This window comes from Pseudomonas sp. IT-P100 (assembly GCF_949767185.1).
GTDB lineage: Bacteria > Pseudomonadota > Gammaproteobacteria > Pseudomonadales > Pseudomonadaceae > Aquipseudomonas > Aquipseudomonas fluorescens_B.
In genome coordinates this window covers 56,183-286,868 of record NZ_CATKQK010000044.1, presented here as the reverse complement: position 1 = coordinate 286,868, position 230,686 = coordinate 56,183, and the positions used below count along the sequence as shown (strand labels likewise).

General features: G+C 59.7%; 203 protein-coding genes, 2 tRNA genes and 6 pseudogenes (2 of these 211 cut by a window edge). 102 read left to right on the top strand and 109 right to left on the bottom strand.

The window, feature by feature from the left end; genetic code table 11:
* Together ACM6IQ_RS23550 and msrA are read left to right on the top strand one after the other, a co-directional pair.
* Positions 1–2,168, top strand: the 3' portion of a protein-coding gene (locus ACM6IQ_RS23550) for a putative bifunctional diguanylate cyclase/phosphodiesterase (protein WP_017336193.1). It extends 526 nt beyond the left edge of the window; the window shows 2,168 of its 2,694 coding nt (coding positions 527–2,694); its start codon lies beyond the left edge, outside the window; the stop codon is at positions 2,166–2,168.
* Positions 2,169–2,232: 64 nt separating this feature from the next.
* Positions 2,233–2,880, top strand: a complete 648-nt coding sequence (msrA, locus tag ACM6IQ_RS23545; protein ID WP_017336192.1) for a peptide-methionine (S)-S-oxide reductase MsrA — start codon at positions 2,233–2,235, stop codon at positions 2,878–2,880.
* A 157-nt stretch (positions 2,881–3,037) separates the two neighbouring features.
* Here msrA and ACM6IQ_RS23540 read toward each other — a convergent pair whose 3' ends face one another.
* Positions 3,038–3,874 (bottom strand): 23S rRNA (adenine(2030)-N(6))-methyltransferase RlmJ, encoded by an 837-nt coding sequence (locus ACM6IQ_RS23540; RefSeq protein ID WP_017336191.1) that lies wholly within the window; start codon positions 3,872–3,874, stop codon positions 3,038–3,040.
* Positions 3,875–4,104: 230 nt separating this feature from the next.
* On the opposite strand from ACM6IQ_RS23540, the gene ACM6IQ_RS23535 reads away from it, so the two are divergent.
* Genes ACM6IQ_RS23535 through ACM6IQ_RS23525 form a run of 3 tightly spaced genes read left to right on the top strand, consistent with a single transcriptional unit; the run spans position 4,105 to position 5,480 of the window.
* Complete coding sequence (locus tag ACM6IQ_RS23535; protein ID WP_414879972.1) at positions 4,105–4,494, top strand: hypothetical protein; 390 nt, start codon at positions 4,105–4,107, stop codon at positions 4,492–4,494.
* Between the two features lie 30 nt (positions 4,495–4,524).
* Entirely contained in the window at positions 4,525–5,067 is a 543-nt protein-coding gene (locus ACM6IQ_RS23530; protein WP_414879971.1) for a type VI secretion system amidase effector protein Tae4, read from the top strand.
* Complete coding sequence (locus tag ACM6IQ_RS23525; protein WP_414879970.1) at positions 5,064–5,480, top strand: hypothetical protein; 417 nt, start codon at positions 5,064–5,066, stop codon at positions 5,478–5,480. Before ACM6IQ_RS23530 ends, ACM6IQ_RS23525 begins: the two co-directional genes overlap by 4 nt.
* A gap of 65 nt (positions 5,481–5,545) precedes the next feature.
* Here ACM6IQ_RS23525 and ACM6IQ_RS23520 read toward each other — a convergent pair whose 3' ends face one another.
* From ACM6IQ_RS23520 to putP, 6 genes are all read right to left on the bottom strand, one after another.
* Positions 5,546–5,863 (bottom strand): hypothetical protein, encoded by a 318-nt coding sequence (locus tag ACM6IQ_RS23520; RefSeq protein ID WP_017336188.1) that lies wholly within the window; start codon positions 5,861–5,863, stop codon positions 5,546–5,548.
* Positions 5,864–6,342: 479 nt separating this feature from the next.
* The gene (locus ACM6IQ_RS23515) at positions 6,343–6,762 is read right to left on the bottom strand and encodes a hypothetical protein (RefSeq protein ID WP_414879999.1); all 420 of its coding nucleotides are present in this window, start codon (positions 6,760–6,762) and stop codon (positions 6,343–6,345) included.
* On the bottom strand, positions 6,759–11,558 hold the full coding sequence (locus ACM6IQ_RS23510; protein WP_414879969.1) for an RHS repeat-associated core domain-containing protein: 4,800 nt from the start codon (positions 11,556–11,558) through the stop codon (positions 6,759–6,761). The genes ACM6IQ_RS23515 and ACM6IQ_RS23510 overlap by 4 nt, the downstream gene beginning before the upstream one ends.
* Positions 11,558–12,295, bottom strand: a complete 738-nt coding sequence (locus tag ACM6IQ_RS23505; RefSeq protein WP_414879968.1) for a DUF4123 domain-containing protein — start codon at positions 12,293–12,295, stop codon at positions 11,558–11,560. Before ACM6IQ_RS23505 ends, ACM6IQ_RS23510 begins: the two co-directional genes overlap by 1 nt.
* The gene (locus ACM6IQ_RS23500) at positions 12,285–14,174 is read right to left on the bottom strand and encodes a type VI secretion system tip protein VgrG (protein ID WP_414879967.1); all 1,890 of its coding nucleotides are present in this window, start codon (positions 14,172–14,174) and stop codon (positions 12,285–12,287) included. Before ACM6IQ_RS23500 ends, ACM6IQ_RS23505 begins: the two co-directional genes overlap by 11 nt.
* A 271-nt stretch (positions 14,175–14,445) precedes the next feature.
* On the bottom strand, positions 14,446–15,930 hold the full coding sequence (putP, locus tag ACM6IQ_RS23495) for a sodium/proline symporter PutP (RefSeq protein WP_017336183.1): 1,485 nt from the start codon (positions 15,928–15,930) through the stop codon (positions 14,446–14,448).
* A gap of 462 nt (positions 15,931–16,392) precedes the next feature.
* Here putP and putA point away from each other — a divergent pair, with 462 nt between their 5' ends.
* On the top strand, positions 16,393–20,346 hold the full coding sequence (putA, locus tag ACM6IQ_RS23490; RefSeq protein WP_414879966.1) for a trifunctional transcriptional regulator/proline dehydrogenase/L-glutamate gamma-semialdehyde dehydrogenase: 3,954 nt from the start codon (positions 16,393–16,395) through the stop codon (positions 20,344–20,346).
* A 246-nt stretch (positions 20,347–20,592) separates the two neighbouring features.
* Positions 20,593–22,395: an acyl-CoA dehydrogenase gene (locus ACM6IQ_RS23485; RefSeq protein WP_414879965.1), complete on the top strand. Its 1,803-nt coding sequence runs from the start codon at positions 20,593–20,595 to the stop codon at positions 22,393–22,395.
* A gap of 142 nt (positions 22,396–22,537) precedes the next feature.
* Here ACM6IQ_RS23485 and ACM6IQ_RS23480 read toward each other — a convergent pair whose 3' ends face one another.
* The 4 genes and pseudogenes from ACM6IQ_RS23480 to ACM6IQ_RS23465 all read right to left on the bottom strand — a co-directional run bounded on the left by ACM6IQ_RS23480 (position 22,538) and on the right by ACM6IQ_RS23465 (position 25,105).
* A complete protein-coding gene (locus ACM6IQ_RS23480; protein WP_414879998.1) occupies positions 22,538–23,269 on the bottom strand; it encodes a methyl-accepting chemotaxis protein in 732 nt (243 codons plus the stop codon).
* A gap of 132 nt (positions 23,270–23,401) precedes the next feature.
* Positions 23,402–24,430 (bottom strand): annotated as a pseudogene (locus ACM6IQ_RS23475) (cache domain-containing protein); the annotation flags it as partial.
* A gap of 145 nt (positions 24,431–24,575) precedes the next feature.
* Positions 24,576–24,878 (bottom strand): cell division protein ZapA, encoded by a 303-nt coding sequence (locus ACM6IQ_RS23470; protein ID WP_017336179.1) that lies wholly within the window; start codon positions 24,876–24,878, stop codon positions 24,576–24,578.
* Positions 24,875–25,105 (bottom strand): hypothetical protein, encoded by a 231-nt coding sequence (locus ACM6IQ_RS23465; RefSeq protein ID WP_017336178.1) that lies wholly within the window; start codon positions 25,103–25,105, stop codon positions 24,875–24,877. Before ACM6IQ_RS23465 ends, ACM6IQ_RS23470 begins: the two co-directional genes overlap by 4 nt.
* A 209-nt stretch (positions 25,106–25,314) precedes the next feature.
* Here ACM6IQ_RS23465 and ACM6IQ_RS23460 point away from each other — a divergent pair.
* The 5 genes and pseudogenes from ACM6IQ_RS23460 to selO form a co-directional block, all read left to right on the top strand.
* Positions 25,315–26,151 (top strand): annotated as a pseudogene (locus tag ACM6IQ_RS23460) (MCP four helix bundle domain-containing protein); the annotation flags it as partial.
* A complete protein-coding gene (locus tag ACM6IQ_RS23455) occupies positions 26,134–27,006 on the top strand; it encodes a methyl-accepting chemotaxis protein (RefSeq protein WP_404942955.1) in 873 nt (290 codons plus the stop codon). The pseudogene ACM6IQ_RS23460 and the gene ACM6IQ_RS23455, both read left to right, overlap by 18 nt.
* A gap of 307 nt (positions 27,007–27,313) precedes the next feature.
* Positions 27,314–29,056, top strand: a complete 1,743-nt coding sequence (locus ACM6IQ_RS23450; protein ID WP_017336176.1) for a potassium/proton antiporter — start codon at positions 27,314–27,316, stop codon at positions 29,054–29,056.
* 34 nt (positions 29,057–29,090) lie between these two features.
* Positions 29,091–32,441 carry a mechanosensitive channel MscK gene (gene mscK, locus ACM6IQ_RS23445; RefSeq protein ID WP_017336175.1) on the top strand — a complete coding sequence of 1,117 codons (3,351 nt, stop codon included), beginning with the start codon at positions 29,091–29,093 and terminating at the stop codon, positions 32,439–32,441.
* Between the two features lie 48 nt (positions 32,442–32,489).
* Positions 32,490–33,953, top strand: coding sequence for a protein adenylyltransferase SelO (gene selO, locus ACM6IQ_RS23440; protein WP_414879964.1), 1,464 nt, complete (start codon positions 32,490–32,492; stop codon positions 33,951–33,953).
* Between the two features lie 6 nt (positions 33,954–33,959).
* On the opposite strand, the gene ACM6IQ_RS23435 is transcribed toward selO, so the two are convergent.
* On the bottom strand, positions 33,960–34,361 hold the full coding sequence (locus tag ACM6IQ_RS23435) for a helix-turn-helix domain-containing protein (protein WP_017336173.1): 402 nt from the start codon (positions 34,359–34,361) through the stop codon (positions 33,960–33,962).
* Positions 34,358–34,654, bottom strand: a complete 297-nt coding sequence (locus ACM6IQ_RS23430) for a type II toxin-antitoxin system HigB family toxin (protein ID WP_017336172.1) — start codon at positions 34,652–34,654, stop codon at positions 34,358–34,360. Before ACM6IQ_RS23430 ends, ACM6IQ_RS23435 begins: the two co-directional genes overlap by 4 nt.
* A gap of 193 nt (positions 34,655–34,847) precedes the next feature.
* Here ACM6IQ_RS23430 and trxC point away from each other — a divergent pair, with 193 nt between their 5' ends.
* The gene (gene trxC, locus ACM6IQ_RS23425) at positions 34,848–35,282 is read left to right on the top strand and encodes a thioredoxin TrxC (RefSeq protein ID WP_414879963.1); all 435 of its coding nucleotides are present in this window, start codon (positions 34,848–34,850) and stop codon (positions 35,280–35,282) included.
* 33 nt (positions 35,283–35,315) lie between these two features.
* On the opposite strand, the gene ACM6IQ_RS23420 is transcribed toward trxC, so the two are convergent.
* Positions 35,316–36,086, bottom strand: coding sequence for a ParA family protein (locus tag ACM6IQ_RS23420; RefSeq protein WP_017336170.1), 771 nt, complete (start codon positions 36,084–36,086; stop codon positions 35,316–35,318).
* Between the two features lie 354 nt (positions 36,087–36,440).
* Here ACM6IQ_RS23420 and ACM6IQ_RS23415 point away from each other — a divergent pair, with 354 nt between their 5' ends.
* The 22 genes from ACM6IQ_RS23415 to ACM6IQ_RS23310 all read left to right on the top strand — a co-directional run bounded on the left by ACM6IQ_RS23415 (position 36,441) and on the right by ACM6IQ_RS23310 (position 56,823).
* Complete coding sequence (locus ACM6IQ_RS23415; RefSeq protein WP_017336169.1) at positions 36,441–37,166, top strand: beta-ketoacyl synthase chain length factor; 726 nt, start codon at positions 36,441–36,443, stop codon at positions 37,164–37,166.
* Positions 37,142–37,951 (top strand): lysophospholipid acyltransferase family protein, encoded by an 810-nt coding sequence (locus ACM6IQ_RS23410; protein ID WP_017336168.1) that lies wholly within the window; start codon positions 37,142–37,144, stop codon positions 37,949–37,951. The genes ACM6IQ_RS23415 and ACM6IQ_RS23410 overlap by 25 nt, the downstream gene beginning before the upstream one ends.
* The gene (locus tag ACM6IQ_RS23405) at positions 37,932–38,192 is read left to right on the top strand and encodes a phosphopantetheine-binding protein (RefSeq protein ID WP_017336167.1); all 261 of its coding nucleotides are present in this window, start codon (positions 37,932–37,934) and stop codon (positions 38,190–38,192) included. The genes ACM6IQ_RS23410 and ACM6IQ_RS23405 overlap by 20 nt, the downstream gene beginning before the upstream one ends.
* Before the next feature lie 9 nt (positions 38,193–38,201).
* Entirely contained in the window at positions 38,202–38,456 is a 255-nt protein-coding gene (locus ACM6IQ_RS23400) for an acyl carrier protein (RefSeq protein WP_017336166.1), read from the top strand.
* Positions 38,453–38,998, top strand: coding sequence for a membrane protein (locus tag ACM6IQ_RS23395; RefSeq protein ID WP_017336165.1), 546 nt, complete (start codon positions 38,453–38,455; stop codon positions 38,996–38,998). Before ACM6IQ_RS23400 ends, ACM6IQ_RS23395 begins: the two co-directional genes overlap by 4 nt.
* Positions 38,995–40,677 carry an AMP-binding protein gene (locus ACM6IQ_RS23390; RefSeq protein ID WP_414879962.1) on the top strand — a complete coding sequence of 561 codons (1,683 nt, stop codon included), beginning with the start codon at positions 38,995–38,997 and terminating at the stop codon, positions 40,675–40,677. Before ACM6IQ_RS23395 ends, ACM6IQ_RS23390 begins: the two co-directional genes overlap by 4 nt.
* Before the next feature lie 137 nt (positions 40,678–40,814).
* Complete coding sequence (locus tag ACM6IQ_RS23385) at positions 40,815–41,549, top strand: glycosyltransferase family 2 protein (protein ID WP_017336163.1); 735 nt, start codon at positions 40,815–40,817, stop codon at positions 41,547–41,549.
* Complete coding sequence (locus ACM6IQ_RS23380) at positions 41,546–42,493, top strand: glycosyl transferase (protein ID WP_017336162.1); 948 nt, start codon at positions 41,546–41,548, stop codon at positions 42,491–42,493. The genes ACM6IQ_RS23385 and ACM6IQ_RS23380 overlap by 4 nt, the downstream gene beginning before the upstream one ends.
* Positions 42,474–44,018, top strand: a complete 1,545-nt coding sequence (locus ACM6IQ_RS23375) for an HAL/PAL/TAL family ammonia-lyase (protein ID WP_414879961.1) — start codon at positions 42,474–42,476, stop codon at positions 44,016–44,018. Before ACM6IQ_RS23380 ends, ACM6IQ_RS23375 begins: the two co-directional genes overlap by 20 nt.
* Entirely contained in the window at positions 44,011–44,436 is a 426-nt protein-coding gene (locus tag ACM6IQ_RS23370; RefSeq protein ID WP_017336160.1) for an acyl-CoA thioesterase, read from the top strand. Before ACM6IQ_RS23375 ends, ACM6IQ_RS23370 begins: the two co-directional genes overlap by 8 nt.
* 200 nt (positions 44,437–44,636) lie before the next feature.
* Positions 44,637–45,185 carry an outer membrane lipoprotein carrier protein LolA gene (locus ACM6IQ_RS23365; RefSeq protein WP_414879997.1) on the top strand — a complete coding sequence of 183 codons (549 nt, stop codon included), beginning with the start codon at positions 44,637–44,639 and terminating at the stop codon, positions 45,183–45,185.
* Positions 45,169–47,508, top strand: a complete 2,340-nt coding sequence (locus ACM6IQ_RS23360; protein WP_414879960.1) for an MMPL family transporter — start codon at positions 45,169–45,171, stop codon at positions 47,506–47,508. Before ACM6IQ_RS23365 ends, ACM6IQ_RS23360 begins: the two co-directional genes overlap by 17 nt.
* Positions 47,505–48,665, top strand: a complete 1,161-nt coding sequence (locus ACM6IQ_RS23355; RefSeq protein WP_414879959.1) for a sodium:proton antiporter — start codon at positions 47,505–47,507, stop codon at positions 48,663–48,665. Before ACM6IQ_RS23360 ends, ACM6IQ_RS23355 begins: the two co-directional genes overlap by 4 nt.
* Entirely contained in the window at positions 48,652–49,899 is a 1,248-nt protein-coding gene (locus ACM6IQ_RS23350) for an NAD(P)/FAD-dependent oxidoreductase (protein WP_414879958.1), read from the top strand. Before ACM6IQ_RS23355 ends, ACM6IQ_RS23350 begins: the two co-directional genes overlap by 14 nt.
* A complete protein-coding gene (locus tag ACM6IQ_RS23345; RefSeq protein ID WP_414879957.1) occupies positions 49,896–50,621 on the top strand; it encodes a class I SAM-dependent methyltransferase in 726 nt (241 codons plus the stop codon). Before ACM6IQ_RS23350 ends, ACM6IQ_RS23345 begins: the two co-directional genes overlap by 4 nt.
* Before the next feature lie 26 nt (positions 50,622–50,647).
* Complete coding sequence (locus ACM6IQ_RS23340) at positions 50,648–51,130, top strand: hypothetical protein (protein WP_414879996.1); 483 nt, start codon at positions 50,648–50,650, stop codon at positions 51,128–51,130.
* Positions 51,127–52,323, top strand: coding sequence for a beta-ketoacyl-[acyl-carrier-protein] synthase family protein (locus tag ACM6IQ_RS23335; protein ID WP_414879956.1), 1,197 nt, complete (start codon positions 51,127–51,129; stop codon positions 52,321–52,323). Before ACM6IQ_RS23340 ends, ACM6IQ_RS23335 begins: the two co-directional genes overlap by 4 nt.
* Complete coding sequence (locus tag ACM6IQ_RS23330) at positions 52,320–52,781, top strand: hotdog family protein (protein ID WP_414879955.1); 462 nt, start codon at positions 52,320–52,322, stop codon at positions 52,779–52,781. The genes ACM6IQ_RS23335 and ACM6IQ_RS23330 overlap by 4 nt, the downstream gene beginning before the upstream one ends.
* Positions 52,778–53,506, top strand: coding sequence for a 3-oxoacyl-ACP reductase FabG (fabG, locus tag ACM6IQ_RS23325; RefSeq protein WP_017336151.1), 729 nt, complete (start codon positions 52,778–52,780; stop codon positions 53,504–53,506). Before ACM6IQ_RS23330 ends, fabG begins: the two co-directional genes overlap by 4 nt.
* Positions 53,506–54,732 carry a beta-ketoacyl-ACP synthase gene (locus ACM6IQ_RS23320; RefSeq protein WP_017336150.1) on the top strand — a complete coding sequence of 409 codons (1,227 nt, stop codon included), beginning with the start codon at positions 53,506–53,508 and terminating at the stop codon, positions 54,730–54,732. The genes fabG and ACM6IQ_RS23320 overlap by 1 nt, the downstream gene beginning before the upstream one ends.
* A 232-nt stretch (positions 54,733–54,964) precedes the next feature.
* A complete protein-coding gene (locus ACM6IQ_RS23315; protein WP_414879954.1) occupies positions 54,965–56,113 on the top strand; it encodes a DUF2515 family protein in 1,149 nt (382 codons plus the stop codon).
* Positions 56,110–56,823, top strand: a complete 714-nt coding sequence (locus ACM6IQ_RS23310; RefSeq protein WP_414879953.1) for a hypothetical protein — start codon at positions 56,110–56,112, stop codon at positions 56,821–56,823. The genes ACM6IQ_RS23315 and ACM6IQ_RS23310 overlap by 4 nt, the downstream gene beginning before the upstream one ends.
* Before the next feature lie 57 nt (positions 56,824–56,880).
* On the opposite strand, the gene ACM6IQ_RS23305 is transcribed toward ACM6IQ_RS23310, so the two are convergent.
* Positions 56,881–57,171, bottom strand: a complete 291-nt coding sequence (locus ACM6IQ_RS23305; RefSeq protein WP_414879952.1) for a DUF6124 family protein — start codon at positions 57,169–57,171, stop codon at positions 56,881–56,883.
* A gap of 404 nt (positions 57,172–57,575) precedes the next feature.
* Complete coding sequence (locus ACM6IQ_RS23300) at positions 57,576–58,478, bottom strand: LysR substrate-binding domain-containing protein (RefSeq protein WP_414879951.1); 903 nt, start codon at positions 58,476–58,478, stop codon at positions 57,576–57,578.
* A 166-nt stretch (positions 58,479–58,644) separates the two neighbouring features.
* Here ACM6IQ_RS23300 and ACM6IQ_RS23295 point away from each other — a divergent pair, with 166 nt between their 5' ends.
* Complete coding sequence (locus ACM6IQ_RS23295) at positions 58,645–59,874, top strand: MFS transporter (RefSeq protein WP_414879995.1); 1,230 nt, start codon at positions 58,645–58,647, stop codon at positions 59,872–59,874.
* Between the two features lie 79 nt (positions 59,875–59,953).
* Here the strand turns inward: ACM6IQ_RS23295 and gspM are convergent, their stop codons facing one another.
* From gspM to ACM6IQ_RS23180, 23 genes are all read right to left on the bottom strand, one after another.
* Positions 59,954–60,385, bottom strand: a complete 432-nt coding sequence (gene gspM / locus ACM6IQ_RS23290) for a type II secretion system protein GspM (protein ID WP_414879950.1) — start codon at positions 60,383–60,385, stop codon at positions 59,954–59,956.
* On the bottom strand, positions 60,382–61,488 hold the full coding sequence (gene gspL, locus ACM6IQ_RS23285; protein WP_414879949.1) for a type II secretion system protein GspL: 1,107 nt from the start codon (positions 61,486–61,488) through the stop codon (positions 60,382–60,384). The genes gspM and gspL overlap by 4 nt, the downstream gene beginning before the upstream one ends.
* Complete coding sequence (locus ACM6IQ_RS23280) at positions 61,485–62,336, bottom strand: type II secretion system protein GspK (RefSeq protein WP_414879948.1); 852 nt, start codon at positions 62,334–62,336, stop codon at positions 61,485–61,487. The genes gspL and ACM6IQ_RS23280 overlap by 4 nt, the downstream gene beginning before the upstream one ends.
* The gene (locus ACM6IQ_RS23275) at positions 62,333–62,875 is read right to left on the bottom strand and encodes a type II secretion system protein GspJ (RefSeq protein WP_017336141.1); all 543 of its coding nucleotides are present in this window, start codon (positions 62,873–62,875) and stop codon (positions 62,333–62,335) included. The genes ACM6IQ_RS23280 and ACM6IQ_RS23275 overlap by 4 nt, the downstream gene beginning before the upstream one ends.
* Positions 62,868–63,251: a type II secretion system minor pseudopilin GspI gene (gene gspI, locus ACM6IQ_RS23270; RefSeq protein ID WP_414879947.1), complete on the bottom strand. Its 384-nt coding sequence runs from the start codon at positions 63,249–63,251 to the stop codon at positions 62,868–62,870. The genes ACM6IQ_RS23275 and gspI overlap by 8 nt, the downstream gene beginning before the upstream one ends.
* Positions 63,244–63,711, bottom strand: coding sequence for a type II secretion system minor pseudopilin GspH (gspH, locus tag ACM6IQ_RS23265; RefSeq protein WP_017336139.1), 468 nt, complete (start codon positions 63,709–63,711; stop codon positions 63,244–63,246). The genes gspI and gspH overlap by 8 nt, the downstream gene beginning before the upstream one ends.
* A 3-nt stretch (positions 63,712–63,714) precedes the next feature.
* Positions 63,715–64,170 (bottom strand): type II secretion system major pseudopilin GspG, encoded by a 456-nt coding sequence (gspG, locus tag ACM6IQ_RS23260; protein ID WP_017336138.1) that lies wholly within the window; start codon positions 64,168–64,170, stop codon positions 63,715–63,717.
* A 3-nt stretch (positions 64,171–64,173) separates the two neighbouring features.
* Positions 64,174–65,382, bottom strand: coding sequence for a type II secretion system inner membrane protein GspF (gene gspF / locus ACM6IQ_RS23255; RefSeq protein WP_017336137.1), 1,209 nt, complete (start codon positions 65,380–65,382; stop codon positions 64,174–64,176).
* Between the two features lie 3 nt (positions 65,383–65,385).
* Positions 65,386–66,858 (bottom strand): type II secretion system ATPase GspE, encoded by a 1,473-nt coding sequence (gene gspE, locus ACM6IQ_RS23250; protein WP_414879946.1) that lies wholly within the window; start codon positions 66,856–66,858, stop codon positions 65,386–65,388.
* Positions 66,855–68,783, bottom strand: a complete 1,929-nt coding sequence (gspD, locus tag ACM6IQ_RS23245) for a type II secretion system secretin GspD (RefSeq protein ID WP_414879945.1) — start codon at positions 68,781–68,783, stop codon at positions 66,855–66,857. The genes gspE and gspD overlap by 4 nt, the downstream gene beginning before the upstream one ends.
* Before the next feature lie 8 nt (positions 68,784–68,791).
* Positions 68,792–69,265 (bottom strand): hypothetical protein, encoded by a 474-nt coding sequence (locus ACM6IQ_RS23240; protein WP_414879994.1) that lies wholly within the window; start codon positions 69,263–69,265, stop codon positions 68,792–68,794.
* A 232-nt stretch (positions 69,266–69,497) separates the two neighbouring features.
* Positions 69,498–70,964 carry an N-acetylglucosamine-binding protein GbpA gene (gene gbpA, locus ACM6IQ_RS23235; protein WP_414879944.1) on the bottom strand — a complete coding sequence of 489 codons (1,467 nt, stop codon included), beginning with the start codon at positions 70,962–70,964 and terminating at the stop codon, positions 69,498–69,500.
* A 292-nt stretch (positions 70,965–71,256) separates the two neighbouring features.
* Positions 71,257–72,324 carry a uroporphyrinogen decarboxylase gene (hemE, locus tag ACM6IQ_RS23230; protein WP_017336130.1) on the bottom strand — a complete coding sequence of 356 codons (1,068 nt, stop codon included), beginning with the start codon at positions 72,322–72,324 and terminating at the stop codon, positions 71,257–71,259.
* A 252-nt stretch (positions 72,325–72,576) separates the two neighbouring features.
* Positions 72,577–73,995, bottom strand: a complete 1,419-nt coding sequence (locus tag ACM6IQ_RS23225) for an FAD-dependent oxidoreductase (protein WP_414879943.1) — start codon at positions 73,993–73,995, stop codon at positions 72,577–72,579.
* 33 nt (positions 73,996–74,028) lie between these two features.
* Entirely contained in the window at positions 74,029–78,474 is a 4,446-nt protein-coding gene (gene gltB / locus ACM6IQ_RS23220; protein WP_017336128.1) for a glutamate synthase large subunit, read from the bottom strand.
* Between the two features lie 350 nt (positions 78,475–78,824).
* Positions 78,825–80,423, bottom strand: coding sequence for an AAA family ATPase (locus ACM6IQ_RS23215; protein WP_414879942.1), 1,599 nt, complete (start codon positions 80,421–80,423; stop codon positions 78,825–78,827).
* Between the two features lie 10 nt (positions 80,424–80,433).
* Entirely contained in the window at positions 80,434–81,534 is a 1,101-nt protein-coding gene (gene aroB / locus ACM6IQ_RS23210; protein WP_017336126.1) for a 3-dehydroquinate synthase, read from the bottom strand.
* A gap of 151 nt (positions 81,535–81,685) precedes the next feature.
* On the bottom strand, positions 81,686–82,204 hold the full coding sequence (aroK, locus tag ACM6IQ_RS23205) for a shikimate kinase AroK (protein WP_017336125.1): 519 nt from the start codon (positions 82,202–82,204) through the stop codon (positions 81,686–81,688).
* A 4-nt stretch (positions 82,205–82,208) separates the two neighbouring features.
* Entirely contained in the window at positions 82,209–84,302 is a 2,094-nt protein-coding gene (gene pilQ / locus ACM6IQ_RS23200; RefSeq protein WP_017336124.1) for a type IV pilus secretin PilQ, read from the bottom strand.
* Positions 84,303–84,315: 13 nt separating this feature from the next.
* Positions 84,316–84,843, bottom strand: coding sequence for a pilus assembly protein PilP (locus tag ACM6IQ_RS23195; protein ID WP_017336123.1), 528 nt, complete (start codon positions 84,841–84,843; stop codon positions 84,316–84,318).
* Positions 84,840–85,463 (bottom strand): type 4a pilus biogenesis protein PilO, encoded by a 624-nt coding sequence (gene pilO / locus ACM6IQ_RS23190; protein WP_017336122.1) that lies wholly within the window; start codon positions 85,461–85,463, stop codon positions 84,840–84,842. The genes ACM6IQ_RS23195 and pilO overlap by 4 nt, the downstream gene beginning before the upstream one ends.
* A complete protein-coding gene (locus tag ACM6IQ_RS23185) occupies positions 85,460–86,026 on the bottom strand; it encodes a PilN domain-containing protein (RefSeq protein ID WP_017336121.1) in 567 nt (188 codons plus the stop codon). Before ACM6IQ_RS23185 ends, pilO begins: the two co-directional genes overlap by 4 nt.
* On the bottom strand, positions 86,026–87,090 hold the full coding sequence (locus ACM6IQ_RS23180; protein WP_017336120.1) for a pilus assembly protein PilM: 1,065 nt from the start codon (positions 87,088–87,090) through the stop codon (positions 86,026–86,028). The genes ACM6IQ_RS23185 and ACM6IQ_RS23180 overlap by 1 nt, the downstream gene beginning before the upstream one ends.
* 220 nt (positions 87,091–87,310) lie before the next feature.
* On the opposite strand from ACM6IQ_RS23180, the gene ACM6IQ_RS23175 reads away from it, so the two are divergent.
* The gene (locus ACM6IQ_RS23175) at positions 87,311–89,746 is read left to right on the top strand and encodes a penicillin-binding protein 1A (RefSeq protein ID WP_414879993.1); all 2,436 of its coding nucleotides are present in this window, start codon (positions 87,311–87,313) and stop codon (positions 89,744–89,746) included.
* Between the two features lie 170 nt (positions 89,747–89,916).
* Here the strand turns inward: ACM6IQ_RS23175 and ACM6IQ_RS23170 are convergent, their stop codons facing one another.
* The 3 genes from ACM6IQ_RS23170 to rpmE form a co-directional block, all read right to left on the bottom strand.
* Entirely contained in the window at positions 89,917–91,185 is a 1,269-nt protein-coding gene (locus tag ACM6IQ_RS23170; protein ID WP_017336118.1) for a malic enzyme-like NAD(P)-binding protein, read from the bottom strand.
* Between the two features lie 182 nt (positions 91,186–91,367).
* Positions 91,368–92,168 carry a thermonuclease family protein gene (locus tag ACM6IQ_RS23165; protein ID WP_414879941.1) on the bottom strand — a complete coding sequence of 267 codons (801 nt, stop codon included), beginning with the start codon at positions 92,166–92,168 and terminating at the stop codon, positions 91,368–91,370.
* A 14-nt stretch (positions 92,169–92,182) separates the two neighbouring features.
* Complete coding sequence (rpmE, locus tag ACM6IQ_RS23160; RefSeq protein WP_414879940.1) at positions 92,183–92,413, bottom strand: 50S ribosomal protein L31; 231 nt, start codon at positions 92,411–92,413, stop codon at positions 92,183–92,185.
* Between the two features lie 170 nt (positions 92,414–92,583).
* Here rpmE and ACM6IQ_RS23155 point away from each other — a divergent pair, with 170 nt between their 5' ends.
* The 10 genes from ACM6IQ_RS23155 to ACM6IQ_RS23110 all read left to right on the top strand — a co-directional run bounded on the left by ACM6IQ_RS23155 (position 92,584) and on the right by ACM6IQ_RS23110 (position 105,648).
* Positions 92,584–94,803 (top strand): primosomal protein N', encoded by a 2,220-nt coding sequence (locus ACM6IQ_RS23155; RefSeq protein ID WP_017336115.1) that lies wholly within the window; start codon positions 92,584–92,586, stop codon positions 94,801–94,803.
* A gap of 266 nt (positions 94,804–95,069) precedes the next feature.
* The gene (argS, locus tag ACM6IQ_RS23150; protein WP_414879992.1) at positions 95,070–96,806 is read left to right on the top strand and encodes an arginine--tRNA ligase; all 1,737 of its coding nucleotides are present in this window, start codon (positions 95,070–95,072) and stop codon (positions 96,804–96,806) included.
* A 1-nt stretch (position 96,807) separates the two neighbouring features.
* A complete protein-coding gene (locus tag ACM6IQ_RS23145) occupies positions 96,808–97,506 on the top strand; it encodes an SPOR domain-containing protein (RefSeq protein ID WP_017336113.1) in 699 nt (232 codons plus the stop codon).
* 288 nt (positions 97,507–97,794) lie between these two features.
* Positions 97,795–98,325: an ATP-dependent protease subunit HslV gene (gene hslV, locus ACM6IQ_RS23140; protein WP_007899242.1), complete on the top strand. Its 531-nt coding sequence runs from the start codon at positions 97,795–97,797 to the stop codon at positions 98,323–98,325.
* Positions 98,326–98,380: 55 nt separating this feature from the next.
* On the top strand, positions 98,381–99,718 hold the full coding sequence (gene hslU / locus ACM6IQ_RS23135; RefSeq protein WP_017336112.1) for an ATP-dependent protease ATPase subunit HslU: 1,338 nt from the start codon (positions 98,381–98,383) through the stop codon (positions 99,716–99,718).
* A gap of 193 nt (positions 99,719–99,911) precedes the next feature.
* A complete protein-coding gene (locus tag ACM6IQ_RS23130) occupies positions 99,912–100,292 on the top strand; it encodes a gamma-butyrobetaine hydroxylase-like domain-containing protein (protein WP_017336111.1) in 381 nt (126 codons plus the stop codon).
* 260 nt (positions 100,293–100,552) lie between these two features.
* Entirely contained in the window at positions 100,553–102,232 is a 1,680-nt protein-coding gene (gene phaC / locus ACM6IQ_RS23125; protein ID WP_414879939.1) for a class II poly(R)-hydroxyalkanoic acid synthase, read from the top strand.
* Between the two features lie 84 nt (positions 102,233–102,316).
* The gene (gene phaZ, locus ACM6IQ_RS23120) at positions 102,317–103,171 is read left to right on the top strand and encodes a poly(3-hydroxyalkanoate) depolymerase (RefSeq protein ID WP_010464458.1); all 855 of its coding nucleotides are present in this window, start codon (positions 102,317–102,319) and stop codon (positions 103,169–103,171) included.
* Between the two features lie 114 nt (positions 103,172–103,285).
* Positions 103,286–104,968: a class II poly(R)-hydroxyalkanoic acid synthase gene (gene phaC / locus ACM6IQ_RS23115; protein ID WP_017336108.1), complete on the top strand. Its 1,683-nt coding sequence runs from the start codon at positions 103,286–103,288 to the stop codon at positions 104,966–104,968.
* A gap of 59 nt (positions 104,969–105,027) precedes the next feature.
* Complete coding sequence (locus ACM6IQ_RS23110) at positions 105,028–105,648, top strand: TetR/AcrR family transcriptional regulator (RefSeq protein ID WP_017336107.1); 621 nt, start codon at positions 105,028–105,030, stop codon at positions 105,646–105,648.
* Between the two features lie 128 nt (positions 105,649–105,776).
* Here ACM6IQ_RS23110 and ACM6IQ_RS23105 read toward each other — a convergent pair whose 3' ends face one another.
* The 3 genes from ACM6IQ_RS23105 to ACM6IQ_RS23095 form a co-directional block, all read right to left on the bottom strand.
* A complete protein-coding gene (locus ACM6IQ_RS23105) occupies positions 105,777–106,646 on the bottom strand; it encodes a phasin family protein (RefSeq protein ID WP_414879938.1) in 870 nt (289 codons plus the stop codon).
* A gap of 10 nt (positions 106,647–106,656) precedes the next feature.
* Positions 106,657–107,079, bottom strand: a complete 423-nt coding sequence (locus tag ACM6IQ_RS23100; RefSeq protein WP_017336105.1) for a phasin family protein — start codon at positions 107,077–107,079, stop codon at positions 106,657–106,659.
* A gap of 278 nt (positions 107,080–107,357) precedes the next feature.
* The gene (locus ACM6IQ_RS23095) at positions 107,358–107,633 is read right to left on the bottom strand and encodes a polyhydroxyalkanoic acid system family protein (protein ID WP_017336104.1); all 276 of its coding nucleotides are present in this window, start codon (positions 107,631–107,633) and stop codon (positions 107,358–107,360) included.
* 155 nt (positions 107,634–107,788) lie between these two features.
* On the opposite strand from ACM6IQ_RS23095, the gene ubiE reads away from it, so the two are divergent.
* The 11 genes and pseudogenes from ubiE to ACM6IQ_RS23040 all read left to right on the top strand — a co-directional run bounded on the left by ubiE (position 107,789) and on the right by ACM6IQ_RS23040 (position 116,024).
* A complete protein-coding gene (gene ubiE, locus ACM6IQ_RS23090; protein WP_007948968.1) occupies positions 107,789–108,559 on the top strand; it encodes a bifunctional demethylmenaquinone methyltransferase/2-methoxy-6-polyprenyl-1,4-benzoquinol methylase UbiE in 771 nt (256 codons plus the stop codon).
* Entirely contained in the window at positions 108,559–109,182 is a 624-nt protein-coding gene (locus tag ACM6IQ_RS23085; protein WP_414879937.1) for an SCP2 domain-containing protein, read from the top strand. The genes ubiE and ACM6IQ_RS23085 overlap by 1 nt, the downstream gene beginning before the upstream one ends.
* Positions 109,179–110,783, top strand: coding sequence for a ubiquinone biosynthesis regulatory protein kinase UbiB (gene ubiB / locus ACM6IQ_RS23080; protein ID WP_253435196.1), 1,605 nt, complete (start codon positions 109,179–109,181; stop codon positions 110,781–110,783). The genes ACM6IQ_RS23085 and ubiB overlap by 4 nt, the downstream gene beginning before the upstream one ends.
* Positions 110,784–110,863: 80 nt before the next feature.
* A complete protein-coding gene (gene hisI, locus ACM6IQ_RS23075) occupies positions 110,864–111,265 on the top strand; it encodes a phosphoribosyl-AMP cyclohydrolase (RefSeq protein WP_414879936.1) in 402 nt (133 codons plus the stop codon).
* Entirely contained in the window at positions 111,258–111,590 is a 333-nt protein-coding gene (locus ACM6IQ_RS23070) for a phosphoribosyl-ATP diphosphatase (RefSeq protein ID WP_008047820.1), read from the top strand. Before hisI ends, ACM6IQ_RS23070 begins: the two co-directional genes overlap by 8 nt.
* 25 nt (positions 111,591–111,615) lie before the next feature.
* Positions 111,616–111,894 carry a twin-arginine translocase TatA/TatE family subunit gene (locus ACM6IQ_RS23065; protein WP_017336100.1) on the top strand — a complete coding sequence of 93 codons (279 nt, stop codon included), beginning with the start codon at positions 111,616–111,618 and terminating at the stop codon, positions 111,892–111,894.
* 10 nt (positions 111,895–111,904) lie between these two features.
* Positions 111,905–112,366 (top strand): Sec-independent protein translocase protein TatB, encoded by a 462-nt coding sequence (gene tatB, locus ACM6IQ_RS23060; protein ID WP_017336099.1) that lies wholly within the window; start codon positions 111,905–111,907, stop codon positions 112,364–112,366.
* Positions 112,363–113,157, top strand: a complete 795-nt coding sequence (gene tatC, locus ACM6IQ_RS23055; RefSeq protein ID WP_008025235.1) for a twin-arginine translocase subunit TatC — start codon at positions 112,363–112,365, stop codon at positions 113,155–113,157. The genes tatB and tatC overlap by 4 nt, the downstream gene beginning before the upstream one ends.
* The gene (locus ACM6IQ_RS23050; protein ID WP_414879935.1) at positions 113,154–113,861 is read left to right on the top strand and encodes a 16S rRNA (uracil(1498)-N(3))-methyltransferase; all 708 of its coding nucleotides are present in this window, start codon (positions 113,154–113,156) and stop codon (positions 113,859–113,861) included. Before tatC ends, ACM6IQ_RS23050 begins: the two co-directional genes overlap by 4 nt.
* A gap of 246 nt (positions 113,862–114,107) precedes the next feature.
* Positions 114,108–115,166 (top strand): annotated as a pseudogene (locus ACM6IQ_RS23045) (methyl-accepting chemotaxis protein); the annotation flags it as partial.
* Complete coding sequence (locus ACM6IQ_RS23040) at positions 115,152–116,024, top strand: methyl-accepting chemotaxis protein (RefSeq protein WP_414879991.1); 873 nt, start codon at positions 115,152–115,154, stop codon at positions 116,022–116,024. The pseudogene ACM6IQ_RS23045 and the gene ACM6IQ_RS23040, both read left to right, overlap by 15 nt.
* A gap of 453 nt (positions 116,025–116,477) precedes the next feature.
* Here ACM6IQ_RS23040 and mdoH read toward each other — a convergent pair whose 3' ends face one another.
* The 4 genes from mdoH to pip all read right to left on the bottom strand — a co-directional run bounded on the left by mdoH (position 116,478) and on the right by pip (position 122,579).
* On the bottom strand, positions 116,478–119,048 hold the full coding sequence (gene mdoH, locus ACM6IQ_RS23035; protein ID WP_017336096.1) for a glucans biosynthesis glucosyltransferase MdoH: 2,571 nt from the start codon (positions 119,046–119,048) through the stop codon (positions 116,478–116,480).
* A complete protein-coding gene (locus tag ACM6IQ_RS23030) occupies positions 119,041–120,852 on the bottom strand; it encodes a glucan biosynthesis protein G (RefSeq protein ID WP_414879934.1) in 1,812 nt (603 codons plus the stop codon). Before ACM6IQ_RS23030 ends, mdoH begins: the two co-directional genes overlap by 8 nt.
* 321 nt (positions 120,853–121,173) lie before the next feature.
* Positions 121,174–121,611, bottom strand: coding sequence for a D-aminoacyl-tRNA deacylase (gene dtd / locus ACM6IQ_RS23025; RefSeq protein ID WP_414879933.1), 438 nt, complete (start codon positions 121,609–121,611; stop codon positions 121,174–121,176).
* Positions 121,608–122,579: a prolyl aminopeptidase gene (gene pip / locus ACM6IQ_RS23020; RefSeq protein ID WP_017336093.1), complete on the bottom strand. Its 972-nt coding sequence runs from the start codon at positions 122,577–122,579 to the stop codon at positions 121,608–121,610. Before pip ends, dtd begins: the two co-directional genes overlap by 4 nt.
* Before the next feature lie 516 nt (positions 122,580–123,095).
* On the opposite strand from pip, the gene ACM6IQ_RS23015 reads away from it, so the two are divergent.
* Complete coding sequence (locus ACM6IQ_RS23015; RefSeq protein WP_414879932.1) at positions 123,096–123,491, top strand: DUF6124 family protein; 396 nt, start codon at positions 123,096–123,098, stop codon at positions 123,489–123,491.
* Positions 123,492–123,669: 178 nt separating this feature from the next.
* Here the strand turns inward: ACM6IQ_RS23015 and ACM6IQ_RS23010 are convergent, their stop codons facing one another.
* The 17 genes and pseudogenes from ACM6IQ_RS23010 to hutC all read right to left on the bottom strand — a co-directional run bounded on the left by ACM6IQ_RS23010 (position 123,670) and on the right by hutC (position 146,005).
* On the bottom strand, positions 123,670–124,800 hold the full coding sequence (locus ACM6IQ_RS23010; RefSeq protein WP_414879931.1) for a hypothetical protein: 1,131 nt from the start codon (positions 124,798–124,800) through the stop codon (positions 123,670–123,672).
* Positions 124,784–128,422 carry a toxin VasX gene (locus ACM6IQ_RS23005; RefSeq protein WP_414879930.1) on the bottom strand — a complete coding sequence of 1,213 codons (3,639 nt, stop codon included), beginning with the start codon at positions 128,420–128,422 and terminating at the stop codon, positions 124,784–124,786. The genes ACM6IQ_RS23010 and ACM6IQ_RS23005 overlap by 17 nt, the downstream gene beginning before the upstream one ends.
* Positions 128,419–129,285: a DUF4123 domain-containing protein gene (locus tag ACM6IQ_RS23000; protein ID WP_414879929.1), complete on the bottom strand. Its 867-nt coding sequence runs from the start codon at positions 129,283–129,285 to the stop codon at positions 128,419–128,421. Before ACM6IQ_RS23000 ends, ACM6IQ_RS23005 begins: the two co-directional genes overlap by 4 nt.
* Positions 129,282–130,046 (bottom strand): annotated as a pseudogene (locus tag ACM6IQ_RS22995) (bacteriophage T4 gp5 trimerisation domain-containing protein); the annotation flags it as partial. The pseudogene ACM6IQ_RS22995 and the gene ACM6IQ_RS23000, both read right to left, overlap by 4 nt.
* 322 nt (positions 130,047–130,368) lie before the next feature.
* Positions 130,369–131,301 carry an alpha/beta hydrolase gene (locus ACM6IQ_RS22990; protein ID WP_414879928.1) on the bottom strand — a complete coding sequence of 311 codons (933 nt, stop codon included), beginning with the start codon at positions 131,299–131,301 and terminating at the stop codon, positions 130,369–130,371.
* 205 nt (positions 131,302–131,506) lie between these two features.
* Positions 131,507–132,463 (bottom strand): choline ABC transporter substrate-binding protein, encoded by a 957-nt coding sequence (locus ACM6IQ_RS22985; protein WP_414879927.1) that lies wholly within the window; start codon positions 132,461–132,463, stop codon positions 131,507–131,509.
* Positions 132,464–132,735: 272 nt separating this feature from the next.
* Complete coding sequence (gene hutG, locus ACM6IQ_RS22980) at positions 132,736–133,539, bottom strand: N-formylglutamate deformylase (protein WP_017336090.1); 804 nt, start codon at positions 133,537–133,539, stop codon at positions 132,736–132,738.
* A gap of 10 nt (positions 133,540–133,549) precedes the next feature.
* Positions 133,550–134,755, bottom strand: a complete 1,206-nt coding sequence (hutI, locus tag ACM6IQ_RS22975; RefSeq protein ID WP_414879926.1) for an imidazolonepropionase — start codon at positions 134,753–134,755, stop codon at positions 133,550–133,552.
* 101 nt (positions 134,756–134,856) lie between these two features.
* Positions 134,857–136,389 (bottom strand): histidine ammonia-lyase, encoded by a 1,533-nt coding sequence (gene hutH / locus ACM6IQ_RS22970; protein WP_414879925.1) that lies wholly within the window; start codon positions 136,387–136,389, stop codon positions 134,857–134,859.
* 118 nt (positions 136,390–136,507) lie between these two features.
* The gene (hutH, locus tag ACM6IQ_RS22965) at positions 136,508–138,031 is read right to left on the bottom strand and encodes a histidine ammonia-lyase (protein WP_414879924.1); all 1,524 of its coding nucleotides are present in this window, start codon (positions 138,029–138,031) and stop codon (positions 136,508–136,510) included.
* Positions 138,032–138,208: 177 nt separating this feature from the next.
* Complete coding sequence (locus tag ACM6IQ_RS22960) at positions 138,209–139,039, bottom strand: quaternary amine ABC transporter ATP-binding protein (protein ID WP_017336086.1); 831 nt, start codon at positions 139,037–139,039, stop codon at positions 138,209–138,211.
* Positions 139,036–139,887 (bottom strand): ABC transporter permease, encoded by an 852-nt coding sequence (locus ACM6IQ_RS22955; RefSeq protein WP_017336085.1) that lies wholly within the window; start codon positions 139,885–139,887, stop codon positions 139,036–139,038. The genes ACM6IQ_RS22960 and ACM6IQ_RS22955 overlap by 4 nt, the downstream gene beginning before the upstream one ends.
* 70 nt (positions 139,888–139,957) lie before the next feature.
* Positions 139,958–140,926 (bottom strand): ABC transporter substrate-binding protein, encoded by a 969-nt coding sequence (locus tag ACM6IQ_RS22950; protein ID WP_017336084.1) that lies wholly within the window; start codon positions 140,924–140,926, stop codon positions 139,958–139,960.
* 68 nt (positions 140,927–140,994) lie between these two features.
* Entirely contained in the window at positions 140,995–142,467 is a 1,473-nt protein-coding gene (locus tag ACM6IQ_RS22945) for a purine-cytosine permease family protein (protein WP_414879923.1), read from the bottom strand.
* 57 nt (positions 142,468–142,524) lie between these two features.
* Positions 142,525–144,207: a urocanate hydratase gene (gene hutU / locus ACM6IQ_RS22940; RefSeq protein WP_017336082.1), complete on the bottom strand. Its 1,683-nt coding sequence runs from the start codon at positions 144,205–144,207 to the stop codon at positions 142,525–142,527.
* A gap of 521 nt (positions 144,208–144,728) precedes the next feature.
* On the bottom strand, positions 144,729–145,298 hold the full coding sequence (locus ACM6IQ_RS22935) for a HutD family protein (protein ID WP_414879922.1): 570 nt from the start codon (positions 145,296–145,298) through the stop codon (positions 144,729–144,731).
* Complete coding sequence (gene hutC, locus ACM6IQ_RS22930) at positions 145,295–146,005, bottom strand: histidine utilization repressor (protein ID WP_174602685.1); 711 nt, start codon at positions 146,003–146,005, stop codon at positions 145,295–145,297. Before hutC ends, ACM6IQ_RS22935 begins: the two co-directional genes overlap by 4 nt.
* Before the next feature lie 146 nt (positions 146,006–146,151).
* On the opposite strand from hutC, the gene ACM6IQ_RS22925 reads away from it, so the two are divergent.
* Positions 146,152–147,516, top strand: a complete 1,365-nt coding sequence (locus ACM6IQ_RS22925; protein WP_414879921.1) for a formimidoylglutamate deiminase — start codon at positions 146,152–146,154, stop codon at positions 147,514–147,516.
* Between the two features lie 119 nt (positions 147,517–147,635).
* On the opposite strand, the gene ACM6IQ_RS22920 is transcribed toward ACM6IQ_RS22925, so the two are convergent.
* Positions 147,636–148,205 carry a lipocalin family protein gene (locus ACM6IQ_RS22920; protein ID WP_150631790.1) on the bottom strand — a complete coding sequence of 190 codons (570 nt, stop codon included), beginning with the start codon at positions 148,203–148,205 and terminating at the stop codon, positions 147,636–147,638.
* Positions 148,206–148,236: 31 nt separating this feature from the next.
* Positions 148,237–148,491 (bottom strand): hypothetical protein, encoded by a 255-nt coding sequence (locus tag ACM6IQ_RS22915; RefSeq protein WP_007907841.1) that lies wholly within the window; start codon positions 148,489–148,491, stop codon positions 148,237–148,239.
* A 282-nt stretch (positions 148,492–148,773) separates the two neighbouring features.
* Between ACM6IQ_RS22915 and ACM6IQ_RS22910 the strand changes: the two are divergent.
* A pseudogene (locus tag ACM6IQ_RS22910) lies at positions 148,774–149,808 on the top strand (cache domain-containing protein); the annotation flags it as partial.
* Between the two features lie 93 nt (positions 149,809–149,901).
* Positions 149,902–150,666, top strand: a complete 765-nt coding sequence (locus ACM6IQ_RS22905; protein WP_371927683.1) for a methyl-accepting chemotaxis protein — start codon at positions 149,902–149,904, stop codon at positions 150,664–150,666.
* Positions 150,667–150,782: 116 nt separating this feature from the next.
* Here the strand turns inward: ACM6IQ_RS22905 and ACM6IQ_RS22900 are convergent, their stop codons facing one another.
* The 5 genes from ACM6IQ_RS22900 to ACM6IQ_RS22880 form a co-directional block, all read right to left on the bottom strand.
* On the bottom strand, positions 150,783–151,385 hold the full coding sequence (locus ACM6IQ_RS22900; protein WP_414879920.1) for a DUF924 family protein: 603 nt from the start codon (positions 151,383–151,385) through the stop codon (positions 150,783–150,785).
* Positions 151,386–151,388: 3 nt separating this feature from the next.
* Positions 151,389–152,399, bottom strand: a complete 1,011-nt coding sequence (locus ACM6IQ_RS22895; RefSeq protein WP_017336075.1) for a class 1 fructose-bisphosphatase — start codon at positions 152,397–152,399, stop codon at positions 151,389–151,391.
* 238 nt (positions 152,400–152,637) lie between these two features.
* Positions 152,638–154,011: a DUF3999 domain-containing protein gene (locus tag ACM6IQ_RS22890; RefSeq protein ID WP_017336074.1), complete on the bottom strand. Its 1,374-nt coding sequence runs from the start codon at positions 154,009–154,011 to the stop codon at positions 152,638–152,640.
* Positions 154,008–157,610 carry a DUF2339 domain-containing protein gene (locus ACM6IQ_RS22885; RefSeq protein ID WP_414879919.1) on the bottom strand — a complete coding sequence of 1,201 codons (3,603 nt, stop codon included), beginning with the start codon at positions 157,608–157,610 and terminating at the stop codon, positions 154,008–154,010. The genes ACM6IQ_RS22890 and ACM6IQ_RS22885 overlap by 4 nt, the downstream gene beginning before the upstream one ends.
* A 185-nt stretch (positions 157,611–157,795) precedes the next feature.
* Entirely contained in the window at positions 157,796–160,246 is a 2,451-nt protein-coding gene (locus tag ACM6IQ_RS22880; protein ID WP_017336072.1) for a glycogen/starch/alpha-glucan phosphorylase, read from the bottom strand.
* A 259-nt stretch (positions 160,247–160,505) separates the two neighbouring features.
* Between ACM6IQ_RS22880 and ACM6IQ_RS22875 the strand changes: the two genes are divergently transcribed.
* Positions 160,506–160,946: a YkgJ family cysteine cluster protein gene (locus ACM6IQ_RS22875; RefSeq protein WP_027922155.1), complete on the top strand. Its 441-nt coding sequence runs from the start codon at positions 160,506–160,508 to the stop codon at positions 160,944–160,946.
* A 211-nt stretch (positions 160,947–161,157) separates the two neighbouring features.
* Here the strand turns inward: ACM6IQ_RS22875 and typA are convergent, their stop codons facing one another.
* The gene (typA, locus tag ACM6IQ_RS22870) at positions 161,158–162,978 is read right to left on the bottom strand and encodes a translational GTPase TypA (RefSeq protein WP_017336070.1); all 1,821 of its coding nucleotides are present in this window, start codon (positions 162,976–162,978) and stop codon (positions 161,158–161,160) included.
* Positions 162,979–163,117: 139 nt separating this feature from the next.
* Positions 163,118–164,572, bottom strand: coding sequence for a tRNA uracil 4-sulfurtransferase ThiI (gene thiI / locus ACM6IQ_RS22865; RefSeq protein WP_017336069.1), 1,455 nt, complete (start codon positions 164,570–164,572; stop codon positions 163,118–163,120).
* A gap of 330 nt (positions 164,573–164,902) precedes the next feature.
* On the opposite strand from thiI, the gene glnA reads away from it, so the two are divergent.
* The 5 genes from glnA (at position 164,903) to ntrC (ending at position 170,385) form a co-directional block, all read left to right on the top strand.
* Entirely contained in the window at positions 164,903–166,309 is a 1,407-nt protein-coding gene (glnA, locus tag ACM6IQ_RS22860) for a glutamate--ammonia ligase (RefSeq protein ID WP_017336068.1), read from the top strand.
* A gap of 200 nt (positions 166,310–166,509) precedes the next feature.
* Entirely contained in the window at positions 166,510–167,019 is a 510-nt protein-coding gene (locus tag ACM6IQ_RS22855; protein WP_017336067.1) for a DUF4124 domain-containing protein, read from the top strand.
* Positions 167,016–167,636 carry a DUF4124 domain-containing protein gene (locus tag ACM6IQ_RS22850; RefSeq protein WP_414879918.1) on the top strand — a complete coding sequence of 207 codons (621 nt, stop codon included), beginning with the start codon at positions 167,016–167,018 and terminating at the stop codon, positions 167,634–167,636. Before ACM6IQ_RS22855 ends, ACM6IQ_RS22850 begins: the two co-directional genes overlap by 4 nt.
* Before the next feature lie 230 nt (positions 167,637–167,866).
* On the top strand, positions 167,867–168,952 hold the full coding sequence (gene glnL / locus ACM6IQ_RS22845) for a nitrogen regulation protein NR(II) (protein ID WP_017336065.1): 1,086 nt from the start codon (positions 167,867–167,869) through the stop codon (positions 168,950–168,952).
* Complete coding sequence (gene ntrC / locus ACM6IQ_RS22840; RefSeq protein ID WP_017336064.1) at positions 168,949–170,385, top strand: nitrogen regulation protein NR(I); 1,437 nt, start codon at positions 168,949–168,951, stop codon at positions 170,383–170,385. Before glnL ends, ntrC begins: the two co-directional genes overlap by 4 nt.
* A gap of 480 nt (positions 170,386–170,865) precedes the next feature.
* Here ntrC and ACM6IQ_RS22835 read toward each other — a convergent pair whose 3' ends face one another.
* Entirely contained in the window at positions 170,866–171,306 is a 441-nt protein-coding gene (locus ACM6IQ_RS22835) for a hypothetical protein (RefSeq protein WP_414879917.1), read from the bottom strand.
* Between ACM6IQ_RS22835 and ACM6IQ_RS22830 the strand changes: the two genes are divergently transcribed.
* The gene (locus tag ACM6IQ_RS22830) at positions 171,305–171,760 is read left to right on the top strand and encodes a tRNA (cytidine(34)-2'-O)-methyltransferase (protein WP_007949025.1); all 456 of its coding nucleotides are present in this window, start codon (positions 171,305–171,307) and stop codon (positions 171,758–171,760) included. The two genes, ACM6IQ_RS22835 and ACM6IQ_RS22830, sit on opposite strands and share 2 nt — an antisense overlap.
* Positions 171,761–171,881: 121 nt before the next feature.
* Here the strand turns inward: ACM6IQ_RS22830 and secB are convergent, their stop codons facing one another.
* The 3 genes from secB to ACM6IQ_RS22815 are packed head-to-tail and all read right to left on the bottom strand — an operon-like array spanning position 171,882 to position 173,084.
* Positions 171,882–172,373: a protein-export chaperone SecB gene (gene secB / locus ACM6IQ_RS22825; protein ID WP_017336062.1), complete on the bottom strand. Its 492-nt coding sequence runs from the start codon at positions 172,371–172,373 to the stop codon at positions 171,882–171,884.
* Between the two features lie 41 nt (positions 172,374–172,414).
* Positions 172,415–172,669 carry a glutaredoxin 3 gene (gene grxC, locus ACM6IQ_RS22820; protein ID WP_008149430.1) on the bottom strand — a complete coding sequence of 85 codons (255 nt, stop codon included), beginning with the start codon at positions 172,667–172,669 and terminating at the stop codon, positions 172,415–172,417.
* A 1-nt stretch (position 172,670) separates the two neighbouring features.
* Positions 172,671–173,084 carry a rhodanese-like domain-containing protein gene (locus ACM6IQ_RS22815; protein ID WP_008024918.1) on the bottom strand — a complete coding sequence of 138 codons (414 nt, stop codon included), beginning with the start codon at positions 173,082–173,084 and terminating at the stop codon, positions 172,671–172,673.
* 153 nt (positions 173,085–173,237) lie between these two features.
* On the opposite strand from ACM6IQ_RS22815, the gene gpmI reads away from it, so the two are divergent.
* The 4 genes from gpmI to ACM6IQ_RS22795 all read left to right on the top strand — a co-directional run bounded on the left by gpmI (position 173,238) and on the right by ACM6IQ_RS22795 (position 178,424).
* Entirely contained in the window at positions 173,238–174,767 is a 1,530-nt protein-coding gene (gene gpmI, locus ACM6IQ_RS22810) for a 2,3-bisphosphoglycerate-independent phosphoglycerate mutase (RefSeq protein ID WP_414879916.1), read from the top strand.
* A gap of 241 nt (positions 174,768–175,008) precedes the next feature.
* Positions 175,009–176,301: a murein hydrolase activator EnvC family protein gene (locus ACM6IQ_RS22805; protein ID WP_017336060.1), complete on the top strand. Its 1,293-nt coding sequence runs from the start codon at positions 175,009–175,011 to the stop codon at positions 176,299–176,301.
* 34 nt (positions 176,302–176,335) lie between these two features.
* Complete coding sequence (locus ACM6IQ_RS22800) at positions 176,336–177,655, top strand: S41 family peptidase (RefSeq protein WP_017336059.1); 1,320 nt, start codon at positions 176,336–176,338, stop codon at positions 177,653–177,655.
* 1 nt (position 177,656) lies between these two features.
* Positions 177,657–178,424, top strand: a complete 768-nt coding sequence (locus ACM6IQ_RS22795; protein ID WP_414879915.1) for a divergent polysaccharide deacetylase family protein — start codon at positions 177,657–177,659, stop codon at positions 178,422–178,424.
* Positions 178,425–178,551: 127 nt separating this feature from the next.
* Here ACM6IQ_RS22795 and ACM6IQ_RS22790 read toward each other — a convergent pair whose 3' ends face one another.
* From ACM6IQ_RS22790 to ACM6IQ_RS22760, 7 genes are all read right to left on the bottom strand, one after another.
* A complete protein-coding gene (locus tag ACM6IQ_RS22790; protein WP_414879914.1) occupies positions 178,552–179,307 on the bottom strand; it encodes a substrate-binding periplasmic protein in 756 nt (251 codons plus the stop codon).
* Positions 179,308–179,385: 78 nt separating this feature from the next.
* Complete coding sequence (gene hisF / locus ACM6IQ_RS22785) at positions 179,386–180,156, bottom strand: imidazole glycerol phosphate synthase subunit HisF (RefSeq protein ID WP_007897430.1); 771 nt, start codon at positions 180,154–180,156, stop codon at positions 179,386–179,388.
* Positions 180,157–180,165: 9 nt separating this feature from the next.
* Positions 180,166–180,903: a 1-(5-phosphoribosyl)-5-[(5-phosphoribosylamino)methylideneamino]imidazole-4-carboxamide isomerase gene (hisA, locus tag ACM6IQ_RS22780; protein WP_017336056.1), complete on the bottom strand. Its 738-nt coding sequence runs from the start codon at positions 180,901–180,903 to the stop codon at positions 180,166–180,168.
* A 42-nt stretch (positions 180,904–180,945) separates the two neighbouring features.
* Complete coding sequence (locus ACM6IQ_RS22775) at positions 180,946–181,203, bottom strand: DUF2164 domain-containing protein (protein ID WP_008005317.1); 258 nt, start codon at positions 181,201–181,203, stop codon at positions 180,946–180,948.
* Positions 181,204–181,842, bottom strand: coding sequence for an imidazole glycerol phosphate synthase subunit HisH (gene hisH / locus ACM6IQ_RS22770; RefSeq protein WP_084318199.1), 639 nt, complete (start codon positions 181,840–181,842; stop codon positions 181,204–181,206).
* Positions 181,842–182,435: an imidazoleglycerol-phosphate dehydratase HisB gene (hisB, locus tag ACM6IQ_RS22765; RefSeq protein WP_003218037.1), complete on the bottom strand. Its 594-nt coding sequence runs from the start codon at positions 182,433–182,435 to the stop codon at positions 181,842–181,844. The genes hisH and hisB overlap by 1 nt, the downstream gene beginning before the upstream one ends.
* Positions 182,436–182,699: 264 nt before the next feature.
* Positions 182,700–184,364 carry an OFA family MFS transporter gene (locus tag ACM6IQ_RS22760; RefSeq protein WP_017336054.1) on the bottom strand — a complete coding sequence of 555 codons (1,665 nt, stop codon included), beginning with the start codon at positions 184,362–184,364 and terminating at the stop codon, positions 182,700–182,702.
* A gap of 221 nt (positions 184,365–184,585) precedes the next feature.
* Between ACM6IQ_RS22760 and ACM6IQ_RS22755 the strand changes: the two genes are divergently transcribed.
* The 7 genes from ACM6IQ_RS22755 (at position 184,586) to ACM6IQ_RS22725 (ending at position 190,640) form a co-directional block, all read left to right on the top strand.
* Positions 184,586–184,990 carry an acetyl-CoA sensor PanZ family protein gene (locus tag ACM6IQ_RS22755; protein ID WP_414879913.1) on the top strand — a complete coding sequence of 135 codons (405 nt, stop codon included), beginning with the start codon at positions 184,586–184,588 and terminating at the stop codon, positions 184,988–184,990.
* Positions 184,991–185,067: 77 nt separating this feature from the next.
* Positions 185,068–187,293: an AsmA family protein gene (locus ACM6IQ_RS22750; protein ID WP_414879912.1), complete on the top strand. Its 2,226-nt coding sequence runs from the start codon at positions 185,068–185,070 to the stop codon at positions 187,291–187,293.
* Positions 187,290–188,357, top strand: coding sequence for an A/G-specific adenine glycosylase (mutY, locus tag ACM6IQ_RS22745; RefSeq protein ID WP_017336051.1), 1,068 nt, complete (start codon positions 187,290–187,292; stop codon positions 188,355–188,357). The genes ACM6IQ_RS22750 and mutY overlap by 4 nt, the downstream gene beginning before the upstream one ends.
* Positions 188,354–188,626 (top strand): oxidative damage protection protein, encoded by a 273-nt coding sequence (locus tag ACM6IQ_RS22740; protein ID WP_010464608.1) that lies wholly within the window; start codon positions 188,354–188,356, stop codon positions 188,624–188,626. The genes mutY and ACM6IQ_RS22740 overlap by 4 nt, the downstream gene beginning before the upstream one ends.
* Positions 188,627–188,729: 103 nt before the next feature.
* A tRNA-Phe gene (locus tag ACM6IQ_RS22735) sits at positions 188,730–188,805 on the top strand.
* Positions 188,806–189,102: 297 nt separating this feature from the next.
* Positions 189,103–189,864 (top strand): hypothetical protein, encoded by a 762-nt coding sequence (locus ACM6IQ_RS22730; protein WP_414879911.1) that lies wholly within the window; start codon positions 189,103–189,105, stop codon positions 189,862–189,864.
* Complete coding sequence (locus ACM6IQ_RS22725) at positions 189,849–190,640, top strand: TSUP family transporter (RefSeq protein WP_414879910.1); 792 nt, start codon at positions 189,849–189,851, stop codon at positions 190,638–190,640. The genes ACM6IQ_RS22730 and ACM6IQ_RS22725 overlap by 16 nt, the downstream gene beginning before the upstream one ends.
* Positions 190,641–190,647: 7 nt before the next feature.
* Here ACM6IQ_RS22725 and ACM6IQ_RS22720 read toward each other — a convergent pair whose 3' ends face one another.
* Complete coding sequence (locus ACM6IQ_RS22720) at positions 190,648–191,097, bottom strand: carboxypeptidase regulatory-like domain-containing protein (protein WP_414879909.1); 450 nt, start codon at positions 191,095–191,097, stop codon at positions 190,648–190,650.
* Between the two features lie 260 nt (positions 191,098–191,357).
* Between ACM6IQ_RS22720 and ACM6IQ_RS22715 the strand changes: the two genes are divergently transcribed.
* The 6 genes from ACM6IQ_RS22715 (at position 191,358) to vapC (ending at position 195,195) form a co-directional block, all read left to right on the top strand.
* Positions 191,358–192,416 (top strand): PDDEXK nuclease domain-containing protein, encoded by a 1,059-nt coding sequence (locus ACM6IQ_RS22715; protein WP_031318256.1) that lies wholly within the window; start codon positions 191,358–191,360, stop codon positions 192,414–192,416.
* A 69-nt stretch (positions 192,417–192,485) separates the two neighbouring features.
* On the top strand, positions 192,486–193,469 hold the full coding sequence (locus ACM6IQ_RS22710) for an alpha/beta fold hydrolase (RefSeq protein ID WP_414879908.1): 984 nt from the start codon (positions 192,486–192,488) through the stop codon (positions 193,467–193,469).
* Positions 193,470–193,489: 20 nt separating this feature from the next.
* Positions 193,490–193,906, top strand: a complete 417-nt coding sequence (locus tag ACM6IQ_RS22705; protein WP_017336023.1) for a hypothetical protein — start codon at positions 193,490–193,492, stop codon at positions 193,904–193,906.
* Positions 193,907–193,912: 6 nt separating this feature from the next.
* A complete protein-coding gene (locus ACM6IQ_RS22700) occupies positions 193,913–194,365 on the top strand; it encodes a hypothetical protein (protein ID WP_017336022.1) in 453 nt (150 codons plus the stop codon).
* A gap of 180 nt (positions 194,366–194,545) precedes the next feature.
* Complete coding sequence (gene vapB, locus ACM6IQ_RS22695) at positions 194,546–194,776, top strand: type II toxin-antitoxin system VapB family antitoxin (RefSeq protein ID WP_414879907.1); 231 nt, start codon at positions 194,546–194,548, stop codon at positions 194,774–194,776.
* A complete protein-coding gene (vapC, locus tag ACM6IQ_RS22690) occupies positions 194,776–195,195 on the top strand; it encodes a type II toxin-antitoxin system tRNA(fMet)-specific endonuclease VapC (RefSeq protein ID WP_414879906.1) in 420 nt (139 codons plus the stop codon). Before vapB ends, vapC begins: the two co-directional genes overlap by 1 nt.
* A gap of 71 nt (positions 195,196–195,266) precedes the next feature.
* Here the strand turns inward: vapC and ACM6IQ_RS22685 are convergent, their stop codons facing one another.
* Both ACM6IQ_RS22685 and gabP read right to left on the bottom strand, forming a co-directional pair.
* On the bottom strand, positions 195,267–195,593 hold the full coding sequence (locus ACM6IQ_RS22685; protein ID WP_017336019.1) for a hypothetical protein: 327 nt from the start codon (positions 195,591–195,593) through the stop codon (positions 195,267–195,269).
* Positions 195,594–195,962: 369 nt separating this feature from the next.
* Positions 195,963–197,354: a GABA permease gene (gene gabP / locus ACM6IQ_RS22680; RefSeq protein WP_414879905.1), complete on the bottom strand. Its 1,392-nt coding sequence runs from the start codon at positions 197,352–197,354 to the stop codon at positions 195,963–195,965.
* A gap of 552 nt (positions 197,355–197,906) precedes the next feature.
* Between gabP and ACM6IQ_RS22675 the strand changes: the two genes are divergently transcribed.
* The 10 genes from ACM6IQ_RS22675 to ACM6IQ_RS22630 all read left to right on the top strand — a co-directional run bounded on the left by ACM6IQ_RS22675 (position 197,907) and on the right by ACM6IQ_RS22630 (position 206,319).
* Entirely contained in the window at positions 197,907–198,680 is a 774-nt protein-coding gene (locus ACM6IQ_RS22675) for an ABC transporter ATP-binding protein (RefSeq protein WP_017336016.1), read from the top strand.
* A gap of 13 nt (positions 198,681–198,693) precedes the next feature.
* Complete coding sequence (locus ACM6IQ_RS22670; protein WP_017336015.1) at positions 198,694–199,440, top strand: ABC transporter substrate-binding protein; 747 nt, start codon at positions 198,694–198,696, stop codon at positions 199,438–199,440.
* Between the two features lie 78 nt (positions 199,441–199,518).
* Positions 199,519–200,214, top strand: coding sequence for an ABC transporter permease (locus ACM6IQ_RS22665; protein WP_017336014.1), 696 nt, complete (start codon positions 199,519–199,521; stop codon positions 200,212–200,214).
* Positions 200,211–200,900, top strand: coding sequence for an ABC transporter permease (locus tag ACM6IQ_RS22660; RefSeq protein ID WP_008024975.1), 690 nt, complete (start codon positions 200,211–200,213; stop codon positions 200,898–200,900). Before ACM6IQ_RS22665 ends, ACM6IQ_RS22660 begins: the two co-directional genes overlap by 4 nt.
* On the top strand, positions 200,881–202,110 hold the full coding sequence (locus ACM6IQ_RS22655) for a methyltransferase (protein ID WP_414879904.1): 1,230 nt from the start codon (positions 200,881–200,883) through the stop codon (positions 202,108–202,110). The genes ACM6IQ_RS22660 and ACM6IQ_RS22655 overlap by 20 nt, the downstream gene beginning before the upstream one ends.
* 298 nt (positions 202,111–202,408) lie before the next feature.
* Positions 202,409–203,650, top strand: a complete 1,242-nt coding sequence (locus tag ACM6IQ_RS22650; protein ID WP_414879903.1) for a nucleoside deaminase — start codon at positions 202,409–202,411, stop codon at positions 203,648–203,650.
* Positions 203,651–203,780: 130 nt separating this feature from the next.
* A tRNA-Thr gene (locus ACM6IQ_RS22645) sits at positions 203,781–203,856 on the top strand.
* A 581-nt stretch (positions 203,857–204,437) separates the two neighbouring features.
* Complete coding sequence (locus ACM6IQ_RS22640; RefSeq protein WP_414879902.1) at positions 204,438–205,418, top strand: integrase domain-containing protein; 981 nt, start codon at positions 204,438–204,440, stop codon at positions 205,416–205,418.
* Positions 205,415–205,726: a hypothetical protein gene (locus tag ACM6IQ_RS22635; RefSeq protein WP_414879901.1), complete on the top strand. Its 312-nt coding sequence runs from the start codon at positions 205,415–205,417 to the stop codon at positions 205,724–205,726. The genes ACM6IQ_RS22640 and ACM6IQ_RS22635 overlap by 4 nt, the downstream gene beginning before the upstream one ends.
* A gap of 98 nt (positions 205,727–205,824) precedes the next feature.
* Positions 205,825–206,319: a hypothetical protein gene (locus ACM6IQ_RS22630; RefSeq protein WP_024778028.1), complete on the top strand. Its 495-nt coding sequence runs from the start codon at positions 205,825–205,827 to the stop codon at positions 206,317–206,319.
* A 740-nt stretch (positions 206,320–207,059) separates the two neighbouring features.
* Here ACM6IQ_RS22630 and ACM6IQ_RS22625 read toward each other — a convergent pair.
* The 8 genes and pseudogenes from ACM6IQ_RS22625 to ACM6IQ_RS22590 form a co-directional block, all read right to left on the bottom strand.
* Entirely contained in the window at positions 207,060–207,389 is a 330-nt protein-coding gene (locus tag ACM6IQ_RS22625; protein WP_024778026.1) for a hypothetical protein, read from the bottom strand.
* Entirely contained in the window at positions 207,389–208,231 is an 843-nt protein-coding gene (locus tag ACM6IQ_RS22620) for a hypothetical protein (protein WP_223543275.1), read from the bottom strand. Before ACM6IQ_RS22620 ends, ACM6IQ_RS22625 begins: the two co-directional genes overlap by 1 nt.
* A 381-nt stretch (positions 208,232–208,612) precedes the next feature.
* Positions 208,613–209,455 carry an oxidoreductase gene (locus ACM6IQ_RS22615; RefSeq protein WP_414879900.1) on the bottom strand — a complete coding sequence of 281 codons (843 nt, stop codon included), beginning with the start codon at positions 209,453–209,455 and terminating at the stop codon, positions 208,613–208,615.
* 67 nt (positions 209,456–209,522) lie between these two features.
* Complete coding sequence (locus ACM6IQ_RS22610; protein ID WP_017335962.1) at positions 209,523–210,233, bottom strand: SDR family NAD(P)-dependent oxidoreductase; 711 nt, start codon at positions 210,231–210,233, stop codon at positions 209,523–209,525.
* A 42-nt stretch (positions 210,234–210,275) separates the two neighbouring features.
* Positions 210,276–210,932 (bottom strand): DsbA family oxidoreductase, encoded by a 657-nt coding sequence (locus tag ACM6IQ_RS22605; RefSeq protein WP_017335961.1) that lies wholly within the window; start codon positions 210,930–210,932, stop codon positions 210,276–210,278.
* Positions 210,929–211,150 carry a tautomerase family protein gene (locus tag ACM6IQ_RS22600; RefSeq protein WP_017335960.1) on the bottom strand — a complete coding sequence of 74 codons (222 nt, stop codon included), beginning with the start codon at positions 211,148–211,150 and terminating at the stop codon, positions 210,929–210,931. Before ACM6IQ_RS22600 ends, ACM6IQ_RS22605 begins: the two co-directional genes overlap by 4 nt.
* A gap of 211 nt (positions 211,151–211,361) precedes the next feature.
* On the bottom strand, positions 211,362–211,646 hold the full coding sequence (locus ACM6IQ_RS22595; RefSeq protein WP_017335959.1) for a helix-turn-helix domain-containing protein: 285 nt from the start codon (positions 211,644–211,646) through the stop codon (positions 211,362–211,364).
* Positions 211,636–211,836, bottom strand: a pseudogene (locus ACM6IQ_RS22590) (transcriptional regulator); the annotation flags it as partial. The gene ACM6IQ_RS22595 and the pseudogene ACM6IQ_RS22590, both read right to left, overlap by 11 nt.
* Before the next feature lie 490 nt (positions 211,837–212,326).
* Between ACM6IQ_RS22590 and ACM6IQ_RS22585 the strand changes: the two are divergent.
* Positions 212,327–212,608, top strand: a complete 282-nt coding sequence (locus tag ACM6IQ_RS22585; RefSeq protein ID WP_017335958.1) for a DUF3077 domain-containing protein — start codon at positions 212,327–212,329, stop codon at positions 212,606–212,608.
* Between the two features lie 314 nt (positions 212,609–212,922).
* On the opposite strand, the gene ACM6IQ_RS22580 is transcribed toward ACM6IQ_RS22585, so the two are convergent.
* The 12 genes from ACM6IQ_RS22580 to ACM6IQ_RS22525 all read right to left on the bottom strand — a co-directional run bounded on the left by ACM6IQ_RS22580 (position 212,923) and on the right by ACM6IQ_RS22525 (position 226,396).
* Positions 212,923–213,696: a DeoR/GlpR family DNA-binding transcription regulator gene (locus ACM6IQ_RS22580; protein WP_017335954.1), complete on the bottom strand. Its 774-nt coding sequence runs from the start codon at positions 213,694–213,696 to the stop codon at positions 212,923–212,925.
* Between the two features lie 55 nt (positions 213,697–213,751).
* Positions 213,752–214,753 (bottom strand): 4-hydroxythreonine-4-phosphate dehydrogenase PdxA, encoded by a 1,002-nt coding sequence (pdxA, locus tag ACM6IQ_RS22575; RefSeq protein ID WP_414879990.1) that lies wholly within the window; start codon positions 214,751–214,753, stop codon positions 213,752–213,754.
* Positions 214,754–214,758: 5 nt separating this feature from the next.
* Entirely contained in the window at positions 214,759–216,039 is a 1,281-nt protein-coding gene (locus tag ACM6IQ_RS22570) for a four-carbon acid sugar kinase family protein (protein ID WP_414879899.1), read from the bottom strand.
* Complete coding sequence (locus tag ACM6IQ_RS22565) at positions 216,036–217,049, bottom strand: 2-keto-3-deoxygluconate permease (protein WP_017335951.1); 1,014 nt, start codon at positions 217,047–217,049, stop codon at positions 216,036–216,038. The genes ACM6IQ_RS22570 and ACM6IQ_RS22565 overlap by 4 nt, the downstream gene beginning before the upstream one ends.
* 263 nt (positions 217,050–217,312) lie before the next feature.
* The gene (locus ACM6IQ_RS22560) at positions 217,313–217,627 is read right to left on the bottom strand and encodes a type II toxin-antitoxin system YafQ family toxin (RefSeq protein WP_033037147.1); all 315 of its coding nucleotides are present in this window, start codon (positions 217,625–217,627) and stop codon (positions 217,313–217,315) included.
* Complete coding sequence (locus tag ACM6IQ_RS22555; protein WP_017335949.1) at positions 217,593–217,883, bottom strand: type II toxin-antitoxin system RelB/DinJ family antitoxin; 291 nt, start codon at positions 217,881–217,883, stop codon at positions 217,593–217,595. Before ACM6IQ_RS22555 ends, ACM6IQ_RS22560 begins: the two co-directional genes overlap by 35 nt.
* Before the next feature lie 330 nt (positions 217,884–218,213).
* Positions 218,214–219,500 (bottom strand): OprD family porin, encoded by a 1,287-nt coding sequence (locus ACM6IQ_RS22550; protein ID WP_017335948.1) that lies wholly within the window; start codon positions 219,498–219,500, stop codon positions 218,214–218,216.
* Between the two features lie 242 nt (positions 219,501–219,742).
* On the bottom strand, positions 219,743–220,411 hold the full coding sequence (locus ACM6IQ_RS22545; protein ID WP_414879898.1) for a DsbA family protein: 669 nt from the start codon (positions 220,409–220,411) through the stop codon (positions 219,743–219,745).
* Between the two features lie 314 nt (positions 220,412–220,725).
* Positions 220,726–220,938, bottom strand: a complete 213-nt coding sequence (locus tag ACM6IQ_RS22540; protein ID WP_017335946.1) for a hypothetical protein — start codon at positions 220,936–220,938, stop codon at positions 220,726–220,728.
* Positions 220,939–221,182: 244 nt separating this feature from the next.
* On the bottom strand, positions 221,183–222,289 hold the full coding sequence (aguA, locus tag ACM6IQ_RS22535) for an agmatine deiminase (protein WP_017335945.1): 1,107 nt from the start codon (positions 222,287–222,289) through the stop codon (positions 221,183–221,185).
* Between the two features lie 4 nt (positions 222,290–222,293).
* On the bottom strand, positions 222,294–223,172 hold the full coding sequence (gene aguB / locus ACM6IQ_RS22530) for an N-carbamoylputrescine amidase (protein ID WP_017335944.1): 879 nt from the start codon (positions 223,170–223,172) through the stop codon (positions 222,294–222,296).
* Between the two features lie 311 nt (positions 223,173–223,483).
* A complete protein-coding gene (locus ACM6IQ_RS22525; protein WP_414879897.1) occupies positions 223,484–226,396 on the bottom strand; it encodes an aminotransferase in 2,913 nt (970 codons plus the stop codon).
* A 176-nt stretch (positions 226,397–226,572) separates the two neighbouring features.
* Here ACM6IQ_RS22525 and rfbB point away from each other — a divergent pair, with 176 nt between their 5' ends.
* The 5 genes in view from rfbB to ACM6IQ_RS22500 are tightly spaced (at most 36 nt apart) and all read left to right on the top strand, a layout consistent with a single transcriptional unit that may run on beyond the window.
* Positions 226,573–227,655: a dTDP-glucose 4,6-dehydratase gene (rfbB, locus tag ACM6IQ_RS22520; protein ID WP_017335942.1), complete on the top strand. Its 1,083-nt coding sequence runs from the start codon at positions 226,573–226,575 to the stop codon at positions 227,653–227,655.
* Positions 227,652–228,527: a glucose-1-phosphate thymidylyltransferase RfbA gene (rfbA, locus tag ACM6IQ_RS22515; protein WP_017335941.1), complete on the top strand. Its 876-nt coding sequence runs from the start codon at positions 227,652–227,654 to the stop codon at positions 228,525–228,527. Before rfbB ends, rfbA begins: the two co-directional genes overlap by 4 nt.
* Entirely contained in the window at positions 228,524–229,069 is a 546-nt protein-coding gene (gene rfbC / locus ACM6IQ_RS22510) for a dTDP-4-dehydrorhamnose 3,5-epimerase (protein ID WP_017335940.1), read from the top strand. Before rfbA ends, rfbC begins: the two co-directional genes overlap by 4 nt.
* Entirely contained in the window at positions 229,066–229,935 is an 870-nt protein-coding gene (gene rfbD / locus ACM6IQ_RS22505) for a dTDP-4-dehydrorhamnose reductase (protein ID WP_414879896.1), read from the top strand. Before rfbC ends, rfbD begins: the two co-directional genes overlap by 4 nt.
* 36 nt (positions 229,936–229,971) lie before the next feature.
* On the top strand, positions 229,972–230,686 hold the beginning of the coding sequence (locus ACM6IQ_RS22500; protein WP_414879895.1) for a sensor histidine kinase. It continues 1,094 nt past the right edge of the window; 715 of the gene's 1,809 nt are visible here — the first part of the coding sequence; the start codon lies at positions 229,972–229,974; the stop codon falls past the right edge of the window.

Here is a 230,686-nt window from a genome sequence, read left to right as displayed (position 1 = left end):
AAGACCTGATCCTGCTGCTGACCCGCCAGCGCTACAGCTCCGGCAATTCCCTGCAAGAAGCCGCTGAACTGATCACCCGCAGTGCCTGTGACATCTACGAAATCGACTGCGCCAGCCTGTGGAACCTCGACGGTTCGATGTTGGTGCCGATCTCGGCGTATCACCGTGCCACTCGGGAATACGCGATGCCGGAACCAATCGACATCAGCGGTTTCCCCGATTACATGGATGCGCTGCACGGCAGCCGAGCGATCGATGCGCACAATGCGATTCGTGATCCGCGCACCCGGGAAATGGCCGAGAGCCTGCGCCCGCGCAACGTCAACGCGATGCTCGACGCCAGCATTCGCGTGGATGGCCAGGTGGTCGGCGTGCTCTGCCTGGAACAAACGGGTGCGACCCGCGCCTGGCAGTCCGACGAAATCGCCTTCGCTGGCGAGCTGGCCGATCAGTTCGCCCAGGTCATCAACAACCACAACCGCCGCACCGTCACCAGCGCCCTGCACCTGTTCCAGCGGGCGGTCGAGCAGAGTGCCAACGCCTTCTTGCTGGTCAATTGCGACGGTGTGGTGGAATACGTCAACCCGAGCTTCACCGCGATCACCCAGTACAGCACCGAAGAAGTCCACGGCCAGCGGCTGTCGGAACTGCCGGCCCTGGAAAACCTCAGCGAACTGCTGTTCGACGCGCCCTCGGCGCTGGCCAAGAGCAACAGCTGGCAGGGCGAATTCAAAAGCCGGCGCAAAAACCTCGAACCCTACTGGGGCCAGTTGTCGATCTCCAAGGTGTACGGCGACAACCGCGAGCTGACGCATTACATCGGCATCTACGAAGACATCACCCAGACCAAACTCGCCCAGCAGCGCATCGAGCGCCTGGCCTACACCGACAACCTGACCAACCTCGGCAACCGACCAGCGTTCATCCGCAACCTCGATGAACGCTTCGCCCGAGACAGCGACACCCCGATCAGCCTGTTGCTGGTGGACATCGACAACTTCAAGCGGATCAACGACAGCCTCGGCCACCAGACCGGCGACAAGCTGCTGATCAGCCTGGCGCGGCGCCTGCGCAACAGCCTGATCCCGAGCGGCAGCCTGGCGCGTTTCGCCAGTAACGAATTCGCCGTACTGCTGGACGACACCGACCTCGCGATGGGCCAGCAAGTCGCCAACCAACTGCTGGCGACCCTCGACAAACCGATGTTCGTCGACAACCAGCTGATCAGCGTCACCGGCTCTGTTGGCCTGGCCTGCGCGCCACTGCATGGCCGCGATCCACAAACCCTGATGCGTAACGCCGGACTCGCGCTGCACAAGGCCAAGGCCAACGGCAAGCACCAGGTCCAGGTGTTCACCGAAGCGCTGAACGCCGAAGCCAGTTACAAACTGTTCGTCGAGAACAACCTGCGCCGCGCCCTGACCCAAAACGAGCTGGACGTGTTCTACCAGCCCAAGCTCTGCCTGCGCAGCGGCCGCCTGCTCGGCATGGAAGCGCTGCTGCGCTGGAACCATCCGGAAAAGGGCATGATCCGCCCGGATCAGTTCATCAGCGTCGCTGAAGAAACCGGCCTGATCATTCCAATCGGCAAATGGATCGCGCGCCAGGCCTGCCGCATGAGCAAAGACCTGACGGCGGCGGGCCTGGGCAACCTGCAAGTGGCGATCAACCTGTCACCCAAGCAGTTTTCCGACCCGGACCTGGTGTCGTCGATCGCCAACATCCTCAAGGAAGAAGCGCTGCCGGCGAACCTGCTGGAGCTGGAACTGACCGAAGGCCTGCTGCTGGAAGCCACCGAAGACACCCACTTGCAGCTCGACCAGCTCAAACGCCTGGGCCTGACCCTGGCCATGGACGACTTCGGCACCGGTTACTCGTCGCTGAGTTACTTGAAAAAATTCCCGATCGACATCATTAAGATTGATCGAAGCTTCATTCACGAAATCCCGGACAACCAGGACGACATGGAAATCACCTCCGCGGTGATCGCCATGGCCCACAACCTGAAAATCAAGGTCGTGGCGGAAGGCATCGAGACGGCCGAGCAGTTGGCTTTCCTGCGCCGCCACCGCTGTGACGTCGGCCAGGGCTACCTGTTCGACCGACCGATCCCGGGCTCCGAGCTGATCGAAAAGCTCAAGCGCTACCCGCGTGGCCCGCTCGCCTGACAGCGGGGCTGCATTCGGGCAAACTGCGCGTCTGACAATTTCAACCTGACTGAGAGGACTGATAATGGTTCTGCGCTCGGAAATTCTGGTGAACAAAAACGTGCTCCCTACAAAAGAACAAGCGCTGCCTGGCCGCGAAACCCCGATGACCGTGCCGGAAAAACACTTCGTCCACGACGCCCCGCTGCTGGGCCCGTTTGCCATGGACGTGGATTTCGCGATCTTCGGTCTCGGGTGCTTCTGGGGTGCGGAACGCAAGTTCTGGCAGCGTGAAGGTGTGGTGAGTACGGCGGCGGGTTACGCCGGCGGCTTTACGCCGAACCCGACCTATGAAGAAGTCTGCTCGGGCCTGACCGGCCACAGCGAAGTGGTATTGGTGGTCTACGAGCCGGCGAAAGTCAGCTATGAAGAGCTGCTGAAGATGTTCTGGGAACTGCACAACCCGACTCAGGGCATGCGTCAGGGCAACGACATCGGCACCCAATATCGCTCGGTCATCTACGCGACCAACCCGACTCAATTGGCAGCCGCCAATCACAGCAAGGAAGTATTCCAGGCCGAGTTGACCAAGGCGGGTAAAGGCACGATCACGACTGAAATCGAAGAAGCGCCGACGTTCTACTTCGCCGAGGCCTATCACCAACAGTATCTGGCCAAGAATCCAGAAGGGTATTGCGGGATTGGCGGTACGGGCGTGACGTGCCCGATCTGACTTAGCGCAATACCTGTGGCGAGGGAGCTTGCTCCCGCTCGGCTGCGAAGCAGTCGTAAAATCGGTATGCGGGTTCTTGCTGAATGAACATCGCTACCGAAATCAGGGCCGCTCCGCGCCCCAGCGGGAGCAAGCTCCCTCGCCACAAATTCTCTGCTTACTCAGCAATCAACCAATCCATCTGCCACCCACCCTGGGTCTGCCCAAGCTTCTTGGACAACCACGGCAGCAACTCACGCAATTCCTCTTCCAGCCCCCACGGCGGATTCGCAATCGCCAACCCGGAACCGTTCAAACTGTTCGGCGTGTCCAGTGGATGCACCAGCAATTCCACCCGCAACAACTTCGGCGCGCCCGACCCTGCGAGATCCTGATAGAAACGCCGCAACATGCGCTGGTCCTTCACCGGGTACCAGATCGCCGCCACGGTCTGGCGCATCCGGCCAACCGCCTCTTTCAGCGCCGCCGCACAGCGTTGCATTTCATCCAGCTGCTCAAACGGCGGATCGATCAACATCACCGCCCGCTTCTCCTGCACCGGCAGCATCGCCCGGGGCACATGCCAGCCTTCGCCCAGGTGAACCTTCACCCGACGGTCGCCGGCCATATTGTCCTTGAGCAACACACCGTCTTGCGGATGCTTCTCGTTGAGCATCACCCGATCCTGCGGCCGCGTCAGACGCCGCGCCAGCTCCGGCGACCCTGGGTAATAGCGCAACTGGCCATCCGGGTTCATGTCATGCAGCACCTTCATGTAATCGGCGGTCAACGCCGGCAGGTCCGGCTGATCCCACAACCGCGCGATGCCTTCCAGGTACTCCCCGGTGCGGCTCGCCTGATCACCCTGCAGGTCATACAGACCAATGCCGGCGTGAGTGTCGAGATAGGCAAACGGCTGCTCCTTGCGCGACATCAGGGCGATGAGGCGGGTCAAAGTCAGGTGTTTGAACACATCGGCGTGATTGCCGGCATGGAAGGCGTGACGATAATTCATGATTGCTCCTGCGAAGGCCGGGAAGTTTACCTTGTACCGAGGCGAACGTCAGGGCTTCGCGGCTGAGCGGGCATTCGCTCATTCAATTGCGATCACGTCCCTGCGTCGGAGCTACCGACGGCTGCGATTTTCCCTCGTCCATTGGACACGTGGCAAGTTGCCCAGCCTGCAGCAAAGGAAAAGGCCCTATCGTCGCGGTCGGGCCCAGAACCATTACATTACCGGCCGGATTGGTTGCCCTGGAAGGTGATTACGTTGCCTGCGGCTGCCCTCCACAATCCAACAAGGTGATGTTTGCTCAGTCATCTGTATACGGAGGAGCCGAACACAACAAAGCAGATTTTTCAGGCATCACTGCCGCGCTCAATCGCCCCAAGACCATCACTGATATTTCCTTGTCCTATGGCGATGCGCAGGTGCCTGTTGAGTCAGTTTCCCGGTTTTACACCGACTTGAATATTCATGTAAAAACCTCGGGTTATTCTCCCGGCGAAACGGTTACCGTCAACATTAGCGGCCCCACCGAAAAAGCGTTGACCGGGATAGTCGGAGCCAAAGGCATAGCCATCATTCCAAACGCATTTGGAAGCGAAATTATTGACATGGAAGGGGAAGCATAATGGCTCAAGTTGTCATCAGTTCCGGGGGGGGTGTCTTCCAACATTTCGGTTAAACGGCCTCGTTTCAGCACTTTATGGAACGCATATGCAGAAGTGGGTCATAAAGGCTCAGTGGAGGTTTATGGACTTGTCGGCGGCGGAGTCGAAGCGGCAAGAGTTGAAAAGCCTGATGCTTATGCGAATGCCTGCGCCTTGAGGATAAGCAGAGCCTTTAACTATGGCGGATACAAAATCCCCAAAGGCACGATCATAAAAAACCAGCCCATCTATCGATTGAGTGGAGCGGACCAACTCCCCTACATCATGAAGGTGGTAGATTTCCTCGCATTTCTTAGACATAACTGGGGCGAACCCGACCATATTTTGACGCAAAGTAATTCAAATTTTATAAATGGCAAAAAAGGCGTCATTGTCATGGAGATCACCGGGTGGAGCGACGCATCAGGCCACGCGACCCTTTGGAACGGGAGCGTGACCGGTGACGAAAGTGACTACCATAGGCAAGACAGCCACACCTATGACAATCCGAGGGTAGAGCTGGAAAAAATAAACTTTTGGGAGTTGAAAGGATGACGCGCTCGCAGTTAATTGTGCTGACACTGCTATTGGTTTCAGGACGAGCCATATCTGCTGAAATCAGTATCGACAAGGCTCGAGAAACGCTTAAAAATTATGGGTTGGCCAACTGTATTTCCGGCCAATTCAAGGGCGAGTCAGAAATCAAATCTGATATAGGACTCGCGATTGGCGCCTACTCGTCGATGGGAAAAGGTCAGCATCTGATCGTTCAAAACGAGGACACCCTTGAAGTCACGCACGATCCCTACGCAGAAACCGAGAAATACATGCGTAATGCCTACGCAAGGACCTCATCCGTCAGCAAGCACTCCGATAAAAAAATGGTTTTTTATGGTTGCCTAGAGGTTTACAACTCCGCGGAATTCGAAGCATTCGTCAAATCTCAGGATCAGTACCTACCAAAGTAGGTCATCAAAAATCATCCGGACGATCCTTCCTGCAATTACACCGGAAGGATCCCCCTTTACCGATGTTACGACAGCGCTTTCAACCGCCGCCCCAACACATCCAGCACATCACACCCATCCCGCAACGGAATGGCACAGAGCAAGGCAAAGTCACTGAGGATGAAGGACTGACACTCGACCGAGCCACGCATCGACAGGTTTTCCATGACTTGGGTGACGGCGCGGATACGAAAGCTGGCCGCGTCGTATAAAACGTCGAGTGGTGCGAGGGTATCGACGAACAAGGTGGGCATGTCGTCGCAGTTGCTGGTCAGTGCCATGAAACGGCTTTTGGGTGGAGGGGCTGGTTTTTCGTAGGGTGGATCGGGGTGGAGATTTGTCATCAGTCTGATTCCTAACGTATGAATTGGACCGCCAACAATCACTTCCACGCAATGGGTGGCGGCTGTACGCAGGTGTGGAAGACCGAGACGTTAGGCACTCGGCGCACTCGAAAGCGCCCCGCGCACAGCCACCATAAAACACAGACGATAAAAAACGCCGAACTGGTGGCGCTTGACGCGCCTAACGATAGAAGGGCTTCCACACCCTGTCACTGAATTTGCAGTGACCACCCAAGACTATCGATACGGCTCGATGCGTACCAGTTCATGGAAACCGATAGAAATTGAAGGAAACTTCCGACGACCTTGCCCAGAAATTTCGCTGCCTGTAAGACCGCCTTCGCGGGCAAGCCACGCTCCCACAGGACCAAGTCAAGCCACAAAAAACGGGAACGACTTCAATCCTGTGGGAGCGTGGCTTGCCCGCGAATTGAGCGCGAAGCAGTCATAAAATCTATCTGAGTCAGAGATCGCAAGACTTACCAAGTTGATTGATCTTCGAGGCTGGCTTTATGAAGGTCGTCTTTCCATTCCTCTTGCGCTAGTGCGTATACATCCTGAAGAAATTCCCGAGGGTTCTCCAGTTCGTACCACTCCCCACGTGGCCAGCTCGCAGCCTCACCCTCATCAATATCAAATAACTGCTGAAAATTATAGCTCTCATCATTCAGCTTATTTGCCAGCGCCTCCACCAAAACAAACTTATGCCTATAGGATAAGTAGTTTAAGTTCAAACTATACTTTCTGATCAGCTCAGCTCTGTCGTATTTATTATTAGGATCATAGACTTCAAGCTCTACACCTAGCGTTTCTTCGCGATCATAAACACCAAAAACCCCGACAAACCACATTAAATTCGGATCAAATTTTTCATCTAAAAATGGATCACGCAACATTATTTTCTCTCCGCAGGAAACGCAGTATAGGGACGGTTCACATCATCCTTGTCAAACTTAACTTCAAACCAATCCAAATCCTCATTCAACTTAGGATTATCTATATCCCTTCTGTTTGGCCTATAACCACGACCAGCTCCAGGAAGCTCCATCCGCACAATCGGATCTTGGTTGTGGTCTTTCCCCGTATGTGGGCTGAGACCTAACATTTCCCTAGTCATTGCCTTGTTCAAGGCATTGAAATGCATTCTCCAATTGCTGAACTGGGAGCTTAGATTTCCTCTTGCTCCTCTCGGTATTCTTCCAGTGTGAGGATCCGCTCCATTAATGGCACGCTGCTTAAGCGCAATGTCTGAAATGTCTGAACTGTGCTTTTTAACAGTGTGCATGTCGTATTTGTGTTCCATCGCCTCGACTCTTCCTTTGGCATTAGCCTCGGCCAATTCATCAATCCTCGCCCGCCGCTGCTCAGCCGTCATCTTCGGAAGAGCCGGTTCACCCTCTTTAACCTTAGCGGCCGCCGTATCATCCGGTGCGCCGCACCCTGGCTCATTCGTTCGGGGGCAGTTGCCGTTCAACCCCAACGGATCAACCCACCCCGTCGGATTCAGCGCGTAGCGGTACTGATTCAGCCCACCCGCCAGCTTCACAGGATCCGGCGTCAGATATCGCCCTACCTCCGGATCATAGTACCGATGCCGGTTGTAATGCAGACCGCTCTCGACATCAAAGTACTGCCCCTGAAACCGCAGCGGTTGTTCGAGCCGCTCTCCCCCGCCAACTGCTAAATGCGTGACTTTTCCGTAGGCGTTGTACTTCGCCGACCAGACAATCTCGCCACCAAAATCCGTCAGTTCCTGCGGCGTACCAAGGTGATCGAGCTGGTAGTAAAACGGGCACGCCTTGCGCGGGCCTTTGCCGTCGAGCATGGCCAATGGGCGAAAAGTGCCGGGTTCGTAGACGTAGCTGCGGTAATGCTCGCGGCTGCTTTCGGCGACGAGGTTGTCGCCCTGCCAGAAGAATTCGGTGGTGTGACCGTCGACGGTTTTGGCGATGCGGCGGCCGAAGGCGTCGTAGCGGTAACTCGCGCAACGTCCGTCGGGTGTGGTGACGCCGATCAACCGGTGCTGGCAGTCGTAACGGTAGTCGGTGACGAGTTTTTGCCCAGTACCGCACCGCTCGCGGATGAGGTTGCCAAAGGCGTCGTAGTCGTAATGGCGGTCACCCTGCATCAGCAGGCGATTACCTTTAACGGTCGCCACGCCGGGGCGATCCTGCAACAGCAGGTTGCCAGCAGGGTCGTGAGCGAAGGTTTCCGGTAGGTCGTCGCGGGTATGGCGTACGCGGGTCAGGCGGTTGAGCGGGTCGTAGTAATAGCTGCGCTGGCCGTGGCGGCTGTCGGCGATGGTCGCCAGGTTGCCGTTGACCGCGTAGCTGTAGTGGCGCAGGTACAGCGATCGGGTTGGCTGGTTGATCGCGTGGGCTTGCAGCCGGCCCTGTTCGTCATAGTGATAGTGGCTGGTGAGTTGACCTTGTTGGCGTTGCTGCTCGCGGCCGAAGGCGAATTGGTGGGTGGTGAGCCGCGCGCCATTGAGGTCGATGGCGCTCAGCGCGCCGCCCTTTTCGTGGTGGTAGTCGAGTTTGCTGCCGTCCGGCAGGCGCATGCGGTTGAGCTGGCCGCAGGCATCGTAGCCATAGCGCAAGGTGCCCCAGCCCTGATGTTCGGTGATCAGGCGGTCCTGTTGGTCGTACTCGAATTCCAGCGGATGATCGTGGCCGTCATTGACGTTGATCAGGCGGCCAAGGCTGTCGTAGCCATACTCGACCTTGATGCCGTCGGGCAGCGTCTTGACCAGCAACCGCCCTGCCGAGTCTCGTTCATAAGCGGTAACCCACCGCGCCCCCTCATCGCCGAACTCGGTTTTCTCCAACAGATGGCCGTTGAGGTCGTAGGCATACGCGGTGCGACGACCATCGAATCCGGTTTCCTGTCGGATCAATCCGCCGGGCGTGTAATCCAGGCGGTATTTCTCACCCGACTCGTTTTCGATTTCCGTCAGTAATAGCTGTGCGTTGTCGTAGCGATACTTCAGCTGCGAACCGTCGGCATTGACGCGGCGGCTGACCAAGTGCAAATCGTCGAGGTATTCGTAGCGCGTGGCACGACCCAGTTCGTCACGTTCAGCGGTGATTTTTCCGTAGGCGTTGTAGCTGAATGCCCGAGTGGCACCTGTGGGAAGCGTCGTCTGAAGCAGTCGTCCGACGGCATCCCACTGGTAGCGGGTGACGGCGCCGTGTTCGTCCTGGCGGGTAATCTGCCGACCCAACGCATCGTAGGAAAACCGCCGCTGACCACCGTCCGGCAAGGTCTCTTCAACCCGTTGGCCCAAGGCATTCCAGACGAAGAGATGACGGCTGTTATCCGGATACCGGATCGACAGCAACTGCCCTTTTTCATCGTAGTGATAGTGGGTGACATGACCGTCAGGATCGGTCGCCTCGATGACATCGCCCTGGGCATTGCGCCGATACGTCCACACGGCTTTGCCGCGGGACTGCGCATGCAGGAAACCGTTGCGATACTCGTAGGAAGTTGGTTCCTCTTCCGGTGGAATCAGCGCGACCAGCCGCCCGACTTCGTCGTAGTGGTATTCGGTGACGGCGCCGAGCGGATCCTGCTCGGCAATCAACCGGCCTTTGTCGTCGTAGGCCTTGAGGTGTTCGCCGCCATCCAGCCCGATCCTGCGCACCAACCGCGCGCGATCATCGTGCTGGTAAACCTCTTCGCTGCCATCACTGTTGCGGACCGTGACGCTGCCCGCGTCGTCCCAGACATACCGCGCCTCCATCTGGGCAAACGACGCCCAATGTCGGATGCATCGCGCCGCCTTGCCGGACCGTTCCCACTCCCAGAAGAAACTCGCCCCACCGGCCAGTTGCCGCTGCAGGATGACGTGCTGATCGTCGTAGTCGTAACGTTCGCTTTCGCCGACAGCGTTGGTGGCTTCGATCAGTTGCCAGCGGTCGTTGTAGCGATAACTGATCAGCGTCTGTTCGGAGTGCCAAGCCTGGTCGAGATTTTGGGCCGGGACGAAAACCTGATAATCGACGGCGACCAGATGGCTGCGCTCATAACGCAACAGCAAGGCACGGCCGGCGCCGTTATCGAGGCGCTTGATGCGCTCCTGGCGGTCGCGTGTGACGCGCAGTCGGTTGTCGTAACCGTCGCTGATCGTTGTCAGTCGGCCGTTGATGAAGTGATAGAAACGCGTGTCATCGCCGGCCTGGGCGAGGATCAATTCTTCTGGTTCGTCGCCCAGGAAAATTGCCGCGCGCGAGAGGCTGTTGTGGATGGCCGGGCGTTCGATGCTCGGCAGTGGAAAAGAGGTGCGGCGATTTTCGTGATCGATCCAGATGACGTTGTCGCCCTCGATTTCCAGTCGATGCGCGAGGCTGTGACTCCAGCCGAAACCGAGCCCGCCATCGATCTCGACAGCGCTGGTGCGGTAGAGGCGGGTGAAGTCGAACGGCAGGATGCCGTCCAGCGAGCCGTCAGTGAGGGTCAGCAGCTCTTCGCCGGTGACCATCGACACCGGGCATTTGTTGGTGGCGGTTTTATCGGCGGAATCGGCAGGGTCGCCGTTGGGGTTTTTCGCCTGAACCGGGACGTCGTCCTGGTGTTCGGTTTGCTTGAGGGTCGTGTTGCGTTTGGCGTCCCAACGCAGCTGCACCCCGCCACTTCTGGGGCCCGCCGCCACGCCCCTTGCTGCGACCTTTTTGTAGCGGTCGACGTAGCTCATGAAGTTATCGATGAGGTTGAAGATCGCTTTGACGAATCCCTGCACGGCGCTGACGAGGCGGGCGCCGTAACTGGCAAAACGCATACTCAGATAAGCAATGCCAGCCCCCGCGCCAGCGAAGGTCAGGACAATCCCGATCAGAATGTCGATGAGCAACTGCACGACGACTGTTGATACAGCCTCGGCGGTTTTTCCGGCGACCTCGCTGGGCGGCAGCATCTCCAACCAGAGGCTGGCGGTGCGCAGCAACAAACACAGTGCCGCTTCATCGCTGGCCAACAGTTGGACTTTTGCCATCACGTCCGGAGCCGTTTTTGCGAGCCTGGCCAGCTCATCAGCACCGCTACCCAGTCGCTCAACGAACTCGCCGGGATCCTTGAGAATGTCCGAGAGCACGTTGAGGCTGTCCCACACACCAATAATTGCGGCCCAACTTCCAGCAAGCATGCCGTTACCCGCTGCGGCAAAAACCGACTGCGACCATTGCGGCTTGAAACCTTGCCACTCGTTGCGCAGCCAGGTTTCGAGTTGTTCGCTCAGGTCGTCGTAAGACTTGAAAAGCTCATCAACTTGATCCGAAGTCACCGCGCTGTGGACATGAACACGGTAGAACTTGCCGGGTGTACCTTCGAACCGTCCCTTGCCGTTTTCATCAAGCGTGACCGTTGTCTTTTCGCCGCCATCAACGGCAATCACATCAACCTGAATGTTCCCCAGTGGAATGTCGTAAACCGACTCGAACTTGCTTTCGATCTCCAGAATCCTGCTCTCAGGACACTGAGCAACACTGGAGATAAAATCGTCATCGCTACTGCTGACCGACTGGGTGGTACTGCCGAGCTTGATTTGCCGTTCCACGCCCATCAGCGAAGGCATGTCCGTCGCCCGGCTGACTTTGTCGGCAGTACGGTTGAACCAGTTGCCAAGTTGTTCGCGATAGAGCGTCAAGGTGTCTTTGAAGCCGTCGAGCTCCTGCTCGATCTGTACGATCTGATCCATCAGTCCAGCTCCGATATCAGGTAATCCACCAAGGCTGATTTCGGTGCTGGCGGCAGGTCTGGCGCCTCTAAAAAGACCACCACCTTGTGCCGCAAGACGTTTTCGGAGAACGCCTCGAAAAGATCAGGACGGTCCTCGCTCAGCCACTTGAGCAAGTTGTTCACCCGAGTGGTGCTTGACTGGTCAGCGAGATGTTCCAGCAGCGTTGCGGAGACTTCCCACCATGGAAAAACCCTGGAGGTTTTCAGCGCGTCACCGCCAATTTCAAGTGACTGGCCATTGATCAGGCAACGCCCGATCACCGGCATCAGTTGTGCCGCGTTTACCTCGGCAGACTGAAGAATCGGCAATAAATAACGCCCATCCCAGAAACGGAAAAATACTACGCTGCCATTAGGCAAAAGCACTTGCGTAAGGCTGCATAAATGCTCGACCAACACTTCCCGAGTCGAAGAAGACACCGCGAGCCAACCCCAGTCGCAAGACTCGGTCGTGGCCGCCCATTCCAGAAACTCACTGCCGGCAGCAACGATTCCGACATAAGGCATGACCGGTTCCCACTCGGCATAGTCGGTGTCGGCCCAGATCGGACTGGGTGCTTGAGCGGCGATCGATCGCTGCCAGGCCTTTAAGGGTTCTGCGGAGCTTGTATTGCTGAAGATCGCGAACAGTTGCTCCGAAGGTTTCAGCGGTTGGCGCTCCAGCCATTCGCGAGGTGACAAGCGATCAGGCTGCACAGACACCCTCCTTGCAACGCGCGCATTCTTCGCAGAACGGCGCGTCGCTTTTGAGGCTCAGAATCTGTGCGACGCTGAGAGCGGCGAGCTGTCTTTGGCTGCTCGGCGCACTCATTGCCGGCATCGGTGCACCACCGAGTTCTATCGGAACGCTACTGAAGATCCCGGCGGGGCCGATGTTGATCCAGTGCCCGCCCGCCTGAAGCGTGACATTGGTACCGCCTTCGATGACGACTTGTCCGCTCGCGTTAAGGCTCTGGTTGCCGACGCTGATATGTCGATCACCGCGCACGTGCAGGTTATCGCTTACACCAACGACCGCACTGCGCCGGTTGCCGACCTCGACGTGCAAGTCGCTCAATACCTCTTGAGTCCAGTTTCGCTGGGCCCGCAGGTAGATTTCCTCGGCGCCTTTGCGATCCTCAATGCGTAATTCGCTGTAACCGCCACCACCGGGACTGCTTTGGCTGCGGAAAATGCTGCGGGTTTTGTCGGCGGGCAGATTCAGTGGTGCCGAGTTGGCGCCATTGGGAACGCAGCCCATGACCACCGGTTTATCCACGTCGGCATCGACGAACCCCACCAGTACTTCCATGCCGACCCGAGGAATCAGTGCGATGCCGTAGCCGTCATGCGCCCAGCCCGTGGCGACGCGCAGCCAGCAACTGGAATGTTCGTTGCGCTTCCCGTCACGATCCCAAGCAAGCTGTACCTTGACCCGGCCGTACTCGTCGCAGTGGATCTCGCTGTCACTTGGGCCCGTGACTACAGCCGTTTGATAACCGGTGAAAGAGGGTTTCCCGATATGAACCGGGCGAAACGAAACATCCCACGGCGTTGCCAGAAAGGTATTTCGATAGCCTTGGAAATCTTCCGGGTTGCTGCCGGCCATCTCTTCCAGCACCTGCGGCTGACGGCCATGGTGTTCAATTTGGGTGATCAGCCACAGGTCATTCCATGTCTGACGCGGGTGCTCGGCCAAGCGTAGGAAATGCCCGCTGACCAAAGCAGTTTCATCGCCCCACCCTTCAGCCTGACGGTAGTCCGCGTTGTGGCGTTCAAGCGCTCGCTGAGCCAGCTCCTTACCGTATTCGCGATCCGTGAACTGGCCTGGAAAGTGGTAATCCTCAAGGGCCGGCAACTGCCCGTTGTCGATTCGGCTTTCAAGTTGCAGTCGCGGTTTGTGGAAGTCGTAGTCGCGACGAGCTACCGCCGTGGTGCGGGTTTCCAGTCGTACGTTGAAGCGATTGATCGCTGGCGCATCTGCCGCCATACCGGTGTCAGGCAAGTAAAGCGTCGGTTTGGCGATCAGAGGAAAAACCGTCTGATCATCACCAAACACCAGCAAATGCCCGTCGATGCTGTGCTGGAAGTGGTAGTGAATGCCAATTTCGGCACATAACCGCTGGATGAACGCCAGATCGCTTTCCGCGTATTGCACGCAGTACTCGCGCTCGGGGTAGTCACTGCCAAGACGAAACGCGAAGGCATCACGCTGGATGCCATGATCCTTGAGAACCTGCGCAATGATCGTCGGCACGCTTTTGTGCTGGAAGATCCGCTGATTGACGCGCTGCCCGAGGTAGCTCAGACGCGGCACCAGGCTGATCTGATAACGCGTCAGACGTTGACCGGAATCGCCTTGGCCCACCCGATAAATCTGACCGTGGATGCCGCAACCTTGCGCATCTAAACTCAGAAACGCCTGACAATGCAGAAGGCTTTCGAGATCGAGGTCCGGCCGTTCGCTGACCAGTTCCAGGTCAAAACGGTAGGGCTGGCTGATGGCTTCCTTTCCCGTGAACTCAAGCACCTTGAGCTCATTCTGGTTGCCGTCGACGGTCAGCGTGAAGCGCGGTTGATTGGCGAGAGCGAACATCCGATGTGTCTCTGCAGAATGTAGGCGGGCGATTCTGCATGAGCGACAAGGGGTGTTGATGAAGGGACAGGAAACTCAGATTCACCCTACTTTTTTATAGATTCTTCCTTCAAAAATCGGGACATCCGACTACAGACATCCCCCTCAAAACCACCACCGGCCAATGGGGGAGCGGGTCTTTGTCACCCGCAAGCAAAAAAAACGGCCCGCCTCCAAAGGAAGCGGGCCGTTTTCATGTTCGGCGAAAGGTCGGAGCCTCAGCTCGTCCCGATCACTTGTTCAGGCGGAAATCTGCCTCGGCAGCGGCAAAGCGCTGAAGCATGCCCGCCGTCGGGTTGCCCAGTTTGCTGACGATGTAGATCGCCAGGCTGGCGAAGATGAAACCAGGGATGATTTCGTACAGACCCAGCAGCTCGAAGTGTTTCCACACGATGACGGTGATCGCGCCAACCAGAATACCGGCCAGTGCGCCGTTGCGGGTCATGTCTTTCCAGATCACGGAGATCAGCACAACCGGACCGAACGCAGCACCGAAACCGGCCCAGGCGTAGCTGACCAGACCCAGTACACGGTTGTTCGGGTTAGCCGCCAGCGCGATAGCGATCAGGGCAACCAGCAGCACCATGGCGCGACCGACCCAAACCAGCTCAACCTGGGAAGCGGTTTTGCGCAGGAAGGTTTTGTAGAAGTCTTCGGTCAGGGCGCTCGAGCACACCAGCAACTGGCAGCTCAGGGTGCTCATTACCGCGGCCAAAATAGCCGACAGCAGGACACCGGCAACCCAAGGATTGAAGAGGATTTTGGCCAGCTCGATGAACACGCGCTCCGGGTTTTCGGTCACAGGACCAGCCACTTCAGGGTGCGCGGAGAAGTAAGCGATACCGAAAAAGCCTACAGCCACGGTGCCGCCCAGGCACAGGATCATCCAGGCCATGGAGATGCGGCGAGCCTTGGCGATCGACTTGACCGAATCCGCCGCCATGAAACGCGCGAGGATGTGCGGCTGGCCGAAGTAGCCCAGGCCCCAGCCCATCAGCGAGATGATGCCGACGAAGGTGGTGTTTTTCAGCATGTCGAAGTTGCTGGCGTCTTGCGCTTCGATGGCCAGGAACGTGGTGTCGACGCCGCCGGTGGCCAGCAGCACGATGATCGGCGTCAGCAACAGAGCGAAGATCATCAGCGTGGCTTGTACGGTGTCAGTCCAGCTTACTGCCAGGAAACCGCCGACGAAGGTGTAGGCAATCGTCGCCGCAGCACCGGCCCACAGCGCTGTCTCGTAGGACATGCCGAAGGTGCTTTCGAACAGGCGGGCGCCGGCCACGATGCCGGAAGCGCAGTAGATGGTGAAGAACACCAGGATCACGACCGCGGAGATGATCCGCAGCAGACCGCTTTTGTCTTCGAAGCGGCTGGAGAAGTAGTCCGGCAGGGTCAGCGCATCACCGTTGTGCTCGGTCTGCACGCGCAGACGGCCGGCGACGAACAGCCAGTTCAGGTAAGCACCGATGATCAGGCCGATGGCGATCCAGCTTTCGGACAGGCCGGACATGTAGATGGCGCCCGGCAGGCCCATCAACAACCAGCCGCTCATGTCGGAGGCGCCGGCGGACAATGCAGTCACGACGCTGCCCAGGCTGCGACCGCCCAGAATGTAGTCAGAAAGATTGTTGGTGGAACGATAGGCCATGAAGCCGATCAGCACCATTGCTGCGATGTAGATCACGAAGGTGATCAGGGTTGGATTGCTAACGCTCATTAAGTTACGCCCTGGCTTTGTTTTTATGTAGCGGCGGCTGGTGAACCGCGCGCAAACGACGACGTTTGACAGACGATTTCAGATCCCGCGCATTTATGACTGATGTTTCCCCAGGAAAGCCATCAGCCAGATACACCTGTCTTTTTGACTGGTTGCACCTTAGCCGCGAATGCTATTCAACAATGCAAATAAGGTGCAACCCATTTCGCGAGAATAAGTTGCACCTAGTCGGATTTATCCGAAAAAAGCCGGTTTTTGCTTCCTTTTAGCGCAGTCAACGACCGTTCCTAGAATTAAAAGCACCAAGCAAGTGCGGTACGTTCGTATCGGAATTTATTTCCTGACGAGCTGCTTATAATTCCGACAAAAAAAGGGTTGCACCCGGTTGCACCTCAAAGGTTGCCCAGCTAATCTTGCGGCCAGCTGATGCCACGCGGTCGTGGCAAACATGAGGATAAAAATATGGCTACCACCACCCTTGGGGTCAAACTTGATGACCCGACCCGCGAGCGCCTGAAGGCGGCCGCGACCTCGATTGATCGCACGCCGCACTGGCTGATCAAGCAGGCAATTTTCAATTACCTGGAAAAACTCGAGGGTGGTGCAACCCTGACCGAGCTGAACGGTTTGACCTCCAAAGAGGCTGACGACAGTGGCGAAGTCCATGTCGACCATGCACACCAGTGCTTCCTCGAGTTCGCCGAAAGCATCCTGCCGCAATCGGTGCTGCGTGCTTCGATCACCGCCGCTTACCGTCGCCCTGAGCCGGAAGTGGTGCCGATGTTGATCGAACAGGCTCGCTTGCCGGTCGCCATGGCCGAAGCCACCAACAAGCTGGCGGCCTCGATTGCCGAGAAACTGCGCAATCAGAAGAGCGCCGGCGGCCGTGCCGGGATTGTTCAGGGCCTGCTGCAGGAGTTTTCCCTGTCGTCCCAGGAAGGCGTGGCGCTGATGTGCCTGGCCGAAGCGCTGCTGCGCATCCCGGACAAAGGCACTCGCGACGCACTGATTCGCGACAAGATCAGCACCGGCAACTGGCACCCGCACTTGGGCAACAGTCCGTCGCTGTTCGTCAACGCCGCTACCTGGGGCTTGTTGCTGACCGGCAAACTGGTCGCCACCCACAATGAAGCCGGCCTGACTTCGTCCTTGAGCCGCATTATCGGCAAAAGCGGCGAGCCGATGATCCGCAAGGGCGTCGACATGGCCATGCGCCTGATGGGCGAGCAGTTCGTTACCGGCGAAACCATCGCCGAAGCCCTGGCCAACGCCAGCAAGTTCGAAGCCAAAGGCTTCCGCTATTCCTACGACATGCTGGGTGAAGCCGCACTCACCGAGCACGACGCGCAGAAATACCTCGCCTCGTACGAACAAGCCATCCACTCGATCGGCAAAGCGTCCCACGGTCGTGGGATTTATGAAGGCCCGGGCATTTCCATCAAGCTGTCGGCACTGCACCCGCGTTACAGCCGTGCGCAGTACGAGCGTGTGATGGACGAGTTGTACCCGCGCCTGTTGTCGCTGACCCTGTTGGCCAAGCAGTACGACATCGGCCTGAACATCGACGCCGAAGAAGCCGACCGCCTCGAGCTGTCGCTGGATCTGCTGGAGCGCCTGTGCTTCGAGCCGCAACTGACCGGCTGGAACGGCATCGGCTTCGTGATCCAGGCTTACCAGAAGCGTTGCCCGTACGTGATCGATTACGTGATCGACCTGGCGCGTCGCAGTCGTCATCGCCTGATGATCCGCCTGGTAAAAGGCGCGTACTGGGACAGCGAAATCAAGCGCGCCCAGGTCGAAGGCCTGGAAGGCTATCCGGTCTACACCCGCAAGGTGTACACCGACGTTTCCTACATCGCCTGCGCGCGCAAACTGCTGTCGGTGCCGGAAGTCATCTATCCGCAGTTCGCCACGCACAACGCCCACACCCTGTCGGCCATTTACCACATCGCGGGGCAGAACTATTACCCCGGCCAGTACGAGTTCCAGTGCTTGCACGGCATGGGTGAACCGCTGTACGAACAGGTTGTAGGCAAAGTTTCCGAAGGCAAGTTGAACCGTCCGTGCCGCGTGTACGCTCCGGTTGGTACTCACGAAACACTGCTGGCGTACCTGGTTCGTCGTCTGCTGGAAAACGGCGCGAACACCTCGTTCGTCAACCGTATCGCCGACCAGTCCATTTCGATCCAGGAGCTGGTGGCCGATCCAGTGGCCAGCATCGAGCAGATGGCGACGCTGGAAGGCGGCTTCGGCCTGCCGCACCCGCGTATCCCGCTGCCGCGTGACCTTTATGGTGCCGAGCGCGCCAACTCCAGCGGCATCGACATGGCCAACGAACATCGTCTGGCTTCGCTGTCCTGCGCTTTGCTGGCCACCGCTCACAACCACTGGAAGGCCGCACCGATGCTCGGTTGCGCCTCCAGCACTGAAACACCTGCGCCAGTGCTCAACCCGTCCGATCTGCGTGACGTGGTCGGCCATGTGCAGGAAGCAACCGTCGAAGACGTCGACAACGCGATCCAGTGCGCCCTGAACGCTGCGCCGATCTGGCAGGCCACTCCGCCCGCCGAACGTGCTGCGATCCTGGAACGTGCCGCCGATTTGATGGAAGGCGAGATTCAGCCGCTGATGGGCCTGCTGGCTCGCGAAGCCGGCAAGACCTTCGCCAACGCCATCGCCGAAGTGCGCGAAGCCGTGGACTTCCTGCGTTATTACGCCGTGCAGGCTCGCAACGATTTCACTAACGACGCCCACCGCCCATTGGGTCCGGTGGTCTGCATCAGCCCGTGGAACTTCCCGCTGGCGATCTTCAGTGGTCAGGTGGCTGCTGCCTTGGCCGCCGGTAACCCGGTTCTGGCCAAGCCAGCGGAACAAACCCCGCTGGTCGCCGCTCAAGCCGTGCGTCTGTTGCTCGAAGCCGGGATTCCGGAAGGCGTGCTGCAACTGTTGCCGGGTCGTGGCGAAACCGTTGGCGCCCGTCTGGTCGGTGACGATCGGGTCAAAGGCGTGATGTTCACCGGCTCCACCGAAGTCGCTCGCTTGCTGCAACGCAACGTCGCCGGTCGTCTGGATGCACAGGGTCGTCCGATTCCGCTGATCGCCGAAACCGGCGGCCAGAACGCGATGATCGTCGACTCCTCGGCACTGACCGAACAGGTTGTGATCGACGTCGTATCGTCGGCCTTCGACAGCGCCGGTCAACGTTGCTCGGCCCTGCGTGTACTGTGCTTGCAGGAAGATTCCGCTGATCGCGTCATCGAAATGCTCAAGGGCGCCATGGCTGAATGCCGTCTCGGCAACCCTGAGCGCCTGTCCGTGGACATCGGCCCGGTGATCGACGCCGAAGCCAAGGCGGGCATCGAGAAGCACATCCAGGCCATGCGCGACAAAGGTCGCAACGTGTATCAGGTGGCGATCGCCAACAGCGAAGAAGTCAAACGCGGCACCTTCGTGATGCCGACGCTGATCGAGCTGGAGAGCTTCGACGAACTGCAACGCGAGATCTTCGGCCCGGTGCTGCACGTGGTTCGCTACAAGCGCAAGGACATCGACCAGTTGATCGGCCAGATCAACGCTTCCGGCTACGGCCTGACGCTGGGCGTGCACACGCGTATCGACGAGACCATCGCCAAGGTGATCGACAACGTCAACGCCGGTAACGTCTACGTGAACCGCAACATCGTTGGCGCTGTGGTTGGCGTGCAACCGTTTGGTGGCGAAGGCCTGTCGGGCACTGGCCCGAAAGCCGGTGGTCCGTTGTACCTGTACCGACTGCTGTCGACCCGTCCTGCCGATGCGATCGAACAGTCCTTCGCTCGCGGCGATGCCGTCACTGCACCGGATGTTCGTCTGCGTGACGCCATGAGCAAACCGCTGACCGCGCTGCAAGCCTGGGCCGACAGCAACAAGCTCAGCGACCTGAGCACTCTGTGCGTGCAGTTCGCGGCGCAATCGCAAAGCGGGATCACCCGTGTGCTGGCGGGGCCGACTGGCGAGCGCAACAGCTACGCCATTCTGCCGCGTGAACACGTGCTGTGCCTGGCGGAAGTCGAAGGCGATCTGTTGACTCAACTGGCGGCGGTATTGGCTGTCGGTGGTTCAGCGGTTTGGCCGGAAGCTGACTTGACCAAGGCATTGTTCGCACGCCTGCCAAAGGAAATTCAGGCGAAGATCAAGCTGGTTGCCGACTGGAACAAAGACGAAGTGGTGTTTGATGCGGTCCTGCATCACGGCCATTCCGATCAGCTGCGCGGGGTTTGCCAGCAAGTGGCCAAGCGTGCCGGGGCGATCGTCGGGGTTCACGGGTTGTCCCAGGGCGAGACCAACATCGCGCTGGAGCGTCTGGTGATCGAGCGGGCATTGAGTGTTAACACCGCTGCGGCGGGTGGTAATGCAAGCTTGATGACGATCGGCTAAATCGCAACAAGACCGGGCGTCCGCAATGGTCGCCCGGTCAGCAACATCCCCTGTGGGAGCTAGCCTGCTAGCGATAGCGGTATAGCATTCAACTAATATGTTGAATGTTATGGCCTCATCGCGAGCAGGCTCGCTCCCACATTTGATTCGCGCTGCCCGCATCCCACCATCACGCTCATCAATCATCCTGTTCAGCCTCTATTCCCACGCCTAGACTCGGTCCATTCCAAAAAAAGGTAGGCCGCCATGTCCGAGACGTTGCTCAGTTCCCGCAATCTGGCTTTCGAGCTGTATGAAGTCCTCGATGCCGAAGGCCTGACACAGCGTGAGCGTTTCGCCGAGCACAATCGCGAGACCTTCGATGCTGCCATCGGCACTGCCCGCAACATCGCCGAGAAGTTCTTCGCCCCGCATAACCGCAAGGGTGACGAGAACGAACCGCGCTATGAGAACGGCCAGGCGATTCTGATTCCGGAAGTGAAACCGGCCGTGGATGCTTTCCTCGAAGCCGGTTTCCTCAACGCTGCGCGCAGTTTCGACGCCGGGGGCATGCAACTGCCTACACTGTTGTCCCAGGCCTGCTTCGCGCACTTTCAATCGGCCAACGCGGCGTCAACTTCTTATCCCTTCCTGACCATGGGCGCGGCGAACCTGATCGAAAGCTTCGGCACTGAAGAGCAGAAACAACGCTTCCTGCAGCCGATGATCGACGGCCGCTTTTTCGGCACCATGGCGCTGACCGAGCCCCATGCTGGCTCATCCCTGTCGGATATTCGTACCCGCGCGGAGCCGGCGTCGGACGGTACTTATCGCCTGAAGGGCAACAAGATTTTCATCTCCGGCGGCGATCACCCGCTGTCGGAAAACATCGTGCACATGGTGCTGGCCAAACTGCCGGACGCGCCGGCCGGGGTGAAGGGGATTTCGCTGTTTATCGTGCCCAAGTTCCTGGTCAACGATGACGGCAGCCTGGGCAAACGCAATGACGTGTTGCTGGCCGGCCTGTTCCACAAGATGGGCTGGCGCGGCACCACGTCTACGGCGCTGAACTTCGGCGACAACGGCGAGTGCGTCGGCTATCTGGTGGGCAAGCCGCACCACGGTTTGAGCTACATGTTCCAGATGATGAACGAAGCGCGGATCGGCGTCGGCATGGGCGCGGTGATGCTCGGCTACGCCGGTTACCTGTATTCGCTGGAGTACGCCCGCGAGCGCCCACAGGGCCGCGTGCCGGACAGCAAAGACCCGAACACCACGCCGGTGGCGATCATTCAACATGCTGACGTGAAACGCATGTTGCTCACGCAAAAAGCCTACGTCGAAGGTTCGTTCGACCTTGGGTTGTATGCGGCGCGATTGTTCGATGACACCACGACACTGGAAACCGAAGGCGAGCGCAAACAGGCGCATGAGCTGCTGGATTTGCTGACGCCGATCGTCAAATCCTGGCCGTCGGAGTTTTGCCTGAAGGCCAACGAACTGGCGATCCAGATTCTCGGCGGCCACGGCTACACCCGTGAGTACCCGGTCGAGCAGTATTACCGCGACAACCGTCTGAACCCGATTCATGAAGGCACCCACGGCATTCAGTCGCTCGACCTGTTGGGGCGCAAACTGGCGCAGAACGGTGGCGCGGGACTCAAGCAATTGATCCGCCTGATCGCCAATACTGCCGAGCGCGCTCACGCATACGATTCGTTGACCCCTTTGCGTGAACCGCTGGAGAAACTGGTGGCACGCCTGCAGACCGTGACCATTGGCCTGCTGACCGATCTGGGCCAAGGCAAGGTCAACAGCAGCCTGGCGAACTCGGCGCTGTACCTGAAAGTGTTCGGGCACACAGTGATTGGCTGGCGCTGGCTGGAACAGGCGATTCGCGCCGAGGAAGGGTTGGCCAAAGGGAATGCGGCGGATGTGGGCTTCTATAAGGGCAAGCTGCAGGCGGCGCGGTATTTCCTGACGTGGGAAGTGCCGGGTTGCCACCATGAACTGGCGATTCTTGAGGCTCGGGATGATGTGTGTCTTGGGATGCAGGATGAGTGGTTTTAACTAAAGCTTTGCAATGCTGCTGAAATCCAATCACGAGCAGGCTCGCCCCCACAGGGATCTCTGTCGGTCACAGATAATGTGATCAACACCCGAATCCTGTGGGAGCGAGCCTGCTCGCGATGGCATCAGCACAACCAACACATCACTTCAGCTTGAAACTGCCCATCTGCCGCGCCAGATCATCCGCCAACCGCTGCAACGTCTGACAGTCCTCACGGCAAGCCCTGACCTCCCCCGCCGTCGCCCGGGCCAGATCGGAAATCCCCTGCACATTGCGGTTGATCTCTTCCGTCACCGCCGACTGCTCTTCCGTCGCGGTCGCCACCTGATGGTTCATGTCGCTGATGCGCTCGACCTGCCCGGTAATCGCCGTCAACGACGCCCCGGTGCGCTGGCTGGACTCAACCCCGGTGCCCGTCGCCGCTTGCCCGGTGTGCATCGACGACACCGCGTTCTCCGCGCCCTGCTTGAGGCTGCCGATCATCTGCTGAATCTCATCGGTGGAAGCCTGCGTACGTCGAGCCAACGTGCGCACTTCATCCGCCACCACCGCAAATCCACGCCCCATGTCCCCGGCCCGCGCCGCTTCGATGGCCGCGTTCAACGCCAAAAGGTTGGTCTGCTCGGAGATCCCGCGAATTACCGCCAGCACCTGATCGATGGACGCCACCTGATTGGCCAGCTCGCCTACCGCGCTAGCGGCGTGGCCGATTTCATCGGACATGCTTTCAATATGCCGGATCGAACCGCCGACCACTTCCCGCGCCTGCATCGCCTCATCGCGAGCATTCTGCGAAGCAACCGCGGCGTTGCCGGCGTTCTGCGCGATTTCCTGCACGGTCAGGCCCATTTCGTGGACGGCGGTGGCGACCATGTCGGTCATTTCCTGCTGACGCCCGGAGCGTTCGGCGGTGTTGTCCACAACCTTCGCCACCTGACTGACTGCGGTGCGCAAGCGCTCACTGGTGGTCAGCACTTCACCGATCATCTCGCGCTGACTGTCGAGGAATCGATTGAAACCGCGCGCCAGGTCGCCCAGCTCATCGGCGCGGCTGGAATCTAACCTGTGGGTCAAATCTCCACCACCGCTACCGATGGCTACCAATGCCGCTGTTACCTGACGAATCGGGCGCACCAGGCCACGGGCCAGCAACACCACCAGCAACAGGCACACCAGCGCCACCGCCAGACCGATGCCGCTGCTCATCCACATGGCGCGGCGGGCTTCGGCGTAGATCTGCGACTGTGGCACTTCGGCCACCAGGGTCCAGCCCAGATCCCGCAAAGGCAGGCTCAATGCCAGGAAATCTTCGCCGTCGCGGGTGAATCCGCTGCTGGTGGCGGCTTTTTGACCCATGACTGTTTGCGCCGCTGAGCCGCCAATTTGCTCGGCCAGGGTCCGTTTTCCGCTGAACTGCGCCTCGGGATGAACCTGGATCAAACCGTCGGAACGTACGAGATAGACCTTGCCGCGTTCACCAAAATTGAAGTTGTGGATCAGCTCCGACAGCTCTTTCATGCTCAACCCGAGGCCCGCAACGCCCACGACTTTGCCGGCCTGTTCGACCTTGAGGTCGATGAACAGCGCCAACTCTCCGGTCGCGGTGTCATTGTCGATATTGAGGGTGCGCGGCTGGTTGCTGTCGAGGAACGAGTAGAACCAGGCGTCCTTGGGGTTGGATCGGCTGAGGGTCCGGTCCAGGCCTTTTTCAGTGAAATAGTGGTTTGAAGCCGTGCCGACGATCAGCGCGGTAAACGCTTTGTGTTCCGCGCGAATGCCTTCCAGATACTCCACGAACGCGGCGGTCCGGGCACTGTCTTCACCCCCGGCCAGCCAGTCACGCACCATGCTGTTGCTGGCGATGTCCTTGGCGGCGGTAAGGGGTTGCACCAGGATGCGTTCGATGTCGTTGCGCATCGCTTCGATGCTCGACGGCAGCGCTTGTTCGACAAGGTAGCTCTGGGCAAGACGGTTGACCACGAGGGTATAAATGCCAACCACGATCAGAATACTGACCAGCAGGGCGGTGCCCATGCTCAGGATCAACTGCCATTGAATACTGCGTCGCCAGAACTGCATGGAGCACCCCCAAAGAATAAGAGGCTGAAACACTGCAACAGCCGTGCCGATTGTATACAATACAAACGACAATTTATTCTTTGGTTGTGCGCAAAGCCGATCAGGCCTGATTGATCGTCTTGGAGATCACTTCAACCGTGGCGCTGACTTGCTCTTGGTAACGGTCGAGTTCGAGCTTGTGTTGCTTTTGCATTTCGATCTGCTGCGAGCACAGATTCATGGCTGCCAGCACCAGCAGGCGGTCACCGATCAGCGTCGGGTACTTTCTTTTGGTGTCGGCCAAAGCGGCTTTCAACATCATGGCGGCGTCCAGCAGGGTTTGCTCTTCCCCGGCCGGCGCCTTGATCGAATAGTCCTCCCCCAGGATCGAGACGACTTTTACCCCTGCGGCGCCCTGACTCATGCGCTGACCGGGCCGGCGCTGACGCGTTCAACCAGGGCCTGAATGCGGGCGGCGGTGGCGCCTTGTTTTTCTTCCTGTTCCATCAGACTCAGCTGCAGGCTTTCGTTTTCATCCTTGGCCTGGGCCAATTCTGCGCTCAGGGTCTGGTTGGTGCCGAGCAGGTTCTGGTTCTGTTGAACAAGGTCGCTGACCAGCTGTTCCAATTGGCTTAGGGATGCTTCCAACATTTTGATTTTCCAGGCATTTTCAAAGGGCGCGTACGATAAAGAAAAGTCACCACGGATGCCAGGGTTATTGGGGCGCAAGGCCTTGATTTTGCTGGCGGGTGACCTTCCTCGCGAACTTTAAAGACTGTGATTGGCGAATCTGGTTCCTGCACTTCGTCGCCGGGCCCTCGCTGCGACAAATACGCACAGGCATTCAAGACTTTAGTCGTATGACCGATAAGTCATCCATACGTCAGTCCCAGCGCCGCACGGCTGCGCTCTTTTCGGTAAACACCATGTCCCTTCGTAATATGAATATCGCGCCGCGGGCGTTCCTCGGCTTCGCTCTGATTGGCGGTCTGATGCTGGTTCTGGGTGTGTTTGCCTTGAACCAGATGAGCAAGATCCGTGGTGCCGGTGAAGACATCGCCTCCATGAGCGTACCGAGCATCAAAAGCCTGGATGAGTTCACCCAGCTGACCTTGCGACTTCGGGTCCTGTCCTATCGCTTGCTGGTAAACCGCGAACCTGATGTTCAGCAGAAAACCATGGAACTGTTCGACCTGCGCAACCAGCAGATCCGCGATGCCCAGAAAGTCTACGAGCAACTGATCGATGGCCCGGAAGAACGCGCCGCCTATGATAAGTACGTGCAGTTGCTGGCGCAGTATCGCCAACTCGAAGAGCGGATGAAGACGTTCTCGCGCAACAATCAGGTCGACGACCTGCGCAAGTTGTTGAACACCGAGTTGCTCGCCAACTCCGAAGAAGTCAACGCAGCCCTCGCGAAATTGCTTGAAATCAATACCCTGCAGATCGACAAAACCGACCGCAATGCAGGTGACCAGTATTCGATGTCTTTCAATCTGGTGATCACTTTGCTGGTCATCGCCACCGGCCTGACCGTGCTGTTTGCCTGGTTGCTGACCAACAGCATTACCAAACCGATCGCCAATGCCTTGAGCGCTGCCGAAGAAATCGCCGAAGGTAACCTGACTCGCCCGATCACCGTTGATGGCGAAGACGAAGCCGGTCGTTTGCTGCTGGCCATGTCGAAGATGCAGGACAAGCTGCGCGACACCCTGCAGCGGATTTCCGGCTCGGCCACGCAACTGGCCTCCGCCGCCGAAGAGCTCAACAGCGTCACCGACGAAAGCGCACGCGGCCTGACCCAACAGAACAACGAGATCGAACAGGCAGCCACCGCGGTCAACGAAATGACCAGCGCCGTGGAAGAAGTGGCGCGCAACGCGGTGAGCACGTCCGAAGCGTCGAAGAACGCCACCACATCGGCTGGCGATGGCCGCGATCTGGTTCAGGAAACCGTCAGCGCCATCGAACGCATGAGCGCCGATGTGCAGAGCACCGCCACGCTGATTGGCGACCTGGCGAATGAATCCCGTGACATCGGCAAGGTGCTGGATGTGATCCGTGGCTTGGCCGACCAGACCAACCTGCTGGCGTTGAACGCGGCGATCGAAGCCGCTCGCGCGGGTGAAGCCGGTCGTGGTTTTGCGGTAGTGGCGGACGAGGTCCGCGCCCTGGCGCATCGCACTCAGCAGTCGACCAGTGAAATCGAACGGATGATCGGCAGCATTCAAAGCGGCACCGAACACGCTGTGGATTCGATGCGCAACAGCACCGAGCGTGCCGAGTCGACCCTGAACATCGCCCGGGGTGCCGGCCTGTCGCTGGACACGATCAACAGCGCCATCGTCGAAATTAACGAACGCAACCTGGTCATCGCCAGCGCGGCCGAAGAGCAGGCGCAGGTGGCGCGGGAAGTGGATCGCAACCTGGTGAACATCCGTGATCTGTCGGTGCAATCGGCAACCGGGGCCAATCAGACCAGCGCAGCGAGCAATGAGCTGTCGCGGTTGGCGCTGGACCTGAACAACATGGTTGGGCGGTTCAGTCTCTAAAGAGCACCGCGAACTCTGTGGCGAGGGGATTTATCCCCGTTCGGCGGCGCAGCCGCCGTAAACCCATTGTTCCCGGTACACCTGATCAAACTCGTCTGAGGGTTTGGGGGTAGCTTCGCTACCCAACGGGGATAAATCCCCTCGCCACAGATAAATCCCCTCGCCACAGTGATCGAGCTCAACCCGGCGACGTTGTCGTTGCTGCAAAACCTTTTTGACAGCATCACATTTCAACAGGTTAGAATCGCTGGCACGCAGACTGCATGGTCAGTTTGTGCCCGCCTTTCAGCTTTCTGGAGTACTGCCTTTGAATGCGACGACCATCAACAGCCTGTTCTTGATCGGCGCGTTGCTGGTAGGTGCAAGCATTCTGGTGAGTTCACTTTCGTCCCGCCTCGGCATCCCGATTCTGGTGATTATCCTGGCCGTGGGCATGGCGGCCGGCGTCGATGGCGGCGGCATCATTTTCGATAACTACCCGACGGCCTATCTGGTCGGCAACCTCGCGCTGGCGGTGATCCTGCTCGACGGTGGCTTGCGAACCAGGGTGTCGAGTTTCCGCGTGGCGTTATGGCCGGCACTGTCGCTGGCCACGGTCGGCGTGCTGATTACCACCGGGCTGACCGGCATGGCCGCGGCGTGGCTGTTCAATCTGAACCTGATTCAAGGCCTGCTGATCGGTGCCATCGTCGGCTCCACGGATGCCGCGGCGGTGTTTTCGCTGCTCGGCGGCAAGGGCCTTAACGAACGGGTCACCGCCAGCCTCGAGATCGAATCCGGCAGCAACGACCCGATGGCGGTGTTCCTCACGGTCACCCTGATCGACATGCTCGCCAGCGGCGAAACCGGCCTGCACTGGAACCTGCTGGTGCATCTGGTGCGCGAGTTCGGCATCGGCGGCGTGATCGGCCTGGGTGGCGGCTGGTTGATGCTGCAGCTGGTCAACCGGATCAATCTGGCCACCGGCCTTTATCCGATTCTGGTGATTGCTGGCGGCCTGGTGGTGTTCGCCCTGACCAACGCCCTGCACGGCAGCGGTTTCCTTGCGGTTTACCTGTGCGGCCTGGTGATCGGCAACCGTCCGGTGCGCAGCCGCCACGGCATCTTGCACATGCTCGACGGCATGGCGTGGCTGGCGCAGATCGGCATGTTCCTGGTGCTGGGGCTGTTGGTGACGCCGCATGATTTATTGCCCATCGCCCTGCCCGCCCTGGGCCTGGCGCTGTGGATGATTCTGTTTGCACGGCCACTGTCGGTGATGGTCGGCCTGTTGCCGTTCAAGGCCTTCCACGGCCGGGAAAAAGCCTTTATTTCCTGGGTTGGCCTGCGTGGTGCGGTCCCGATCATCCTGGCGGTGTTCCCGCTGATGGCCGGCCTGCCCAACGCTCAGCTGTACTTCAACCTCGCGTTCTTTATCGTGCTGGTCTCGCTGCTGGTGCAGGGTACGAGCCTGCCATGGGTGGCGAAGCTGTTGAAGGTGACCGTTCCGCCCGAGCCGGCGCCGATCTCCCGCGCCGCGCTGGAAGTGCATGTCACCAGCGAGTGGGAGCTGTTCGTTTATCGCCTCGGCGCTGAAAAATGGTGCATCGGCTCGCCCCTTCGCGAACTGAAAATGCCCGAAGGCACGCGCATCGCGGCCCTGTTTCGTGGCCAGCAACTGCTCCATCCGTCGGGTAGTACGGTGCTCGAAGTCGATGATTTGCTGTGCGTAATCGGTCACGAACACAACCTTCCGGCCCTCGGAAAATTGTTCAGCCAGGCACCGCAACGAGGTCTGGATTTGCGCTTCTTCGGCGACTTCGTACTGGAAGGAGATGCCCAGTTGGCCGCGGTTGCTGCCCTGTACGGATTGAAAGTCGAGGGCATCGATCCGGATATGACTCTGGCCCGTTTCATTGCCCACAAAGTGGGCGGTGCGCCAGTGGTGGGTGACCAGGTGGAATGGAACAACACCATCTGGACCGTCGCGGTCATGGAGGGGAACAAGATCGGCAAAGTGGGCGTCAGATTCCCCGAAGGAAGTCGCCCGGGTCCGGGACTCTTCCTCTAAACTCCACACTTCGTCTCGTTTTCGATCGGTCTCTATGTCAACCCTGCGCACCTTTTTCATCATGGCCCTGCTGGGCTTGAGTCTTTCTGTCGGTACGTTGCAAGCGGCCGAACCGCCGTCCAGCGAAGCCGTGCAGGCAAACCTGGACAAGATTGCCGAGCGCAAACTGCCGGAAGCCGACCAAAAGGCCCTGCAGACCCTCCTGCAGAACACGCTGACCCAGCTCGAGAATAAGCGTGATTACGAGCGGAAGCTGACCGATCTCAAGCAGCAACTCGCCACGGCGCCGAAGCAGAACATCGAGAACCAGCGCGAACTGACTCGCCTCAAGGCCACCAACGTGACGCCGGTGGCGCAACGCTATAGCAAAGAGTCCATTCAGCAGCTGGAGCAGATGCTCACCGAGCGTTCGACCCAGCAAAGCGACATGCAAAAAGCCCTCGCCGAAGCGAACAGCCTGGTCATTACCGCCCAGACCCGGCCCGAGCGCGCCCAGGCTGAAATTTCCACCAGCCAGACGCGCATCCAGCAGATCAACAACATCCTCAAGGCTGGCAAGGACAACGGCAAGACCTTGAGCGGCGAACAGCGTGACCTGCTCAATGCCGAGCTGGCCGCACTGAACGCGCTGATCCCGCTGCGCCGCCAGGAACTGGCCGGCAACAGCCAGTTGCAGGATCTGGGCAACAGCCAGCATGACTTGCTGACGGAAAAAACCGATCGCCTGGACCGGGAGATCCAGGAGCTGCAAACCCTGATCAACCAGAAACGCCTGGCCCAGTCTCAGGAAACCGTGACGCAGCAGTCCATCGAGGCTCAGAAATCCGGCAGCAGCGCCCTGCTAGCCACCGAAAGCGCGGCCAATCTGAAGCTTTCCGACTATCTGCTCAAAAGCACTGACCGCTTGAACGTCGTCACCCAGCAGAACCTGCAAACCAAGCAGCAGCTGGACAACGTGACCCAGAGCGATTCGGCCCTGGACGAACAAATCAACGTGCTCAAGGGCAGCCTGCTGCTGTCGAAGATTCTCTACAAACAGAAACAGGGCCTGCCGCGCCTCAAGCTTGACCGTGACCTGGCCGACCAGATCGCCGATATCCGCTTGTATCAGTTCGAAGTCAGCCAGCAACGGGAACTGCTCAGCAACCCGGCGACCTACGTCGACAACCTGCTCTCGACCCAACCTCCCGAGCAAGTCACCCCGCAACTGCGCAAGAGCCTGCTGGAACTGGCCACGACCCGCGCCGACCTGCTGGAGCGGCTGAACCGCGAACTCAGCGCGGTGCTCAACGAATCGATCACGCTGCAACTCAATCAGAAACAGCTGCTCAGTACCGCGCAAAGCCTGCGGGCGACCCTCGATGAGCAGATGTTCTGGATTCCGAGCAACAAGCCGCTCGATCCGGAATGGATGCGCGGCGTGCCGGAGCGTCTGCAACGCCAGATCGCGACCCTGCCGCTGGCGTCGAGCGTGAGCGAACTGATCGACGGCCTGACACAGCGACCGCTGCTGTTCCTGCCGTTGGTTCTGCTGATCGGCGCCCTGTTGTGGCGTCGCAAAAGCCTGTACGCCCGACTGAACAAGGTTCACCAGGACATCGGCCACTTCAAGCGTGACAGCCAGCTGCACACGCCGCAGGCGATTCTGATCAATATTCTGCTGGCCATGCCGGTCGCACTGGGCCTGGCCTTGTGCGGCCTGGCCTTGCAGATCGACGCTCGCGGGCAGAACGCCAACATGGGCTCGGCCTTGTTGCAGATGGCCCAGGCCTGGCTGGTGTTCTACACCGCCTACCGGATCCTCGCGCCGGGCGGCGTCGCTGAACTGCATTTCCGCTGGGAAAAACCCCAGGTCGAATTCCTCCAGGGCTGGGTCCGCCGACTGGGTCTGGTGGTGATGGCCCTGGTCGCCGTGGTGGCGGTTGCCGAGCTGCAACCGGCAGCACTGGCCGATGACGTGCTCGGCATGCCGGTGGTACTGACCTGCTACGCACTGATGGCCTGGTTGCTCAGTCGCCTGCTGATCAGCAGCCCGACGCACCAGAACGCCTCACTGTTCCGCAAGGCGGTGGGCATCCTGTTCACCGCGTTGCCCATTGCGTTGTTCGTCGCCGTCTGCTTTGGCTACTACTACACCGCGCTGAAACTCAGCGACCGCTTGATCAACACCCTTTACCTGCTGATGTTCTGGCTGGTGATCGAAGCCACCTTCGTCCGAGGGCTCAGTGTTGCCGCACGGCGCCTGGCCTATCAGCGGGCGCTGGCCAAACGTCAGGCCGCCAAAGAGGCTGGCGACGGCGAAGCAGTGATCGAAGAGCCGACCCTGGACATCGAAAAGGTCAATGAACAGTCCCTGCGCCTGATTCGTCTGGCGCTACTCGGCGGGTTCATGGCCGCGCTGTACTGGGTCTGGTCTGACCTTATCTCGGTGTTCTCGTACCTGGACAACATCACCCTCTACGAATACACCAGCGGCACCGGCGCCAACATGAGCATGGTGCCGATCAGCATCGGCGACATGCTCGGTGCGCTGATCATCATCGGCATCACCTTCGCCCTCGCGCGCAACTTGCCGGGGCTGCTGGAAGTCCTGGTGTTGTCGAAGCTGAACCTGGCCCAGGGCAGCGCCTATGCCACGACCACGTTGCTGTCCTACGTGATCGCCGGCGTCGGTTTTGTCTCGACCCTGTCGACCCTCGGCGTGAGCTGGGACAAGTTGCAATGGCTGGTGGCGGCGCTCTCGGTCGGTCTTGGTTTCGGGATGCAGGAGATCTTTGCGAACTTCATTTCCGGCATCATGATCCTGTTCGAACGCCCGGTACGGATCGGCGACACCATCACCATCGGCAACCTGTCGGGCACGGTGAGCAAGATTCGCATCCGCGCCACGACCATCACCGACTTCGACCGCAAGGACATCATCGTCCCGAACAAGACGTTCATTACCGGGCAACTGATCAACTGGTCCCTGACCGACACCATCACCCGGGTGACCTTGAAGCTCGGCGTCGATTACGGCTCGGACCTGGACCTGGTGAAAGAACTGCTGCTGAAGGCTGCCCGGGACAATCCGCGTGTCTTGAAAGACCCCGAACCCCACGTGTACTTCCTGAACTTCGGCGAAAGTACCCTCGACCACGAGCTACGCATGCATGTGCGCGACCTCGGTGACCGTAACCCGGTGCTCGATGAGGTCAACCGCTTCATCAACCGCGAGTTCAAGAAACAGCACATCAACATCTCGTTCCGGCAGATGGAGGTTTACCTGAAGAACCTGCACGGCCAGGAATACAAAATGGTGCCGGTCGAGTCGGAAACCAAAACCATCGTGCCGCTGGTGGATGGCAAACCACCGCAAGAGCCACCAGCCGCCAAGCTCGACTAACCGCCCCGTCCCTAGCAGAATGCTCGGACATTCTGCTGGAGATGGCCGGTGAAAGCCCTCGACGAACTGACCTTCGATAACCGCTTCGATCGCCTGGGCGATACGTTTTCCGCCCACGTGCTGCCCGAGCCCATCGACAACCCGCGCCTCGTAGTCGCGAGCCCTGCCGCCATGGCGCTGCTCGACCTTGATCCGGCCGTGGCCGAAACCGGGGAGTTTGCCGAGCTGTTCAGCGGCCACAAGCTCTGGGCCGATGCGGTGCCTCGGGCGATGGTCTATTCCGGGCATCAGTTCGGTTCCTACAACCCGCAGCTGGGCGATGGTCGCGGCCTGTTGCTGGGCGAGGTCTACAACGAGGCCGGCGAACATTGGGACCTGCACCTCAAAGGTGCCGGCCAGACGCCTTTTTCGCGCATGGGCGATGGACGCGCGGTACTGCGTTCGTCTATCCGCGAGTTTCTCGCCTCAGAAGCCTTGCATGCACTGAACATCCCGACCACTCGCGCGTTGTGCGTGATCGGCTCCGACACGCCGGTGTGGCGCGAAAAACAGGAGCGCGCCGCCATGGTCCTGCGCCTGGCGCCGAGCCATGTGCGCTTCGGGCATTTCGAATATTTCTACTACACCAAACGCCCAGAGAAACAGAAAGAACTCGGCGAGCACGTGCTGGCCCTGCACTTCCCCGAATGCCTCGAACAGCCCGAACCTTATCTGGCGATGTTCCGCGAAATCGTCGAGCGCAATGCCGAGCTCATCGCCAAATGGCAGGCCTATGGTTTCTGCCACGGCGTGATGAACACCGACAACATGTCGATCCTCGGCATCACCTTCGATTTCGGCCCGTTCGCCTTCCTCGACGATTTCGACGCCAATTTCATCTGCAACCACTCCGATGACCAGGGCCGCTACTCCTTCAGCAACCAGGTGCCGATTGGTCAGTGGAACCTCAGCGCTTTGGCTCAAGCCTTGACGCCGTTCATCAGCGTCGAGGCCCTGCGTGAAACCCTGGGCCTGTACCTGCCGCTGTTCCAGGCTCACTATCTGGACCTGATGCGCCGCCGCCTCGGGTTCACCACCGCCGAAGACGACGACCAGAAACTGCTGGAACAGCTGCTGCAACTGATGCAGAACAGCGGCGTCGACTACAGTTTGTTCTTCCGCCGCCTCGGTGATGAATCACCGGAACCGGCCGTGGCCCGGTTGCGCGACGACTTCGTCGACATCAAGGGCTTCGATGCCTGGGCCGAGCGCTATGTCGCCCGTGTTGCACGCGAAGGTGAAGCTGATCAGGAACAGCGCCGCCAACGGATGCACGCGGTCAATCCGCTCTACATCCTGCGCAACTACCTGGCGCAGAAAGCCATCGACGCGGCGGAAAGCGGCGACTACTCAGAAGTTCGCCGGCTGCATGCGGTACTGAGCAAGCCATTCGAGGAGCAGCCGGGGAAGGAAAGCTATGCCGAGCGGCCGCCGGAGTGGGGGAAGCATTTGGAGATCAGTTGTTCTTCCTGAACCTGGCTAGATAAAGGTTTCCACTGACGTACCGAAGCGCTCGGCCAACCAACGGATCTGTCGCAGGTTGAGCTGACGCTTGCCGCTGAGGATTTCGGACACCACCGATTGAGTGCCAACACCAGGCAGATCGCTCTGAGTCAAACCGTGCTCGCGCATCATGTAACCAAGAACATCAGCACCACTGGCTTCGGGCATAGGGTGATGTTTGTGATCCCATTCCTCTATCCAGTCTCCGATGATGTCGACAAGACTCATTAGAGGATGCGACTCGTCATCACCTGTTATTTCGAGCAACTCATCGAGCGCAAGAACAAGCCTGTCGTAGTCGTCTTCGTTTTTCGGCTTCCGCAACAAGGGTGAAACAAACTCCCAGTGCTCAGCCGCCTGTTTGATCAATGCACTCATTCTTTTCCCTCCTTCCATTTTCCTCGGTCATATTCGCGATGATCCAGTACGTGCTTGATGTACAGCTTTTGGCTCCGGTACCTGACATATGCAATCAAGCGCAGCTTATTTCCCCCGATATCGAATACATGTAACTCCCCAACCTTGTCGGTCGCAGAAAACAACGACTTCATGGCGGCAAAATCACAAGGACTATTTCGCTTGAGCAGTCGATACCAATGGTCAAGCGCAGTTGCTGAATTTGGCCATTTTTCCTTTGAATCCCATATTCGTTTTTCAGAAAACACACGCATGCAATTTCCTTATCGCATTGGCTATGGATGAGTTAACCACAAGGAGTGAATATCGCAAGTTGCGATAATCTTCAGCCGACCGGCGGCGCGCCAGCGTTCTCCTAGCGTAGATTCGCTGCGATTGTTCGAACGGTTGAAAATATGAGCAAACGTCTCCAAATCAGGGGGACGGCTTCTTAAAAGGACCACCCTCATGACCGCCCCACTCCTCATCCCCTGCCCCCACTGCAACGGCCTCAACCGCATACCCGCCGAGCGCCTCGGCGACCATCCGAAATGTGGCCGCTGCAAGGGCGAAGTCCTGCTGAGCAAACCGTTCGAGCTGAAACAAGGCGATTACGCCAGCCAGATCAAGGGTGATTTGCCCTTGCTGGTGGACGTGTGGGCGGACTGGTGCGGGCCGTGCAAGTCGTTTGCGCCCGTGTTCGAGCAGGCAGCCAGTCAGCTGGCGGGCAAGTGCCGGTTGGCGAAACTGGACAGCGAGGCCAACCAGCAGTTGTCGGCGCAGTTGGGGATTCGCTCGATTCCGAGCCTGATTCTGTTCAAGAACGGTCGGGAAGTGGCGCGCCAGAGCGGGGCCTTTCCGTTGCCGCAGTTGATGAGCTGGTTACGTAGCCAGGGGATTTAATATCACCACAATGGCCGGCGTCGTTTGCGCGAATCAGGCGTTTTCCAGCAGGTTATGCAGCTCGACGAATTGCTGGGTCAGCTTGTGCCGTGGATCAAGATGGATCAGCGGTGTGTTGGCCTGATGCGATTCGCGCATGCGCACCGAACTCGCCAAATACACCGGCAACACCGGCAAACCTTCAGCAATCAGCTCATCGAGGATCTGCTGCGGCAGGCTGGCGCGGGCCTGGAACTGGTTGACGACGATACCCTCGACCTCCAGCCCTTCGTTATGGTCTTCCTTCAATTCTTCGATTTCCGCCAGCAGGCCGTACAGCGCCTGACGCGAGAAGCTGTCGCAGTCGAACGGAATCAGCACCCGATCAGCGGCAATCAACGCTGAAACCGCATAGAAATTCAGCGCTGGCGGGGTGTCGAGGTAGATCCGGTCATAATCGCCGTCCAGTTCCTCGAGCAATTTTCGCAGCTTGTTGATCTTGTGTTTCGCCTCAAGCTTGGGCTGCAAGTCGGCCAGCTCGGCAGTGGCGGTGATGACGTGGAGGTTGTCGAACGGGGTTTCGTAGATATCGACCTGGTTTTTCTTCGAGAACGGCCCCGAAGACAGTGTCTGCTTGAAGAAGTCGGCAATACCCATCGGAATGTCATTACCGGTGAGCCCGGTGAGGTACTGGGTAGAATTGGCCTGAGCGTCGAGATCCACCAGGAGGGTTCGATAGCCCTCGCTGGCACTGACCGCCGCCAGATTGCAGGCAATGCTGGATTTGCCTACGCCGCCTTTCTGATTGAATACCACGCGCCGCATGTCAAAACCTCCGTGTATCAAAGAATGACCGAGTGTAGTAGTCCACGGCGTCGCTTAGCTACCTCGCCGGCACAAGGACTACACAGTCAGGTGCAAACGCTCACTGAAAAAGCCGCCATCTCGTCAAGAAAAAGGCTCCCGGAGCCGACAGACATCCGCGACCCGATGTGGATAATGGCCAAACGACATCCACTCACGGACCAATCGGTACATTTCGTTGTGCAAAATGTAACCAGCATTTGCTACACGCCCGCCGCACCGGGATAATGCGCGCCACTCGACGCTAAGCGTCACGTAAGGTGAGTCGCGTTTTCGCGCCTCGTCGCGTCAAGAAAGCCCGCAGGGGCGGGATGAATGCCTGTGATCAACTTCAACATCGCCCAATGGCGCGCGTGGGCCCCTGGGCTCGAAAGCGTGGACGATTGGCAGGCCTGGAGCCGACAACCGGTCGCGCTGCCAAGCTGCGATGCTGCCCCCGACGTCTCGTTTCTGCCGGCCATGCAGCGGCGGCGGCTCAGCCGTCTTGCGCGGATGGCGTTCAGTGTCGGCTGGCCGTTGGCCGATGGTCGCCCTGATCTACCGTTGGTCTTTATTTCCCGCCACGGCGAAACCCCGCGCACCTTCGACATCCTCAGTGATCTGGCCGCCGATCAGCCACTGTCGCCGACCCAGTTCAGCCTGTCCGTGCATAACGCGGTCATCGGCCTGTGGTCGATCATGCGTGGCGAAACCAGTGAAATGACCGCCCTGGCCGCCGCCGGCGATGGCCTTGAACACGGCATGCTAGAGGCGGCGGCACTGCTTGCCGAAGGCGCGCCCGCGGTTCTGCTGGTGGTCACCGAAGAACAGCCTCCCGAAGCCTATTCGGACTGGATCGACGACGTGCCCTTTCCCTACGCGGTGGGTTTGTTGCTGACACCCGGCAACGATTGGCAGTTGTCCCTGAACAGCACTTCGGATGAGTTGTCCAAAGCCCACTGGCCCCATGCCCTGAATCTCTTGCGTACCCTGCTAGGCCAGCAGACCACCTGCCAACATGCCTGGAAAAATCGTGTATGGACCTGGCAACGCAACCTGTAAGTGAAAAAAACCGCGACGCCTATTACTGGCGTTTGCTGGCCACCGCCGCTAGTTTCACCCTCTTCGGACTGGGTGGGCTGTGCCTGCGCCTGGTGGTTTTTCCGGTGCTGGGCTGCCTGCCCGGCAGCGCACAGACGCACCGGCTACGCGCGCGGCAAACCGTCAGTCGCTGTTTCTGGTTTTTCGTCCGGTTCATGGCCCGTACCGGCGTGCTGACCTACGACATTGAGGGCGCGGAAAAACTCGGCCGCCCCGGGCAGATGATCATCGCCAATCACCCGTCGCTGATCGACGTGGTGTTCCTGATCGGCCTCGTACGCCATTCCAACTGCGTGGTCAAAAGCAGCCTTTGGGAAAACCCCTTTACCCGCGGCCCGCTACGCCGCACCGAATACATCAGCAACGACGGCAGCATGGACATGCTCGATGCGGCGGCCGACGCACTGAAAAGCGGCCAGACCCTGATCATTTTTCCGGAGGGCACCCGCACCCAGCCCGGTGAAACGCCCTCCTTTCATCGGGGTGCGGCGTCGATCGCACTGCGCGGTGCGAAAATTCTCACCCCGGTGGTCATCAAGGTCAGCCCGACCACGTTGACCAAGGCCGAACCCTGGTATCGGATCCCCAAACGCCGCGTGCACTTCAGTTTTCGGGTCGGGGCCGATATAGACCCACAGGCCTTCGCCGTGCAAGGGCCCGCGCCTCAAGCCTCGCGCAAGCTCAATGATTACTTGCATCACTACTTTATTAAGGAGCTCGCCGAAGATGAGCGATCTGCACCGTGAAATCAAAGAACTGATTATCGAAGCCCTGGGCCTCGAAGACATCAGCGTCGACGACATCGGCAATAACCAGACTTTGTTTGGCGAAGGCCTGGGCCTGGACTCCGTCGACGCCCTGGAGCTCGGCCTGGCGATCCAGAAAAAGTACGGCATCAAAATCGACGCCGACGCCAAGGACACCCGTAATCACTTCAGCAACGTGGCGAGCCTTGCGGCGTTCGTCACCGCAAAACAGGCAGCTTGAGACCGGACCATGCAAACTCGTGATGACATTTTCAACACCCTGCGCGATGCCTTGGTAGAACTCTTCGAGCTGGACCCCGAGCGTGTGAGCCTCGAATCCAACCTGTACCAGGACCTGGAAATCGACAGCATTGACGCGGTCGACCTGATCGACCACATCAAGCGCCAGACCGGCAAGAAAATCGCCGCTGAAGAATTCAAAACGGTGCGTACCGTCAGCGACGTGGTCGAGGCGGTCTACCGTCTGGTTCAACCCGCTGCATGAGCCGAGTGATCGGCCTTGGCCTGCTGCTGGCGGGCCTGCTGTACCCCTTTGCGGTGTATTTCGGCATGGAACATTTTGCCCCGTGGCAGTTCGGTCTGCTGCTGGGCAGCCTGTGGCTGGCTCGGGCGCTGACGGGCGTGCGCCGACCGGGAAACCGGTGGATGGCCACCATCGCCATCGTGTTTTGCCTGTTGCTCGCACTGTTCGACAGCCCCGCCATGCTGCGCTGGTACCCCGTGCTGATCAGCGGCTTCATGCTGATGCTGTTCGGGTTGAGTTTGAAATATGGCCCGCCGATGATCGAACGCCTTGCCCGCCTGCGTGAGCCACGCTTGCCGGCCAAGGCAATTCGCTATACCCGCCAGGTCACCATTGCCTGGTGTGTGTTTTTTCTCTGCAACGGTTTGTGCGCTGCAGCCCTGACCCTCTGGGCGCCGCTGAGTTGGTGGATGTTGTACACCGGCCTGATCTCCTATGGATTGATCGGCCTGATGTTTGCCATTGAATGGCTTATACGACAACGGGTACGAGGCCACCCATGAATTGGATAAAACTTGAGCAATTGTTGCTCAAGGCTCAACCGGAACGTGCTGTGACGGCTGATCCGGTGCTGAATCACGCACAACTGTGCGAACAGGCCCTGAGTCTGGCCGCCGGCCTGCAAACGCAGGGCGTGCAGCGCATTGCCGTGCACCTTGAGGATGCCGCCGACCTGGCAATTGCGCTGCTGGGTGCCTGGCGCGCCGGCGTCAGCGTGCTGCTGCCTGCCGACCTGCAACCGCAAACGCGTCAACGCTGGTCGAGCGAAGTCGACCTGTGGCTGACGGATCAGGCCGATGATGCGCACCTCAGCGATTATCGCCACGCGTCACTGACCGCCGCGGCCCTGGACCTGGATCGCTGCACGCTAAGCCTGTGCACCTCCGGTTCCAGCGGCGAACCCAAGCGCATCGACAAGACCCTGCGCCAACTGGCCAATGAAGTCGAAGCGCTGGAGCAGCTCTGGGGTGCCGATCTGGGCGAGGCGTGCCTGATTGGCAGCGTCGCCACCCAGCACATCTACGGCCTGCTGTTTCGGGTGTTGTGGCCGCTGTGCGCCGGGCGCTCATTCGTGCGCAAGCAACTGGCCTTTCCAGAAGATTTGCAACGCGCCAGCCGCAAACACCCGACCTTTGCGTGGGTTGCCAGCCCGGCGCTGCTCAAGCGCATGGGCGACAACCTTGACTGGCCGGCGCTGAGCGCGGTTCGCCGGGTGTTTTCCTCTGGCGGCGCTTTACCCGCCGAGGCAGCGCAAAGCCTTCAACAACGGCTGCAACAGTGGCCGACGGAAATCTTCGGCAGTTCGGAAACCGGTGGCATCGCCTGGCGTCAGGGCAACACTCTCTGGCAAGCCTTCGCCGGCATCGAATTGAGCCAGGACAGCGACGGCGCGCTGCTCATTGCGTCGCCATACTTGCCGCCCGGTCACATCGAACACACTGCGGATGCGGCGCGAATCGCCGCCGACGGCCGCTTCGAACTGCTCGGGCGGCTGGACCGGATCGTCAAACTGGAAGAAAAACGTATCTCGCTGCCGATGCTGGAGCAGGCGCTGATGGCCCACGAATGGATCGCGGAAGCGCGCCTCGGCGTGGTTCAGGAGAATCGTGCCTCGCTGGGTGCATTGCTGGTGCTCAGCGAATCGGGTTTGCATGCCTTGCGCAATCAGGGCCGACGCACCCTCACTCAGGAACTGCGCCAACACCTCAGCCAGCATTGCGAAGCCCTCGCCCTGCCTCGACGCTGGCGTTTGCTGCGGCAACTGCCGCTCAACACTCAAGGCAAACTGCCTCAGGCCGAGGTGGAAGCCTTGCTGCTGGCGCCGCGCCCGAAAGCGCCGCAAGTGCTGGAGCAGGTCGAAGTCGATGGTGAGTGGAGCCTGCAATTGGCGATACCACCGGACCTCGCCTACTTCAGTGGCCACTTCCCCCAGGCGCCGGTTCTGCCCGGTGTGGTGCAGGTGGAATGGGCACTGAACCTTGGTCAGCAATTGATGAAACTGCCGGAAAAGTTCGCCGGCATGGAAGTGCTGAAATTCCAGCAACTGGTGCGTCCGGGCGATGAAATCCAGTTACACCTGCGCTTCGATCCGGTGCGCAGCAAGCTGTATTTCGCCTATCGCAACGAGACCGCCACCTGCTCCAGCGGGCGGATTTTGCTGGAGGCTGCAGGCAATGCTTAACCTGTGGCGAGGGAGCTCGCTCCCGCTCGACTGCGCAGCAGTCGCCTTGATGTCAGCACTAATCAGTTTTGGAGCTGCTTCGCAGCCCAGCGGGAGCAAGCGCTCTTTCCACAGGGGTTTTGCGCAGGTTCCACATCATGCATAACCCCTGCGCAATCATCCCGGTCTACAACCACGAAACCGCGATCACCACCGTGGTCGACGCAGTGATCGCAAGCAACTTGCCATGCATTCTGGTCGACGACGCCAGCGACCCGGCCTGCGCGGCGGTGCTCGATCAACTGGCCCAACGCGAGATGGTTTACCTGATCCGCCTCGCCGCCAATCAGGGCAAGGGCGGCGCGGTCATGACCGGCCTGCGCGAAGCCTCGCGCCTGGGCTTCAGCCATGCCTTGCAGGTAGACGCCGACGGTCAGCACGACCTGCAAGACATCGCGACGTTCATCGAACAATCACGCGCCCATCCGCGCGCGGTGATCTGCGGCTATCCGCAATACGATGCCAGCGTGCCGAAAGGTCGTCTGTACGCCCGCTACCTGACGCACGTAATGGTCTGGATCAACACCCTGTCGCTGCAGATTCGCGACTCCATGTGCGGCTTCCGCGTCTATCCATTACCGCCAACCCTGGCGCTGATCGACTCGGCGAAAATCGGCAAGCGCATGGACTTCGACTCGGACATTCTGGTGCGCCTGGCCTGGCGCAATCAGCCGATGCAGTGGCTGCCGACCAAGGTGCACTACCCGCTGGACGGTGTCTCACACTTCCGGATGTTCCACGACAACGTGCTGATTTCGAGCATGCACACCCGGCTGTTCTTCGGCATGTTGCTGCGAGCCCCGGTGATCCTTTGGCGACGGTGGCGAGCATGAGCAGCAACGCAGACAAGGAACACTGGGCCGACCGCCAGGAGCGCGGCAGTTTCTGGCTGATGAAGCTCACCGCGTTCGGCGCCAAGGTACTCGGCCGCCGACTGTTGAGCCCGCTGTTGTACGGCATCGTCCTGTACTTTTTCCTGTTCGGTCGCAGTGCCCGGCACAGTGCCTGGCAATACCAGCAGCGCCTCGCCGACTGGAGTCATCGCGAGGAATTACGCCCCAGCCACTGGCGCGTATTCGGTCAGTTCATGGCCTTTGCCGATTCGATGCTCGACAAACTCGACGTGTGGAACGGCAAGCTGAGCCTCGAGCAGATCGAAATCATCGATCCGGCATTGCTGCGCAATCAGCTGCGCGGCAGCCGCGGGCAACTGCTGGTGGGCGCGCATCTGGGCAACCTCGAGGTGTGTCGCGCGCTGGCGGAGATCGGCGAAAAGGTCACGATGAACGTGCTGGTGCACACCAAGCACGCCGAGCAGTTCAACCGTTTGCTGGGCGAAGCCGGGGCGACCAATCTGCGGCTTATCCAGGTCAGCGAACTGGACCCGGTGATCATGCTGCAACTGCACGAGCGCCTGGAGCGCGGCGAGTGGCTGGCGATTGCCGGTGATCGCGTGCCGTTGCACGGTGGGCGCAGCGTGACCGTGGATTTCCTTGGCCAGCCGGCAAAGTTTCCGCAAGGGCCGTGGCTGCTCGCGGGGCTGTTGAAATGCCCGGTCAACCTGCTGCTGTGCCTGAAAAAACCCGACGGTGATTACCGGCTGACCCTGGAACCGTTCGCTGACGCGATCACCTGGAAACGCAGCGACCGCGAACAGGTCATTCATCAGTGGGCGACCCGCTACGCCGAACGCCTGGGTCACTATTGCCTCGAAGCACCTCAACAATGGTTCAACTTTTACCCCTTCTGGAAGACCGATGACGACGCCAACGCTTGAGCCGGTAACCTTCGGCGAACTCCCTTTGCGCATCGAAGACGTGCTGGCCCTGGCCAACCGTCAGGTGCCGACGCAGTTGCAGGACGATCCTGCGTACCGCGAGCGCATCGCCAAGGGTGCGCGATTCCTCGATTCCCTGCTGGACAAGGAAGGCGTGATCTATGGCGTGACCACCGGTTACGGCGATTCCTGCGTGGTCGCGGTGCCGCTGCATCACGTCGAGGCGTTGCCGCGTCATCTGTACACGTTCCACGGTTGCGGGCTGGGCAAACTGCTCGACGCCCAGGCCACCCGCGCGGTGCTCGCAGCGCGTTTGCAGTCGCTGTGCCACGGCGTGTCCGGGGTGCGCGTGGAATTGCTGGAGCGCCTGCAAGCGTTCCTCGAACATGACATCCTGCCGCTGATCCCGGAAGAGGGCTCGGTAGGCGCCAGCGGTGATCTGACGCCACTGTCCTATGTCGCGGCGACCTTGTCCGGCGAGCGCGAAGTGATGTTCCGCGGCGAACGCCGCCAGGCCGCGGACGTGCATCGCGAACTGGGTTGGGAACCGCTGGTTCTGCGCCCGAAAGAAGCCCTGGCACTGATGAACGGCACCGCCGTGATGACCGGCCTCGCCTGCCTGGCCTACGCCCGCGCCGATTATTTGCTGCAACTGGCCACCCGAATCACCGCGCTGAACGTGGTCGCGCTGCAAGGCAATCCGGAGCACTTCGACGAGCGCCTGTTCGCCGCCAAACCGCATCCGGGGCAGATGCAAGTCGCCGCGTGGCTGCGCAAGGACCTGGCGATCGACGCACCGACCGCGCCGCTGCATCGCTTGCAAGACCGCTATTCCCTGCGCTGCGCGCCCCACGTGCTCGGCGTCCTGGCCGACAGCCTGAACTGGTTGCGCTCGTTTATCGAGATCGAACTCAACAGCGCCAACGACAACCCGATCATCGACGCCGAAGCCGGGCGCGTACTGCACGGCGGGCATTTCTACGGCGGCCACATCGCGTTCGCCATGGACAGCCTGAAAAACCTGGTGGCCAACGTTGCCGACCTGCTCGACCGTCAACTCGCACTGTTGGTGGACGAGCGTTACAACCATGGCTTGCCGAGCAATCTGTCCGGCGCCACGGCGGATCGCGCGATGCTCAACCACGGCTTCAAAGCCGTGCAGATCGGCACCAGCGCCTGGACCGCCGAAGCATTGAAAAACACCATGCCGGCCAGCGTGTTCTCCCGCTCCACCGAATGCCACAACCAGGACAAGGTGAGCATGGGCACCATCGCCGCCCGTGATGCGATCCGTGTGCTGGAGCTGACCGAACAGGTCGCCGCCGCCACGCTGCTCGCCGCCAATCAGGGTGTGTGGCTGCGCAGCAAAGCTGAAAATGCCCGCCCGTTGCCACCCGCCCTTGCCGCCATGCACGAAGCGCTGGCCAAGGACTTCCCGCCAGTCATCGAAGACCGTGCACTGGAAGGCGAATTGCGCCTGTGCCTGAAACGGATTGCCGAACAACACTGGAGGCTGCATGCGTAGCAAGGGAGTGCTTCACACCGATACGGAAATCCTCGTGCCGTTCTTTGACGTCGACACCATGAACGTCGTCTGGCACGGCCATTACGTCAAATACCTGGAAGTCGCTCGCTGCGCGCTGCTGGACAGGATCGGCCACAACTACGACGCCATGGTTGCATCGGGCTACGCCTGGCCGGTGATCGACCTGCAATTGCGCTACGTGCGCGGCGCGGTGTTCGGCCAGAAGCTGAATGTACGGGCGAATCTGGTGGAGTGGGAGAACCGGTTGAAGATCAATTACCTGATCAGCGATCTGCAAACCGGTGAACGTTTGACCCGGGCCAGTTCCGTGCAGGTGGCTGTCGACATGGCCAGCCGCGAGATGCAGATGGCCTCACCGAAAGTGTTCACCGACGCCGTTGAAAGGATGCTGCCATGAACACCGATATCGACACCTCTTCTGAGGCCAACCCCGTTTCCTGTGGCGAGCGAGCCTGCTCGCGCTTGAGTGCGCAGCACTCACAAACAGGGAAATGGCTGGCAGGTTTTTGGGGCCGCTTCGCAGCCCAGCGCGAGCAAGCTCGCTCGCCACAGGTGTTTCGATACCTCGCTGCTTTGGCGCTGCTCGGGTTGTCATCGATGGTTCACGCCTTCGATCTGCAACAGCTTAGCGATCAATTGGCCAGACCCGATGTGATCCACGGCGACTTCATCCAGGAAAAACACCTGCGCGCCCTGACCCAGCCGTTAACCAGCAAGGGCACCTTCGTCCTGGCGAAAAACCACGGCCTCCTCTGGCTACTGAAAACCCCGCTGCAACAGGATTACCGCATCACCGACAAAGGCATCGCGCGACGTGACGCCAGCGGTTGGCAGATGCTGCCGGGCAAGAGTGCCGGTGCCGAGCAGAACCGCTTGTTCCTCGCCGTGCTGCAAGGCGACAGCAGCGGCTTGCAACGGGACTTCGAACTGTCCCTGAGCGGCGAGGCGCAGAACTGGAAACTGACCCTGATTCCGCGCTCGCTGTTGCTCAAGCAAGTGTTCAATCAGATCAACATCACCGGTGGTGAACTGGTGCACAGCATCGAACTGCTGGAAACCCAGGGCGACAGTACCCTGTTACGCATGCAGGACAGCACCAGCGCCCAACCGTTGAGCGATGCGGAGCAACATGACTTTGCCGAGTGAACGCACGCTTCCACGCCTGTTTCTGATCCTGCTGCTGGCAGTGCTCGCGCTTGCCGGTTGGCAATGGCGTGACGGCGCACCGCTGTCGGCCAACCTGATGGAACTGGTGCCGGGCACGGCACCGGACGCGCTGGAGCTGCGCGCCGAGCAACGCATGCAAGAACCGCTGAACCGCGAAATGCTGGTGCTGGTCGGTCACAAGGATCGTCAGCAAGCCGTCGCCATGGCGCAGAAACTGGGCGAGCAATGGCAGGCCAGTGGTTTGTTCGAAAAAGTCCAATGGACCCTGCAAGCCGACTTGCCGGCGCTGCGCACGCAATTGCTGCAAGGCCGGCTGGCGATGCTTTCGGCAACGGATCGACAGCAACTGATCGAGCACCCCGACGCCTTTATCCAGCAACGGGTGCAGGCGCTGTTCGACCCGTTCACCGGTTTCAGCCTGGTGCCGAGCCAGGATGACTGGCTGGGCCTGGCCGGACGCATCCAGAACAGCCAGCCGCAGCACGGTTCGGTGCAACTGGACATCGGCAGCGGCGCACTGGTCGCCGATGCCGACGGCAAGAGCTGGGTGATGCTCCGTGCGCGCACCACCGGCAATGCCTTCGACATGAACCTGCCGCTGCAAGTGGCCGAACTACTCAAGCACAGCCGCGAAGAAGCAGCTCATAGCGACGTGCAACTGCTGGCCGCCAGCGGTTTGCTCTACGCCGCCGCCGGTCAACAACAGGCAACTCGGGAAATGACCTGGGTAGGCGGCGGCGCCACCGTCGGTATTTTGTTGCTGTTACTGCTGGCCTTCCGCCGCTGGCGCGTGTTGCTGGCGTTCGTTCCGGTTCTGGTCGGCATGCTGTTCGGCGCGGTGGCGTGTGTGGCGCTGTTCGGCCATATGCACGTGATGACGCTGGTGCTCGGCTCCAGCCTGATCGGCGTCGCGGTCGATTACCCGCTGCACTATCTGTCCAAGAGCTGGAGCCTGAAACCCTGGCACAGCTGGCCCGCATTGCGCCTGACGCTGCCTGGCCTGACGCTGAGCCTGATCACCAGTTGCATCGGTTACCTCGCGCTGGCCTGGACGCCGTTCCCGGCGCTGACCCAGATCGCCGTGTTCTCCGCCGCCGGACTGATCGGCGCCTACCTGTCAGCGGTGTGCCTGCTACCGGCACTGCTCAAGGGTGCGGATTTGCGCCCGGCACAGTGGCCGCTGCGCGTCGCCGAATATTTGCTGGCACTGCGCGAAAGGCTGTTGAACTTCGCCCGTACGCCAGTGCTGCTGGCGCTGCTGATCGCCTTCTGCGTCGGCGGTCTGTTGCAGCTCGACAGCAAAAACGACATTCGCCAATGGGTCGGCGCGCCGCAGCAATTGACGGACGAAGCCCAGACCATTGCGCGCATCACCGGTTACCAACCCACCAGCCAGTTCTTCCTGGTACGGGCCACCAATCAGCAAGAACTGCTCGAACGCCAAACCGCGTTGAGCGAGCGCCTGGATCAGTTGGTCAACCTGGACAAACTCCAGGGCTACCTGTCGCTCAACCAACTGGTGAGTCAGCCCCGCGAGCAAGATCAGGTACGCGAAGCGCTGAACAGGTTGCCGCAATTCTGGCAACCGCTGCTCGACGTCGGCGTGCCGCTTGAAGCACTGAAAGCAGAGCTGGCGAAGTTGCAGGCATTGCCGGTTGAAGACATCGACAGCGCGCTGACCGGTCCGTTGGCCGAACCCTATCGCACACTGTGGCTGGGCCCGACCGAGGACGGCGTGGCGGCGATGGTCAGCCTGCAAGGCCTGAACAACCCCGCGCTGCTGCGGGTTCAGGCGCTGGATTTGCCGGGTGTGGAGCTGGTGGATCGCCTGGGTGAATTGAACCAGGTTTTCGCCGAGACGCAGATCAGCGCCGCCGAACTGAAACTCGCCTCCTGCGTGCTGATCGTGCTGGTGTTGATCCTGCCGTTCGGCCTCGGCGGCGCGTTGCGTATCGTCTCACTGCCGCTTCTGGCGGCGCTGTGCAGCCTCGCCAGTCTTGGCTGGCTCGGACAGCCACTGACGTTGTTCAGCCTGTTCGGCCTGCTGCTGGTGACGGCGATCAGCGTCGATTACGCGATCCTCATGCGCGAACAGGTCGGCGGCGCCGCCGTCAGCCTGCTGGGCACCTTGCTGGCGGCGTTGACCACCTGGCTGTCGTTCGGTTTGCTGGCGGTGTCCAGCACGCCGGCGGTGAGCAACTTCGGACTGTCGGTGAGCCTGGGCCTGGCGTTCAGCTTCCTGCTCGCGCCGTGGGCCGGGCGACACGTGCAGGCGACCAGCGTCGCGGAGTCGGCAGCATGATGGTCGTGCTGTTCTGGGCAATGGCCCTGGCGCTGTTCGCCGTGGCCACCCGTGTCGGGCGTCACTTCGGCTTGATCCCGATCGTCAGTCAATTGTTGCTGGCCACCGTCGGCCTGCCGTTGCTGATGTACTTCTGGATCGAACCCGACTGGCAGTTGAGCGGCGCGACGCTCGTCGCACCGATCTGGCTGAAAAACCTCTACAGCCTGAGTTTCGCACTGTTGCTGGGTTACATCCTCAGCGACGTAATCGACCTGCGCCTTGATCGCCAGAGCCTGAAAATAGCCCTGCCGAGTTTCTGCGTGCCGTTTGCCTGCGGCCTGGCCACCGCGATCTGGTGGCTGCCGCCCCAGCCGTGGATCAGTTCGCTGGCGGTGGGCTTGCTGTTCGCCATCACCGCAATACCGGTGTTGTATCTGTACTTGCGGCATATCGGTTACCCGACCACCGCCACCCGGCGACTGGTGCAGACGGCGATTCTGATCGACCTCACTTGCTGGACGCTGTTTGCCATTGCCCAGGGCAGCCTGCACCTGAGCAGTCTGCTGCTGCCCTTGGCCTGCGCCTGTGTGCCCGCACTGTTGTGGGTTGCCGGCCTGCGCCAGCCACGACTCTACAGCGGGTGTTTCTTTGCACTGCTGGTGGTGGCTGAACACTACAAACTCAACGCGCTGATTGTCGGCATCGGCTATCTGCTGTGCATGGCCGCGCTGAAGGTGCCGCTGGTGTTGCCGGTGCAAGCGATCTGGATGAATCGATTGCAAACCTGGGTCGCGATCCCGCTGATCCTCACGTTCGGCATCGTGCAGATCAATGTCCACAGCGCCATGGACAGCCTGAGCTGGGCGCAACTGGCCGCGCTGCTGCTGTTGCCGATTGCCAGCAAACTGCTGGGCAACTGGCTGGGGCTCGGCTGGGCCGGCGCTTCGTTTGCTGGCGCCAGCCGCTGGCGCGAAAGCGTACTGCTGAATATTCGCGGCTTGAGCGAGATCGTCTTTCTCAACCTGCTGCTGCAACAACAGCTCATCAGCCCGCCGCTGTACTTTGCGCTGATGTTGATGGGCCTGATCGCGACACTGCTGCCGGCATTGGTCGGCATGCATCGAATCCCCTTGAAAGCTGCCGTCCCGGCAAGGAGCCCCCATGCCAATCGTTGAAATGGAACGTCGTCAGGTAGTAATCATCGGCGCCGGCCCGTCGGGCGCCATCGCCGCCGCGCTGCTCAAGCGCAAAGGGCATGATGTCCTGGTGATCGAGCGCCAGCATTTCCCAAGGTTTTCCATCGGCGAAAGCCTGCTGTCGCACTGCCTGGATTTCGTCGAGGAGGCCGGCATGCTCGATGCCGTCAACGCCGCCGGTTTCCAGATGAAAAACGGTGCAGCATTTGCCTGGGGCGAGCGCTATAGCGCTTTCGATTTCGGCGACACGTTCAGTGACGGCAAGCCGACCACCTTCCAGGTCCAGCGCGCCGACTTCGACAAACTGCTGGCCGATCAGGCCGCGCTGCAGGGTGTCGAAATCCGCTACGGCGAAGCCATCGTCAGCGTCGATGTCGACCGGGCGAAACCGCAGCTCGGCGTGCGTCGTGAAGACGGCAGCGAGTACGCGATCGAAGCGGACTTCATGCTCGACGCCAGCGGTTACGGCCGTGTCCTGCCGCGCTTGCTCGACCTTGAGGCACCGTCGAATTTTCCAGTGCGCCAAGCCGTGTTCACGCACATCGAAGACCATATCGACAGCCCGGCATTCGAACGGGAAAAGATCCTCATCACCACCCATCCGACCCAGCGCGATATCTGGTTCTGGACCATTCCGTTCAGCAACGGCCGTTGCTCGGTGGGGGTTGTCGCGGCAGCCGAACACTATGAAGGCCGCATGGACAATCTGGACGAGTGCCTGCGGGGGTTTATCGCTGAAACCCCAAGCCTCTCCGGCGTGCTGGGCAACGCTGTGTGGGATACGCCGGCGCGCACCATCGGCGGCTATTCGGCCAACGTCAAAACCCTGCACGGCCCCGGTTTTGCACTGCTCGGTAACGCGGCGGAATTCCTCGATCCGGTGTTCTCCTCCGGCGTGACCATCGCCATGCGTTCGGCGAGCATGGCCGCCGGGGTTCTGCACCGTCAGTTGCAGGGGGAAAGCGTCGACTGGCAGGCCGAGTTCGCCGAACCGCTCAAGCGTGGCGTCGATACGTTTCGTTGCTATGTCGAAGGCTGGTACGCCGGAACGTTCCAGGACGTGATTTATCACGAGGGCGGCTCGGCGGATATTCGCCGCATGATCAGCTCGATCCTGGCCGGTTATGCGTGGGACGAGCGCAATCCGTTCGTCAGCGAAGCCAAGCGCCGGTTGCGCATGCTTTCGGAAATTTGCGCGAGTGACGCTACGTGAGCTACTTGAGCGAACACTACGTCGAAGAGACCCGGTTCGGTTTCTGGTTCCTGCGCAGCCACACCTGGCAGCACCATGTGTTGCGCGTCGCGATCAATGACCTGCGCGGCCTGTTCAGCGAACCGTTGCCAGGCAACCCGGTGTTGCTGGATGCCGGATGCGGTCAGGGCAAGTCGTTCCAGTACCTGCGCCAGACTTTTGCGCCACAGCGCCTGATTGGCGTGGACGCCGACCCGCACAGCCTCGACTTGAGCGGCGAAGAAGCCACCCGTCAGGGCATGGACGTGGAGTTGGTCGGCAGCGACTGCGCCACGCTTGCCGTGCCGGATGCCAGCGTCGACCTGCTGTTCTGTCACCAGACCTTCCACCATCTGGTGGAGCAGGACAAGGCACTGGCCGAGTTCTACCGCGTGCTCAAGCCCGGCGGTTATCTGCTGTTCGCCGAATCCACCGAGGCTTACATTGATACCTGGGTGATTCGCTGGCTGTTCCGCCATCCGATGCACGTGCAAAAGAGCGCCGCCGAGTACCTTGAGATGATTCGTCGCCAAGGGTTCGAATTCAGCGCGCAGAACGTGTCTTATCCATACTTGTGGTGGAGTCGCGCCAAGGATTTCGGCCTGTTTGAACGCTTTGGCCTGCGCCAGCCAAAACCTGTTGGCCAACGGGAAGAAACCCTGGTCAATGTGGTGGCGCGCAAACCGCTTGAAGGTGTTGTGTGATGTTCATTGTCAGTCGCTCAAAATACATGCTGAGATATTTGCTGCTCGGCGCGGTCGTGTTGCTGAGCGCCTGCACCAGCCACGCGCCCTTGCCCGAGCAAACCCCGAGCGTGCCGTTGCCACAGCAACTGCACATCCAGCGGCTGCTGGACGGCCAGCGTCAGGATTGGGTGTTGGTGATTGCGCGTGAAGGCCCGGGCATTCGCTGGTCGATGATGGATTTGCTGGGCATTCCACAGGCACGTCAGAAACTGATCGACGGCAAATGGCAGGCTGACGGCTTGCTGCCACCGAATCCGGAAGCCCGTGAGTTGTTCGCCGCGTTGCTGTTTGCGCTCACGCCCAAAGATGAATTACAGGGCAACTATCCCGGCGCCTGGCAGCATGGCGCACAACGTTCCCTGCCGTCGCACTGGGAAGTCCGTTACTCACAACCGATGAGCTTTGAATTGAACGTGCCCAAAGGTCCGACGTATCAAGTCACGCCCCTGACCGGTGAAACGCCATGACCGCTTACCTCAACGCCCTCGGGGTGATCTGCGCCCTGGGCCGCAGCAAGCAGGAAGTTGCACACAACCTGTTCGCCGGCGATTGCTCCGGCATGCGCAGCGAGGCCGGCTGGGTGCCGGAACGCTCGTTGCCGGTGGCCGCGGTGCGCGGCGAACTGGCGCCGATCCCTGTGGAACTGGCGAAACAAAGCAGCCGCAACAACCAATTGCTGCTGGAAGCGGCGCTGCAAATTCGCGACGACATCGATCAAGCGATCCAGACTTATGGCCGTGATCGCATCGGCGTGATCCTCGGCACCAGCACCTCCGGCATCGATGAAGCCAGTCATGGGTTGGCTCATTACATCCGCGAGGATCAGTTCCCTGTCGATTACGACTACCAGCAACAGGAACTCGGCGCACCGGCGAATTTTCTTGCCGACTGGCTGCAACTCAGCGGCCCGGCCTATGTGATTTCCACCGCGTGCACCTCCAGCGCCCGGGCGCTGATGAGTGCCCAACGCCTGCTGGACCTCGGCCTGTGCGACGCGGTGCTGTGCGGCGGCGTCGACACGTTGTGCAAGCTGACCCTCAACGGCTTCTCGGCGCTGGAGGCAGTGTCCGAACAACGCTGCAACCCGTTCTCGGTAAATCGTCATGGCATCAACATCGGCGAAGCCGCCGTGCTGTTCCTGATGACGAAAGTGGCTGGCGACGAACCGTCGATTGCCCTGTTGGGCAGTGGGGCGAGTTCCGATGCGCACCACATTTCCGCACCGGAACCGACCGGCCGTGGCGCCCTGCAGGCGATGCGCAAAGCCTTGAGCCGGGCGAGCCTGCAACCTGAACAGATCGGTTACCTGAATCTGCACGGCACCGCCACTCAGCACAACGACGCCATGGAAAGCCTGGCGGTGTCGGCATTGTTCCCGGCCGGCGTACCCTGTTCGTCGACCAAACCGATGACCGGCCACACCCTCGGTGCGGCCGGCGCATTGGAAGCGGCGTTCTGCTGGTTGAGCCTGAGCGCTGACAATCAACACCTTGCGTTGCCGCCACATGTCTGGGACGGCCAGCCCGACCCCGATCTGCCGGCCCTGAATTGGGTGACCCCGGCCGATCGCCTGGCGTCCATTGCACCTCGCTACCTGATGAGCAATTCCTTTGCCTTCGGGGGCAATAACGTCAGCCTGATTATCGGAGACGCCCCATGATTGACTGGCCGCTCGCCGAACTGCTGCCGCACGCTGGCGACATGATCCTCATCGATCAGATCCTGGCGTTCGATGACGAGCAGATCCACACCCGCCTTACCGTCAAGCCCGATGGCCTGTTCAACCGGCCCGACGGCAGCCTGCCGGCGTGGGTCGGCATCGAATTGATGGCGCAGAGCGTGGCCGCCTTCGCCGGTTGCCATGCGCGCCAGCGGGGCGACGGTGTGGAGCTGGGCTTCCTGCTCGGCACCCGTAAATTTGAATGCAACGTCGAACATTTTCCCGCCGGCACCGAGCTGACCATCCACGGGATGCGTTCGCTGGAAGACGACAACGGCATGGGCGTATTCGAATGCCACATCAACGCCCCCGGCATTCACGCCACCGCTCGTCTGAACGTGTTTCGTCCGCCGCAAGCCGCCCAATACCTTAATGAAACCCCAGGAGTCCGGTCATGACTGAATCCGTACTGGTCACCGGCTCCAGCCGTGGCATCGGCCGCGCCATCGCCTTGCGTCTGGCCCGGGCCGGGCATGACATCGTGCTGCATTGCCGCAGTGGTCTTGCAGACGCCGAGGCCGTGAAGATCGAAGTCGAAGCCTTGGGCCGCAACGCGCGCATCCTGCAATTCGATGTGTCCGACCGCGCCAGTTGCAAAGCCATTCTCGAAGCCGACGTAGAAAGCCACGGCGCCTACTACGGCGTGGTGCTCAACGCCGGCCTGACACGCGACGGTGCTTTTCCAGCGCTGAGCGAGGATGATTGGGATGTGGTGATGCGCACCAACCTCGACGGTTTCTACAACGTGCTGCACCCGGTGATGATGCCGATGATCCGTCGTCGCGCCGCCGGACGCATCGTTTGTATCACGTCGGTTTCGGGGTTGATCGGCAATCGCGGGCAGGTCAACTACAGCGCCTCCAAGGCCGGTTTGATCGGCGCGGCAAAAGCGTTGGCGATCGAACTGGGCAAGCGCAAAATTACCGTCAACTGTGTCGCCCCGGGCTTGATCGACACCGCCATGCTCGACGAAAACGTGCCAGTGGAAGAACTGATGAAAATGATCCCCGCACAGCGCATGGGCACCCCGGAAGAGGTGGCCGGCGCGGTGAATTTCCTGATGTCGGCGGAAGCGTCGTACATCACCCGGCAGGTGCTGGCCGTCAACGGAGGCCTGTGCTGATGAAACGCGTCGTCGTCACCGGCATGGCCGGCATCACCTCATTGGGCAGCGATTGGGCAACCATCGCCGCCAACTTCGCGGCCAACCGCAGCGGCATTCGCCGGATGGACGAATGGGATCGCTTTACCGAACTCAACACACGCCTGGCCGGGCCCATCGATGACTTCAAGGTACCGAGCCACTGGACCCGCAAACAACTGCGCAGCATGGGCCGGGTTTCGCGCCTGGCCGTCGGCGCGGCGGAGCAGGCGTTGGCCGATGCGGGTTTGCTGGGTGACGAGTCGATCAAGGACGGCCGCATGGGCGTCGCCTGCGGCTCCTCCACGGGCAGCACCGACGAGATCAAGGCGTTCGGCAACATGCTGCTCAACTCCGTGGCCGAAGGTCTGAACGCCAACTCCTATGTGCGCATGATGCCGCACACCACGGCGGCGAACATCAGCATCTTCTTCGGCCTCACCGGCCGGCTGATCCCGACCTCCAGCGCCTGCACCAGCGGCAGCCAAGGCATCGGTTATGCCTACGAATCGATCAAGTTCGGGCGTTTGCCCTTGATGCTTGCCGGTGGGGCCGAGGAGCTATGCCCCACCGAAGCCATGGTCTTCGATGCGCTTTACGCCACCAGCCTGAAAAACGATGCGCCACAGACGTCCCCGCGCCCCTACGACAGCGGTCGCGATGGCCTGGTGATCGGGGAAGGCGGCGGCATGCTGGTGCTTGAAGAACTGGAGCACGCACTGGCGCGCGGCGCGCACATTCACGCTGAGCTCGTCGGTTTCGGCAGCAACGCCGACGGCCAGCACACCACACGTCCAGAGCAGTCCACCATGCGCCGGGCCATGGAACTGGCGTTGGAAGACGCCGGGTTGCAACCGTCGGACATCGGCTACGTCAACGGTCACGGCACCGCGACTGAACAGGGCGACATCGCCGAAACGCTGGCCACCAGTTCGCTGTTCGGTGAGCACATGCCGATCAGTTCGCAGAAGAGCTTCCTCGGCCACACACTCGGCGCCTGCGGTGCTTTAGAGTCCTGGTTCAGCATCGAGATGATGAACAGCAACCTGTACGCGCACACGTTCAACCTTGATGAAGTCGATCCCAATTGCGGCAAGCTCGATTACCTGCGCGGCGAGTTTCGGCAGATGAGTAATCAGTATGTGATGAACAATAATTTTGCGTTTGGCGGGGTTAATACGTCGTTGATTTTTCGGCGGTGGGCCTAAGCAAAATCAAACGATCGCCGCCTGCAGCAATCGTTTGATTCACCACAGCAAGAAACATGGATTTCCTACGATGAACGAGGCACTTGAGGATATTTCCTACCCGCTTCATCGTAATTTCCTCGCACTTTGCGCATCTCGTCTGCCAGTGACGTCTGATTTTGGGTCCGCGTGATCTGGGCGGGATTTATGGCTGTTAGGGTTCAGGCATTTCCTGACAAGCGACCCTCCAGCCATGACCCAATGCTTCAAAGAACACCCCAGCGATAATCAGCGCCTGAACCACAACAGCACGCCCGTTGCTGACTGTGAATGCAAAGAAGAACTGCTTTACGGCGTCAAGACCATGGTGACCAAGGTCCCCATCCTCACGTGCGCATGCCTTTGGCGCATCTACCAACGCCAAGCCGAAGACATCGTTGCCCCTGGCGGCGTGCTGATTGCTGATCCGGTGGAACGCAACCGAGTGATCAACGCAGCCTATGCCCGGCTGTGGTTGCATGATTCGCGGTTTCAGTGGGCCGGGCTTGCTGCATTTGCTTCCAAGCAGGTTGGCTGCGGACTGCTGCATGCGGCGGACACCATTGGACATATTGGCGCGGAACATCAATCCCGACAGCGCGTGCGAGATAGCCGTAGTGAATTCGGGTTGTTTACAGCTGACAGGATGGCCGAACAGGCCGAAGCGCTGCGTGACTACAAAGAAGCCGATGCGCGTAACCCGGTTCCGTCCGTAGATCTCCGTTTCAAGGGAAATGACTTGTCGTTGGTGCAGCAACAGTTCCGGCATGTGTACGACATGATGGCACTGGGGAACACCACGCTGTTTCTGGATATTTTCCCGCTGCATGAGTTCTATGCGAAGCGAGGCTTGAAGGAGTTGAAGAAATGTCTGGAAGCGCGAGCGGGGATTTACGGACATCCGAAGTGGTCAGTGCTTTGGCCTGCGGGGCAGAAAAAGCTCCGCTTTGGACAATTTCATCAGGAAATCATTCGTGCTTTCGAGTTGATTGATGAAGGGGATATTGCCCAAAGCGTGGAGTTTCTGGCGTGGCATGAGCAGCGCAATATCCTCCAGCCGGCCATTTACGAGGACCAGCAATTGGTGGCCTTGCTGCGTACCAATCATGCTGCCTACGTGACCGGTTTTCCCTCTGGCGTGGCTCAGGCTATCGAGTTGACCCTCACGAGCCAATGCCAAAGCGTTAAGGACGAACGCACCATCGGCTTTAGTTCCAACCCGCTGGCGGACTTGTCGAACATCAAGCAGCGCATGCCTTTCGTACTCCGGGCGGCGGCGAGGTTCGATGAGATGCTAAACGACAGCAACCGAGGGGCATTAGAGCAGTCGATTCGAGAAATCGCCTCCGGTGGCGAGGCATGAACTTGCGCAGCTGGCGCCGAGGAGCAGGCTGGTTGCTTCTGGCTGTTTTGGCGCTGGCCGCCATACACCAACTGAGACAGCCTTTGTGGGATGAACCGGAAGTCGCCGTGAAGATAGGCGGAACGTATGAAGAGATGCGTAATCGCTCTTCAGCCTCTTTTAGCCCGTTAATCCGTGGGCACCTGTGGCTCGGAGTTCCTATGGTGGATGCACGAATGCGATTCATCGACCCGCAGTTCGGGTTCGTCACGCCTCTGGCTCGCTTTTTCACGGTTGGGTTCGACGACAATGTCATTGACGACATCCGCATGTCCCCTCAAATAGAACCGTTGCTGCTCGACGATGCCCTTAAGGTCGTTCTCGACTTACAGAACCAATGGCGCGAAAAAGGCTGGGTGGCGAGGGGCCTGCGGAGCAACCCCACCATCGCCGATACACCCGAATGGCGAGCTTGGCTTCGGGACAGTGAGCGATCAGGGAGATCCTTTTGGCAGGCAGGAGACAAGTATCAAGCAATGCTGCTTCTAGGACAGTTTAGTGATTCCAGAAATCCGACCGAAGAACGCTATCTCATTACTCTTTCGGTGGCCAAGCCGTGGGTACCCTTCGATGAAATTGAAGCAGACTGGGAGCAGGTGTACTCGCTGTGCCTTGGCAGTCCCAAGCCATCGCCGATTCCCGAGTGTGAAGCACTCAGTGAGCAACCTTGAGTTTTCGGCGATGGCCTCCTCACAATCACCTCTCGGAACGATCAATCGAGTGCTGAGCTAGGGTGGGTCAAGGTTATCCAGCACCCGGTTCACCGCCAGTTCCCCGAGCATGATCGACTGTTGAATGCCCAGCAGTGTGTTGCTTTGCGATCCTTCCAGATACCTCGCGAAATCACTCGCCATGACGTTGGCAGATGCCAGGGATTCACAGGCGTATTCGAGTAGGGTCTGGTTGTCGATGTCGGGGGCGACGAGGAAGATTTTGCTTGGTTGGCGTGTTTCGGAATCTGTTGATACGGATGGAGTGACCGGATCGGAATCCGGCGGATTCGGAGTTGGCTTGGACATTGGGAAGGTCTTCCTGTTAGTAGTGCTGCAACCTGTCTCGCTACTAAACGGAAGGGTGGCAGCTGTACGCAAGTTAGTAGACCGGACACCGACCCAAATCCGGCGCACCCAAGGGCGCCATGCGCACAGCTACCATCAAGTGCAGGCGTATGCCTGACTGATCGACGCTTGTGCATTTTTTTGGGAAGGAAAACCGGGCTACTAAACCCGATCACTGGGAATCAGTGACACGAATCAAGTTACCGATGCTCCCCAAAGCGCACAAGCCGGCGGATTCTGGCGTAGTTGTAGGCGCTGCCGCAAGCTGCTGTAGCCTCCCGGAACACGTCTTAGGAAACGTCCCACAACCACCGCTGACACGAAGCAAAAACTGTAGGAGCCGGCTCCTACAGGTTTGTGTTCGGTCACGATTGGAGGGGTTCTACCTTACGCGTCAACAACTCCACAAACGCCTTGGCCATCGGCGACTTCTGATCCTTGCGCTGCACCAGCCACACCGCTGAAACCGCTTCCGGGTCGAGCAACGGCCGATAGACCACGCCATCAATCCGCATCCGCTGATAAGACGCCGGCAACACCGACACCCCCAACCCCGCCGCCACCAGACCGATGATCGTCATGGCCTCACCCGCCTCTTGGGCAAAGTGCGGGCTGAAACCGGCGTCCCGCGCCAGACTGAGCAACTGCGCATACAGACCACTGCCATAACTGCGCGGGAAAAATACGAACGGTTCGAGCGCCAACGCCGACAGGAACAATCCCGCTTCACTGTCCTGCACCAGCGGATGCTTGGAACTGAGCACCGCCACCAGCGGTTCGCGCATCAGCTCCACCACGCTGAGCGAATCCGGCAAACCTAACGGGCGCATGATCCCGACTTCGATCGACTCGTCCACCAGCGCATCGGCCACCTGGGTGCTGCTCATTTCCCGCAGGTTCAGGTGCACCGCCGGAAAACGCTGGCGAAATGAAAAAATCGCCTGAGGGATGGTCGAGTTGAACGGTGCCGACGAGGTGAAACCGATTTTGAGTTCGCCCAACTCACCGAGCTGCGCCCGTCGCGCCACATCCGCGGCTTTGTCGACCTGCGCCAGCACCAACCGCGCCTCTTCCAGAAACAATCGCCCGGCTTCACTGAGCTCGACCCGACGATTGGTACGCTCGAACAATCGTGCGCCGACCTCCTGCTCCAGCGCCTGAATCTGCTGACTCAACGGCGGTTGCGAGATGCCCAGCACCTGGGCGGCGCGGCCGAAGTGCAGTTCTTCGGCGACGGCAATGAAGTAGCGCAGGTGACGCAATTCCATGAAAACCCCATTAGGTCGCAAAACCTCTTAAACAGGTCGAACAATATATTGGATTGAATCATTAGGCAGCTATATGCTTTTTTCATTGCCTGACCGGCTGCCTGCCCCGAGGTCTGACGTGAAAACTGCTGTCGCCCCACTCGCCCATGAAGTTCCGCCCGCCGCGCTGGATGATGCCGTGGCTGAGCTCAAGGAAATCTACATCGAAAAAGGCACGCCGATGTTCATGCGCACGGTGCTGGCCCTGTTCTCCGGCGGCTTCGCGACTTTCGCGCTGCTGTACTGCGTGCAGCCGATGATGCCGCTGCTGTCCCACGAATACTCCATCAACGCGGCGCAGAGCAGTCTGATTCTTTCAGTGGCCACCGGCATGCTCGCCATCGGCTTGCTGATCACCGGCCCGATCTCCGACCGTGTCGGGCGCAAACCGGTGATGGTGACGGCGCTGTTTGCCGCGGCGCTGTGCACCATCGCCAGTTCGATGATGCCGAGCTGGCACGGCGTGCTGGTAATGCGCGCGCTGATCGGGTTGTCGTTGAGCGGCCTGGCGGCGGTCGCCATGACGTACCTGAGCGAGGAGATCCATCCGCAACACATCGGCCTGGCGATGGGCCTGTATATCGGCGGCAATGCCATCGGCGGGATGAGCGGACGCTTGATCACCGGGGTGTTGATCGACTTCGTCAGCTGGCACACGGCGATGCTGGTGATCGGCGGCCTGGCGCTGATCGCGGCGGCGGTGTTCTGGAAAATCCTTCCCGAATCGCGCAACTTCCGCGCCCGCTCACTGCACCCGCGCAGCCTGCTCGACGGCTTCACCATGCACTTTCGCGACGCCGGCCTGCCGTTGTTGTTTCTCGAAGCCTTTGTGCTGATGGGCGCGTTTGTCACGCTGTTCAACTACATCGGTTATCGCCTGCTGGCCGAGCCGTACCACATGGACCAGGCCTTCGTCGGGCTGCTCTCGGTGGTGTACCTGTCGGGCATCTACAGCTCGGCGAAAATCGGTGCATTGGCCGACAAGCTGGGCCGACGCCAGGTGCTCTGGGCCACCATCGTGCTGATGCTCGCCGGCCTGGCCCTGACGATGTTCACGCCACTGCCCATGGTGATCATCGGCATGCTGATTTTCACCTTCGGCTTCTTCGGCGCTCACTCAGTGGCGAGCAGCTGGATCGGTCGCCGCGCCACCAAAGCCAAGGGGCAGGCTTCGTCGCTGTATCTGTTCAGCTACTACGCCGGGTCGAGCATCGCCGGCACAGCGGGCGGGGTGTTCTGGCACCTGGGCGGATGGAACGGGATCGGGTTGTTTATCGGTGCGTTGCTGGTGGTGGCGTTGTTGATCGCGTTGAAACTGGCAAAATTACCGCCGTTGCCGGGGGCTGCACAGGTTTAGACCCTGGCCCTTGTGGGAGCGAGCCTGCTCGTGAAAACCCCCAGGCACCTGCGCAGTGGGCAATCCCAACCCACCGCAACTACCTGAGCACCACCCGCGCCTCAAGCACCGCATCACGCCTTTCCAGCACCAGCGATTGCACCACAGCCCCATCCCGCTCAGCACGATCCAGCCATTGCAGCAGCGTCTTCGCATCACCGCTGAGGGTCAAACGCAGCAAGTCGTTATCGGCATCCATCTGATGCAGTTCGAGGCCCGCCGCTGTGGCACTTTCGCTGATACGCAGCGACAAGGGCTGGTCAGCAACGACCGCAACGGTGCTTCGGGGTTGCGCCCGTTGCAACTGCGCCGCCAAGGCCCGTTGCTGTTGATGACCGCGTTCGACGGCTTCCAGACGCTGACGGGTCGGCTGCCAGATCAGGCTGAACACCGCGACAACCAGCAAAAATACGCCCACGGCCAACAGCAGTCGCTGCTCACGATTGGACAGGCGTTGCCAGACGGTTTTCATGAGTTGTCCTCCACAACCAATGTCGCCTGTACCCGATTGCGCTCTCTGCTCGCACTGTCGAGCCTGACCGGCACACCTTGCTGCCGTCCGCGCTCACGCAGTTGCTCAAGCTCGGCAAAACTGTTGGCAGTCAGCCGGACTTTCCAGCCGTCGCCTGTACGAAATTCGATACGCTGAACTTCAACATGACTCGCGCCGATGACCTGCTCGATCAGCCCCACCAAACCGGCGATACGTGTCTTCTCCGGTTCGGTGGTCTGGTTCTGCAGCACTTTGAGTTGCGTCGCCAGGTCTACGATGCGGCTCTGGTCAGGGTAAAGGGCCTTGAACCGCTGCTCGTTCTGGCTGTAGAGCCGCCGGGTTTCACCCTCGATAAAATGGATTCGCGTGGCGCTGGCACCCCAGGTCAGCAGCAATAGCATCAGTAACGCCAATCCACCGAAATGCCAGGGCAGACGTTTGCCGCGTGGGGCGAATGCTCCTTGCAGCAGGTTGATGGCCTGGGGGTGGCGAAGGGTCAGGCACTGGTCGACATCGACCGCATCGTGACGCTCGTCGATCCACCGGATATCCGAGGGCAATGCCGGTCTCAGCGAGGTCAACCCGTCATCCGACACCGCCACGCGGGCCGGCATTGCGCCGCCAAGCAACCATCGACCGAACCAGCGCACGACGACCGCCTGGGCCCCGGGCAACACATCGGCATCGACAAAGACAGAACGGACGCCAACCCCCGCCTCCGCCAGCAGCGCGAGCACAGCGGCAAATCGCTCTCGACCGATCACCATCACCGGATAGCGCCCTTCCCGGTCGCGAGCGCCAATGCCCAGGTGCAATTTCTCCAGCGCGTCACTCAGTTGATCTTCTACGGCAAACGCGATGGCTTGCGCAGCGGGCTGACGCCTGGAAGGCCACGGATCGCTGCGCACCCAACTGCACATTTCCATGGGCAACAACAGATCGACCGTCTGCCCGTTCAGTGACTGCGCGGCTTGATTCAATGGCATGAACTGGCGTTGGCCGGTCGAAGGCCACAGGCAGCACGGCCAGTCGGTCGACGGCTCGGTCAGGCCCTCGGCGGTCAGGTAAAGCCAAGTGTTCATCGCGGCATCTCATGGGTACTCGAAGGAAGAAGACGTCTTTGCAGGATCTTGAATTGGTGCGTGTCGGGGTCTCGCTCGACATCAGTGGCCAGGCGCAAACGGTTTTGGCCCTGAATGACCTGCACTGTGATCCGGAACCAGCGGCTGCCGGTGCCCAGCCCATGTCTGCTCACGCCTGCGCCGGAGAGCAGCGGGTCTTGAGTAAAGGCCTGAACGCTCGCCCATGCAGTGGCCGATTGCTGACGGACCAGCGCGTCGGCTGTCGTCGCTTCCACGCCATCGAGCATCCTCAATACCAGCGCAGGCGCGGTGTTGATGTTCAGCGCGGCCTCTGTGGGAAGCACCGCGACCCAGGGCTCCAGTTGACGCAACAGCTGGCCGTCGACACCTGGAAGCAGGCGCAGCTGGCTCAGTTCTTGTAATGCGCCGACCTGACTCAATTGCAGCGGCGCAAGATCGAGTAGCTCGAGCAAGCGTCCCCAACGATCAAGGGTGACCTGATCTATCTGACCCTGGGTCAACAATGAATTGAGATTGAATCGCCCGGCGAGGTCTTCGATATCGACGCGCAACTGCACGCCCTCGATGTCGAAGTCGGGCGCCGTCCGCGCCCAGTCCTGAGTCAGGTCAACGTTTTGTTGCGAAGCACGCGCGGCGTCCTGTAGCTGTAATAGCGCCCAGGTTTCACCGGCACCCGCCAATTGGCGCAAGTGAACGTAATGCATCGCTTGCCCGCTGCCTTGCAACGACAGTCGATGACTGCGCAGCATGCCGCTGGTGATCAACAACGCCAGACTCATGACCAGCAACACACTGATCAGCGCGATGCCCCGTTGACGCCCGTTCATGGCAAGACGCCCGGCAACAGCAACACCCGACGGATCGCCTCGAAACGGCCTGCCGACACTTGCAGTTCCACTGCCATCGGTGCCTTCGCGTCTCGCCCCGACGGCCCCTCGCTGCGCCATCCGGTTTGACGATCAAACAAACGCCAGCTCACGTCCCGCACATCGTCGAGCAGTCGTTGCCGTTGCATGAGGGGCGTGCCCTCGCCTTGGCTTTCACGCCACAGCACACCGTTTTCGAGTCGGTACGTCAGTGTCTGGCGCTCGCTGCGGGGCTGGTCCAGAGGATTGCGCCAGTGGCTGCGCTGCAACTGCAGCCCCATTGGCTGGAGCACGACTGGCTGTTCGGTAACCTGCAACACGTCCCGCTCAATCACCGCCACCGCCCGTTGCAGGCGTCGAAACTCACGCTCGTGGGCTGTCGTGCCCTGCTGTGCACGCACGACGCCATCGAACAAGCCCCAACTGGCCAGGCCGAGCAAAGCGAATATCGCCATGGCGATCACCAGCTCCAGCAAGGTGAAACCGGATTGCCTATTCATGACGATCAGGTATCCAGCCGCTGGCGCGGTGCAGTGTTTGTTCGCGACCGGAAAGGCTGACGTCAACGTCGACCTTGAGCAGACGCGGGTCAGTCGATGCGCTGATGTGCTGGCGCAGCAGCCAGTCGCGGCGATCCATATGCACCACGCGCTGCTGTTGACCGAGGGCCAGCCCCGGTTGCAGGCGCAGTTCGTTCAAATGGTTATCGGCCAACCAGGTGGCGAAGAGGCGTTCCTCGACCGCGCCGGTCTGTTTCAACACGTACTGGCTCGCCGACAGCACGGCCGCCGCCAGTGTGGCGAAGACCGCCAGGGCCACCATGATTTCCAGCAGTGTGAATCCACACGTGCGTGCCCGAGACAGGCCCTTAACCATCAATCACTGCCTCACCCAGTCCATCGCTCGAAAGGCTCAGGAGCGTGCTGTCCCGGGTCGCGAACGTCAGCGTAAAGGCGCTGGTTTCATCGCTGCTGAGCATCAATAATTGCGGCAGTCCTTCATCGGCACCCAGCATCAGGGAATGCCCATCCTGTTCAAGGTGTAGCCGCAAGGTGTCGGGCCACTTGTAAAACGCAGCCACCGGCTCCCAGCCTCGAGCATCGAGGCGCATCGCGCGGTAACCGCTGTCACTGATCCGCAGGCCGTATTCCTCGCCATCCAGCACCGCCCGCTCACGCAGCTGTTGAATCAGACCTGCCATCCCGTGCGCCTCGTGCCGCGCCTGACGCACCGGATTCGGGCCGCCGACCAGACTCACCATGCACAGCAGCACGCCGATCACAACGATCACGATCATCAACTCGAGCAAGGTAAACCCGCGGCAACGTTGGCGCATGAATCAGTCGCCCCAATTGCCGATATCGGTCGCATGCCCTTCGCCGCCCACCACGCCATCGGAGCCCAGGGAATACAAGTCGTAGCTGCCGTCGATCGACTGCACACCAGGATTAAGAAACTGATAGGGCGTGCCCCACGGGTCGACCGGCAGGTTTTTCAGGTAACCCTGAGGGTTCCAGTTCCTCGCCGCCGGCAGGCCCGAAGGACGTTTGCTCAAGGCTTCCAGCCCTTGCTGCGTCGAGGGGTAGTGGAAGTTGTCGAGGCGGTACATTTCCAGGGCGGTGGCAATGGCCTGGATATCAATTTTTGCTGCGGTGACCTTGGCCTGGTCGGGCCTGCTCATGAACTGCGGCACCACGATGGCCCCCAGCACGCCGATGATCACGACCACCACCATGATTTCGATCAGGGTAAAACCGCGTTGCCCGCGGCGCGAGTTGCTGCGTAGAGGTTGCATGGATCAATTCACCAATTGGTTGAGGCTGAGTATCGGTAGAAGAATGGCCATGACGATCAGCAGCACGACGCCGCCCATCAGCACCAGCATGGCCGGTTCAAAGAGGCTCACAACCAGCGCGATGCGCGCCGCCAGGCTGTTTTCCTGCTGTTCGGCGGCCCTTACCAGCATGTGATCGAGTTCGCCCGCGCGCTCGCCGCTGGCGATCATGTGCAGCATCATCGGCGGGATATCGCCGCTGAGTTCCAGGCCCCGGGTCAGGGTTCCGCCTTCACGTACGGAGCGGGCGACATCGACCATGCGCGCACGAATGGTCAGATTGCCGATGACAGCGGCAGCGATTTCCAGCGCGTCCACCAGCGGCACGGCGCTTTTGCCGAGGATCGCCAGGGTGCTGGCAAACCGCGCGGCTTCCATCGCCCGCAGCACCTCACCGGCTACCGGCAGCTTCAAGGCCAGGCGATGCCAGCGCAGGCGCCAGGGCGGCTGGCGCAAACTCCAGCGCCAGAGGCCGATCAACGTCGCCAGCACGCCCATCAATGCCAGGAAATGGTTACGCAGACCGTCGCTCAACCCGATCAGCGCCTGCGTCAGCCAAGGCAACGGCTGGCCACTGTCGACGAAGATTTTCACCACGTCCGGCACCACATAACCGAGCAGGAAACCCACGATCGCCACGCTCGCCAGCATCAGGATCATCGGGTAGACCAAGGCCATCTGGATTTTCTGCCGCGATGCCTGGCGCGCCTGGGTGTAAGCCGCCAGCTGTTCGAGCACATGACCCAAGTGCCCGGAACGCTCGCCGGCCGCGACGGTGGCGCGAAACAACTCGGGGAACGCCTTGGGAAACAGCCCCAGCGCGGTTGAAAGGGCATGCCCTTCCATCACCCGGCTGCGGACCGCCGACAACAGGCCGGCGACCTTGCGCCTGGCGCTCTGTCTGGTCACTGCTTCCAGTGCTTCTTCCAGGGGCAGACCCGCCTGAACGAGCGTGGACAACTGCAGCGTCAACAGCGCCAGTTCTGCCGCCCCCAGCCGCCCACTGCGCGGTTGCGCACCGGTAGCGCCGCCCGTGTTGACCTCATTCAATTCACGCGGCCACAAACCGCGCTCGCGCATCAGCTGTCGTGCATGACGCGGGCTGTCGGCTTCCAGTCGGCCCTTGCAGCGTCGGCCCTGGGCATCATCAGCGCGGTATTCGAACGTCGGCACTCGCTAGTCCTCCTGAGTCACGCGCAGTAACTCGTCAAGGCTGGTCACGCCGTCGAGCACCCGTTGCCGACCGTCCTGAAACAAACTGCGGGAGACCTTGCGCGTCTCATCGATCAACGCCTGCTCACTGGCGCCCTGATGAATCAGCGTCGACACGGCCGGCGTGACGCTGATCAGTTCGTAGATCCCGATACGCCCGCGATAACCGTGCTGGCACTGCTCACACCCCACGGCGCTGAAGAGCTGCGGTGGCGCCGCCACATCGAGCCCGAGACCCTGACACATGGCCGCATCGGCGCGAAACGACGCCTTGCAATGCGGGCACAACGTACGCAGTAAACGTTGAGCCAGGATGCCCACCAGCGACGACGCGAGCAGGTAGGCATCAACCCCCATGTCCACCAGCCGTGTCACTGCGCCCACCGCGCTGTTGGTGTGCAGCGTCGAGAGCACCAGGTGCCCGGTCAGCGAGGCCTGGACGGCGATTTCCGCCGTTTCGCGATCACGGATTTCGCCGACCATCACCACATCCGGATCCTGACGCAGAATCGCCCGCAAGCCTCGGGCAAAGGTCATGTCCACTTTCGGATTGACCGGCATCTGCCCAACACCCGGCAGGTGATATTCGATGGGGTCTTCGACCGTCAGAATGTTGCGCGTCTGGTCATTCAGGCTGCTCAGCGCGGCATACAGACTGGTGGTCTTGCCGGAGCCGGTGGGCCCGGTCACCAGCAGAATGCCGTGGGGTTTTCCGAGCAACTGGCGCAACGCCGCGAGGGTGTCGGGCGGCATGCCGAGTCGCTGCAACTCCAGGCGCCCGGCCTGTTTGTCGAGCAACCGCAGCACCACCCGCTCACCGTGCGCCGACGGCAATGTCGAGACCCGCACATCGACTTCGTGCCCGGCCAGTCGCAGGGCCATTCGACCGTCCTGCGGGATACGTTTTTCAGCGATGTCCAGACGCGCCATGACCTTGATCCGCGACACCAGCAACGTCGCCAATTCACGCCGCGGCCTGAGCATTTCGCGCAACTGCCCGTCGACCCGCATGCGCACCGACAGAGTGTGCTCGAAGGTTTCCAGGTGCACGTCCGAGGCCTGCTCGCGCACGGCTTCGCTGAGCAGGGCGTTGATCAGCCGGATGATCGGCGCGTCGCCCTGCTGTTCCAGCAAGTCGGCGGTCTGCGGGACCTGATCGACAAGGCTGAGCAGATCCAGTTCGTCATCCAGGCCCTGGGCCACCTGCTCCGCCGCGCTTTGACCATCACGGTAAGCAGCGGCCAGACGTGCTGCGAAGACCTCTGCATCCAGCACCTGGATCGGCAGATTCCACCCGCACATCCGGCGTGCTTCCGACAGGGCTGTCAGCGGCGTATCGGCTCGCAGCACCAGGCTCGAATCGGGCCCCTCGCTCGCCAGCAAAACACCGAAACGCCGAGCGAAACCGAAGGGCAACTGTTCGATTTTTTCGCTCATGGCGAAACCGGGGTCTGCTTGCGCAAATCAAACACCGGCGCATCAGGGGCCGGGTCGAACAACTGGCGCGATTCTGCCGGTAGCAATAACGAGTTGTTCCCGTGCGCCCCCGGCTGGCTCAGCTTGCGCAGCGCGTCGTATCGCTGTTGGCTTACATCCGCCAGATCTTCCTTGCTGCGCACGATGGTGGGCCGCAAAAAGACCATCAGGTTGCTTTTGGTTTGCGTATCCCGGGTCCAGCGAAACAGCGCGCCCAGGTAAGGAATATTGCGCAGCAGCGGCACGCCGCTTTGCTGGGTACGAACGCTGTCGCGGATCAAACCGCCGATCACGATGATCTCGCCATCGTCGGCGAGAATGGTGCTCTTGAGTGCACGCTTGTTGGTGATCAGGTCGGAAGAATCGATTCCTGACACCGACGGCGCAATGTCCGACACCTCCTGCTCCACTTCCAGGCGCAACGTCGAACCTTCGTTGATGTACGGCTTGATCTTCAGGCTGATGCCGACGTCCTTGCGCTCGACGGTGGTAAACGGGTTGCCCGCACCGTTGCTGTTGGTGGCGTAGGACCCGGTCTTGAACGGTACGTTCTGGCCGACGATGATTTCCGCTTCCTGATTGTCCAGGGTCAACAGGCTCGGCGTGGAAAGCAGATTGCTATGGGTATTGCTGGCCAACGCCGAAATCAACGCGCCAAAACGGTCATTGCCCAGTTTCAGGAGTGCGCCTTCCGGCGCCGATTTTTTCTCGTCGAAAGTCAGCCCGCCAATGATCGGAATATCGGTGCCGGGAAAGTTGATAAAGCCTTTCGCGTCGCCGCTGCTGATGCCCCACTGCACGCCTACGGCTTCGGCGATGTCTCCCGAGATTTCGACGATAGCGGCATGGATCAACACTTGCGCCCGGGGCTGGTCCAACTGGCGCACGATGTTTTCGATGGTGCGGATTTGCGCGGGCTCGGCGATCAGCACCAGCGCATTCTGGCTTTCGTCGGCCTTGATCATGAACGTCGCGCCGGACGAGCCATCCTTCACGGCGCCCAGGTTCGATGCCTGTTTTCGGCCCTGCCCCATCATTTCCAGAACGTCGGCCAATTGCTTGGCATCGCTGTGGCGCAAACGGATGACCCGGGCATTGTCGAGGGATGCAGTGGCAGGCGTATCGAGACTGCGTGCGAGGTCGATCAGGCGCTGACGCACCGACGGTGGACCAATGAGGATCAGTCGATTGGTCCTGGTGTCGGCAAGCACCTGGATCGACGTATCGGCGGCGCGCTTGCCCAGTGAAGACTCAATGATCGTCATCACGTCGGCGGCCTGGGCGTGATGCATCTGCACCACGGCATGCAGGTTGTTCTGCCCCGCATCCAGCTGACCCACAACCTTGGCAATACGACCCACATTGGCAGCCGTATCGGTGACGACCAGCGCATTCGCCGACACCGACGGGCCGACGTAACCATTGACCGACACCAGCGGCCGGACCAGTCCGGCAATATCGGAGGCGCTGCTGGTATTCAATTCAATGACCCGGGTGACGAACTGCGATGCCGTGACGTTTGTCGCGGTGCTCTGGCCTGCACGGGTTTTCGCTTCGGTGACCGGCGTGATCAGAATGCGGTCACCTTCGTCGATCACCGTAAAGTTATGGGCATCGAGTACCGAATAAAACAACCGGCGAACGCCCTCGCGATCGAGGGCCTGGCGGGACATGACGGTGATGCGCCCGGAGACTCTGGGGTCGAGCACCACTGTGGTCCCGAGAATGTTCGAGATTTCTTCGACGATGTCGCGCAACTCGGCATTGTTCATCGCCAGTTGCCATTTTTCTTCCTCGGCTTGCAACGTGTCATGAAAGAAGGTCGTCGCCAAAGCGACCAGAAAAAGAAGGATGCGCAAGGGATACGCGCCGATGAAGCTGTTCATGGGTGTGATCACTCTGACTGCCCGGAAAGAGGGCGTAGAAAACGCGTAGAACTGACCGGTGTCGGTGGTTGGGATGGCGAGTCGAGTTGGCGCAGGAAACTCCCGGAAGAGCTCTGCAACGTCAGCACCTCTTCTCGACCCTTGTTCCACAACACCGCTTGATTCACCTCGACGCGACGCAGGACGCTGCCGCCCGGCAACTGATCCCCCACCTGGTAAATCCGTGAGCCTTGAGCGTCCGCCAGCAACGCTCTGGACAAGCCTGTGTCGAGGACAAAACTGGCCTGCAAGGTCAGCGCTTCGGCACTGGGCAGCAACGAGGTTTCAGTCGCCAGACCGAGCACCGTTGCGACCGCTGTGGTATCGAGGGGCGCACGGGGCGTTGGCGCCGGCAAGGTCGCAGCGAACGACAACGGCGGGGCGAGAGTTTTGCGAAAACCCCACTCCTGCCACGCCAGAAACGTTGCGTAACCTGCGGACATAACCAGCAGGCAGAGTGTGCTCAAGCGCCTGCTCACTCGAGTCGCTCACTTCGAACGCGGGCCACATAAAAGCCGAAAATCAGGGTCCAGGCGATGAGTGCCACCGATAACCAGTGCAGCCGTACGCGTTGGGTGGAATAACCCAAAACCGTCATTTTTCAACTCGATTTTCTACAAGAGGATGAACCCTCAGGCGATCCATTCGCGGATCGCCTGAAGGGTTACGGCGGGCTTAAAGCTTGTCCCACGCCATGTGCCAGTGCGCCCCTACGCCAGGTTCAAAACCATTGGCGGTCGGGCTGTATTGCTTGCAGTAGCCGGACTCGGGGAACGGCTTGCATTCGAAGACTTCGTTGGTCTTCGGTTGCAGCACTTTGGTACCGGCGGTGTATTCGCCGAGGCCTTCAGGGAACACGAAGTCATGCTCGACGCCAGCGCCTTCACCGGTCATGTTGGTCGGCTGGGTATCCTGGCGAGTGGTACGGCCATCCAGGGTGGTGCCGACCAGTGTCAGCGTGTGTTGGCCAGGGTTACTGCGCACATCCAGGGTCAACGTCGTCGAGCCGCTGTCCACCTGTGCAGAGGTGGTGCCGACCGGCTTGTTGTTCTCATCGAACAAGGTCGCTTCAACGTTCATCTTGCGATTGGAGATCATGCTGAAACCGACCTTGGCCAGGCCTTTCTCCAGAACGTATTCAGCTTGCTGAGAAGCTACCGACATGCGTGCTGCAGCGTCTTCCTTCATGTCCAGTTGAACTTCGAAACGGGTCACGCCGCTTTCTTTTTGGGCATAAAGGGTGTTGTTACCCCGGACCGGTTCGATGTTGCCGCTCTCACCACGAATACCGGCGCGGATGAGGGTGTGAGTGGCGTTGATCTTTTCTGCCAGTTTGAACGCCCAGTTGTTTGGCAAGCCTTCTTCGGCAGTGGCGATGGCGATTTCCACGTCGTAATCCGGGCTAACGCCATTGGCGGAGAATGCACGGGCCTTGACCTTGTCGCCGATCAGCAATTCGGTCGACGGTGCGATACCGCCAACGGAAGACCAGCCGCCCGGCAACTCTGCTTCGGCAATAATGTTCACATCGGCCGGGTTGTAGAACGCTGCGTCGGTGTCTCCAACCGTCCAGACCGCCAGAATCACATGCTGGCCGGACTTGTCTGTCGGGATGGTGCAGTTGTGCTTGTCACCCGATCCAGGCTTCTGATTACCACCCTCAATGGTGCAGAACGGCGTGCTTTCAAAGGTGGCCCGTTTCAGCGACTCGTTCGGATTCCAGCCGTTGCGAGTGATGAAGTATTCGTGTTTGGTTGCCGGGTGAACCGCGGTGTAGCGCCATTGGAAATCGATGTTGCGGTCCTTGATTTCCGTCAGATGCCAACGGGTGGCGGACTGGGCATCCATCGCGGAGAACGATGGATGACCGCCACTCGGAATCTTGCCGTCGATCGGCCCTTGCAGAGGAGCACCACCTGCACCCGCCGGAAAGCCTTTGAACGTTTCGCCGACACTTTGAGGTTCGTATTGCGCGGGGCCACAGTGGGTGTTCAAGCCTTTCTGGCAAAGCAATGCCCGCGAAGGTGGCACTTCAAGATAGCCATGGGCAGCAACAGTTTGAGACGCCAACATTGCCGATAACAGGATCATTGGAGAGGCGCATGCGGTTAGTGCACCTCCCTTGTGGAATTTTTTTTTCATCACTGCGTTCCAGACTACTTATCGAAAATTAAGGCGCCTTGCGGGCGCCACTGTTCGTAGTGCCGCTCGGTGTGCGGCACCAAACGAAGGGCTGGAACCTTACCGGGATGAACGCGTTTTCTATGTAGGACAAGTCTTCGCTTACATGAGGATTGATCTCTCTCTTCACTCATCTGACAAAGAGAGAGAAATTTCTTACAGATGAAAACGCATCAGGCTGGCATACGTTTTTCAGGCATAAAAAAAGCCTGTCCGGCGTTGACCGGACAGGCTTGATGAAACGCGGGTATGACTACTCGTGATACTGCGCCGACAACTCATGCACCGCGCGCAGGAACGCACCCGCATGCTCGGGATCGACCTCCGGGGTGATGCCATGTCCGAGGTTGAACACGTGACCGCTGCCCTTGCCATAACTGGCGAGGATCCGGCCGACTTCGGTGCGAATGGCTTCCGGTTTGGCGTAGAGCACCGTCGGGTCCATGTTGCCTTGCAACGCGACCTTGTTGCCGACGCGATCACGGGCGTTGCCGATGTCGCACGTCCAGTCCAGGCCCAGCGCATCAGCACCCGCGTCGGCGATGCTTTCCAGCCACAGGCCGCCGTTCTTGGTGAACAGGATGACCGGAACCTTGCGGCCTTCGTGTTCGCGGATCAGGCCGCTGACGATTTTGCGCATGTAGGCCAGGGAGAATTCCTGATACGCCGCCGCTGAGAGGTTGCCGCCCCACGTGTCGAAAATCTGTACCGCTTGCGCGCCGGCCATGATCTGCCCGTTGAGGTAGGACGTGACCGACTGCGCGAGCTTGTCCAGCAGCAGGTGCATGGCTTGCGGGTTGTCGTAGAGCATGGCTTTGGTCTTGCGGAAGTCTTTCGACGAACCGCCTTCGACCATGTAGGTAGCCAACGTCCATGGACTGCCGGAGAAACCGATCAGCGGCACACGGCCGTTCAGTTCGCGGCGAATGGTGCTGACCGCGTCCATCACGTAGCCGAGGTCTTTGTGCGGGTCAGGAATCGGCAGGGCTTCGATATCGGCCATCGTGCTGACAACTTTCTTGAAGCGTGGACCTTCGCCGGTTTCGAAGTACAGGCCTTGGCCCATGGCGTCCGGGATGGTGAGGATGTCCGAGAAGAGGATCGCCGCGTCCAGTTGCGGATAGCGGTCGAGTGGCTGCATGGTGACTTCGCAAGCGAACTCCGGGTTCATGCACAGGCTCATGAAATCACCGGCCTTGGCACGGCTGGCGCGGTATTCCGGCAGGTAGCGACCGGCCTGACGCATCATCCACACAGGGGTGACGTCTACGGGTTGCTTGAGCAGGGCGCGAAGGAAACGGTCGTTCTTCAGGGCAGTCATGTCGGCATCCGGAAAAAAAGTGCGGGCATTTTCTCAGAGCGCGAGGCAAAAGGCACGGTTGCAGGTCAGCCTTTTGTCTATCGGGTCAATTTGTCGCAACAAATACGCAGATTTCAGCAACACCCGCAAACCAATGTGGGAGCTGGCCGGCCAGCGATGCGGCCACCTCGGTGATCAGTCAGACCGAGGTGATGCTATCGCTGGCCGGCCAGCTCCCACAGGGTTACTGCCTGTCAGGTCTGAACCGGCGGGTTAGACGCCCAGGTAATCCAGAATCCCTTCAGCCGCATTGCGGCCTTCGAAGATCGCCGTCACCACCAGGTCAGAGCCGCGAACCATGTCGCCACCGGCGAAGATTTTCGGGTTGCTGGTCTGGTGCTTGTACTGACCTTGTTCCGGCGCCACAACACGGCCCTGGCTGTCGGTCTGGATACTGAACTGCTCGAACCACGGCGCCGGGCTCGGGCGGAAGCCGAAAGCGATAACCACAGCGTCGGCCGGGATGATCTCTTCGGAACCCGGGATCGGCTCGGGGCTGCGACGGCCACGGGCGTCCGGTTCGCCGAGACGGGTCTCGACCACCTTCACACCTTCGACCTTATCTTCGCCAACGATGGCGATCGGCTGGCGGTTGTAGAGGAATTTCACGCCCTCTTCCTTGGCGTTCTTCACCTCTTTACGCGAGCCCGGCATGTTCGCTTCGTCACGGCGATACGCACAGGTCACCGACTTGGCGCCCTGGCGGATCGAGGTACGGTTGCAGTCCATCGCCGTGTCGCCGCCGCCCAGCACCACAACCTTCTTGCCTTTCATGTCGACGAAATCTTCCGGCGACTTTTCGAAGCCCAGGTTGCGATTGACGTTGGCAATCAGGAAGTCGAGCGCGTCATGCACGCCTGGCAGATCCTCACCGGCAAAGCCGCCCTTCATATAGGTGTAGGTGCCCATGCCCATGAACACGGCATCGTATTCTTCGAGCAGTTGCTCGACGGACACGTCCTTGCCCACTTCGATGTTCAGGCGGAACTCGATGCCCATGCCGGTGAAGACTTCGCGACGATTGCTCAGCACGGTCTTTTCCAGTTTGAACTCGGGAATGCCGAAGGTCAGCAGACCGCCGATTTCCGGGTTCCTGTCGAACACCACCGGGGTCACGCCGCCGCGTACCAGCACGTCGGCACAGCCGAGACCGGCCGGGCCTGCGCCGATGATCGCGACACGTTTGCCGGTCGGCTTGACCTTGGACATGTCGGGGCGCCAGCCCATGGCGAACGCGGTGTCGGTGATGTACTTCTCGACCGAACCGATGGTCACCGCGCCGAAACCGTCGTTAAGGGTGCAGGCACCCTCGCACAGACGATCCTGCGGGCACACCCGGCCGCAGACTTCCGGCAGGGTGTTGGTCTGGTGTGACAGCTCGGCGGCCTGAAGGATGTTGCCCTCGGCCACCAGTTTCAGCCAGTTCGGAATGAAGTTGTGCACCGGGCACTTCCATTCGCAATACGGGTTACCGCAACCCAGGCAACGGTGGGCCTGATCGGCCGAATGCTGGGGTTTGAAGGGTTCGTAGATCTCCACGAACTCCTTCTTGCGTTGACGCAACAGTTTCTTCTTCGGATCTTTGCGCCCGACGTCGATGAACTGGAAGTCGTTATTCAGACGTTCAGCCATTGTTAAAACCTCATCAAACTGTTCAGGCGCATATCACTGCGGGTTGGCACGGGTGCTGGAAAGCAACGTTTTCAAGCTGGCAGCCTTCGGCTTGACCAACCAGAAACGGCGCAGGTAGTCATCGAGGTTTTCCGCGAGTTCACGACCCCACTCGCTGTCGGTTTCCTCGACGTACTCGTTCAGCACGCGTTGCAGGTGGCTGCGGTAGGCTTCCATCGCTTCGCCGCTGATCCGCTGGATTTCCACCAGTTCGTGGTTGACCCGGTCAACGAAGGTGTTGTCCTGGTCGAGCACGTAGGCGAAACCGCCGGTCATGCCTGAGCCGAAGTTGTAACCGGTCTTGCCCAAAACGCAGACGAAACCACCGGTCATGTACTCGCAGCAGTGATCGCCGGTGCCTTCCACCACGGTGTGAGCACCGGAGTTACGCACTGCGAAACGCTCGCCTGCGGTGCCGGCCGCGAACAATTTGCCGCCGGTCGCGCCGTACAGGCAGGTGTTGCCGATGATCGCACTGTCCTGAGTCTTGTAGGCGCTGCCCTTCGGCGGAACGATGACCAGCTTGCCGCCGGTCATGCCTTTGCCGACGTAGTCGTTGGCGTCGCCTTCCAGGTACATGTTCAAGCCGCCGGCGTTCCACACACCGAAGCTCTGACCGGCCGTCCCTTTGAAGCGGAAGGTGATCGGCGCGTTCGCCATGCCCTGGTTGCCGTGCTTGCGCGCAATTTCGCCGGAGATCCGCGCGCCGATGGAGCGGTCGCAGTTGCAGATATCCAGGGCGAAATCGGCGCCGCTCATGTCGTTGATGGCCGAAGTGGCCATGTCGACCATTTTCTCGGCCAGCAAGCCTTTGTCGAACGGTGGGTTGCGGTCGACCTGGCAGAACTGAGGCTTGTCTGCCGGGATGTGATCGCTGCCCAGCAATGGCGTCAGGTCCAGGTGTTGCTGCTTGGCGGTCTGGCCTTCGAGGATTTCCAGCAGATCGGTACGGCCGATCAGCTCTTCGAGGGAGCGCACGCCCAGTTTGGCCAGCCACTCACGGGTTTCTTCGGCGACGTAGGTGAAGAAGTTCACCACCATGTCGACGGTGCCGATGTAGTGATCCTTGCGCAGCTTCTCGTTCTGAGTCGCGACGCCGGTGGCGCAGTTGTTCAGGTGGCAGATACGCAGGTACTTGCAGCCCAGCGCGATCATTGGCGCGGTGCCGAAGCCGAAGCTCTCAGCGCCGAGGATCGCGGCCTTGATCACGTCGAGGCCGGTTTTCAGGCCGCCATCGGTCTGCACCCGCACTTTGCCGCGCAAGTCGTTACCACGCAGGGTCTGGTGGGTTTCGGCCAGGCCGAGTTCCCACGGAGCGCCCGCGTATTTGATCGAGGTCAGCGGCGATGCACCGGTGCCGCCGTCGTAGCCGGAGATGGTGATCAAGTCCGCGTAGGCCTTGGCCACACCGGCAGCGATGGTGCCAACACCGGCTTCTGCCACCAGCTTCACCGAAACCAGGGCCTTCGGGTTGACTTGTTTCAGGTCGAAAATCAGCTGCGACAAGTCTTCGATCGAATAGATGTCGTGGTGCGGCGGTGGCGAAATCAGGGTCACGCCCGGCACTGCGTAACGCAGCTTGGCGATCAGACCGTTGACCTTGCCGCCTGGCAGTTGACCGCCTTCGCCGGGCTTGGCGCCCTGGGCGACCTTGATCTGCAGCACTTCAGCGTTGACCAGGTATTCCGGAGTGACACCGAAACGGCCGGTCGCGACTTGCTTGATTTTCGAGCTCTTGATCGTGCCGTAGCGCGCCGGGTCTTCGCCGCCTTCACCGGAGTTGGAACGCGCACCGAGGCGGTTCATGGCTTCGGCCAGGGCTTCGTGAGCTTCCGGCGACAAAGCGCCAAGCGAGATGCCCGCGGAGTCAAAGCGCTTGAGCACCGATTCCAGCGGTTCGATCTCGCTGATGTCCAGCGGTTTGTCCAGAGTCTTGACCTTGAACAGGTCGCGGATCATCGACACCGGGCGGTTGTCCACCAGCGCCGTGTATTCCTTGAACTTGCTGTAGTCGCCTTGCTGCACAGCAGCTTGCAAGGTGTTGACCACGTCCGGGTTGTAGGCGTGATATTCGCCACCGTGGACGAACTTCAGCAGGCCGCCCTGCTGGATCGGCTTGCGCGGACTCCAGGCTTCGGCGGCCAGGGCTTTCTGCTCGGCTTCGATGTCGACGAAACGTGCGCCCTTGATACGGCTCGGAACGCCGCGGAAGCTCAGGTCGCAGACTTCCTCGGACAGGCCGATGGCTTCGAACAGCTGCGCACCGCGGTACGAAGCGATGGTCGAAATACCCATCTTCGACAGGATCTTCAGCAGGCCTTTGGTGATGCCCTTACGGTAGTTCTTGAACACCTCATAGAGGTCGCCCAGCACTTCACCGGTGCGGATCAGGTCGCCCAGCACTTCGTAGGCCAGGAACGGATAGACCGCCGAGGCGCCGAAACCGATCAGTACCGCAAAGTGGTGCGGATCGCGTGCGGTAGCGGTTTCCACGAGGATGTTGGAGTCGCAACGCAGGCCTTTTTCGGTCAGGCGGTGGTGCACCGCGCCGGTGGCCAGAGAGGCGTGGATCGGCAACTTGCCCGGGGCAATGTGACGGTCACTCAAGACGATCTGGGTGCGACCGGCGCGAACGGCTTCTTCAGCCTGATCGGCGACATTACGCACAGCGGCTTCAAGGCCGACGCTCTCGTCATAGTTGAGGTCGATGATCGCGCGCTCGAAGCCCGGACGATCGAGGTTCATCAGCGAGCGCCACTTGGCCGGGGAAATGACCGGCGAGCTGAGGATCACACGCGAAGCATGTTCCGGCGACTCCTGGAAGATGTTGCGCTCGGCACCGAGGCAGATCTCCAGCGACATGACGATGGCTTCACGCAGCGGGTCGATCGGCGGGTTGGTGACCTGCGCGAACTGCTGGCGGAAATAGTCGTACGGCGTGCGCACGCGCTGGGACAGCACGGCCATCGGCGTATCGTCGCCCATCGAGCCAACGGCCTCGTAGCCTTGCTCGCCAAGCGGGCGCAGCACTTGGTCGCGCTCTTCGAACGTGACCTGGTACATCTTCATGTACTGCTTGAGCTGGTCGACATCGTAGAAAGCCGAACCGTGATCGTTGTCTTCCATGGTCGCCTGGATGCGCAGGGCATTCTTGCGCAGCCATTGCTTGTACGGATGACGGGACTTCAGGCGGTTGTCGATGGCGTCGGTGTCGAGGATCTGACCGGTTTCGGTGTCCACGGCAAAGATCTGGCCCGGCCCCACACGACCCTTGGCGATCACGTCTTCAGGCTGGTAGTTCCAGACACCGATTTCGGACGCCAGGGTGATGAAACCGTTTTTGGTCGTGACCCAGCGCGCCGGGCGCAGACCGTTACGGTCGAGCAGGCACACCGCGTAGCGACCGTCGGTCATGACCACGCCGGCCGGGCCGTCCCACGGTTCCATGTGCATCGAGTTGTATTCGTAGAACGCACGCAGATCCGGGTCCATGGTTTCGACGTTCTGCCACGCAGGCGGAATGATCATCCGCACGCCACGGAACAGGTCGATGCCACCGGTGACCATCAGCTCGAGCATGTTGTCCATGCTGGAGGAGTCGGAGCCGACACGGTTGACCAGCGGGCCGAGTTCTTCCAGATCCATCAGATCGTTGGTGAACTTGGTGCGACGGGCCTGGGCCCAGTTGCGGTTGCCGGTAATGGTGTTGATCTCGCCGTTGTGGGCGAGGAAGCGGAACGGTTGCGCCAGCGGCCATTTCGGCAGGGTGTTGGTGGAGAAGCGCTGGTGGAACACGCAAATCGAGGTTTGCAGGCGCTGGTCGCTGAGGTCTGGATAGAAGGCGGTCAAATCCGCCGGCATCATCAGGCCTTTATAAATGATGGTCTTGTGGGAAAAGCTGCAGATGTAGTGATCGACGTCGGCGGCGTTGGCCACGGACGAGCGACGACGGGCGCTGAACAGCTTGATCGCCATGTCCTGATCGCTCAGGCCTTCACCACCGATGTAGACCTGCTCGATCTGCGGCAAGCGCTCGAGGGCCAGGCGGCCGAGGACACTGGTGTCGATCGGCACTTTGCGCCAGCCGACCAGGGTCAGGCCTTCAGCCAGGATCTCGCGGTTCATGTTCTCGCGAGCGGCTTCGGCCTTGACCGGGTCCTGGTTGAAGAAAACCATGCCCACTGCGTATTGCTTGGGCAATTCGACGCCGAAGGTTTCCTGGGCGATCGCTCGCAGGAACACATCCGGCTTTTGAATCAGCAGACCGCAACCGTCACCGGTCTTGCCGTCGGCGTTGATCCCACCGCGGTGGGTCATGCAGGTCAGGGCCTCGATGGCCGTTTGCAAAAGGGTATGACTGGGCTCGCCCTGCATGTGGGCTATCAGGCCGAAACCGCAGTTATCCTTGAATTCATCTGGTTGGTACAGACCTGCTTTCATAGACACTTTCTCACCAGGCTGCCTCTTATCAAGGCAAATTTCTTTTCAATTCAACCACTTGCATTCCACGCCGAACGTACGCCGGCTTAGCGGGGGCAAAAGGGTGGTCATTGTACACAGCGACACAGACGCTCACAAATTTGACGACGAACTGTCGCAAATCTATGTCGCATTTGTGAAAGGTTTAAAGCGATCTGCTGTGCTAGTCAAAACTTTTTTAATTCTGACCGCAACGACTCAAAGACTACTGTAACGCAGACACCACAAGGCACGCGGTCTGTAGAGACGGCGCGCACTTGCAGAAATTTTGAGGTGCTTGGAGAGGCGGCCTGGGTAAGGCCGCCGAATCTTCAGCGAGTTGTTGCCAGTTCCTGTTGGACGCTGGCGACAGTGCGAGGCCAAGGTTTACCAGCCTGAACCTTCGCTGGCAAGGCCTTGATGGCGGTAACGGCCGCATCGCGGTTGGCGAAGCTACCGTAAGTGATGACGTAAAGCGGCTTGCCGTTGAGGACTTTCTTGAAATAACGGTACTCGCCGCCCTGCTCCTTCACGAAGGATTGCGCGGCCGCTTCAGAGCTGGTGCCGAGGATCTGCACCACGTAGTTGCTCGTCGGCTGCCCGGCGTACCAGGTGCCGCCAGCGCCTTTGGCAGCAGCAGCGACTGGCTTCTCGGCAGGCTTGGCGGTAGCGACCGCGGCTGGCTTGGCTGGCGTTGGCGCCGGCTTCACCGCAGGGGCAGTCGGGACGGGCTTGGCTGTCGCGACCTGAGTGGGCGCAGGCGTCGGCTTGGCGGCTGGCGTCGGTGCAGGACCGGCCGGAACGCCTGCAGGAGGCGCGGTGGTGGTCACGGTCGGCGGTGTATCGCTGGAGCCTTCGACCGGCACGCCATCGTCGCCTTCGGTGATGCCACCGGCCGCTTCCGCGAGGGGACCGCGCATGACCGGTTGCGAATTACCGACCAGCGGCAACGGCATCGGTTGCGAGTTACCGGCGAACTCCACGGCAGGTGCGCCGCCGCTGTTAGGTTGTGGCGTGCCCTGGCCAAGCGGCAGTTGCGCCTGTTCGTTGGCAGGTGCGCCGGTGGTCGGTGCTTTGCTGCGACCCGGCATCAACCAGGCGGCGGCCACCGCGACCACGACAACGGCGGAAATCGCCAATACGTGTTTCTTCGGCATGTTGAACCCCATACTTGGACGCTTGACCGCAGAGCGGCTGGCAATCATGGCTTCGATCATTGCATCGCGGGCAACCTGATTGATGTTGCCAGGCCAGCCGTCGGAGCTTTCGTGAATATCAGAGATCTGATCCGCGGTAAAAAGTTCGATACCGCGACCTGCACCTTCTAGCCGCTGGTCCAGATACTCGCGGGTTTCTTCTTCGGTGTAAGGCTGCAGTTCGATGACGTGGAAGCGCTCTTCTTCAAGGTTCAACGCCTCGAGTTGCGCGATCAGCGAGGACTCGCCGAACAGGAACACATGCGGACGACCTTCCGGTGCACCCGCGGCCAGCTCCATCAAGGCTTCCAGTGCGGACTCGTCGAGCTGCTCGGCATCGTCCACCAGCAAATAGACTTCCTGACCCGTCAGCGCGAGCTGCACGACCTGAGACAGGATCGGGCCGATCTCTGCCTGAGCGACGTTCAACGCCTGGGCCACCTGACGCAGCACGCCAGCCGCATCGCCCGCGCCACGAGCGGAAACCACCACGCTCTGAACGGATTGTTTGTTGGTACTGGCCACCAGAGCCTGACGCAACAGGGTCTTGCCACTGCCTTGCGGGCCGGTAACCACCAGCAGCAACTGGCTGTAGCGGGCCAGGTGATGCAGCTGTCCCAGCACCGGTTTGCGCTGGGCCGGGAAGAATTTGAAGCCAGGCACCCGTGGAGCAAAAGGGTCATGGCTTAACTGGTAATGGCCGAGGAAAGCCTCGTCGGCGTGCAAACTAGTCATCGGGATCTTATTAACCTTTAAGCTGAGCCAGGGCGCGGTAGTCCGCTCCCAGCGTGGCCTGTAGAACCTCTTTCGGATAATCGTCGGTCACCACCGCTTCGCCCATGTGGCGCAGCAGCACCAGGCGCAAACGACCGTCGATCACTTTCTTGTCAATTGCCATGTGTTCGAGAAAATCGGCTTCAGTCATCTCTTCGGGCGGGATGACCGGCAGGCCGGCACGCTGGAACAGGCGAATGCCGCGATCACGCTCCTGCTCGCTGATCCAGCCCAGGCGCGCGGACATCTCCAGGGCCATTACGGTGCCAGCAGCTACTGCCTCGCCATGTAGCCACACACCATATCCCATGTGGGTTTCGATGGCATGGCCGAAGGTGTGTCCCAGGTTCAGGGTGGCACGAACGCCGGTTTCCTTCTCGTCGGCACCGACCACCGCCGCCTTGGCCGCGCAGGAACGTTCGATCGCATACGTCAGGGCAACCTGGTCCAGGGCGCGCAGGCGATCGACGTTTTCTTCGAGCCAGGTGAGGAACGGCTCGTCGCAAATCAGCCCGTACTTGATGACTTCAGCCAGCCCGGCGGACAACTCGCGAGCCGGCAGGGTATTGAGGGAGGCGGTATCGATCAGGACCACGTTCGGCTGATAGAAGGCGCCGACCATGTTTTTGCCCAGGGGATGATTGATCCCGGTCTTGCCGCCGACCGAGGAGTCGACTTGCGACAGCAGGGTAGTCGGAACCTGGATGAAATCGACACCGCGCTGGTAGCAGGCAGCAGCAAAACCGGCCATGTCACCAATCACACCGCCGCCGAGGGCGATCACGGTGGTGCGGCGATCATGGCGTGCGGTCAGCAGACCGTCGAAAATCAGTTGCAGGGTTTCCCAGGTCTTGAAGGCTTCGCCGTCGGGCAGCACCACGGAAATCACCGAGAACTGCGCAAGGCTGCGGGTCAGACGTTCGAGATAGAGCGGCGCAACGGTTTCGTTGGAGATGATCGCCACTTGCCGCCCGCGAATATGCGGGGCCAGCAGCTCGGGCTGATCCAACAAACCTTCGCCAATATGAATCGGGTAGCTGCGCTCGCCTAGATCGACCTTGAGTGTCTGCATGTGTCCCCACAGTGAAGATGGAATCAGGCGTCCTGCCTTGAGTTATCGAATGTCCGCGGCATTTGCTGGTGTGACGCCGTTCGGCAACCTTGCGCCACAACCTTGAGCGGTCGTGGCAGGACGCCGAGGATAGCGCATTTCGCGCTGTGCTTTAACGGGGAGGCAGCTGCTGCAGGCGGTCAAGAATGTCGAGCACCACCATTCGCGGCGGTCGCTCATCGGTTTCCACTACCAGGTCGGCGATTTCCCGATACAGCGGATCGCGCAACTCCAGCAGGTCCCGAAGGGTCTTGGCCGGATCGGCAGTCCGCAACAGGGGTCGATTGCGGTCACGGGCGGTACGGCCAACCTGCTGTTCGACAGAAGCATGCAGATAAACCACCCGACCACCGGCGCGCAGTGCTCGACGGTTGGCTTCGCGCATGACCGCGCCGCCGCCGGTCGCCAGCACCACGCCATCGCAGCCGCACAGCTCGGCAATCATCGCCTGCTCGCGGTCACGAAAGCCCGGCTCGCCTTCCTTATCGAAAATCCATGGGATATTGGCGCCCGTGCGCAATTCAATTTCCTTATCGGAATCTTTGAATGGCAGGCGCAGCTCTTTGGCCAGCAACCGGCCGATGGTGCTTTTTCCAGCCCCCATCGGTCCAACAAGAATCAAATTTCGCACAGAATCAATGACTCACAGCAATCGCCTGATTGTTCATGATACGCGGAGTGAGAAATACCAGCAGCTCGGATTTTTTCTCCGAAACCACGTCACGCCGGAAAAGGCGGCCAAGATACGGCACATCACCGAGAAATGGCACCTTATCTACAACCTTGCTCTGAGTATTTGAGAAAACCCCACCGATCACGATGGTCTCGCCGTCATTGACGAGAACCTTGGCATTGACCTCGTTTTTCTTGATGGGCGGTACATCCTGCACCTTGTTCAGGTAGTCCGGTTCGTCCTTGGTGACCTTGACCTCCATGATGATCCGGTTGTCCGGGGTAATCTGCGGCGTCACTTCCAGCGACAGCGAGGCCTCCTTGAACGATACCGACGTAGCGCCGCTGGAGCTGGCTTCCTGGTACGGGATCTCGGTGCCCTTGAGGATTTTTGCGGTTTCCTTGTCGGAGGTAACCACCTTGGGTTGCGAGACGATTTCGCCGTTACCGGTTTTTTCCATCGCGGTCAGCTCAAGATCCAGCAGCACATTATCGGTGATGAAGGCGATGCCGAGCCCCGAAGTGTTGGCGGCGGTGCCCATGTCGACGAACGGTGAGTTGGTGCTGGTGCTGCCCGGCGTACCAATGGTCGACGACGCGTTGGCGCCGTTGCTGACACCGGATGTGTTCCAGTTGCCCTTGTTCTGCACCGAACCACCCCAACGCACACCGAGGCTCTTGTCGTAGTCGACGTTCGCTTCGACGATCCGAGCCTCGATCATCACCTGACGCACCGGGATATCCAGTTGCGCGACAATGCGGCGCAGCTCGTCGAGACGGTCCTGGGTCTGGTAGGCGATGATGTTATTGGTTCGTTCATCGACGGTGATCGAACCCCGCTCGTCGACTTTCGCCTCGGCACTGGTCACTGACTGGAACAGCTTGGCGATATCGGCCGCCTTGGCGTAATTGACTTGCAGCAGCTCGCGACGCAAAGGCGCCAGTTCGGCGATCTGCTTCTGCGACTCCAGTTCCTGGCGTTCGCGGGCGGCAATCTCATCGGCCGGCGCCACCAGCAACACGTTACCGATCTTTCGTTTGTCCAGGCCCTTGGTTTTCAGCACCAGGTCCAGCGCCTGATCCCACGGCACGTTCTGCAAGCGCAAGGTAATGCCGCCCTGCACCGTGTCGCTGGCCACCAGATTGAGGTTGGTGAAATCGGCGATCAGTTGCAGCACCGAGCGCACGTCAATGTCCTGGAAGTTCAGCGAGAGCTTTTCACCGGTGTAGGCAAAACGCTCGGCGTTGCGCTTCTGCAAGTCGTCTACGGTCATCGGGCGGACGCTGACGGTCAGCTTGTTGTCGGTCTGATAGGTCGAGTAATCGAACGCGCCGCTGGGCTCAATGCTGATGGTCGCCCGGTCTCCCGTAGCGCTGGCGTTGACGAACTGCACAGGCGTGGCGAAATCCTTGACGTCCAGACGGACCCGCAACGGTTCCGGCAATTGGGTCCTGGCGAAACCGACGACAATCCTGCCATCGCGCTCCTGAATGTCCGGGGCGATGGACGGATCCGAGAGATCGATGACCACATTGCCTTCACCCTGGGTGCCGCGCTGGAAATCCACGCCGCGGATCGCCTTGCTCACCGGCGCATAGGCCTTGGCCGGCGCGGGAGTTGCCGTGGCGACGCGTGGCGGCTTGGATGCGGTTGCAGGTGCAGGTGCTGCGTTACTGGTTCCGCGCCCGACCACCACAAACAGATTATTGCCTTCGACACGAGCGGTGTACGGGGTCAATTGAGTCAGGTTGATGATCAGCCGCGTGCGGTCCTTGGCTTCCACCACCGTGGCACTGCGGGCATTGCCACCGCCCAGGTCGCGAGTCTTGCTCGTTAGCTGGCTGACCACACCAGGCAGGTCCAGCGCGATCCGCGCAGGCTGCTCCGTCGTGTAACCGTGGGGCGCTGGGGGCGCGCCATCGAATGACAGCTTCAACTCGACGCGGTCTCCCGGCAGCGCAGCGACATCCAGCGCTTTGAGGTTGGCCGCTTGTACCATCGGCGAAAGCAACGCTATCCATAGCGAAACTCCGAAGGTTGCGAAAATCCTGTTCATTATTCGAGTTCCACTATGAGTGCTCTTTCAAAGGGATGGTCCGCGGCCGTTCCAGCCAGGCGCCTTCGCCGTCAGGAACGATTTCGACCACATCGACTTGCGAGCCGCTGATGGCAACGATCCGGCCATCGTTACGTCCCAGGTAATCGCCGACCTTCAACCGATGCACACCGCCTGCCCCGCGCAACAGCGCAAAGGAGCCAGCCGCATTGGAGATCGTGCCGACCATTTCAAACTGCTCGATGTTGAAACCTTCGAGGTACTGCTTGACCCGGTTGGGATCAGGCTTGACGTTGCGTGAGCCGTGTTTCTGGCCAGCCAGGTCGACCTTGACCTGCCGGGAAAAGGGACTGCGCAGGTTAGCGGCGTTGTAGGTGAACGTTGGGTAAGACCGGAATGTCGGCGTTGGTTCAATCCTGCCCGGTGCACGCAGGCGCATTTCGTTCATGTACGCGTCCAGGTCGCGGAAGTCAGTGTCGCCGCCACAACCGGCCAGAACGACCAGTATTCCGATCATCGGGATAAAACGCATCGGGGTCATTTCTGCAGCCCCTTGTCGTTATACCGGTAAGTCTTGGCAAGGATGCTCATGCGCAATTTCGTCCCGCCCTCGGGGTTGGCCGGTGCGAGATCGAAGTCATGCAGGGTGACGATGCGTGGCAACCCCGCCACGCCACTGACGAACGTGGCGAGGTCGTGATACGCGCCGGTGACGGTGATCTGGATCGGCAGCTCGATGTAGAACGGCTGGGTGACCTCCGGCAGCAGCTTGATTTCTTCGAACTCCAGGCCACTGCCCAGACCGGTTCGAGTGATGTCCTCCAGCAGACCGGGCACTTCGGTGTCGCTGGGCAATTGCCGCAAGAGCACACCAAAGGAATTCTCCATTTCCTTCATCTGCTGGATGTATAACTCCAGATTCGCCGCCATGTGCGCCTTGGAGGCAAACTGCTCTTTGAGCGTCGACTCTTCCTCACGCTTGAGTTCCAGCTGGCTCTCAAGGTCGCTGATGGAAAAGCTGTAGCCCAGCGCCAGCACCAGAACCATCAGCAGCGCACCCGCCAGCGTCTTGATGGCAGGCGGCCAGGAACCCAGGTTGTTGGTGTCCAGATCGTTGATGTCAATCTTGCGCAAGCCTTCAATCCATTCGGCCAGCCTCATTGAACAGCCTCCGTAGCGGCTGGCTGGGTCTGGCGCACGGTCAACTGGAAGACGTTGGCCTGATCCAGCTGGCCGGCGGTGGTCGCCTTGACTTCCGTCAGGTTCGGCGCGTCGAACCAGTCCGATGCATCCAGGTTGCGCATAAGGTCTGACACACGGTTATTGGAATCTGCCGCGCCGGTAATGGACAGGGTCTTGCCTTCCATTTTCACCTCGGTGAAATACACCCCGTCCGGCAACGTACGCGCCAACTGATCGAAGATCCGCCCGCTGATCGGACGATTGCCTTGCAGGTCCTGGATGATGCGCATGCGCTCGACGAGCTGCTGGCGACGGGCCTTCAGATCACTGATCTGCTTGATCCGCTCGTCGACCACCGTAATCTGTTTACCGATGTAATCGTTTCGGGCGACTTGTCGATCGATGGCGCCATTGATGGCCTGGTCCGCAATCAGTAACGCTGCCACTGAGCCCACCAGCACACCCACCAGCGCCAGCAAGAAGCGTTTGCGCCGCTGTTCCCGCAGTTCTTCGCGCCAGGGTAAAAGGTTGATCCGCGCCATCAGTCGAAACTCCTGAGGGCCAGCCCGCAAGCGATCATCAGCGCCGGCGCATCGCTGGCCAGGGCGCCAGCGTTGACCTTGCTGCTCAGGGTCATGTTCGAGAAGGGATTGGCCACCTGCGTCGGCGTGCTCAAACGCTGCTCGATCAACCGGTCCAGCCCCGGCACCGATGCGGTACCACCGGCCAACAGGATGTGATCCACAGCGTTGTACTGCCCGGAGGCGAAGAAAAACTGCAACGATCGCGACACCTGCTGCACCAGCGCATCACGAAATGGCTGCAGCACCTCGCTGACGTAGTCGTCCGGCAAACCGCCCTGCTTCTTTGCCAACCCTGCTTGCTCGAGGGTCAGGCCATAACGTCGCTGGATTTCTTCCGTCAGTTGACGACCACCGAACAATTGTTCGCGGGTGTAGATGATGCGTCCGTTGTACAGGACGCTGAGCGTGGTCATGGTCGCACCGATGTCGACCACGGCAACCGTCAGACGGTCCTGAGCGGCTGCCAGCTGTCCGGCCAGCAAACCGAAGGATCGCTCCAGCGCATAGGCCTCGACATCGACCACGCGAGCGGTCAGGCCGGCCAGTGCGAGCGCCGCCTCACGGACTTCGACGTTTTCCTTGCGACAGGCAGCCAGCAACACATTGACCCGTTCGGGGTTGCGCGCCGATGCACCCTGGACTTCGAAGTCGATGGCCACTTCGTCCAGCGGATAAGGGATGTATTGATCAGCCTCGATTTTCAGCTGGTTTTCCAACTCGTCGTCGGAAAGACCGGCATCCATTTCGATGGTCTTGGTGATCACCGCCGAGCCGGCAACGGCCACTGCGACGTTCCTGAGACTGGTTCTGGCCTTGAGCAGCACGCGAGTGAGTGCCTGACCCACGCCTTCGAGCTCGGCGATATTTTTCTCGACCACCGCGCTGGCAGGCAACGGCTCTACCGCATAGGCTTCGACCCGGTAGCGGTCGCCCTGGCGGCTTAACTCCAGAAGCTTCACCGACGTAGAGCTGATGTCGATCCCCAAAAGCGTATTGGCCTTTTTATTGAAGAGTCCTAGCACTACCAATTCCCTATGACTATCCGTGAGTTACGGACTCTGTAATGTCCATTGCGTTCCATCCACCCGTCTTGACAGCAGCGCAAATGACGCTCTCGACGTAAAAATGCTTATAATGCCCAGCGATTTTTTCCGCTTTTTACGTCAAGCGCGGGTCGTTCTCCTTTTTTACCTGAACCCTGATGCCTCATTCATTCTTTGCCCTGGATATCCCAAAGCCTTGATTCGTCTGCTGAAGTTTTTCGGTTGGTCCATCGTCGCCGTTTTCTGCGGACTGCTTCTTGGTCTGACCGGCGCTTTTCTTTACCTTAGCCCCGGATTACCGTCTGTGGAGGCGCTGAGAAGCATTCAGTTGCAGATTCCTCTAAGGGTATACAGCAGCGATAACAAGTTGATCGCAGAATTTGGCGAAATGCGCCGCACTCCGATCCGTTTCGCCGATATTCCTCCCAATTTCATAAATGCGTTACTAAGTGCTGAAGACGACAATTTCGCCAACCATTATGGCGTCGATCCCAGCAGCCTGATGCGCGCCGCCACCCAATTGGTCAAAAGCGGCCACATTCAGTCCGGCGGCAGCACCATCACCATGCAGGTGGCGAAGAACTTCTTCCTGACCAGCGAACGCAGCTTTTCGCGCAAGACCACTGAAATCCTCCTGGCGCTGCAGATCGAACGGCAGCTGACCAAGGACGAGATCCTTGAGCTGTACGTCAACAAGATCTACCTCGGCAACCGCGCCTACGGCATCGAGGCGGCGGCGCAAGTGTATTACGGCAAGTCGATTCGTGACGTCAGCCTGGCGCAGATGGCGATGATCGCCGGTTTGCCAAAAGCCCCGTCGCGCTTCAACCCGCTGGCCAACCCGGCGCGCAGCAAGGAGCGTCGCGACTGGATCCTGGGGCGCATGTACAAGCTCGGAAAAATCACCGAAGCCGATTACACCGCTGCGATCAACGAGCCGCTGAACGCCAGTTATCACGTGCCGACCCCGGAAGTGAACGCGCCCTACATCGCTGAAATGGCTCGTGCCGAAATGGTCGGCCGCTATGGCAGCGATGCCTACACCGAAGGTTTCCGCGTCACGACCACCGTGCCGAGCAACCTGCAGGAAATGGCCAACACCGCACTTCACGAAGGCTTGATGACTTACGATCAGCGCCATGGTTATCGCGGTCCCGAGTCACGCCTGCCGGGCAAGACGCGTGAAGCCTGGGCCGCCGAACTGACCAAGCAACGCACGATCAGCAGCCTTGAACCCGCCATCGTCACTCAGGTCGACAAGACCGGCCTGCAGGTGATGACCCGTACCGGCGACGAGCATGTTGGCTGGGACAGCATGAAATGGGCGCGGCCGTTCCTGAACACCAACAGCATGGGTGCCAACCCGAAGCAGCCGTCGGATGTTGCCCAGGTCGGCGACTTGATTCGCGTGCAACGCCAGCCGGACAATTCGCTGAAGTTCAGCCAGATCCCGCAAGCACAAGGCGCGCTGGTTTCTCTTGATCCGCAGAACGGCGCCATTCGCTCGCTGGTCGGCGGCTTCGCCTTCGAGCAGAGCAATTACAACCGCGCCCTGCAGGCCAAGCGTCAGCCGGGCTCGAGCTTCAAACCGTTCGTCTACAGCGCCGCACTGGATAACGGCTACACCGCCGCCAGCCTGGTGAACGACGCACCGATCGTGTTCGTCGACGAATACCTGGACAAGGTCTGGCGCCCGAAGAACGACACCAACACCTTCCTCGGCCCTATCCGCCTGCGCGAAGGGCTCTACAAGTCGCGCAACCTGGTGTCGATCCGTCTGTTGCAGGCCCTGGGCATTGATCGCACCATCGACTACATCAGCAAGTTCGGCTTCAACAAGCAGGACCTGCCGCGCAATCTGTCGCTGGCCCTGGGCACCGCGACCCTGACGCCAATGGAAATCGCCACCGGCTGGAGCACGTTTGCCAACGGCGGCTACAAGATCAACCCGTACATCATCGACAAGATCGAAAGCCGTAATGGCGACACGCTGTTCGTCGCCAACCCGCCGAGCGTGCCGAAAGGTGGTGTCGCAACGGATGGCATTGCTGCCCCCGCGGCCGAGGCCTTTACGGTCAACGCGACGCCGGGCGAGGCTCCGGGCCAACCCGCGCCTCAGGCACCCGCCGTGGCTGAACGCATTGTCGATGGCCGTACCACTTACATCCTCAACAGCATGCTCGAGGACGTGATCAAGCTCGGCACTGGCCGCCGCGCACTGGCCATGGGTCGCCCCGATATCGCGGGCAAGACCGGTACCACCAACGAATCCAAGGACGCGTGGTTCTCGGGCTACAACGCTGATTACGTGACCACCGTCTGGACCGGTTTCGACCAGCCGGAAAGCCTGGGCAAGCGCGAGTTCGGCGGCACTGTGGCGTTGCCGATCTGGATGAATTACATGGCAGCCGCGCTCAAGGACAAGCCGCCGCATACGCAGCCAGAGCCGGAAGGCATTCTGAGCCTGCGGGTTGATCCGGTCAGTGGTCGCGCAGCCACCCCAGGCACGCCAGGCGCGTACTTCGAGCTGTTCAAGGCCGAAGATACGCCGCCCTCGGTGAATGAGCTGGGTAACGGCAACGCGCCGGGAAGCCCACTGCCAGCGGATGAAGCGGCGCCTATCGATTTGTTCTGATCGCGCGGCACAATGCAAAAGCCCCGCCTTCGATGGAAGTGCGGGGCTTTTTATCGCCTGTCGTTTCTACGCTGTATGACGCGGCCTCTTCGCGGGCGATACAAAGGCCCAGATGCAAAAAGGCCCCGACTCATACGAATCGGGGCCTCTGATCGAAGCGCTACAACGGCTTAGCCGTTGAACACGTCATCCACGCTTTTCAGCGGGTAGTTCTTCGGATACGGCAGGGTGGCCACACCGGTCTCGATCGCAGCCTTGGCCACGGCATCGGAGATCAGGGTGATCAGGCGGGCATCCATTGGTTTCGGGATGATGTACTCACGGCCGAATTCCAGTTTGATGCCGCCGTAGGCGTCGCACACTTCCTGAGGAACCGGCAGTTTGGCCAGTTCACGCAGGGCGTTGGCCGCCGCCACTTTCATCTCTTCGTTGATGCGCTTGGCGCGAACGTCCAGGGCACCACGGAAGATGAACGGGAAGCCCAGTACGTTGTTGACCTGGTTCGGGTAGTCCGAACGGCCGGTGGCCATGATCACGTCGTCACGGGTAGCGTGAGCCAGTTCCGGGGCGATTTCCGGATCCGGGTTCGAGCACGCGAATACGATCGGGTTGGCCGCCATGGATTTCAGGCCTTCAGCGCTCAGCAGGTTCGGGCCGGACAGGCCAACGAACACGTCCGCGCCTTGCAGGGCATCTGCCAAGGTGCGCTTGTCGGTCGCGTGAGCGAAGACAGCCTTGTACTGGTTCAGGTCGTCACGGCCGGAGTGGATCACACCGGTACGGTCGACCATGTAGATGTTTTCGATGTTGGCGCCCATGCTCACCAGCAATTTCATGCAGGAGATGGCGGCAGCACCGGCGCCCAGGCAGACGATCTTGGCGTCGGCGAGGGTTTTGCCAGCGATTTCCAGGGCGTTGATCATACCGGCCGCGGTCACGATCGCGGTGCCATGCTGGTCATCGTGGAACACTGGAATGTCGCACTGCTCGATCAGAGCACGTTCGATCTCAAAGCACTCAGGCGCCTTGATGTCTTCCAGGTTGATGCCACCGAAGGTAATGGAGATACGCTTAACGGTGTCGATGAAGGCTTGCGGGCTTTCGGAATCGACTTCGATGTCGAATACGTCGATGCCGGCGAAGCGCTTGAACAGCACGCCTTTACCTTCCATCACGGGCTTGGAAGCCAACGGGCCGAGGTTGCCCAGGCCCAGAATCGCGGTGCCATCGGAAATGACTGCAACCAGGTTGCCTTTGCCGGTGTATTTGTAGGCCAGTTCAGGGTCGCGAGCGATTTCGCGTACTGGTTCGGCTACGCCGGGGCTGTAGGCCAGCGACAGGTCGCGGGCGGTAGCGGTGGCCTTGGTGAGCTCGACACTCAGCTTACCTGGACGAGGATGGGCGTGATATTCGAGAGCGGCAGTTTTCAGATCAGACATGGGGGCATTCCGCTTTTACTGTTGGACAGACTGGTCAGCGAGGATACGCGCCTCGCAAAGTCCCCACAAGACTGACCAGTCACCCCTGTCAAGCGCCCGGCCCTACGACTTTGGGCCAAGAGCCACGGAACATAAGGGATAGACTGTTCACAATCGATATAAAAAATGTCTACAATTTTTTATCAGGGCGCCGCTTGCAGCATCGCCGGATCGGTCAGAGGCAGGAGCCAGCGCGCCTGCCCCTGTTTCAATCCGCCACGGCGGGAACGGTCCACCACCCAGCCACGTGCCTCGATCTGCTTGCCCTTCAAGCGCTCCAGCGCCGCGACGTCGAACTGCCCCAGCAAATTGGGTGCAACTCGCAGTACAAGCGAATCCTGCAACTCGATCCAAACGCCGCCGCGATTGCGCTGAACCTTGCTCACACGCCCACTGACCACGGCGAAACCGGACGCGTTGATCTGCTCCGCTTTCAGTACAGGTGACTGACGCCAAACGCCGAGCCCGGCCTGTCGCGCACTGTGTTCCGCCGCTTGCTGACAGGTGACCAGATCGACATTCGGCGCGACCGCCACCTGAAACCCAAGGCCCTCAGCGAGCATCTGCGCCTCGAGGTTGACGCCATCGGCGCCATAGAGATGTGCAAGGGTGCGACCGTAGTGATCCTTGCTCTCTTTACCCGGGAGCACGCCGACCCGCCCGTCGCTGGCAGCCACCAAGGCTTCCAGACGTTTGCGCGCCGCCACGGCGAACGGCTCGTCGGAGCGGCCCTGCTTGCCCAGCTCCGGCGTATTCAAGCCAATCATGCGCACACTGCGGCCATCGCTCAGGCGCACTGTGTCGCCATCCACCACGCGTTGCACCGCGACCGACGCCAGCCCACTCGGCACAGGGCAGAAGGCCTGGGCGCCCGAGAACCAAATCGCGGACACAAAAAAGGCGCCCACGAGGGACGCCTTTTTCATTAGCAAGGTAAAGCCCATGGGGCTTTCGAACCTTACTCTGCTGCAGCAACAGGCTTCTTGCCGAAAGCACCGAAGCGGTCTGCGAAGCGCTGTACACGGCCGCCAGTATCCAGAGTCTTCTGCTTACCGGTGTAGAACGGGTGGCACTCGTTGCATACGTCGATCGCCAGAGGCTTGGCCAGGTTCGAACGAGTTTCGAACTTGTTGCCACAGCTGCAGGTAACTGCGGTGATTTCGTATGTTGGATGGATATCGGCTTTCATGATGAATTCCTCAGGCTAGCGTGCCGCCACTCAACACCATTGTTGAATACCGCACGTAATTAGGCCGCGGATTCTACCAGACAATCTCAATCACGCAAGCTGTCGCTGAGACCGACCGTCTGCTAGGCTCCCGGCCTTCCTCACCGCTCAATCATCGAGAAAATAGCCGCGTGCCCGACGCCATTCTGCGCCTCGCCCTGCCTTCGCCCCTGCGCCGCCTGTTCGATTACCGCGCCCCTGCCGGGGTCCTGCGCGACCAGTTGCAACCGGGCATGCGCTTGCGGGTGCCGTTCGGCCGGCGGGAGATGATCGGGATTCTGGTGGAGGTCACCGACACCAGTGAAGTACCGGCAGAAAAACTCAAACCGGCCCTGGCCCTGCTCGACGCCACACCGCCCTTGCCACCCGCATTATTCAAGCTGTGCCTGTGGACCTCTCAGTATTATCAGCACAGCCTCGGCGACACCTTGAGCTGGGCGCTGCCGGTGTTGTTGCGTCAGGGTGAGCTGGCCGAAGCGCGCCAGGAACGTTTCTGGTCCGCCGCGCCTGGCGCCAGCCTCGATGACCCGCGTATCGCCCGCGCCCCGCGTCAGCGTGAAGCGCTGGCGACACTGGCCCAGCATCCCCACGGCGTCGCTCATCAATTGCTGAGCAAACTGATGCTGAGCAAGGACAGCCTCGACCTGCTGCTGGCCAAGGACCTGGTGCAAGTCGAAATCCGCAAGCACGCTCCCGGCGCGCGCCACGAGCATTGGCTGGCGCAACCCGAGTTGCCGCTCAACCCTGAGCAACGCGCCGCTTATGAAGCGATTCGCGCCGGGTTCGACAGTTATCACGCGTTCCTGCTGGCCGGCGTCACCGGCAGCGGCAAGACCGAAGTCTATTTGCAGCTGATTCGTGAAACCCTCGAAGCCGGCAAGCAAGCACTGGTGTTGATCCCGGAGATCAACCTCGGCCCGCAAACCCTGGCGCGCTTCGAGCAACGATTCAATGCGCGCATCGCGCTGATCCACTCGGCGGTCAACGACCGCGAGCGTCTTGAAGCCTGGCTCGCCGCCCGGGATGGCGACGCCGACATTATTATCGGCACCCGCTCGGCGCTGTTCACACCGATGAAAAATCCCGGCCTGATCATCATCGACGAAGAGCACGACGGCTCCTATAAACAGCAGGAAGGCCTGCGCTATCACGCCCGCGACCTGGCATTGGTGCGCGCACGACAGGAAAACATCCCGATCGTGCTCGGCTCTGCCACGCCTTCGCTGGAAAGCCTGCACAACGCCTACACCGGTCGGTACGGCCTCCTACGGCTGAACGAGCGGGCGGGCGGCGCGAAGCAACCGCGCTTCCTTCGCCTGGATGTGAAAAGTCGCCCGCTCGACAGCGGTATTTCCGGGCCAATGCAGCAAGCCATTGGCCAGACACTCGCAGCCGGCCAACAAGTGTTGGTGTTTCTCAACCGTCGAGGTTTCGCGCCGACGCTGTTGTGCCACGACTGTGGCTGGATGTCCGAATGCCAGCGCTGCGATGCGCGGATGACCGTGCACCAGCGCTCCGGCGAACTGCGCTGCCACCATTGCGGCTACGTCGAACGCGTGCCCCGGCACTGTCCGAAATGCGGCAAGGTCGACTTGCGACCCGTCGGCGCCGGCACCGAACGTGCCGAAGAACGCCTGGCCATCCTGTTTCCGGACGTGCCGGTGCTGCGGGTCGACCGCGACAGCACATCGCGCAAGGACGCGATGAATCAGTTGTTCGCGACCATTCAGAAGGGTCAGCCATGCATTCTGGTGGGCACGCAGATGCTTGCCAAAGGGCATCACTTTCCACGGGTAACGCTGGTGTCGATTCTCGATGCCGACGGCGGACTGTTCTCCGGCGACTTCCGCGCCAGCGAGCGCATGGCGCAACTGATCGTTCAGGTGGCCGGACGTGCGGGCCGGGCTGAAGAGCCGGGCAAAGTGATTATCCAGACGCATCTGGCGGATCATCCGCTGCTGGTGCAATTGACCGAACAAGGTTACTTCGCCTTTGCCGAGCAGGCGCTGAGCGAGCGGCGTTCTGCCGGTTTGCCGCCATTTGCGCATTTGGCGCTGCTGCGGGCGGAAGCGCACAAACCGGGGCAGGCGGAAGGGTTTCTGGATGAAGCATGCAGTGAGGCTGAACGGTTGCTGGCCGAACAGAACCTGACCGGGATCGAGCTGCTAGGGCCAGTGCCGGCGCCGATGGAACGCCGGGCCGGGCGTTATCGCGCGCAGTTGTTACTGCAAGCGACGGCGCGGGCGCCGCTGCATCGGTTACTGGCCAATTGGTTGCTGGTACTGGAGCAGATGCCGAGCGGGCGGGCGGTGCGCTGGTCGCTGGATGTCGACCCTGTGGATTTATACTGAAACCCAGTGGCGAGGGAGCTTGCTCCCGCTCGGTTGCGAAGCGGCCGCAAACTGCCAACCGAGAACCGCCAGACAGATTAAGGCGACTGATTTAGGACCGCTACGCGCCCCAGCGGGAGCAAGCTCCCTCGCCACAAGGGAATCATCCGCCGTAAGTCCGCAATGAACCTACAATGGTTGGCAAGCCCGCCTTCGCAACGGATAATGCCCAGTTTTTCCACCAGCGCATCGAAGCGCCGCCGCGCTTGCGGTCGAAAGAGAAGACCATGAAAGACACCATTCGCCAGCTGATCCAACAAGCCATCACCCAACTCGTCAACGAAGGTGTGTTGCCTGAAGGCCTGTCGCCGGCGATCCAGGTGGAAAACTCCCGCGACAAGAAGAACGGCGATTTCGCCAGCAACATCGCCATGATGCTGGCCAAGCCTGCCGGCATGAAGCCGCGGGATCTGGCCGAGAAAATCATCGCCGCACTGCCGGCCGACGAGAACGTCACCAAGACCGAAATCGCCGGCCCTGGCTTCCTGAACTTCTTCCAGAACACCCAGGCCCTGGCCACTCGCCTCGACGCCGCGTTGGCCGACGAGCACATCGGCGTACGCAAGGCCGGCCCGGTGCAACGCACGGTTGTCGATCTGTCGGCACCGAACCTGGCAAAAGAGATGCACGTCGGTCACTTGCGCTCGACCATCATCGGCGACGGCGTGGCCCGCGTGCTGGAATTCCTCGGCGACGAAGTGATCCGCCAGAACCACGTGGGCGACTGGGGCACCCAGTTCGGCATGTTGATGGCGTACTTGCAGGAAAACCCGATCACCAGCGACGAGCTGTCGGACCTGGAAAACTTCTATCGCGCCGCCAAGCAACGCTTCGACGAATCCGAAGAGTTCGCCGACCGCGCCCGTGGCCTGGTGGTCAAGCTGCAAGCCGGCGACCCGGACTGCCTGGCGCTGTGGACCAAGTTCAAGGACATCTCGCTGTCCCACTGCCAGAAAATCTACGAACTGCTGAACGTCAAACTGACCATGGCCGACGTGATGGGCGAAAGCGCCTACAACGACGACCTGATCAACGTGGTCAACGACCTCAAGGCCGCCGGCCTGCTGGTCGAGAGCAACGGCGCGCAGTGCGTGTTCCTCGACGAATTCAAGAACGCCGACGGCGACCCGCTGCCGGTGATCATTGTCAAGGCGGATGGCGGCTACCTCTATGCCACCACCGACCTGGCGGCCGTGCGTTACCGCAGCGGCAAGCTGAAGGCTGATCGCGCGCTGTATTTTGTCGACCAGCGCCAGGCCCTGCACTTCCAGCAAGTGTTCGCGGTCGCCCGCAAGGCCGGCTTCGTGACGCACCCGATGGAAATGGAACACATGGGCTTCGGCACCATGAATGGCGCCGATGGCCGTCCGTTCAAGACCCGTGATGGCGGCACCGTGAAGCTGATCGACCTGCTGACCGAAGCCCAGGAACGCGCCTACACCCTGGTGAAGGACAAGAACCCGGAGCTGGCCGAGGCCGAGCTGCGCAACATCGCCAAGGTCGTGGGCATTGGCGCGGTGAAATACGCCGACCTGTCCAAGCACCGCACCAGCGACTACAGCTTCAACTTCGACCTGATGCTGAACTTCGAAGGCAACACCGCGCCGTACCTGCTGTACGCGTATACCCGCGTGGCGGGCGTGTTCCGCAAGCTCGGCAAGGACTTCAGCGAAGTCGAAGGGCAGATCGTCCTGGAAGCCGCGCATGAACATGAGCTGGCTGCCAAACTCGCGCAATTCGGTGAAATACTGAACAACGTGGCCGAGAAAGGCACCCCGCACATCCTCTGCACCTACCTGTACGACGTTGCCGGCCTGTTCTCCAGCTTCTACGAGAACTGCCCGATCCTCAGCGCTGAAACCCCGGCGCAAATGCAAAGCCGCCTGCGCCTCGCCGCGCTGACCGGCCGAACTCTCAAGCAAGGCCTGGAACTCTTGGGTCTGGAAACTCTGGAGCGTATGTAAGTTGGCTGCCAAGAAAAAACCTGCACCCAAGCGTGGCGCCAGCCGTTACCAAGCTCCTGCAAAGCAACCGATTCCGGGCTGGCTGTGGATGGCCATCGGCCTGACGGTCGGCGCGTTCATTGTGTTCCTGATGAAGCTGGAACCGGGCAAGGGTAGCGAGAGCGTCAAGCGCGAGAAGATCGAGCAGCAGAAAGCCAGCAAGATCGCCGAGGCCAACAAGACCCCGCCGAGCCCGACGCAACCGGTGAAGCCGAAGTACGACTTCTACACCCTGCTGCCGGAATCGGAAGTGATCGTGCCGCCGGATGCCGTGCCGGAGAAAACGCCGCCGACGCCGGCTGTACCGACCACGCCGGTCACACCAGCGGAAGCGGCGAAGATCGACACTGCGCGCGCTCAAGCGGCATTGGCCGGCATCACCCCGCCACCGCCGCCACCCGTGGCCAAGGCCGCGCCGGTGACCAAGTTTTTCCTGCAGGCCGGCTCGTTCCGCAAGGAAGCCGATGCCGACAAGGTGCGTGCGCAGATCATCTTGCTCGGTCAGGCGGTGGCGGTTGAATCCGGCACGGTCAAAGACGAGACCTGGTATCGCGTTTTGGTTGGACCGTTCAGCAACCGCGAACAACTGACCACCGCGCAGAAGCAACTGGCCGGCGCGGGCTTCAGCAACCTGTTGTTACAACAACGCCAGAACCGCTGATTCCCCCGGGACACAACCTGCTTTGTGGCGAGGGAGCTTGCTCCCGCTGGAGTGCGAAGCGCTCCCAATTCAGCCATCGCGGCTTATAGACAAACCGCGATGGCCGGATTTACGACTGCTTCGCAGCCGAGCGGGAGCAAGCTCCCTCGCCACAGGTATTCGCTCCAAGCCTTTTTTGCGAGCTGCACACCGCTCGTCCCCCGGCATACCCCGCAGTTGAAAAACGCTCCACCACCCCCATATGAGTTGGCATAAGGCATTTTCGCCCCGCTGCGTGGAGACTCTCCCTTGACCACCATCGTTTCAGTTCGCCGCCACGGCAAAGTCGTCATGGGCGGCGACGGCCAGGTTTCTCTCGGCAATACCGTGATGAAAGGCAACGCGAAGAAAGTTCGTCGCCTTTACCACGGCCAGGTTATCGCCGGTTTTGCCGGGGCCACCGCTGACGCCTTCACCCTCTTCGAGCGCTTCGAAGGCCAGCTCGAGAAACATCAAGGTCACCTGGTTCGCGCCGCCGTCGAACTCGCCAAAGAATGGCGCACCGACCGCTCCCTCAGCCGCCTCGAAGCCATGCTCGCGGTCGCCAACAAAGACGCGTCCCTGATCATCACCGGCAACGGCGACGTGGTCGAACCCGAAGAAGGCCTGATCGCCATGGGTTCCGGTGGCGGTTACGCCCAGGCTGCCGCCAGCGCGCTGCTGAAGAAAACCGATCTGTCCGCCCGCGAAATCGTCGAAACCGCGCTCGGCATCGCCGGCGACATCTGCGTATTCACCAACCACACCTTCACCATTGAGGAGCAGGACCTCGCCGAGTAAGCCTGTTCCGGCCTTAGCGCCACGGCTCACTTTTGCTTGAGGACCGCCAATTACTATGTCCATGACTCCCCGTGAAATCGTCCACGAACTCAATCGCCACATCATCGGCCAGGACGATGCCAAGCGCGCCGTCGCCATCGCGCTGCGCAACCGCTGGCGCCGGATGCAGCTGCCGGAAGAACTGCGCGTTGAAGTCACACCCAAGAACATCCTGATGATCGGCCCGACCGGTGTCGGTAAAACCGAGATCGCCCGTCGCCTGGCCAAACTGGCCAACGCGCCGTTCATCAAGGTCGAAGCGACCAAGTTCACCGAGGTCGGCTACGTCGGTCGCGACGTCGAGTCGATCATTCGTGATCTGGCTGACGCCGCTATCAAGCTGCTGCGCGAACAGGAAATGACCAAGGTTCGCCACCGCGCCGAAGACGCCGCGGAAGAGCGCATCCTCGACGCCCTGCTGCCACCGGCGCGCATGGGTTTCAGCAACGATGACACCCCGTCGGCCGACTCCAACACCCGCCAGCTGTTCCGCAAGCGCCTGCGCGAAGGTCAGCTGGATGACAAGGAGATCGAAATCGAAGTCGCCGAAGTGGCCGGCGTCGATATCTCCGCGCCACCGGGCATGGAAGAAATGACCAACCAGCTGCAAAGCCTGTTCGCCAACATGGGCAAGGGCAAACGCAAGAGCCGCAAGCTTAAGGTCAAGGAAGCGCTGAAGCTGGTGCGCGACGAAGAAGCCAGCCGCCTGGTCAACGATGAAGAGTTGAAGGCCAAGGCGCTGGAAGCGGTCGAGCAGCACGGCATTGTGTTCATCGACGAAATCGACAAGGTGGCCAAGCGCGGTAACTCCGGTGGCGTCGATGTGTCTCGTGAAGGCGTACAGCGCGACCTGCTGCCGCTGATCGAAGGCTGCACCGTCAACACCAAACTGGGCATGGTCAAGACCGACCACATCCTGTTCATCGCTTCCGGCGCATTCCACTTGAGCAAGCCGAGCGATCTGGTGCCTGAGTTGCAAGGTCGTCTGCCGATCCGTGTCGAGCTGAAAGCGCTGACACCGGAAGATTTCGAACGCATTCTCAGCGAGCCGCACGCGTCCCTCACCGAGCAATATTGCGCACTGCTGAAAACCGAAGGCCTGGCCATCGAGTTCCAGCCGGACGGCATCAAGCGCATCGCCGAGATCGCCTGGCAGGTCAACGAGAAGACCGAGAACATCGGTGCCCGTCGCCTGCACACCTTGCTTGAGCGACTGCTCGAAGAGGTGTCGTTCAGCGCCGGTGACCTGGCCAGCGCCCACGACGGCAAGGTGATCCTGATCGACGCCGACTACGTCAACAGCCACCTGGGCGAATTGGCGCAGAACGAAGACCTGTCCCGTTATATCCTGTAAGCAACATTCTGTGTGAGCGGGCTCCTGTGGCGAGGGAGCTCGCTCCCGCTGGGTCGCGAAGCGGCCCCGAATTCGGCGAATGCTGCCTGTCAGCAAAACCCGTTCGCCGGATTTACGACTGCTGCGCAGCCGAGCGGGAGCAAGCTCCCTCGCCACAGGATCACCCGCCACCCTCAAGACGGATGACCGGCCCATGACGACCCAACTCCCCACCGACATCAAGCTGCACAAAGCCTCGAAAACCCTGTCGCTGAAATACGCGTCCGGCGAGGAGCATCACCTGCCCGCCGAGTTCTTGCGCGTGCACTCTCCTTCCGCCGAGGTCCAGGGCCACGGCAAACCTATCCTGCAATTTGGCAAGATCGGCGTAGGCCTGACCAAGGTAGAACCGGCCGGTCAGTACGCACTGAAATTGACCTTCGACGATGGCCACGACAGCGGCCTGTTCACCTGGGATTACTTGTACCAGTTGGGCGTGCGTCAGGAGGATCTCTGGAACGATTATCTTGCCGAACTGAAAGCGGCCGGAAAGACCCGCGACCCGAACGAGTCTGTCGTCAAGCTGATGCTCTAGCCCAGGCTTCTTGCGCTTTAGAGGGCATTTTCTAATTTCATCTGTTTGAATGCTTGGCCGCGAGGCCAGTCATTGGCCTGCTTGCGAAAAAAATTAAACTCGGGTAACCAATGGAGCTGGCAAGTTCCCTGCAGTGCTCTCTGCGAACAAAAAAGCAGCGATGCAGAATTAACGGTCACCCGAGCAGTAGTACCTGGCATTGGCTGTGTACCTACACAGCTGGACCCTGGTACTCGTCTCAGGACAATGGAGCGTCGTAGATGAGTAACAAGAATAACGATGACTTGAAGTATCAGGCCTCGGAAAACACCCTGGGGCTGAATCCTGTCGTTGGGCTGCGTGGAAAGGATCTACTGGCTTCTGCTCGAATGGTGCTCAGGCAGGCCATCCGGCAACCGATTCATAGCGCCAGGCATGTCGCTCATTTCGGCCTTGAACTCAAGAACGTGCTCTTCGGCAAGTCCGAGCTGCAACCCACCAGCGATGACCGTCGCTTCCACGATCCGGCCTGGAGCCAGAACCCGCTCTACAAACGTTATCTGCAAACTTACCTGGCGTGGCGCAAGGAACTCCACGACTGGATCGACGACAGCAACCTCGGGCCCAAGGATGTGGCACGCGGGCATTTCGTGATCAACCTCATGACCGAGGCCATGGCCCCGACCAACAGTGCGGCCAACCCGGCGGCGGTCAAACGTTTCTTCGAAACCGGTGGCAAGAGCCTGCTCGACGGCCTCTCGCACCTGGCCAAGGATCTGGTGCACAACGGCGGTATGCCGAGCCAGGTCAACATGGGCGCGTTCGAAGTCGGCAAGAGCCTGGGCGTGACCGAAGGCGCCGTGGTCTTTCGCAACGACGTGCTGGAGCTGATCCAGTACCGGCCGACCACCGAGCAGGTGCACGAGCGCCCCTTGCTGGTGGTGCCGCCGCAGATCAACAAGTTCTATGTATTCGACCTGAGCCCGGACAAAAGCCTGGCGCGTTTTTGCCTGCGCAATCACGTGCAGACTTTCATCGTCAGCTGGCGCAACCCGACCAAGGAGCAACGCGAGTGGGGTCTTTCGACCTACATCGAAGCGCTCAAGGAAGCGGTCGACGTGGTCACCGCGATCACCGGCAGCAAAGACGTGAACATGCTCGGCGCCTGCTCGGGCGGCATCACCTGCACCGCGCTGCTGGGCCACTACGCCGCGATCGGCGAGAAGAAGGTCAACGCCCTCACCTTGCTGGTGAGCGTGCTGGACACCACCCTGGACAGCGACGTGGCCCTGTTCGTCGACGAGCAGACCCTCGAAGCCGCCAAGCGTCATTCCTATCAGGCCGGTGTGCTGGAAGGCCGTGACATGGCGAAGGTGTTCGCCTGGATGCGGCCCAACGATCTGATCTGGAACTACTGGGTCAACAACTACCTGCTCGGCAACGAGCCGCCGGTGTTCGACATTCTGTTCTGGAACAACGACACCACACGGTTGCCCGCCGCATTCCACGGCGACCTGATCGAGATGTTCAAAAACAACCCGCTGATTCGTCCGGACGCACTGGAAGTGTGCGGCACGCCGATTGATCTGAAACAGGTCACGGCGGACATCTATTCCCTGGCCGGCACCAACGACCACATCACCCCGTGGAAGTCCTGCTACAAATCGGCGCAACTGTTCGGTGGCAAGGTTGAGTTCGTGTTGTCCAGCAGCGGGCATATCCAGAGCATTCTGAACCCGCCGGGCAACCCGAAATCACGTTACATGACCAGCACCGAGATGCCGGTGAAGGCCGAGGACTGGCAGGAAAATTCCACCAAGCACACCGATTCCTGGTGGCTGCACTGGCAGGCCTGGCAAGCGGAACGTTCGGGCGAACTGAAAAAAGCTCCGACAAAACTGGGCAACAAGGCTTACCCCGCGGGTGAAGCTGCACCAGGCACTTACGTACATGAGCGGTAAATGACACACCCTGATCCGCTGCAGGAGCGGAGCCTGCTCAGCGCCTGCAGCGGATCGGGATAATTAACCCACAGGGCTTGAAGCATGCCGCAACCGTTCATTTTTCGTACCGTCGACCTGGATGGCCAGACCCTCCGCACGGCGGTACGCCCCGGCAAGCCTCACTTGACGCCCTTGCTGATTTTCAATGGCATCGGCGCCAACCTGGAGCTGGTGTTTCCGTTCGTCGCGGCGTTGGACCCGGACCTCGAAGTCATCGCTTTCGATGTCCCGGGTGTTGGCGGCTCGTCGACACCGAACCGGCCGTATCGTTTTCCGGGCCTGGCCAAACTCACGGCACGGATGCTCGATTATCTCGATTACGGGCAAGTCAACGTGATCGGTGTGTCGTGGGGCGGCGCCCTCGCCCAGCAGTTTGCCTACGACTATCCCGAGCGCTGCAAAAAACTGGTGCTGGCGGCGACGGCGGCAGGTGCGGTGATGGTGCCGGGCAAGCCGAAAGTGCTGTGGATGATGGCCAGTCCACGGCGCTACATCCAGCCCTCTCACGTGATTCGCATTGCGCCAATGATCTACGGCGGCTCGTTCCGACGCGATCCGACACTCGCCGCCAGCCATGCGGCAAAGGTGCGTTCGGCCGGCAAGCTCGGTTACTACTGGCAGCTGTTCGCCGGCCTCGGCTGGACCAGCATTCACTGGCTGCACAAGATCAACCAGCCGACGCTGGTGCTGGCAGGTGACGATGATCCTCTGATCCCGCTGATCAACATGCGCATGCTGGCCTGGCGGATTCCCAATGCTCAGTTGCACATCATCGATGACGGGCATCTGTTCCTGATCACCCGCGCCGAGGCCGTGGCGCCGATCATCATGAAATTCCTCGAGGAAGAACGGCAGCGCGCCGTGATGCATCCGCATCCGGCGCCATTGGGCGGTTAGCCGACTCATCGTCGGTCGGCAGGACGCCGCGCCGCGCAACAACCCGTTACAGCGTCTATGGTGTTCTGGTTCGGTGTATTTGTTTTAGGCCTGAAGACGAAGGAGTGTTGATTCATGCGCGAAAAACCAACGAAGGAGTTTCTGCCCACTCCCGCCGCGTTCATCAACGCACAGAGTGCGATTACCGGCCTGCGTGGTCGGGATCTGCTGTCAACCCTGCGCAGTGTTGCCGCCCATGGTTTGCGCAACCCGGTGCACAGCGCCCGACACGCCTTGAAGCTGGGCGGTCAATTGGGGCGGGTGTTGCTGGGCGAAACCCTGCACCCGACCAACCCGCATGACAGTCGCTTCGCCGACCCGGCCTGGAGCCTCAATCCGTTTTATCGCCGCAGCCTGCAGGCGTACCTGAGTTGGCAGAAGCAGGTCAAAAGCTGGATCGACGAAAGCAACATGAACCCGGACGATCGCGCCCGCGCCCACTTCGCGTTCGCCTTGCTCAACGATGCGGTGTCACCGTCCAACACCCTGCTCAATCCGCTGGCGATCAAGGAGATCTTCAACTCCGGCGGCAACAGCCTGGTGCGCGGCATCGGTCATCTGGTCGATGATTTCCTGCACAACGACGGCCTGCCCAGGCAAGTCACCAAGCAGGCGTTCGAGGTCGGCAAAACGGTCGCCACCACCACCGGCTCCGTGGTGTTTCGCAATGAGCTGCTGGAGCTGATCCAGTACAAGCCGATGAGCGAGAAGCAGTATTCCAAACCGCTGCTGGTGGTGCCGCCACAGATCAACAAGTACTACATTTTCGACCTGAGCCCGAGCAACAGCTTCGTTCAGTTTGCCCTGAAAAACGGCCTGCAGACCTTCATGATCAGTTGGCGCAACCCGGATGTGCGTCATCGCGAATGGGGCCTATCGACGTACGTCGAAGCCGTCGAAGAAGCGATGAATGTGTGCCGGGCGATTACCGGTGCCCGGGACGTGAATCTGATGGGCGCTTGCGCTGGCGGGCTGACCATCGCCGCGCTGCAAGGCCATTTGCAAGCCAAACGACAGTTGCGCAGGGTATCCAGCGCAACCTATCTGGTGAGCCTGCTCGACAGTCAGATGGAGAGCCCCGCGACCCTGTTCGCCGACGAACAGACACTGGAAGCGGCCAAGCGTCGGTCATATCAGAAAGGCGTACTGGATGGCCGCGACATGGCCAAGGTCTTCGCCTGGATGCGCCCCAACGATTTGATCTGGAGCTACTTCGTCAACAACTACCTGCTGGGCAAGGAGCCGCCGGCGTTCGACATTCTCTACTGGAACAACGACAACACGCGTCTGCCGGCGGCCTTTCACGGTGACCTGCTGGACTTCTTCAAGCACAACCCGCTGAGTCATCCAGGGGGTCTTGAAGTGTGCGGCACGCCGATCGATTTGCAGAAAGTCACGGTCGACAGCTTCAGCGTGGCCGGCATCAACGACCACATCACCCCATGGGATGCCGTGTACCGCTCGACCCTGCTGCTGGGTGGCGAGCGGCGCTTCTTGCTGTCCAACAGCGGGCATGTGCAGAGCATCCTCAACCCGCCTTCCAACCCGAAAGCCAACTTCATCGAAAGCACAAAACTGAGCGGCGATCCCCGGGCCTGGTATTACGACGCCAAACAAGTCGACGGCAGTTGGTGGACGCAGTGGCTGGGCTGGATCCAGGAACGCTCGGGCACACAGAAAGAAACCCACATGGCGCTCGGCAACCAGAATTATCCACCGATGGAGGCAGCACCCGGTACTTACGTGCGCGTGCGCTGACGCTCAACACACCACGGCCGGCATCGACCGTGGCATGACCTGATCATTAAGAAGACTGGATGAAAACCCGCGACCGGATCCTCGAATGTGCCCTGCAGTTGTTTAACCAGAAGGGCGAACCGAACGTCTCCACCATGGAAGTTGCCAACGAAATGGGCATCAGCCCGGGCAACCTCTACTACCACTTCCACGGCAAGGAACCGCTGATTCTCGGGTTGTTCGAACGTTTCCAGGCGGAACTCGCGCCGCTGCTCGATCCGCCGTCCGACGTGGAACTGGCCCCTGAAGACTATTGGCTGTTTCTGCATTTGATCGTAGAGCGCCTGGCTCATTACCGGTTTCTGTTCCAGGACCTGTCGAACCTCGCCGGGCGGTTGCCGAAACTGGCCAAAGGAATACGCAATCTGCTCAATGCACTGAAGCGCACGCTGGCTTCATTGCTGGCGCGGCTGAAGGCTCAAGGGCTGTTGGTCAGCGACACGCAGGCGCTGGGGCAACTGGTGGAGCAGATCACCATGACGCTGCTGTTCTCGCTGGACTATCAGCGGATTCTGGATCGTGAGGGTGAAGTGAGACTGGTGGTGTACCAGATCATGATGCTGGTGGCGCCGCATCTGCTGCCGCCGATCAAGGTTGCGACTGAACAGCTGGCGCTGCAATACCTCGAAGAACACGAATAACCCCCGAACACCGCGGCCCCTGTGGGAGCCAGCCTGCTAGCTCCCACAGGGGTCGCGGTGTTTGCAGAATCGTGCACAAACAAAAACGCCCGGCCTTTACAGGCCGGGCGTTTTTTTGAGCCCTGGAATCAGGACTGACTGGTTGGCGTCGATGGAGCTGGCGCAGCAGTCGGGGTTGCAGCAGGGGTCGGCGCGGAAGCGGAGTTCGATGCGCTTACAGTCGACGGGGTTGCCGGTTTGGCGGCAGCCACTGCTGGTTTGGGTGCAGCGGCTTTCGGCGCTGCCGGTTTTTTCACTGCTGGCTTCTTCGCTGCGGCAGGTTTTGCCGCTGGCTTGGTTGCCGGTTTGGCGGCTGCGGTTTTCGCTGCAGGCTTGGCGGCTGGTTTAGCTGCGGCTTTGGCGGCGACCGGTTTGGCCGCTGGCTTGGCTGCGGCAGGTTTGGCAGCAGCCGTTTTGGCAGCAGGCTTGGCCGCTGCTTTTGCAGCGGGTTTGGCAGCCGGTTTAGCGGCTGCTTTTGCCAGTGGCTTGGCAGCCGTTTTAGCAGCAGGTTTGGCCGCTGCGGTTTTCGCCGCAACAGGCGCAACCTTGGCACCGGTGAGTCGTTCGATTTGCTTGGTCAGGGTATCGACCTTGCTGTGCAGCGCTTTCACTTCATTACGGCTTGGTACGCCCAGACGCGAAATGGCGCTGTTCAGGCGCTTGTCGAAAGCGCCTTCCAGCTCATCCCACTTGCCCAGCGCACGATCTTTCACGCCACTGATGCGCGACTTGGCCGAGGAAGCGGAGTCCTTGACGTCGTCGACTTTTTTGCCAACTGCGTTCTTGGTGAGCTTTTCGGCTTTCTCGCCGTCTTTGACCAATGCATCGAAGAGCTTGCTGCCGTCAGTGTCGATCTTCGAGTACACGCCTAAACCAGCCAGCCAGATTTTGCGGGAGTAGTCTTCGACTTTCCCAATCCACGAGCTGCCTTCTTTTTCGGTGTTCTTTTTACCAGCCATCCCGTTCTCCTTAAGATTTACGCGCGACGCGTTCGAGCAATGCCGTCAGCTCATCGAGCTTAGCAGAGAGTGTCTCAACGTCATGTTTAGACGGAATGCCGATACGATTCAAGGCACTTGCAACACGCGAGTCGAAAGCCTTCTCGACCTTGTCGAGTTGAAGTTCGACCTTGCCTTTGAATGTGCTCACTTCACTCTTGGCTTCATCGATCTCGGCGTTAGCGGCTTCAAGTTTCTCGGAGACTACTTTTTTGCCTTTGGTTTCAACGGTTTGACCCGCTTTTACCAGCTCTTGAAAATACTCGCTGCCCTCTTGGCCGACCTTGGTGTAGGCACCCAGGCCTGCCAGCCAGATCTTGCGGGCATAGGATTTGACGTCGCTCAGAGCGGTTGTCGAAGCGTCGATTTTTTTCTTCAAAATAACTTTGGCCATGGTGCACCTCACGCGCAGAAGGTTTGAGGAACTGCCCGCGAAAGTGTCGGGCTCAGGCACAAAGTAGGGAGAAAAATTAGAAACGGCACCCTAACAACTGACATAAACAGGTGCTGCATGACCGAGATCAATTGTGGCGAGGGCGCTTGCTCCCGCTCGACTGCGCAGCAGTCGCAAACTGGCGAACCGAATGTCCCTGAGAATATGCAGTGCCAGTGTTGGGGGCGCTTCGCACCCCAGCGGGAGCAAGCTCCCTCGCCACAGGTATAGGCTCGATCTCAGGCGAGGGCTTTATCGAGGGCCTTTTCGATTTCCGATTTGATCATGCCGCTCATGGCCGACATCATCAGGCCCAACTCCACATCGACGCGGATCGAATCTTCGCTGACATGCACTGCGCCTTTCACCCCGGAACGCTTGAGGTTCAGGGTATCGCCAGACCACTGCGGCTCCAGGCCATATTGATCGGACAGCTTCTGCGCCAACTGGTCGGCCTTCTCGCGGGCCGCTTCCTTGCCCAGGCCGTGGGCACGCTCAACACTAATACGGGCCATCGAATGACTCCTGCTTTATGGATACTTTCCTGAAGCATCTTGACCGCTGCTGCGGCAAAACGTCCCGGCGGTTGCCTATCTTACCTTCAGCCTTGCCAAGACAAAGCAGGCCACCGGGATTAGAATGTCCCGCATTCTCTTCTGGTGACAGCGATATGACTGATCAGCGCAAAGGCAGCGATGCCGAACCCACCACTCACTTCGGTTTCAAAAACGTTCCGGAAAGCCAAAAAGCGGAAAAAGTCGCTGAGGTTTTCCACTCGGTAGCCGCCAAGTACGACTTGATGAACGACCTCCTGTCGGGCGGCATGCACCGCTTGTGGAAGCGTTTCGCAATCGAGCTGTCGGGCGTGCGCACCGGCAACCGCGTGCTGGACATCGCCGGTGGCACCGGCGACCTGACCAAGAAATTCTCGCACCTCGTGGGCCCGACCGGCCAGGTGGTGTTGGCCGACATCAACGAATCCATGCTCAAGGTCGGTCGTGACCGCCTGCTGGATCTCGGCGTGGCCGGCAACGTCGAATTCGTCCAGGCCGATGCTGAAAAGCTGCCGTTCCCGGACAACCACTTCGACTGCGTGACCATCGCTTTCGGCCTGCGCAACGTCACGCATAAAGAAGACGCCCTGCGCTCGATGCTGCGTGTACTCAAGCCGGGTGGCCGTTTGCTGGTGCTGGAGTTCTCCAAACCGACCAACGCGCTGATGTCCAAGGCTTACGACGCCTACTCGTTCGCCTTCATGCCACTGATGGGCAAGCTGATCACCAACGACTCGGAAAGCTATCGCTACCTGGCCGAATCGATCCGCATGCACCCGAACCAGGAAACCCTGAAGTCGATGATGGTCGAGGCCGGTTTCGATCGCGTGACCTATCACAACATGACCGCAGGCATCGTCGCCCTGCACCGCGGCATCAAACCCTGATGCTGCTGGCCGGCCTGCTCGCCAGCGTTGAACTCGGTCTGAACCGGGTGCTGCGTCTCGACAGCACGGCGCTGCCGCGGCTGGCGCATTTGAGCGGCAAGGTGATTGCCGTCGACTGCCGCAGCCCGGCGCTGCAACTGTTCATTTTGCCCAGCGACGAAGGCTTGATGCTGGCCTCACACTGGGAAACCGGTGCCGACTGCACCTTGCGTGCACCGGCCTCCAGCCTGTTGAAACTGGCGATGAGCAAGGACAAGACCTCGGTCCTGCATGGCCCTGAAGTTGAACTCGACGGTGACAGCGGCGTGTTGCTGGAACTGGCGGCGATCCTTCAGGACCTCGAGCTGGACTGGGAGTACGAACTCTCGCGCTGGCTCGGCCCCGTCGCCACGTCCCTGCTCGGCGGTCACCTGCGCAGCCGCGCACGCTGGTATCAGCAAGGGTTCGCCAGCCTCAATCAGAACCTGGGCGAATACCTGGCCGAAGAATCGCGCACCCTCGTCGGTCAGCGCGAAGCCGAAGCCGGTTTCAGTGAACTGGACCAGATCAAACTCGATCTGGAACGTCTCGAGGCGCGTTTCGAGCGCCTTTCCCGATCCCTCGACCCAAGCGATAACGCATGAAGCTGCTTGCCGTCCGCCGTTTGTTGCGCATCCAGCGCGTTGTGATTCGCTACCGCCTCGATGACCTGCTGTTCGCCCTGCCGCTGCCGTGGTTTCTGCTGGCGCTGCGCTACGCCTTGCCGTGGCGCTGGTTCCCGCGCAAGACGCTGGACCTGAGCCGTGGCGCGCGATTGCGCCTGGCGCTGCAGGACCTGGGGCCGATTTTCATCAAGTTCGGGCAGATCCTGTCCACCCGCCGCGACCTGCTGCCGGAAGACATCGCCGACGAGCTGATGAAGCTGCAGGACCGCGTGCCGCCGTTCGATTCGCAAGTGTCGATCAAGCTGATCGAAGAACAGCTCGGCAAGAAAATCAGTGAAGTGTTCAGCCGCTTTGACGTCGAACCGCTGGCTTCCGCTTCGGTGGCGCAGGTGCATGCCGCGCAGCTGAAAACCGGTGAAGAGGTCGTCGTCAAAGTCATCCGCCCGGGCCTGAAGCCGATCATCGCCCAGGACCTGGCGTGGTTGTTCATCCTCGCCCGCGCAGCGGAAAAGCTCTCGGCCGATGCACGCCTGCTGCACCCGGTGGACGTGGTCAGCGACTACGAAAAAACCATCTACGACGAACTCGACCTGCTGCGCGAGGCTGCCAACGCCAGCCAGTTGAAACGCAACTTCGATGGCTCGCCGTTGCTGTACGTGCCGCAAGTCTATTGGGACTGGTGCCGGCCGAAAGTGCTGGTGATGGAACGCATCTACGGGATTCAGGTGACCGATCTGGCGACCCTCGCCGATCAACGCACCGACATGAAAATGCTCGCCGAGCGCGGCGTGGAAATTTTCTTCACCCAGGTGTTCCGCGACAGTTTCTTCCACGCCGACATGCACCCCGGCAACATCTTCGTCAGCACCGTCAACCCGTGGAGCCCGCAATACATTGCGATCGACTGCGGCATCGTCGGCAGCCTGACCCCGGAAGACCAGGATTACCTGGCGCGCAACCTGTTCGCGTTCTTCAAGCGTGATTACCGTCGTGTGGCGCAACTGCACATCGATTCGGGCTGGGTGCCGGCGGAAACCAAACTCAACGAATTCGAAGCGGCGATCCGCACGGTGTGCGAGCCAATCTTCGAAAAACCGTTAAAAGATATTTCATTCGGCCAAGTGCTGATGCGCCTGTTCCAGACCGCTCGACGCTTCAACATGGAAGTGCAGCCGCAGCTGGTGCTGCTGCAAAAAACCTTGTTGAACATCGAAGGCCTGGGCCGTCAGTTGTACCCGGACCTCGATTTGTGGAATACCGCCCAACCGTTCCTCGAACGCTGGATGCGTGAACGCGTCAGCCCCAAGGCCTTGCTCGGCAACGTGCAGAGCCAGTTCGAGCAACTGCCGCACCTGGCCAACATGGCGCGTGATCTGCTCGAGCGCATGTCCCAGCCCCACGCCTACGACCCGCCGCCACCGTGGCATCGGCGCCGGGACGACTGGTTCCTGCGGCTGCTCGGCACAGCCCATCTGGCCGGCGGCGCAATACTCGCCGTTGGCGGGCCGCTGAATGAACTGGCTTACTGGCCGGCCGGGATCATGATGGCCGTCGGTTTGTATCTGGTCGTTCGCCGATAGCCAGTTGTGTGATCCACTGGCACACTGTTTGAACGTTGGGCCCTGCTAATGAAGTGCGGGGCCCGCTGTCGGAGTCGAAGATGAAAAACTGGCTGGACGAGATCAAGTGGGACGCCGATGGCCTGGTGCCGGCAATTGCCCAGGATCACAAGACCGGGCGCGTCCTGATGATGGCCTGGATGAACCGTGAAGCGCTGGAACTGACCGCTGCCGAAAACCGTGCCATTTACTGGTCACGTTCCCGTGGCAAGCTGTGGCGCAAGGGCGAAGAGTCCGGTCACGTGCAAACCCTGCATGAGATGCGCCTCGACTGTGACGCCGACGTGATCATCCTGATGGTCGAGCAGATCGGCGACATTGCCTGCCATACCGGCCGTCAAAGCTGCTTCTACCGCGTCTTCGAGAACGGCGACTGGATAACCGTCGATCCGGTCCTGAAAGACCCGCACGCTATCTATTGCGCAGGACACACCCATGAGTGACACCCTGACCCGACTGGCCGAGGTACTGGAAGAGCGCAAAGGCGCCGCCGCCGACAGCTCGTATGTCGCCAGCCTGTACCACAAGGGCTTGAACAAGATTCTGGAAAAAGTCGGCGAAGAGTCGGTCGAGACCATCATTGCCGCCAAGGACGCCGCCATCAGCGGTGACTGCAGCGACGTGATCTACGAGACCGCCGACCTTTGGTTCCACAGCATGGTCATGCTTGCCCAACTGGGGCAGCATCCACAGGCTGTACTCGATGAACTGGACCGTCGTTTCGGTCTGTCCGGACACGCCGAGAAAGCCTCGCGCCCGTCCGCCTGAACAATTATTAGAGAGGAGCAGCAACATGGGCATTTTTGACTGGAAACACTGGATCGTCATCCTGGTTGTTGTCGTTCTGGTGTTCGGCACCAAGAAACTGAAAAACCTCGGCACTGACGTGGGCGAGTCGATCAAGGGCTTTCGCAAAGCCATGAACGATGAAGACAAGCCGGTTGACCCGACTGTGACCCCGGCCCAACCGGTGCCACCGGTTCAGCCACAGACCACACAGTCCGTGAACCAGCCGCACACCATCGACGTGCAGGCGCAAAAAGTCGAAGAGCCGATCCGCAAAGACGTGTGAGCACTGACTAATGTTTGGTATCAGCTTCTCTGAACTGCTGCTCGTCGGCCTCGTGGCCCTGCTGGTGCTGGGCCCCGAACGTCTGCCGGGGGCTGCGCGCACGGCCGGCCTGTGGGTCGGGCGCCTGAAGCGCAGCTTCAACGCGATCAAACAGGAAGTTGAACGTGAAATCGGTGCCGACGAGATTCGTCGGCAACTGCACAACGAGCACATCCTGTCGCTGGAGCAGGAGGCACGGAAAATCTTCACGCCGACCCAGCAGGAGGCTACGCCGGTTCAGCCGGTTGAACCTGTGGCGGAGCAGACGATTCATGCACCGATTGCAGAAGCTGCACCTGTCGCGGCACCAACGGAAACGGTGAAAACTGTTGAACCGGCAGCGGCTGTCGCATCCGTAGAACCTGTTGCTCCTGCCGCCGCGCCGACAACGCCGGCCCCTCACGACACCACTTTGCCGCCGCGAGTCTCATGAGCGATCTCCCAGAAAACGACCAGCACATGCCGCTGGTTTCGCACCTCACCGAGTTGCGTACCCGTCTGCTGCGCTGCGTAGCGGCGATCTTCATCATCTTCGCCGGGTTGTTCGCCTTCACCCAGCAGATCTACACCTTCGTCTCGACACCGTTGCGCCAGTACCTGCCGGTGGGCGCGACGATGATCGCCACCGACGTGTCGTCGCCGTTTTTAACGCCACTGAAGCTGACCATGATGGTGTCGCTGTTCCTGGCAATCCCGGTGATCCTGCATCAGATCTGGGGCTTCATTGCGCCGGGCTTGTACAAACATGAAAAACGCATCGCCGTGCCTTTGCTGGTGTCGAGCATCATGCTGTTTTACGCCGGCATGGCGTTCGCCTACTACCTGGTGTTCCCGCTGATCTTCAAATTCTTCGCCGCCGCCACCCCGGCCGGCGTGGAGATGATGACCGACATCAGCAGCTACCTCGATTTCGTCATGACGCTGTTCTTCGCCTTCGGTGTGGCGTTCGAGATCCCGGTGGCCGTGGTGCTGCTGGTCTGGATCGGCGTGGTCGACGTCAAATACCTGAAGAAAATCCGCCCGTACGTGATCATTGGCTGCTTCGTGGTCGGCATGATCCTGACGCCACCGGACATTTTCTCGCAGACGCTACTGGCCGTACCGATGTGGCTGCTGTTTGAAATCGGCATCCTGTTCGGCGGCCTGATCAGCAAGCGCGGCGACCACCCGGACGACCAACCGGTCGACGATCACAACGACCAGCCGCCAGCGACCCAAGCGTGAACCTGCTGCTCCTCGAAGAGGCCGATTTCATTGCGGCCGACCGAGTGGTCCTGCGCGATCGCCGGTTGACTCACATGCAGGAAGTTCACCGCTGTGAAGTGGGTGACAGCCTGCGCGTCGGGCGTATCGGCGGCCTGATGGGTTCGGCCGAAGTGCTGCGTCTGGACAGCGATGAAGCCGAACTGCGCGTCACCCTCGACCAACCACCACCGGCCAAGCTGCCGCTGACCCTGGTATTGGCGCTGCCGCGGCCCAAAATGCTCCGTCGGGTGTTTCAGACCGTGGCGGCCATGGGTGTGCCGCGAATCGTGCTGGTAAACAGCTACCGCGTCGAGAAGAGCTTCTGGCAGACCCAGTTTCTCGAACCTGAAGCGATTCGCGAGCAACTGATCCTCGGCCTCGAGCAGGCAAGAGATAGCGTGTTGCCTGAAATTGTCATCGAAAAACGCTTCAAACCGTTCGTCGAAGATCGACTGCCCGCGATCACCGAAGGCACCCTCGGCCTGGTCGGTCACCCCGGCAATTACCCGCCCTGCCCCCGCGGCCTGGACGAACCGGTGACCCTGGCCATCGGCCCGGAAGGCGGCTGGATTCCCTACGAAATCGATTTACTCGGCAAATCCGGCCTGCAACCAGTGCAGCTCGGCGAGCGCATCCTGCGCGTAGAGACTGCCGTCACTGCGTTGCTTGCACGCCTGTTCTAATCCGGTCCCCCGAGCTTCGCTCCAAACCCCGTGGCGAGGGAGCTTGCTCACGCTTGGGCGCGAAGCGGCCACCGTATTGAATCCCCAATATCGCGGCGACTGTTTTACGCCGGCTGCGCCGCCGAGCGGGAGCAAGCTCCCTCGTCACAGGTTAACCAAGCCAAACTCGTGCTGCGCCTACAGATTTCCGCCCGCCAGCCGATACACCTCCCATAAAACCAACTTGTGGTCCGTGGGAGTTGCAGCATGTACCGATGGCTAGCCGAGAAACTGGGGAACGTCAGCGTCAATCGCAAACTGGGTGTCGGCTTCGGTCTGGTGCTGCTTCTGACGGTGTTGATCACCGCTACCGGCTGGACAGGCCTGGGTAATGTGATCAGTCGCGGCGACAAGCTGGGATTCATTTCCAGCCTCAATGAGCTGACCAAGGATTTGCGCCTGGCCCGTCTGGATTACGAGATGCGCCGCGGCGAACAAGGTCCGGGCGCCGTCAACGACCTGCTCGGCCAACTCGATACCGGACTGAAAACCGCGCGCACGTTGATCGAACAACCGGCCGACGTAGCGATGATCGACCAGCAATTGACCGCCGTCAGCGAATATAAACTAGCCTTCGCCGCCATGACCCAGGCCGGCGCCAGCCGCGAAGACGCTCGCAGCAAACTCGGCGCCAACGCCGACAACGCTGTGGCGCGAGTCACTGAAGTCGAGAAGTCCCTGCTGCAAGGCGACAACGTGGCTGACTTCAACAACGTGGTAGAAGTCAGCAAGCTGCTGCAACAAGCCCGCTATCAGGTTCGCGGCTACACCTATAGTGGCAAGGCCGATGCCGAACAACCGGCGCTGGATGCCATCGCCAACGCGCTGAACAGCCTCGAAAGCCTTCCATCGAAACTGCCGCAGCAGCACACCGCCAATCTGCAACAGGCCAGCGAAGCGCTCAAAGCCTACCGAGCCGCGGTCACTCAGTTCCGTGACTCGCAGGTTGCGACGGCTGATGCCCTGAAACGCATGGCCGCGCAAGGCGACATCCTGCTCGGGGTCAGCAAGAAACTCACCGCCTCACAAACCGTCGTGCGTGACACCGATGCGGCACACGCCAGGAACATGCTGTTGCTGGCCACTTCCCTGGCGCTGGTCTTCGGCCTCTTCGCGGCGTGGGCGATCACACGGCAGATCGTCATTCCGTTGAGCCAGACACTGAAAGTGGCCGAGCGCATTGCCGCCGGCGACTTGACCCACAACCTCGTTTCCGAGCGCCACGATGAACTCGGTCAACTCCAGCGCGCCATGCAGAACATGACCCTGGGCCTGCGCGAATTGATCGGCGGCATCAGCGATGGCGTTACGCAAATCGCCAGCGCTGCCGAAGAACTGTCCGCAGTGACCGAGCAGACCAGCGCCGGGGTCAACAGCCAGAAGGTCGAGACCGACCAAGTGGCGACCGCGATGAACGAAATGACCGCCACCGTGCAGGAAGTCGCGCGTAACGCCGAAGAGGCCTCTGAAGCGGCTCTGGCCGCTGATCAGCAGGCCCGCGAAGGTGACAAGGTCGTTGGCGAAGCCATCGCGCAGATCGAGCGCCTGGCCCTGGAAGTCGGCAACTCCACCGAAGCCATGGGTCACCTGAAACGCGAAAGCGACAAGATCGGCAGCGTGCTCGACGTGATCAAATCCGTGGCCCAGCAAACCAACCTGCTGGCGCTCAACGCCGCGATCGAAGCCGCCCGCGCCGGTGAAGCAGGGCGTGGTTTCGCGGTGGTCGCCGACGAGGTCCGCAGCCTGGCCCAACGCACCCAGAAGTCCACCGAAGAAATCGAAGAGCTGATCGTCGGTCTGCAAAGCGGCACCCAGCAAGTCGCGACCATCATGGACAACAGCCGCAGCCTGACCGACAGCAGCGTCGAACTGACCCGCCGTGCCGGTGGCTCACTGGAAAGCATCACCCGCACCGTGTCGGCGATCCAGTCGATGAACCAGCAGATCGCCGCAGCGGCCGAACAGCAGAGCACGGTAGCCGAAGAGATCAACCGTAGCGTGCTGAACGTGCGCGATGTGTCCGAGCAGACCTCGGCCGCCAGTGAAGAGACCGCAGCCTCCAGTGTCGAGTTGGCGCGGCTGGGGACGCATTTGCAGATGCTGGTGGGCAGGTTCAAGGTTTGAGGTGATGTGCATGCCTCGGTCCGCTTGGAACCGAGTTGATGCAATCGCCAGCAGGCTGGCTCCCACAGGAGAATGCATTTCAGTGTGGGAGCCTGCCTGCTGGCGATGGGGCGCGACGCGGTCTGTCTGACCGGCCTTACTCCATATTGCCGACCTTATTCACCGCCACTACGTTGTGTGGCGCGTCGTAGATAAGCGTCATGAGGCGCGCAAACGGCGGCTCCCCTCAGGAAAAGCATCGATACGGACAAAAATTATCCGGGCGCACCAATTCGGGGACGGGGCCTAACGCACTCGCTCGTTTGCAAAAGTGTTGGCGCGTGATTTGTTGTTTCGCGGGACTGAAAGCAAAAGATCGCAGCCTTCGGCAGCTCCTACAGATTGATACCGTGCAGGAGCTGCCGAAGGCTGCGATCTTTAAAAACACCCGCCTCCTCTCAGAAGCGGGGCCTTTTATGCCAATTGAGGCTGTGCACTCAGTGGCTTGAGCGGCAGCAGCGGCGCATGGGGATCGGCTTTCACCGATTTGCGCCAGGCTTCCAGCCACGCGGAATGACCTTCGTTCCACACCTGCTCATGCAAGCGAGCCAGTGCTACCGGATCGCTCAGCAGTTGCACACGCTCGTTGTTGGTCAAACCGTCAGGCCCGACTTTCAAGGCATGGCGCACACGCTCGATCCGCAGCCATTCGATCGGCTCGGCCTCACGGTGACGCGACGTCGCCAGCGCGCACGCCAGGGCGTTCTGCTGTGGATCGACCACCGAGCGGATGAAGCCGTCTTTCAGCGCGTGGTAACGGTTTTCATGGGTGTACTGATCCGTTGCCAGCAACGCCTGCGGCGGATTGTATTCCTCGGGGATCAGGAACAGGCTCTCGTCACGGGACTTGAGGCCCAGGCCCACGCGGCTGGAGATCACCGACACCGGAATCGACAGCATCAACGAACCGACGATCGGCACCAGCCACCAGAGGAAGCTCGGGTTCAGCCAGATCACCAGCAACGCCCAGAAGAAACCCAGCAGGGTTTGCGGCCCGTGACGCTTGACCGCTTCGCTCCACGGCGTGGAGTCGTCGTCACGTTGCGGCGAGTTCCAGGTGGCGGCCCAGCCGAGGAACGCGGCGAGCACGAAGCGAGTGTGGAAAATCATCCGCACCGGCGCCAGCAACATGGAGAACAGCATCTCCAGCAGCATCGACAAGGTCACCTTGAACTTGCCGCCGAACTCTTTCGCGCCCTTGGCCCAGATCAGGATGATGCTCAACAGCTTCGGCAGGAACAGCAGCACGATGGTGGTCGAGAACAACGCGATCGCCTTGTCCGGGTGCCATTGTGGCCACAGCGGATAGAGCTGGCGCGGTTCAAGGAAGTACTGCGGCTCCATCAGTGTGTTGACCGCCAGCAGCGCCGTCGACAGCACCAGGAAGAAGAACCACAGCGGCGCCGACAAATAAGACATCACGCCGGTCAGGAACACTGCACGGTGAACCGGGTGCATGCCCTTGACCAGGAACAGGCGGAAGTTCATCAGGTTACCGTGGCACCAGCGACGGTCACGCTTGAGTTCGTCCAGCAGGTTCGGCGGCAGTTCTTCATAGCTGCCCGGCAAGTCGTAGGCAATCCACACGCCCCAACCCGCACGACGCATCAACGCGGCTTCGACGAAGTCGTGGGACAGAATCGCTCCGGCAAATGCGCCTTTACCCGGCAACGGCGCCAGGGCGCAGTGCTCAATGAACGGCTTCATGCGGATGATCGCGTTGTGGCCCCAGTAGTGGGATTCGCCCAACTGCCAGAAGTGCAGACCGGCGGTGAACAGCGGACCGTACACCCGAGTCGCGAACTGCTGCATGCGCGCATACAGCGTGTCCATGCCCGAGGCACGCGGCGCGGTCTGGATAATCCCGGCGTCCGGCGTGGCTTCCATCAAGCGCACCAGACTGGTCAGGCATTCGCCGCTCATCACCGAGTCAGCATCGAGCACGACCATGTACTTGTAATCGCCGCCCCAGCGACGGCAGAAGTCGTCGAGGTTGCCGCTTTTGCGTTTTACCCGACGGCGACGGCGGCGATAGAAAATCTTGCCGAAACCGCCGGCTTCGCGGCAAACGTCCAGCCAGGCTTGCTGCTCGGCAACACAGATATCGGCATCGTTACTGTCACTGAGGACGAAAAAGTCGAAGCGATCCAGGTCACCCGTGGCAGCGACCGACTCGAACGTCGCGCGCAGACCGGCGAACACCCGCGGCACGTCTTCGTTGCAGATCGGCATCACCAGTGCGGTGCGCGCGTCCTTGGGAATCGGCTCATTGCCGGCGCTTTTACCGGAGATGCGGTACTTGTCGTGCCCGGTGAGCAACTCAAGGAAGCCCATCAATGCCGTCCAGAAACCGGCCGACACCCAGCAGAACAGAATCCCGAACATGATCAGGATGCTGGTCTGCAGCGCATACGGCAGTACTTGCGTGACGGTTTTCAGGATTGGCTGATGCAGGACTTCGTTCAGGTCGACGAACGACCAGCCCTGGTACGGCATGATGCCCTTCATGTACCAGCCGGCGACGATGGTCTGACCGAGCATCAGTACCAGCAGGATGTAACGCCGGATCGAACCTACGGTGCGCCAGCGCGCGGCCGGCAGCACGTTCTCGTCTTTCGGCGGGGCTGGCGGATTGGTGCGGCCGGTCAGACGCCGCCAGCCACGCACCAGAATGTTGGTGCGCCACGGCTCCGGCACGACTTTGGTCCGGCGGATCGGTGGAGTGGCCTTGAGGCAAACCCGACCGCTGGCGTCGAGCACCAGCATTTCCGCTTCTTCCAGCTCTTCAGCGGAGTTCAGGGTCAAACGACGGCCCACCGAGGCTTGAGCAGCCTCGGTCGGTGCGTCGAACGTCGAGGACGACAGGCGCTGGTGCAGCTCGCTGAAGGACTGGCAGCCCGCGAGTTCCGCGCGCTGCTCGTCGGTCATCGGTAAATGCGCCAGATACTCGGCAAGCGTCTCTGGCTGTACTTGAGAATTACTCATCGGCAGGCAACTGGTAGCTCCAGGTCTCGGTCAGGACGTCTTCAGTCGCGGCCGATTCCGGTGTGGCTGGGGCCGCGTCCGCAGCAGCAGGCTGCTTGGCGTCTTTGTTGGCCTCCTTGGCATCTGCGACTGGCTTGGCTTCGGCCTGCTTGGCCTCGGCTTGCTTGGCTTCCTTGTCTGCTTTTTCCTGTTGTCTGGCGGCAACCTTGTCGGCCTTGGCCACAGCATTGCTGGACGCTGGCACGGATGACTTGGCCAGGTCGGCAGGCAGAATGTTCTGGACCAGCGCAGCACGCATCTCGGTGGCTTTGCTCGGGTCCTTGATCTTCATGCGCAGGGTCAGGCGCCAGCCCTTGGTTTCAGGGTTGTATCGCACGCTGTTCTCGACCAGTTCGGCATTGTCGCCAACGCTGACCTGGCTGCGAACGTCCGCATCGGACGGCAATGCCGCCAGCGACGGGCCTTCGAAGTCCACCAGATAGGCAACGCTGCCGTCCGGCTGACGAATCAGGTTGGACTGTTTGACGTCGCCTGTGGAGCGCAGGGTCTGTTGAACCCAGGCACTGTCCGGCGCATGAAGCGCGGCTTCGTCGATGGTCCAGTGCATGCGGTAGCCGAACTCCAGCGGCTGGCCAGGCTCAGGCAGTTTTTCCGGGCTCCAGAAGGCAACAATGTTGTCGTTGGTTTCATCGGCCGTCGGAATTTCGACCAGGTCTACAGAACCCTTGCCCCAATCGCCTTTTGGCTCGATCCAGGCACTTGGGCGCTTGTCGTAGCGGTCGTCGAGGTCTTCGTAGTGACTGAAGTCACGGCCACGTTGCAACAAGCCGAAGCCACGCGGGTTCTCGACCGAGTAGTTGCTCACCGACAGGTGTTTCGGGTTGTTCAACGGGCGCCAGATCCACTCGCCGTTGCCGGCATGGATCGACAGACCGCTGGAGTCATGCAGTTCGCGACGATAGTTCAGCACTTTGGAAGGCTGGTTGGCGCCGAACAGGAACATGCTGGTCAGCGGCGCAACGCCAAGCTTGGTGACCTTGTCACGCAGGAACATCTGAGCCTTGACGTCGACAATGGTGTCGCTGCCCGGACGTACGGTCAGGCGATAGGCACCGGTAGCGCGTGGCGAATCCAGAAGGGCGAAGATGACCAGGTGCTTGTCGCCCGGTTTCGGCTGTTGAATCCAGAACTCACGGAAACGCGGGAACTCTTCGCCGGACGGCAACGCGGTATCGATCGCCATGCCGCGAGCGGACAAGCCATACGTGTGACCCTTGCCGACAACGCGGAAGTAACTCGCGCCGAGCATGGTCATGATTTCGTCTTGCTTGTCGGCCTTGTTGATCGGGTACAGCACACGGAAACCGGCATAACCCAGTTGCTCAGTCGCTTTAGGATCGAATTTCAGGTCGCCGAAATCGAAACGCGTCGGGTCGTACTTGATCTCTTCGACGGTATTGGCCGTGATTTCGTTGATTTTCACCGGCGTATCGAAATGCATACCCTGGTGATAGAACGAAAGCTTGAACGGGGTTTTCTGATCGGCCCATTCGGCTTTTTCGGTCAGGAAACGGATTTTTTGATAGTCCGCAAACTTCATCTCGCGGAATTCGTTCGGCAGGTTACTGCGCGGGGCTTCGTATTTCTGCCCGGCCAGCTCTTTTGCCTTGGCCGATACATCATCCAGACTGAATGCCCAAAGCTGGCCGGCGCTGAGCAGGCAAAGCAGGGCAGAGCCCGCTACCAGAGCGCTTCGTAACCGTTTGGCAGACAATTTTGGTGCAATACAGGGACTAACAATCACGAGCAACCCTCGCCGAAAACAGATCAAAAAACCAACGGCCAGTTGAAGGGCCTGTGAGGTAGACGGAAGGAAAAACCCGTCCCTACAAACCACTCTTGCCAAGTTGGCGAGCATTGTTCCGACTCCTATGGGGCCAAATGATTCCCCAACAGGTCCAGGACAAGTCTCTACCTAAGTCAAAACGGACCAACGAACGCTGATCCCCGTAGCGCGCGATTATCTAGCAGGCCGCGTTACAACGCATCAGGCGCAACAAAGTATTTCTCGCGAAAAACCCCTGTTTTCAGTGAAAAAGCGCTTAAAAACTTGTTTCAAGCGCTTTCAGGTCTGTAACAGGAAGGTAACCGGGCCATCATTGACCAGGTGCACCTGCATATCCGCGCCGAATCTACCTGATGCCACAGTGCCATGCACCTGTTTCGCTTTCCCTAATAGATAGTCGAAAAGCTCCTCGCCCAGCGCCGGAGGTGCGGCCGTTGAAAAACCCGGGCGCAACCCGCTTCTGGTGTCGGCAGCCAAGGTGAACTGCGAGACCAGCAGCAACCCGCCACCGACGTCCGCCAGGGACAGATTCATCTTGCCCTCGGCGTCACTGAACACTCGATAGTTAAGCAGCTTATGCAGAAGTTTGTCGGCGCTGGCCCGAGTATCCTCGGGCTCGACCGCGACCAGTACCAGCAACCCCTGATCGACGGCACCCACCACCTCCCCCGCTACCTCGACTCGCGCGCCACGCACGCGCTGCAGCAGGCCCTTCATGCTTCTTCTGGGGACAGGTCGAGCAAGCGCCGGGCCATCTGATCGGCGGCGCGCACCAAGGCATCGGTAATGCCCGGTTCGGAGGCGGCATGCCCGGCGTCACGGATCACCTGCAATTCACTGTTCGGCCAGTTCTGATGCAATTCCCAGGCGTTATCCAGCGGGCAGATCACGTCGTAACGACCGTGCACGATCACGCCTGGCAAATGGGCGATCTTGCCCATGTCGCGAATCAGCTGGTTCGGCTCGAGGAACGCATTGTTGGTGAAGTAATGGCATTCGATACGGGCAATCGACAACGCACGCTGCGGCTCGGAGAAACGGTCGACCACCAGCGGGTTTGGACGCAAGGTCGCCGTACGGCCCTCCCAGGTAGACCAGGCCTTGGCCGCGTGCATCTGCGCAATCTGGTCGTTGCCGGTCAGGCGCTTGTGGAAAGCGCTGAGCAAGTCTTCGCGCTCGTCCAGCGGGATCGGCGCGATGTAGTCCTGCCAGTAATCGGGGAACAGACGGCTGGCACCTGCCTGATAGAACCATTCGATTTCCTGCGGACGGCAGAGAAAAATCCCGCGCAGAATCAGACCGTGTACCCGCTCCGGGTGGGTTTGCGCGTAGGCCAGCGCCAGGGTCGAGCCCCATGACCCGCCAAACAGCACCCATTTGTCGATGCCCAGGTGCTGACGAATCCGCTCAAGGTCGGCGACCAGATCCCAGGTGGTATTGTTTTCCAGGCTGGCGTGGGGGGTGGAGCGGCCGCAACCGCGCTGATCGAAGGTGACGATGCGGTACAGGTTCGGATCAAAAAAGCAGCGACTCTGTGCATCACACCCGGCACCGGGGCCACCGTGGATGAATACCACCGGCAAACCTTCCGGCGAACCGCTTTCGTCGACATACAAGGTGTGGGTTTCATCGACAGCCAGATCGTGCCGGGCGTGGGGTTTGATCTGCGGGTACAAAGTCTGCATTGCGCGCTCCGTAAGGGGTCGAGGTCATCCCTGGGGGGACTTCTATTATTCTGCCGTCCGGCATCATAAACCCGAATTACGCGAATGAGCATGCCTTGCAGAGTCAGAGTTTTTCAGCCGGTTTTTTCAGACTCGTTCTTGCCAACATTTCGGTAGTTAAACACCGCTAGACAGCACTTGTTTAAAACGTCTCAAGGTTACTTCCTGCAAGCTACAACACCTTGCGTCGTTGCCTACGGCTACGCGAGAATCCGCCGGCTTGTGCGCGTTGAGGTCGGTCGCTAACTTGGTTGCTGTCACTGCCCATCAGTGATCGGGTTTAGTAGCTCGTTGATGTCAAGACGCACAATGCCTCTATCAAACAGGTATCCCATACCTGCGCTTGATGGCGGTTGTGCGCAGGGCGCTTCGGCGCGCCGATTTCTTGGCTCATCGGTCTACTAACCTGTGCACAGCTGCCTCCCTATCGTTTAGTAGCGAGCTGGTTGCAGCCTCACTCATTTGAGGATAGAGCCAATGTTCAAGGTAACTCCAAACCCGCCGGACACCGATCCGGTCTCCCCATACGAAAGCCCCGATTCAAACAAACTCAACGAAGCCGCCGAGCGCGCCCTCGACCATCACTTCCCGCCAGCCGACCCCAAACCACCAAAACGCAACGGCCAGCTCTTCAGCGTCTCCCCGGGCATCAACCCTGAAACCCTTCTCGCCAATGCCTCGGAAGATTTGCTGTCCATCAGCGCCATCGCCGCCAACCTCGCCGACGATGTGGACGGTTCCCGCCGCTCCATAGCCTTGGCGCTCAGCCGCATGGCTGACGGCGTGCATTTGTTGGTGGAACGAACGCTGGACCATCTGGATGAGCCGGAAATGGCGGCGATTTTCGCCAAGCAACAAAGCCGCGTCATCTAATCCGCCACCCATAAAAATGGGCCCCCAACCAAGTTGACGTGCCCATTTTTTATCCCGCTCACCCGCCATGCGGGAGGTCGGTACGTGAGTGGTCTGTAGGCGTCTGCCTTGTGGCAAGGGAGCTTGCTCCTTCGCCACAGGTTTCTCCGGATAACCGAGATTACGTTGGAAAAACAACTCATGCGCGACGTTTGTCGGTCGGATTCAAACGTTGAACCTCGGCAAAAATCTCGGTGATTGGGCGTCGCGGTTGGCGTTTGTGCAGGGCGCGGACCTGTGCGCTCAGGCGCAGCAGTTCTTCGCTCGGTTTGGCCCATTGTTCCTTTGGCAACGACTCGGACCATTGGCGCATGACTTCGGGCATGGCCTGCGGGCCCAGTTTCTGTAGGCGGCGAATTTCCCATTCGGTCAGGTGGTTGGGAATCGTCCACAGCGTCATCACGTGGTACAGGTACCAGAAAAAGGCTGAAACCCGGCCGCGCTGGCCGTCGCGGATTTGCTGGTGCATACGGGCGCGGGCGTTGCGGAAAGTGTGTAAGCCTTCATGGGGCGGGTCGTTCGGGCCTTGCAGGTCTAGCGGGTCCTGGATGGATTTGAGGTCGTGGATTTCGTATTCCATGTAGCCGCGGATGGCTTCCCAGTGGCTGATGGCCAGGGAAAGACCGAAGCAAGGGAATTCGACGCTGGTCAGGGTCTCGCCGTGCTGGAAACCGATGCCCATGCCGTATTGGCGGTGGATGCCATATTGGGTGGCGCCTTGGGCTTCGATGACCCAGGCGGATAAGGATTCCCAAGGGACGAAGACGGGGGCAGTGGCGTCTTCGGGCATGAAGCAGACTTCGCGGCGTTGGCGGTTGAAACGGGTGGGGATGATGGCGGCGCGTTTGCTGTGGTTGTGGCGCCAGACGCCGAGGCCGATTGCCAGTATGGAAAATCCGGCAACTAAGGCATATCCATAGATTGCGAAGAATAAATCAATGACAAATTCCCATGTGTATGCGAAGTCATATCCGAACATAAGGCCCGCACAACCAATTGCTGGCGGGATTAGGAACGCGATCATGAAAGCAACACTGAATGGTCCCCCTAATGTCATCTGCCACATAAAGACTTGCGGTGACCCCAACCCGAAGTCCATGTACACCTCATTTAGCTCCCCGATATGAGGGCCATGCGGCGGCAGCGGTGTCGGCAATGGCAACGGCGCGAGATAGGTGATCCTTCCGCTGGGAAACGGCTCGACATCGCCGGCTTTGCGGGATTGCTCAAGGTGCGGGGAAGGCAGGGGCATTTCAATCTTGGTGGGCATGGTCGGCCAACTCCAGCAAATGGGTTTCAACCAGCAACATGGGCGGATGCTCGTTAACGGTTTGAGAGGCCAACGCCGGAAAGCGGCCGTCACTCCGAGGGTTCAGGCGAATGACCCGAATGCGCGAATCCCACGCGCCCTTGGCGTTCAAGGTCTGGATGCAGACGGCCAGCTCCAACGTTTCGGACGCCGGGGTAAATTCGCTGTCAGAATCCACGGGATATTGCAGGCATAACACCAACCGATCTGGTTCTGCTTGCACGATGCGCAGGCTGTTCGCCACTTCCTCACTGATGACGTCCTTGCGCTCGCGCGGTACACCACGACTGTGGAGGGGCACGGAAAGACGCTGGGCGCCGATTCCCAGGCGATGAGTCGGTTGACCGCTCAGGGGTGGCTGGAAATTACCGAGCTTAAGCCCTGGCAGCACCAGATGAATATCTTTTGGCTTGGCCTTCAACAGCAGGTCTTTCAGCCATGAGTCATGCTTGTCCGGACCCAGTTGCGCATACGGGGCGTGAAGCAAATAGGCCAGATAACTTTGATATTCATCCAGGGTATGGTCGCCACGCTCGTCGGTGTCCAGGCTCCACGGCGTGGTTTTCAGCCATTTGTCATGGGCGCTGATGTTGTAACGGTTGTACATCCAGGTTCCCCCCAGTTCCAGCACGGTGAACAAGGCGCCGGCCAGGTTGAAGCGGAAGAACACGGTGGAGAGACGGGTACCCGCGGCAGCCCAGGCGGCGGTTCTCGCGGCAGTGTTTTTTGCCATCAGTACGGTGTAACCCGCGTGTAAGGTGTGACTCAAACCATAGGCATTGACGGTCGTCATGCCGGCCGCCCCTGCTGTCGCGAGCGCTGCACTATTCTGCGCAGCAGCATTCCCACTACGCGTCGCCTGTTGCCAATTCTGCTGATGGGTATTGAGACTAACCACTGAAGAGATAAAACCGAAGCCATAGGTGAAAATGCCTAGCCCAACATGCAGCTTCCCCATCTGCACATGCACATTCTGCAAAGCATGATGCTGAAGACCCGCGACGAGTGCAGCGCTGCGTGCCTTCAACGCGGTATCGGAAAGACTTTGCGCCGCGGTGAATCCCGCCGCCCCAGTCGTAAAACTTGCACCAATCAACGGCCCCAACTTACGCTGATCCCGCGATTGGCCAAACGTTTCCCTTATAACCGAAACCAAATTCACCCCCTGCACCAAAAACACCAACAACCCCATCCCCTCGCTTCTAATCAACTTCCCATTCGGCACCGAGCTAACCCCCAGCCGAATATCCTTCAACAAACTCCGCACCTCCAACTGCTGCGCCGGCGGAAACACCACCGTCACCCCCGCCCGAGCCGGCGTCGCGCCGTGCAGCCGCACCGACTGATCCGGCAGTTCGGCAATCGGACTCAGCGCCCCGGCCAATCGCCCTTCAAGCTGCGTCAACTGCCCGCGTACCCGCACGATCTCACCCTGCAATTCCACCGCCCGTGGCGCCTTGTGCCCCTGGCGGTTTTTGTTGTGGGTGAGCTGGTTGCGTTCGCGGGTCAGGGTTTTCAGGTAGTCGCGCTCCCTGAGCAGTTCCTTGAGGTTGGTTTGCAGCGCCGCGTGTTCGGCCGGACTGGCAACAGTAAAGGTCACCCCGGTGGTTTTCGCCGCATCGAGTAACCGTGCGTGCAGCGCTTTGGGCAGGCGCCGGAACAATTCGTCGAGGTCGGGGATTTTCTCGCTCGCCAGATCGAAACCTTCCAAGGCCCGGCTCAGCCCCAGGTTCAGCGCCGGGCTGAGACTGTGCTGGGCCGCGTCCGCGACAGCGCGGGTATGCTCGGGCAAATCGTCGAGCGCCGGCAGGTGCGGCTGTTCAATTTTCTGTAGCTCGCCCAGCCAGTGCGGCAGGTTGTTGAACATCCCCATGCCCGCGTTGAACAAGGTGCTGTATTGCGCGGCCCGTTCCGGTTGCAGGCGCAGGGGTAAGGTGTAGAACAGTGGCCGGGTCAGTTCCGGGTGTTTTTCCAGATAACCGAGGAGAATTTCGCTGGCGTGGTCACTGCGGCAGATGTCCTTGAGGCAGGCGTATTCGGTGGTGAGGGCCTGGTGGAGTTGCTGTTGATCCTGCGCGTCGTAATACCAAGCCGAGCGATGGAAGCGACCGGCACCCACCAGCATGGTGCGGTCAGCGGTAATGCGCTCGAGCAATCGGTTCCAGCGGCTGAGGTCGTCGCGGTGCTGAAACAGCGCAGCGTCCATGGCCGGGCGGTCGATGAAATCGTTGACCCCGCGCTTGCCACTGAAGCTGGAGCCTTCGAGCACATCGATGATGCGTTTGTTTTGCTCTTGGCCGAGTTTTATCAAGGTATTCAGGTGACGTTCGACGAAATCGTCGGGGGCGACCTTGAAATGTTGGCGAGTGTAATAACGCCGGTCTGCCTCGTCACTGGCGCGGCCATGGGCGGTGAAATCGGGTGTGGCGCCCTGGTACTTGGCGAATTTGAACGCTTCGGCATGCGCTTCTTTGCGCATTTGCTCCAGTTCCGGGGGCACGGGAGCATCCAGCGACTCGACCTTGACGCCCTTGTTCAGGTAGTCGAGCAAGGCTTTGCGAGTGTGTTCCCGGTCCGGTTCGGGCAACTGTTCCAGATCGGCGAACAGGGCCTTGCCTGGCGGATCGTCGCTGGCCTCGGCCAGGTTGCCGATGTCCGCGGGACTGAGCTGGCTCAAGGATTCGATGTAGCACGCCAACAGGTAATCGCGTTCGTTGTGGTCGGCATTGCTCCAGTCGTCGACCCAGCCGACTACGGTGTCCTGATACTCGGCCAGATCACGCAGCACGCCGAGGTCGTCCTGCACCACGAGGAACAACGTGTCGTCCTGATAAGCCGGGCGCACCCGCCCGAGAAACTCGCCAATGTGCGCCTCGCGAAAACGCGACGGTTTTTCCCATAAATAAGGTTCACGTTCGTGCTCGGGGGCATCGCTGACGTGCAACGTCGGCAACAGAACGGCGTCCGGCGGCGACTCGGCATCCTGCTCTTCGCGGTCTTGTGCGACTTGTGCCTGCTGGGCCGGTACGGTCGCAATCTCCGCCAACCATTGTTTGCCCTGCTCGACCGTCAGTAGGTGCTCGCCACCGGTTTGGCAATGCACCGGGCCGAGGTCGACAAGCTGCATGAAGTGGTCGCGTTCGGCGCGGTTGTCGAGCACTTGCGTGCATTTGGCCGCCGTCCATTGCACTTCAGCAAAGTTCACGTACAGCGTGCTGCGTCTTGAAAAGATAAGCGCCGGACGCTCTTCGATGGGCGTGCGCTGATCGCTGGTGACCTTGGCGCCCTTGTGCAGCAAGGCGCTGACCACTCCGTCGCGCACTTGGTACTCATGCAATTCACCGGTAACGCTGTCGATGACATACAACCAGCCATCGCGCAGCAAACGAATACCCAGCGGGCGGGTTGTCAGGGCATACGGCAGCTTCAGTTCGGCACTCGGGTCGAGGGGCTTTTCCACCAGTCCGTAACGCAAGGGCAGCAGCTGTACGTGGGTTTGCCGCAAGGGGCAGGCGCCGAGGGAGCCAATGGGCGATTTGGACGCGGCGGCCGCCGCGAGGTCGGCAGGGTGTGGCTTGTTCATGGACGACCTCTTTCATTTGCCCATTGGCGAGCCAGGTCAGCGGCCAGTACGATGCGCTCGCCGATGGGTTGCAGGGAGGGGTTATGCAGCAATCGATTGATTTCGGGATGCTGGCCAAGGGGAGATCCGTCCAGCCGGGCCATGACATTGGCGTAATAGAACAGCCCGGACGGGGTATCCAGGCCCAGAGCGCTGGCTTCGGTTTCCAGTTGTTCCAGCATTGGCCAACGTTCAGACACGCTTTCGCCGCGAAGGCGTTCGGGGAAGTGCCTGAGCAGATGAGCGTCGAGTTCGAGCAGTACGCGGCGCCGGTCAGCGTGGTCCAGCGCCGAACTCTGTTCAGGGCTCAGGCGATAGGGCGTCGGCAGGTCAGGACACTCGGACGACCGGGGTTGGTGGCGATGCCAATTAGCGCCGACGTTATCGGCCGTTACCACACAGGACAGAGGCCCAAACAATCGCTGATCACCGCTGCCGAACAGGATTCGCGCCACGGCGGCATCGGCCAGACGCAGGACCACCGGTAGACCTTCAGGCAATTCAACGGTCAGCAGTTTGCGCAAGTGCTGGGCGACCTCATGCGCAGGTGCGGTGCTGAACAACAGCACGCCCCACTCTTCATGCGCCTGTTGCAGATAGAACTGAACAATCGGTTCGTCAGGTTGTTGGATCGCCACCAGCATCGGCGAGATATCCCGCAGCGCAGTGAAGGGCGCGCAGTCATACAGCGCAACAGTGCTTGCTCCGGGACAGAGTTTTTTCAACCGTTCCGGCAAATCGCTCAGGGTTGCGCCGTCCAGCAACAGGAAAGCCTGTTGCTCACTCCAGGGCAGGTCGTTTGGCAAGGAGGTCGAAAGGTTCATGCTTGAGCGGCCTCGCAAATCAGGCAGCGCGAGGCGCGGGTTGAAATCAGCGCATGACGTTGCTGGACCGCATCGAACGTCACTTTCAACAGGGGCAAGGCGCCCGGCATCAGAGGCTCGGCGAGTAGACCCACGGCCGGGGCGCCGCCCTCTAGAATCGGCACGCTGTTGAAAATGCCTTCCGGCCCAAGCGTCAGCCAGTGACCGCCAGCCTGGACTGACAGGCGCGCTCCGCCATCAATGACGACTTGTTGCCCGGCACTCAGGTGAATCTGTTGCGTGGCGCTGAGTCGCTGGCTGGCAACGCGGATATGCTGAACGCCATGGACCAACAGGTGGTCGTTCTGCTTGAGTTCGGTCAAACGGTTGCCGTGGGTCAGGTGATGTTCTTCACCGCGCAGGTCGTGGCTGGCAGTGCCACCGATGACCACGGTGCGCTGGTTGTCCACTTGAATGCGTTCGTCGTTGAGCACGAGCTGGACAAAATCGCGCTGGGCACGCAGGGAAATTTCCTCGGAACCCTTTTTGTCCTCGATGCGCAACTCGTTGTAACCGCCCCCGCCGGGACTGCTCTGGCTGCGGAAAATGCTGCGGGTGTGCTCAGCGGGCAAATCCAGTGGCACCGGGGTTGAGGCGTTTGGCAAACAGTTAAGGATAAAAGGTTTGTCGGGGTCGCCATCGGTGAACCCCACCAGCACTTCCATGCCGACGCGAGGGATCTGGACGGTGCCATATTTGCCTGAATCGCCTTGGGCGATTCGATAGACCTGCCCGTGGATGCCGGCGTTGTCAGGACCGAAGCTCAAAAAAGCCGAGCGATGTAGCAGAAAATCGAGGTCAAAGTCCGGCCGTTCGCTGACCAGTTCGAGTTTGACTTCGTAGGGCTGGTTAAGTACTTCCCTGACGCGGAATTCGAGTACCTGAAGGTCGTGGGAAAAACCTTCAATGTCGAGTTTGAAAACGACCTGCTTTGCATCGCTGAGCATCCACATGTCCCTGTGTCTATTTGAAGGCACGGGACTTTGCGTGGATCTACCATTTGGCGCAGTCAGACGGTTCGATATTTAGCGTAGGACGCTTCCGTTACGCCGAATGGGTGTCGAATATCGTTTTCAAATAGCCGAGCAGCGTTTCATAGAGCGCATCGACCTCGGCGACCTGGCCCCGCCCTCGCAAACAGCCGTGAACCAGTCCCTCGCCGTAATAAAGTGTTGCGGCCACGCCCGCGGCGTCCAGTCGCTCGGCGTAGCGCACGCCGTCGTCGCGCAGCGGATCGAATTGCGCCACAGCGATCAGCGCCGGCGGCAAGCCGCCGAGATCCTCGGCGAGCAACGGCATCGCATAGCCGCCCGGTTGTCGACTGCCGCGCAAGTACAAGGCGTGATAACAATCCACGTCGCTGCTGCTGAGCAACGGCGCGTCAACGCATTCGCTGCGCGACGCCAGCCGCTGGTCGCCGCCGAGCCCCGGATAGATCAGAACCTGTGCCGCTGGCAATGGCTCACCCGCATCGCGCAATGCCAGGCAAAGCGCGGCGGCGAGATTTCCCCCGGCACTGTCGCCTGCCACCAGCGTACGCGCGGGATCAAGCTGGAATGGCCCGGTTCGCAACGCCCGCCACACTCCCAGACAATCGTTGAAGCCCGCCGGAAACGGATGCTCCGGCGCCAGACGGTAATCGACGGCGATCACTAACACGTCGAGCGTCGACGCCAGTTCAGCGCAGATGAAATCGTGGGAATCCAGATCCCCCACCACCCAACCGCCGCCGTGCAGATACACAATGCACGGACAACCGCCGGTCAACGGCGAAACCGGCGGCTGATACGAGCGCACCGGCACACCGGCCAATTCAAAGTCCACGACATACAGCCCGGCGGGACGGGGCGGGGTAAATGCCCGACACATGTCGCTGTAGGCCTGGCGCATGCCGGCGAGGCTGCTCTCGGTGCTGTTGAAGCTGACGGTTTTCTCGACGAAGGCCGACATTTGTGCAGATAGCGGGTAAGTAGCCATGAGCCTGGTGCCAGTCAGTTCAGCATTGGAAGTGGAACTCGGTTCTGTGGCGAGGGAGCTTGCTCCCGCTGGTTTGCGAAGCAGCCCCCAAACCACTCAACCGAGTTTTATCAGGTGCACCCGAGCAGCCGGGTTTACGACGGCTTCGCCGCCGAGCGGGAGCAAGCGCCCTCGCCACAGAAATTGCGCGCCAAAAGAAGGCGGGTCAGTTTTTCAGGCTGGCCTGTACGGTGGCTACACCGTCCTTGCCGTCAAAACTGCTGACACCCGCCAGCCAGCGCTGAAGGTCTTCCGGGTGATCACGCAGCCATTGCCTGGCAACGTCCTGCGGCGTCTTGCGTTCCATGATCGGCACCATCAGCTGACTTTCCTGAGCGGCGGTAAACGTCAGGTTCTCCAGCAGACGGTTCACGTTCGGGCAACGTTCGGCGTAGTCCGGTGACGTCACCGTGGAGACCGTGGCCGCCCCTTCGTTCGGCCCGTAGACATCTTCGCTGCCGGTCAGGTAGGCAATTTTCATGTTGATGTTCATCGGGTGCGGGGTCCAACCGACAAACACCACGAATTCCTTGCGGTTCACCGCCCGCTGAACGGCGGCCAGCATGCCGGCCTCACCGGACTCGATCAGTTTGAAATCCTTCAAGCCGAAGTGATTGGTCTCGATCATGGTCTTGATGGTGGTATTGGCACCGCTGCCCGGCTCGATGCCGTAGATCTTGCCGCCAAGCTTGTCTTTGAACCTGGCAATGTCGGCGAAGGTTTTCAGCCCGGCGTCGGCGACGTACTGCGGCACAGCAAGCGTTGCCTGAGCGTCGGCCAGACTCGGCTTGGCCATGACTTTCACCTGATTGGCCGCCACGAACGGCGCGATATTGTTGTCCATCGCCGGTTTCCAGTAACCGAGGAAGATGTCGAGGCGCTTGTCGCGGATGCCGGCGAAGATGATTTGCTGCACGGCGCTGGTCTGCTTGCTTTCATAGCCAAGACCATTGAGCAGCACATCAGCCATGCCGCTGGTGGCAATTACGTCGGTCCAGTTGACCACTCCCATGCGCACGGCTTTGCAGGAAACATCGTCACTGGCCAGAACACTGGTGCTCAGAAGAGCGGTACCGCAAAGGATTGAGAGACAGCGGGTGAACAAACCTTTGGTGCTTGTCATAGAGGGCTTTCTCGTGCGGCAGCGGATTGTTGTGGGCTCGGTGTTTTTGTGCACCGTGCCCGGAACATTACGCAGCAGACGAGAGGTAAAAGCGAACTGTGGCGACTGTGTTTTGCACGGTGGCGACTGTCCCGATCCAGTATCGAGGCGGACAACAACCTGTGGCGAGGGAGCTTGCTCCCGCTCGGCGGCGAAGCCGTCGTGGTCCGGGGCTGCTTCGCAACCCGGCGGGAGCAAGCTCCCTCGCCACAAAAAGCCCCCTCGCAACAGAGTTATGCGGTGTAGTGCTTTTCGCCCCAGGCCAACAATCCTTGCAGCAATTCCTTGAGCACCACTTGCGTCGGCTCAGCCAAATCCGGGCGATAGCGGAACGGCTCGAATTCTTCCATGTAGGTGCACTGGCACAACTCCAGTTGCACCGCATGAATGTTTTCCGCCGGATTGCCGTAGTGCCGGGTGATGTGGCCGCCCTTGAAACGACCGTTCAGCACATGGCTGTAGTCGCCGTGCCGTGCGCAGATCGCTTCCAGCTGGGTGGCCAACTGAGGATCACAACTGGCGCCGTTGAAGGTGCCGAGGTTGAAGTCCGGCAGCTTGCCGTCAAACAGGTGCGGAATGATCGAACGGATCGAGTGCGCATCGAACAGCAACGCATAGCCGAATTCGGCTTTCAAACGAGCCAGTTCGTTCTGCAGCGTGCTGTGGTACGGCGTCCAGACCTGTTCCAGATAGGTCGCGCGTTCCGCTGCCGACGGTTCCAAACCCTCACGGAACAACGGAATGCCGTCGAACAGCGTCGACGGGTACAGGCCGGTGGTCGCGCCTGCGTACAGAGGCTTGTCGTCGGACGGGCGGTTCAGGTCGATGACAAACCGCGAGTACTCGGCGGCCAGCGTGCTGGCGCCCAGTTCGGCAGCGAACTCGTAAAGCCTGGGGATGTGCCAGTCGGTGTCCGGCAGGCTTTTCGCGTCGGCGATCAACCCGGCTTCGACCGCCGGGGTCAGGCGCAGGCCGGCGTGGGGAATGCTGATCAGCAGCGGCACACGGCCTTGTTTGAAGTTCAGAACCTTATCCACAACTATTCTCCTAAACGCTCGTTTCAACGCCGTGACGCACGACGCGTTTCTCCAGATCACCGCCCAGCCAGTACGACAGGTCGGCGGGACGATCGATTTGCCAGGCGACGAAGTCCGCGAACTTGCCAACTTCCAGCGAGCCGTGTGTCTCGGCCATGCCCAACGCGGTGGCGGCATGAATCGTTGCACCCGCCAGGGCTTCTTCCGGGGTCATGCGGAAACAGGTGCACGCCATGTTCAGCATCAAGCGCAGCGACAGCGCTGGCGAGGTGCCGGGATTGAGGTCGCTGGCAATGGCGATTTTCACGCCGTGTTTGCGCAGGGCTTCCATCGGCGGCAATTGGGTTTCACGCAGGAAATAGAACGCCCCCGGCAGCAACACCGCGACGGTGCCGGACGCGGCCATGGCGATGGCGTCTTCTTCGGTCATGAACTCCAGGTGGTCGGCCGACAATGCGTGATAACGCGCCGCCAGACTCGAACCGTGCAGCGATGACAGTTGCTCGGCGTGCAGCTTCACCGGCAAGCCAAGCGCTTGAGCGGTGATGAACACGCGCTCGACCTGCGCCGGTGAAAACGCCAGGTATTCGCAGAACGCGTCCACCGCATCCACCAGGCCTTCGGCGGCGAGCGCGGGGAGCATTTCCGCGCAGATGTGATCGATGTAATCGTCGGCGCGGCCCACATACTCCGGTGGCAGGGCGTGGGCCGCCAGGCAGGTGCTGCGCACGCTGATCGGCAGTTCGGCGCCGAGACGGCGGGCGACCCGCAGCATCTTGCGCTCGTTGGTCAGATCAAGGCCGTAGCCGGATTTGATTTCGATGCTGGTGACACCGTCACGCATCAGGCTTTTCAGGCGCTTGGCGGCGCTGGCGAAGAGTTCGTCTTCACTGGCCGTGCGAGTGGCGCGTACGGTGCTGGCGATGCCGCCACCGGCCGCCGCGATTTCCGCGTAGCTGACGCCTTGCAGGCGCTGTTCGAATTCACCGCTGCGGTTACCGCCGAACACCGTGTGGGTGTGGCAGTCGATCAGGCCCGGGGTGACCCAGGCCCCGTTCAAATCGTTGACGGCCGGGTATTCACCAGACGGCAGCTCAACGCGAGGGCCGATCCACTCAATGCGCGCACCAGACGTCACGATGGCCGCATCCTCGATGATCGAGTAGACGCCTTGCGCCATGGTTGCGACGTGGCAGTGTTGCCAGAGGGTTTTCATCCCTTAGTCTCCACAGTATTCAAAATCGAATCGCCAGCAGGCTGGCTCCCACAAGGATGCGCAATGCAACTGCAGGAGCCAGCCTGCTGGCGATGAGTACATCACAGGCTCGGCAAAAGCTTCACCGACACCAGTTCATTCAGGCAGCGCGTCGCCAGCAGTTCAGTCGCCGCATTGATGTCCGGCGCAAAGAAACGATCCTTCTCATAGAACGGCACTTCTTTACGCAGAATCGCCCGGGCCTTTTCGAGTTTTGGCGAAGTCTTCAAGCCTTCACGCAGGTCCAGGCCCTGGGCTGCCGCCAACCATTCCACCGCCAGAATCCCGCGAGTGTTCTCGGCCATTTCCCACAGGCGCTTGCCGGCAGCCGGTGCCATGGAGACGTGGTCTTCCTGGTTCGCCGACGTCGGCAGGCTGTCCACGGAATGTGGATGGGCCAGCGCTTTGTTCTCGCTGGCGAGTGCCGCAGCGGTCACTTGGGCGATCATGAAACCGGAGTTCACGCCGCCATTGGCCACCAGGAACGGCGGCAGTTGCGACATGTGCTTGTCCATCATCAGCGAGATGCGGCGTTCGCTCAGCGAGCCGATTTCAGCGATGGCCAGAGCCATGTTGTCGGCAGCCATCGCAACGGGTTCGGCGTGGAAGTTACCGCCGGAGATCACGTCACCTTCAGCAGCGAACACCAGCGGGTTATCCGAGACGGCGTTGGCTTCAACGGCCAACACTTCGGCAGCCTGACGGAACTGGGTCAGGCAGGCGCCCATGACTTGCGGCTGGCAGCGCAGGGAGTACGGGTCCTGAACCTTTTCGCAGTTCTGGTGCGAGTCGGAGACTTCACTGCGCTCGCCCAGCAAGTCGCGGTAAGCGGCAGCGGCGTCGATCTGGCCTTTCTGGCCACGCGCGGCGTGAATGCGTGCGTCGAACGGCGAGCGCGAACCCAGCACCGCTTCGACGGTCAGGCCGCCCAGGGCCAGGGCGCCCGCGAACAGATCTTCACCTTCAAACAGACCGCGCAACGCATAAGCGGTGGACACCTGAGTGCCGTTGAGCAGCGCCAGGCCTTCTTTCGCGGCCAGGGTCAGCGGCGCCAGACCGGCGACTTTCAGCGCTTCGGTCGCTTCCAGCCATTCGCCTTTGTAGCGTGCCTTGCCTTCACCCAGCAGCACCAGCGACATGTGGGCCAACGGCGCCAGGTCACCGGAGGCACCGACCGAACCTTTCAATGGGATGTGCGGGTAAACCTCGGCGTTGATCAGGGCGATCAGCGCGTCGATGACCACCCGGCGAATGCCGGAGAAACCACGGCTCAGGCTGTTGACCTTGAGCACCATGACCAGCCGCACCAAGGCGTCGCTGATCGGCTGGCCCACACCGGCGGCGTGGGACAGCACCAGTGAGCGCTGCAGGTTTTCCAGGTCTTCGCTGGCGATGCGGGTCGAGGCCAGCAGACCGAAACCGGTGTTGATGCCGTAAGCGGTGCGGTTCTCGGCGAGGATCTGTTCCACACAGGCAACGCTGGCTTCGATCTGGGGCGAGGCGCTGTTGTCGAGGGTGATCCGGACCGGCTGCTGATAGATATCACGCAGTTGGGCCAGGCTCAGTTGGCCGGGAATCAGGTTTAGCGCAGTCATTTTGAGCTCCTTATGAGAGTTTGTTATTAACTAACCAGACGCTCCGGAGATGTCCGTTGTCCGTCGCTTCCCGCCTTGTGGGGGGGCTGCGCCTTGGCACGCTGGTTTGATGTAGAAATCAGTTCAGATTCGGTAAAGCCTTGCGCAGCAAATTCGAATCTTTCAAAACCCCGGCCGCCGCCGCGATATCCGGTGCCAGCCATCGGTCCTGGTCGTAGGCCGGAACGCGCTCGCGCAGCAGACGCCAGGCCGTATCAGTGCCCGCGCCGAAGCGTTGTTCTTTCAGGAACTCAAAGGCCTGAGCCGCCAGCAGGTACTCGATGGCGAGGATCTGCGTGCAGTTTTCCAGCGCGCGATGCAGCTTCAGCGCGGCGTTGGTGCCCATGCTCAGGTGATCTTCTTGCAGACCGGACGTCACGTAGTTGTCGAGGACCGCCGGTTGCGCCAGTTGACGGTTTTCCGCACACAGCGAAGCAGCCACGTATTGCACGATCATCATTCCGGAGTTCACACCCGGATTGGCCACAAGGAACGCCGGCAGACCGCTGACGTGCGGGTTGATCAAGCGGTCGAGACGTCGCTCGGCGATGGAACCTATTTCCGCCATGGCGATGGCCAGCAGATCAGCGGCCATGGCCACGGACTGACCGTGCGGGTTGGCCTGGGACATGATGCGGAAATTGTCCGGCGTGCCCAGCAGCAATGGGTTGTCGGTGCAGCCGTTGAGTTCGGTTTCGATCTGTTGGATCGCGTGCGCCAGTTGATCCCGTGCAGCACCGTGGACCTGCGGGATCGAACGGATGCTCAGCGCATCCTGGGTGCGGATACCTTTGCTCGACGCAATCACTTCACTGCCATCAAGCAGCGCCCGCAGATTGATGCCGACCTGCTGCATGCCCGGATGCGGCTTGAGGGCGATGATTTCGGCATCGAACGCTGCGATCTGGCCGCGCTGGGCTTCGAAGCTCATGGCGCCGATCACGTCGGCCCATTGCAGCAGGCGCGTGGCATCGGCAATCGCAAGGGCGCTGAGGCCGCTCATGCACGGCGTGCCGTTGACCAGGCACAAGCCGTCTTTGGCGCCGAGTTGAACCGGTTGCAGACCTTCTTCGGCCAAGGCCTGTTGCGCAGAAACGATCTGCCCGCGATAGCTGACATTGCCGACGCCCAGCAGTGCAATGCCGATGTGCGCCATGTGGGTCAGGTAACCCACCGAGCCCTGGGACGGCACTTGCGGGGTGATGCCGCGATTGAGCAGTGCCAGCAGCGCTTCGACCACCCGGCGATGAATGCCGGACTTGCCGTGACTGTAGTTGCGGATCGCGGCGCACATGATCGCCCGGGTCTGGTCGTCGGCCAGTGGTGCGCCGACGCCACAAGCGTGACTGAGCAAGGTGTTGCGCGACAGCTGGCTGAGTTGTTCGTCTTTCAGAGAGACGTTGCACAACGCGCCCAAGCCCGTGTTGACGCCGTAAGCGCGTTCGCCGCTGGCGACGATGCGCTGGACGATCGCCTGAGCGTTCTCGATCCGCGCCCAGGCTTGGGTCGACAGCTCGAGCTGAGCGCCGTGGCGGGCGACGGCGACTACATCCTGCCAACGCAGAGGGGCGTCGGCGATAACGATTTTTTCAGCCTGGGACATCTGGAGCCTCATACCAATTCTGTTGAACACTGAAACCCTGTGGCGAGGGGATTTATCCCCGTTGGGCAGCGAAGCGGCCCCAAAACCTACCGCCACAGTTTCTCAGGCATAACGCGTGTACTGGTTTACGACTGCTTCGCAGCCGAACGGGGATAAATCCCCTCGCCACAAAAGCGTTTAAACCACCGCCGCACGCCGCTGTACGAACCGGTCCACATACTCATCCGCCGGCGAATGCAGGATCTCTCGCGGCGTGCCGACCTGAATCAGGCGGCCATCCTTGAGGATTGCGATGCGGTTGCCGATGCGTACGGCTTCGTCGAGGTCGTGGGTGATGAAGACGATGGTCTTGTGCAGGGTCTTTTGCAGTTCCAGCAACTGGTCCTGCATTTCCGCGCGGATCAGCGGATCGAGCGCACTGAACGCTTCGTCCATCAGGATGATGTCGGTGTCCGCCGCCAGTGCGCGGGCCAGGCCCACACGCTGACGCATGCCGCCCGAGAGCTGGTGCGGGTATTTGTTTTCGTAGCCCTTCAGGCCCACGGTGTTGATCCAGTGCAGCGCGCGCTCGGAGCACATTTGCTTGCTCTCGCCACGCACTTTCAGGCCGTAGGCGACGTTGTCCAGCACGGTCTTGTGCGGCAGCAGGCCGAAGCTCTGGAACACCATGCTGATCTTGCGCCGGCGAAATTCGCGCAGGGCGTCCATGTCGTATTGCAGGATGTCCACGCCATCCACCAGGATCGCGCCGCTGGTCGGGTCGATCAGGCGGTTGAAGTGGCGCACCAGGGTCGATTTGCCGGAGCCGGACAGGCCCATGATCACGAAGATCTCGCCGCTACCGATGCTCAACGACAGGTCGTTCACGCCGACCACGCAGCCGGTTTCGGCCAGCACCTGATCCTTGGTCTTGCCCTGGCCGATCATGCCCAGCGCATCCTTGGAACGGTTGCCGAAAATCTTGAAGACGTTTTTGACTTCGATTTTGCTGATGGCTTCGTTGTTCATTTGCTCACCTCATGCCGTGGCCGACCATACGCCTGAGTAATGCGGTCGATGACCACTGCCAGAATCACGATCGCCAGACCGGCTTCAAGGCCACGTCCGACGTTGAGGGTCTGAATCCCCACCAACACATCTTCGCCAAGGCCACGGGCGCCGATCATCGAGGCAATCACCACCATCGACAGGGCCATCATGGTGGTCTGGTTGATCCCGGCCATGATGCTCGGCAGGGCCAGCGGCAGTTGCACGCCGAACAGTTGCTGCCAGCGGTTGGCACCAAAGGCGTTGATCGCTTCCATCACTTCGCCGTCGACTTGGCGGATGCCCAGATCGGTCAGGCGGATCAGCGGCGGCGCAGCGTAGATCACGGTGGCGAAAATCGCCGGGACCTTGCCCAGACCAAACAGCATCAACACCGGGATCAGGTACACGAAACTCGGCATGGTCTGCATGATGTCCAGCAGCGGCATCAGCACCGAACGCAGGCGATTGCTGCGCGCCGAAAGAATGCCCAGCGGAATGCCGATCAGCACCGAAATGACCGTCGCCACCATCATCAGCGCGAGGGTCTGCATCAGCTTGTCCCAGAGCCCGACCGCGCCCACCAGGAACAACAGACCGACAATGACGGCGGTGGTCACGACCTTGCGGGTCGCGTGCCAGGCAATGCCCGCCACGATCGCCAGCATCAGCCACCAGGGCGCCGCGCGCAGCAGCCCTTCAAGATTGACGATGGCCCACAACAGGGTGTCGGAGATGTGCCGGAACACGTCGCCGTAGTTGGTGACCAGCGAATCGACCCAACCGTTGACCCAGTCGGCGATGGAAAAGGTAAAGCTTTCGGGAAACATAAGAGACTCTCAATCAAGGGGTTGCGATTCAGCGTCCGACTGCCGTTGCCGACAGTCGGAGAGGCTCAACCTACAAGGCCGCGTCGATCTTTTTGGCTGCGTCTTCGCTCACCCATGCGTGCCAGACTTCAGGATGTTCCTTGAGGAAAATTTTCGCCAGTTTTGGTGACTCGATCCGCTCTTTGGCCATGCGCCCGAGGTTCTGGTTCAGCAGGTCGATCGGCAGGTTGACCTTTTCCAGCACGGCCACCAGTTCCGGGGCTTGCTCGTGGAAGGTCTTGGAGAGGCCGACCTTGATCGTCACTTGCTTGTTCACCCCTGGTTTCTCTTCGAGTTTGACCAGGTCAACCTGGCCCATCAGCGGTGTTGGCGACCAGTAGTAGAACAGGATCGGCTCGCCACGCTTGTAGCTCGACAGCACGGCGGCATCCAGCGCCGGACCGGTGCCTGGGCGGAAGTTGGTGTAGCTGCTTTCCAGACCGTAGCTTTTCAGCATTTCGCTGTTATCCAGCTCACAGGTCCAGCCGGCCGGGCAGTTGTAGAAACGGCCCTTGGAAGGCTCTTCGGCGTCTTTGAACACCGAGGAATACTTGGCCAGGTCAGCAATATTTTTCAGGTCCGGCGCCTTGGCTTCCAGCTTGCGCTTGGCATCGCCTTCGATCACGTAGCGCGGCACGTACCAGCCTTCGACTGCGCCTACGACTGGCGCACCGACACCGACGACCTTGCCGGCCTTCTCGGCCTTGTTCCAGACTTCGCTGCGGCCGACCCATTCTTCGGCAAACACTTGAATGTCGTTGCTGCTCAGGGCGTTTTCCATGGTGATGGAGTTGCCCGGCAGGCTATCCGTCTTGCAGTCGTAACCTTTCTCCAACACGACTTGCAGCACGTCGGTCAGCAACATGGCGCTTTCCCAGTTCAGGCCGGCGAATTTCACCGGTTTACCCGATTCGCACCAACCGGCAGCCTGAGTGGCGCCGGCGCTGGCCAACAGGCCCATGGAAAGCAATGTGGTCAGCAGGGTCTTGTTCGATTTCATTGTTTGACGCTCCTAATCATGAATTGGCTTACGGCAGTCAAGAGGCATCCAGCCCTGTCCACGTCCAATCAGGCCTGCGCCGCAGCGCGACCGGCCCCGCTTGTTTTAGGTTGTACAACGCTGTCCTGCTCGACCGGCAGAATCAGGTGATCGGGCACGGTGCCGTGCCATTTTTTCGCACACACGTAATACAGGGCTGCAGGAATCATCAGACCGATGATCCAGGAAATATCCACATCACCCAGCGCTGCCACCAGCGGACCGGTGTAGAACTTGCTGGAAATGAACGGCAGCTGCACCAGCACACCGAACACATAGATGCTGATACCGAGCATGTTCCAGCGACCATAGCGACCGTTTGGATCGGACAGCGCCGGCACGTCATAGCGCTCACGGGTGATGCAGTAGTAGTCCACCAGGTTGATCGCGCTCCATGGTGTAAAGAACGCCAGCAGGAACAAGATGAAGGACTTGAACGCACCGAGGAACGAGTGCTGGCCGAGCAACGCCATCAGGGTCGCAGCACCGACGATCACCAACACGAAGAGCAGACGCTGCAAGCGCGTGACTTTCAGGTCACCACGGAAGCCGCTGATGATGGTCGCAATGCACATGAAGCTGCCGTAGGAGTTCAGCGTGGAGATGGTGACCTTGCCGAACGCGATGCTGAAGTACAGCAGCGCAGCCGTGGTACCGGCACCGCCCAGACCGACGATGTAGGCCACTTCGTGGCCGACGAATTGCCCATTGGCCGAGGCGGCGGCAAACACGCCGAGGATCATCGCCACCTGTGCGCCAATGACCGAACCTGCACCCGCGGCGAAAAAGGTTTTCACCGAGGAAGTCTTGCTCGGCAAGTAGCGAGAATAGTCAGCCACGTAAGGGCCGAAGGCGATCTGCCAGGACGCCGCGAGCGATACCGCCAGCAGGAAGCTGCTCCAGCTGAAGTGGCGGATTTGCAGGAGTGCGCCAACGTCAGTCTGGCTTATCAGACGACTGAACAGGTAAACAAAGGCAATCACCCCAATGACACTGGCAACCCGGCCAATCCAATGGATCACCCGATAGCCGAGTACCGTGACCAGCACGATGACACTGGCGAAGATGAGGATACCGACGGTGTCACTGACGCCAAACAACTGGCCCAGCGCCTGGCCGGAAAGTACCGTTCCGGTTGCGGTGAAACCGAGGTACATCAAACAGACCAGCACGATCGGGATGGCCGCGCCATAAACACCAAACTGCACACGGCTGGAGATCATCTGCGGCAGGCCAAGCTTTGGCCCTTGCGCGGCATGCAGCGCCATCACCCCACCGCCGAGCAGTTGCCCGATCAGCAAACCGATCAACGACCAGAACACATCACCGCCCAGCACCACGGCCAGGGCCCCGGTGACAATCGCGGTGATTTGCAGGTTGGCACCCATCCACAGGGTGAACTGGCTCAACAGACGACCGTGTCTCTCCGCTTCCGGGATGTAGTCGATCGAGCGTTTCTCGATCAACGGTTTACTGCCTGCACGATCGTTGTTAACTGCCATGGTTCAACCTCTGTGGATTGTTATTGTGGGTTGGCGGGCTCCCTGTAGGAGCGAGCATTACTTGCCGGTAATCATCGGCAGATTCAGGCCCTGTTCCTTGGCGCAGTCGATCGCGATCTGGTAACCCGCATCGGCGTGACGCATAACGCCAGTTGCCGGGTCGTTGTGCAAAACGCGAGCGATACGCTCGGCCGCTTCGTCAGTACCGTCGCAGACAATCACCATGCCCGAGTGCTGGGAGAAGCCCATGCCGACGCCGCCGCCGTGGTGCAGGGAAACCCAGGTCGCGCCGCTCGCGGTGTTGAGCAGAGCGTTGAGCAGTGGCCAGTCGGACACGGCGTCGGAGCCGTCCTGCATGGATTCGGTTTCGCGGTTCGGGCTGGCGACCGAACCGGAGTCCAGGTGGTCGCGACCGATCACGATTGGCGCGGACAATTCACCGCTGCGAACCATTTCGTTGAACGCCAGGCCAAGCTTGGCGCGCAGGCCCAGGCCAACCCAGCAGATACGAGCCGGCAGCCCCTGGAAGCTGATGCGCTCGCGCGCCATGTCCAGCCAGTTGTGCAGGTGGGCGTCGTCCGGGATCAGTTCTTTGACCTTGGCGTCGGTCTTGTAGATGTCTTCAGCGTTACCCGACAGTGCAGCCCAACGGAACGGACCGATGCCACGGCAGAACAGTGGGCGGATGTAGGCCGGTACGAAGCCAGGGAAGTCGAATGCGTTTTCCACGCCTTCTTCCTGGGCCATCTGACGGATGTTGTTGCCGTAGTCGAAGGTCGGAATGCCCATCTTCTGGAATTCGAGCATCGCTTTAACGTGCACGGCCATCGATTGCTTGGCGGCTTTCACCACGGCTGCAGGCTCGGTCTTGGCACGAGCGCGGTACTCTTCCCAGGTCCAGCCGGCCGGCAGGTATCCGTTGAGCGGGTCGTGGGCACTGGTCTGGTCGGTGACCATGTCCGGGCGCACGCCGCGCTTGACCAGTTCCGGCAGAATTTCTGCCGCGTTGCCCAGCAGAGCGATGGAAATCGCCTTGCCTTCCTTGGTGTATTTGTCGATGCGGGCCAGTGCGTCGTCGAGGTCGGTGGCTTGCTCGTCGACATAACGGCTGTTCAGACGGAAATCGATGCTGACCTGCTGGCATTCGATGTTCAGCGAGCAAGCACCGGCCAGGGTTGCAGCCAGAGGTTGAGCGCCGCCCATGCCGCCCAGGCCTGCGGTCAGGACCCAACGACCTTTCAGGTCATCGTTATAGTGCTGGCGACCGGCTTCGACGAACGTTTCGTAGGTCCCCTGGACGATGCCCTGGCTGCCAATGTAGATCCAGCTGCCGGCGGTCATCTGGCCGTACATGGCCAGGCCTTTGGCGTCGAGTTCGTTGAAGTGTTCCCAGCTCGCCCAGTGCGGTACGAGGTTGGAGTTGGCGATCAATACGCGCGGGGCGTTAGTGTGAGTCTTGAACACGCCGACCGGCTTGCCGGATTGCACCAGCAGGGTCTCGTCGTCATTCAGATTGGTCAGGCTTTCAACGATCTTGTCGTAGCATTCCCAGTTACGCGCCGCACGACCGATACCACCGTAAACCACCAGTTCTTTAGGGTTCTCGGCGACTTCCGGGTCGAGGTTGTTCATCAGCATGCGCAGCGGCGCTTCAGTCAGCCAGCTCTTGGCGGTCAGCTTGTTACCGCGGGCAGCGCGGATTTCAACGTCACGAAACTTAGTAGGTTTAATGTCAGTCACGAAAAAGACTCCTCAGCGATCAATCCAAACCAACCCTGGCGGTGGGCAAGCCAGCCTGTGCGCGTCACAGCGACACAAGCGAATCAGTGGACGCTGCGGAGAGTCTCGGTCGACTCATACGCATACGTCTTTACTTGTACATACAAGCATATGCAATCAAGCGGCCAACTTATTGGATGGGCATTCGAGAAAAATTCTGAAAAGGCTGGGAAGCCTGTAGATCAAGGGTTATGAGGAAGATGAAATTTTTCGGGGGGATTGTTCGGAGGGATGATGGCTCGTTACTTGAGCGTGGTTTTGCGCCACGCTGGGGCGTTCGGTAACAAAGTGGTGCGCGCTGAGAAACAGGAAAGGTGATTGCTTTTGTGGCGAGGGCGCTTGCTCCCGCTGGGCTGCGAAGCAGCCCTTAAACCATTCAACCGAGATTTGTCAGATAAATTTCACTAGCGGGCTTTTTACGACGGCTTCGCCGCCGAGCGGGAGCAAGCGCCCTCGCCACAGAGATGTTGTAAACAGTTGGATCAGTGTGCAGTCAGCTCGATCACGCAGCAGGCGCCGTTGCTGGAGACGTCCAGCAGGCCGGTGTTACCGACGAGTTGCAGGCAATCATGACGACCCAATTGCTGGGCATTGTTTTCGACCGTCACCTCAAGCGCTTCGCTCACACTGAACACCAGCACCGTCCCGGCCTCGCTGAAAAACCGCTGCTCGCCGTCCAGCCACTGCAACCGCGCGCTGTAACGCTGCGGCGCATAAATCAGGTTGAAGTCGCGAATCGGACCACCCAGCAACGTGCAGGACACCTGGCTCTCGCCGCTGAAGGCATACGGGTCCAACGGTAACAACGGCCGCGTGACCTGGCCATCCACCGACAAGGTCATGCCGTCGCCCTGCAACACCGTGATGATCCGCTCGTAACCGGCGAAGGTCGAAAACCCGCCCGACTCGGCGATATCGGCAATCGACAGGCGCCAGCCGAAACCATCAAGGCCAGTGCCCGCGTCGCGGGTGATTTCTTCGGTACTGCCACCGCCATTTTTCCATGGCATGCGTGGGTAATCGACAGCGCGTAAAACCTTGACCTGACTCATTTGTGAAACCGACCTTCCAGACGATGACGGGAACCGGGGTGGATCAAACGGGCGGCGGTCACTGGCTGACGGCCGGACCAGGTACGGCGACGGATCAGCAGGCACGGCTCGCCCTTTTCAATCTGCAGCAATTTGCACTCGCTGGCCTCGGCCAGAATCGCCTCGACCACGTGCTCGCCTTCAGTCAGCGGCGCGACCTGGTTCAGATAGGCGTAAGGCGTTTGCAGGGTGAAGTCCTGCTTGAGGTAGTCCGGCGCCACCAGCGCGTTGACGAAACGGTCTTCGATTTGCACCGGAATGTCGTTTTCGAAATGCACGATCAGCGAGTGGAAGACCTTTTGGCCTTCACGCATGTCCAGGGCCAGGGCGCGCTCGGAACCGGCGGCCTCTTCTTCAAGCGTGATCACCTGGCATGTATGGCGATGGCCACGGGAGGCGATTTCGTCGGCGATGTTGTGTACTTCAAACAGCGCAGACTGGCTTTTCGGCTCGGCGACGAACGTGCCGACGCCCTGCATACGCACCAACAGGCCGTCGGCGGTCATCTCGCGCAGCGCGCGGTTGATGGTCATGCGACTGAACCCGAGTTGGCTGACCAACTCGCTTTCCGACGGAACGCGGTAGTGCGGCGGCCAGTTTCCACTGTCGATCTGCTGGGTGATCATTTGTTTGACGCGAGCGTACAAGGGCGCCGGACTGTCGCCCATGTTCGCGGCCAACGGTGACACTGTAGGCGGAGTCGGCACGGTAAATCCTTGTTCATTTGGTGAGGGTTGCTAGCTTGCCGGAGTTTACCGAGCAGGCAAACGTCTGTATATGTATATACAAATAACACACGATGGGGTGCTGAACCATGTCCGCCTTCTTTGCCGAACGCGCGCTGCTGCCTAGTGGATGGGCCAACAATGTACGTCTTGAGGTCAGCGCCGACGGCGTTTTGACCCATGTCCAGGCCAATTCCAACGCAGATGACGCCGAACGGCTAAGCGGTCCACTGCTGCCGGGCATGCCGAATCTGCACTCCCACGCCTTCCAGCGGGCGATGGCCGGATTGGCCGAAGTGGCCGGTAATCCGAACGACAGTTTCTGGACCTGGCGCGATCTGATGTACCGGCTCGTCGGAAAAATCAGCCCCGATCAGCTCGGTGTAATCGCCCGTCAGCTGTACATCGAAATGCTCAAGGCCGGTTACACCACGGTCGCGGAATTTCATTACGTGCACCACGACACCAGCGGCCAGCCGTATGCGGATCCGGCCGAACTGGCGCTGCGCATCAGTCAGGCGGCCAGTTCCGCCGGTATCGGCTTGACCTTGCTGCCGGTGCTCTACAGCCATTCCGGTTTCGGTGGCCAGACGCCGAACGATGGCCAGCGTCGCTTTATCAACAGCACTGAAAATTACCTGAAGCTGCAGTCGCGCTTGCAGCCGATCCTGGCGCAGCAACCGGCGCAATCGCTGGGTCTGTGTTTCCACTCATTGCGCGCGGTCACCCCACAGCAAATCAGCGAAGTACTGGCGGCCAGCGACAAGCAGTGTCCGGTGCACATTCACATCGCCGAACAGCAGAAGGAAGTCGATGACTGCCTGAGCTGGAGCGGTCGTCGCCCCCTGCAATGGCTGTACGAAAACACCGAAGTCGATCAGCGCTGGTGCCTGGTGCACGCGACTCACGCCAACCCGGAAGAAGTCGCGCTGATGGCCAAGAGTCGCGCCATCGCCGGCCTGTGCCTGACCACCGAAGCCAACCTCGGCGACGGGATTTTCCCGGCCGTGGATTTCCTCGCCCAGGGCGGGCGCATGGGCATCGGTTCCGACAGCCATGTGTCATTGAGCGTTGTGGAAGAGTTGCGTTGGCTGGAATACGGCCAGCGCCTGCGCGATCAGCGGCGTAATCGGCTGTATGGCGCGGATCAGCCGATGGTTGGCCGCACGCTATATGACGCTGCGCTGGATGGCGGCGCTCAGGCGCTGGGGCAGCCGATCGGTGCGCTGACGGTTGGCAAACGTGCGGATTGGCTGGTGCTGGACGGCAACGATCCGTACCTGGCAACGGCCAGCGGTGACGGGATCCTCAATCGTTGGTTGTTTGCCGGCGGCGATCGCCAGGTGCGCGATGTGCTGGTCAATGGCCAGTGGGTGGTGCGTGACGGGCGTCATGCAGCAGAAGTAGAAAGTAACCGCGCGTTTACCCAAGTCCTGCGCGACCTCCTGGGCTGACACAAACGAAATGTGGGAGCGAGCCTGCTCGCGACAGGGCGATCAAATTCAACAGAAGTGTTGACTGATACTCCGCTATCGCGAGCAGGCTCGCTCCCATATTTGTTCTTTACTAGCCGTCAGTTCGAGGTCTTGGCCATCTGCGTATCCGTCGCACGCCAGATCAACCGAGTGGTGTCATATCCCTGCTGACGCGCCTTGCTCAGCAGCTCTTCGCGCACTACGCCGTTGACCGTCGGGGTTCGCGACAGCAGCCACAGATACCGGCGACTAGGATCACCGACGATGGCAGTCTTGTAGTCATCGCTGACGTACAACACCCAGTATTGCCCCTTCGCCACACCCGGCAGCAATCGCGAGAACCAGTTGTCGAACTCGACCCACAGCTTGTCGGTCTTGCCTGGCACTTGCGGATACGCCGTGCCCTTGGCCTCTTCCCATTGCCAATCCGTCGTCAGACAACGGTTCAGCACCAGCACGTTGCCGTCCGGCTTGAGCGTGTAATGGGCTTCGGATTGCGCACAGTTGCGCTGAAAATACATCGGCAGACGTGCCAACTCGTACCAGGTCCCTTGGTACTTCTTCAAATTGACGCTGGCGACGGTTTTCGGCGCCAATGGATCTTCGCCAGAAGTGGCGCAGCCGGCCAATACCAGGCCGGCAAAAAGGAGGATCAATAACCGTTTCATTGTTTTTCTCCCGCGGGCGCATCGCCCCGGATTACTTCAGGCCTTGGCCGGAAAACATCAACACTTTGTCACCGGCGTACTGCACGCTGATAAAGCTGTTCTTGTCGCCCCAGGTGCAACTGGACATGCCAAGCGCGCCCGAGCAGTCGGTGGGTTTGCCCAGCAAGGTTTCCACCTCGGCCTTGGGCATGCCTGTCGACAGCTTCGAATAATTTTCCTGATTGATCTTGCCGCATGCGGCCAGCAACACGCAGAACGAAAGCAAAGCGATGGAACGCAGCGACATGGTGTAGCTCCTGGGGCGAAGGGGAATGGCATGGCTGCCAAGCTGAAGCTTAGAAGAGAAAAGCCCTGTCTGGTTCCCTGACCGAGCGCCTATTTGTTGGGCCGCTCGTCTGCCTTTTGCCGAAAAATCAGCCACTTTCTTTCGCCGTTGAGCATTTCATCGGTTTTGGCAAAAGTCGCCTAATCTTTGGCGCCGGCGAGTCGACATAAATGCAGCGCAAAGCCCGCTCCTGTGGCAAATTGGCGCCCCTTGTTGACCAGCCCCTCCGCGGTAGCTCATTTAATGACCAGAAACATGAAATTCAGCCACAAGATTCTGCTGGCTGCTGCCCTCGTAGTGGCCGTCGCATTCGCTTGTTTCATCCTTTTCAACGACTACCGCCAGCGGCAGACCCTGCGCAGCAGTACCGAATCGTCGATGCAGGAACTCGGCAGCCTGACCACCAGCAACATCCAGACCTGGCTGGAAAGCCGCATTCAGTTGCTGCAGTCGCTGTCCCAGCAGATCGTAGTGGATGGCAGTGCCCTGGCCAGCCTCAAGCGGGTCATCGACCTGCCCGCCTACACCAGCAACTTCCAGCTGAGCTACTTTGGTGGCACCGACGGTGTGATGTTTTCGGTTCCGGCCGGCAATCGTGCCGCGGACTACGACCCTCGCGCACGCGGCTGGTACAAGGCAGCCAACAGCGCCCAACAGACCATCGTCACCGAACCCTACATCGCGGCGTCCTCCGGCAAACTGGTGATCACCGTCGCCACGCCGGTGCAGCGCCAGGGCCAGATGATCGGCGTCGCCGGCGCCGATATTGACCTGTCCAGCGTCAGCGCAATCATCAACTCGCTGAACTTCGGCGGTCACGGTCATGCGTTTATCGTCAGCGCCGACGGCAAGATCCTGATTCACCCGGACAGCAAACTGGTCCTCAAGAATCTGGCCGAGGCCTACCCGAACGGTGCCCCGCAAGTCAGTCCGGGCCTGAAAGAAGTCGAGATCGACGGCAAGCGCCAGTTCATTTCCTTCACTCACGTCAACGGTGTGCCGTCGGCAAACTGGTACGTGGCGCTGGTGCTGGATCAGGACACCGCGTTCTCGATGATCAGCGAATTCCGCACCTCGGCGATCATCGCCATGGTCATCGCCGTAGTGATCATCATCGCGTTGCTGGGCATGCTGATCAGTTTCCTGATGCAGCCGCTGCTGACCATGGGCCGCGCCATGCATGACATCGCCGAAGGCGAAGGTGACCTGACCAAACGCCTGATCATTCACGGCCATGACGAATTCGGTGCACTGGGCACCTCGTTCAATCGTTTTGTAGAACGTATTCACACCTCGATCCGCGAAGTGTCCTCAGCCACCGGTCAGGTCAACGAAGTCGCACTGCGGGTCGTCGCCGCGTCCAACTCGTCGATGTTCAACTCCGACCAGCAAGCTTCGCGCACCAGCAGCGTGGCCGCGGCGATCAACGAACTGGGCGCCGCCGCCCAGGAAATCGCCCAAAACGCCGCCCTCGCCTCGCAGCACTCCAGCGACGCGCGCGCCCTGGCCGAAGACGGTCAGCAGGTGGTGGATAAAACCATCGCGGCGATGCAACAGCTCTCGGCGAAGATCAGCGATTCCTGCGGCAACATCGAGACGCTCAACAGCAACACGGTGAACATCGGGCAGATTCTGGAAGTGATCACCAGCATCTCGCAGCAGACCAACCTGCTGGCATTGAACGCCGCCATCGAAGCGGCACGGGCCGGTGAAGCCGGTCGCGGTTTTGCCGTGGTCGCCGATGAAGTGCGCAACCTCGCCCACCGCACCCAGGATTCGGCGCAGCAAGTGCAGAAGATGATCGAGGAACTGCAAGTCGGCGCCCGCGAAGCGGTGAGCACCATGACCGACAGCCAGCGCCAGAGCGAAAGCAGCGTGGGCATCGCCAACCAGGCGGGCGAGCGTCTGGGCAGCGTGACCCAGCGGATCGGCGAGATCGACGGGATGAACCAGTCCGTGGCGACGGCGACCGAAGAGCAGACCGCCGTGGTGGAATCGATCAACGTCGACATCACCGAGATCAACACGCTGAATCAGGAGGGTGTGGAGAACCTGCAGGCGACGTTGCGCGCGTGTTCTGATCTTGAGCAGCAGGCGGCGCGGTTGAAGCAGTTGGTGGGCAGTTTCAGAATCTGAGGCGCTCTTACTGGCCTCATCGCCAGCAGGCTGGCTCCCACAATAGGTTTGTGTCGATCACAAACTCCTGTGGGAGCCAGCCTGCTGGCGGTGACGGCATCAGCCGAAATGGAAATCTAAAACCGAGACCCTGGCCCCGAAAGAAACGCCAACTCCTCAGCCGTCGATTCCCTTCCCAATACCGCATTCCTGTGTGGAAACCGCCCAAACCGCGCAATCACCTGCTGATGCTTCTCGGCATAGTTCAGATAGTCGGTAAAAAGTTTCCGCTCGGCCTCCGGCTGCTGTGCCACAAGGTCGATATAGCGCGAGACCGCTTCATTCTGCACCGCCAGATTCTCGCAATGCTCAAACACCAGGTAGATAAACACCCGCTGAATCGGCCGCAACTGTCGATCGAAATCCGCAGCAATGCCTTGCGCTACGAGAGCCTGCGCCCTGGGATCGCCTGCAAAGGATTTGGGAGTGTCGCGAAAGATCATTCGCGGAAGTTGATCGAGCAGCAGCACCAGGGCCAGCCAACCGTCGGGGCGTTGCGCCCAGTCAGTCAATCCGCCGGCCAGTGCCTGCTCGACCCAGTCCCCGAAACGCGTCTGCGCTTCGAGGTCCTGGCTGTCGCGCTTGCCGAACCATAACTTGCCCTTCTCTGCCGCTGTTTCGATCGGTGATTCGGCGTTTCCGAACCACCATTCGAGCAACGGCTGCCAGGGCGCGGTCATGGTTTATTCCTTGTGGTAAGCCGTGATGCGTGCGACTTCTTCTTTCGAACCGAGGAACACCGCTACGCGCTGGTGCAAGCCGTCCGGCAGAATGTCGAGGATGCGCTGGTGACCATCGGTGGAGGCGCCGCCGGCTTGTTCAACCAGGAACGACATCGGGTTGGCTTCGTACATCAGGCGCAGTTTGCCCGGCTTCGACGGCTCGCGGCTGTCGCGTGGGTACATGAACAGGCCGCCACGAGTCAGGATGCGGTGCACGTCGGCAACCATCGCGGCGACCCAGCGCATGTTGTAGTTCTTTTTCAGCGGGCCTTCGTCGCCAGCCAGCAATTCACCGACGTAACGTTGTACCGGCGCTTCCCAGTGACGCTGGTTGGACGCATTGATCGCGAACTCCTGGGTGGACTCCGGGATCGTGATGTCTTCATGGGTCAGTACGAAGCTGCCCATTTCACGATCCAGGGTGAAGCCTTTGACGCCATTGCCCAGGGTCAGTACCAGCATGGTCTGTGGACCGTAAATCGCGTAACCGGCGGCAACCTGCTGAGTGCCTGGCTGCAGGAACGCCTTTTCGTTCAAAGGCTCGTTCTGGGTCAGGTATTCGTTCGGGCAACGCAGCACCGAGAAGATCGTACCGACCGGCGCGTTGATGTCGATGTTCGACGAACCGTCCAGCGGGTCAAACACCAGCAGGTAGGCGCCTTTCGGGTATTTGCCCGGGATCTGGTAGGCATTGTCCATTTCTTCGGATGCCATGCCGGCCAGGTGACCGCCCCATTCGTTGGCTTCGAGCAGGATGTCGTTGGACATCACATCAAGCTTCTTCTGCACTTCACCTTGGACGTTTTCGGTGCCCATGCTGCCCAGAACACCACCCAGGGCGCCTTTGGAGACGGCGTGGCTGATTTCTTTACAGGCGCGCGCCACCACTTCGATCAGGAAACGCAGATCGGCAGGGGTGTTGTTGCTACGGGTCTGCTCAATCAAATAGCGACTCAGGGTAACGCGGGACATGGAAGGCTCCGGTGGAATGGGGGGCTAAAAACCCGCGCAGTTTAACGCGAGTCGGGGCGCATTTCCTCCTATCAGACGTGGAACACCCAATAGAGTTCATGTGCCGGGTTCAGCGTAGTTCGAAACGGGCATCTTTACCGTCAGGTAAACCGCTATCGCCAGCAGGCTGGCTCCCACAGGGGAATGCGATTAACTGTGGGAGCCAGCCTGCTGGCGATCGGGTGCGCAGCACCCGCCTTCAAGGTTTGACCGGGGGTTTGCGCAACAAGCTGAACGCCATCGCCGCCAAGAACAGAACGCTCAGCAACAACACCCCCCACAACCCGAACTTCTTCCAGTGGGTCCCAACCTGCGAAGTCGAGGTGGCTGTCGATGTCGGTGTCGCCACCGCCCCGCTATCCACTGTCGCCCTGCCCAACGCCGCCCACTTGGCCGCGCTGTAATCCGGAATCAGCGTCGACAACGGCAGGTTCGCCGCCTTCACCGTCGCGCTGCCCAGCGCCAGCGTATAAGGCCCGGCACCGCGCGCCAGGAACACCAATTGCGTCGAGCGCACGGCAAACTTCACCGTTGGCGCTTCGGCACCCAAGCCACCGCCCCGCTCGTCCACCGTCAGCTTCAACTGCTGCACCGTTTGCCCCGACAGCTGCAACTCGTTCTGCACCACGTCCTGGCCACTCTGGGTCAGGCGATAAAGCAAACCGCTGCTCAACGGCTGCCACGGCAGACTGCTGTCCCGACGACCGGACAAGGTCACCGGCGCCAGGCTGTTCGGCTGACTCAACTCGACCTGCAAGCGCTCGACATTCAGCCCCATCGGCAATTGCCAGGTGTATTCCCCGGCCTTCACGCTGCTGCCGGCCAACGCTTGCGACCAGACCAACGGCAGCGGCAGGCTGCGGGTGCTGGCGCTTTCCAGTTGCGCCGACGTCAGCGTCGGCGCCGACTGCGGCGTGCTCCACAACAAACGCAGGTAGCGCGCTGATTGACCCGGCAAACCGACTTCATGCTGCTCGACCCGCTCGTCGGCAAACGTCAGCCGCGCCACCTGCCCGTCACCCCACGACTGCCAATGCTGCAAGTCGTCGCTGGCTTCGATACTGAAACGCTGGAAGCCGTCGCGCTCGCTGGTCCAGTCGAGGATCAACTGCTGCAGCGGTGCCTTGATGCCGCTGGCGTCGAGCAACCAGCCACGCAGCACTTCTTCGCCCACCTCCAGCTGACTCGACGGCTGCACTTCGACCAGCGTGCCATTGGCGCTCGATTGCACCCGCACACTCGGCGCACGCTCGGTGTCGTCCGCGGAGTTGTACAGCGGGAACCACTTCACATCGGTCAGGGTACGGTTTTCGCTGGTTTTCGCGGTTTCCCGCGCCAAGGCATAGGCCTGAGCTTCGCCTGCCGCGTTGAACACGCGCACGTCGCTCAGGTCGGTCTGCCGCGCGTTCAATTGCACGGCCAAGGGCAATTCGAGGCGATACCACGGCCCCTCGCCACTCACGGTCAACGGCACTTGCGTGGCGAAATCCACCGGTTTTTCCTGCGCGCCGGCCGACAGCGCCATACCCATGGCAACAACGCCCAACCAGACCAGGTTCAGCTTCGAACTCAAGATGACACTCCTTCGGTTTGCGGGGCCGGGTTTTCAGGTTCCGGCGCGGCGTCGGCACGCTTGGGTGGCAACGGAGCGAAATAGCCCACCACCAACAGCAACACACCCACACCGATAAACGAGACGATCCGCGCCAGCCCGCCACGGTTACTCAATTCGACAAAGAACAGTTTCGCGACCACGACGCCGATCAAGGCCGCGCCAATCAGCCAGACTTCACGACGATGCCGTAGATGGCCGCCGATCATCAGACTCAGGGCCATCAAGGTCCAGACGATCGACAGACCGGCCTGCACCTGCATGGACGCGAGCAGCAGATCCAGCTCGAACGGGACGCCGCCCCAGTGATGAGCCGTGCGGTTCACCAGCGCGGTGAAGAACGCAAACAGTGAAACGCCGTCGATCAGTTGCGTGGCGTGATCGAAGGTGTCCTTGCCGATCGCCAGTCGCGTCACCGCGCTGCGCGCCCAGACATAAACCCCGAACAGCGCAAACAGCAGGCCCAATTCCAGCGGATTGATCAGCGGTACGTAAGGCAACGGTTCGGCCGTACCGTCGCTGACGATGTTCGCCAGCCAGAACCAGCCGAGCATCAGCACCGCCAGAGGTGCTGCCGCGTACAAGCGGTATTCACGCGCGTAAGCCGACACTGGCCAAGGCCCGTTGCGTGGCGCAGCCATCAGCACCAGATACAGGCTCGGCAGTATCGCCCAACCCAACCAGCGCCAGGCGTTGTACTGCTCGGACAACAACAGCAGGCCGTAGCGCAATTCCAGCGCCAGCACCCCGATCAACAGCCAGCAGCCGAGCACATGAGCAGTGCTCAAGGCACGCGCCGGCAGCATCGGTGCCAGACGCCGCAGCGAGATGAAATGCACGACAAACACCGCCGCCCAGGCCAGCCAACCGAAATCCGCCGCCGGGTGATAACGCGAGTGCCAAGCGGCGAGCAACACCACACCCGCGGCCGGTATCAGCAAGGTGCAGAACAAGCCCAGCGACGGCCATTTCAGGCGCAACGCCAACACGGCCCACACCGCCACACTCACCGCAGCGACCGTCAGCAGCAACGTCGCTTGAAGATTCACCGGCGCAAACCGCAGCACATCACTGATCCATGCCAGCGCCCACCATCCCGCGCCCCACACCAGCAGCACTTCGGACAAGCGCTGCAAATCCAACGCGTCAAACGCCGAAGCATGGTTGCCGAGCTGCAAGCGCCAGGCGCCAACCAATGCGGCCAATCCCAACACCAGCGGCGTCCAGAAACCGCTGTGCGCCAGCGGTTTCTGGCCTTCGCTGGCCAGCGGCCCGAGCAGATCCGGCCCAGCGAACAGAAACGCCGCGCCGCCAATCACCTGCAGCAGCAGGCCGAAGACAAAACTTACGCGCTGCTTCAGATACAGGCTCAGCCAGATGATAAACAAACCACTGGCCGCCCACACCGCGCTCGCGGTTTGCCATGGCAGCACGAACAGCACTGCCAGATTGATCAGCACCAGACCGGCCAGCAACACCACTGACAAACCGCGCAACAGCCGAACGTCGCTACGCACCATGTCGTCTCGCGCTGCCAGCAGCATGCCGGCGATCAACGCCAGACCGATCAGGGACGCGCTGAGCAAGCCGCTCCAGCCTGCACTGAACACCGCGCCGGACTCACCGCTTGCGCCTTGCAGTCGCAACAGGAACAACGCGCCACCCAGCAACTGCACGGCAAACGCGGTAAACAGGAAGGTGCGCGATTGCAGGCGCAGGCCGACAAACAATGTCGCCAGACCGGCCAGCGCCCAACTGATCGCCGTACCGTGGGTGAAGAAAAACAGCGGCGCCAGCAGATAGAGAAAGGTCAGGCCGAGGCACGCCAGTACCGGCAGGCTTTTGCGCTCCCACTCCGACGTTTGCTCGGGCAAGGCGTTGCGCAATTGGTAGAAGCTGAACAGCAACGCCACACCGAGCATCAACGCGCCCAGCGGCGCGCCGTCGAGCAGGCTGCTTTCGCCGATCCGCAACTCGCTGAGAAACGCCAGCGCCGACCCCAGTTGCAGCAGCAAGGCAAATGCACGGGCCAGTGGTCGTTGCTGGCGCAGGCCGAGCCAGAAAATCCCGGCGCCTTCAACGGCCCAGGCGGCGGAGGTCCAACGCGCATCGAGGCCCAATGGAATCGCCAGGCTGGCGAAGATCACGCCCAGCGCCAGACAGGTTTCCGCCAGCAGCAGCGCCCGTCCGCCCATCAGCAGACGCGCAAGTCCCATGTAGATCATGCCCAGCGCGAGGGCGCTGAAAGCGGCGGCGAATTCCAGGTGCTGCACCAGCGCGAACTGCAAGCCGAAACCCACCAGGGGCGGGCCGAACAGCATTGTGCCGTCGACGTAATCACCTTTATGCGCCGACCAGCGCAGCAGTGCCTCACGGCTGTCGTCCTCGGGCGCGTCGCTCATTTCCAGCAACTTGCGCCGTGTGAACAGCAGGCCGATGGCCAGGTACATCAGGAAAAACAGAATCAGAAACGGTTCGGTGCTCCACAGCAATTCCGGCGTGTAGGAGCGCAGGCCCCAGGCGAAACCGATGCCGAAGGTGCCGACGAAGCCGATCAGGTTGAGCAGCCGCCAGGCCTTGAACCAGGCGATGGCAAGGATGCCGGCATTGAGCAAGGCGAAGTAGCTGAACAGCGCGACGTGGTTGCCGGCGCCGGTAGACGTCAGGATCGGCGCGGCGAAACCACCCAGCGCTGCGGCGCAGGCCAATGCCAGCGAGTCCTGAGTGATGGCCAGAATGGCCGAGAACACCGTTACCGCCACCAGCAGCCCAAGCGCCGCCGTCGGATCGAGCAATGGATGCAAACGCATGGCCGCAAACACCGTCAGGTACAACACGGCAATCCCGGTGCCTTGCAGCATCAACGCATAGTGATTGTTGCGATGACGCAGCCACCAGCCCAGACCGAGCAGGCCCAACGCCGCCACTGCCACACCGGCGTAACGCAGCTCAATCGGCACCACCATGCCTTCGGTGGCATAACGCAGCAGAAACGCCAGACCGAGGAACAACAGCACCACGCCGACCCGCAGCACGGTGTTGCCTCCGAACAGCCAGTTGCGTGCGCCGCTGATGGCCCGTTCGAAGAAATTTGGGCCGTGCGGAGCTACGGGTTGCTGCGGCTCACGGGCGACTGGCTCGGCTTTCCAGACATCGTCGGGCAAGGGACGACTGGCTTGCGTCGCCGTCGCGGTGATCGGTTCGAATTCGGGGGGAAGCTCCCAGACCATCTCCGGAGCCGAGACCGGGATTTCTTCGAGAATGAATACAGGGGAGGGGCCGGGGTCGCTGGCAACCGGTTCCTCGGCAACCGGCTCGCTGGCTTCGGGTGTCTTGACGCCAGACACCTCCAGCAAGGCCAGGCGTTGCTGGACCGCATGCAGCGCTACTTGCGCCTGTTCCAGCAGAAGGCGCTGTTCCGCCGCTTGTGTGCCCAAACGACCGATGCGAACGGCCTGGCCGATCCCCAACCCGAGCAACGCGCCCAACAGCGCGTCGCTGAACGACTCGTCGAGTATCCAGCCCAGCACCAGCCCAATCAGCATGAACATCCATTGCATGGTCGATATCCCTAAGCGCAGTGGCCAATCCGAGAAGATTAGCGCAGCCCGTACAGCAAAGATCGCAGCCTTCGGCAGCTCCTAAACCGACCGCGTTCACCCAATGTTAGGTGAACGCCGACTGTAGGAGCTGCCGAAGGCTGCGATCTTTTCCGGCGCGCCAGTATATCGAGCCGATTGAAGACTTACTCCAATGCCTTCCAGATATCCGTGGCGTACTCGCGAATAGTCCGGTCGGAGGAGAACCAGCCCATCCGGGACGTGTTCAACACCGCTGAACGCCACCATTGGTTCGAATCGTGCCAATGGGCTTCCACACGCATCTGCGCCTCCCAGTAGGAATCGAAATCGGCGCAGACCAGGAAGCGGTCGTAGTCAATCAGCGAATCGATCAAGCCGGTGTAGCGGGACGGATCGTCCGGCGAAAACACTCCGCCGCGAATCGCTTGCAGCACGTCATTCAGTCGATGCGACGCGGCAATGTCCGGCACCGCGCTGAACTCGTGGTTCTGCTTGCGAGCTTCAACCTGCTGCGCGCTGAGGCCGAAGATGAACATGTGCTCGGCGCCGATGCGTTCGCACATTTCCACGTTGGCGCCGTCCAGGGTGCCGATGGTCAGCGCGCCGTTGAGGCCGAACTTCATGTTACTGGTGCCCGAGGCTTCAAAACCTGCGGTGGAAATCTGCTCCGACAAATCCGCCGCCGGAATGATGCTCTCCGCCAGGCTGACGTTGTAGTTGGGCAGGAACACCACTTTGAGCAAACCGCGCACGGTCGGGTCGTTGTTCACCACCCGGGCGATGTCGTTGGTGAGTTTGATGATCAGCTTGGCCTGGTGATAACTGGCGGCGGCCTTGCCGGCGAAGATCTTCACCCGTGGCACCCAGTCGATTTCCGGCTCGGCGCGGATCGCCTGGTACAGCGCGACGGTGTGCAGCAGGTTGAGCAACTGGCGTTTGTATTCGTGGATCCGCTTGACCTGCACGTCGAACATCGCTGCCGGGTTGACCGCGACCCCAAGCCGCTCATGAATGATGTACGCCAGGGCTTTCTTGCTGTGCAGGCGCTGCTCGGCGAACGCTTTGCGGAACGCGGCTTTTTCAGCGAAGGGTTCCAGATCGAGCAAGCGCTCTTCCGGGTTATCCAGAAGATCAGGGCCGAGGGCGTCGACCAGCATCGAGGTCAACTCCGAGTTGGCCTGATACAGCCAGCGGCGGAAGGTGATCCCGTTGGTTTTGTTGTTGATCCGTTCCGGGTAGATCTTGTGCAGTTCGGAGAACACGGTCTTGCGCATCAGCTGCGTGTGCAGCCCGGACACGCCGTTGACGCTGTGGGAGCCGAGAAACGCGAGGTTGCCCATGCGCACGCGGCGTCCGTTGTCCTCTTCGATGAGCGACACTGCACGCAGCACGTCGAAATCGTGAATGCCTTTGGCCCGCAGCGAGTCGATGTGCTGAGCGTTGATCAGATAAATGATCTGCATGTGCCGCGGCAGCATCCGCTCCATCAAACCGACCGGCCAGGTTTCCAGCGCCTCCGGCAACAGCGTGTGGTTGGTGTACGAGAGCGTGTCGACGGTGACCTGCCATGCAGCGTCCCACGCCACGTCGTAGACATCGACCAACTGACGCATCAGCTCGGCAACGGCAATGGACGGGTGAGTATCGTTGAGCTGGATCGCCGCGTGATCGCCCAGGGTCAGCACCGAGGTGTGCATGTTGCGATGGCGGCGCAGCAAATCCTGGAGAGACGCCGCGACAAAAAAGTACTCCTGACGCAGGCGCAGCTCCTGGCCGGCTTCGGTACTGTCCGCCGGGTAGAGCACGCGGGAAATACTTTCCGCCCGGGCCACTTCCGCGACCGCGCCCAAGTGGTCGCCGGCATTGAAGCGCTCAAGGTGCAAATCTTCCATCGCACGGGCACGCCACAAGCGCAGCGTGTTGACGCTCGCCCCGCGCCAGCCGACCACCGGGGTGTCATACGCAATGGCGCGCACGGTTTCAGCCGGGGACCAGACTTGCCTGGATTTTCCGCTGTCGTCGGTGACGGTTTCAACGCTGCCGCCAAAGCCGATCGGGTAAACGACTTCGGGGCGCTCGAATTCCCATGGGTTACCGAAATCCAGCCAATGCTCGGTCTGTTCCTGCTGCCAGCCATCGACAATCGCCTGACGGAACAAGCCGTGTTCATACCGAATGCCGTAGCCGTGGCCGGCGATGCCGAGGGTCGACATACTTTCCATGAAGCACGCCGCCAGCCGACCGAGGCCACCGTTACCCAGGGCCGCATCAGGCTCCAGCAGGCGGATGCGCTCGATGTCGACGCCGAGTTCGGTCATGGCCTCGCGGGCAACGTCCAGCAGGCCGAGGTTGCTCAGGCTGTCGTAGAGCAGCCGGCCGATGAGAAATTCCAGGGAGAGGTAGTAAACTCGCTTCTGACCTTTGCGGTAGATCTGCCGGGTGTGATCCATCCAGTGCTCGACCATGTGATCGCGCGCGGCCAGCGCAATGGCTTCGAACCAGTCGTGGTCGAAGGCGTGATCCGGGTCTTTACCCACCGCGTAGGTGAGTTTGGTCAAGACGGCGTCGCGAAATGCGGCCACCTCTGCTTCGCGAACAAGTGGTTCTTGAGTCATCGATAAGACCTCGAGCGAGCGTGAAGTAGTTGAGCCTAGACGGTCAGACAGACGGCGTGGGCTCTGGTTCGGCAGTTTTTCCTGTTAGTGCGAGATAGGCCGGCATTACATTGTCGTGTGCCTGAATCAATGCAGGGGCCGTGCCGGATTAACGGTGTTTATTGCACGGCCAAGAAAAAATCTGGCGAAAGGTTGTTCAAAAATCCACCAGTCCCGGTATGATCGCGCGCCCTGATACACACGCTGGTAACAACTGATGATGAAGCCCAACCTGATCGCCGCCGCAGAAATCGATCGTCTCGATACCTGGGCCAAATATTCTGCGCCGATGTGCGGCTCGTGTGTATCCAGCTGCTGCACCCTGCCGGTCGAGGTCAAGATCAAGGATCTGATCCGCATCGGTATCGTCGACGAGTTCGAGCGCGGCGAACCGGCGAAGAACATCGCCAAGCGGTTGCAGAAGGAAGGGATCGTCGAGCGCTACAGCCAGAAAACCGAGATCTTCACCCTCCAGCGCATGAGCAATAACGATTGCCTGTACCTGGATCGTAAGAGCCGTCTGTGCACTATTTATGAAAAGCGCCCGGATACTTGCCGCAATCACCCGAAAATCGGACCGCGGCCGGGGTATTGCGCTTACAAGCCAAAGGAAGTGGCGCGCGAGACCAGCAGTAGCCGTCGTACCCTCGAAAAATTCTGATCCTCAGCCTGTGAACTGTGGCGAGGGAGCTTGCTCCCGCTTGAGTGCATAGCACTCAGAAAATCAGCTAGCTGCAAAAATCTGGGGCCGCTACGCAGCCCAGCGCGAGCAAGCTCGCTCGCCACAGTGACCGCACAAACCCCGGACAAACAAAAACGCCCCCGACCTTGCGGTCGGGGGCGTTTTTTTTAAGCCTTAACTAAGTCGAAACTCAGTTGCCGCTTTTCTTGGCAGCGCGGGTACGCTCGCTTTCGCCCAGGATCTTCTTGCGAAGACGGATGGACTTAGGAGTGACTTCGCACAGTTCGTCTTCTTGCACGAACTCAAGCGCTTGTTCCAGGGTGAAACGGATAGGCGGAACCAGAGCGATGGTTTCGTCTTTACCCGAAGCACGCATGTTGTCGAGCTTCTTGCCTTTGGTTGGGTTGACGCCCAGGTCGTTGTCGCGGCTGTTGATGCCGACGATTTGACCTTCGTACACGTCTTCACCGTGACCCAGGAACAGTTTGCCGCGAGCTTGCAGGGTTTCCAGCGAGTAAGTCAGAGCCTTACCGGTAGCAACCGAAACCAGCACGCCGTTCTGACGGCCGGACATGTCGCCGGACTTCATCACGTCGTAACGGTCGAAGATCGAGGTCAGGATGCCTGCACCGGAGGTCAGGGTCAGGAACTCGTTACGGAAGCCGATCAGGCCACGGGCCGGGATGTTGTACTCAAGGCGCACACGGCCCTTGCCATCCGGAACCATGTTGGTCAGGTCGCCCTTACGGATACCGATCTGCTCCATGATCGAACCTTGCGATTCTTCCGGCAGGTCGATGGTCACGTTTTCGTACGGTTCGTGCTTGACGCCGTCAACCATGCGGATGATCACTTCCGGACGACCAACACCCATTTCGAAGCCTTCGCGACGCATGGTTTCGATCAGTACCGAGAGGTGCAGCTCACCACGGCCGGAGACTTTGAACTTGTCAGCCGAGTCGCCTTCTTCAACGCGCAGAGCAACGTTGTACAGCAGCTCTTTGTCCAGACGTTCCTTGATGTTACGGGAAGTCACGAACTTGCCTTCTTTACCGCAGAAAGGCGAGTCGTTTACCTGGAAGGTCATGGAAACGGTTGGCTCGTCAACGGTCAGCGGCTTCATCGCTTCGACGTTCAGTGGGTCGCACAGAGTGTCGGAGATGAACAGCTGGTCGAAGCCGCTGATGCAGACGATGTCGCCGGCAGCTGCTTCTTCAACGTCGATACGGTGCAGGCCGTGGTGACCCATCAGCTTCAGGATACGACCGTTACGCTTCTTGCCGTCGGCGTCGATAGCGACAACCGGAGTGTTCGGCTTGATGCGACCACGAGCGATACGGCCAACGCCGATAACACCCAGGAAGCTGTTGTAGTCCAGAGCAGAGATCTGCATCTGGAACGGACCGTCACGGTCGACTTTCGGCGCAGGTACGTTGTCGACGATCGACTGGTACAGCGGGGTCATGTCTTCAGCCATGTCGGTGTGTTCCAGACCGGCAATACCGTTCAGGGCCGAGGCGTAGACGACTTTGAAGTCCAGCTGTTCTTCGGTGGCACCCAGGTTGTCGAACAGGTCGAAGATCTGGTCCAGAACCCAGTCCGGACGCGCGCCTGGACGGTCAACCTTGTTGATGACCACGATCGGACGCAGGCCGGCTTCGAAAGCCTTCTTGGTCACGAAACGGGTTTGCGGCATAGGGCCGTCTTGAGCGTCAACCAGCAGCAGAACGGAGTCAACCATCGACATTACGCGTTCAACTTCGCCGCCGAAGTCGGCGTGGCCCGGGGTATCCACGATGTTGATGTGGTAGCCGTTCCAGTTGATGGCGGTGTTTTTCGCCAGAATGGTAATACCGCGCTCTTTCTCCTGGTCGTTGGAGTCCATCACGCGCTCGTCGTTGAGCTCGTTGCGCTCCAGGGTGCCGGATTGACGCAAGAGTTTGTCTACCAGGGTGGTTTTACCATGGTCAACGTGAGCAATGATGGCGATGTTGCGTAGATTTTCGATCACTTGTGTATCTCGATCAGAGGATTCGGTGTGCTGACAAGTCTTGGCAGCGATTAACAGTAGAGTCAGGCCTTGCCGTTACAGCTTGACGGCAGAGTCGGGGGGCCGGTGACGCAGGCCACAGGCAAACAGCCCCGGGCTCTTAGCTCGGTCGATAAACGCGCACATTGGCATGCCCCTCACTGAGCAAATGGTGGGCATGCAGGCGACTCATCACGCCTTTGTCGCAATACAGCAGGTACTGGCGAGTAGGGTCCAGTTCCTTGAAACGAGCGTTCAATGCATAAAACGGCATCGCTTGTACCTCAATGCCAGCGAGTTCCAGCGGCTCGTCTTCAGCGGCATCCGGGTGTCGGATGTCGATGATGATCTGGCCCGCCAGTGCTTCGCTGACTTCTTCGATCTGCAAGTCCTGGCCCAATTCGTCGATCACGCGATCGATCGGCACCAGTTTGGCGTTCTCGAGCGCACGCTCAAGGACCGCCATGTCGAATTCTTTCTCTTCATGCTCCACGCGCGGACGCTTGGCGTGGGTCTTGGGGTTCACCGAAATGACCCCGCAATACTCCGGCATGTGCTTGGCGAAGTCGGCAGTGCCGATTTCGTTGGCCAGGTCGATGATGTCCTGCTTGTGACTGGCGATCAGCGGACGCAAGACCAGCTTGTCGGTCACGCAGTCGATCACGGACAGGTTCGGCAGCGTCTGGCTGGAAACCTGGGAAATCGCTTCACCGGTGACCAGCGCTTCGATGTCCAGCCGATCGGCAATACGGGAAGCAGCGCGCAACATCATACGCTTCAAAACTACACCCATATGACTGTTATCGACTTTCCCGAGAATTTCTCCCAGTACTTCCTCGAACGGCACACTGACAAATAACACGCGTTGGGAGCTGCCGTACTTCTTCCAGATGAAGTGCGCCACTTCCATGACGCCCAGTTCATGGGCCCGCCCGCCCAGATTGAAGAAGCAGAAATGGCTCATCAGGCCACGGCGCATGATCTGGTAGGCCGCAACAGTGGAATCGAAGCCGCCGGACATCAGCACAAGCGTCTGTTCCAGGGCACCCAGCGGATAACCGCCGATGCTGTTGTGCTGGCTGTGGATCACAAACAACCGTTTGTCGCGAATTTCGATGCGAACTTCGATTTCCGGCTCTTTCAGCGAGATTCCGGCGGCGCCGCACTGACGACGCAGTTGGCTGCCGACGTATTTCTCGACATCCATCGAACTGAATTCATGCTTGCCGGCGCGTTTGCAGCGCACCGAAAAAATCTTCCCGGCCAGCGAATCACCGAAGTGCAGCTTGCACTTGGCGACGATGTCATCGAAGTCGCCCAACGGGTACTCGTCGACCTGCAGGAAATGCGCGATGCCCGGCATGCAGCTCAGGCGCTCGGTCATGTCCTTCAGGACTTTAGGCTCAGTAACGCGGGTTTCAAGCTCGAGATTGTCCCACACACCGTTCACCACCACGGCCGGGTCCAGGTCACGGAGCACGGTGCGGATGTTTTTGGCCAACTGGCGGATGAAACGCATCCGTACCGGGCGGCTCTTGATGGTGATCTCGGGGAAGACTTTTACGATTAGTTTCATGAAAACAGCGCGCGCTGGGCCAGCCGAAAAAGGGGGGCGCGGATTATAGCGGAAATTGCTCAAGGTTTAACCAGTTAATGTGCAGAAGGTTTTCAGCGCACCAAAACGGGTCGTTTATTGGTTTCGACGCTACATTGTAGGGCGACATTTTGCCCCTCAATGCGATTTGTGCCTTTATAAGCGTGATATTGGGGCAAAAAACCCATGCTGGGGCACTGGCATGCAATTTGCTCCCTTGTGAGGCAGGTTGCCTTGGCAGAGTATTCGCGCCGGCATCACCCACATTCTAAGGGCATCCACTACTAAGCCCGAAGCCACCCGGAGGACACTATGTCGAAGTCGGTTCAACTCATCAAAGATCATGACGTCAAGTGGATTGATCTGCGCTTCACGGACACCAAAGGCACTCAGCACCACGTGACCATGCCGGCTCGCGACGCGCTGGATGAAGCTTTCTTCGAAGAAGGCAAAATGTTCGACGGTTCCTCCATCGCTGGCTGGAAAGGCATCGAAGCCTCCGACATGATCCTGATGCCGGACGACAGCACTGCCGTCCTCGACCCGTTCACCGAAGAGCCGACCCTGATCCTGGTTTGTGACGTGATCGAGCCTTCGACCATGCAAGGCTACGACCGCGACCCACGTGCGATCGCCAAACGCGCCGAGGAATACCTGAAGTCGACCGGTATCGGTGACACCGTATTCGTTGGTCCGGAACCAGAATTCTTCATCTTCGACGAAGTGAAGTTCAAGTCCGATATCTCTGGTTCCATGTTCAAAATCTTCTCCGAACAAGGTTCGTGGATGTCCGACCAGGACGTGGAAGGCGGCAACCGTGGCCACCGTCCAGGCGTCAAAGGCGGCTACTTCCCTGTTCCGCCGTTCGACCACGACCACGAAATCCGTACCTCCATGTGCAACGCCATGGAAGAAATGGGCCTGGTCATCGAAGTTCACCACCACGAAGTGGCGACTGCCGGTCAGAACGAAATCGGCGTGAAGTTCAACACCCTGGTCGCCAAGGCTGACGAAGTTCAGACCCTGAAGTACTGCGTACATAACGTTGCTGATGCATACGGCCGCACCGCGACCTTCATGCCTAAGCCTCTGTACGGCGACAACGGTTCGGGTATGCACGTTCACCTGTCCATCGCCAAAGATGGCAAGAACACCTTCGCTGGCGAAGGCTATGCCGGCCTGTCCGACACCGCCCTGTACTTCATCGGCGGCATCATCAAGCACGGTAAGGCCCTGAACGGCTTCACCAACCCGTCGACCAACTCCTACAAGCGTCTGGTCCCAGGCTTCGAAGCTCCGGTAATGCTGGCCTACTCGGCTCGCAACCGTTCCGCTTCGATCCGTATTCCTTACGTGTCCAGCCCACGCGCTCGCCGTATCGAAGCCCGCTTCCCGGATCCAGCAGCCAACCCATACCTGGGCTTCGCTGCACTGCTGATGGCTGGCCTGGACGGCATCCAGAACAAGATCCACCCTGGCGACGCAGCTGACAAAAACCTGTACGACCTGCCGCCTGAAGAGGCGAAAGAGATCCCACAAGTTTGCGGCAGCCTGAAAGAAGCCCTGGAAGAGCTGGACAAAGGTCGCGCGTTCCTGACCAAAGGCGGCGTGTTCTCCGATGACTTCATCGACGCTTACATCGCTCTGAAAAGCGAAGAAGAAATCAAGGTCCGCACCTTCGTACACCCACTGGAATACGAGCTGTACTACAGCTGCTGATCCGGTAGCGCTGCGGCACGCGGCGTGACAAAAAGAGGCCTCCTTCGGGAGGCCTTTTTTGTGCCCGCAATTCAGCGGCAACGCCGTACTCCTGTGGTGTTTGAGGGATCTCGGAAATCATTCCCGGATGTTTACAGCTTGGGCCAACCGCCGCCACTGACCTATGCTGCAATCCAACGCTTTCGTTTCTGGTCGATTTTATGGGTCGTGGTTTTCTATTGATGCTGCTGTTGATCGCCCTGCCCGCCGCAGCGCAGATCTATAAGTACACCGACGCCGCCGGGAACACCGCCTACAGCAATCAGCCGCCTGACGGCGTGAAGGCGGAGCCGGTCGAGTTACCGCCGCTCAATAGCGTCGAGAGCCAGACACCTGCCGCCCCACCTGTCGAAGCCACCAGCCGCGAACAGCCGCGCAGTGCCTACGAGGTGCTGGAGCTGACCAACTTGCCCACCACCGAGGCGCTGCGCGCCAACAACGGCACCTTCACCGTCAACGTGCTGATCAAACCCCGTCTGCAAGGTCCGCATTTATTCAGGTTGTTGCTGGACGATCAGCCTTATGGCCAGCCGAGCAACGTGCCAATTCTGCAGCTGGTCAACATTGATCGCGGCACTCACAGCCTCGCGGTCCAGGTGATCGAGGGGGAAAACGTCGTCCAGCAGAGCCCGGTCCTGACCTTCACCGTCCAGCGAGTGCACAAGCCGTGAGGGGGTGGCTGTTGCTCGCCTGCCTGGTCGTGCTGCCCGTGTCGGCCGAAGTCTTCACCTACATCGACGCCCAGGGCAATCGGGTCTTCACTGACCAGCCCGGCTCCCGCAACGCCAAACGCGTGCCGCTGGCGACGAGCAACCGCATGTCCGCCAACCCGACCGGCGCAGCGCCGGTGATTGCCGGGAAAAAAAACGAAACCAAGCCGCTGTTCCGCTACGAACTGCTCAGAGTGCTGGTGCCCGAGCCCGACGCCACGGTTCGTAGCAGCGCTGGCGAGCTGATCGTCAGCGTCACCAGCGAACCCGGCCTGCAACGGGGTCATCGCTACCGTTTGTTGCTGGACGGGCAGTCCACCGCTGAACCCGGCCCGAGTCCGGTATTTGCCTTGAGCAACATCGACCGTGGCAGCCATAACCTGTCGGTAGAAATTCTCGATGAGCAGGGCCGCATCGTCGAACGTACGGCCAATCAACCGTTTCACATGCTGCGCATCTCCCTCGCGCAGAAACGCCAGGTCAAACCCTGCACGCTGACCGACTACGGCCAACGACCGGAATGTCCGCTCAAAGACAAACCCGAAGAAGAAAAAAATCCCTTCCTGCGCTTCTTCTAACGCCATTCAGCTTTGCGCACTATATTGGTGCAATAGCTTGCACCGTACCCACATTCCAACCCATTTTGGTTCGAAAGTACCCGCAAAAGCTGGCAGAACGCCACGCAAACGAGCGTCAAACGCCCGTTTCAGGCCTTTAACGCTTCTTTTCGGAGCCTTGGTTTGGTTTTTGCATTTTCCTCGCATCAGCGCTTTATTCATGCGCGCGCCCTGCTCCAAAAGAGGTCCCGATGACCATTAGCGACGCACTACACCGTTTGCTACTCGACAACCTCACCACCGCCACCATTCTGCTCGATGCCGAACTGCGCCTTGAGTACATGAACCCGGCGGCAGAGATGCTCCTGGCCATCAGCGGTCAGCGAAGCCATGGGCAGTTCATCAGCGAGTTGTTCACTGAATCCACCGAGGCGTTGAATTCCCTGCGTCAGGCGGTCGAGCAGGCGCACCCGTTCACCAAGCGCGAAGCGATGCTCACGGCCCTCACCGGCCAGACGCTGACCGTCGATTACGCGGTAACACCGATCCTGGCCAACGGCGCCACCATGCTGCTGCTGGAAGTCCATCCACGAGACCGCTTGTTGCGGATCACCAAGGAAGAGGCGCAGCTGTCGAAACAGGAAACCAGCAAGATGCTGGTGCGCGGCCTCGCTCACGAAATCAAGAATCCGCTGGGAGGGATTCGCGGCGCAGCCCAGTTGCTCGCCCGCGAACTGCCGGAAGAGAGCCTGCGCGATTACACCAACGTCATCATTGAAGAAGCCGACCGCCTGCGAAACCTCGTGGACCGCATGCTCGGCTCCAACAAACTGCCTTCGCTGGCCATGTGCAACGTCCACGAAGTGCTGGAACGTGTCTGTCATTTGGTCGAGGCGGAAAGCCAAGGCTGCATCACGCTGGTGCGCGACTACGACCCGAGCATTCCCGACGTGCTGATCGACCGCGAGCAGATGATTCAGGCCGTCCTGAACATCGTGCGCAACGCGATGCAGGCCATCAGCAGCCAGAACGAGCTGCGCCTGGGCCGCATCACTTTGCGCACCCGCGCCATGCGCCAGTTCACCATCGGCCACGTGCGCCATCGCCTGGTGACCAAGATCGAAATCATCGACAACGGTCCCGGCATTCCTGCAGACCTGCAGGAAACCATCTTCTTTCCCATGGTCAGCGGCCGTCCGGACGGTACCGGGCTGGGCCTGGCCATTACCCAGAACATCATCAGCCAGCACCAGGGCCTGATCGAATGTGACAGCCATCCAGGCCACACCACCTTCTCGATCTTTCTGCCACTGGAACAAGGAGCCACATCGACATGAGCCGTAGTGAAACCGTGTGGATCGTCGATGACGACCGTTCTATCCGTTGGGTCCTGGAAAAAGCCTTGCAACAAGAAGGCATGACCACGCAAAGCTTCGACAGCGCCGATGGCGTGATGAGCCGTCTGGCGCGCCAGCAGCCGGACGTGATCATCTCCGACATCCGCATGCCGGGGGCCAGCGGTCTGGACCTTCTGGCGCGGATTCGCGAGCAACACCCACGGTTGCCAGTGATCATCATGACTGCGCACTCCGATCTGGACAGCGCTGTCGCGTCCTATCAGGGCGGTGCGTTCGAGTACCTGCCCAAGCCGTTCGACGTGGACGAAGCCGTGTCGCTGGTCAAGCGCGCCAACCAGCACGCCCAGGAACAGCAAGGCCTGGAAGTCCCGGTTGCCCTGACCCGCACACCCGAAATCATCGGTGAAGCGCCGGCGATGCAGGAAGTGTTTCGCGCCATCGGGCGCCTGAGTCACTCCAACATTACCGTGTTGATCAACGGTGAATCGGGCACGGGTAAAGAGCTGGTGGCCCACGCCCTGCACCGTCACAGCCCACGGGCGGCTTCGCCGTTCATTGCGCTGAACATGGCGGCGATCCCGAAGGATCTGATGGAGTCCGAACTGTTCGGCCATGAAAAGGGTGCGTTCACCGGCGCGGCCAATCTGCGTCGCGGACGGTTCGAGCAGGCGGACGGCGGCACGCTGTTCCTTGATGAGATCGGCGACATGCCGGCTGACACACAAACCCGTTTGCTGCGCGTGCTGGCCGACGGCGAGTTCTATCGCGTCGGCGGTCATGTGCCGGTGAAGGTTGATGTACGAATCATCGCCGCGACGCACCAGAACCTGGAAACCCTGGTGCACGCCGGGAAATTCCGTGAAGACTTGTTCCACCGCCTCAACGTGATCCGCATTCATATACCGCGGCTGTCGGACCGTCGCGAAGACATCCCGACGCTCGCCAAGCACTTCCTCAGCCGCGCCGCGCAAGAACTGGCGGTAGAGCCGAAGCTGCTGAAAAGTGAAACAGAGGAATACCTGAAGAACCTGCCGTGGGGCGGCAACGTGCGTCAGCTGGAGAATACCTGCCGCTGGATCACGGTGATGGCTTCGGGTCGCGAAGTGCACATCAGCGACCTGCCGCCGGAGTTGCTGAGCCTGCCCCAGGATTCAGCGCCAGTGACCAACTGGGAGCAAGCGCTGCGTCAGTGGGCTGATCAGGCGCTGGCTCGCGGTCAGTCGAGCCTGCTCGACACGGCAGTGCCGGCCTTCGAACGGATCATGATCGAAACCGCACTCAAGCATACCGCTGGCCGCCGCCGCGATGCCGCCGTTTTGCTGGGTTGGGGGCGTAATACCCTGACGCGCAAGATCAAGGAGCTGGGGATGAAGGTGGATGGCGGGGATGATGATGAAGGAGAAGAGGGTTAACCGGCTGTTAGTACTTCGCTGCCAGTGAGATCCAATCGCGGGCTTGCCCGCGATGCTTTTGGCGGCCGAATGCACCGCCGCAAGGCACCGTGAACCGCAATCGCGCACGCCAACTGATCCGAAATCCTGCCTGCATTCGCAATCGAACCCTTATCGAAAAAACACGAAAGCCCCGTAATACGGGGCTTTCGGCGTTTCAATCAGTGTTTCTGTTTCAACTTGTTAAAACCTGGCACGCCCCCTGCAATAGTCCATTCAGTGATTCAGTTCACTACCCGGTTTCGGGGACCTTGGTACAGGCAGGCCGGGGATTCCCCTCTTTACATCGGGCTCATACCGCACTTGCGATGAGCCCAAACAGTTTTGGGGCCCTTGATACAGGCAGGTCAGGGGTTCCTTCTTTACACCGGGCTCACGACGCAATGCGCGAGCCCTCCCGTTTTGGGAACCTTGGTACAGGCAGGCCGGGGATTCCCTCTTTTATTGCTCTCGGAGATGGATCTCCAGCCGCCAGCGGTCATCGACCTCGCTACCGGCCCACTCCCCCTGCAGTGGCCGGGCCGCCACGACCGACAGCAACAGCCCCCCGTCACTCGAACGCACCCGCCAGTTCACGATCTTGTCGTTGAGCTTGAGCTGACCTTTCTGCGCCTTGCCCTCAGCCTCGAACAGCAACGCCAGGCTGCCGTCCACAAACTCCCCATGGGACTTGGGTTCGTTGTTGAACCACACCACCAGCCCGTCGCTCGTCACGTCGACTTGCTGCAGTTCGCTGGGGTCGGGCGTGGTCAGGCGACCGATCATCAGCCCCACCATTACTCCGACAATCGCCAGCGAACCCATCACCCGCGGGAATAGTTTCGAACGCGGGTCCGCTTGCGGCGTAGAATGCGCGTCATCTTTACCTTCGGAGCCGTGCATGTTTCACGTCATCCTTTTCCAACCAGAAATTCCGCCGAATACCGGCAACGTTATCAGGCTGTGCGCCAACAGTGGCTGCCACCTGCATTTGATCGAACCGCTGGGCTTCGAGATGGATGACAAACGCCTGCGCCGGGCCGGCCTCGACTACCACGAGTATGCCACCCTGCAACGCCATGCAGACCTCGCCAGCTGCCTGGAAAGCCTTGGTCATCCGCGGCTGTTTGCCTTTACCACCAAGGGTTCGCGGCCGTTCCACGACGCGAGCTTCGCCGAGGGCGACGCGTTCCTGTTCGGTCCGGAAAGCCGTGGCCTGCCGGCTGAAGTGCTCGACGCCCTGCCTGGTGAACAACGCCTGCGCCTGCCGATGCGCGAAGGCTGCCGCAGCCTGAACCTGTCGAACACCGTGGCGGTTGCCGTGTACGAAGGCTGGCGCCAGCTCGGTTTCAAGTAACACCCATAACAAATGTAGGAGCGAGCCTGCTCGCGAAGAGGGCGTGTCAGTCGACATCAATACCGACTGAAACACCGCTTTCGCGAGCAGGCTCGCTCCCACATGGGTGTTGCTGAACCGCTTACTGAACGGTCGGAGTCTCGCCCGCCGCCTGCATGCGTTGCAGCTCTTGTGCGTACAGCGCATCGAAGTTCACCGGAGCCAGCATCAGGGCCGGGAACGAACCACGGGTCACCAGGCTGTCCAGGGTTTCGCGAGCGTACGGGAACAGGATGTTCGGGCAAAACGCGCCGAGGGTGTGGCTCATCGAAGCGTCGTCCAGGTTCTTGATCAGGAAGATCCCGGCCTGTTGCACTTCAGCGATGAACGCCACTTCGCCGTTTTCACCGTTCTTCACGGTAACCGACAAGGTCAGTACGACCTCGTGGAAGTCACCTTCCAAGGCCTTTTGACGAGTGTTCAGATCCAGACCGACGCTCGGTTCCCACTGCTGGCGGAAGATCGCCGGGCTTTTCGGGGCTTCGAACGACAAGTCACGTACATAGATGCGCTGCAAGGAGAATTGCGGTGCGGTGTCTTCTTCGCTGGCTGCAGTGTTCTGTTGGTCAGTCATCTCAGATCCTTTCTGATCTTGGGGTCTTATAGGGAAGGCATTCAGGCCTTGAGCATGGCGTCGAGCTTGCCGGCGCGCTCCAAGGCAAACAAATCATCACAGCCGCCAACGTGGGTGCTGCCGATCCAGATCTGCGGCACGGACGTACGTCCGGCCTTCTGGGCCATGGCGGCGCGCACCTGCGGCTTGCCATCGACCTTGATCTCTTCGAAGGCCACGCCTTTGTTCTCGAGCAAGTACTTGGCTCGCGAGCAGTAAGGGCAGTAATCGCTGGAATAGACGACGACGTTGCTCATATCACTTCACCAGCGGCAGGTTGTCGCCTTTCCAGCTGGAAATACCGCCGGACAGCTTGGCGGCGGTGAAGCCGGACTTCATCAGCTCGCGGGCATGCGTGCCGGCGGTCTGGCCCATGGCGTCGACCAGGATGATGGTCTTGGCCTTGTGCTTTTCCAGTTCGGCGACGCGAGCGGCCAGTTTGTCGTGAGGAATGTTCAACGCGCCAACAATGTGACCGGCGGCGAAATCCTTGACCGGACGAATGTCGATCACAACACCCGCGTCCTTGTTGACCAGCCCGGTCAGTTCACCGGTGCTCAGGCTGCGGCCGCCGCCTTGCATTTGATAAGCGATCAGCAACGCCAGCAGTACGACGAAGATACCGACGAGCAGATAGTGGTTAGTGGCAAATTCAATCAGGTGAGCAACCATCGAAGGAGGTTCCAGGGCGTTAAAATGTCGGCCAGTATACACAGCCACTATGGTGGGCCAAACCCCGTCCGGCGGTGACGCCGTCGGAACTTCGCTTTAAACTGCCACTCCCTTTTCCATTGCCCTCTTTTAACTCAGCCACGAGTGGAATCCATGACTACCACGCCTAAACCTTTGGTCCTGATTATTCTCGACGGCTTCGGTCACAGTGACAGCCCTGAGTCCAACGCCGTGTTTGCGGCCAAGAAGCCCGTACTGGACCGTTTGTGGGCCACCGTGCCGAACGGCCTGATCTCGGGCAGTGGCATGGACGTCGGCCTGCCGGATGGCCAGATGGGCAACTCCGAAGTCGGCCACATGAACCTCGGTGCCGGCCGTGTTGTGTATCAGGACTTTACGCGCGTGACCAAATCGATCCGCGACGGCGAGTTTTTCGAGAACCCGACTATCTGCGCCGCGGTGGATAAAGCCGTAGCTGCCGGCAAAGCCGTGCACTTCATGGGCCTGCTGTCCGATGGCGGCGTGCACAGTCACCAGGATCACCTGGTCGCCATGGCCGAACTGGCCTACAAGCGCGGCGCGGAGAAAATCTACCTGCACGCCTTCCTCGATGGCCGCGATACGCCACCGAAAAGCGCCCAGTCGTCCATCGAATTGCTCGACGCGACCTTCCAGGCCCTCGGCAAAGGCCGGATTGCCAGCATCATCGGCCGTTACTTCGCCATGGACCGCGACAACCGCTGGGACCGCGTATCCCAGGCTTACAATCTGATCGTCGATGGCAACGGTGAATTCAACGCCGCCACCGCCCAGGAAGGCCTGCAAGCCGCGTACGAACGTGGCGAGAGCGACGAATTCGTCAAAGCCACCTCCATCGGTGAGCCGGTGAAAGTCGAAGACGGCGACGCCGTGGTGTTCATGAACTTCCGCGCCGACCGCGCGCGCGAGCTGACCCGCGTGTTCGTCGAAGACGATTTCAAGGAATTCGAGCGGGCACGCCAGCCGAAACTGGCCGGCTTCGTCATGCTCACCCAATACGCCGCCAGCATTCCTGCGCCTTCGGCCTTCGCCGCCGGCAGTCTGGACAACGTGCTCGGTGACTACCTGGCAAAAAACGGCAAGACACAGCTGCGCATCGCCGAAACCGAGAAATATGCCCACGTGACCTTCTTCTTCTCCGGCGGTCGTGAAGAACCGTTCCCGGGTGAAGAGCGCATCCTGATCCCGTCGCCGAAAGTCGCCACCTATGACCTGCAGCCGGAAATGAGCGCGCCGGAAGTCACCGACCGCATCGTCGATGCCATCGAAAACCAGCGTTACGATGTGATCGTGGTCAACTACGCCAACGGCGACATGGTTGGCCACAGCGGTGTGTTTGATGCCGCGGTGAAAGCCGTGGAATGCCTGGACCTGTGCGTCGGCCGCATCGTCGATGCCCTGGAAAAAGTCGGCGGCGAAGCGCTGATTACGGCCGACCACGGCAACGTCGAGCAAATGTCCGATGCCTCCACTGGCCAGGCACACACTGCTCACACCACCGAGCCAGTGCCGTTCATCTATGTCGGCAAGCGGAACTTCAAGGTGCGTGATGGCGGCGTGCTGGCGGATGTCGCGCCGACGATGCTGATGCTGCTGGGGATGGAAAAACCATCTGAAATGACCGGCACATCGATTCTGGTGTAACCAGATCCATCTGACGACGCCAAACCCTGTGGGAGTGAGCCTGCTCGCGATAGCCATCTGACAGCCAACATCATTGTTGAATGTCAGGGCGCCATCGCGAGCAGGCTCGCTCCCACAGTGGTTTTGGAGTGTTTTCAGAGGCAACACCGCTCCAGTTATCACACAGCCCCAATTGGGCGTTTTTTTTGCAGCGTGGGGCGGGCATACTAGGCCGTCCCTTTCCCTGGTATCACCCGCCTCTATGCTTCGCGTCCTGATAGCCCTTGCTCTGACTTGCCTGCTCCAACCGGCCTTTGCTGACGAGCGCGCGCAAACCCAACAACAGTTGGACGCCACGCGTCAGGACATTGCCGAGCTGAAAAAACTGTTGGGCAAGCTCCAGGAAGAAAAATCCGGCGTACAGAAAGACCTCAAGGGCACCGAGACCGAGATGGGCAAGCTCGAGAAGCAGGTCGAAGCCCTGCAAAAAGAGCTGAAGAAAAGCGAATCCGAGCTGCAGCGTCTCGATGGTGAGAAAAAAAAACTCCAGAGCGCGCGCATTGAACAGCAACGACTGATCGCCATTCAGGCCCGCGCGGCCTATCAGAACGGCCGTCAGGAGTACTTGAAGCTATTGCTCAACCAGCAGAACCCGGAAAAATTCGCCCGCACCCTCACCTATTACGACTACCTGAGCCAGGCCCGCCTGGAGCAGCTGAAGAATTTCAACGAAACCCTGCGCCAACTGGCAAATGTCGAAAAGGACATTTCCCTGCAGCAAGCGCAATTGCTGGTGCAGAAGAGCAGCCTCGACAGCCAGCGGGATGAACTCGACAAAGTCCGTCAGGAACGCCAGCGAGTCCTGGCCAAGCTGAGTGACGACGTAAAGGCTCGCGACCAGAAGCTGGCCGCCCGCGAGCAGGATCAGGCGGACCTGTCTAAAGTCCTTAAAACCATTGAAGAAACCCTGGCCCGCCAGGCTCGAGAGGCAGAAGAGGCGCGGCAAAAAGCGCTGATCGCCCAGCAGGAAGCCGAAAAAAAGCGTTTACGTGAGGCCGAGGCTCAAGCAAATGCCACCGACGCCCCACGCAAACCCGTTAAATCAACACCCGGTGCGCTGGTTTCCAGTTCAGGCGAAACCTTCGGCGGCCCTTTTGCTTCAACTCGCGGCAAACTTCCGTGGCCGGTTGATGGTCGACTGCTGGCACGCTTTGGCGAAACCCGTGGCGACGACTCCCGAACCAAGTGGGACGGCGTGATGATCAGCGCCTCCGCCGGCAGCCAGGTGCATGCCGTGCATGGCGGACGCGTGGTGTTTGCCGACTGGTTGCGCGGTGCGGGGCTGTTGGTGATTCTCGACCACGGCAACGGTTTCCTGAGTCTTTACGGTCACAACCAGACGCTGCTCAAGTCTGCGGGTGACGTGGTAAAAGCCGGTGAGTCCATCTCCACTGTTGGCAGCAGTGGCGGGCAGGACACACCAGCGCTGTATTTCGCTATTCGTCAGCAGGGTCACCCGAGTGATCCGGCGCAATGGTGCCGCGCGCAAGGATAGGCGTTGAGTCACCTACATTAGGAGTTCGTTCGACATGCTGCATTTGTCCCGTCTTACCTCGCTGGCCCTGACGATCGCCCTGGTGATCGGCGCGCCTCTGGCGTTCGCTGCTCAACCGGCTCCGGCGGTCGCGCCTGCGGGCACTGCTGCGACCACCAAGGCGCCGTTGCCGCTGGAAGAGTTGCGCACCTTTGCCGAGGTCATGGATCGGATCAAGGCAGCCTATGTCGAGCCGGTGGACGACAAGACCCTGCTGGAAAACGCCATCAAGGGCATGCTCAGCAATCTCGATCCGCACTCCGCCTACCTGGGCCCGGAAGACTTCGCTGAATTGCAGGAAAGCACCAGCGGCGAATTCGGCGGCCTGGGCATCGAAGTCGGTGCCGAGGACGGCTTCATCAAGGTGGTTTCGCCTATCGATGACACCCCGGCCTCCAAGGCTGGCATTCAGGCCGGCGACTTCATCGTCAAGATCAACGGCCAGCCGACTCGCGGCCAGAGCATGACCGAAGCCGTGGACAAGATGCGCGGCAAGATCGGCCAGAAAATCACCCTGACCCTGGTTCGCGATGGCGGCACGCCGTTCGACGTGACCCTGGCCCGCGCCATCATTCAGGTGAAGAGCGTGAAGAGCCAGTTGCTGGAGTCCGGCTACGGCTACATCCGTATCACCCAGTTCCAGGTCAAGACAGGCGAAGAAGTCTCCAAGGCCCTGGCCAAGTTGCGCAAAGACAACGGCAAGAAACTCAAAGGCATCATCCTCGACCTGCGTAACAACCCGGGTGGCGTGCTGCAAGCGGCAGTGGAAGTGGTCGACCACTTCATCACCAAAGGCCTGATCGTTTACACCAAAGGCCGCATCGCCAACTCCGAGTTGCGCTTCTCCGCCACCGGCAAGGACGAAAGCGAAGCCGTGCCAATGGTTGCGCTGATCAACGGCGGCAGTGCCTCGGCCTCGGAAATTGTTGCCGGCGCCCTGCAGGATCAGAAGCGCGCGGTGATCATGGGCACCACCAGTTTTGGTAAAGGTTCGGTGCAAACCGTGCTGCCGCTGAACAACGACCGCGCACTGAAGATCACCACGGCGCTGTACTACACGCCGAACGGTCGCTCGATCCAGGCCCAGGGCATCGTCCCGGACATCGAAGTACGCAAGGCCAAGATCACCAGCGAGCAGGACGGCGAGTACTTCAAGGAAGCCGATCTGCAAGGTCACCTGGGCAATGGCAACGGCGGCGCCGACAAACCGACCGGCTCCAGTGGCAAAGCCAAGGCGATGCCGCAGGACGATGATTACCAGTTGGCCCAGGCCTTGAGCCTGCTCAAAGGGTTGAGCATCACCTCCGGCCGCTGAGATGCGCCTGCGGCTGGCTCTCGGTCTGCTGTGCTGTCTGGCGGGTGTTGCTCACGCGGCGCCCGCCCCTCAAAAGGCCTACCTCACACTGATCATCGATGACCTGGGGCAGAACCTGCCCCGGGATCGCCGCGTGCTGGCCCTGCCCGGCCCGGTAACCACCGCGATCATGCCCGACACGCCCCACGCCACCGAATTCGCCCGCGAAGCCCATCGCGCCGGCAAGATCGTCATCCTGCACATGCCCATGGACCCAGCCACGGGCCCGTTCGCCTGGCATCCCGACTTGCCCATCGACGAACTCGAAAAACGCCTCAATGCAGCGTTCAAGGTCGTGCCTTACACCGCGGGCATCAACAATCACATGGGCAGCCGGATGACTGCTCAAACCGCTGCCATGGCCTGGCTGATGGCGGATTTGCAGCGGCGGCACAAGTTCTTCCTCGACAGTCGAACCAGCGCGCAAACCGTGGGGGCGGCCGAGGCGCAGAAGATCGGGTTGGCGAGTGTTTCGCGGGATGTGTTTCTGGATGATGAGCGCACGGAAGCGGCGATTTTCACGCAGTTGCAGACGGCGATTAATTTGGCGCACAAGCAAGGCTCGGCGGTGATGATCGGGCATCCGTATCCGCAGACACTGGCGGTGCTGGAGAGGGAACTGCCCAAGCTCAAGGCTCAGGGCATTGAGTGGATCGACATCAAGCAGATGATCAGCGTGCGCAGCAATCGCGCGACGGCTGCGCATGGAAAGGATGGCGTTTACCGCTAATCCGCAACAACACAAAACCACTGTGGGAGCGAGCCTGCTCGCGATGGCGGTGAATCAGCCAACAGTGATGTTGACTGACACTGCCTCATCGCGAGCAGGCTCGCTCCCACACTTGAACACGGTGGTATCAGAGATACCGCGCCATGATCTCGTCCACCACGCCTTCCTTGCGCAGCTGATCCAGCGCGGCCTGCAGCTTGGCGACGGTTTCATCTGGCACGTTTTTGTTCAGCGCCAGGTACAACTCGGCGCTGTTGAAACGCAGTACCGTCTTGAGCCCGGTCACGCCGTCCTGTCGAGCCAGATATCGCCCGGCCGGGTCACCCGTGGCCCACAAGTCGATTTGGCCGCTGGTCAGTTTCTTCGCGTTGTCCTGATCGCGCAGCACGACAATCGGCTTCAACCCTTGCTTGGCCAGCGTCTCGGCAATCGCATCGCCCTTGTACGCGCCAATCTTGTATTTGCGCGCATCTTCCAGCGTTTCCAGGCTGATTTTGCTGTCCGCCTTGGCCAGCATGATCCAGTCATCCGGGCCTATCGGGCCGACCCATTTGAAGAGCTTTTCGCGGTCCGGCAACCGCGCCATCACGAACACGCCATAACCCGGTTTCTCGAGGGCGAGCTTGTAGATTCGCTCCCAAGGGAAACGCAGCGTCAGGCTGTAGGTAATGTCGGCGCGCTTGAACATCTCACGGACGATGTCCACGGCGATGCCGTTGATGTTCTCGTCCTGAGCGAAGTTCTTGCCGTTCTTGGCCATGTTGTAAGGCGGGAAGTTTTCCGTCAGCAACACGAGGTCGGTGTCAGGATTTTCTGCAGCGTGCACTCCATTGATAAGCAATAGAGAGGCACTGGCGAGGGCAAGAAGAAGGCGTTTGAGCATGTCTGGCTACCGAAATCCATGGCGTGCCCAAGAGTGCCCTGAGCCCGCCATGATGTCCACTGGCCTGTATCGGTTTGTTTAGCGCATCACGATGCCGCGATGAGCCATGTAGGCCTTGGCTTCCTGCACGGTGTATTCGCCGAAGTGGAAAATACTCGCCGCCAATACCGCGCTGGCGTGGCCTTCGAGAATGCCGTCTGCCAAATGCTGCAGGTTGCCGACACCGCCGGAGGCGATCACCGGAATACCCAGCGCATCGCTGATGGCGCGGGTCACGCCCAGGTCGAAACCATTTTTCATGCCGTCCTGATCCATGCTGGTCAGCAGGATTTCACCGGCACCCAGGCCTTCCATCTTCTTCGCCCACTCGACGGCGTCGAGACCGGTTGGCTTGCGCCCGCCGTGGGTGAAGATTTCCCAGCGCGGGGTTTCGCCCGGACCGGAGACTTTCTTGGCATCGATGGCGACGACGATGCATTGCGAACCGAAATGCTGCGCCGCTTCGCCAACGAATTCCGGATTGAAAACCGCAGCGGTGTTGATCGAAACCTTGTCCGCGCCGGCATTCAGCAAGTTGCGAATATCCTGCACAGTGCGCACGCCGCCGCCCACGGTCAGCGGAATAAACACCTGGCTGGCCATGCGTTCAACGGTGTGCAACGTGGTGTCGCGACCATCGACACTGGCGGTGATGTCGAGAAAGGTAATCTCGTCGGCACCCTGCTCGTCGTAGCGACGGGCGATTTCCACCGGGTCACCGGCGTCACGAATGTTCTCGAACTTGACGCCCTTGACCACCCGGCCGTTGTCCACGTCCAGGCAAGGGATGATGCGTTTGGCCAGCGCCATGGTCAGTCCTCAGCCTTTGTACGAATCGCAGAAAGCTTGCGCTTCAGCGACGTCGAGGGTGCCTTCGTAGATCGCCCGGCCGGTGATCGCGCCGATGATGCCTGGCGCCTTGGCGTCGAGCAGCGACTTGATGTCACCCAGATTGTGGATACCGCCGGAAGCGATCACCGGAATGCGCGTGGCAGCAGCCAGCGCCGCGGTGAACGGTACGTTGCAGCCCTGCATCATGCCGTCTTTGGCGATGTCGGTATAAACGATCGCGGACACGCCGTCGGCTTCAAATTGCTTGGCCAGGTCAATGACCTGAACGGTGCTGATTTCAGCCCAGCCGTCGGTGGCAACAAAACCGTCCTTGGCGTCCAGGCCGACGATCACCTTGCCCGGGAACGCGCGGCAGGCTTCAGCCACGAAAGCCGGATCTTTCACGGCTTTGGTGCCGATGATCACGTAGCTCACGCCCGCTTTCACGTAGTGCTCGATGGTTTCCAGGGAGCGGATACCGCCGCCGATCTGGATCGGCAGGTTCGGGTAGCGCTTGGCGATGGCCGTGACCACTTCGCCGTTGACCGGCTGACCTTCGAAGGCGCCGTTCAGGTCGACCAGATGCAGACGACGGCAACCGCCCTCCACCCACTTGGCAGCCATGCTCACCGGGTCATCGGAGAACACTGTGGAATCTTCCATGCGGCCCTGGCGCAGACGAACACAGGCACCGTCCTTGAGATCGATAGCGGGAATAATCAGCATCTGGCAAACCTTCAAATTCGATTGTTCAGCTTCGCTCGAAAATCAGTTTTTCTCGAGCGCCCACAGGTCGCTTTCGATGCTTTCGAACCTCTCTTTGAGGTGCGTCTGCACATCGAAAATCGCCCTGTTGTAATAGTGCGGAGCAATTTCGCGAGTAAACAGCTCAAGAATTTCGGCCGCCTCGAACGAACCCAGGTCCAGTTCGAAGCGATCCTCCATGAAGCGTTTGATCTTGTGATTGGCCTCGCTCTCCTGTTCGGGAGTGAGGGTCAGGATCGGCGGCTTCTTCTTGACGGCCATTTACCAGCGACCATCCCACGCAGCGAAGTTCTGCAGCAATTGCAGGCCATGGGTATGGCTCTTCTCCGGGTGGAACTGCACGGCGAAACGCGAGCCATCGGCCAGCGCCGCAGCGAAATCGACACCGTAGTGCCCGCCACCCACCACCTGCCGCGCATTGCCGGCAGCGATGTAGTAGCTGTGCACGAAGTAGAAACGCGCCAGGTCCGGAATGTTGTGCCACAGCGGATGCGAGATCGTCTGCTTCACTTCATTCCAGCCCATGTGCGGGACCTTCAGGTGTTCGCCGTCTTCGTGCAGGTCTTTGCCGAAGAACTTCACCGCGCCCGGGAACAGGCCGATGCAGTCGACGCCGTCGTTCTCTTCGCTGCTGTCGAGCAAGGCTTGCATGCCGACGCAGATGCCGAGGAACGGACGGTCCTGGCTGACTTCACGCACCAGCGAATCGAAGCCCAGGCGACGGATTTCCGCCATGCAATCGCGAATCGCGCCGACGCCGGGAAAAACCACCCGGTCGGCTTCGCGAATCACGTCGGCATCGCTGGTGATCAGGACCTTGCCGGCACCGACGTGCTCGAGGGCCTTGGCCACCGAGTGCAGGTTGCCCATGCCGTAATCGATAACCGCGACCGTCTGCATTACAGAACGCCTTTGGTCGACGGCATCTGACCGGCCATGCGGTCATCGAGCTCTACGGCCATGCGCAGGGCGCGGCCGAATGCCTTGAACACGGTTTCGATCTGGTGGTGGGTGTTGGTGCCACGCAGGTTGTCGATGTGCAGGCTGACCAGCGCATGGTTGACGAAGCCCTGGAAGAATTCCTGGAACAGGTCAACGTCGAAACCGCCAACGGTGGCGCGGGTATAGGGAACATGCATCTGCAGGCCTGGACGGCCGGAGAAGTCGATCACCACGCGCGACAGCGCTTCATCGAGCGGCACGTAGGCATGGCCGTAGCGACGGATGCCTTTCTTGTCGCCGATGGCTTTGGCAAAGGCCTGACCCAAGGTGATACCGACGTCTTCCACGGTGTGGTGGTCGTCGATATGCAGGTCACCCTTGCTGACGATATCCAGGTCGATCAGCCCGTGACGGGCGATCTGGTCCAGCATGTGCTCAAGAAAAGGAACACCGATATCAAATCGGGCCTTTCCGGTGCCATCCAGGTTGATCGAGGCTTTGATCTGGGTTTCCAGAGTGTCGCGCTCGACTGACGCCTTACGTTCGGCCATCACCAGCTCCGCAAAATCATTGGGCGAAAAAGGCAGCCATTATAGGGGCGCGGGCGGGAAACAGAAACACGGGAGGTGATATCACTGACGGAGTGAATCCGGGCGTGTCGGGGATAGACATGTCCATACAAGCCAATCGGACGGAATACAAAACAAATGTGGGAGCGAGCCTGCTCGCGATGAGGCCATGACATTCAACATCTCTGTCGACTGTCAGACCGCTATCGCGAGCAGGCTCGCTCCCACAGGGGTAGTGCGTTTTACTTAGTGGAACAGAACAGCCGTCTTCTGCAGGGTCACCCAGACACCCCACGCCAACGGAATCCCCACCACCAGCCACGCAGCAATCGCCAACGGCTTGGTGCCCGGCGCCGCTTTCCACTCCAGCACAGTGCTGGCGTCAGCACCCTTGTCATGGCCCAGCGCCTGTTCGGCGGCCAGTTCGGCGTCGGTCATGAAGTACTTGTCGGCCACCGGACGCACCAGCAGGTTGCAGATGAAACCCAGCACCAACAGGCCCGCGAGGATGTACAAGGTAATGTCATAGGCCGCGGCGCGTTCAACGCCGATGCTCAGTTGATACTCACGCAGGTAGTTCACCAACACTGGACCCAGCACGCCTGCGGCCGCCCATGCCGTCAGCAGACGACCGTGGATCGCGCCGACCATTTGCGTACCGAACAGGTCTGCCAGGTAAGCCGGCACCGTCGCGAAACCACCGCCGTACATCGACAGGATGACGCAGAACGCCGCCACGAACAGCGCAACGTTGCCCAGGTGACCGAGGTTCGGGATCAGCGCGTACAGCGCGAAACCGAGAGCGAAGAACACAAAGTAAGTGTTTTTGCGACCCAGGTAGTCCGAGAACGACGCCCAGAAGAACCGGCCGCCAATGTTGAACAGGCTCAGCAAACCGGTGAAACCGGCAGCAATCGCCGCGATCGAGGCCAGTTGCCCGGCATCCAGCTGACCAAACGTCTGGTCAGTGCCCAGCAATTTACCCGCGAACACTTCCTGCAACAGTGGCGAAGCCATGCCGAGGATGCCGATACCGGCGGATACGTTCAGGCACAGCACCAGCCACACCAGACGGAATTGCGGGGTTTTCCACGCCACATTCACGTGCACGTGACGATGGGTGATCATCGCGTTCGAAGCTTTCTTCGCCGGAGCGGTCCAGCCTTCAGGCTTCCAGCCGGTTGGCGGAACGCGATAGGACAGTGCGCCGCCGATCATGAACACGAAGTAGATCGCGGCCATCACCAGGAAGCTCTGCCACACGCCCACGCTTTCTGCCGATGCGAAGTGACCCATCAAGGCCGCCGCCAGCGGAGCACCGACCATCGCGCCGCCACCGAAACCCATGATCGCCATGCCGGTCGCCATGCCGCGCTTGTCCGGGAACCACTTGATCAGGGTCGAAACGGGCGAGATGTAACCCAGGCCCAGGCCGATACCGCCAATGACCCCGGAGCCGATCCACATCAGCCAGATCTGGTGCGTGTACACGCCCAACGCCGAAATCAGCAGGCCACCACACCAGCACAGAGCCGACACAACGCCAGCCTTGCGCGGCCCGGCGTGCTCCAGCCAGCCGCCCCAGATCGCTGCGGAACAGCCGAGGAAGATGAAGAACAGGGTGTAGATCCAGCCGAGCATCGAGATCGGCCAGTCGCATTGCGAAGAGAAAACCTGCGAGATGAAGCTCATGTCCGGCGCGCAAGCCACTGCCTTGGTCACGCCCAGTGCCTTTGACAGCGGCAGCCAGAACACCGAAAAGCCGTAAGCCATGCCGATGCAGAGGTGGATGGCCAACGCGGCCGGTGGTACCAGCCAGCGGTTGAAACCGGGCTTGGCGATGATGCGCTCCTTGGACAGGAACGAGGGCTGGTCGGCGTTGAGGCCGTCCGCCGTGATGCTCGTGGTCATTGTGTATCCCCCAATTATTAGTATGGTTCGCCAGCACTCTTCACCCCCCAGCCTTATGCGCACGCATGACTGTTTTTAAGGTGAAGCTCCATTTTGGTGCGACATCACGTCGCAGAAGGACGGACGAACTGGCAGAGGTTACCATTTGCACGTGACAGAAAAACCAAACTGATATCACCTTTTCTAAAGTCGTCTGTTCTCGTACCACTGAAGGAACCGCCATGCCTATCATCGTCGAGCTGCTGAACGAAGCCACCTATCAGGATCAGCAGGATCTACAGAAAATCTACCGTGACGCGCCGGACTGGCTGTTCGCCCCGTTCGCCGGCGATGTGCAGTTGATTGAAGGCTGCCTGCGGGACGGTTCGCTGATCGGCGGGCGTTTCAACGATCGCCTGTTGGGGGCCGCACGCCTGCAAAGGCATCAGGACGTCTGGCATCTTTCCCAGCTATGCGTGAGAAAAATCACCCGTCGTCGCGGGGTAGCTGAACGGCTGGTGAACGAAGCCCAGGCAATGGCGTCCCAATCGGGCGCGACATTACGCCTGCTGGCGCCTGCCGGGCACCTTGAGGCACAAGCCCTGGCGGCCAAGTTGAAAGTGCCGCTGGATACACTGCCGGACTGATCGCTGACCGGTCGTCCGCTTCGGGGCGCTATACTCCCCGGCTATATTCGAATTCGACTAACTACAAGGACTCGCCCATGAAAGCGTTCGGCAAAATCCTGGGTCTGGTACTTCTCGGGCTGTTGCTGATCATTGTGGCGCTGGGCTTTGCCCTGACCCACCTCTTCGATCCCAACGACTATAAAGACGAGATCCGCCAGATTGCCCGCGACAAGGCCCACATCGAGCTGACGCTCAATGGCGATATCGGCTGGAGCCTGTTCCCGTGGCTCGGCCTGGAATTGCACGAAGCCAGTGTCGCGACCCTGGCCAAGCCCACTGAACCGTTCGCTGACTTGCAGATGCTCGGCCTGTCGGTGCGCGTGCTGCCACTGCTGCGCCGTGAAGTGCAGATGAGCGATGTTCGCGTCGAAGGCCTGAACCTGCGCCTTAACCGTGACAAGGATGGCCACGGCAACTGGGAAGACATCGGCAAGGCTCCCACGACTGCCGATCCGACTGCGCCTCCCGTCACTCCCGGCAAACCTGCACCGGAAACCACCGTCCAGGTGGAAAAACCGGCGCAACCGATTCGCCTGGACATCGACAGCCTGACCGTCAATAACGCCCGCGTTGAATACAGCGACGAGAAGACCGGCAAGCAGTTCAGCGCCGAAAGCATCCAGCTGAGCACCGGGCCGGTTCACGATTCCACCAACATCCCGGTCAAACTCACCGCGTTCCTCGGCACCAACCAGCCGGTTCTGCGGGTGCGTACCGAACTCAGTGGCGAGCTGCGTTTCGAGCGCGCCCTGCAACGCTACAAATTCGAAGATATGAAGCTGTCCGGTGAAGTCGCCGGCGATCCGCTGCAAGGCAAAACCGTGACTTTCGCCGCCCAAGGGCAGTTGTTGCTGGATAAAGCGGCAAACGTCGCCGAATGGACCGGCATCAAGATTTCTGCCAACCAGCTGCGCGCACTGGGCGAGCTGAAGGTCAACGACCTCGACAAGACACCGCAAATCAACGGCGGCATTTCGATTGCCCAGTTCGACCTGGCGAAGTTCGTCGACAGCATCGGCCAGACACTCCCGGCCATGGCGGAGGGTAGCCTGAGCAAAGTCGAACTCGTCAGTCGCGTTGCCGGTACGCCGACCAGCGTGGTGTTCGACAGCATCAACCTGAAAGTCGACGACAGTACCTTCACCGGCCGCATTGCCGTCGAAGACTTCGCCAGGCAATCGCTGCGAGCGGTCCTCAAGGCCGACACGTTCAACGTCGACCGCTACCTGCCGCCAAAATCCGCCGAAGCCGACAGCGCAACCCAAGTGCGCAAGGCTGAAGTCGCCAGCACCGAAGCCGACGCCATGGCCGGCGCAGGTAGCACGCCGCTGCCGGACAAGCCCACCAAAGACGCGTGGAGCAGCGAGCGCCTGTTGCCGGTGGAGCGCCTGAGCAAACTCGACGTGGACGCTGACCTGACCTTTGGCCAGTTGACCCTCCAGAAACTGCCGATCCAGAACGCGGCGCTCAAGGCCAATGGCAAGGAAGGCCTGCTGACCCTCGAGAATCTGCGCGGCGACCTGTACGACGGCACCTTCGAATCCAAGGGCACCCTCGATGTGCGCCAACAGACACCGGCGCTGAACATGCAGACGAGCATCCGCAAAGTGCCTGTGGAAAAAATCCTCGAAAGCCAGGGTAAAAATCCGCCGGTCAAAGGCCTTGTCACGCTCGACAGCAACCTGACCGGCAACGGCAACAGCCAGAAAGCGCTGATCGAAACCCTCAACGGCAACGCCAGTTTCGTCATCAACAACGGCGTGCTGCTCAATGCCAACCTCGAACAGCAACTGTGCAAAGGCATCGCCACGCTCAACCGCAAAACCCTCAGCGGCGAACCGCGAGGCAAGGACACACCGTTCCAGGAACTCAAGGGCAACCTGACTTTCCGCAATGGCGTGGCCAGCAACCCAGACCTGAAAGTGCGTATTCCGGGCATGACCGTGAAGGGTGACGGCGACGTCGACCTGCGGGTGCTGGGCATGGATTACCGCGTGGGCATCATCGTCGAAGGCGACACCAGCGCCATGCCGGATCCAGCCTGTCAGGTCGGAGACAAATTCGTCGGCATCGAATGGCCGTTGCGCTGCCGCGGCCCGCTGGAACTCGGCGCCAAGGCTTGCCGCCTCGACAATGAACGCATGGGCCAGGTCGCCACCAAAATGGCCGGCGACAAGATCAGCGAAAAGATCGACGAGAAGCTGGGCGACAAGGTCAGCCCTGAGCTGAAAAACGCATTGAAGGGGCTGTTCAAGCGATGAGATCCGAGCAGTTTTCATCGGCGGTGCTGGACTGGTACGACCGCCACGGCCGCCACGACTTGCCTTGGCAACAAGGCATCACACCGTATCGGGTGTGGGTCTCGGAAATCATGCTGCAGCAGACCCAGGTCAGCACCGTGCTGAATTACTTCGACCGTTTCATGGCCTCGCTGCCGACGGTCGAAGCGCTGGCCGCTGCGCCGGAAGATGAAGTGCTGCACCTGTGGACCGGCCTCGGTTACTACACCCGCGCGCGCAATTTGCAGAAAACCGCAAAGATCGTCGTTGCCGAGTACGGCGGCGAGTTTCCGCGGGATGTGGAAAAGCTGGTTGAGTTGCCGGGGATCGGTCTGTCCACGGCGGGCGCCATCGCCAGCCTGAGCATGGGCCTGCGGGCACCGATCCTGGATGGCAACGTCAAACGGGTGCTGGCGCGGTTTACAGCGCAAGAGGGTTATCCCGGCGAGCCAAAGGTCGCCAAACAGCTGTGGGCGAACGCTGAGCGCTTCACGCCCCATGATCGGGTCAACGCCTACACCCAGGCGATGATGGATCTGGGCGCCACGCTTTGCACCCGCAGCAAACCGAGCTGCCTGCTCTGCCCGCTGGAAAAGGGCTGCGAAGCACACATGCTCGGCCTGGAAACCCGCTACCCGATCCCCAAACCGCGCAAAGCCGTGCCACAGAAGCGCACGCTGATGCCGATGCTCGCCAACGACGAGGGTGCGATTCTGCTTTACCGCCGCCCCTCCACAGGCTTGTGGGGCGGTCTCTGGAGCTTGCCGGAACTCGACGACCTCGATGACCTGCAGCATCTGGCTTCGCAGCACTCGCTGGAGCTGGGCAGCCAACAGGCGCTGCCGAGCCTGGTGCACACCTTCAGCCATTTTCAGTTATCCATCGAACCCTGGCTGGTTCAGGTCCAGGAGGCCGGCCATCACGTGGCCGAGGCCGACTGGCTCTGGTATAACCTCGCCACCCCGCCGCGCCTGGGCCTTGCCGCCCCGGTCAAAACCTTGCTCGAACGCGCGGCCGCCGTATTGAACGCAGGAGAGTCGTCATGACCCGCACCATCATGTGCCGCAAGTACAAAGAAGAACTGCCCGCCCTGGAGCGCGCGCCATTCCCGGGCGCAAAAGGCCAGGACATTTTTGACCACGTCTCGGCCAAGGCCTGGGCCGACTGGCAGAAACACCAGACCCTGCTGATCAACGAAAAACGCCTGAACATGATGAACGCCGAAGACCGCAAATACCTTCAGGGCGAGATGGACAAGTACTTCTCCGGCGAGGAATACGCCAAGGCTGACGGCTACGTTCCGCCGGCTGAATAATTCCGTTTTTTCGAGGGTCGGAACGTAAGCGACGGTAATAATTAAAATTTTTTTGAAAACTTTCTTGACGACCCTCCGAAAAACCAGTTTAATGCGCCCCGTTGCCCAGATAGCTCAGTCGGTAGAGCAGGGGATTGAAAATCCCCGTGTCGGCGGTTCGATTCCGTCTCTGGGCACCAAATACCGAAAACCCTGAATCGCAAGATTCAGGGTTTTTTTATGCCCGGGATTTGGTGATCACTGTCCCAGTCACTATCGAAGCGCCGGACAAAGCATCAATTCACCACGCCCTGCCACTACGCCAGCCAGCGCCTGTAAAGCTTTCAAGAGCTGAGTCTCGACAGTCTCTCGGGTCTACCGGAACGCTCCGCATGCTTTAACGGAAATGGATGACATACGCTGACCATCGGATTGGGCAGTATCGGAGGAGGAGCTGCCGCATAACCGGGAGCAAAGACACAACAGGGATGTAGACAATGACTGACGCCATCAAACAGGACGTCGAAAACGCTGAGTTTTTTACTGAACAGGACATCAGGATTTTCAGCTTTGATATTCGGCAGTCGATGTTGCTGCACAGACTCGCCGAAGAACTGGCCACCATCGGCGGGCCGCAGGTGCCAGGCGCCCAGTCCAAAGCCTCTCTGGCAGCCACCGAATTAAAGCTCTCGCTTTCGACAGACCAATGCGAACTGCTGGCGACCTTCTCCAATGGCCTTGTTTGCGTGTTGATCTTTGAAGGGCTGCAAAAAATCACCGATGCCAGCCCACCAAATGAACTGCCAGACCTGGCATCCCTGGAAAATCGATACGACGTCCTTTGCCTGGCTGCCCGTAATCAGATCTTGTTGAAACTGGTGGATAACAGTGCCTTTGCCTATGACATGGACAACGAAGGAAAGCTGGTTCGATTGGTCGCCAACTTCAAGGGTGGCGGACTTACCAAAATCAATGCCGAGCCGGAAATCAAAGAACTGAGCTCCCATTCCGGCCTCGCGCTTGGCCCGCACACCGAGGCGCCTTACTGGTGCGCTGTGAACGCGAAAGACGGGCACTCGCCCTCTCCGTCGTCGCTCATACTTTCCGCCCTGTGGAACCCGAGCCTGGAACCTACACGGGTCATTCCGCTGCCTCCCATTCTGGAAAAAATCGGCGCCACCCACTGCCTGGCAGAAGGACGGTCATGTGATTACGGGCCAATAACGATAAAAGAGGGAATGAAATGTCTTGGGATTTAATAGGCATGTTGGCGCTTGTCGCTTTTTGCGCCGGTTTTTTTGATGCAATTGCCGGTGGTGGAGGCTTGATCACCTTGCCTGCCTTGTTTCTGGCCGGTGTAGATCCGATCAGCGCCATAGCAACGAACAAGTTCCAGGCCGCTTCGGCAACTGTTTCGGCCACTGTCACCTTTGCTCGCAAAGGAATGATCGAGTGGCGCGAAGGCCGTTTCCTGGTGATCTGCGGATTTATTGGCGGCGCCAGTGGTGCCTTGCTGGTCAGCTCTATTGATAAGCGCTATCTGGAAGTTTGCGTGCCGGTCATGCTGATTCTGGTGGCTATCTACTTTGCTCTCTCTCCCACGCTGGCCAATGAAGATCGACGCAAGAGAATCGGCATTCTGCTTTTTTCGTTTACCGTCGCGCCGATCCTGGGCTTTTACGACGGCATATTTGGCCCCGGCGTGGGCTCTTTCTTTATTGTCGGGTTTGTACTCCTGTGCGGCTTGGGCATGATGCGGGCCATGAGTTTTACCAAACTGGCCAACGCCTCATGCAACCTGGGTTCTTTGTCGGTCTTCATTACCAAGGGTGTGATTATTTGGCCGATTGCCATAGCCATGGCATTGGCAGCCTTCATCGGCGCTCAATTGGGCGCACGAGCCGCTGTTCGCGTCGGTCCACGTCTGATCAAACCCATGTTGATCGTGGTCTGCTGCGCTTTGGCCATCAAGCTGCTAAGCGTGGAAAGCAATCCTTTGCGCGTTGCGGTCCTCGAGTCGTTGGCTTGGTTGTGATTGCCGGCTATTCAGCGCTATTCCAATGAAAGACCAGATTGCGAGCCGCTCCGCTTCCTACATCCGCCGTATCACGTCGTTCCTCGCCATTGCGCGTTGCGATAACGGTGTACTTGCCAGGCGGCAATTGAACGTATACCAGCGGGCCAGCCTCACTCAGGGTCAGCACGGTTGGCCCTTGGGCTTTCTGAATGGCCACCTGAACATCGGGGACGTATTTGTTCTCGGGCCCAATCGCAAAAGTCATGTGCAGGTTGTAACCGGTGGCCTGCTGGATAGCCTTCGCCTCATCCTCGCCGACGCCACCGGAAAGATAGGCAACCCCGTTTTGCTCTTGCCGCTGAATTTGAACGCCTGAACTGTCGATCGGCTCCAGACTGGCCGCCTGCAGCATGACGGGAAACATCAACAGCCCCACGGCGGCGAGCGGCAGAATGAATGCATGGACGTGTTTCATGATGGGTACTCCCGGGCTCCGCAGAACCCATTCGTTACCTGATTTTGATTTCCCTGAGTGCGGGCGGTTTTAGATTGATTGGATCTTGCGGTCACTGCGAAATGGACTACACGATGTATTCCCCCAGCATGGATCGCCGTCGGAGCGATCCCGCAAAACCAATCGGGATTTCCTTCTGATTTACCAGCAGCGCCCGGCATCAACGCGCCTGCCTCTCCTGCAATCCTCTTCTGCCTGTTCACATCGACGCGGAAGACCTCATGAGCGCACTTAAACCCGATAACTCTCAAGACCCACAACTCGCCTCGCTATTAGGCAACCTTGGCGAACTGATCCGTGAGGCACGGCAGAAGGTGCTACGGGTGGTCGATACGGTCCAGGTGCAAACCTGCTGGCAGATTGGGAGGCATATTGTGGAGTTCGAGCAGGAGGGGGCCCGGCGGGCGGCATACGGAAAACGTTTACTTTCGACGCTCGCACAAGGCCTCACTGCCCAGTATGGAAAAGGTTTCGATGAGCGCAACCTGCGCTATATGCGGGACTTTTATCAGACCTTTCCAATTTGGGACGCAGTGCGTTCCGAATTGAGTTGGACCCACTATCGCCGATTGCTGCGTGTCGATAACGACCACGCCCGTCACTGGTACATGAACGAGTCAGCCATTCAAAACTGGTCATCTCGCGCCCTGGAACGCCAGATCAACACTCTCTACTACGAACGCTTGCTGACAAGCCGCGACCGACCTGCAGTCCAACAGGAAGCCGCTACTAATATCCAGAAAATGAAAGCACAGCCACGGGATTTCATCAGGGATCCGGTGATGCTGGAGTTTCTTGGCTCGACCAACGCGGGGCTAACTCAGGAAACCAATCTCGAACAGGCACTGATCCATCAGCTTCAAGCCTTTCTGCTTGAACTGGGCAAGGGCTTTGCCTTCATCGCTCGCCAACAACGCATCAGCACCGAAAGCAAAGACTTCTACATCGATCTGGTGTTCTACAACTACCTGCTGAAGTGTTTCGTCATCTTCGATCTGAAGCGCGGCGAACTGACCCATCAGGATGTCGGCCAAATGGACATGTACGTACGCATGTATGACGACCTCAAACGCGGACCGGAGGATGGCCCCACCGTTGGCATCATTCTCTGCGCGCAAAAAGATGAATCGGTGGTCCGATACTCTGTACTGAAAGACAACGAACAACTTTTCGCCAGCAAATACAAAACAGTCCTGCCCAGCGAAGAAGAACTGCGCGCGGAACTGGACAGGGAACAGGCTGCAATCGAAGAGCGACTGCTCGATCAGATCCCCTTATAACCGCGGATGGATTGTTCATAAGCGGTGTGAAGACTATCGTTGGCAGCTACCCGCAAAGGTCCGAAGTCGATGAATTTGCAGCAGGACACGTCACCGGCCCCCACTCAAATCGAGTTGCCGCTGCCAACCTCCGTTTCTGGCGAACCGTTCAGGGAGCCCGCTGCAGACGGCTTCAACCTTGGCGGCTTCACTTGGCGGCATGCCTCTCAGGACATTGCGCGCCCGGTCGTCATCATCAACGCCGCCACCTCGGTCCGCTGCAGGCATTACTCACGATTCGCCGAATACCTGCTCGCCAACGGCTTCGACGTGATCACCTACGATTACCGCGGCATTGGCGAGTCACGCCCTGCATCATTAAAAAATCTCGACGCCTCATGGACCGACTGGGGCGCGCTGGATTTCGAGGCGATGCTCAAGCGCGCTCAGCGCGAATTTCCCGGCCAGCCCATCGATGTCGTCGGACACAGCTTTGGCGGCTGTGCGGCGGGCCTGGGCGCTTCAGGGCATCTGATCCGGCGCCTGGTGACCGTCGGTGCGCAATTCGCCTACTGGCGCGACTATGCGCCTGCTCATCGTTGGCGGATGGTCGGCAAATGGCATGTGGTGATGCCGCTGATCACGCTGGTCTGCGGATATTTTCCCGGAAAGCGCCTCGGCTGGCTGGAAGACACGCCCGCGGGCGTAGTGCGCGATTGGAGTACGCCCACCGCCCGGTACGAAACGCGCCCCAGCGGTCGCACGATCAGCGCGAAAACAGGCTCGCTTCCCTTCGCGGCGATGACAGCCAAGACCCTGGCCATCAGCATCACCGACGATCCTTACGGCACGATCCCGGCCATCGAACGCCTGCTCCGTTACTTCAGCGGCGGCACAAACACCCACTTGCGAATCGCCCCCGAGGACATCGGCGAAGCAGTCGTCGGACATTTCGCCTTTTTTCGTAGCGCATACCAAGCCACACTATGGCCCATTGCATTGTCCTGGCTGCACAGCGGCGAACTGCCCCCCGATCCCCCCGGGCGGACAGTACCGCGCAGCGAGCCCTTTTAACGCACCACGGATCAAAACCCATGGCCTCCGCCAACAAGCAGCAAAAACGCGCCACCCGCGCCAAAGCCAAGGCCAAGCAGAACCGCACCCAACGGGCTGCTGCGCCGGTCGAGCTGGACCCGAACGACGATCGCATCGACTTCGAATCGGTGGACCTCACCGAACTGTTCAAAGAAATGATCGATGCCGAAAAAATCAGTCAGCAAGCCATGTGTGCAGCCTTCCTAGAACACCCGTTGCTCGCGCTGGTGCTGGAGCAGGAAGGCGAAGAAACCGCCACAGACTTCATCATTGCCGCGCTGATCGAGTATCGCCAATGGTCCACCGAAGTGGACGAAGCGGGCGCCCTGGCGTGGATCGAGTCCCCAGCCTTCCAGGTTGATTACGTGGCGGCTTCCGAAGCCATCGCAGCCCAAACCCAACAGAAACCGAACTGAGTTCCCATGGCCTCCCTGAACAAGCAACAGAAACGCGCCAAACGCGCCAAGATCAAAGCCCGCCAGATCAATATCCACGGCAGAAAACCCGCCGCGCTGGACGATGACATCGAAGACATCGGCGAGCCGATCCCGGAATACACCCTGGCGATGTTCAGCAAAATGCGCGACGCGGAAGCCACCAGCCGCAACGACATGCTGCTGACCCTCCTGACGAACCTGGCGCAGATCATCAGCGACCAGCCTGAACTGCTGGACATGGAAAACGCCGACAACGAAGCCATGGCCGCCACCCACCTGGCCGCCGACATGCTGATCGACTACCGCATGTGGGCCGACGGCATGGACCGCGATGCCGCCCAGGCCTGGCTGACCGATCCGCAGTTCATCACCGACTTCGGCGATGCGCTGGACAGCTACCGCCAGTCGCTGGACGCGCAGGAAGAAAAAGCCGAGTAAGCACCGTCGTCAGAAACAAGACGGCCGCCTGTCATCACTGACAGCGGCCGTTTTTTATGGAGGCCATCTCTCAAAAATCTATATGACCTCTCGTCAGAGGCTGCGTATATCCCATTGACATATCCCAAGAGGATTCTATTCTTTGGGTTCACAACAGCCGCAGAAATGCAGGAGGCCAAAATGGAACAGACCACCCTTTTCATGAGCAATCGAAGCCAGGCTGTTCGCCTTCCGAAAGCTGTGGCAATGCCGAGCGATGTAAAACGAGTCAACATAGCTGCCATCGGCAGGGCTCGTATTATCACCCCGGCAGACGAAACATGGGACAGCTGGTTCGACGGTGATGGAGTGAGCACGGACTTTATGTCCCACCGCGACCAACCCGCTGATCAGGAGCGTGAGTCGCTCTGATGATCAAGTTCATGCTCGACACCAACATCTGCATCTTCACCATCAAGAACAAACCGCAAATCGTAAGAGAAGCTTTCAACCTTCATGACGGACAGTTGTGCATCAGTACGGTGACGCTGATGGAGCTGATCTACGGCGCCGAAAAATCTGCGACTCCCGAAAAAAACATCGCCGTGGTTGAGGGGTTCGCGGCACGTCTTGAGGTTTTGTCTTTCGACAATGAAGCCGCTGCGCACACCGGAATGATTAGATCCGAGCTGGCAAAGGCTGGAACACCTATAGGCCCCTATGACCAGATGATTGCCGGGCACGCGCGCTCACGCGGATTAGTTGTCGTAACCAACAACCTGAAAGAGTTCGAGCGGGTTTCTGGATTACGCGTAGAAGACTGGGTTCACCCTGATAGAATCGAAAAATAACTGACGAAAATAAAAACGGCCGCCTGTCATCACTGACAGCGGCCGTTTTTTTGCAAACCTGAAAACAACAATCAGGCAGCGACAGCATCCAGACGCGGGATTTCCATCCCGACCTTGGCACTGGCGTAGCTCAGGTCACCGCTGGCGATGGACTGAGCCTTGAAGCCGGCGCCAATCAGGTCGCGCACGTACAGCTTGTTGTAGATGAACATGAACACGAAGTTGCTGAGGCCAAATGTGAAGCAGGCCACGATGAACATGATCGCTGCCCACTTGATGTCGCCACGGAACAGTGGCGGCAGGAAGCCAAAGAAAAACACGGTCCACGAGAAGCCGATCGGGGCTTCCTTCATGGCTCCGGTGTTAGGGTTTTTGAACACAACCGATGTAAACGCCATGCCTGTCTCTCCTTGATGCCCCAATGGGTTGGCTGAATGGCCGGGCTAACTCCATGCAGCGATGGCTCGTGACTGCCGTGTAAACGGCAGGCGCACGCAAATGCATCGTTGACTCGCGCCAGATGAGGGAGCAGGCAAGAAAGGGTCGAGTGGCTTTAGCCAGGAAGGCTGGGGGCGTCGAACAATCCATGTCCTGAAACTCCATTGCATCCCGCAACAGCGAGATACACATTCGGCGGGAAGGCTACTATCTCGACATCATCGTGTCCATCAAAGAGCCGACCGAGAAAAACCCTGAATGAAAGTAAAAACGACCGCGATCATTTCTGATGGCGGTCGTTTTCGGTACATCGACAGTGGGCGTAGAACCTAGCGCGCCACTGCACCAACCAGTTGCTCATTGCGACGACGGCGTGCCACAAGCAACCCGGTAGCCACCACACAAAGACTCAGCAGACCGGTCGCGAGGATTTCCACGCGGTGGGCGTCCTGGAACAGCATGATGGTCAGGGCCGCGACGATGAAGACGATCACCGCGTAGGTCAGGCCCGGGAACAGCCACATGCTGAAGACGATTTTTTCACCACGAGCCATACGCTTTTTGCGCATGCGCAGTTGCGAGATCGCGATCACCAGGTACACCAGCAACGCGATGGCGCCGGAGCTGGCCAGCAGGAACTCGAACACGGCGGCCGGGGCCACGTAGTTGGCAAATGTGGCCAGGAACGCTGCGCCAGTGGACAACATCACCGCCCAGTATGGCGTGCCGCTTTTGTTGGTGCGCGTGGACACGGCCGGTGCGTCACCGCGTTTACCCAGGGAAAACAACATGCGCGACGAGGTGTACAGCGCCGAGTTCAGGCAGCTGGTCACAGCGACCAGTACCACGATGTCAACGATCATCTTGGCGTTCGGGATGCCCATGCGCTCAAGCACGGTCTGGTAGGAACCGAGGCTGGCCAGTACCGGGTCGTTCCAGGGCACCAGAGCCACGACGATGAAGATCGATACGAGGTAGAACAAACCAATCCGCCAGATCACCGAGTTGGTGGCCTTGGAGATTTGCTTGCCAGGGTTCTTCGATTCCGCGGCCGCGATGGTCACGATCTCAGTGCCCATAAAGGAGAACATGGTCGTCAGGATAGCGCCGAGTACCGCCCCCATACCGTTAGGCAGGAAGCCTTGGGTGTCGAACAGATGCGACACACCGCTGACCTGACTGGTCGGCAGGAAACCGAAAATGGCCAGAAGGCCAAGGCCGATGAAACCGATGATCGCCACGACCTTGATCAGGGCGAACCAGAATTCGAACTCACCGTAGTTCTTCACGCTGAACAGGTTGGTAACAGTCAGCAGCATCGTGATGACCAGGGCGAACGCCCAGATGTCCACGCCAGGGAACCAGGCATGCAGGATGGTGGCAGCGGCGTTGGCCTCCAGCGGGATGACCAGCACCCAGAACCACCAGTACAACCAGCCGATGGTAAAACCGGCCCAGTGACCAATCGCACGATCGGCGTATGTCGAGAAGGAGCCAGTATCCGGCGAGGCAACCGCCATCTCACCCAGCATGCGCATCACCAACACCACCAGCATACCGGCGGCGGCGTAGGCCAGCAGCACGGCCGGGCCTGCTGCCGCGATGGCGTGGCCCGAGCCAACGAACAGGCCGGCGCCGATAACCCCGGCGATCGACAGCATGGTCACATGGCGCGGTTTGAGCCCCTGTTCGAGGCCGTTAGAGCTTTGGGTATTGCTCATTGAAACTACCTTTGTAAGGAAAAGCGAATGCGTGCATCCCATCGTGAAGTTTCTTCTGTAAAAAGAAACAAACAGGGCGTTCCGGAATCTGCACGCAATAATTGCGCCAAAATATTTCAAGTCTTTCTAATCCGGCGGTTTCACCCTGACCGGACAGTCATCGCAAGTCATTGAAAATAATGGCACTTTGCCAAAGCGTTACCCCGCGACTCACTTGAGGAACGAATCTGCGCACCGGAAACACGCCCAGGAAATGCTCAACGCACAATAAAAGTGCAGATCAGGAACGTTTGGCCGGTTAGCGCTTCCAACACCCCGCCAAAGCTGGCAACATCGCGCCCTTTTTTACGGGACAGCCGCACCACACAGGGTTCAAACGGCTGTTCGGTTGATAGCAGCGCGACAGTCTGCTGTACCGATGCGACAACCTGCCACATGCCACCCGTTTACCGCCCGTAGCGCTGTTGGCTGCCATTCAGACGCTATGCTAGCTTGGCCGCCTCGCCAGGAAGGCCAACCAACAGCAGGAGCGAAACACTATGAGGAACGCACATGGCTGAGGCCACGCCCGCGCTTGAAATCCGCAACTTGCACAAACGCTACGGACAGCTTGAGGTGCTCAAAGGCATCTCGCTGACCGCCCGCGACGGCGATGTGATCTCGATCCTGGGTTCCTCCGGTTCCGGCAAGTCCACGTTCCTGCGTTGCATCAACCTGCTGGAAAACCCGCACCAGGGCCAGATCCTGGTGGCCGGCGAAGAACTCAAACTCAAAGCCGCCAAGAACGGCGAACTGGTCGCGGCCGACGGCAAGCAGATCAATCGCCTGCGCAGCGAGATTGGTTTTGTGTTTCAAAACTTTAATCTGTGGCCGCACATGAGCGTGCTCGACAACATCATCGAAGCGCCGCGTCGCGTGCTCGGCCAGAGCAAGGCCGAAGCCATCGAAGTCGCCGAAGCCTTGCTGGCCAAGGTCGGTATCGCCGACAAGCGTCACGCCTATCCAGCACAACTGTCCGGCGGCCAGCAACAACGCGCGGCCATCGCCCGCACGCTGGCGATGCAACCCAAGGTGATCCTGTTCGACGAACCCACCTCCGCCCTTGACCCGGAAATGGTCCAGGAAGTACTTAATGTCATCCGCGCACTGGCCGAAGAAGGCCGCACCATGCTGCTGGTCACCCACGAAATGGGGTTCGCCCGTCAGGTGTCCAGCGAAGTGGTGTTCCTCCACCAGGGCCTGATAGAAGAGCAAGGATCGCCACAGCAGGTGTTTGAAAACCCGCTTTCGGCGCGCTGCAAACAATTCATGTCCAGCAACCGCTAACGGAGCTACCCGCATGCAGAACTACAAAAAGGTCTTCCTGGCAGCCGCCGTCACCCTGGCCTTCAGCGCCGGTGCCATGGCCGAAACCCTGAAGATGGGCATCGAAGCGGCCTACCCGCCGTTCAACAACAAAGATGCCAGTGGCAATGTCGTCGGCTTCGACAAGGAAATCGGCGACGCCCTGTGCGCCAAGATGAAAGTCGAATGCACCGTGGTCACGTCCGACTGGGACGGCATCATCCCGGCCTTGAACGCCAAGAAGTTCGACTTCCTGATTTCCTCGATGTCGATCACCGACGAGCGCAAGCAGGCGGTCGACTTCACCGACCCGTACTACTCGAACAAGCTGCAATTCATCGCGCCTAAAAACGTCGACTTCAAAACCGACAAGGCTGCGCTGCAAGGCAAGGTGATCGGCGCTCAACGCGCGACACTGGCCGGCACCTGGCTTGAAGACAACATGGAAGGCGTTGAAGTCAAACTCTACGACACCCAGGAAAACGCCTACCTCGACCTGACTTCCGGTCGCCTGGACGGCATCCTCGCGGACAAATACGTCAACTACGAGTGGCTGAAAAGCGACGCCGGCAAGTCTTACGAGTTCAAAGGCGACCCGGTGGAAGAAAGCGACAAGATCGGTATCGCCGTTCGCAAGAACGACCCGATCCGCGAGAAGCTGAACGTCGCACTGAAAGAAATCGTTGCTGACGGCACCTACAAGAAGATCAACGACAAGTACTTCCCGTTCAGCATCTATTGATACTGACCTGCCTGACTGGCGCCGTTCGCTGACGGCGCCCGTCTCTGGCATTGCCTGCCGCGATTTGAAAAGAAATCCATGATTATCGACCTCTACGGATTCGGCCCGGCGCTCGCCGCTGGCGCGCTGATGACTGTGAAACTGGCACTCTCGGCCCTGTGTCTCGGGCTGGTGCTCGGTTTGCTCGGCGCCTTGGCCAAGACTTCCCCGTACAAGCCGCTGCAATGGCTTGGCGGCACTTATTCGACACTGGTTCGCGGCATCCCGGAATTGCTCTGGGTGCTGTTGATCTACTTCGGCACGGTCAACCTGATGCGTGCCTTGGGCGAGTTTTTTGGCAACCCCGACCTCGAACTCAATGCCTTCGCCGCCGGCGTGATCGCGTTGGGCCTGTGTTTTGGGGCCTACGCCACCGAAGTGTTTCGGGGTGCAATCCTCGCCATTCCCAAAGGTCACCGTGAAGCAGGCGTTGCGTTGGGCCTGTCGAAATTTCGCATCTTCACCCGGCTGATCATGCCGCAGATGTGGCGCATCGCCCTGCCCGGCCTGGGCAACCTGTTCATGATCCTGATGAAAGACACCGCGCTGGTGTCGGTCATCGGCCTGGAAGAAATCATGCGTCACGCGCAAATCGGCGTGACCGTGTCCAAGCAACCGTTCACCTTCTATATGGTGGCGGCATTCATGTACCTGGGCCTGACGATTCTCGCCATGACCGGCATGCACTTCATGGAAAAACGCGCCGCTCGCGGCTTCGCGAGGAGCACCCAATGAACTGGGAAGTCATCATCAAGTGGCTGCCAAAACTGGCCCAGGGCGCAACGCTGACCCTGGAGCTTGTGGCCATTGCCGTGATCGCCGGCCTGTTGCTGGCGATTCCGCTGGGCATCGCGCGCTCGTCGCGCCTGTGGTGGGTACGCGCATTCCCCTACGGCTACATCTTCTTCTTCCGTGGCACGCCGTTGCTGGTTCAACTGTTTCTGGTCTACTACGGCCTGGCGCAGTTCGATGCGGTCCGTAACAGCTCGATGTGGCCATACCTGCGCGATCCGTTCTGGTGCGCCACGGCGACCATGACGCTGCACACCGCGGCCTACATCGCCGAGATCCTGCGCGGTGCGATTCAGGCGATTCCGCCGGGTGAAATCGAAGCGGCGCGCGCCCTGGGCATGTCCCGAGCCAAGGCGCTGTTCTACATCATCCTCCCCCGTGCGGCGCGCATCGGTTTGCCGGCGTACAGCAACGAAGTGATCCTGATGCTCAAGGCCAGTGCCCTGGCCAGCACCGTGACCCTGCTGGAATTGACCGGCATGGCCCGCACCATCATTGCCCGAACGTATCTGCCGGTGGAGATCTTCTTCGCCGCGGGCATGTTCTATCTGCTGATGGCTTACGTGCTGGTTCGCGGCTTCAAGCTGCTGGAGCGCTGGTTGCGCGTCGATGCCTGCCAGGGGCGTTGATTCCCGCGTGTTGACGGGCGAGGACTTGCTCGCCCGTTTCACGGCGCTGGATGCTTTTCTGATCGAGCATCAGGCGCTGTGGAAGCCTCGACCGTTTACTCATCTGCGGCTTCCTTGGGAAGCGTCCTACCCGGAGTTGGCGGTATGGCTACGCGGACGTTCGCTGGAAGACGCGGAAAACAGCCATAACCACCCTTGTCTGCTGGATGCACCGGAGCCATTTGCTTCGCTGGCGGCGTTATCCCAAGAGCTGGGCTCCGTGGGTGAGCTGCCGGATCATGCACTCGAAGCGGCCGGACATCGCTTGAATGTCGATGTGCCGGGACGCAAGTGGCAGCAGATCGAGGCGTTTGCCAGTCGGTTGTCGTTTGCTGTGCCACCCAAACATTGGCTGGACTGGTGTTCTGGCAAGGGCCACCTGGGGCGACGGTTGCTGCAAACCGGCCAATGGCTCACTTGTCTTGAGCACGATCCCGCATTGGTCCTCAGTGGCCAGATGCTCAGCCAGCGTCATCAACTGCCTGCGCTGCATGTTGAGCAGGATGTTCTTGCGCCTGACGCCGCCACTTTGCTGAACGCCGATCACACTCCTGTCGCACTGCACGCCTGTGGCGATCTGCATGTGCGATTGATTCAGCTCGCCAGCGCCGCCGGGTGCAAACAAATGGCGATTGCGCCGTGTTGCTATAACCGGATCAGTCTTCCTGCGTACCAGCCCGTTTCCTCTGTCGGATTACGCTCCGACCTACAGCTGTCACTCGATGATCTCTCACTCCCGATGAGCGAAACCGTCACCGCCGGTGCCCGCGTCCGACGTCAGCGCGATACGTCCATGGCCCGACGCCTGGCGTTCGACGTGTTGCAACGACAAGTGCGCGGCGTTGATGAATACCTGCCCACGCCCTCCCTGCCCAGCGCCTGGCTGGACAAATCCTTTGCCGATTACTGCCATCATTTGGCCGCACTTAAAGAGTTATCCACAATCGGCTCGCAGGATTGGTCAGGGCTCGAAGCCGCCGGTTGGAAGCGACTGGCAGAGGTTCGTAATCTGGAGCTGCTACGCGGACTTTTCCGACGCCCGTTGGAGCTCTGGCTGAACCTTGATCGAGCACTTTTCCTCGCCGAGCAGGGTTACACCGTTCGACTCGGCACCTTCTGTGAAACCCCACTCACACCGCGTAATTTCCTGTTGCTGGCGGAACGCATCTAAATGGCCACAGCCTGTGGATAACTCTGTTGATGAAATATCGTGGATCCAATATCCACGGCTGTTTCAGGGCTGAAACCAAACTGTTCAATTTTCGTACACTCGAATAAAAAACCGGAAAAACAGGCATTTGCGAGAAAATGCGAATGGATCCACATTTTCGATCTTAACCACGTGCATCGAAGGCGCCGTTGTGCATAAGCATTAAGCCAAAAGAACATAAACGCTCCTGAAATCCTCGACTATCTTTGCCATGCGCCAGAATTCTCTGGCGTCAGGGACAGCAAGGAGCTGGGAAAACATGAGCACATTGAACAGTGCGCAGGAAGCCGTCGATACCGTCGCCAACGAAGCCATTTACGCTGCGCTGCAGCAAACCTTCGCAGTGGGCGGCGCCATCATCAACAACGCAACGGGCGAGGTCATCGCCGCAATGCACAACAACGTGCTGATGCCTTTTCCCGGCAGCGGCACGACTTACTTTCTACCCCATGACCCGACCGCCCACGGAGAGCGACAGTTGGTGGATTGGTACTACGAAAACGTTGCGCCACTGAACCTGCCGCCGCCCAATCAACTGACCGTTGTCACCACGCTCGACCCGTGCGCCATGTGCGCCGGCTCGCTGCTGACCGCAGGATTCAACGTCGCAGTCAGTGCGATCGATGACTACGCGGGCATCAACTACAACAGCCTGTTCAACTTTCCGTCGCTGCCGCCGCAAATCCGTCAGCAAGCGCAGAATACGTGGGGCTATTACGCGATTGCAGCGCCGGTCAGCCGCGCCTATCAGGGCTCGAACAGTCCTGTTTTTGCCAACCAGACGATCGATTCGGCAGCGTACTTCCTCTGCAGTTCGATCTTCTCCGCCAGCGTCAACACCGTGCGCGATGCCAGTAACAACAGTGGCCTGCCGCCGGATCAATTGAAAAACCCGGCCACCCTGCCGGCCAACAGCAAAGTGCGCCAGGCACTCACGGCGCTCAGCCCGTTTGCCCTGACCGTGCAATCGTCGAACCCGCGCGATCCCGGCGCCGAGCTCGCGCCTCCCCTGCTGAAAACCGCGCAACAAAGCACGGTGTTCAACTCGGTGGCGCTGATCGATCCATTCGGCAACCTGCTGGTGTGTATGGGCGGTGTCGAGAACCAGTCGCCGATTCGTACAGCGTTCATGGAAACGACCCGCGGCTACGCCGTCATGCGCTGGACCCTGATGAACGACCCCGACCCGGCCGTACGCGCCGAAGCCGCGCAATACCTGACCCATCCGAAGTACGGCACCTTCGTCTTCCTCTACGCCCCAGACCCGACAACGCCGCAGGCCGTGATGACCTTCGGCGCCTACGGTTCGACCATGGAAGGCCCCGTGCCGCAGAGCTATCCGTCCAACCTGCAATACGTGCTGCTGCCGGGCAATACCACCCCGCAAGCGTTGTCGACACTGGCTCAGAACCTGCCGCCGTTCTATACGCAAAGCGTGCAAGTGGCGCCCGCGCAGGTGCTGAGTCAGGACTTGATCAACGCGGTCAAAAACGGCGTGTAAGGCGTTAAAACATCCACCCGTTCCAGCCCCGCAGAAGCGTCTGCGGGGCTGGTCTTACGCCTGCGCAAAAATAGTCTGAATTCAGGGGTTTACAGAACCAACCCAATCGCTATAATCGTCGCCCTAACACGCCGGTATAGCTCAGTTGGTAGAGCAACTGACTTGTAATCAGTAGGTCCCGGGTTCGACTCCTGGTGCCGGCACCATACAAAACAAAGCCCTCGTAGAAATACGAGGGCTTTGTTGTTTCTGGGGTTTAGAGAACCGGTCTTAGTGACCCGCGCTCTGCCACCCCGCGCTTGGCCATTTCATTGCGCCGACCTGCGCCCGTCTGTTTCTTCCGGAAAGAGACGGGCGCTCCTACCGCTGCTGCAGCCCAACTCGTAAAAGGCTTTGCGGCATTCCCCCTCGTGACAATCGGCGTGACAAACACCGAAGTCACCAGCAGCAGCGATGCAGATGATGGTGCCGCAGCCCACGGAATGGACTGCACCTGACTGACAGTCAGGCATGCCCCGGTCATCGCCTCACTGCCTTCACCCGACTCAGGTTCTCGCGGCATTGGTCTCGTCAGCCAGTGCAGCCTCCACCCGCCCACTTCTTCGGAAGTGTTCAGGAGACCAGATCATGAGATGCCCCAGCTCCCGGTCGTAAAGAGCCGCCAGTCCCGCGTTAGTGGACAACCCTCACAGGTCGCAGGGGCCTTGATCCCTGATAACACTCAACATTCGTGGCGGGATGACGTGGGGGAAGGTTTTAACGGTTTGGCTTCGAGAGGAGTTCGGTCATGGCATTGGTCGGTAGGCGAGATGGGCGCAATTTCGGCTATGGCCGGCAATTGAGTTATGCCGGGCCACAGGCGTTGCGCGATCTATTTGGCGGCGGACATTACGGGACGGTCAAGGCGCACAGTGATCGTTGGCAGGCGTTTGTACGCTGGTGCCGGTCGGAGGATGGGCCAGGGTTTAACGATGCGCGGCAGATTGATCGGCAGACCTTGCTGGACTACGCCGGACATCTGCGCCAGCAAGTTGAAGATGGTGAGTTGGCCATCGCGACCGCGCAAAACCGATTATCCAGTGTGAACCGGACCATGGCCGCGCTGCGCGGTGATCAATATGTGAAAGTGCCAAGTCCAAGCAAAGCATTGGGAATGCAACGCTCCCACACTCGCACAGCAGTTTCCCAAGGTCAGGATCGCGAGCAAATAAAGCGAATCGTCGATGCGCTTTGCGAGCACCAACTCGCGCGCGCGGCGGCCATTGCACTGTTGGCACGCGCAAATGGGATGCGCTTGCGCGAGGCCATTTTGGCCGACATTCCACGCCTGAAGCGTGAGGCCGAACACTACGGCAAGATCAACATCCAGAATGGGACCAAAGGTGGCCGTTCGGGTGCGTCAGCTCCTCGTTGGATCAAGGTGGATGAGAATATCCATGAAGCTCTCAGGCATGCCGAAAAGGTCTCACCCGATGGCAGCCGAAACCTGCTTGCGCCGAACGAAAGCTATATGGATTTCCAGCGAGATGCCGCACGCCCAGCACGAGATGTTCTTCACACCCAGAACCTAAAAGGCTTCCACGAACTGCGCGCAGCCTATGCATGCGAACGCTACGAGCAGATTACCAATCATTTAGCGCCCATCAACGACAGCAGGTGCAGCCAACTTGATCCAGGGCTTGATCGAGAGGCACGCTCACAAATCAGCTATGAATTGGGGCACGGTCGTATCGGCGTAGTATCGGCGTACATCGGTGGTCAAGGATGAATAAGCCATTCAACATGGAGCATTTTCTCCTAGGGGTTCTGACCGGTTCTAACGCCACACGCAATCGTCACCTACGCCAATCAAAGGCCATCCAAGTAGCTATTTCTAAACGCTGGCACCGAGATAACCCATGGACCTGGCAGCAAAAGCATCTCGACTGGTTTTTAAATCACCATATGAATCATCGCTCCAAGTCAACGCGCTATTACTATCTGCTGACAGTGAATCTTCTCATTCGTCGCTTAGGAAAATCCTGGAAATTCAAAGTACTAGGTGAAAAATTCGTATCCATCGCGAACCTCAGGTGAGGTGCACTTGACCACCACAGATCGATTTAGATTGACCTGATTGAGGTCATTGGGCCAGCATTGACATAGGGTAAAAAACACTTAATGGAGATGTAGCTTTGTCAATTTTCGATAGCGTAATCCAAGAGCACGATAAGAAAAAAGCAGAGATGGAAGCGCGCATTGCAGATGCGCAGGCGCTCAAGCAAGCAGCACAAAATGATTTCGTAGAAAAGTTCAACGCAACGGTATCGAGTGTTGTAGAACCGATCTTCGCGGAGTTTGTCGCAGATGCAAAAAAATATGGCTTCCCGGCTGAGGTAGAGGAAATTCGCAGTAGAGAGGAAACTATTTATGTTTCCTTACGTTTGATCCCAGAGAAAGGGGCGGTTTTTGGAACAAATAGAAGTGCCCAGGTAGTGTTCTCAATCAACGGAATGATCACCTCTCAGAAAGTAGAATATGTAAGCTATTACGATCAGCGTCCCGGGAAACACGGGACCGACCGTACTGATTTTGGACTACCCTCCCTAAATAAGGACGTTATCGAGCGTGAACTTGCCAAATTTTTGAAGATGGCAATACACGCGAGAAGCGTACCAGAGCAGTACTGACACCACTCGGCACCGCAATCACCGATACACGGAATGTCCTTGCAGAACACGTGTAGCGTTATTTTGACTACCTTCTTTAGCTTTATCGGCCCACGATTGCAGCAAAAAAGTGATGGGCGTTAGCGTTGACTTGTCAACGCTAACATTCGAACCCCGCGGAGGCCAACGGCCAGGCCATAGCTAACTCCACGGATCATTCAGCCGGCACACTTTCCGCGCCAGAAACGACTCGTAATTCGAGGACAGACCACGATTCCTAGCTTAAATGAATATGCAGACGCCAAATTAATCGTGGTCTGTCCCCGTTTTTTTTCTCCGATCTCTGGATGTTTTTTCGGACGACAGAAATCAAGCTGATTTACTTATGCCCAAGATGCCCTGAGGAATAAATAAATCCAACGTTCAATAAGGGCAGACAAAATTAGTACACATTAACCCTAGGCGCTATTTTTATTCTATTTAAAATATCAATATCTTCTTCATACTCCTGCTGAGTCAGCAGCAATACCGAGAGTTTAATACCAAACAACGACTCAAACTTCTCTTTATTTATATCATTGCAGCCCCTCAAGCTAGTCCACGCACGGGTACCGGGGCCTTCATAACTGCAGATCATTAAATCACAGTCGCCATAAACTCCGTCGTGTCGAGCAACACTACCAAAGATAAAGGCCAACTTAATGGCCTTCACGTCTGACTGATATTTGTCTCGCAACCAAAGCCTATACACATCACTACGTTTAATAGGAGTCTCCGGCGTGTAGAATTGCAAAAAACTGCTTCATATTATCTAAAACTCTAATATTCCTCGTTCGACCGTACATTTTAGCTGCACCAGTAACCTTGCTGAAATGTGAAGGCACGATTAATGTAACCCCGAGGCCGGCAACTCGGTCAATGACATCATCCCCGATCAAATACTCTTGCCCGTCGGGAATATAAACAATCTCCTCGGCCGAACCACCACTTTCCAACCTATATTCGATTTTTAGACACCTTCCTCCCGGAAACGAGGTTGATATAATCCTATCGTGATTCTCAATCTGTGCCTTCAACCATTGAACACCCATTATGCACTGAGCTCCTTTTCCTTGTTCTTAAGTTTACTTATTACCAAACTGCGCACTTTAACTATGTTACCAAGTAATTCCTTCGGGTAGGGAAACTTTCCATGCAGGCTGTTGGCCTGTTTTCTAAAAAGCATATAAGACTGAGCATGCTTTACATAATAAAAATAGTTATCAAGATCATCCGACGGATCAATTAGATAAGATTTTGTTTTTATAATTTCTACTATCGATTCATTATTAGGCAAAATGACTTCATTGACTATATCATCCCAAAGCTCAGCAGCCTCTCCCCCTTTATAAAAATCTTCGGGAAATGTTTTAGGCCCTAGCGACTGAAACATATCATAATTAGTACTAACCAACGCATTTAGCGGGTCATAGAATTCGGATAGCTGATTTTTAATATGTTTATACGAATCAACTGCAAGTTCTTTCTTTATGGCTGCCTTGGATGCTTCTCTGAGGTTATAAATTGACACGAAGTTAGTAACAATTAAGGCAATCAGAGGCACCCATATCAAAAAATCTACTGGGCTCAAACTAGACCACCAAGAATCCGAATGGATATCCGTCTCCTTTTGATCAATATACCCCGTAGGATTTGGCCGTAGGATTGGGGTGATTTCTTCCAATCCATACGTAAAATCATCGTCCACAACCGTAGAACTAGGATCATGATAGCCGATGATTGCTCGATCAAACTTCAGCGCAGGTTGTTGCAAACTTAAAACCTGCATATCACATGCTGCAGCACTGAAATTTAAAAGAAGTAGCCATCCCAGCCAAATAAAACTAGAGATAATTCTCAGACGACCGAGAAAACACACAACTGTTTTCAACATCCTTTTAATCCATTAAAAATAAAGTATCAACTGATCACCAAAATCAATTTCTGCCATCAATCGTAAACTATAATCATATAAGCCTGCAACACTTGCTAGACACAGTCAATTATCAACCCGAGAGTTTTAGACTTACAGTCTGACGTGCCCAAATATCCAAAATAACTTTACTATTTCCCTACGTACCTGCATCGGCATTTTGCATCACAAGGGTATCAGTAGAGATAGAAATCACATTACAGAAAAAATAATCCCTATAAATCAATAGATTAATATCCAATTCGACTCCTGGTGCCGCACCATACAAAACAAAGCCCTCGTAGAAATACGAGGGCTTTGTTGTTTCTGCCGTTTGATCTTTTATGCGACAAGAGTGTTCGGTCAGTCAAACTCCGTCGACTCAGAAAGCCCCTCCCAAGCATCAATCTCCGCCTCAAGCCGCGCAATCTTCTCCCGCACCAACCTCACCGCATCCTTACCCAATAACAAATGAACCGGCGGTTTCTCCGCCGCCACCAGGGTCAACAATGCCTGCGCTGCCTTGTGCGGATCCCCCGCCTGCTTACCACTCTTCTCTTCACGCGCCTTGCGGACCGGATCGAACACCGCGTCGTACTCACTAAAAGCGCGGCCCGACCGAATCATCGAGCGCCCCGCCCACTCAGTACGAAACGAGCCCGGTGCCATGGCCGTCACGTGGATACCCAGGCTTTCCACTTCTTTGGCCAGTGCTTCACTGACGCCTTCAAGGGCGAATTTGCTGCCGCTGTAATAGGCGATGCCCGGCAAGGTGATGAAGCCGGCCATGGAGGTGATGTTGACGATGTGCCCGCTGCGTTGCTCACGCATGCCGGGTAGAACCGCCTTGATCATCGCGACCGCGCCAAACACGTTAACGTCGAACTGGCGCTGCATTTCCGCCAACGGCGACTCTTCGAGAATCCCCTCATGGCCATAACCGGCGTTGTTCACCAGCACGTCGATCCGGCCTACTTCGCGCAGGATTTCGGCCACCAACGGATCAATTGCCGGGTAATCGGTGACGTCGAGCACGATTGCCCTGGCGCGGTGGGCGTCCAGCGCCTCGAACGCTGCACGTTCGGATTCGCGCCGCACCGTGCCGACCACCGTATGCCCCGCCGCCAGCGCTGCTTGCGAAAAGGCCAGGCCGAAGCCTGAGCTGACCCCGGTAATCAGGAAAACCTTGTGGACGTGGGTGTTCATGGTGCGCTCTCCAAATGAAAACGCCGTCGATCGTGATCGACGGCGCTGCGGACAGTCAGGTCAGGTCTTAGTGACCGGCGCTCTGCCCACCATCCACGTGCAGGATTTCGCCAGTCACAAAGTTGGCGCTGTCCAGGTACACAACGGCCTGCGCGATGTCGCTGATTTCGCCCATGTGGCCGACCGGGTGCAGAGCGCCCAGTGCTGCGTGGGTTTCTTCGCCGTGCATCGGGGTTTTGATGATGCCTGGGGAAACCGCGTTCACCCGAATCCCGCGCTTGGCGTATTCGATGGCCAGGGATTTGGTCGCCGCGTTCAGGCCACCTTTGGTCAGCGAAGCCAGTACCGATGGCACGCCGTCGATGGCGTGATCGACCAGGCTGGTGGTGATGTTGACGACGTGGCCGCTGCCTTGTTTTTCCATCTCGTTGATGGCGAGTTGGGTGATGTAGAAGAAGCCGTTCAGGTTCACCGACAGCACATTGGCGTAGTCTTCAGCGGTGTACTGGGTGAACGGTTTGGCGACGAAGATACCGGCGTTGTTGATCAGGGTGTCGACGCGGCCGAAACGTGCGATGGCTTCACGGATGACTTTTTGAGCGACTTCCGGGTTGCCGATGTCGCCGGCCACAGTGAGGATGTCCGGATCGGTGGATGGCTTGATCGAACGCGAAGTGGCGACAACTTTGTAATCCAGATCACGGAATGCCTTGACCATGCCTGCGCCGAGACCTTGGGAGGCGCCAGTGATAACGATGACTTTTTTCGAATTGCTCATGATGAACCTCTACTGATAAATAATGGTTTAAAAAGTAATGAATCAGGCTTCGGCGGGTTCCTTCGCCATTTGTCTCAACATCTGCTCGTAGTACTCGACCGACTGTGAACCCGACACCAGGTGACGACCGTTAAGCACCATGGCCGGAACCGAGTTGATGCCGTGTTGCTGGTAAAACGCTTCAAGTTCACGCACTTCTTTGGCGAACGCGCCGGACGCCAACACGTCTTGAGCCGCTGCCGCATCCAGTCCCGCTTCTGCTGCCAAACGAACCAGCGTCTCGCGATCGCTCGGGTTCTGGCCGTCGGTGAAGTAAGCGCGTAGCAGGATCTTTTTCAGTGCAACCTGCCGCCCTTCCTGCAACGCCCACAACAGCAACCGATGCGCATCAAACGTGTTGTAGAAGTGGCTGCGCTTCTCCAGATCGAAGGTGAAACCGATGGCCTTGCCGCGTTCGATCTGCATGGCTTTACCGGCGGCGACGTCTTGGGCGGTGCGGCCGTATTTGCGCATCAAGTGCTCGACGGCTTTCTCGCCTTCCGGCGGCATGTTGGGGTTCAACTCGAAGGGCTTGTAGGTCAGCTCTACCGAGACTTCACCGGCCACGTTCGCAATTGCCTGCTCTAACGCCGTCGCGCCCAATGCACACCAAGGGCACACCACGTCGGAAATGAAATCGATGGAGACGGATGCAGTCACGACTTGCCCTCCTTCTCAGCCAGTTGCTTGCGGTACTGGGTGGTGGTGATGCCGGCGTAACCCCAGTTATCGGTGTCGACTTCTTCGATCACGATGTGGGTCAGGTGCGGGTCTTTCTTGAGGACGCGTTGCAGTGTTTCAGTGATTTCAGCGATCACCTGAGCTTTCTGCTCAGAGGTAACGCCATCGCGGGTAATGCGTACGCTTACGAAAGGCATGAGGAAGATCTCCAGTGACCTGCTCATCGGGATGATGGGTAGGTGTTGGAGCTCAATGTAGGAGTTTGGGGGGTGGGGATAAAGGTGGGGGCGGGAACATCATTCGTTACGTGGTGTAATGACTAGCTCGAGATATGCGCTGAAAAAATGGAACAGTGATCTTTAAATGGCCAGATTGGTTACGTGAAACAAATCTGGCCTTTCCCTAGTCCTAGACTGCTTGCAGGTCACGCAAAGCCTCAGGATGCTGACTCGCAACACGCAGCAGCGTTTGCGCCGCACCCGTCGGTTGCCGACGCCCTTGCTCCCAATCCTGCAACGTTCGCAAACTGACTCCAATCAGTTTAGCGAACGCACTTTGAGAAATACCCACTTTGGCACGCGCTTCAGCAGCTGCTGACAGCGGCACCTCTGTCACGCGAGCCGCTTTGCCGGCTTTCATTTGACGTACAGAGTCCAGCAAGTCCTGCTGGAATTGCTCCAGTTCATTGACCATTGCTGATTTCCTCCTTCAGTTGCTTAAGGAAGGCTGCGGGTAAATTGTCGAATTTCGCCTTGGTATAGGCGATACGCAACCAGATAGAGCCTTCTGAAAGCGTGTTGTAGTAAATAAAACGTGTACCACCTCGTTTGCCCATCCCGCTATGGGACCAACGAACCTTGCGCATACCAACGCTGCCAGGAACGCTTGAAAATTTCGGTTTCGATAATCGTGAAAATGAGCCCGACTGTACGGCTTTGCCGTACAGCCGAGCAATGCTCGATCGTCTGATCTCTGCCCTGAAATTTTCCACCCACGCCACCACCTAGCCACGATTGCGCATCCGCAGCCCTCAAGTTACCTTCAACCCGTCGCTGCCAATTCAGCGACCGGGCCTGAGAACCCAAGTAAGATACAGGCGCACAAGCGCCCCAAATCACGATTGCCGGCGCTTTTTTGTGTCTGCCTTTCCGTGTAATGGCGGCTGTGCGTGGGAGACCTTCGGGTCTGCCGGGTTCCTGTATCTCCGGTTTCTCAGCCCGCGCATAGCTGCCACCCATTCGCCTGAGAACGAACGTGGTAGCTCTAACTTTGACTCAGGAGTTTTTGCTAATGCCCGCTATCGATCCGTCTAAAATTTGCGCTACTGCTTCACTGGTCACCACCCACCGCCGCCCAAAAAACGGAGGTGCCCAATGACCAACCCTCAAGATCTAAAAACCATTGGCCTGACTCCCTTCTCCTATCACGACAACCAACCTCTATTCCGAATCAATCGGGATGTCCCGATCATCCGAGCGCTTCACCACGCATCAGATCTGCTCCACATCTCCAAATTGCTGGCATCAGACGCAGCCATGATTCGCGATTCCGACCGGCATGCTTGGGCGTCGCATTTTTTACAGGATATGAGCAAGGCAATCATTGATGATGTGGCGAAGGTGCTTGATGCGCCGGGTAGCAACTGCAGCCAGTGACGTTGTCTCTAAATCGCACGCATAAAAAGCCCCGAATCAATCGGGGCTTTTTGCATTCAATGCGTCCGCTTCGCAGCGTATGAGGCCATAACGTGTCGCAATTTTTCACTTTTTGCGACACGTCTTGAGAACGTGTCGCTGCGAACGACATGTTGGAGGAACGTGTCGCCGAAATTGGATTTCTGCGACATGAGCCTTGTAGAGAGGGAGGTTGCTGCCGCCTTGAGTGCAAAAAAAACGGCGTTGCTTGTGAGATTTTTTGGGGCCGCTACGCGACCCAGCTCGAGCAAGCTCGCTCGCCACAGGGGGTGCAATTATTCGATGGTCACGGTTTCCACGGTGATTTGCTTGAGGGCATGGAACGGTGCGAGTGCCGCTTCATCGGCGGTGGCACCGGTGATCAACCGCCACTCCCGCTCAATCGGCGTCCAGTGTTGCTGACGGGCGCGGCCGAGTTTATCGGTGTCGGCAAGGACGACAATTTGCGCCGCCCGTTTGATGATGCACTCCTTGAGATACGCTTGCTGCGCACTCGCCTCGCACAATCCAAATTCCGCGACCACGCCGTCCGCACCGAGGAAGGCTTTGTCGACACTCAACCGGCTCAACGTCAGCTCGGCCAACGGCCCCAGCGTGCTCATGCTCGAACCGCGCAAATCGCCGCCGATCAAGGTCAGGCGAATACCCGGCGCGTTGGCGAGGGTCATCACGGCCAGCAGGTTATTGGTGACCACGTGCACGTCTTGTCGCGAGCACAAATGATGGGCCAGCGCGGCGCAGGTGGTGCCGCCGTCGAGCAGCACGGTATCGCCGTCCTGGACGTGGGCCGCAGCCGCTTGGGCGATGGCGTCCTTCTGTTCCCACTGGCTGGTTTTGCGTTCTTCGAGGGAAGCTTCCGGCTCATGAACGCCGACCACGGAGGTGGCGCCGCCATAGGTGCGCACCAGGTGTCGCTGTTTGGCGAGCATGGTGAGGTCGCGTCGCACCGTGGCTTCCGAAACCCCGAGCGCCGCGCTCAATTGCTCGACGTTGGCATCGCCAATGCGTACGAGGTCGAGGATGGCGCGGTGGCGTTCGGAGGCTTTCATGGCGGGTCTCGCGTGGTGGACGGTGGTCGATCTTACACGACAGCGCCCGTGCGGCTCATCCCCGTCGCGTGGCCAGCTCTGCACCCTGGCGCAGCGCTTCGAGCAGGCTGCGTTCATCGGCGATGCCTTTGCCGGCGATGTCGAACGCGGTGCCGTGGTCGACCGAGGTGCGGATCACGTCCAGGCCGACGGTGACGTTCACGCCGGCTTCAAGACCGAGCACTTTGACCGGGCCGTGACCCTGGTCGTGATACATCGCGACCACCAGATCGAAGTCGCCGCGGCCAGCGCGGAAGAACAGCGTGTCGGCCGGCAGCGGACCGGTGACGTCGAGGCCGCGTTCCTGCAACAGCTTCACCGCCGGGATGATTTTTTCTTCCTCTTCGCCGTAACCGAACAGGCCATTTTCACCGGCATGCGGGTTGATCCCGCACACGCCGATTCGTGGACGGGCAATGCCGGCCTTGATCAGTGTCGCGTTGCCGCGCTCGATGGTGCGCTGGACCAGGCCCGGCTCGATCTTGCGGATCGCGTCGATGATGCCGATGTGGGTCGTGACGTGGATCACCCGCAACTGCGGCGCCACCAACATCATCGACACTTCGTCGACGTTGGTCAGGTGCGCGAGCATTTCGGTGTGGCCGGGGTATTTATGGCCGCCGGCGTGCAGCGCTTCCTTGTTCAATGGTGCGGTACAAATGGCATCAATCTGGCTGGCTTCGGCCAGTTGCACGGCGCGGGCAATGTATTGATAGGCAGCGTCACCGGCGATGGCCGACAGTTCGCCGAACGGCAGGTCCTCGGGGATCAGGTCGAGGTCGATGCAGTCGATGACGCCGGCCTCGTAACGCGCCTCAGAGGCGTCCTTGATACGGCGCACTTTGGCGCTGCCACCAACGATGACATTGGCCTGTTCGAGGCGACGGGCATCACCAATCACCAGTGGCCGGCATTGTTGGTAGACGATGTCGTGAGTCAGGCTCTTGACGATGATTTCCGGACCGACACCCGAGGCGTCGCCCATGGTGATACCGATGACGGGCAGGTAGTTGCTCATGATGTTCATTCGAGTCCTTGGATTCGTGTGCGTTGGGGCGGGGAGCGATCGGCGCTGTCGCTCAGGTGTTGCCATGCCGCATACAAGGCGTTATCGGTGCCGAATGCGCCGGCCTTGGTCACAATGCCGGGGCGATGGCCCTGCCGGGAAACGGTCGGGCGGGCAAAGGCGACGCCGGCTTCGATTTCGGTGAGTAGTTGCAGGCTGTCGATGCCGACGGTGGTCAGTATGGCCCGTGCGGTCTCGCCGCCCGTGGCGATCAGGCCGCCGACCTTGGCGAAGTGTGGTTCTACCAATACGGCCAGCATGTTCGAGAGTTGCGCGCCTTCCTGCGGATCGAACGCTTCATCGCGGCCGATGCGCAGCAGCAGGTCGCTCCAGCCGTCCAGTTGCTCGCCGATCCGCGCTTGCCACAACGCCCAGTCGCCATGGGTTGTGCCTTGGCGAAGGACCTCGGGCGGGACGACCAGTTCGCTGACGCCCCCACGCTCCTTGAGCAACGCGCATTGCCGCTCGCAAACGCCGGACAGGCTGCCGACGAGGATCAGAATGGATGCCTGGCTTTTTTCCTGCGCGGTCGGTTCGAGGGTTGTGAACCGCGCTTCGGAGAAGTCAGAAAGGCTGGCGATTTCCCGCGCCAGGCCGCCCGAGCCGATCCAGAACAACGGCTGATCCATCGACGCGGTCAGGCGAGCGAGGGTCAGCAGATCGTCTTCGGTTTGCGCATCGACGATCAACGCCTGGGTGCCGCTGCGGGCGACTTCGGCGATGTGGTGCGCGAGCGCCTTTTCGTTGCCGCGCAAGGTGTCGAGGTCCAGCTTCGCGGTGCTCAGGCCGGCGGCGATGAGCATGGCTTCGACGTCAGCCGGGCGATCGGCGTTTTCGAGTTTCCAGGTGTCGGTGGTTTCCAGCGGCTGGCCGTTCACGAACACCCGCCCGCCGCGCAACGTGCGACCTGTAGCGGGGAACGCCGGGGCGACGATGGCCAGTCCGGCCAAGGGTTGCAGGGCGGCGACCTCCGCCGCCCAGTTGCCGCGCAGGGTCGAATCGATTTTCTTGTACAGCCGCTGCCCAGGCTGATGCAGTGCCTTGAATGCCGCAACGGTGCGCTCGGCGGCTCTACCCGGTGACAGGCGCCGAGTGTCTGTGTCGGCGGCAATCACCTGAGCATCGGCCTTGTCGTTCAAGGGATCGAGCGTAACCACCGTTTGCAGCCCGACGCTCGCAAAACCGATGGCGCAATCCGCCGCACCGGACAGATCATCCGCGATGATCAGAATCCTCATCGCAGGGCCTCCTGCTTTTGAGGTTCGATCTCCTGCTCAGGGATGACGACGGCGTTGCGTTGTTGCACGCGCTTGGCAACAGCGGCGGTGAGTATCGGCGCAAGGATCGCGGTGACCACCACGCAGGCCGCTACCAATATGGTCGCGCTCTTGGCGGCTTCGGCGTAAACGGGATTCGCCGCTGCGATCAGCGCAGGAACGGCTGCAGCGTTCCCGGCGGTGGTGGCCGCAGCAACACCGGCGACGCCTGTGCCACCGGTCAAACGATCAGCGAAGAACAACGGAATACCGGTCAGCACAACCACCGCAACCCCCATGCCCAGACCCAGCAAACCGGCCTGCCAGACGTTGTGCAGGTCCAGGCTGGCCCCCAGCGCCAACGCGAAGAACGGGATCATCACTGGGACAGCCTTGGCCAGGAAGTCGCGCATGTCACGGTCGAGATTGCCCAACAACATGCCCAGCGCCAGCGGCAGGATGCTGCCCACCAGCGTCGGCCACGGGAATGCCGACAGACCGGCGATGCCCAGGGTGACCATGGTCAGAAAAGGCCCCGACTCAAGGGACATGACCGAGTAGGCACCGACGTCTTCGGACCGACCGTACTGCCCCATCAGCGCCATGTACAAGCCACCGTTGGTGTCGTTCATCGCGGCGACCACTGCCAGCGTCGAGATGCCGGCGAACAGGCCGGACGAAATCGGCTGCTCGCCGAGAAAATGCCCGAGCACAATGCCGATGAGCACGGCGATGCCGACTTTGGTGATGAGTAGCGTGCCGCCCTTCTTGAGCAAGTAAGGCGTGGCTTTGATGTTGATGCTCGCGCCCATGCAGACATAGAACACCGCGAGGATAGGCAGCGCCCCGGTGAACAGTGCATTGGTGAATGAGCCGAAAAACTTGGGCGTGTCAGGCATGAAGGTGGCGACCAGCGAACCGATCAGCAGGGGCACGATCATCATGCCGCCCGGGATGCGTTCAATGGTGCGCTTGATAGGGAATTGGGCCACGAGGATCTCCTTTTATAATTGTGGGGTAAGACGTGTTTCACCTCGAAACTGACTGAAACAATCAAGCAATGATTGATTCAGTCAAATTTATCTTAAGCTCTCGCTATAGAATGCGCAAACCAATCATTCAAATGATCGTTTTGATCATTTGGATAGGAAAACCTGGCTGGGAAAGGTCAATCGAGTCGTCCTGTGAACCGGTCCAGAGCCTTGCAGCGCTCACAAAAAAGCCCCGAACATGTCGGGGCTTTTCTTTACAGACGCTACTTGAACAACTCTGAATGACTTCCTAGATCAACAAATGTGATGAAATCGGAGCGTGTGTGCTCGTAAATCATCAAGAAATCACCGCCTATATGACACTCTCGAAAACCAGCCCAATCACCCATCAAGGCATGGTCCAGGTATTCCGGTGGCAACGGTTCACCCAGAAACAGCATGACCATCACTTGGCGAACTTCATTCATGTCACGGCGCCCGGCACGCTTGTAACGGTCCCACGACTTCTTGAATTCTGACGTTTGTGCACATTGCCTGGGCAGCTCAGCGCGCTTTTGCTTTTTCTCCGGTTTCGCCATCAGCGTCCCTCAGCATGTCGTCTATCGAGTCGAACCGCTGGCGAATCTCACGTGCTTCTCTCATGGCGCGGGCCGTTTTTTCCGAAGGCACGCGTACCTCAAACGGGAGGCCCTGGGTCGCTACGACCTGACGAAGAAAAAGCCGCATGGCGTCACTGATGCTCAGGCCGCAAGCGTTCAGGACTTCAGTAGCACGCGCTTTCAATTCCTCATCAATGCGGCAACGCACGTCGGTGGTTTTCAGCAATACACCCATGGTAATGACCTCATTTCTAATTTGTAGCTACATTGGCGCTACCTCAAGCATTTTGGTTGAGCAGGCTATTGAGGGTCAACTTCAGCGTGATGGACGGCTCCACCGTTTGAGGAGCGCTGACAATCAACTGAATTTCTCGTCCGGTATTTCAATCGATTAATCCAGTGATGAATATCGGCTTGTTCCCCTTCGATACTGGGAACTGTCCTGATCCGATGCAGGAAATAACCTAAGCGCCTGAACGCTTTTTGATAGGCGAAAAAAAGCCCCGAACATGTCGGGGCTCATCTTTCTCAGCCTTGAATCAGGCGTCGATACTGCAACCGATCATCAGAAAATGTTGATCGGGTAGTCCACGAACACACGTACTTCGTTGCCGCTGACGTTGTATTCGCTGGATTTCTGCGCCACGCGCAGGATCGAGCTACGCAGTTTGATGCTCAGGTCTTTGGCCGGGCCGCTTTGCACGACGTACTTGAACTGGTTGAAGATTTCGCGCTCGGTACCGCCTTCGCTGGTGGAAGTGGTGATGTTGTCGCCGCGCACGTAAGCCACGTTGTAGCTCAGACCAGGAACGCCGAACGTGCTGAAATCCAGACCGTAGCCCAGCTGCCAGCTGCGTTCGTCTTCGGCGTTGAAGTCGGACCAGTAGGAGTTCGCCAGGTAGATGGTATTGCCGCCATCGCCGACGCGACCTTGATCCTTCTGATAGCCGCCGTAGGCGTAGCCCAGGTTGCTGTCGCCGGTGCTGCGCTGGTGCGCGACGGTGAACGAGTGCGGGCCGGTGGCGAAGGTCGCTGCCAGGCTCCAGATCTTGTTGTCGTCACCGGTCGCACCGCTTTCGCGGACGTAGGAATCTTCCAGCTTGGTGCGGTAGCCGTTGAAGTCCAGGGTCAGGGACTGATCCTTGTCGATCGGGAACACGTAGTTGGCGTTCACGTATTGTTTCTTCAATACGTCTTCAACGTCAGACGCGTACACCGCCGCCTTGAACTGTTCGGTGAACTGGTAGCTGCCGCCCAATACGTTGATCGACTTCAAGCCACCGCTGTCACGGCCTTCAGCGCTCTTGCGCGATTCGGCAGTGAAGCGACCGGCGTTCAGCTCCAGGCCTTTGATCTCCTTGGAGGTGATCAAGGTGCCGGTGTAGCTTTCCGGCAGCAGGCGCGAGTTGTCGTAGCTCAACACCGGCAGGGCCGGCATCTGGTCGCCGTAAGTCAGCGTGGTGCTGGAGAGGCGGAATTTGACCGCTGCGCCACCTTTGGACAGGTCATCTGCCGCGTTGCCGCTGTCGCCTTTTTTGAAGAAGTCGATACCTTGTGCGCCGGTGCGGCCCTTGCCGCCATCCAGACGCAATGCGTACAGACCGAACGCGTCCACACCCACACCGACGGTGCCTTGGGTGAAACCGGACGAAAACGTGCCGATGGCCGCTTGGCCCCACTCGGCTTTGTCCGGTCGGCCGTCTTTGTAATCACGGTTCATGTAGGCATTGCGCAGCAGCACTTTGAGGCTGCTGTCTTCAACAAAACCCTTGGATTCGGCCTGGTCGTTTGCCATGGCCTGTGTCGCGCTCAACATCCCCAGAGCGATCAGGCTGATTCGCTTGTTCAACATTTTGTTCTTTTCCTTATTACGGGTTGATACGCGCTGTGTCGAACGGCTGAAACGGCGCTATCGCACTCTTTTTTCACCCCGAAACAAAAAGGCCCGCCCACGAAAAATCGCGGCGGGCCTTTTTATTATTTTTGAGTCATGGCGGTTGGCCACAGGCGTTGAGGCGAATCCTAGTCCCGCCCTGAACCCTGTGTCAATTTCATGAATCGTCTGTGAATAGGCGAAAATCGTCTAAGAATTTTCTAATTGCAGCCGTTGAGCCCACAGGTTTGAAACCCGGATGAAGCGGCGTGTGCGGGAAGCGACTGCATCAGCCAGGCCGCAAAGGCTTGCGGCTTGCCGAACCACGGCCCGATGTCGACCAGCGTGAACTGGCCACCCTGCTCCAGTGCGAAGGTCGGGAAACCATGACCACCGATGCTGGCCAACAGGTCGCGACTGGCCTTGATGTGGCGATCGGTGTCGGCGTTTTTGAATGCGGTCTGAAAGGCTTCAGGTTCCAGGCCGATCTCGTGGGCGAGTTCAAACAACACCGCTTCATCGGCAATGCGCCGACCTTCCACGTAATGCGCGCTCTGCAAACGGCCCAGCAACGCCAGTCCACGGTCAGCGACCTGATCAGCCGCCAGTACGGCGGCAATCGGCGGCGCAGAATCGAACACCGCCGTCTCATCGCGCAGCAAACCTTCGAAGTAGGCCTCGCCGAATGGCTGCGCGGTGTACTCGGCGATTCGCCGATCGTGGGGCATCACGTAGTTGCGCAACTGTGGCGAGACGTTCTTGCGGTGGGCGCCGGTCATCATGCCGCCGCCATGGGCAATCACCGGAAGAATTGCCCGGGCTGTTTGCACCAGTGGTTTTGCGCCGTAGCACCAGCCGCACAATGGGTCGTAAATGTAATGAAGGATCATGGGAGGCTCCGGCGAAAGGGTAGGAAATTCGATGCCGGCAGATTAGTCCTCCTTCTATTTCTGAAAAACGTCGGAATAGCTTTCAAACTGTTTCAGGAATCGGTCGAATACCGCCCTCGTTCTGTCACTACCAAGACACGAATTGGAGACCGGGCAAACCCAATGACCCGCTCTTACCGCGTCTAAACACTGCGGGCCTGGTGTGAGCCGCAGCTATCGTGTTCGAGTCGCACTGTAGTGATCACACAACCATCGCCCATAAAAAAAGCGCCACCTTCCCGGCAGCGCTTTTATCAATCCGTTGTTGTTCTTTTTTATCCTTCCATCACATCCCACAACGCATCCAGCTCCGCTTCGCTGAATAAACCAGCGGGGTAGCGCTCGATCATCATCCGGCGCGGATCAGGTTCCCTGATCTGACGCGTTCCATTGGACTTCAACCAGTGCGCCAGGATCTGGAGCGATTCGCTGTTTACTGCCAGGGGATGCAGTGTCCGCTCGCTCACTACGTTCATTTCGGCGTTCATTTCCGCGCTCTCTCCTGGTTTGTGAGCGGCTAACTTATCCAAGGTTTATGACAGAACATCGAAGTTCTCCCCTCCCTGTTTCTCGTCAGGAGAGATACAAGAGCTGTGCCAATGTGTCAGGACAGTCGACCAGCGGATACAAAAAAGCCCGCAGTCCTGACGGGCTGCGGGCTTCTTGCAAGGTGCCGAAGTAAAACCGTTGCCTGAGTGATTTCTCAATCAACTCAGGCTGTTACAACGGCACTCACTCCTTGTGCGGCGCAGGCTGCTGTTGGGTAAGGCAGTGGATATTACCGCCGCCCAGTAACAGTTCGCGGCCCGGGACCATGACCACTTCGTGCTGCGGGAACAGGCTCTGCAAAATCTCTTTGGCCGGGCCGTCCAGCGGATCGTCGAAGCTCGGCGCGATGATGCCGCCGTTGACGATGAGGAAGTTCACATAGGAACCGGCCAGACGAACGGTCGGATTGCGTTCCTGGGTTCCGTCTACCGGGTCCACACCGGCGCATTCTTCTTCGGTCGCATACAGCGGCCCAGGAATCGGCATCTTGTGCACCGTGAATGGGCGACCCTTGGCGTCGGTGCTGCTTTCGAGCACTTTCATCGCCGCCTGGCAGCGCGGGTAGTTCGGGTCTTGCGGGTCGTCGGTCCAGGCCAGCAACACTTCGCCCGGACGCACGTAGCAGCAGAAGTTATCCACATGGCCGTCGGTTTCATCGTTGAACAAACCGTCCGGCAGCCAGATGATTTTATCCACAGCCAGGTTCGCGCTGAGCACCGCTTCGATTTCTGCACGGTTCAAGTGCGGGTTGCGATTGCGGTTAAGCAGGCATTCTTCAGTAGTGATCAGCGTGCCTTCACCATCAACGTGGATCGAACCGCCTTCGAGCACAAAGCCCTCGGTGCGATAACGCGGGCTGCGTTCAATCTCGAGGATCTTGCCGCCGACCTGCGAATCACGGTTCCACGGCGAATACAGCCCACCGTCAAAACCGCCCCATGCGTTGAAGTCCCAGTTCACGCCACGGACTTCACCGCGGTTATTGATGACGAATGTCGGGCCGGTGTCGCGGACCCAGGCGTCGTCGCTGGACATCTCGACCACACGAATATTCGGCACGTCCAGACGCGCCCGAGCATTTTCGTATTGACCGGCGGACACCGCCACGGTGACCGGTTCGAAACGCGCGATGGCCTTGGCCACCGCCACATGCGCGGCTTGCGCCGGTTTGCCGCCCAGGCGCCAGTTGTCCGGACGCTCGGGCCAGATCATCCAGGTCTGGGTTTGTGGCGCCCACTCGGCGGGCATGTAGAAGCCGTCGGCGCGCGGGGTGCTGTTTAAAGTGGTCATGCAGTCAGGACTCCAGGGAACCGTCGAGGGTTTTGAGCGCATTGTATAGGTTCGGGCGACGATCACGGAACGAGCCCCACGCGCTGCGAATGTGCTCCAGCTCGTCGAGGTCGAAGCTGTGAACCAGCACGCCTTCTTCGGTTTTATCGAGTTCCTGGACCTTCTCGCCGAACTGGTTGGCGATAAACGACGAGCCGTAGAAGGTGATGTCGTACCCGTCCTGCTCCTCGTTGCCAATACGGTTGCTGGCGATCAACGGCATCAGGTTGGCGCCGGCATGGCCCTGCTGCACACGCTGCCAGTGATCGCGGGACGAGATGGTCTTGTCGTGCGGCTCGCTGCCGATGGCGGTCGGGTAGAACAGGATCTCCGCACCCAGCAACGCCATGCTGCGGGCGCACTCGGGGAACCACTGATCCCAGCAGATGCCCACGCCGATTTTCGCGTAACGGGTGTTCCACACTTTGAAACCGGTGTCGCCCGGGTTGAAGTAGTACTTCTCGTGGTAGCCAGGGCCGTCCGGGATGTGGCTTTTACGATAAATCCCGAGGTTGCTGCCGTCGGCATCAATGATCGCGATGCTGTTGAAACGCGCACGGCCGGCCCGTTCGTAGAAGCTGATCGGCAGCACCACTTGCAGTTCCCTGGCGATTTTCTGGAAATGCTTGATGGCGACGTTCTCTTCCACCGTTGTGGCCAGTTGCAGGTAATCCGGATTGGGCTTCTGGCAAAAGTACGGCGCCTCGAACAGTTCCTGGATCAGGATGATCTGCGCGCCTTTGGCCGCAGCCTCACGGACCAGCCTTTCAGCGGTTTCGAGGTTGGCTTCAAGGTCCCAGGAACAGGCCATCTGGGTGGCGGCGACGGTAACGATACGGCTCATGAATCATCTCCGGGCAAGTGCTGTGGGTCGAGTTTCCCATCGACCGATGACAGAAAGGGAAGTGGCGGGCGTGATGAGGCACGCCGCGGCAATGGCGACTTTATAGCCGATAAAAATCGGCTTTAAAAGCGATTAATCTTCCTTCCGTCGAAAACAACAGCACTTAAACCGGATAATAATCGAATTAAGCCCTCCCTCTTGTGGGAGCGAGACCGGCTTGCCGGCGATCGCGGTGGATCAGTCGATACAAATTTTGAATGTTCGATCGATATCGCCGGCAAGCCCGTCTCGCCCCCACAGGGGAGATGTATTTACAGCCCCTCCGCGAGCACCTTCGCCAACATATCGACAAAGAAATCCACACTGCGGCGCGAGGTCACCATCGGCGGTTTGATCTTGAGGACGTTCAGATAATCCCCCGTCGGCTGCATGAAGATCCCCAATTCCCGCAGGCGATCACACAACGCCGTGGTTTCTTCGGTCGCCGGTTCCAGGGTCTCGCGGTCGCGGATCAATTCAACGCCCAGATAAAAACCGGACCCGTGCACCGCACCCACCAGCGGATGAATATCGATCAGCGCTTCCAGACGCTCCTTGAAATACCCGCCCACGACCTGGGCGTTATCCCAGAGTTTTTCCTCTTCCATCACATCCAGAACGGCCATGCCGATCTGGCAACTGACCGGGCTGCCACCCGCCGATGAGAAGAAATAACCTTCGGCTTCCAGCGCCTCGGCGATTTCCCGACGGGTAATCACAGCGCCCAGCGGTTGACCGTTGCCCATGCCCTTGGCCATGGTGATGATGTCCGGCACCACGCCCTGTTCTTCGAAGCCCCAGAAGAAGTGACCCATGCGCCCGTAACCGACCTGCACTTCGTCGGCGATGCACACGCCGCCCTGGGCGCGAACCATCCCGTAGACCTGTTTCAAATACCCCGGCGGCAGCGAGATGCCGCCGGCATTGCCGTACACCGGCTCGCAAATGAAACCGGCCAGCTGGCGTCCTTGCCCGGCGATTTTCGCCAGGTTGTGCTCGACGCTGCGCACATAATCCGGCGCACTGTCCGGGCCCCGGAATTCACCGCGATAGGTGTTCGGTGCCGTCACCGGGTGCACCCAGTCCGGACGGCTGCTCAAGGCCCTGGGGTTGTCGGCAATCGACGTCGAGACCGCGTCCGCGCCCACTGTCCAGCCGTGATAAGCCTCCAGCACGCTGACAATGTCGCGACCGCCGCTGTAGGCCCATGCCAGACGGATCGCCAGGTCATTGGCCTCGCTGCCGCTGTTGACCAGGAACACCCGGTCCATGCCATCCGGAGACAACCTCAGCAAACGCTCGGAAAATTCGGCAACCGCCGCGTAATTGAAGCGCGAGTTGGTATTGAGCAGCGACCACTGGCGGCTGGCCACTGCGGCCATGCGCGGATGACCATGACCGAGCACCGCGACGTTGTTGAGCATGTCGAGGTAGGAGCGGCCCTGCATGTCGATCAGGTGGTTGCGCCAGCCGCGTTCGATGCGTGGCGGGTCGACGTAATAGTGTTTCTGCGTCCGGGCGAAACTGGCGTCGCGGCGCTCCAGCAAAGTCTGCGAATCAAGCTCAACCTCCGCATCGCAAGCCAACCCCAGCAACACCGCCGGCGATGGACACAACGCTTGCCAGGCCGCCGCACGAGACGGCGTGCAGAACAACGGCGCATCGAACGAAGCGCCTCGGCACAACTGCACCCGCAACGGACCGCTTACCGCGCCCAACACCTGGCCTTTGACCAGCGCCGCGCCGGTGTGCAGCGACGGCGTCACGCCCCACAGCCGCACGCTCAGCTGTGGGCCGTCGAGTTGCAACACACCCGGCGCCGGTTGATGGACCACGCCGGCAAATGGCGATTCGACCGCGGTGCCATCGGGCACCCGCAACTCGACATGCAGCGGGCACGTGTCCGGTTCGCTGGCACTGTCGGGGCGGGTACGGGACAAACGGTATTGTCCGTAACGGCTTGCGGCCAGACCGTGAGCCGCCGCCGCTTCGCTCAACAGGCGTTGATCGATCCCTTCCTGCTCCCAGTTACCGGCCTCGAAATGCGGGCTGAGTACACCCAGGTCGATCAAGGCAAATTCACGTCCGACCAGGCTCGGCAGCAGTGGCGCAAAGCCTTCACTGCCGATGGCTGGCAGGCTCTGGCCGACAGCGGTGAGGATCGCCGCTTCCATCAACGCCAGCGGCACTGAGGTCGCCACGCGGAAAATCTCCCACTCGTGGGTCAGGTTGTCGCGACTGTATTGGTTACCCGGGTCGATGCTGACCTGCTGTTCGCCGCTGAGCACCAGCACCGCCGCCCGCGCGACGATCAATGGCCATAGGGCCTGCAGTTCTTCGTGTTGCAACGGGTTGACCGCGTGATAAGCCTGAACCGCCGGCAAGATGTAGAACGGATCGCCACCGGCATGGTGCAGCAACGCCGCGCAAGTCACCGACAGGTCGGTGATGCGCCAGGTGCGGACCAGGTCGCCGAAATCGATCACGCCTTGCAGTTGCCACTGGCGTTGCGAATCGCGCTGCCAGACCACGTTGTCATCGGTGATGTCCATGTGGATGGCCTGCACCGGCAACTTGTCCACCAGCGGCTGCAAATGCCGCTCGGCGTCTTCGGTCACTTGCGCGATCAACGCTCGCTGCGCGTCATCCTCGATGACCGGTAGCAAATGCGCGATCAACGCCTTGGCATGGCGCGCGTCCCACTGAAGGGTGCGTTCAAGACCCGCATGGTTGAAATCGGCCAGCGCCTGGTCCATTTCACCGCAGAGCCGGCCGAAACCGGCCACCACGGCCCCAGGCAAATGATCCAGGTGTGTGAGCGACTGGCCCTCGATGTATTCGAGCAGGCGCACATGCACCGGTTGTCCGCCGACTTCAAGTGACAGCAGGTCAGCGCCGTTCTGGGCGGAAATCACTTGCGGCACCGGCACCTTGGAGTGCTCGGCCAGATGCTTGAGCCCCGCATGCTGGGCTTGCAGCTCCAGCGCCGAATAGTCGCCCCGGCAGATTTTCAGGACGAAACGTCCATGCTGGCTGTCAACGCGGTAGTTGAGGTCCTGCTGGCTGCCGAGCGCCTGCAGCTTTCCGCTCAGCCCGTAATGCCCTTCGAGCAGCTCGAGCGCTTGCGCCGCAGAGACCTGCGGGCTGGGCAAACTGGCGCGATGAATCAACGTGGCGAGCGGCATACAACGACCCCTGAAATTTTATTAGTCGCTTATATCGCCACCACGTCGGTCGATAATCAACCCCCGCGTCCCCAACAAAACCCAAATAGCTGTCACAACCCTATTGCACCACCCCTCTCCTGCCGACAAGCTATGCTCATTTGCTTCAATCGTCTTACAGAAAAAGGCTGGCCAACATGCGTATTCTCATCACCGGCGGTGCCGGTTTCATTGGCTCTGCCCTGGTTCGTCACTTGATCCGGCATACTGAGCATGAAGTGCTCAACCTGGACAAACTGACCTACGCCGGCAATCTGGAATCGCTGACCAGCATTGCCAACGACACACGCTACGAATTCGTGCAGGCCGATATCGTGGATCAGGCCACCGTCAGCGCCGTACTGGCCCGTTTCCAGCCGCATGCGATCATGCATCTGGCGGCCGAGTCCCATGTCGACCGTTCCATCGACGGTCCGTCGGATTTCATTCAAACCAATATCGTCGGCACGTACAGCCTGCTCGAAGCAACCCGCGCCTACTGGCAGACCCTGGCCGAGCCCGAAAAAAGCGCTTTCCGTTTTCACCACATTTCCACGGACGAGGTGTACGGCGACCTGCATGGCGTCGATGACCTGTTCACGGAAACAACCCCGTACGCGCCAAGTTCACCGTATTCCGCCAGCAAGGCGGCCTCCGACCATCTGGTCCGCGCCTGGCAACGCACCTACGGCCTGCCGGTGTTGCTGACCAACTGCTCGAACAACTACGGGCCGTTCCACTTCCCCGAAAAACTGATCCCGCTGGTGATTCTCAACGCCCTCGCCGGCAAGCCGCTGCCTGTCTACGGTAACGGCCTGCAGGTTCGCGACTGGCTGTTTGTCGAGGATCACGCCCGCGCACTGTTCAAAGTGGTCACCGAAGGCGTGGTCGGCGAGACCTACAACATCGGCGGTCACAACGAGCAGAAGAACATTGATGTAGTGCGTGGCATCTGCGCCCTGCTCGAAGAGCTGGCGCCGAACAAACCTGAAGGCGTCGCGCATTTCGCCGACCTGATCACTTTCGTCCAGGACCGTCCTGGCCATGACCTGCGCTACGCGATCGATGCCAGCAAGATTGAGCGCGAACTCGGCTGGACGCCCGAAGAGACCTTCGAGACCGGCCTGCGCAAAACCGTCCAGTGGTATCTGGAAAACCTGGAGTGGTGCCGCCGAGTTCAGGACGGCAGCTATCAGGGTGAACGACTGGGCGCCATCAATACCAAGGAGTTGATCGCATGATGAAAGGAATTGTGTTGGCCGGGGGCTCGGGCACGCGTCTGCACCCGATTACGCTGGGCGTGTCCAAACAGCTGCTGCCGATCTACGACAAACCGATGATCTACTACCCGATCTCGGTCCTGATGCTGGCCGGCATCAAGGAAATCCTGGTGATCTCCACACCGCAGGACCTGCCGCAATATCGCGGCCTGTTGGGGGACGGCAGTCAGTTCGGCGTGCATTTCAGCTATGCCGAACAGCCTTCGCCCGATGGCCTGGCCCAGGCCTTTCTGATTGGTGAGGAATTCATTGGCAAGGATCCGGTGTGCCTGATCCTCGGCGACAACATCTTCCATGGTCAACGCTTTAGCGAGCAATTGATTAACGCCGTCAATCGTCCTTCTGGCGCCACCGTGTTCGGCTACTGGGTCAAAGACCCGGAGCGCTTCGGCGTGATCGATTTCGACGACGAAGGCCGTGCCCTGTCGATCGAAGAAAAGCCGAAAGCCCCGAAATCCAGCTATGCCGTGACCGGCCTGTATTTCTACGACAACGATGTGATCGAGATCGCCAAGGCCGTGAAGCCCTCGCCTCGCGGCGAACTGGAGATCACCGACGTCAACAATGCCTACCTCAAGCGTGGCGATCTGCAGGTCGAGCGCTTCGGCCGCGGATTCGCCTGGCTGGACACCGGCACTCACGACAGCTTGCTCGAAGCGTCCCAGTATGTGCAGACCATCGAGCATCGCCAAGGGTTGAAAGTCGCCTGCCTCGAAGAAATCGCTTACGAAAAAGACTGGATCGACCGCGAGCATTTGCTCGAGCGCGCCAAGTATTTTGGCAAGACCGGTTATGGTCAGTACCTTTACAAACTGGCTGAGGGTGGACAATGAATGTGATTGAAACCGCGTTGCCCGGTGTGTTGATCCTTGAACCCAAGGTCTTCGGGGATGAGCGCGGCTTTTTCTACGAAAGCTTCAATGCCAGGGCCTTCGAAGAGGCGACCGGCCTGAAGAGACAGTTCGTTCAGGACAACCATTCCCGCTCACAGAAGGGCGTCCTGCGCGGCTTGCACTACCAACTGGAAAACACCCAGGGAAAACTGGTGCGCGTTACGGCCGGTGAAGTGCTCGATGTAGCGGTAGATGTACGTCGCAGCTCACCGAATTTCGGCCAGTGGGCTGCTGTGCGTTTGTCCGCAGAAAACAGTCGCCAACTCTGGGTGCCGGAAGGTTTTGCCCATGGGTTCGTGGTGCTGAGTGACTTCGCCGAGTTCCTCTACAAGACCACCGACTATTACAATCCGTCCGCCGAATGTTGCATCCGTTGGGACGATCCAACACTTGCCATCGACTGGCAACTGGAGGAGGCACCCAAGCTTTCGGCCAGGGATCAGCACGGCAAAACCTTGCAAGAAGTTGATCTGTTTCCATGAAAATACTCATCTGTGGCCAGCAGGGCCAGGTTTCACGTGAGTTACAGCATCGCCTGGGCGCTCTGAGCGAGTTGATCGTTCCGGGACGCGATCAGCTTGACCTGGCGCAACCGGAACAGATCCGCCAGCAGGTGCGGCGTGTTCGTCCCGACCTGATCATCAACGCCGCGGCTTATACGGCGGTCGACAAGGCTGAAAGCGAGAAAGCAGCGGCGTTCTCCGTCAACGCGGAGGCCCCAGGCATTCTGGCGGAAGAAGCGGCGGCGCTGGGCATCCCGCTGATCCACTACTCCACCGATTACGTGTTCGACGGCAGCAAGACTGCGCCTTACAACGAAGCTGACGAACCTCACCCATTGGGCGTTTACGGCAAGAGCAAACTCGCCGGCGAACAGGCGATTACGGCGGTAAAAGGCAAGCACCTGATCTTGCGCACCAGTTGGGTCTATTCGACCCACGGCCGCAACTTCCTGCTGACCATGCAACGTCTTCTGCAGGAAAAACCGGAGCTGCGCATCGTCGCCGACCAGATCGGAGCACCCACCTGGGCCGGCACGATCGCCAACAGCACCCTCGCCCTGATCGAACGCTGGCAGGCCGGCGAGACTGGCGCCTGGGGCACTTATCACCTGACCGCGCAGGGTGAGACCTCGTGGTTCGGTTTCGCCCAGGCCATCGGCGAAGCGCTGCGGGAACAGGGAAAGCCTTGCGCAAACCTGCTGCCGATTACCACCAGCGACTACCCGACACCCGCCAGCCGCCCGCTGAACTCGCGCCTGGATTGCAGTCGCCTGCAGCGCGAATGGGGCCTCAGTCAACCTGACTGGCAAACCGCGCTGCGCGAGTGTCTTGCCGGACAAGCCTAGGCATAATGCGCCTGTACCCACAGGCGCCTGATGCTCATGAACTCGACCCTTCCACGCCGACCCCGCTGGCGCAGCCTGGCTCTGCTTGCGCTGTGCCTCGCGCCATTGCTGTGGCCGCTGGAGCATCTGGCCGAGCGTTATTACCGCAGCGAACTGACCGGGCAGAACCGTCAGACCCTCGACCTGTACGTCGCCAACCTACTGGGCACACTTCATCGCTATGAAGTGCTGCCGCAGATTCTTGGCGACCTGCCGGCCCTGCGTGCTGACCTGTCTGCACCGGATGATGGCGTCATCCAAGGCAACGCCAACCGGCTGCTGAAAAACATCAGCGCCCAGACCGGCGCCGAAGTCATGTACCTGATGGACACCACGGGCAAGACGCTCGCCGCCTCCAACTGGGACAAACACGACAGTTTCGTCGGGCGCAATTTCGCCTTTCGGCCGTATTTCAGTGAAGCCATGGCCGGGCGTCTGGGGCGCTTCTTCGGCCTGGGCACCACGTCGGCCAAACGTGGCTACTTCTTCGCAGCCGCGGTCCGGGATCGCGAAAAAATCATCGGCGTGCTGGTGGTCAAGGTTGACCTGGACCACACCGAAAGCCTCTGGGGCAAAACCCCGGAACAACTGCTGGTGACTGACCACAACGGCGTGGTCATTCTCACTTCGCGGCCGGAATGGCGTTTTCGCGCGACCCGTCCGTTGAGCGACGCGGAGCGCGAGGCAATCACCGCGATTCAGCCCTACCCGA

What these genes read in the sequence shown, in the direction of transcription:
- ACM6IQ_RS22925 (WP_414879921.1), top strand. Translation starts at nt 146,152, where the DNA reads ATGTCCGCCTTCTTTGCCGAACGCGCGCTGCTGCCTAGTGGATGGGCC.
- ACM6IQ_RS22815 (WP_008024918.1), bottom strand. Translation starts at nt 173,084, where the DNA reads ATGGTTGCTCACCTGATTGAATTTGCCACTAACCACTATCTGCTCGTC.
- pdxA (WP_414879990.1), bottom strand. Translation starts at nt 214,753, where the DNA reads ATGAGCAACTACCTGCCCGTCATCGGTATCACCATGGGCGACGCCTCG.
- tatB (WP_017336099.1), top strand. Translation starts at nt 111,905, where the DNA reads ATGTTTGGTATCAGCTTCTCTGAACTGCTGCTCGTCGGCCTCGTGGCC.
- hutI (WP_414879926.1), bottom strand. Translation starts at nt 134,755, where the DNA reads ATGAAAACCCTCTGGCAACACTGCCACGTCGCAACCATGGCGCAAGGC.
- ACM6IQ_RS22760 (WP_017336054.1), bottom strand. Translation starts at nt 184,364, where the DNA reads ATGACCACGAGCATCACGGCGGACGGCCTCAACGCCGACCAGCCCTCG.
- ACM6IQ_RS23005 (WP_414879930.1), bottom strand. Translation starts at nt 128,422, where the DNA reads ATGAACAAGCCACACCCTGCCGACCTCGCGGCGGCCGCCGCGTCCAAA.
- ACM6IQ_RS22640 (WP_414879902.1), top strand. Translation starts at nt 204,438, where the DNA reads ATGGCATTGGTCGGTAGGCGAGATGGGCGCAATTTCGGCTATGGCCGG.
- ACM6IQ_RS23430 (WP_017336172.1), bottom strand. Translation starts at nt 34,654, where the DNA reads ATGCGTGTGTTTTCTGAAAAACGAATATGGGATTCAAAGGAAAAATGG.
- tatC (WP_008025235.1), top strand. Translation starts at nt 112,363, where the DNA reads ATGAGCGATCTCCCAGAAAACGACCAGCACATGCCGCTGGTTTCGCAC.
- ACM6IQ_RS22720 (WP_414879909.1), bottom strand. Translation starts at nt 191,097, where the DNA reads ATGAAACACGTCCATGCATTCATTCTGCCGCTCGCCGCCGTGGGGCTG.
- glnA (WP_017336068.1), top strand. Translation starts at nt 164,903, where the DNA reads ATGTCGAAGTCGGTTCAACTCATCAAAGATCATGACGTCAAGTGGATT.
- ACM6IQ_RS23540 (WP_017336191.1), bottom strand. Translation starts at nt 3,874, where the DNA reads ATGAATTATCGTCACGCCTTCCATGCCGGCAATCACGCCGATGTGTTC.
- ACM6IQ_RS22525 (WP_414879897.1), bottom strand. Translation starts at nt 226,396, where the DNA reads ATGCCGCTCGCCACGTTGATTCATCGCGCCAGTTTGCCCAGCCCGCAG.
- ACM6IQ_RS22570 (WP_414879899.1), bottom strand. Translation starts at nt 216,039, where the DNA reads ATGAGGATTCTGATCATCGCGGATGATCTGTCCGGTGCGGCGGATTGC.
- ACM6IQ_RS23305 (WP_414879952.1), bottom strand. Translation starts at nt 57,171, where the DNA reads ATGTCCAAGCCAACTCCGAATCCGCCGGATTCCGATCCGGTCACTCCA.
- secB (WP_017336062.1), bottom strand. Translation starts at nt 172,373, where the DNA reads ATGACTGACCAACAGAACACTGCAGCCAGCGAAGAAGACACCGCACCG.
- hutH (WP_414879925.1), bottom strand. Translation starts at nt 136,389, where the DNA reads ATGACTGCGCTAAACCTGATTCCCGGCCAACTGAGCCTGGCCCAACTG.
- ubiB (WP_253435196.1), top strand. Translation starts at nt 109,179, where the DNA reads ATGAAGCTGCTTGCCGTCCGCCGTTTGTTGCGCATCCAGCGCGTTGTG.
- ACM6IQ_RS22555 (WP_017335949.1), bottom strand. Translation starts at nt 217,883, where the DNA reads ATGGGTGTATTGCTGAAAACCACCGACGTGCGTTGCCGCATTGATGAG.
- ACM6IQ_RS22600 (WP_017335960.1), bottom strand. Translation starts at nt 211,150, where the DNA reads ATGCCTTTCGTAAGCGTACGCATTACCCGCGATGGCGTTACCTCTGAG.
- ACM6IQ_RS22755 (WP_414879913.1), top strand. Translation starts at nt 184,586, where the DNA reads ATGCCTATCATCGTCGAGCTGCTGAACGAAGCCACCTATCAGGATCAG.
- ACM6IQ_RS22790 (WP_414879914.1), bottom strand. Translation starts at nt 179,307, where the DNA reads ATGCTCAAACGCCTTCTTCTTGCCCTCGCCAGTGCCTCTCTATTGCTT.
- ACM6IQ_RS22830 (WP_007949025.1), top strand. Translation starts at nt 171,305, where the DNA reads ATGTTTCACGTCATCCTTTTCCAACCAGAAATTCCGCCGAATACCGGC.
- ACM6IQ_RS23390 (WP_414879962.1), top strand. Translation starts at nt 38,995, where the DNA reads ATGAATTGGATAAAACTTGAGCAATTGTTGCTCAAGGCTCAACCGGAA.
- ACM6IQ_RS23070 (WP_008047820.1), top strand. Translation starts at nt 111,258, where the DNA reads ATGAGTGACACCCTGACCCGACTGGCCGAGGTACTGGAAGAGCGCAAA.
- hutH (WP_414879924.1), bottom strand. Translation starts at nt 138,031, where the DNA reads ATGTCCCAGGCTGAAAAAATCGTTATCGCCGACGCCCCTCTGCGTTGG.
- ACM6IQ_RS22855 (WP_017336067.1), top strand. Translation starts at nt 166,510, where the DNA reads ATGGGTCGTGGTTTTCTATTGATGCTGCTGTTGATCGCCCTGCCCGCC.
- hemE (WP_017336130.1), bottom strand. Translation starts at nt 72,324, where the DNA reads ATGACTGCCCTGAAGAACGACCGTTTCCTTCGCGCCCTGCTCAAGCAA.
- ACM6IQ_RS22805 (WP_017336060.1), top strand. Translation starts at nt 175,009, where the DNA reads ATGCTTCGCGTCCTGATAGCCCTTGCTCTGACTTGCCTGCTCCAACCG.
- ACM6IQ_RS22625 (WP_024778026.1), bottom strand. Translation starts at nt 207,389, where the DNA reads ATGGGTGTTCAATGGTTGAAGGCACAGATTGAGAATCACGATAGGATT.
- trxC (WP_414879963.1), top strand. Translation starts at nt 34,848, where the DNA reads ATGACCGCCCCACTCCTCATCCCCTGCCCCCACTGCAACGGCCTCAAC.
- ACM6IQ_RS22945 (WP_414879923.1), bottom strand. Translation starts at nt 142,467, where the DNA reads ATGGCAGTTAACAACGATCGTGCAGGCAGTAAACCGTTGATCGAGAAA.
- ACM6IQ_RS22670 (WP_017336015.1), top strand. Translation starts at nt 198,694, where the DNA reads ATGCAGAACTACAAAAAGGTCTTCCTGGCAGCCGCCGTCACCCTGGCC.
- ACM6IQ_RS22800 (WP_017336059.1), top strand. Translation starts at nt 176,336, where the DNA reads ATGCTGCATTTGTCCCGTCTTACCTCGCTGGCCCTGACGATCGCCCTG.
- hutC (WP_174602685.1), bottom strand. Translation starts at nt 146,005, where the DNA reads ATGGGCGACAGTCCGGCGCCCTTGTACGCTCGCGTCAAACAAATGATC.
- dtd (WP_414879933.1), bottom strand. Translation starts at nt 121,611, where the DNA reads ATGAAGGGCCTGCTGCAGCGCGTGCGTGGCGCGCGAGTCGAGGTAGCG.
- glnL (WP_017336065.1), top strand. Translation starts at nt 167,867, where the DNA reads ATGACCATTAGCGACGCACTACACCGTTTGCTACTCGACAACCTCACC.
- ACM6IQ_RS23500 (WP_414879967.1), bottom strand. Translation starts at nt 14,174, where the DNA reads ATGTTCGCTCTCGCCAATCAACCGCGCTTCACGCTGACCGTCGACGGC.
- ACM6IQ_RS22660 (WP_008024975.1), top strand. Translation starts at nt 200,211, where the DNA reads ATGAACTGGGAAGTCATCATCAAGTGGCTGCCAAAACTGGCCCAGGGC.
- ACM6IQ_RS22655 (WP_414879904.1), top strand. Translation starts at nt 200,881, where the DNA reads ATGCCTGCCAGGGGCGTTGATTCCCGCGTGTTGACGGGCGAGGACTTG.
- hslU (WP_017336112.1), top strand. Translation starts at nt 98,381, where the DNA reads ATGTCCATGACTCCCCGTGAAATCGTCCACGAACTCAATCGCCACATC.
- ACM6IQ_RS23380 (WP_017336162.1), top strand. Translation starts at nt 41,546, where the DNA reads ATGAGCAGCAACGCAGACAAGGAACACTGGGCCGACCGCCAGGAGCGC.
- ACM6IQ_RS22615 (WP_414879900.1), bottom strand. Translation starts at nt 209,455, where the DNA reads ATGAACACCCACGTCCACAAGGTTTTCCTGATTACCGGGGTCAGCTCA.
- vapB (WP_414879907.1), top strand. Translation starts at nt 194,546, where the DNA reads ATGGAACAGACCACCCTTTTCATGAGCAATCGAAGCCAGGCTGTTCGC.
- ACM6IQ_RS23010 (WP_414879931.1), bottom strand. Translation starts at nt 124,800, where the DNA reads ATGCCCACCAAGATTGAAATGCCCCTGCCTTCCCCGCACCTTGAGCAA.
- ACM6IQ_RS22955 (WP_017336085.1), bottom strand. Translation starts at nt 139,887, where the DNA reads ATGTTTCCCGAAAGCTTTACCTTTTCCATCGCCGACTGGGTCAACGGT.
- gspE (WP_414879946.1), bottom strand. Translation starts at nt 66,858, where the DNA reads ATGAGCGAAAAAATCGAACAGTTGCCCTTCGGTTTCGCTCGGCGTTTC.
- ACM6IQ_RS22620 (WP_223543275.1), bottom strand. Translation starts at nt 208,231, where the DNA reads ATGTTGAAAACAGTTGTGTGTTTTCTCGGTCGTCTGAGAATTATCTCT.
- ACM6IQ_RS23170 (WP_017336118.1), bottom strand. Translation starts at nt 91,185, where the DNA reads ATGTCTGATCTGAAAACTGCCGCTCTCGAATATCACGCCCATCCTCGT.
- ACM6IQ_RS22665 (WP_017336014.1), top strand. Translation starts at nt 199,519, where the DNA reads ATGATTATCGACCTCTACGGATTCGGCCCGGCGCTCGCCGCTGGCGCG.
- ACM6IQ_RS22895 (WP_017336075.1), bottom strand. Translation starts at nt 152,399, where the DNA reads ATGTCCCGCGTTACCCTGAGTCGCTATTTGATTGAGCAGACCCGTAGC.
- ACM6IQ_RS23320 (WP_017336150.1), top strand. Translation starts at nt 53,506, where the DNA reads ATGAAACGCGTCGTCGTCACCGGCATGGCCGGCATCACCTCATTGGGC.
- ntrC (WP_017336064.1), top strand. Translation starts at nt 168,949, where the DNA reads ATGAGCCGTAGTGAAACCGTGTGGATCGTCGATGACGACCGTTCTATC.
- aguA (WP_017335945.1), bottom strand. Translation starts at nt 222,289, where the DNA reads ATGACCACTTTAAACAGCACCCCGCGCGCCGACGGCTTCTACATGCCC.
- ACM6IQ_RS23375 (WP_414879961.1), top strand. Translation starts at nt 42,474, where the DNA reads ATGACGACGCCAACGCTTGAGCCGGTAACCTTCGGCGAACTCCCTTTG.
- gpmI (WP_414879916.1), top strand. Translation starts at nt 173,238, where the DNA reads ATGACTACCACGCCTAAACCTTTGGTCCTGATTATTCTCGACGGCTTC.
- ACM6IQ_RS23275 (WP_017336141.1), bottom strand. Translation starts at nt 62,875, where the DNA reads ATGAATAGGCAATCCGGTTTCACCTTGCTGGAGCTGGTGATCGCCATG.
- hisA (WP_017336056.1), bottom strand. Translation starts at nt 180,903, where the DNA reads ATGCTGATTATTCCCGCTATCGATCTCAAGGACGGTGCCTGTGTTCGT.
- mutY (WP_017336051.1), top strand. Translation starts at nt 187,290, where the DNA reads ATGAGATCCGAGCAGTTTTCATCGGCGGTGCTGGACTGGTACGACCGC.
- ACM6IQ_RS23100 (WP_017336105.1), bottom strand. Translation starts at nt 107,079, where the DNA reads ATGGCCAAAGTTATTTTGAAGAAAAAAATCGACGCTTCGACAACCGCT.
- vapC (WP_414879906.1), top strand. Translation starts at nt 194,776, where the DNA reads ATGATCAAGTTCATGCTCGACACCAACATCTGCATCTTCACCATCAAG.
- msrA (WP_017336192.1), top strand. Translation starts at nt 2,233, where the DNA reads ATGGTTCTGCGCTCGGAAATTCTGGTGAACAAAAACGTGCTCCCTACA.
- ACM6IQ_RS23395 (WP_017336165.1), top strand. Translation starts at nt 38,453, where the DNA reads ATGAGCCGAGTGATCGGCCTTGGCCTGCTGCTGGCGGGCCTGCTGTAC.
- gspI (WP_414879947.1), bottom strand. Translation starts at nt 63,251, where the DNA reads ATGGTTAAGGGCCTGTCTCGGGCACGCACGTGTGGATTCACACTGCTG.
- ACM6IQ_RS22560 (WP_033037147.1), bottom strand. Translation starts at nt 217,627, where the DNA reads ATGGCGAAACCGGAGAAAAAGCAAAAGCGCGCTGAGCTGCCCAGGCAA.
- ACM6IQ_RS23465 (WP_017336178.1), bottom strand. Translation starts at nt 25,105, where the DNA reads ATGTTGGAAGCATCCCTAAGCCAATTGGAACAGCTGGTCAGCGACCTT.
- ACM6IQ_RS23040 (WP_414879991.1), top strand. Translation starts at nt 115,152, where the DNA reads ATGCAGAACATGACCCTGGGCCTGCGCGAATTGATCGGCGGCATCAGC.
- ACM6IQ_RS23385 (WP_017336163.1), top strand. Translation starts at nt 40,815, where the DNA reads ATGCATAACCCCTGCGCAATCATCCCGGTCTACAACCACGAAACCGCG.
- rfbB (WP_017335942.1), top strand. Translation starts at nt 226,573, where the DNA reads ATGCGTATTCTCATCACCGGCGGTGCCGGTTTCATTGGCTCTGCCCTG.
- ACM6IQ_RS22595 (WP_017335959.1), bottom strand. Translation starts at nt 211,646, where the DNA reads ATGGTCAATGAACTGGAGCAATTCCAGCAGGACTTGCTGGACTCTGTA.
- ACM6IQ_RS22835 (WP_414879917.1), bottom strand. Translation starts at nt 171,306, where the DNA reads ATGCACGGCTCCGAAGGTAAAGATGACGCGCATTCTACGCCGCAAGCG.
- hisH (WP_084318199.1), bottom strand. Translation starts at nt 181,842, where the DNA reads ATGCAGACGGTCGCGGTTATCGATTACGGCATGGGCAACCTGCACTCG.
- ACM6IQ_RS23065 (WP_017336100.1), top strand. Translation starts at nt 111,616, where the DNA reads ATGGGCATTTTTGACTGGAAACACTGGATCGTCATCCTGGTTGTTGTC.
- ACM6IQ_RS23410 (WP_017336168.1), top strand. Translation starts at nt 37,142, where the DNA reads ATGGACCTGGCAACGCAACCTGTAAGTGAAAAAAACCGCGACGCCTAT.
- hisB (WP_003218037.1), bottom strand. Translation starts at nt 182,435, where the DNA reads ATGGCCGAACGTAAGGCGTCAGTCGAGCGCGACACTCTGGAAACCCAG.
- ACM6IQ_RS23095 (WP_017336104.1), bottom strand. Translation starts at nt 107,633, where the DNA reads ATGGCCCGTATTAGTGTTGAGCGTGCCCACGGCCTGGGCAAGGAAGCG.
- putP (WP_017336183.1), bottom strand. Translation starts at nt 15,930, where the DNA reads ATGAGCGTTAGCAATCCAACCCTGATCACCTTCGTGATCTACATCGCA.
- ACM6IQ_RS23435 (WP_017336173.1), bottom strand. Translation starts at nt 34,361, where the DNA reads ATGAGTGCATTGATCAAACAGGCGGCTGAGCACTGGGAGTTTGTTTCA.
- ACM6IQ_RS23085 (WP_414879937.1), top strand. Translation starts at nt 108,559, where the DNA reads ATGCTGCTGGCCGGCCTGCTCGCCAGCGTTGAACTCGGTCTGAACCGG.
- phaC (WP_017336108.1), top strand. Translation starts at nt 103,286, where the DNA reads ATGCGCGAAAAACCAACGAAGGAGTTTCTGCCCACTCCCGCCGCGTTC.
- ACM6IQ_RS23510 (WP_414879969.1), bottom strand. Translation starts at nt 11,558, where the DNA reads ATGGATCAGATCGTACAGATCGAGCAGGAGCTCGACGGCTTCAAAGAC.
- gspG (WP_017336138.1), bottom strand. Translation starts at nt 64,170, where the DNA reads ATGCAACCTCTACGCAGCAACTCGCGCCGCGGGCAACGCGGTTTTACC.
- ACM6IQ_RS22650 (WP_414879903.1), top strand. Translation starts at nt 202,409, where the DNA reads ATGAGCACATTGAACAGTGCGCAGGAAGCCGTCGATACCGTCGCCAAC.
- ACM6IQ_RS22990 (WP_414879928.1), bottom strand. Translation starts at nt 131,301, where the DNA reads ATGGCTACTTACCCGCTATCTGCACAAATGTCGGCCTTCGTCGAGAAA.
- gspL (WP_414879949.1), bottom strand. Translation starts at nt 61,488, where the DNA reads ATGAACACTTGGCTTTACCTGACCGCCGAGGGCCTGACCGAGCCGTCG.
- ACM6IQ_RS22580 (WP_017335954.1), bottom strand. Translation starts at nt 213,696, where the DNA reads ATGAAAGCCTCCGAACGCCACCGCGCCATCCTCGACCTCGTACGCATT.
- ACM6IQ_RS22950 (WP_017336084.1), bottom strand. Translation starts at nt 140,926, where the DNA reads ATGAAATCGAACAAGACCCTGCTGACCACATTGCTTTCCATGGGCCTG.
- ACM6IQ_RS23000 (WP_414879929.1), bottom strand. Translation starts at nt 129,285, where the DNA reads ATGAACCTTTCGACCTCCTTGCCAAACGACCTGCCCTGGAGTGAGCAA.
- phaZ (WP_010464458.1), top strand. Translation starts at nt 102,317, where the DNA reads ATGCCGCAACCGTTCATTTTTCGTACCGTCGACCTGGATGGCCAGACC.
- ACM6IQ_RS23400 (WP_017336166.1), top strand. Translation starts at nt 38,202, where the DNA reads ATGCAAACTCGTGATGACATTTTCAACACCCTGCGCGATGCCTTGGTA.
- phaC (WP_414879939.1), top strand. Translation starts at nt 100,553, where the DNA reads ATGAGTAACAAGAATAACGATGACTTGAAGTATCAGGCCTCGGAAAAC.
- ACM6IQ_RS23485 (WP_414879965.1), top strand. Translation starts at nt 20,593, where the DNA reads ATGTCCGAGACGTTGCTCAGTTCCCGCAATCTGGCTTTCGAGCTGTAT.
- ACM6IQ_RS22710 (WP_414879908.1), top strand. Translation starts at nt 192,486, where the DNA reads ATGAATTTGCAGCAGGACACGTCACCGGCCCCCACTCAAATCGAGTTG.
- ACM6IQ_RS23240 (WP_414879994.1), bottom strand. Translation starts at nt 69,265, where the DNA reads ATGTCCGCAGGTTACGCAACGTTTCTGGCGTGGCAGGAGTGGGGTTTT.
- ACM6IQ_RS23300 (WP_414879951.1), bottom strand. Translation starts at nt 58,478, where the DNA reads ATGGAATTGCGTCACCTGCGCTACTTCATTGCCGTCGCCGAAGAACTG.
- ACM6IQ_RS22635 (WP_414879901.1), top strand. Translation starts at nt 205,415, where the DNA reads ATGAATAAGCCATTCAACATGGAGCATTTTCTCCTAGGGGTTCTGACC.
- ACM6IQ_RS22725 (WP_414879910.1), top strand. Translation starts at nt 189,849, where the DNA reads ATGTCTTGGGATTTAATAGGCATGTTGGCGCTTGTCGCTTTTTGCGCC.
- ACM6IQ_RS23520 (WP_017336188.1), bottom strand. Translation starts at nt 5,863, where the DNA reads ATGACAAATCTCCACCCCGATCCACCCTACGAAAAACCAGCCCCTCCA.
- putA (WP_414879966.1), top strand. Translation starts at nt 16,393, where the DNA reads ATGGCTACCACCACCCTTGGGGTCAAACTTGATGACCCGACCCGCGAG.
- ACM6IQ_RS22715 (WP_031318256.1), top strand. Translation starts at nt 191,358, where the DNA reads ATGAGCGCACTTAAACCCGATAACTCTCAAGACCCACAACTCGCCTCG.
- ACM6IQ_RS22985 (WP_414879927.1), bottom strand. Translation starts at nt 132,463, where the DNA reads ATGACAAGCACCAAAGGTTTGTTCACCCGCTGTCTCTCAATCCTTTGC.
- ACM6IQ_RS23225 (WP_414879943.1), bottom strand. Translation starts at nt 73,995, where the DNA reads ATGGCTGAACGTCTGAATAACGACTTCCAGTTCATCGACGTCGGGCGC.
- ACM6IQ_RS23195 (WP_017336123.1), bottom strand. Translation starts at nt 84,843, where the DNA reads ATGACCCCGATGCGTTTTATCCCGATGATCGGAATACTGGTCGTTCTG.
- ACM6IQ_RS22960 (WP_017336086.1), bottom strand. Translation starts at nt 139,039, where the DNA reads ATGAACAACGAAGCCATCAGCAAAATCGAAGTCAAAAACGTCTTCAAG.
- ACM6IQ_RS23420 (WP_017336170.1), bottom strand. Translation starts at nt 36,086, where the DNA reads ATGCGGCGCGTGGTATTCAATCAGAAAGGCGGCGTAGGCAAATCCAGC.
- gabP (WP_414879905.1), bottom strand. Translation starts at nt 197,354, where the DNA reads ATGAGCAATACCCAAAGCTCTAACGGCCTCGAACAGGGGCTCAAACCG.
- ACM6IQ_RS23215 (WP_414879942.1), bottom strand. Translation starts at nt 80,423, where the DNA reads ATGACTAGTTTGCACGCCGACGAGGCTTTCCTCGGCCATTACCAGTTA.
- gspM (WP_414879950.1), bottom strand. Translation starts at nt 60,385, where the DNA reads ATGAAAACCGTCTGGCAACGCCTGTCCAATCGTGAGCAGCGACTGCTG.
- pilO (WP_017336122.1), bottom strand. Translation starts at nt 85,463, where the DNA reads ATGAGGCTGGCCGAATGGATTGAAGGCTTGCGCAAGATTGACATCAAC.
- ubiE (WP_007948968.1), top strand. Translation starts at nt 107,789, where the DNA reads ATGACTGATCAGCGCAAAGGCAGCGATGCCGAACCCACCACTCACTTC.
- ACM6IQ_RS23185 (WP_017336121.1), bottom strand. Translation starts at nt 86,026, where the DNA reads ATGGCGCGGATCAACCTTTTACCCTGGCGCGAAGAACTGCGGGAACAG.
- rfbD (WP_414879896.1), top strand. Translation starts at nt 229,066, where the DNA reads ATGAAAATACTCATCTGTGGCCAGCAGGGCCAGGTTTCACGTGAGTTA.
- ACM6IQ_RS22920 (WP_150631790.1), bottom strand. Translation starts at nt 148,205, where the DNA reads ATGAAACGGTTATTGATCCTCCTTTTTGCCGGCCTGGTATTGGCCGGC.
- ACM6IQ_RS23480 (WP_414879998.1), bottom strand. Translation starts at nt 23,269, where the DNA reads ATGGTCGCCACCGCCGTCCACGAAATGGGCCTGACCGTGCAGGAAATC.
- ACM6IQ_RS23455 (WP_404942955.1), top strand. Translation starts at nt 26,134, where the DNA reads ATGTCGAAGATGCAGGACAAGCTGCGCGACACCCTGCAGCGGATTTCC.
- ACM6IQ_RS22915 (WP_007907841.1), bottom strand. Translation starts at nt 148,491, where the DNA reads ATGTCGCTGCGTTCCATCGCTTTGCTTTCGTTCTGCGTGTTGCTGGCC.
- ACM6IQ_RS22905 (WP_371927683.1), top strand. Translation starts at nt 149,902, where the DNA reads ATGTTCAACTCCGACCAGCAAGCTTCGCGCACCAGCAGCGTGGCCGCG.
- ACM6IQ_RS23110 (WP_017336107.1), top strand. Translation starts at nt 105,028, where the DNA reads ATGAAAACCCGCGACCGGATCCTCGAATGTGCCCTGCAGTTGTTTAAC.
- ACM6IQ_RS23335 (WP_414879956.1), top strand. Translation starts at nt 51,127, where the DNA reads ATGACCGCTTACCTCAACGCCCTCGGGGTGATCTGCGCCCTGGGCCGC.
- ACM6IQ_RS23105 (WP_414879938.1), bottom strand. Translation starts at nt 106,646, where the DNA reads ATGGCTGGTAAAAAGAACACCGAAAAAGAAGGCAGCTCGTGGATTGGG.
- ACM6IQ_RS23355 (WP_414879959.1), top strand. Translation starts at nt 47,505, where the DNA reads ATGATGGTCGTGCTGTTCTGGGCAATGGCCCTGGCGCTGTTCGCCGTG.
- ACM6IQ_RS23525 (WP_414879970.1), top strand. Translation starts at nt 5,064, where the DNA reads ATGACGCGCTCGCAGTTAATTGTGCTGACACTGCTATTGGTTTCAGGA.
- pip (WP_017336093.1), bottom strand. Translation starts at nt 122,579, where the DNA reads ATGCAGACTTTGTACCCGCAGATCAAACCCCACGCCCGGCACGATCTG.
- ACM6IQ_RS22685 (WP_017336019.1), bottom strand. Translation starts at nt 195,593, where the DNA reads ATGGCGTTTACATCGGTTGTGTTCAAAAACCCTAACACCGGAGCCATG.
- ACM6IQ_RS22885 (WP_414879919.1), bottom strand. Translation starts at nt 157,610, where the DNA reads ATGCAATGGATGTTCATGCTGATTGGGCTGGTGCTGGGCTGGATACTC.
- gspD (WP_414879945.1), bottom strand. Translation starts at nt 68,783, where the DNA reads ATGAACAGCTTCATCGGCGCGTATCCCTTGCGCATCCTTCTTTTTCTG.
- ACM6IQ_RS23350 (WP_414879958.1), top strand. Translation starts at nt 48,652, where the DNA reads ATGCCAATCGTTGAAATGGAACGTCGTCAGGTAGTAATCATCGGCGCC.
- ACM6IQ_RS22880 (WP_017336072.1), bottom strand. Translation starts at nt 160,246, where the DNA reads ATGACTCAAGAACCACTTGTTCGCGAAGCAGAGGTGGCCGCATTTCGC.
- gbpA (WP_414879944.1), bottom strand. Translation starts at nt 70,964, where the DNA reads ATGAAAAAAAAATTCCACAAGGGAGGTGCACTAACCGCATGCGCCTCT.
- mscK (WP_017336175.1), top strand. Translation starts at nt 29,091, where the DNA reads ATGTCAACCCTGCGCACCTTTTTCATCATGGCCCTGCTGGGCTTGAGT.
- ACM6IQ_RS23370 (WP_017336160.1), top strand. Translation starts at nt 44,011, where the DNA reads ATGCGTAGCAAGGGAGTGCTTCACACCGATACGGAAATCCTCGTGCCG.
- gspH (WP_017336139.1), bottom strand. Translation starts at nt 63,711, where the DNA reads ATGCGCCAACGTTGCCGCGGGTTTACCTTGCTCGAGTTGATGATCGTG.
- ACM6IQ_RS22700 (WP_017336022.1), top strand. Translation starts at nt 193,913, where the DNA reads ATGGCCTCCCTGAACAAGCAACAGAAACGCGCCAAACGCGCCAAGATC.
- argS (WP_414879992.1), top strand. Translation starts at nt 95,070, where the DNA reads ATGAAAGACACCATTCGCCAGCTGATCCAACAAGCCATCACCCAACTC.
- ACM6IQ_RS23365 (WP_414879997.1), top strand. Translation starts at nt 44,637, where the DNA reads ATGGTTCACGCCTTCGATCTGCAACAGCTTAGCGATCAATTGGCCAGA.
- ACM6IQ_RS23310 (WP_414879953.1), top strand. Translation starts at nt 56,110, where the DNA reads ATGAACTTGCGCAGCTGGCGCCGAGGAGCAGGCTGGTTGCTTCTGGCT.
- ACM6IQ_RS23470 (WP_017336179.1), bottom strand. Translation starts at nt 24,878, where the DNA reads ATGAGTCAGGGCGCCGCAGGGGTAAAAGTCGTCTCGATCCTGGGGGAG.
- ACM6IQ_RS22730 (WP_414879911.1), top strand. Translation starts at nt 189,103, where the DNA reads ATGACTGACGCCATCAAACAGGACGTCGAAAACGCTGAGTTTTTTACT.
- ACM6IQ_RS23315 (WP_414879954.1), top strand. Translation starts at nt 54,965, where the DNA reads ATGACCCAATGCTTCAAAGAACACCCCAGCGATAATCAGCGCCTGAAC.
- ACM6IQ_RS22775 (WP_008005317.1), bottom strand. Translation starts at nt 181,203, where the DNA reads ATGGCCGTCAAGAAGAAGCCGCCGATCCTGACCCTCACTCCCGAACAG.
- pilQ (WP_017336124.1), bottom strand. Translation starts at nt 84,302, where the DNA reads ATGAACAGGATTTTCGCAACCTTCGGAGTTTCGCTATGGATAGCGTTG.
- ACM6IQ_RS22935 (WP_414879922.1), bottom strand. Translation starts at nt 145,298, where the DNA reads ATGAGTCAGGTCAAGGTTTTACGCGCTGTCGATTACCCACGCATGCCA.
- ACM6IQ_RS22540 (WP_017335946.1), bottom strand. Translation starts at nt 220,938, where the DNA reads ATGAACGCCGAAATGAACGTAGTGAGCGAGCGGACACTGCATCCCCTG.
- ACM6IQ_RS22610 (WP_017335962.1), bottom strand. Translation starts at nt 210,233, where the DNA reads ATGAGCAATTCGAAAAAAGTCATCGTTATCACTGGCGCCTCCCAAGGT.
- ACM6IQ_RS23165 (WP_414879941.1), bottom strand. Translation starts at nt 92,168, where the DNA reads ATGGGCTTTACCTTGCTAATGAAAAAGGCGTCCCTCGTGGGCGCCTTT.
- ACM6IQ_RS22585 (WP_017335958.1), top strand. Translation starts at nt 212,327, where the DNA reads ATGACCAACCCTCAAGATCTAAAAACCATTGGCCTGACTCCCTTCTCC.
- ACM6IQ_RS23360 (WP_414879960.1), top strand. Translation starts at nt 45,169, where the DNA reads ATGACTTTGCCGAGTGAACGCACGCTTCCACGCCTGTTTCTGATCCTG.
- ACM6IQ_RS23130 (WP_017336111.1), top strand. Translation starts at nt 99,912, where the DNA reads ATGACGACCCAACTCCCCACCGACATCAAGCTGCACAAAGCCTCGAAA.
- ACM6IQ_RS23330 (WP_414879955.1), top strand. Translation starts at nt 52,320, where the DNA reads ATGATTGACTGGCCGCTCGCCGAACTGCTGCCGCACGCTGGCGACATG.
- rfbC (WP_017335940.1), top strand. Translation starts at nt 228,524, where the DNA reads ATGAATGTGATTGAAACCGCGTTGCCCGGTGTGTTGATCCTTGAACCC.
- ACM6IQ_RS23415 (WP_017336169.1), top strand. Translation starts at nt 36,441, where the DNA reads ATGCCTGTGATCAACTTCAACATCGCCCAATGGCGCGCGTGGGCCCCT.
- ACM6IQ_RS22875 (WP_027922155.1), top strand. Translation starts at nt 160,506, where the DNA reads ATGAAGCCCAACCTGATCGCCGCCGCAGAAATCGATCGTCTCGATACC.
- hisI (WP_414879936.1), top strand. Translation starts at nt 110,864, where the DNA reads ATGAAAAACTGGCTGGACGAGATCAAGTGGGACGCCGATGGCCTGGTG.
- ACM6IQ_RS22900 (WP_414879920.1), bottom strand. Translation starts at nt 151,385, where the DNA reads ATGACCGCGCCCTGGCAGCCGTTGCTCGAATGGTGGTTCGGAAACGCC.
- ACM6IQ_RS23405 (WP_017336167.1), top strand. Translation starts at nt 37,932, where the DNA reads ATGAGCGATCTGCACCGTGAAATCAAAGAACTGATTATCGAAGCCCTG.
- ACM6IQ_RS22795 (WP_414879915.1), top strand. Translation starts at nt 177,657, where the DNA reads ATGCGCCTGCGGCTGGCTCTCGGTCTGCTGTGCTGTCTGGCGGGTGTT.
- thiI (WP_017336069.1), bottom strand. Translation starts at nt 164,572, where the DNA reads ATGAAACTAATCGTAAAAGTCTTCCCCGAGATCACCATCAAGAGCCGC.
- aguB (WP_017335944.1), bottom strand. Translation starts at nt 223,172, where the DNA reads ATGAGCCGTATCGTTACCGTCGCCGCCACCCAGATGGCCTGTTCCTGG.
- ACM6IQ_RS22550 (WP_017335948.1), bottom strand. Translation starts at nt 219,500, where the DNA reads ATGTTGAACAAGCGAATCAGCCTGATCGCTCTGGGGATGTTGAGCGCG.
- ACM6IQ_RS22545 (WP_414879898.1), bottom strand. Translation starts at nt 220,411, where the DNA reads ATGATCCTTCATTACATTTACGACCCATTGTGCGGCTGGTGCTACGGC.
- ACM6IQ_RS22675 (WP_017336016.1), top strand. Translation starts at nt 197,907, where the DNA reads ATGGCTGAGGCCACGCCCGCGCTTGAAATCCGCAACTTGCACAAACGC.
- ACM6IQ_RS22740 (WP_010464608.1), top strand. Translation starts at nt 188,354, where the DNA reads ATGACCCGCACCATCATGTGCCGCAAGTACAAAGAAGAACTGCCCGCC.
- aroB (WP_017336126.1), bottom strand. Translation starts at nt 81,534, where the DNA reads ATGCAGACACTCAAGGTCGATCTAGGCGAGCGCAGCTACCCGATTCAT.
- ACM6IQ_RS22750 (WP_414879912.1), top strand. Translation starts at nt 185,068, where the DNA reads ATGAAAGCGTTCGGCAAAATCCTGGGTCTGGTACTTCTCGGGCTGTTG.
- hisF (WP_007897430.1), bottom strand. Translation starts at nt 180,156, where the DNA reads ATGGCGCTGGCCAAACGCATCATCCCTTGCCTGGACGTGGACAACGGC.
- ACM6IQ_RS22705 (WP_017336023.1), top strand. Translation starts at nt 193,490, where the DNA reads ATGGCCTCCGCCAACAAGCAGCAAAAACGCGCCACCCGCGCCAAAGCC.
- ACM6IQ_RS23015 (WP_414879932.1), top strand. Translation starts at nt 123,096, where the DNA reads ATGTTCAAGGTAACTCCAAACCCGCCGGACACCGATCCGGTCTCCCCA.
- gltB (WP_017336128.1), bottom strand. Translation starts at nt 78,474, where the DNA reads ATGAAAGCAGGTCTGTACCAACCAGATGAATTCAAGGATAACTGCGGT.
- ACM6IQ_RS23280 (WP_414879948.1), bottom strand. Translation starts at nt 62,336, where the DNA reads ATGAACGGGCGTCAACGGGGCATCGCGCTGATCAGTGTGTTGCTGGTC.
- rpmE (WP_414879940.1), bottom strand. Translation starts at nt 92,413, where the DNA reads ATGAAAGCCGATATCCATCCAACATACGAAATCACCGCAGTTACCTGC.
- ACM6IQ_RS23340 (WP_414879996.1), top strand. Translation starts at nt 50,648, where the DNA reads ATGCTGAGATATTTGCTGCTCGGCGCGGTCGTGTTGCTGAGCGCCTGC.
- rfbA (WP_017335941.1), top strand. Translation starts at nt 227,652, where the DNA reads ATGATGAAAGGAATTGTGTTGGCCGGGGGCTCGGGCACGCGTCTGCAC.
- fabG (WP_017336151.1), top strand. Translation starts at nt 52,778, where the DNA reads ATGACTGAATCCGTACTGGTCACCGGCTCCAGCCGTGGCATCGGCCGC.
- grxC (WP_008149430.1), bottom strand. Translation starts at nt 172,669, where the DNA reads ATGAGCAACGTCGTCGTCTATTCCAGCGATTACTGCCCTTACTGCTCG.
- mdoH (WP_017336096.1), bottom strand. Translation starts at nt 119,048, where the DNA reads ATGAGTAATTCTCAAGTACAGCCAGAGACGCTTGCCGAGTATCTGGCG.